Here is a 228,761-nt window from a genome sequence, read left to right as displayed (position 1 = left end):
GACGCGACGTGCACCGCGTCGCGCAGCCGATGGCGCGCGGGCGTGTCGTCCGCGTGACCGTGCACGCTCGCGATCACCGACAGCATCGACATCGCGAGTGGCGCGAGCATCGCGCGATTGTGAAAAGTGCCGCGATAGTGCTCGACGCCGCTGTCGGCGAGCACCGAGCCGGCCAGCAGCAACGCGCTGCGGTTCAACAGTCGCGCGGCGTCGGCCAGCAACCTGTCACGCTCGTCGGCGCGATGTCGGGGGTGTCGCATCGTTCCTCCTTGTCGGGATTCAGCGCGCGAAATCCAGCAGGTCGGCGGCGCGCAATTCGAGGCCGAGCCCGGCGCGCGTCGCGTCGATTTCCAGTGCGCCGTCGACGAGCGTCGGCGCACCGTCGAACAGCATCCGCTCGATGCGGACATGATCGTGAAACCATTCGACGTGACGCAGGCGCGGCGCCGCGCATCCAACGTGCCGGTGCAGCGCGGGCGCGCAATGCGCGGACAGGTCGACGTGATACGCATCGGCCAGCGCCGCGGCCGCGAGAAAACCGCTGACGCCGCCGCAGCGTGTCGCGTCGGCCTGCAGCACGTCGACTGCGTGGCCTTCCAGCAAGCGCCGGAAATCGTCGGGCGTATACGCGTATTCGCCGGCGGCGATGTCGACTCCCGCACCGACGTGCTCGCGCACGAATCGCAGCCCGGCGACGTCGTCGCTGCTGACGGGTTCCTCGAACCAGCGGATGTCGCAAGCGGCGGCGGCCTGCGCGAACGCGAGCGCGGTGCGCGGCGCATACGCGCCGTTCGCATCGACGAACAGATCCACTCCTGGGCCGAGTGCATCGCGCGCCGCGTGCACGCGCGACAGATCGTGCACATCCTCCGCGCCGATCTTGATCTTGCATGCGCGTACGTGTTCGTCCCGCCAGCCGTCGAGCTGCGCGGCGAGCGTCGGCGCATCGTAAGTCGTGAAGCCGCCGCTGCCGTACACCGGTACGCGGTCACGCAGACGGCCCAGCAGCAGTGCGAGCGGCACGTCGGCGAGTTTCGCCTTCGCGTCCCACAACGCGACATCGAGCGCCGAAATCGCGGTCGCCGCGACCCCGCTGCGGCCGACGTTGCGCACCGCGCGCCACAGTGCATCGACCGCGGCCGGGATATCCACCACCGGCGTGTTGCGCAACACGCCGGCCAGCAGCGACGCCACGAGCGGCACGGCGCTCGCGTCGGTGTACGTATAGCCGAGCCCCGTCACGGGCCCCGCGTCGATCTCGACGACGACAATCGTCGTCGCGGTCCATGCGTAGGTCCCGTCGGCTTCGGGCCGGTCGGTCGGCACGCGGTACGCGCGGGCGCGTACGTCGTCGATCGCCGGCGCGGCGGAAAGTGCCATCGTTGTGCTCCGGTCAGCTTGCTTTTGCGTGCGGATGCCGCGTGCAACCGCTGTGCCCGACGCACGCGGCGCGGCACGTGCCTTGCGCGGCAACCTAGCATCGGCTCATCCCGAACCAAGGAGAAACGGCATGGCGACAGTGGCGGATTTCATCGTCGAGCGGCTGTACGACTGGGGCGTGCGCCGCATCTACGGCTACCCGGGCGACGGCATCAACGGCTTTTTCGGCGCGCTGAACCGCGCGGACGGCAAGATCGAATTCATCCAGGCGCGCCACGAGGAGATGGCGGCCTTCATGGCGTCCGCGCATGCAAAATTTACAGGCGAGCTCGGCGTGTGCGTCGCGACCTCGGGCCCCGGCGCCGCGCACCTCGTGACGGGCCTGTACGATGCGCGGCTCGATCACATGCCGGTGCTCGCGATCGTCGGCCAGCAGGCGCGCGCGGCGCTCGGCGGCCACTATCAGCAGGAGGTGGATCTTCCGGCGCTTTTCAAAGACGTTGCAGGCGCATTCGTTCAGCTTGCAACGGTGCCGGGCCAGGTGCGCCATCTGGTGGACCGCGCGGTACGCACGGCGCTCGGTGCGCGCACGGTCACCGCGCTCGTGCTGCCGAACGACCTGCAGGAGCTCGATTACGCGCCGCCGAAGCGCGCGCACGGCACCGTGCATTCGGGCGTCGGCTACACCGCGCCGAAAGTCGTGCCGTATGCGGACGACCTGCGGCGCGCGGCCGACGTGCTCAATGCGGGCTCGAAAGTCGCGCTGCTGGTCGGCGCCGGCGCGCTGAAGGCGACCGACGAGGTGATCGCGGTGGCCGACCGGCTCGGCGCGGGCGCCGCGAAAGCGCTGCTCGGCAAGGCCGCGCTGCCGGACGACCTGCCGTGGGTCACCGGCTCGATCGGGCTGCTCGGCACCAAGCCGAGCTACGAACTGATGACCGAATGCGACACGCTGCTGGTTATCGGCTCGGGTTTTCCGTATTCGGAATTCCTGCCGAAGGAAGGCCAGGCGCGCGGCGTGCAGATCGACCTGAAGGCCGACATGCTGAGCCTGCGTTACCCGATGGAAGTCAACCTCGTCGGCGACAGCGCCGAGACGCTGCGCGCGCTGCTGCCGCTGCTGAACGAGCGGCGCGACACCGCGTGGCGCGACCGGATCGCGCAATGGAACCAAGACTGGCACGACGCGCTCGCGGCGCGCGCGGCCGCGAAGGCCAGCGCGGGGCGCGGCGTGAATCCGCAGCGCGCGTTCACCGAGCTGTCGCCGCGCCTGCCCGACGACGTGATCCTGACGAGCGATTCGGGCTCCTGCGCGAACTGGTATGCGCGCGACCTGATGATGCGGCGCGGGATGATGGGGTCGTTGTCCGGCGGGCTCGCGTCGATGGGCGCCGCGGTGCCCTACGCGATCGCCGCGAAGTTCGCGTACCCGGTGCGCCCGGTGATCGCGATGGTCGGCGACGGTGCGATGCAGATGAACAACATGGCCGAGCTGATCACGGTCGCCAAATACTGGCGCCAGTGGCCCGACCCGCGCTGGATCTGCATGGTGCTGAACAACGAGGACCTGAACCAGGTCACGTGGGAGCAGCGCGTGATGGAGGGCGACCCGAAGTTCGACGCGTCGCAGCAGATCCCGAACGTGCCGTACTACCGCTTCGCGACGCTGCTCGGCCTCAAGGGCATCTACGTCGACGATCCGGAACAGCTCGGCGCCGCGTGGGACGAAGCGCTCGCGTCCGATCGGCCGGTCGTGCTCGAGGTGAAGAGCGACCCCGAAGTTCCGCCGCTGCCGCCGCACGTGACGCTGCAGCAGGCGAAGCATTTCGCCGAAACGCTGGTGAAAGGCGACCCGCGCGAGGGCAACGTGATCGTCGAGACCGCGCGGCAGGTGTTGTCGGCCGTGCTGCCGGGCAACGGCGAACATGGCGGCAAGAGCGGCAAGGGAGGGAAAGGCGAATCGTAAGACACGCGTGCGGGACGGCGCGACACCCTAACCGATGTCCACGTCGTCCCGCCCGTCGCCCTGCAACGCGAGCGCCGCATTGACGAGCCCGACCTGCGCGAGCGTGAACGGAAAATTCCCGCACAGGCGCCGCGCCGTCACGTCGTATTCCTCGGACAGCAGCCCGACCTCGTTGCGCAGGCCGAGCAGCCGCTCGAACAGCGCGTGCGCGTCGTCGTCGCGCCCCTGCATCCGGTACACCTGCACGAGCCAGAAGCCGGCCGGGAGAAACGCGCCTTCGTCGCCCTCGCAGCCGTCCACGAAACGCGGCGGCCGATAGCGGAACGGCAAGCCGTCGTTCATCAGTTCGCGCTCGATCGCGGCGACCGTCGCGACCACGCGCGGGTCGGACGCATCGAGCATCCCCGTCAACGGAATCAGCAACAGGCTGACGTCGATGCCGTCGCCGTCGAAGCGGTCGACGAAGCGGCTCCACTGCGCGTGATAGCCGTGCCCGAGCACCTCCGCACGCACCGCATCGGCCCAGCGCCGCCATACGTCGAGCGGCGCGTGGTGGCCGAAGGCGCGCGCGGAACGGTACGCGCTTTCGACCGCGACCCATACCATCACCTTCGACGACGTGAACGGGTGCCGGCCGCTGCGCACTTCCCAGATGCCTTCGTCCGGCTCGCGCCAGATCGTCGCGAGATGTTCGAGCAGCCTCCGCTCGAGCGTCCACGCGTCGTCATCGGGCGGCAGCCCGTGCCGGCGCGCCTGGTACAGCGCCCCGAGCACCTCGCCGTACACGTCGAGCTGCAACTGGTCGGCCGCCGCGTTGCCGAAGCGCACCGGCTTCGCGCCTTCGTAGCCGGCCAGATGCACGGCTTCCCACTCGGCCGCGCGCCGGCCGCCGTCGGCCGCATACAGCACCTGCAGTTGCGACGGATGATCGGCGATCGCGCGCACGAGCCAGTCGCGCCAGCGCGCGGCTTCGTCGCGATAGCCGCAGCGCACCAGCGCACGCAGCGTGAAGCTCGCATCGCGCAGCCAGCAGAACCGGTAGTCCCAGTTGCGCTTGCCGCCGAAGCGCTCGGGCAGCGAACTGGTCGGCGCCGCGACGATGCCGCCCGTGCGCACGCTCGACAGCAGTTTCACCGTGATCAGCGCGCGTTCGATCGCGTCGCGATGCGGGCCCTTCGCGGCATTGCAATCCGACCAGCCACGCCAGAATGCCTGCGTGTCGTGCAACGACGCGTAGGGATCGGGCACGGCCGGCGCCGGGTCGAACGAGCGCGCGTAACTGATGCAGAACTCCACCCGCTCGCCCGCCGCGATCCGTCGCGTGCCGACCAGCCGGTCGCTCTGCACGTCGAGCCGCGCATCCGTGTCGAGCCACATCGCATCGCCGCCCGTCATCATCCGCCAGCGCCGGCCCAAACGCCGGCACCACGGCAACGCGCTGCCGTAGTCGAAGCGCACGCCGAGATCGATGTCGACGTCGACCGTCCCGCGCTCGCCGCGCACGCTGCGGATCAGACACGGATCGCGCACGTTCCAGCTCATCCAGTCGGTGATCGAGATACAGCCCGACGACGTTTCGAACGTCGTTTCGAGGATCGCGGTGCGCGGAAGATAGCGGCGTGTCGTGCGGGCATCGTGCTCGCGCGGCGCAATCCGGAACCGGCCGTTGTCCGGCGTACCGACGAGCGCGGCGAAACATGGCGGCGAATCGAAGTCCGGCCAGCACAGCCAGTCGATGCTGCCGTCGCGCGCGACGAGCGCGGCGCTGCGACCGTCACCGACGAGTGCGTAATCCTCGATCCGCATCGCGCTCATCGGCGCCATTTACGTGCGGCGGCACACGCAGCGGCGAGCACCGCGACGGCCGCGCCGAATGCAAGCGCGCGCGACGCGCCGAGCCCGGCCTCGGCGCCCGTGCGGCTCGCTTCGTCGGTGAATGCACCACGTGTCGCGTGGTGGCCCGGCACCGGCGCCCAGAGGTTCGATGCGCGCGGGCCGGCCGGCGCCGCGCGCTGCTGGCCGCGCACGGCGGTGTGCGCGAGATAGCGGTCGAAGCAGCCGGGCGCGACGCCGTTCGCGACGATCGCCGTCAGCGACGACCAGCCGACCCAGCGCTCGCGGCACGGATGCCGCGCAGCGTGCACGATCGCATCGGCCGCCACCTCCGGCGCATAGACCGGCGCGACCGGACGCGGTGCGTGCGGCAGCACGGATTTGGCCCAGTCGAACTGCGGCGTATCGATCGCGGGCAGTTGCACCATCGTCACGCGCACGCGGCTGCGTGCATGCAGCAGCTCGCAGCGCAGCGCGTCGGTGAAGCCGCGGATCGCGTGTTTCGCGCCGCAGTACGGCGCCTGCAGCGGAATCGACCGGTACGCGAGGGCCGAGCCGACCTGCACGATCGTGCCGCGGTTGCGTGGGGCCATCCGCGCCAGCGCGGCCCGCGTACCGTACACGCAGCCGAGGTAGGTGACGGCCGTCACGCGCGCATAGTCTTCCGGCGAGATGGCATCGAACGGCGCGAACACGGTGACCATCGCGTTGTTGACCCACACGTCGAGCGGCCCGAGCTCGTGTTCGATCCGCTCGGCCGCCGCGTCGAGCGCGGCCGCATCGCTGACGTCGACGGCGATCGGCAGCGCCCGGACGCCATACGCGCGCACCTCGCTCGCGGTGTCGTCCAGCGCGCGCGGATCGCGAGCGAGCAGCGCGACGTTCGCGCCGAGCCGCGCAAACGCGTGGGCGGTCGCACGACCGACGCCGGCGCTCGCGCCCGTGATCGCGACGGTCTTCACGGTCGGTTCCTCCCCTCGTTCGATGCGGGCCGGCACGCGATAGCGGGCCGGAACGGGATGGGCGCAGCAAACGGCATGCCGCCGTCCATGCGAGCCGTATCGCCCCGGCATGTGCCATAAACGGCCGCCCAATTTACAAGCCGGCTGTAACGCACGGGCCGTGGCACGCGCGATTCCGCACCCCAAGGCTGCCTATGAGCGCGCCCCGTGCGCACGAAATTTGCTCTGCCGCGAACGGCTGTCGTCACGCCGCCGAATGCGGCAAGGAGTCGTGTTGCTCGTTCCGCCGTTCAGGAAAACGCGTCGTATTACACGCATCGCACCGTTCGCGTGGGCGGTCGTGCCGGTCGTCGCGCGCGCGGCCGCCGAGCCTGCGGCGCCAGGCAATCCTGCCGCGCCGCTGCCGCTCGCGTACGTCGTGCATGCGGCCGGCCCCGCCGCGCAGCCGGTCTTCGTGCTCGGCTGGGCGCTGCTCGCGCTGTGCACGTTCGTGTGCGTCGCGATCGCCGTGCTGCTGCTGATCGCGCTGTTTCGTCGTCGCGCGCAGGCGGGCGGCGGCTACGGCAGCGGGCTGACGATCGTGACCGTCGGCACCGCGATCTCGATCCTGCTGCTGTTCGGCGCGCTCGTGTACATGCTGCGCGTGCTGGGTGCGGTCGCGGCGCCGCCGCGTCCACCCACGCTGACGATCACCGTGACCGCGCAGGACTGGTGGTGGGCCGTGCGTTATCCGGACGATGCGAACGGCCGGGGCTTCGTCACGGCGAACGAGATTCATATTCCGGTGGGCCAACCCGTCGCGATCGAACTGAAGAGCGCCGACGTGATCCACGCGTTCTGGGTGCCGCAACTCGCCGGCAAGACCCAGACGATTCCCGGCCAGACCAATCGTCAATGGCTGCAGGCAGACCGGCCAGGCATCTATCGCGGCCAGTGCTCGCAATACTGCGGCGCGCAGCATGCGCACATGGCGTTCGAAGTCGTGGCCGAGCCGCCGGCCGCGTTTCATGCGTGGCTCGCCGCGCAGCGCCAACCGGCCCCGGCACCCGCGGCAGGCGCCGGGGCCGAACGCCGCGGCCAGCGCGTATTCGCCGCACGCTGCGCCGGCTGCCACGCGGTGCGCGGCACCGATGCCGCAGGCGACGCGGGCCCCGATCTCACGCACGTCGGCACGCGCCGGCTGCTCGCGGCCGGCACGCTCGACAACACCCCCGACAACCTGCGCCGCTGGATCGCGCATGCGCAGCAGGTCAAGCCGCAGTCGCTGATGCCGTCGATCGCGCTCGCGCCGCGCGATGCCGACGATCTCGCCGCGTATCTCGCGACGCTGCACTGAACCGAGGACGCCGATGGCCATTGCCCGCGACACGCCCGCCCCGCTCAGCCGCGTACCCGATCTCGGCGAAGCGCCGCCCGGCTCCACGCACGAGCGCGTGCTGGCCGAGCTGTGGGAATCGGAACCCGGCTGGCGCGGCTGGCTCGGCACCGTCGATCACAAGCGCATCGGGTTGCGTTACATCGTCACCGCGTTCGTGTTCCTGCTGCTCGGCGGCGTCGAGGCGCTCGTGATGCGCATCCAGCTCGCGCGGCCGAACGCGACCGTGCTCACGCCCGCGCAATACGATTCGCTGTTCACGATGCACGGCGTCACGATGATCTTCCTGTACGCGCTGCCGGTGCTGTCCGGCTTCGCGAACTACCTGTGGCCGCTGATGCTCGGCTCGCGCGACATGGCGTTTCCGCGGCTGAACGCGTTCTCGTACTGGTCGTTCCTGTTCGCGGGGCTGTTCCTGTACGCGAGCTTTCCGCTCGGCGCGGTGCCGGACGGCGGCTGGTTCAACTACGTGCCGCTCACGTCGCTCGACTACAGCGCCGGCGCGAACATCGACATCTACGCGCTCGGGATGATCCTGCTCGGCATCTCGACGACCGGCGGCGCCGCGAACTTCGTCGTCACGCTGCTGCGGATGCGCGCGCACGGCATGTCGATCGACCGGCTGCCGATCATCGTGTGGGGCACGCTGACCGCGTCGGTCGCGAACCTGGTCGCGGTGCCGTCGGTGAGCCTCGCGTTCCTGCTGCTGTGGCTCGACCGCAATGCCGGCACGCATTTCTTCGACGTCGCGCACGGCGGCCGGCCGCTGCTGTGGCAGCACCTGTTCTGGATGTTCGCGCATCCGTGGGTCTACGTGGTCGTGCTGCCGGCGATGGGGATCGTGTCGGATGCGCTGCCGACTTTCTGCCGGCGGCCGCTCGTCGCGTACGAGGCCGTCGCGGTGTCGACCGTGGCGACGATGCTGATCGGCTTCGAGGTGTGGGTCCACCACATGTTCGCGACGGGCATCGCGCCGCTCGCGCTCGCGTTCTTCGGCGCCGCGAGCATGCTGATCTCGATCCCGAGCGCGGTCGCGGTGTTCGCATGGATCGCGACGATCTGGACCGGCCGCCCCGTGTTCCGCACGCCGTTCCTGTATTTCGCGGGCTTCGTGCTGATGTTCGTGGTCGGCGGCGTGTCCGGCGTGATGACCGCGGCCGTGCCGCTCGACTGGCAGCTCACCGATACGTACTTCGTCGTCGCGCACCTGCATTACGTGCTGCTCGGCATCAACGTGTTCCCGGTGCTCGGCGGCGTCGCGTACTGGTTCCCGAAGTTCACCGGGCGGATGATGAACGAGCGGTTCGGCAAGCTGACGTTCTGGGTCGTGCTGGTCGGCTTCAATCTCGGCTTCTTTCCGATGCACATCTCCGGGCTGCTCGGGATGCCGCGCCGGATCTATACCTATCCATCGGGGATGGGCTGGGACACGTCGAACCTGCTGACGACGATCGGCTCGTTCGTGTTCGGGATCGGCATCGTGATGTTCGTCGTCAACGCGCTGGTGAGCGCGCGGCGCGGCGTGCGTGCCGGCGAGAATCCGTGGGGCGCGGCCGGCCTCGAATGGTCGGTCGCGTCGCCGACGCCCGTGTACAACTTCGCGGTGCTGCCGCTCGTCGCGTCGCGGCATCCGCTGTGGGAAACGCGCGACGATCCGACCCGCACCAGCCTGCGGGTCGGCTACCGGCTCGCGGACGGGCGCGAGGCGCTCGCGGTCACGCCGCTCGCCGCCGCGCCGAGCGCGATCCTGAAGATGCCCGAAGACAGTTGCGTGCCGTTCGTGCTCGCGCTGCTCGCGACCGCCGTGTTCGCGGCGATGCTCGCGCGCTCGCCGACGCTCGTCTGCGTGGCCGTCGCCGGTTGCACGATCGCCACCGCCGCGTGGCTGTGGCCGCGCCGCGAACTCGGACAACGCGCGCGCCTGCCGGCCCGCGCCGACACGCAGGCGCCTGCCGCGGCCGCCGGGCTTCATCCGGACGAACCGCCGTCGGCGACGGTGCCGCCCGGTGCGCCGGCCGCGTGCATCGAACCGCTGCCGGTCGGCAGTTGCGGCGAGCGCGCGGGCGGCTGGTGGGGCGTGCTCACGCTGATCGTGACCGAGGCCGGACTGTTCGGCTACCTGCTGTTCTGCTACTTCTACCTGCAGTCGCAGTGGCCCGCGCCGTGGCCGCCCGAAGGCATGCCGAAGATCGGGCTCGCGGCCGCCAACACGGTCGTGCTGCTGTCGAGCAGCGTGTTCGTGTGGCTCGCGGAGCGCGCGGTGCGAGCCGAAAAACAGGCACGCGCGGTCGCGCTGCTCGTCGTCGCGCTGGTGCTCGGCACCGCATTCGCGCTGGTTCAACTGCACGAATGGCGCGACCATCCGTACGGCCCGACCGCGCATCTGTACGGCAGCCTCTACTTCACGATCACCGGGTTCCACCTCGCGCACGTCGTGGCCGGTCTCGCGATCCTCGCGCTGCTCGCCGGGTGGACCGCCGCCGGTTTCTTCGGCCGCGAACGGCGCGTCGCGCTGACGGTCGGCGGGCTCTACTGGCACTTCGTCGATGTCGTGTGGCTGTTCATCTTCACCGCGCTGTACGTATCGCCCTTCTGGCTGAGGAGCACGGGATGAACGACGCCCGACGCGCGTGGACCCCGCTGCTCGCGATCGCGGCCGGCCTCGTCGGCGCGCCCGCGCTGTGGTTCGCGCAGATGCTGGTGTCGGAGACGCTCGCGTCCACCGCGTGCTATCCGCACGGTGTCGCGCAGGCCGTGCCGCGCTGGGCGCACGTCGGCGTGTGGCTCGCGCTGATCGCCGCGGGCGCGTTCGCGCTGGCCGCCGCCTGCGCGACGTGGCTCGCGCGCGCGTGGCGGCATCGGCACGATGCCCACGCACCCGCCGCGACGCGCGACGACAGTACGCGCTTTCTCGCGCGCTGCGGGATGCTCGCCGCGCTCGGCTTCGTGATCGGTCTGGTGTTCACGGGGATCGTCACCGCTTTCGTGGGGCCTTGCAGTCCATGGCGCTGATCTCGTTCGCTTCGTTTCCGTTCCGCGTTCCGGGCCGCCGCGCGGGCGTCGCATTCGCGGTATGCGTCGCGCTCTGCGGATGCGAGATGCGGCAGGACGACGACACGGCCGCACCCGGCAATGCGGCCGACGCCGCGTCGGCGGCGGAAGCGCCCGAGCCCGCGTCGGGCTGGCGGTTCGTGCGGATCGGTGCGTCGGCCGCCGATGCCGGTGCGTCGATGTCCGCGCGCGTGAAGGACGACCGGCGGCTGTCACGCGACCGGGACGCGTCGGTGGCGGACGCGCCATCGTCCGCGGCATCCACCCCGCCGCCCGATGCGGCGTCCGCTTCGACCGCCCGCCGCCCGGTAATCGCCGCGGCTGCCGCGAGCGCCGACGCCGCGACGCTCGCGCGCGGCCGCTACCTCGCGCTCGCCGGCGATTGCGCCGCGTGTCACGACGCGGCCGACCATACGCCGTACGCGGGCGGCCAGCCGGTGAATTCGCCGTTCGGGCCGATCTATGCGCCGAACATCACGCCGGACCCGACGCACGGCATCGGCAACTACACGCTGCGGCAATTCGACGACGCCATGCGGCGCGGCGTGCGCGCGGACGGCAGCCGGCTGTATCCGGCAATGCCGTACCCGTCGTTCGCGCACCTGACCGACGACGACGTGCGCGCGCTGTATGCGTATTTCATGCGCGGCGTCGCGCCGTCCGCGAATGCGGCGAAGCTCACGCAACTGCCGTTTCCGTTCAACCAGCGCTGGGCGCTGGGGTTATGGAGCCTCGTGTTCGCGAACCGCGACCGGTTCACGCCGCAGCCGTCGCAATCCGCGCAATGGAATCGCGGCGCGTATCTCGTGCAGGGGCTCGGCCATTGCGGCGCCTGCCATACGCCGCGCGGGCCGGCCTACAACGAACGCGGCTACGACGAGCGCAGCCCCGCGTTCCTGACCGGCGGCATCAACGACCACTGGTTCGCGCCGAACCTGACCGGCGCGGCCCCGGATGGCCTCGGCCACTGGTCGGCCGACGACATCGCCGCGTTCCTGCGCAGCGGCCATGCGGCACGTGGCGCGGTGTTCGGCGCGATGGCGCCGGTCGTCGGCGAAAGCACCGCGTTGCTGACCGATGCCGATCGCCACGCGATCGCCGTGTACCTGAAGTCGTTGCCCGCGCAACCGACCGCCGCGACGAATCCGCTGGGTGTGGGCGTACCGCGGCTCACCGTGGCCGGCCCGCGGCCGGAAGGCGGCCAGCAGGCGCCCGGAGCCGGTGTGTATGCGGGGTTCTGTGCGCGTTGCCACGGTGCCGAAGGTAAAGGCGTCCCTGATCACGGGCCGGCGCTCGCGGGCAGTTCGATCGTGCTCGCGGCCGATCCGACAAGCGCGATCCGGATCGTGGTCGAAGGCGCGCGGCCCACGCCCGGCAAGCCAGGGCCGGTGCAACGGATGCCGGCGATGCGCGGCGCGTTGACGAGCGGCGAGATCGCGGCGGTGGTCAGCTACGTGCGCGGTGCGTGGGGAATCGGGCCGCGCCGGTGTCGGAGCAGGATGTGAGGCGGTTGCGGGGAGCAATCAAGCGGTAGCGGCGTGCTGCCCGCAGGGCTTGCCGCACGAGGTCGAGCGGGTCAATACGGGCGGGCTTGGCATGAAGCATGCAGCCCGCCCCTGATGACATCATCCGTGGGCCGCCGCACGTGCGTGCGAGCGCGCGCGAGGTCGGCTCAGGCGCGGGTACCGCTGCGGCGGTCTGCGTGGTCGGCGCAACGGTCAGATGCAATCCCAACGCGGCGACGACCTTCATGATCGTTGCAAACTCCGCGTTCCCACCTTCCGACAGCGCGCGGTAGAGCGCTTCACGCTTCACGCTTCACACCGGACTCGCGCGCCAGCGCCGTCATGCCACGCGCCTTCGCGACGTTCCCGAGCGCGGCCTGGATCAGTCGAGGCTCCCCATCTTCGAACGCCTGCGCCAGGTAGTGACGAATCGCTTCTTCGTCCTTCAGGTACTTCGAGCCATCGAATTCGGCCAGTTCGCTGATTTTCATCTTCAATCCTCCCGTTCGGCGGCGATCAGGTTCCGATACTACCGCTACCGGCTCGCAACGGCCTGCGCTTCCGGCGCCTGCCACCCACCGCCGAGCGCCTTGAATGCAGCCACCGCCGCACGCGCCGATTCGGTTCTCGCCTGCACGCGCTCGTCGGACGCGCGCAACAGGCTTTCGTCGGCCTGCAACACCTCGATCAGGCTGACGACCCCTTTCTGATAAGCCGCGAACGACGCGGCCCGCGCTCGGCCGAGCGACTTCACGCCGTCACCGAGAATGGCCGCCTGCTCGTCACGCTTGACGAGCGCGGAGAACGCATTCTCGACGTCCTCGGTCGCATGCAGCGCCGCGAGCCGATACGCCGCGAGCATTTCGGCATCCTGCCCTTTGGCCTGCGCGATCTGCGCGTTGATCCGGCCGAAATCGAACAGACGCCAGCGCAAGCCGAGCACGCCCGCAGCCTGGTTCGCGCCGCCGGCAAACAGGTTGCCCGCGCCCATCGTCGTCGCGCTGCCGATCAACCCGCCCAGCGAGAACTTCGGGTAATACTCGGCGATCGCCACGCCGACGCGTGCGTTCGACGCCGCCACGCGGCGCTCGGCGGCGATCAGGTCGGGCCGGCGCCGCAGCAGTTCGCCGGGCGTGCCGGTCGCCGCGATCCGCGGCGCGACCGGTACCTCGCCGCCGGCAAGCAATTCCGCGCGATGCGTGCCGGGCTGCGCGCCGAGCATCACGTCGAGCGCATTCATCGCCGCGTCCAGCGCCGCTTCGAGCACCGGCACCGTGGCACGAACCTGCGCGAGCGCGCCTTCGGCCTGCCGCACCTGAAGCTCCGCCGCGAGGCCCTTTCCATAGAGCAGGTTGAGAGTCGACAGCAGATCCTGCTCGGTCTGCACCTGGTGCCGCGCGACCTCGAGCCGGCCCTGCAACCCGCGAATCGTGATGTAGGTATCCGCCGTTTGCGCGGCGACGGCGAGCCGCGTCGCGACTGCCGCCGCTTCGGAGGCCTGATAGTCGGCGAGCGCTGCTTCGCGGCCGCGGCGCAATCCGCCGAATACATCCAGCTCCCAGCTCGCGTTGAAATCGGCCTCGTAGTCGTTGCCATGACGATCGAAACCGGGCGTCGCATTCAACACCTGCCCCAACGGCGTTTCAACCGACTGGTAGACGCGCGCGGCCTGACCGCTCACGTTGCCGGACGGCAGCAGCGCCGCATTCGCCGCGCCGAGCCCCGCGCGCGCCTGCGCGACGCGCGCCGCGGCCTGCGCAAGATCGAGGTTCTGCGCGAGCGCCAGCGTGATGTAGCGCGTCAATTGCGGATCGCCGAAGCCCGTCCACCACGTCGCGAGATCGGCGTCGACCGCCGCGTGGCGCTGATCCACGGCGCGCTGCCCCTGGAACTGCCGCGGCATCGCCACGTCCGGCCGCGCATAGTCGGGACCGACGGCACACCCCGCCGACAAGATGGCGGCCAGCGCCGCGGCAACGATGGGTTTGGGTAGCATGAGGGTTTTGGCAAGAATCCGCTAGTGACTATAATACCAAATAGTCACTCGTTGTCCATTCCCGTCAGCTGCAGCCCATGAAAAAAATCGACCCTTCCCCGGTGCCCGCGCGCGGCCCGGCCGACCACGACGTCCGCGACCAGATCGTGGCCGCCGCCACCGAGCACTTCAGCCGGTACGGCTATGAAAAGACGACCGTGTCGGATCTCGCGAAGGCGATCGGCTTCTCGAAGGCCTATATCTACAAGTTCTTCGAGTCGAAGCAGGCGATCGGCGAGATGATCTGCGCAAACTGCCTGCGCGAAATCGAGACGGACGTGCGCGCGGCCGTCGCCGCGGCCGAGCTGCCCACCGAAAAGCTGCGGCGGCTCTTCAAGGTCTCTACCGAGGCGAGCCTCCGGCTGTTCTTCCACGACCGCAAGCTGTACGACATCGCGGCGTCGGCCGCCACCGAAAACTGGCAGTCGGTGCAGGCCTACGAGGCACGCGTGCAGACGCTGTTGCAGGACGTCCTCCAGGCAGGCCGGCAAAACGGCGAGTTCGAGCGCAAGACGCCGCTGGACGAAACCGCGACGGCGATCTACCTCGTGATGCGGCCGTACCTGAACCCGCTGCTGCTCCAGTACAACCTCGACACGACCGACGCCGCGCCCGCCCAACTGTCCAGCCTCGTCCTGCGCAGCCTCGCGCCGTGATGCGTCACCGTTTGTGACTGTTGACTATATTGGTCACTAGATACACAATGAAAGCCCCGCTCACTTCGTCACTGGGTCTTTCATGGTTCGGCGTCGCCCCGCTTTCTTCGCAGTCGCTTCCACACTGCCCCTCGCGCTAGCCGCCTGCAGCGGAAAAGCGCCGTCCGATCCGCGCACGGAAGCACCGCTCGTGCGTACCGCCGTCGTGCAGGCGGCCGTTCCCGCGTCCCGCTCGTTCACCGGCACCGTCGCCGCGCGCGTGCAGAGCGATCTCGGCTTCCGGGTACCCGGCAAGGTGCTGGAGCGGCTCGTCGATACCGGTCAAACCGTCAAGCGCGGCCAGCCGCTGATGCGGCTCGATCCCGTCGACCTGAAGCTCGCGGCGCGCGCCCGCGACGAAGCCATCGCCGCCGCCCGGGCGCGCGCGCGGCAGACCGCCGAGGACGAAGCGCGCTACCGCGACCTGCGCGGCACCGGCGCGATATCGGCATCGGCCTACGACCAGATCAAGGCCGCCGCCGATGCCGCGAAAGCGCAACTGAGTGCCGCCGAGGCCGACGCCGACGTCGCGCGCAACGCGACCGGCTATGCGCAACTCGTCGCGGACGGCGACGGCGTCGTCATGGAAACGCTCGCGGAGCCCGGCCAGGTCGTCGGCGCGGGGCAGCCGGTGGTGCGGCTCGCGCACGCCGGCAGCCGCGAAGCCGTGATCCAGTTGCCCGAAACCCTGCGTCCGGCGATCGGGTCGGTCGCGCAGGCCGGGCTGTTCGGCAAGCCGGACGTCAGCGTCGCCGCGACGCTGCGCCAGCTTTCCGATACCGCGGATGCGAGAACGCGTACTTTCGACGCGCGCTACGTGCTGCAAGGCGCGCTGGCCGACGCGCCGCTGGGCGCGACCGTCACGATCCGCATCCCTGACGACGCGCGCACGGCGTCGCAACGCGGCATGCAGGTGCCGATCGGCGCGCTGCTGGACGCGGGCAAAGGGCCCGGCGTGTGGGTCGTCACCGGTGAACCGGCCAAGGTGACGTGGCGGCCGGTCAAGGTCGAGCATCTCGACGACGACAGCGCGCGCATCGCCGGCGACGGCGCGCTCAAGCCAGGCGAGCGCGTCGTCGCGCTCGGCGCGCAGCTACTGCGCGAAGGCGAAGCGGTGCGCGTGTCCGCGCCGGCCGCGACGGTCGCGAGCGCAGGAGCACGGCCGTGAGCGAGCGACGATTCAACCTGTCGGCGCTCGCGGTGCGCGAGCGCGCGATCACACTGTTCCTGATCTGCCTGATTTCGCTCGCGGGCCTCGTGTCGTTCTTCAAGCTGGGCCGCGCGGAAGACCCGGCGTTCACGATCAAGGTGATGACCATCATCACCGCATGGCCGGGCGCCACCGCGCAGGAAATGCACGACCAGGTCGCCGAAAAGATCGAAAAGCGCATGCAGGAGCTGCGCTGGTACGACCGCACCGAGACCTATACGCGTCCGGGCCTCGCGATCACGACGCTGACGTTGCTCGACAGCACGCCGCCGTCGGAGGTGCAGGAGCAGTTCTACCAGGCGCGCAAGAAGATCGGCGACGAGGCGACCAATCTGCCGGCCGGCGTGATCGGCCCGATGGTCAACGACGAATACGCGGACGTCACGTTCGCGCTGTTCGCGCTGAAGGCCAGGGGCGAACCGCAGCGCCTGCTGGTGCGCGACGCCGAAGCGTTGCGCCAGCGGCTGCTGCACGTGGCGGGCGTGAAGAAGGTCGACATCATCGGCGAGCAGCCCGAGCGCATCTACGTGCAGTTGTCGCACGACCGGCTCGCGACGCTCGGCGTGAGCCCGCAGGAGGTGTTCGCCGCACTCAACGGCCAGAACGTGCTGACGGCGGCCGGCTCCGTCGAGACGCGCGGGCCGGAGATCTTCATTCGCGTGGACGGCGCGTTCGACAAGCTGCAGAAGATCCGCGACACGCCGATCGTCTCGCAGGGCCGCACGCTGAAGCTGTCGGACATCGCGACCGTCGAGCGCGGTTACGAAGATCCGTCGACGTTCTTGATCCGCAACAACGGCGAGCCCGCGCTGCTGCTGGGCGTCGTGATGCGCGACGGCTGGAACGGGCTCGACCTCGGCCGTGCGCTGGACCACGAAGTCGGCGCGATCAATGCGGGGCTGCCGCTCGGCATGAGCCTGACCAAGGTCACCGATCAATCGGTCAACATCAGCTCGGCCGTCGACGAGTTCATGGTGAAGTTCTTCGCCGCGCTGCTCGTCGTCATGCTGGTGAGCTTCGTCAGCATGGGCTGGCGCGTGGGCCTCGTGGTCGCCGCGGCCGTGCCGCTGACGCTGGCCGTGGTGTTCGTCGTGATGGCCGCCACCGGCAAGAACTTCGACCGCATCACGCTCGGCTCGCTGATCCTCGCGCTCGGGCTGCTGGTCGACGACGCGATCATCGCGATCGAAATGATGGTCGTGAAAATGGAGCAAGGCTACGGGCGCGTGGCCGCGTCGGCCTATGCGTGGAGCCATACGGCCGCGCCGATGCTGGCCGGCACGCTGGTGACCGCGGTCGGCTTCATGCCGAACGGCTTCGCGCGCTCCACCGCCGGCGAATACACCAGCAACATGTTCTGGATCGTCGGGATCGCGCTGATCGCCTCGTGGGTCGTGGCGGTGGTGTTCACGCCGTACCTCGGCGTGAAGATGCTGCCCGACTTCAGGAAGATCGAAGGCGGCCACGACGCAATCTACGACACGCCGCGCTACAACCGTTTCCGCCAGGTACTGACGCGCGTGATCGCGCGTAAATGGCTGGTCGCGGGGGCGGTCGTCGGCCTGTTCGTCCTCGCCATCCTCGGCATGGCGGTCGTCAAGAAACAGTTCTTCCCGATCTCCGATCGCCCCGAGGTGCTCGTCGAGGTGCAGATGCCGTACGGCACGTCGATTTCGCAAACGAGTGCCGCCGCATCGAAGGTCGAAGCGTGGCTCGCGAAGCAGAAGGAAGCGCGGATCGTCACCGCGTACGTCGGCCAGGGCGCGCCGCGCTTCTACCTGGCGATGGGGCCGGAGCTGCCCGACCCGTCGTTCGCGAAGATCGTGGTGCGCACCGACAGTCAGGACGAACGCGACGCATTGAAGGCGCGCCTGCGCCGCGCCGTCGCCGACGGCCTCGCGCCGGAAGCGCGCGTGCGTGTCACGCAACTCGTGTTCGGCCCGTATTCGCCGTTCCCGGTCGCGTACCGGATCACCGGCCCCGATCCCGACACGCTGCGCGGTATCGCGTCCGAAGTCGGGCACGTGATGAACGGCAGCCCGATGATGCGCACCGTCAATGCCGACTGGGGCACGCGCGCGCCGACGCTGCATCTCACGTTGCAGCAGGATCGCCTGCAGGCGGTCGGGCTGACGTCCAGCGCGGTCGCTCAGCAGTTGCAGTTCCTGCTCACCGGCGTGCCGGTCACCGCGGTGCGCGAGGATATCCGGACCGTGCAGGTGATCGCGCGTTCGGGCGGCGATGCGCGGCTCGACCCCGCGCGACTCGACGACTTCACGCTCGCTGGCGCGAACGGGCAGCGCATTCCGCTGTCGCAGGTCGGCAAGGTCGACGTGCGGATGGAGGAACCGATCATGCGCTGGCGCGATCGCGTGCCGACGGTCACGGTGCGCGGCGACATCGCCGAGGGCTTGCAGCCGCCGGACGTATCGGCCGCGATCACGAAGCAGCTCCAGCCGATCGTCGGCAAGCTGCCGAGCGGGTATCGGATCGAGCAGGCCGGCTCCATCGAGGAATCGGGCAAGGCCACGACGGCGATGCTGCCGCTGTTTCCGATCATGCTCGCGATCACGCTCGTCATCATCATCTTCCAGGTGCGCTCGATCTCGGCGATGGTGATGGTGTTCATGACGAGCCCGCTCGGGCTGATCGGCGTGGTGCCGACGCTGATCCTGTTCCGGCAGCCGTTCGGCATCAACGCGCTGGTCGGGCTCATTGCGTTGTCGGGAATCCTGATGCGCAACACGCTGATCCTGATCGGGCAGATCCACCAGAACGAACAGGCCGGGCTGGACCCGTTCCATGCGGTCGTCGAAGCGACCGTGCAGCGCGCGCGCCCGGTGATCCTCACCGCGATGGCGGCCGTGCTCGCGTTCATCCCGCTCACGCATTCGGTGTTCTGGGGCACGCTCGCGTACACGCTGATCGGCGGCACGTTCGCCGGCACGATTCTCACGCTGGTGTTTCTGCCGGCGATGTACGCGATCTGGTTCAGGATCGGGCCCGGCCGTGCCGCCGGTTCGCATCACGGCGAGCCCGAACCGGCGTCGCTGCCCGACTCCACGCTTGCGGCCGCGCTCGACGCACGCAACTGACCCTTCCACCGTCCATCCGCTCGAAGGAAACAACCATGTCGAACCCTACCGTGGTCGTCGTGACCGGCGTGTCTTCGGGCATCGGACGCGCGGCCCTGTCTGCGGCAAGCGGGGTTCCCGCGCAACGATAGCCGTCGATCACCGCTGCAGCACCGCCACCGCCTTGATCTCGACGATATAGCCGGGCGAGCCGCCGAGCATGTGCGCACCGATGGCCGTCCACGCCGGCAGCGGATGCGCATGGAAATAGCGGTCGCGCACCTGCATGAACAGCGGCAGGTCACGCATGTCGGTATGGAAGGTCGTGAGGTCGACCACGTCGTCGAGCGATGCGCCGCCGGCATCCAGCACGCGCTTCAGGTTCTCGAACGCCTGCACGATCTGGGCTTCGCGGCCCTCGACCAGTTGCATCGCCGCGTCGCGGCCGACCTGGCCGGACACGTAAACGGTATCGCGAACCTTGATTGCCGGTGCATAGCCGATTTTTTCGTACACGGCTTCCATGCCGGCCGGGATGATCGCTTCGCGTTTGCTCATGAATGTCTCCGTGGCCGCGCTTGCCGCGCCGGCCGGTTATGTGAGGGTCGTCGTGCACGCGGCTGCGGCGCGTGCACCGTCAACGCCCTTCAACCCGTATCGCCGCCCGCGACCGGCAGCACCGTACCGGTGATGTAGCTCGCCTCGTCCGACGCGAGGAACAGGATCGGCGCGATCTGCTCGTCGAGGCTGCCGTAGCGCTTGAAGTACGTCGATTCCGTCACCTGCCGCACGGCCTCGCCCATCCACGCCTGTTCCTGCTCGGTGTCGCCGGCCGCATTGCGCGGCACGCGGCGCGGCGGCGCGCTGGTGCCGCCCGGCGCGGTGGCGACGACGCGGATGTTGTGTTCCGCATATTCCATCGCGAGCGCCGACGTCAGCGCGTTCACGCCGCCCTTCGCCGCCGAATACGGCACGCGGCGAATGCCGCGCGTCGCGTTCGACGAGATGTTGACGATCGTGCCGCCGCCGCGCGCGAGCAGGTGCGGCAGCACGGCGTGACACGCATAGAGCGTCGGCATCAGCGAGCGGCGGATTTCCGCGTCGATCTGCGCCGGCTCGAACTCGGCGAACGGCCGCATGCGAATCGCGCCGCCAACGCCGTTGATCAGGATGTCGATGCCGCCGAACCGCTGCACTGCATACGCGATCGACGCGTGCGCGCCCTCATAGGTCTCGAGATCGGCGACGAAGCCTGCCGTCTCGCCACCGGCCGCCTCGGCCGCCACGTCAGCGACGAAATCCGCGCGATCGACGAACAGCACCTTGCCGCCCTCGGCTGCCGCGCGCAGCGCGACACCGCGGCCGATGCCCTGCGCCGCGCCGGTGACGACGACGACCTTGCCGGAGAATCGTTGCATGGTCATGCCGCCTTTGCCGTGACGTTGGGAGTGAACTTCTCGTAGTGGAAGCTGTTCGGCTTCACGCCTGCGTCGTCGAAATACTGGCGCACCGCATCGACCATCGGCGGCGGCCCGCACAGATACACGTCGACGTCGCCGTCGTTCAGCGCGTCGGCCGGAATATGCTGCGTGACCCAGCCCTTGCGCGCGTGGTTCGACGCCGCATCGGCAACGACCGTCGCGAAGCTGAAGTTCGGCAGCTTCGACGCAACCGCTTCGATCGCATCGACCAGCACGAGATCGAGATCGCGCGTCACGCCGTAGATCAGGTGCACCTTCTGCTGCGACCCGCTGCGCGCGAGCACTTCGAGCATCGACAGGAACGGCGCGAGGCCCGTGCCGCCGGCAAGGAACAGCAGCGGCCGCTGCACGTCGCGCAGGTAGAAGCTGCCGAGCGGCCCGTGCAGTTCGAGCGTGTCGCCGGGTTTCGCCGATTCGAGCCACGTGCTCATCACCCCGCCGGGAATCTTCTTGATCAGGAATCCGACCTTCGTGTCGCCCGGCGCGGACGAGAACGAATACGAGCGATGCTGGCCACTGCCCGGCACGCCGATGTTCACGTACTGGCCCGGCAGGAACGCCGGCGCGCTCGCGCCGACGTCGAGTTCGAGCACGACGGCCGCATCGTTGTGCTGCTCGACCTTCGTGACCGTCGCGGCAAAAGCGCTCTGCCCGGTCTTGCACGCGACCGACGACGTCGGCACCGCGATCACGCAGTCGCTTTGCGGCACCATCTGGCACGTCAGCACGAGGCCGCCGTCCTTTTCGTCCTCGGTCAGCGCATCGTCGATGTAATCGTCGCCGAGGTCGTAGTGCCCGCTCTCGGCGCGGCACTTGCAGGTACCGCACACGCCGTCGGCGCAATCCATCGGCAGGTTGATCTTCGCGCGGAAGGCCGCGTCGAGTACTTTCTCGCCGGCCTTGCAGTCGATGAAGCGGGTCACCCCGTCCTCGAAGTTCAATGCAATCTTGTAGCTGGACATCGCGTCACCTCCACTTCCTTTCATGGCAAACCAACGGCATCAGACGTGATAGATGTCGAGCACTTGCCGGATGTAGTCGTTCTTCAGCACGATCTTCTTGTGTGAAATCAGCAGCGCGTCGCCCGCGCGGCGCAACGTGACGAACATCGTGCCGAAGAAGTGATCGGTCACGCGGTAACGGTGGTTCAGCGTGTGAAAGTTGTAGCGCACGTCGACCTCGTCGTCGCGTTCGGCCAGCACCTCGACGTTCGTCACGTTGTGGCTGGTGCGCGGCTCGGGCGTCGATGCGCCGCTGCGCTCGGTCTTGATCCGGAACACGCGATCCTCGAGGCCGCCGCGATCCGCGTAATACATCAGCGAGATCTCGCTGCGCGGATCGTCGGTCGGCCGGTCATCGTCGTCCCATGCGGGCATCCAGTACGTGACGTCTTCCGTGTAGCAGGTCAGCCACGCGTCCCACTCGCGATCGTCGAGCAGGCGCGCCTCGCGATACAGCGCCGCGCAAATCGTCCGGTAATCGAAGCTCATGCCGCCACCTCCCCGCGTTCCTTCTTCAGCGCATCGCGCATCACGTTCACCCAATGTTCGTGCTGGCACACGAACAGCCCTTCGTCCTCGCTGCGCTCGCCCGAAATGCGCGGGTTCAGCCCCATCTTTTTCGCGTTCTCGTCCGGCCCGTCGACCCACAGCGGCGCACCGCGCGACAGGTCGTTCCACATCGCCGTGATGCCTGCATAGCCGGCCTGGCACGCGCGAAACTCCTCGAGATCGTCGGCCGTGCCCATGCCGGTCACGTTGAAGAAATCCTCGTACTGGCGAATCCGCGTCGTGCGGTCGGCCTCGCTCTCGCCCTTCGGCGCGAAGCAGAAGATGCTGACTTCCGTCTTGTCGACCGCGAGCGGCCGCACCACACGAATCTGCGTGCTGAACTGGTCCATCAGGAACACGTTCGGGTACACGCACAGGTTGCGCGTCTGGTTCACGATGAAATCGGCCTGCACGTCGCCCACGCGCGCCTTGATCTCGTCACGATGCCGGTACACGGGCCGCACCTCCGGGTTCATCGTCCGGGTCCACAGCAGGATGTGGCCGTGGTCGAAGCCGTACACGCCCGCGACCGACTTGCTCCAGCTGTTCGCGTCGACCGCCTTGGTGCCGTCTTCCTTGCGGCGGCCCATCGTCGCCGCATAGTTCCAGTGCACGGTGCTCACGTGATAGCCGTCGCAACCGTTCTCCATCTGCATCTTCCAGTTGCCTTCGTAGATGTAGGACGAGTTGCCGCGCAGCACTTCCAGCCCGTTCGGCGCCTGGTCGACGATCTGGTCGATGATCACGCGCGCTTCGCCGAGGTAATCCTCGAGCGGCAACACGTCGGCGTTGAGGCTGCCGAACAGGAAGCCGCGATAGTTCGCGAAGCGCGCGACCTTCTTCAGGTCGTGCGAGCCGTGCGTGTTGAACTGCACCGGATACTCGGTCGTCTTCTCGTCCTTCACCTTCAGCAGCTTGCCGGTGTTCGAGAAGGTCCAGCCGTGGAACGGGCACGTGAAGCTACCCTTGTTGCCGTGCTTGCGGCGGCACAGCATCGCGCCCTTGTGCGCACACGCATTGATGACCGCATGCAGCTCGCCGGTCTTGTCGCGCGTGATGACGATCGGCTGGCGGCCGATCCATGTCGTGTAGTAATCGTTGTTGTCGGGAATCTGGCTTTCGTGCGCCAGGTACACCCAGTTGCCCTCGAAGATGTGCTTCATCTCGAGCTCGTACAGCTCCGCGTTCGTGAAGATGTCGCGGCGGCAGCGGAAGATGCCGGCCTCCTTGTCATCCTGCACGGCGGTTTCCAGCAGATGATCCAGGTCGTTGGTGTGGTCGATCGTGGCGGACATGATGGCTCCTCCCATGCGCGTGCCGCGTCCTGCAAGCACGCTCGCATCGGTATCGGTTGAATCTCGGGGTGACCGGCCGGCAGCGGTGGCGCTCGCGCGCCGCCGTGCCGCCGGCGGTTATGCGGTGGCGGACGCGCGCAGGCGCTCGACGATCTGGTTGTCCCTGCCCTGCACGCGCGGCGTCAGCACGAAGTTGAACTCGATGTCCTGGTACGCGTCGGCCTTCATGCCGAGCGCGGTGCCGCCGGTCTTTTCGGTCACGGGTGGAATCAGCTCCTCGCGCGTCGCATACGCGAAGTCGTCCCAGATCAGCGGATCTCCGTCGATGTTGAACTGCGTCGTCAGCTTGCGGTGAGCGGGGCTGTCGACGAAGAAGTGCACGTGTGCGGGGCGGTTGCCGTGGCGGCCGAGGCGATTCAGCAGTTGCTGCGTCGCGCCCTGCGGCGGGCAGCCGTAGCCGACCGGCATCAGCGTGCGGAATTCGTATTTGCCGTCCGCGCCGGTCCTCACCGCGCCGCGCAGATTAAAGTCGCTCTGCTTGCCGGTCGGGTCGAAATGCGAATAGAAGCCGTGCGAGTTCGCATGCCAGCATTCGACCACCGCGCCGGCGATCGGCTTGCCGTCCAGGCCCGTGACCGTGCCGTGGATCACGAGCGGGCCCGCGCCGTCGTCCGCATCGAGGTCGATCTTCGCGACGCCGTCGCGCACCGGGGCGCCCGCCACGTACAGCGGCCCCTCGATCGTGCGTGGCGTGCCGCCGTCGAGGCCGATCGCCTTGTCCTCGGCGTCCATCCGGATGTCGAGATATTTCTCGAGACCGAGACCGGCCGCGAGCAGCGCCGCTTCGCCATCCTGACCAAGTTTGTTCAGGTAGTTCACGCCGGCCCACACTTCGTCGGGCGTGATGTCGAGATCGTCGATCGCCTTGAACAGGTCGCCGAGCAGGCGCAGCACGATCTGCTGCGTACGTGCGTCGCCGTTCGTGCCATTTCCGCGATTCCCGGCCGCGTTCGATGCGGCCTTCAGCAGATCCTGCACTTCCGTCGTGTCGAAAACTTTGACGCTCATGATGCTGTCTCCATGTGTATTTGGGGCTGACGGTCCTTGCCAGATTCGAATTACCGCGCGACTTTCGTCAGTCCTTCGCGGGTGCGAGGTACGCATCGAGCATCGGCATCGGGCCATGCATCGTGGCCGCGGACAACTTGCGCTGGCGGCTCGCCGACAGATTGACGACGCAGGTTTCGATGCGATCTCGGGCGGCGGAGGACGCGGGGCGCGCTGCGTGGGCTGTTCATGGAACGGATTTATACGCGGCGGGGAAATGGCGCGTCCAATACTTTTGGTCGCGCTTTTCGATACCTGATGGGTATAAAAATTAAGCCTTGGACGCAAAATACTGCGTTGCACCATACCTGCTTTAGCTACATGCACGGACTGAAAGGCTTGCTGGAGCGCAATCGCGCGGGTGCGGGATATCGCTGAGGCGGGCGGCGGCGCGGCCGGTATCGACAGGGGAAAAACAGCTGAAAACGGGCAGCCTGCGGAGTCGATCAGGGTTTTCCTGACGGGCTACACGTCGTAAAGCGATGGCGCGGACGCTGGCTTTCCGCAATGTCGACTGTCCCTTGTGGGCGGCGGATTCAACCGCTCGCTGCAATTCATTCAGGCCGCGTCAGCGGGTCGAGGCCTACCATTGCCTTATATGCTCAGATGGCGCAGGCAAGCTCCCGCTCTTCCACTTTCTCGTTGAACGCATCCGTTCCAATGGTCGACGCTTCCTCACAAGCACTGAAGTGGTACCCGGCATAGTGCGCGAACATTCGAATGTCCTTCCCTCCGATGCGACGCTTTTGCAACGCGTATGCTCGGGCGGATTCGGAAAGAAAGAATCGATGTTCGCCGTTACCCGGCTCGACACTCACCAGCGACTTCTCGGTCAGTTCAGCAATGTCGCCGGCAACGTCAGACAGCGTATACCGCGCATCGCATACCAGCGCACGCAATGCCTCGAACGTAAAAGCACGCTGGAATGCCGCAACGTGACCCAATAACTTCTGACTCGACGGGCTCAGCGACGCAAAGCTCCAATCGAAGCTGGCCTGTAACGTCTGGTGGTGCGCAAGCGCCGTCCGGTATCCCCGCGTCAGCAACTTGAAGCGATCGTCGAGAAATCCGTGAACACCTCGAACGCCCAATGCACCGATACGCCCGACTGCCATTTCGATCGCCAGTGGATTACCGTCGAGCCGACGACAGATATCGCCAACGAGACGAGCGCTTTTTCTTAAAGTATCAAGGTCGCAACCCGACTGTCGCGCGCGCTGCAAGAACATCTGCACTGCCTCACAATCCAGCAGCTCTGCGATGGATGACTCCGGACGCGGCACCTGGAGCGGACGCACGTGGAAGACACTCTCACCTGATACCCTCAACGGCTCACGGCTCGTGACGAGTACCCGCAAGTTGCCAAGCCGCATGCAAACTGAATCGACCAGTCGAGCGACTGCATCGATGACGTGCTCGGCGTTGTCCAGCACCAGCAGCGTGCGGTCTCGCGGCAAAGCTGCGACTAGCGCGTCGACTGCCGACCTGTCGTCCCGTATCGGCAGGCCGAATGCCGTCGCGATTTTCTGCAAGACCGCTTCTGGAGAGGCAGCATCGGAAAGCGCGACGAAGCGCGTGATATCAAAACGGCCGCTTACTGCCGCATGAGCAACTTCGATTGCCGCGCTCGTTTTCCCGACTCCCCCGGCGCCCACCAGTGTCAATATATGCGTCGTGTCCAGTATTGCAGCAATATTGGAGACCAGGCTGTCGCGTCCCGTGAGCGCCCCGTGCCGTCGCGGAATATCGCTGTCGCCCTGCCTGGGCGGTGTAGCCGGCGTCAAATTCGCGGTCGGGGCTGACCTCTGCGTCAGTTGGTAACCGCGACCGGGTACGGTCACAATCAGGTCGCGTTGCGGTCCGAGCAATTTTCGCAACGCGGAAATATGGACCTGCAGATTGTTTTCTTCGACTACCGTGCCGGGCCAGACCGCGGCCATCAACTCGTCTTTCGTGACGAGACGGCCCGCCGCCGACAACAGTACCGCGAGCACGTCAAATGCACGCGAACCGACATGGATAGCCTTCCCATCACGTCGTAACGAGCGCGTCGACAAATCGACTTCGAGTGTGCCTAGCAACATGACTCAGGCCTCGTCCATCAGACCAACCGGGCCACTGAGCCAGCAACCGCTGCTTTCATCGGCCGGATCGCGAAAGTTCACCGTGATCGCGGACGGGCGTCCCATCGCCACACCCTGACGCACGACGATGCCGCGTCCCGCTCCGGTGACGAGCCCATGGCGATGCGCGCCGTACAGGAGCGCTGCCGCTGCGATGCCGGTCGCCGCGTCTTCCGGATAGCCGGACGCGCGCGGGAATTGCCGTGCCTCGAACACGTGCGGTGCATTGGCATCCAGCGCAAACGGATACAGACCGGTCGACGACAGCGCGTCGCATAGCGCTTCGATTGTGTCGAGTTTCGGCATGATCGCATTCAGCCGTGAGGTCGTGCGGACCGGCACCAGCGTTTTGGTGCGGCTCGTCGTTGCGTTGACGATGTCGAGCGGCAGCAGATCGCCCGCATCGAGGTTCAATGCATCGAGTGTCCTGGCAATGAGCGCCGCGTCGACAACCAGCTCGACGCGTCCCGCCGGCTGGCTGACTTCGATCCGCGCGTCGGACGCGTCGTACCGCGCTTCGACGCTGCCGCTCAGCGTTTCAATCAGCGCCGTGTTCGTGCGCCACGCGCCCGTGTGACGCAGCAGCCACAATGCGCCCAGCGTCGCGTGTCCGCACATCTCCATCTCGTGGTTGGGCACAAAAAAGCGGAAGCGAAAATCATGGTGCGGATCGACGGCGCGCATCACAAACCCGCTTTCCAGACCATACGCGCGGGCCACCTCTTTCATTTGCGCGTCGGACCAGCCGTTCGCGTCGAGCACAACCGGGGCCGGATTGCCGCCCTCGTCGGTGGTGGAAAATACCCGTACAAGCCGCACACGTTGTACGATGCTCATGCGCTTGCTCCCTAATTAACTCCGCCTATCGGTGTGCCGCCTTTTGTGAAGCCGGCGGGAAGGCCAGTCCGCCGTCCCTCGCAGCATGCACGGCCTGCGTTTTTTATTCGCTTCCATTTGGGCCGGAACATGCTCACTATCGGGCCATGGCGATGGGCGTCAGCGCGTTGCCCGTCCCTTATAAAGTCCCAAGTCGCAGGTCTCGCCATGTTTTATCAGACGTCCAAATCGCACATTCCCGCCGACCGCGTGGCTGCGACCCGTCGCATCACGATGGCCGATTACGTGACATCGTGGCACGAGCACGAAGAGTTCATGTTCCTGTTGCCGAGTCAAGGCACGCTGACGCTGACTTCGGAGTGTTCAAAGCATTCGCAACGCATCGGCGCCGGCGTGCTTGCGATGGTTCCTGCCGGGATTTTTCACGACACGGCGAGCAATCCCGGAGAGCACTGCCATACGGCGGTCTATGCGGAGCGCGACTTCGTTTCGTTTTGTGCGCGCAAATCCAATGTCCGGATCGCCGGGGGCGATGCGCCGCGCTACTGCGTGCCGCCGCCTGCTCTGCTTGGGACACTGCGTTTGCAAACACAGTTCGACGCGGTCGACGAGACGGAGGAAGCGCACGATATGGCGCGGTATCAGAACGATCTGGTCGATCGGCTGATTGCGTCGGCGTGCGTGGCGGCGGTGCTCGGCGCCGCACCGAGCGATGCCAATCCGAAGGTTTCGCGCGGGCAACTGGTCAGTGAAATCAAGGCGTACCTTGACGTCATGCTCGCGGAGCGGATCGATATCGAGACAATCGCCTCGGAATTCGCCATATCGCGACGTCATCTCACCCGGATCTTCCGCGAGGAGACCGGCGAAAGCCTCACCGATTATCAGCTCCGGCAACGGGTCATGCGCGCGCGTTCGCTCTTGAACGTTCCCGGCACGACCGTGCTGTCGGCGGCCCTGAGCGTAGGGATCGAATCGCCGTCCTACCTGGCAAGGCTATTTACCAAGTTCGGTCTGCCTGCGCCCCGCGATCTGAAGGCATCCCGTGCTCGATGCAACTGACGCCTCTTCACTTCCGACTTCTGTCGCCCCCGTTGAACTGGAACCACTCAGCCGGTAAATCCTGGCGTACCCGACCGCTCGCGATAAGCTTGCTGCCGGCGGTTGGACGCGGCGGCTCCAGACGGTGACGGTGAACGGCCGATGCCGCACCGGCAATATCTGCCACGTCATCACGCGGCGTGCGGCACAAGTCCACACGGCAACTGTTCAATTTCCGCACACGGAATCGTATCCACCCGCCAATCCATGCGGGCGCGACGGATGGGAAAAAACCCGGATACCCTCGTTTCACCGCCGTCCCCTACCCTCGCGCGCATGCCGATCGTCGCTCACGCAACGATCCGGCCGATCCGAAATCCCCAGGAGCGCACATGGATAGCAACACCCCCGCACTGTTCGACACCGACATCTGGCGCGGCAAGACCTTCACCGGCCGCTGGCATGCGAGCCCGCATGCGGCCGACGTGATCGAGCCGGCGACCGGCAACACGCTCGGCCGCATCGGTCTTGCCGACAGCTCGGCCATCGCCGAAGCATCAGCGACCGCGCACCGCGCCCAGCCCGCCTGGTTCGCCCTGCCCTACGACGACCGCGCAGCCGTCCTGCGCCGCGCCGCAGCCGTCGCCGAAACGCACGCCGATGCGATCGTCGACTGGCTCGTGCGCGAAAGCGGCTCGACGCGCGCGAAGGCTGCATTCGAAACGTCCGTCACGATCAAGGCGCTGCACGAAGCGGCCGGGCTGCCATCTCGCGCGGCCGGCGAAGTGCTGCCATCAGCGGCCGGCCGGCTGTCGCTCGCGCGCCGCCGCCCGCGCGGCGTGGTCGGCGTGATCTCGCCGTTCAATTTCCCGCTGTACCTCGCGATACGCGCGGTGGCACCCGCGCTCGCGCTCGGCAACGCGGTCGTGCTGAAGCCCGATCCGCGCACCGCCGTGTGCGGCGGCATCGCGATCGCCCGCGTGTTCGAGCTCGCCGGCCTGCCCGAAGGCGTGCTGCACGTGCTGCCCGGCGACGGCGCAGCCGGCGCGGCGCTGGTCGCCGATCCGCACGTCGCGATGATCCAGTTCACCGGCTCCACCGCGGCCGGACGCAAGGTGGGCGAAGCCGCCGGCCGCCACCTGAAGAAGGTATCGCTCGAACTCGGCGGCAAGAATTCGCTGATCGTGCTCGACGATGCCGACCTCGACCGCGCGGTCGCGAACACCGCATGGGGTGCGTATCTGCATCAAGGCCAGATCTGCATGGCGACCGGCCGCGTGCTCGTGCAGCGCGCGATTCACGACCGCTTCGTCGCGAAGCTCGTCGAGAAGGCGCGCAGCCTGCGCGTCGGCGACCCGGCCGGCGGCGACGTCGGTCTCGGCCCACTGATCAACGCCGCGCAACGCGACCATGCGGCGAACCTGGTCGACGCGGCCCGCCGCGCGGGCGCACGCGTCGAGACGGGCGGCGGCCATCGCGGCCTGTTCTTCGAGCCGACCGTGCTGAGCGGCGTCGCGCCGGGCAATCCGGCGTTCGACGAGGAAATTTTCGGGCCGGTCGCGATCGTCGTGCCGTTCGATACCGACGAGGACGCGATCGCGCTCGCGAACCGGACCGAATACGGGCTGTCGATGGCGATCCTGTCCGCCGACGTCGGCCGCGCGCTGCGAATCGGCGAGCGCCTGAACACGGGGCTGCTGCACATCAACGACCAGACGGTCAACGACGAAGTGATCAACCCGTTCGGCGGTGTCGGCGCATCGGGTAATGGCTCGAGCATCGGCGGTGCGGCAAACTGGGAGGAATTCACGCAGTGGCAGTGGCTGACGATCAAGGGCGAAGCGCCGCCGTATCCGATTTGACGAGGAGACCGACCATGTACACCGAACACGACACACGCGCCGTCACCGCGGCCGTCGCGCGCGCCGCCGGCGCGCCCTTCTCGATCGAAGCGGCCCGCATCCGCGCGCCGCGCGGCGACGAAGTGCTGGTGCGCGTCGTCGCGACCGGCTTGTGCCATACCGACCTGATCGTGCGCGACCAGTACTATCCGGTGCCGCTGCCGGCCGTGCTCGGTCACGAGGGCGCCGGCGTGGTCGAGGCGGTCGGCCCGAACGTGAAGACGCTCGCCGCGGGCGACCACGTCGTGCTGACCTACGGCGCGTGCGGTCACTGCACGTCGTGCGTCGGCGGTCACGGCGCGTATTGCCGGCAGTTTTTCGCGCTGAACTTCGGCGGCGCCGACGCGGACGGGCAGACCGCGCTTCGCGACGAATCCGGCCAGCCGCTGCACGATCATTTCTTCGCGCAGTCGTCGTTCGCGAGCTACGCGCTCGCCCGCGAGAACAACGCGATCAAGGTGCCGAAGGAAGCGCCGCTCGAACTGCTCGGCCCGCTCGGCTGCGGGATCCAGACCGGTGCGGGCGCCGTCATCAATTCGCTCGCGGTGCGCACCGGCAGCAGCTTCGCGAGCTTTGGCGCGGGCGCGGTCGGGATGAGCGCGGTGATGGCCGCGCGCATCGCCGGCGCAACGACGATCATCGCGGTCGACATCGTACCGTCGCGGCTCGCGCTGGCGCTGGAACTCGGCGCGACGCACGCGCTCAACAGCCGGGAGGTCGACGTGGTCGACGCGATCCGGGAGATCACCGGCGGCGGCGTCGACTTCGCGCTCGAATCGACCGGGCTGCCGGCGGTGTTGTCGCAAGGGATCGACGCGCTCGGCTCGCGCGGCACGATGGGCGTGGTCGGCGCGCCGAAGCTCGGCACCCGGGCCGAATTCGACGTGAACAGCCTGCTGCTCGGCGGCCACACGATCCGCGGCATCGTCGAAGGCGACAGCGTGCCGCAGACGTTCATTCCGCAACTCGTGCAACTGCATCTGCAAGGGCGGTTTCCGTTCGACCGGCTGGTAAAGTTCTATCCGCTCGACCAGATCAACCAGGCGGCGGAAGACAGCAGCAAGGGGATCACGCTCAAGCCGATCCTGCGTTTGCCGCATTGAACGCAACAGGCGCCGCCGGCCGCACGCCGACGCACACGGCGGCGCCCCTTCCCGGGAAAATACCCGCCTTCGGGCACCGGGCTATATTACGCATTCGCGCGACACGCCAGGCCGCCACGCCTGGCCCGGACCTCGACTTCAAATGGAGCGCAGCGTGAACACGGCCCCTGAATCCCTTTCACGGCCGGTCGACCTCGACCGGCTCCGCGCCCGCTTCGCCGCGGGCGAGCCGCTGCCGGAAACGGCGTTGCCGGCCAGCGTCGCGCGTTCGTGGCTGCGTTCGCGCGACGCCGGGCTGCGGCCCTGGCAAACCGCCCGCTATGAAATGCAGCGCGAACCCGCCGAATCGCGCGCGGACCGGCGGCTCACCCGCTGCGTCGCGCAGGAGATCGAGCCGCTGTGGGCCGCATTCGGCGGCAGCGAATGGACGATCATGTGCGTCAATCCGCACGGCACGATCGTCCATGCGCGCCGCAGCCCGCAATGCGACGACGCGCTGCTCACGCCGATCGTCGCCGGGCGCCGGATCGTCGAACCGAACATCGGCACGACCGCGCCGAGCTGCGTGATTCACGACGGCGCCGAAACCGTCGTCGCGGGCGCGCAGCACTATCTCGACGAGTTGTCACGGGTGTTCTGTCTCGCGGTGCCGCTGGTGGGCTTCGACGGCGAAGTGATCGGCGCGCTCGATATCACCGGCGTCGGCCGGCGTAATATCGCGCAGCTGCGCGAGTCATTCCGGCACGCATCGCTGTCCGCCGAACAGCGGCTCTATGCAATGCTGCGCGACTGCCATCTGCTGCAGGTGCAATTCGATCCGCGCTGGCTCGGCACGCCGCTCGCCGGCGTCATCGCGCTCGACGAAGCGGGCCGCGTGCGCGCGGTGAGCCGCCTGGCCCGCCAGATGCTCGATCTCGCGCCCGCCGGGCCGGTGGCGCCGGTCGATCTCCGGCAACTGTTTCCGGGCGCGACGCCCGCGCAGCAGCGCCGGTTGCTGACACCGGCACGTACGCCGCAGCGGATCGCGCGCGACGATGGTAGCCACGTATGGGTGCGCACCGTGCGTGCGCCGCTCGATCGCGCGACCAGGGCGCGGCACGCCGATGTGCTCGAAGACGCTGCCGACGTGTGCAACGTCGCGTCGGCCGCCGGCCCGCAGGCGAGCCTGCACGAACAGTCGCTCGACGCGATCCGCCGCGCGCTCGACGAGCACGACGGCAACGTGTCGGCGGCCGCACGGCAGCTCGGCATTTCGCGCACGACGCTGTACGCGAAACTTCGGCAGCTCGATGCGGCTGGGATCAGGCACGACGGGCCGCATTGACGATGCGGAGTGAAGCAGGTCGCGCGGCAATTGGCGCATGGAGCCTGTTCATGCTGACAACGGGCTGGCGCTGCCCCTGAAAGCCAATAGATGTTTGGCTCACTCCCCTAGTCTCGTGTAATCGCGGTCCTTCATTCGCGTGTCGATACGCGCCGTTGTCAATAACGGAACGTCCGACACGCCGACCGCACTCGACGCCTGTCGCGAGCAAGGATCACGAGGCGTCCGCGGTCGGACTCTACGTCGCCGAAGCTCGACGGCGATCGTCACGTCGCACTCGGGATGCCGCGAATTCGCCGCTCGCGTTCCGAACGTGACCTTATGACGATTCGACGATTCCTTGGTTCCCCGATGATGCGGTGTCCGTATCGTTCGCGTATTCGTCAGACTTATCGAGCGACGACGGCATGGTCCTTCGACGGCGAAACGACGGCGCAAAATATTGCGTTGGTTTCAAACCACTTTGACTCGGGTGGTTTTTGTAATGGCATACTCAAGCCTGGGCGCTGCGCAGAGGCGTTGTCACTTCCAGAGGCGTGGCGGCGCAAATAATGTGCGCTTCTTCATGTGCTGTTTTCATGCACGCTTGCGTGCCTTGACGCCGCAGGTCCAGGAATCCGTTTCATATGAATTACAGTTCACCGATCAGTGGCTCCCCCACGAGATGCGATGTCGACGACGAACGCACGCGCTCGCGCGCGGCATGGCTGACGAGTGAATTCCGCGCGAGCTATGCATGGCTGAAGTCGAAACTGCAAAGGCGCGTCGGCTCGCCTGCCGATGCGGAGGATCTCGCGTCGTCGTCGTTCGCGGAACTTGCCGGTATGCAGGACCTGACAGCGGTGCGCGATGCACGCGCCTTTCTCACGGTCATCGCCCAGCGCCTCACCTATGAAATGTGGCGCCGCCGCGACCTGGAACGCGCGTACCTGGAAACGCTCGCCCATCGGGAAGAAGCCGTCACCCCATCGGCGGAAAGCATGGCGGAAGTGACACAGGCGCTCTTGCTCGTGGATCAGGCGTTGAACGGCCTGTCCCCCAACGCGAAAAGCGCTTTCGTGCTGAGTCAGATCGACGGCCTCACGCACGCTGAGATCGCCGAGCGGCTCGGCGTGTCGGTGAGCATGGTGCGCAAATATATCGCGCATGCCTTGACGCAGTGCTATCTGATGACATGAGCCGGCGGCACCCGCGTCGGCGCTCGGCTGCCGGCTGACCTTCTTCCCTGCCGTTCGTGGTCGCGAACGTGCCGCTTTCACTGCGCCGCGCCGGGTCGCTCCAGTTGCCGTGCGACGATGTCGATCACCCGGACGGGCGCCGTCTCGAGTTGCGCGTCGTGATCCGTCACGAGCGCCGCGAACGCGCAAAAGGCGGCCGGATCGAATCCGTAGCGGCCTTCCTCTCCCGATTCATAGGCATCGCCGGCGATGCGCTCGTATTCGTCGCACGCATGCAGGCGTTGCCCGCCGTAGCCGAGCTCGCGCAGCATCGCGGCGGCCATCGCCACGCGCAACAGGATGCGCAGCGCGGTCAGCGAACCGGCCCCGGCGCGCAGCGCTTCGAGCTGAAGGTGATACTCCAGCGAAAGCGCGTCGCGAATGGCCTTCGGTAAAGGCAGAAGTTCCGTCTTGTCCGCCCGCGACCGGACCCTCGACTGGTCGAGGCGCTGCGTCCACCCTCTCATCTTCGGTTCGCCATCCGTCCGCACGCATTCGTCATGCCGTGCCGCCCACCGTCATGTCGTCCACCCGAACGGTAGGCTGCCCCACGCTCACCGGCACCGACTGGCCGGCCTTGCCGCACACGGCGCGGCCCGTGTCGAGTTCGAGGTTGTTGCCGACCATGCTGATTTTCTGGATCGTTTCCAGCCCGTTGCCGGTGATCGTCGCGCCTTTCACGGGTGTGCAGAGCTTGCCGTTTTCGATCAGGAATGCTTCCGACGCCTCGAACACGAACTGCCCGCTCGTGATGTCGACCTGCCCGCCCTCGAGCCCCGCCACGTATATCCCGCGTTTCACCGACGCAATGATCTCGTCGTGCTCGCGATCGCCGTTGAGCATGAACGTGTTGGTCATGCGCGGCATCGGCAACACCGCATAGCCCTCGCGGCGGCCATTGCCCGTCGGCCGCATGTTCATCAGGCGCGCGTTGAGCGAATCCTGCATGCAGCCGCGCAACACGCCGTCCTCGATCAACACCGTGCGTTGCGTCGGACAGCCCTCGTCGTCGACATTGAGCGACCCACGGCGGCCTTCGAGCGTGCCGTCGTCGACGATGGTGACGTTGCGCGCCGCCACTTGCTCGCCGACGCGGCCCGCGAACACCGAGGTCTTGCGCCGTATGCCGTCGGCCTCGAGACCATGGCCCACGGCTTCGTGCAACAGCACGCCGTTCCAGCCCGGCCCGACGACGACGGTCATCGTCCCCGCCGGCGCGGGCCGTGCATCGAGTTTCGTCAGCGCGGCTTCGACGCGGTCGTACACCAGCGCGCGGAGGTCGTCGTCCGACCACGAAGCGAGCCCGTAGCGGCCGCCGATCCCGCCGCTCGCGCTTTCGACCCGGTCGCCCGATTTGACCCGAACGTTGATCGCCAGTCGCAGCATGGGTCGCACGTCGCCGACGCCGAGTCCGTCGCAACGCGCGATCCACACCGTCTCGTGCGTCGCGGCGAGCATGGCGTTGACCTCAACCACGCGCCGATCCTTCGAACGCGCCAGTTCGTCGACGCGCTTGAGCAGCCCGAGTTTCCGCTCCGCGCCGATCGCGCCGAGTGAGGCGCTCGGAAGATAGATCGATCGCGCCGCCGCGGAGCCGGCTGGTTCGCCGCGAGGCGTTACGCGGGAAAGAACCTCCGGTCCCGACCGAATCTGCCGCGCGATCGTGCGCAACGCGTCCGCCCCGATTCGTTGCGAACTTGCGAACGTCGTCTCCTCGCCGTTCAGCACGCGAATGCCGAATCCCGAATCGCACTGCCAGGCGCCGCCCCGCACGGCGCCGCCTTCTAGCGACCACGATTCGGCGATCGACTCCTTCAGATAGATGTCGGCGAAGTCGCCGGACTGCCCGAGCGCGCTGTTCAGCGCGGCGAACAAATGCGTTTCGTCGATGCCGTATTTGTCGAGCAGCCCGGCATACGCCGCGCGACGCATGTCGTGGAGCGAGGGGCCGCGGGTGTCAGTCAGGGTTTCGTGCGTGTCCAGCATGGTGTCGTACCGGTATGTGACAGGAAAGGATGGCCGCGCATCGCGCGCGTCAGCTGCCGCCGATTCTCATTTCATCGATCAGCCACGAACCCGTGCGGAAGCTTCCTCTGGTCACGGTGTCGGCCCCCACGGCGAGCAGACCGGAAAACATCGCATTCAGATTCGACGCGATCGTGATGCCGGTGACCGGAAAACGGATCTGGCCGTTCTCCACCCACAACCCCTTCGCGGCACGCGAGAAATCGCCGGTCAGCCGATTTACGCCGCCGCCTGCCATCTCGGTGACGAACAGGCCGCGATCGAGCCTCTCCAGCATCGCGTCGATCCCGTCCGAGTTCGCGGTTTTCGCACTGCGCACTTCGAGGTTGTGCGGGCCCCAGCCGTTGCCGGTCGGCGCCATGCCGAGACGCCGGGCCGCGTACAAGCCAAGAAAATAGCCGCGCAACACGCCCGCGTCGACGACCGATCGCCGAGAGACGGCAACGCCATCGGAGTCGAAGCAGCGACTCGCCATTCCCCTGGAGACGAATGGATCTTCGTACAACTGAATGTGATCGGCAAAGACTGGGGTGCCGAGACGGCGAGTCAAGTACGAGCCCGCCCGATAAAGCGCATCGCCGGATGCCGCGTTGACGAACTCGCCGAGCAGCGACATCGCGGCCATCGGCTCGAACAACACGGGGCAACGCTGCGTTTCAATCTGCGTGCCGCCCAGCAGCGCGAGCGCGCGCGTTGCGGCTTGCGTGCCGATCCGCGCGGGTGCGTCGAGATCGGCATAAGCGCGCGCGCCGTCGCTCCAGAATCCCAGCTGTTTCTCGCCAGTGCCGGCCGCGACAGGCATGCACGACACGAAATGCGCGGACCACGGCACGCTGTGCCCGAATCCCTCGCTGGTCGCGAGCAGCGACAGCCCCGCGGAAGTCCCGACGCTGGCGCCGTTGGTCGTCACGATGGCGGGGCTCGTGGAAAATGCGGCCTCTTCCGCGCGACGGGCATCGTCGAGCATGTCATCGAGCGACAGATCGAGCGGATGATACAAGTCCAGATCGATGAAGTCCCTGGCGAGCAAGTCCGCCGGGGCCAGGCCGGCAGCAGCATCGACGTCCGTGACCGACGCGATGTCGATGGCGGCCGCCACCGCACCGGCGAGGCCGCCGGGGGACAAATCGGACGAGGTCGTCGCGCCGCGTCGGCCATTGCGATAGACCGCGAGCGAGACAGATGAAGACAGTCGAAGGCTCCGCTCGGTCGGCATCCGGTTGCGTACGGTTGCCGTCCGCGATTCGACATGATCGACCTCGACACGAGCGCCGTCGGCCCCTGCTCGTCGTGCCAGATCGAGCGCACATTCGGCCGCCGCCTCCAGATCGGATTTCACGTCGCGCCATTGCGTACCGCCGTCATACATGGAAACCACTCCGAGTGTTGAATTGCCGCGTGCCCCACGCGCCTGCCCGTCTGCCGAGACGTTTTCGCGTCATGTCGAGCAGGAGCACATTGGAAATAGTCTATCGAGCGCGATCGGAATTTTTTTACGAAAGAAATCACCATCTCGCGGATTCGTGGAATCGTTTTGCGCGCACGCCGGCGTATCCGGAATCTACGTTCGACGCGCGCTTTTTCTCAGATGACTTACGCGCAGCGCTGCGTGATCGCGATCAAACGATCGCCGATGCTCGTGCCGACCTCTTTCATGGCCTGCGTGCCCTCGCCGTAGTGAGACCGAAACCGTGCAATGAGTTCGGAATCCACGAGCCCAATTCGCTCGAGAGTCTTGTCGCCTTGAGAAGCCTCTTCGCCGCGCTCCACCGCGCGCTTCGACGTTTCATCCGCGAGCTGCATGAAGCGTCGGTCGTCATCGCGCGTCCAGTTGCAGGCCGCGCGCAACAACTCCCAATGCGCACCCGCAAGGCCGAATATGAAATCGGTGACGATCGCGGCATCGCCGAGCGGCTGAGCGACCAACACGAGAAGCCGTGTCGCCAACGCGTGTGCGGCGCCGGCTGCCGCAGCGTCGGCCTTCGCGAGCGCCTGCTTGATCTCGGCCAGTTCCGAGTCGAGCGGCCCTGCCGCCCGCGCCGGACCATGCTGCGCGACAAGCCGGTCGCGAATCGACAGCAACGCCGCATCGTCGCCGATCAACTCAGACATCTCGCCGCCGGACAGCAGATCCGCGACCAGCATTCGCGGCAGCCGCGCGAGATTCGCCCCCACCGCAACGGCGTCAAGCCACTGCGCGACGAACTCCGCCCCATTCAGATGGGTACTGCGATAGCTCGACAGCGATTCCACCACGGCCAGCACGTTGGCCGGAATACCCAGCGTTCTTGCGCAATCGTCCACGTCCGCGGTGTTGCAGACGAACTGAATGGCGCTGCCGATTTCGCCGTCCCACATCGCTTCCGAAGGCGCGGCCCGCTTGCGATCCACCCACGCTCGCAATGCGCCAAGGCGCTCCGCCTTGAGCGTGGCGTTGCCGCCGAATGCGTTCGGTGCAACGGCGATCGCCGCCGGCAACGCCGTCACGGAGCCGAGGTGGTTGTCGATGAAGCCGGCCAGTTGCGTGGCGGAGCGATTACCGACCACGCGGCCGAGCTCCTTGCCGCCACGCAGCAGGATCAGCGTCGGAATACCGCGAACGCCGAATCGTTCGCGAACGCCTGCATTCTCGTCCACGTCGATCTTCACGAACGCCACGTTGCCTTCAAATTGCTCGCTCAATTTCGACAGCGTCGGCGCGAGCGCCTTGCACGGACCGCACCAGGGCGCCCAGAAGTCGACCAGTACGGGCAGCGGGTTATTGATCACGTCGGCTTCGATGGTTTCCAGCGTCACTGCTTTCAGATTGCTCATGAATCGACCTTGTCCTGTTTCGTTTGTTGGCGCGCCGCACAGTGTTCAAATGCACGGCGTCGGTTGGGATCGTGGCGCTCAGCACAGTTGCGTTCCGACGTATGCGCGGCTGCCGGCGTTTGAATCCTTCGCTTCGTCGGCCGCGTCCTGTCGTGCTTCCGGTGCCGCCGGTGCGGGAAAATCGAGCGTCGTGTCGTGAAACGCCAGCAGCTCCTTGCGATGCGCGACGCTGACGACCGTGGCCTGAGGCAAACGCTCGATTAGCAGACCGTAAAGTTCTTTCTCGCTCTGGCTATCGAGTGCGGACGTGCATTCGTCGAGGAACACCGTGGAAGGTTTGGCGAGCAGCACGCGCGCAAATGCCACGCGCTGTTGCTCGCCGCCGGACAGCCGTGTGCTCCAGCGGTCCTCCACATGGAGCTGGGAGGCATAGGTCGACAATCCGCACGCATGCAGGAGTGCCTCGCATTCGCTGTCCGGGTACGCCGACGCGTCGCGCGGATAGGTCACGGCCGCCTTCAGCGTGCCCGGCGGAATATAGCTGCGTTGCGGCAAGAAGAACGTGCCGGCTGCCGGACGCACGATCGTGCCTTCACCGTAGGGCCATAGGCCGGCCAGCGCGCGCAGCAACGTGCTTTTCCCGCACCCCGATCGACCTCGCACGAGGCACCGCCGGCCGGCCAGGAGCACGAAGTCGGGCACGCGCGACAGTGTGGCACCGGACGCGTCGCGCAAGACGAGCCCGCTCGCGGCGACCGCTCCAGTGTGGCTTTCGTCCAGCGCGATGTCGTGCCGCGGCTCATGCTCGCTCACGTGAAGGAATTCGCGCAAACGGTTGGCCTCCGCACGCCACGACGTAAATCCTGGATACACTTGCGGAAAAAATGCCAGCGCTCCCGTGACGGAATGAAATGCGCCGTTCGATTTCATCAGCCCGCCGAGCGTCAACCCACCCGACATCAGTTGCGGCAGCACCAGCAAGGTCGGAATGACCGAACTGACCTGACCGACGATATTGGTGAAGAATAAGAGGCGCGTATTCACCCACAGCGTCGCGTAGAGATTCGAAACCACGAAGCGAAACGATGCCTGCAGACGCCCATGCTCGGACGTTTGCCCCTGAAAGAACGCGATCTGTTCCGCGAATTCACGCACGCCCACCATGAGCACGCGAAAATCGCCCTCGACACGATGCTGTCTGGCCGTCAGCGTGATGAGCCTGCGGCCCAGATAATGCGTCGCCGCAAAAATGACGGCGGTATAGGCAAATGCGGCGAATACCAGATAACCGTGCAATACGTATGACGATCCGCCGACGTGCATTTGAAACGGGCCGCCCATGCGCCACAGCACGACGCTGAACGACACGACGCTGACCGGTACCGAAAGAAACCCGAGACCCAGCAGCAGCGTGTCGTTGACGAACAGCTTCACGTCTTCAGCGATACGCTGGTCGACGTTCTCGAGTTCCCGGTCGCGTTCGATCCGATAATAGTTGTTGCGTGCGAGCCATTTTTCGGCGAGCCAGGTCGTGAGCCACCGGCGCCAGCGAATCTGCACGATTTGCTGCAGCACCACCCCGGTAATCTGCACGACCGCGCCGGCCATCGCCACGAGCAGGAAACGCACGAGCAGCTCCGGCAGCACCTTAAATCGGGAAGCGCCGATCGCATCGTAGAACATGCCGGTCCAGTTGTTGTTCCACAGCATCACGTACGTCGTGGCCCAACTCGACCCGATCACGAGCATCAGCAACATCAGCGAGAACACGCCTTCGCGCGTACGCCAGTACGGCAGCAGCAGGCGCCACACCGGCGGAAAGCAGCGGCGCGCTTGCGCGTCTTCCGCGCGGTCAACGGGGAAAGCGCCGTTCACCGTCATTGGTGCGCCTCGGGCGGTTGCATCACGAAGTTGATCTTGTTGAGACCACCGCCCTGGAGTGCCGCCAGAATGGTCGCGACCTTGCCGTACTCGACGTGCTGATCCGCGTTGATGTTGATCGCGGGCGGCTCGCCCTGCGCCGCAGCCTCGGCCACGCGCGCCTTCAGCGCCTCCTCGTCGACCGGCTGCTTGTTCCACAGCACCGTCTTGTCGGCCGTGATCGACAGATCGATGTCCTGGGTTTTCGACACGGCCGGCTGCGCGGCCGCCTGCGGAAGATCGACCTTCACCGCCTTGTTGATGACGGGCAGCGTCACGATGAAGATGATCAGCAACACCAGCATGACGTCGATCAGCGGCGTCATGTTGATGTCGTTCATGACGCCTTCGTCGCCGCCGCCATCGGTAATCATTGACATGGCAGGCTCCTTCAGGCGGCCAGGTTGGGCGTCGCGCGCTTGGTCGCGGCCGGTGCGCCGACCGGCCGGCCGGCGTCGGCACGGGCCTTCGCGCCGGTGACGAAATACACGTGCAGCTCGTGCGCGAAGCGGTTCAGCCGATGGCTCACGCGCTTGTTGCCGCGGTTCACGTAGTTGAAGCCGAGCACCGCCGGAATGGCGACGAACAGCCCGATCGCCGTCATCACGAGCGACTCGCCCACCGGGCCGGCAACGTGATCGAGGCTGGCCTGCCCCGACATGCCGATCGCCATGAGTGCGTGATAGATGCCCCAGACGGTGCCGAACAGCCCCACGAACGGCGCGGTGCTGCCGATCGAGCCCAGCACGGCCAGGCCATTCTGCAGGCGCGCGACTTCGTCGTCGAATGCGTTGCGCAGCCCGCGCGCCACCCATTCGCTCGCGCTCAGGCTGCCCTGCATCGACGGTTCGTTGCCCGCATGCTGTTCATTCGCTTCGCGCCCGGCAAGCACCAGCGCACGATAAGGATTGTCGCCGCGCTCGCCCAGCGCCGCGATGCCGTCGCTGATCGACGCACTGGACCAGAAACCCGTTTGCGCGCGCTTGCCGAGCGATTCGAGACGCCGATTGGCGAATCCTTTCGTCAGTATCACGAACCACGAGACGACGGACATGCCGATCAGGAAAACGAAGATGAAGCGGGTAACGAAGTCACCCTGTTGCCAGACGTTGGCGATGCCATACTGTTCCATGTGTTGCTCCGATTGGTGCGGGTTCAGTCGTTCAGGTTGAATGCGATGGGTTGGGAAGCTTCGACCGAGCGCGCGATGCCCGCGGTCTCGTACGGGTGACAGCGGCCGGCACGGATCGCCGCGACGGCGGCCGCGTCGAGCAGCGGCGAGCCGCTGCTCTGCGCCACGCGCGCGGACGTCACCGCGCCGTCGGTGCCGATGCTCAGATGCACGACCACCGTGCCTTCCTGTTGCAGCCGGCGCGCTTTCGCCGGGTAGTCGGGTCGCGGCATCTGGCATCCCAACTGCTTCAACTCGCCCGCGCTGATTTGCTTCGGCGCGTCCAGCAGGTTCGGCCCCGGCGCGGGTGGCGCGACAGGTTGGGCCGGCGCTGCTTCAGGTGCGGGATGCGGCGCGGGCACCGGCGCGACCTGCCGCGTTTCGGCGGGTTTCGGCGTCTCCTGGGGCGCCGCTTCCACCGTGCGCGGGCTCGGCGCGTGCGACGCCAGCACGTGCGCCTTTTCCGGCTTCGCCGGCGCCACCGGTTTCGGTGGCTCGGGCCGCGGCTTGGGCGGCGCAGGCGGGGTTGGCGCGGGCCGCGGCGCCGGCGCGGCGACCAGTTGCACCTGCACCGTGCCGCCCGCCGGACGCCCGGCTTCGAGCCTGAGCGTCACCGCGCTTTCGTGAACCGCAACGTACAGCCCGAGCGCGTGTGCAAGCAGTACACCCGCGGCACACGCGACGCGGCGGGTGCGCGCATGGGGCGCCTGGGACGTGTTCTCGTGCACGGCGATGTCGTCCCAGGGGCGTGCGGGCAAGGAATCAGAAGTCATAGGTTCCGGTCAGCATGACCGTCCGCTCCGGACCCATCGGAATCATGGCGGCCGACGTGCTGCTGTAGTAGAGCTTGCGGTTGAACACGTTCTTGATCGAAAGATTCAAGCCGTACCCCTTCTTCCGATAGAACACGCCGAGATCCGTCTCCACCTGGCTGGGGATGCGGTACGCCGAGCCCGAGCCGATGTACTGCCCGCTCGCGAAGAACAGCCCCGCGCCGACCCCGAAACCCTGGAGCTTTTCGGTCTGGAAGTTGTAGGTCGTCCACAGGCTGGCGCTGTTCTTGGGCAGGCTTACCCCGATCTTGGCGGCCGAAGGCTGCACGAAGTCGTTGTACGTGTAGGTGCCGACCACGTTGACGCCGGGCAGCGGCTGGCCGCTGATCTCCGCTTCGAATCCCCGGCTGACGGCGCCGCCGACGGGAATAGAGAAACCGCGATGGAGCGGATCGTTGACGCTGTAATTGCTGAACGAGGTGCGGTAAGCCGAGGTCGTGATGGCCAGCTTGTCGTCCAGCAGGTTGAACTTCATGCCCACTTCGACTTGCTGGCTGATTTGCGGGGGGAGCACACCGCCACCGAATTGAAGCGCCTGGCCCGGCTGGAAGCCACGGTTGTAGCTGGCGTAGACGGCAACCTCGGACGTCAGTTCGTAGAGCAGGCCGAGGCTCGGGCTATAGGCGTTCTGATGGCTTCCCGCTGGTGGGTTACCGGCGTAGGTTGCATGTGTCAGATAGGTATCCCGGCGCACGGACGCGAGCGCATGGAAATTCCTGTAGGAAAACTGATCTTGTAGATATAAACCGGTTTGAGTGAAGTAGGTAGTGTTATTCGGCATCACGTTTCCGGTGTCGGGAGACGGAAGCGTAAATGAGCCGAAGACATTCGGAATGGAAATGAATTTCGATGTCGTGGTGTCAGACTGATGCTGGCTGTAGCGAAGAACGTCCCAGCCCGCAATCACCGTATTTTTCGCAGCGCCGATATCGAACTTGGCTCGCAGGTAATTCTGGAAGCTCCAACTGTAGAAATCCGAGACCGAATCGAAATTGTGGAACAACGTGCCGTTGGTCGCCGAGAGCGGCGTCGCCGTTGTCCAGGCTTGCTGCGTTTGTTGGGTCCGCGTATAGGAACCCTTGCTCACGAAGGTCAGCGCCGTGCCGAGCTTTTGTTCGAGGTGAATGAAAATATTGTCCGTTTGCGCGCCGAAATGATCGGACGGCGTACCCAGCGGCCTGTCGATATAGTTTCGATAGATATCGCCCTTGGCATAGCCGACGGTGAACGGGGGAACCGGCTCGCGATTGACCGTGCGCTCATAGCCCACCGTCAGGTCGGTGGTCGAATCCTTCCATTCCAGGGTCGGGGCAAAGTAGAAATTTCTCTCGCCGTCATATCCCATCGAATTCTGGCCGACCCGTTCACCCGAGATGATGAAGCGATACCGAAGCTTCTTGTCGGCGGTGATGGCGCCCGTGCTGTCCAGCGCGATCTGCTCGCTGCCATAGGAGCCGTAGCCCACCTGGATTTCGTGAAACGGTTCGGCCTGCGGCGTTTTCTTGACGAGATTGATGACGCCTCCCGGCGGACTGTTGCCATTCACGATGGCCGAGGGCCCCTTGACCACTTCCACGCTCGAGATGGCGATCGTCGGCGTGACGTTGGGCGCCGAGCCCACCGTGGCGAGCCCGTCTGAGGTCAGGTTGGATGCCAAGAACCCGCGAATCGTGTAACTCGGCACACCAAGCGGCCCCGGCCGCGTGACGACACCGGAAGCATTCCTCAGCACATCGGAGAGCGACTGAGCGGCCTGGCTCTGGATCACCGCCGCGTTGATGACGCTGACCGATTTCGGCGTCTGGCTCAGCGGCACGTCCGAGCGCGCATAGGTGGACGACGATTCCGCGACGAAGCCGGTGCCGCCGGAGTCCCGGCTGGCTGCCACGCTGATGAGCGGAAGCGTGGTATCGACAGGCCCCACGGAGGCTGCCGCTGCCGACGCCGCGACGGGCGCCGCCGCAGCGGGCTTCGCAACCGCCTTCTGAATGGTCAGACCACCGCTGCCCGTCGCGACGAGATCGAGGCCGGTGCCTCGAAGCGCTTGTCGAATCGCGGCCTCGGCGGTGTAGCTGCCCTCGACGGGCGACGATTTCAACGATTGCACAAGGCCCGCGTCGTAGCTCAACCTCACGTTGGCCGTCTGCGCGATTTCGACCAGCGTGCGGTCCAGCGGACCGCTCGCGAGATGCCATGACTGCTGGGCAGCCTGTTGTGCATGCGCCGACGCCGCGATGAAAACCTGTGCAACGGCGACCGCGATTGCAACCCCCGATGCCTGGCTCGAGATCGCCCGGCGTGTTCTGATGTTGAGCTTCACGTTTGAACCACTCCCTTGTCGAATGTATTGGCTCTTCGTCCGTTCTGTCAGTATTCCTACGCGTAATCGCGTCATCATCGTGTCGCAAAGTACCGTCATGCTTCAAATCGGACTTCGGTCAGCCTCTGCCCGAATGCGTCATCGATGAAACAAGTCTATCGTCCGGGCCTGGAATGTTTTTTTGAAACAATTCGCTTGCGCCGCCCGTTTTGGAATTCCATTCCGCGGTTTCCGCCGCGCCGGTGAAATTCCGTCCTTCTCCGTCCCTGTCGATAAATTGCTCCGCCCGCGCGGTCACAGCATGTAATCGAGCGGTAATACGGTGGTCTGCTTAATGGTCTCCATCGCGAAGCTGGAACTGACGTCGAAGATGTCGACCGCGCCGATCAGACGCCTGTATACGCTGTCGTACGCGTCGATATGCGGCACCACGACCTTGAGCATGTAGTCGATGTGCCCGCTCATGCGATGAACCTCCACCACCTCGGGAATCGTCGCCACCACGTCGCAGAAACGCCGCAACCACGCAGCGGTATGTTCCGCGGTCTTGATTTCCACCAGCACGGTCACGCCCACGTTGAGCTTCTTCGCGTCCAGAAGCGCCACGCGACGCGCGATCACCCCGTCCTGCTCGAGCTTCTGAATGCGTCGCCAGCATGGCGTGGTCGAAAGGTTCACGCGGTCGGCGATTTCGGCCACCGAGAGCGTGCTGTCCTGCTGCAGCACGGACAATATGGACTTGTCGATAGCGTCGAACACACTTCCTCCACTCGAGTGCACGGGTTGATGTCGAGCGATTCGATGCGCTCTTGATTACCTTGTGCAACGAGCGGCGAAAAGTGACACCGCAAATCGAAAAAAATTCGGAGGGGGACTGGAGCGGAAGCCTGCGGTTTCAGGCAGGGGTGGCGACGGCGAGCATGTTGCCGTACAGATTCAGGGAAAACCCGAGGCTTTCGGCCAGTTGCCGGAGTGCGGCCGGCGCGTCGTCGAGCGGAAAGACGCCGCTCACGCGGCGCGACAGCGCGGCCTCCGGGAAACGGATATAGCCGCCGAAGTAACGGCCCAGCGTTTCGATCACGTCCGGCACCGCGCGGTCGAGCACGACCAGCGTGCCGCGTGTCCACGAGAAGATGTCGGCCGACGTTTCGGGCATGCGGGCGATCTGCCCGCCGGACAGCGACCACGCCGATCCATCGGGTACCCGCAAGCGGCGCCCGTGGGGCACGGCCAGCACCGCGTCGCCGCCTTGCACGGCCACGACGGTATGCAGGCGCAGAACGTCGACGCTCACGCGCGCCCGCTCGGTGCGGACCATGCCGTCGCGGGTGGTCACGACAACCGGCTGATAGCCCGCTCGATTCGGATCGGTTGCAACCTGACCGGCGGCCAGATAGAGGTCGGCCTGCTCACGCGCATGGGTATACACCCGTGTGGCCGCGCCGGCCGTGACCGAAACGTTGCCGTCGAACTGGACCCTTTGCGGGACCACATCGCCATTGTGGTAGTCCGCGTCGAGCGAAAACGTCGAAATGAGCTGGCGCGTGCCGATCCCGGCGAGCACGAGGCCTCCCAGGCCCGCGCCGGCTTTTAGCCATCGTCTGCGGTGACGCGACGGCTCGTCGAGCGCCCGCCGCACCGCCGTACTCGACGTGCCCTGCAACGGGCCGAGCCTGCCGAGCCGCTGCTGCAGTCGCGCCCACGCTTCTTCGTGGGCCGGATCCGCGCGCCGCCATGCGAGGAATGCGTCGCGCTCCGCCTGCGAAATCTCGCCGGAGCGCAGCCTCACTTCCCAGTCAATCGCCTGTTGCGCCACTGGATCGAGCGTGGAGTTACCGTTCATGAGCGTCAATCAATCGAGGGCGAACGGCCGTGCCGCTCGAACGCGGCTCGTTGCCGAGCCGCTAATTCCGGAACACGGGTTTCGCGCGGAGCATAACATGCCGTAACGAGCGCATCGCAACGAACGATGCGGCGAAATGCGCGGATCGGTGGCGTGATGCCGGGCCTCGCGGCGGTCCTCACATCGACGATCGGCCGCAGCGCCTTCAGGCGGGCCCGAGGTTGCCGAACAGCTGAAATTCGTCCGGCGTAGGGTCGGGCACGGAAAGGTTCATGATGCTGCCGCGACCGACGTTTGCCGTTGTGCGGCGCCCCCTACTCCCGCCGCGTCGCCTCCGCGAGCTTCGCCACCAGTTCGTCGTACACCACCCGGATACGACGCGGCATCGGCCCGCGCCGCGGCCGATAGACGTGCAGCTTCCACGGCTCGGGCTCGAGGCTCGGCAGCACCCGCACGAGGCGCCCCTTCCTGACGTACGGCCGCACCAGATATTCCGAACACTGGCCGACTCCCACCCCGCGCACACGGCCTCGATCTCCACCTCGGTGTCGTCCGTCAGGTAAGCCGGCGACGACGGCACGAACTGCTGCTCGCCGCGAAACATCCACGGCCACGGCCGCCCGCTTGCACGATCGATCAGGCACGTCACCGGCATCGCTTCGAGTGCCTTGCGGTTTTTCGGCTCGCCCAGCCGCCGGATCAGCGACGGCGCGGCCACCACCCACATCGGCAGCGGCCCGACCATGCGCGCGACGAAGCGGTTGTCGCCGATCGCGCCGACACGCACGCCGATGTCGATCTGCTCGTCGACCACCGGCGACGGCACGTCGGACAGCCGCAGATCGGGCACGAGCCCCGGATATCGCTGCATGAGGCCGGTGAGGACCGGCTGCACGTAATGCCGCCCCATGCCCGACGGCGCGGTGATCCGGACGACGCCGACCGGCTCGTCGCGCTGGCCGGTCGCCGGCCCGAACAGCCCGTCGACCACGGCCAGCGCGCCCTGCACCTCGCGCGCGAACGACTGGCCGAACGCGGTGATCCGGATGCTGCGGGTCGTCCGGTGAAACAGCGTTTCGCCGAGCATCTCCTCCAGTTCGCGCACCGCGCGCGTGACGACCTGCGGCGACACGCCGAGCCGCGCGGCCGCCTCGCGAAACGTCGGCGCCGCGGCGGCCGCGGAAAAGATCTTCAGGATGTCGAGGCGGTTGAGCATGGGAAGCCTTTATGATGCTCGCGAAAAAGCGATTTTAATTCCCCAAAAAGGAATTCTGAATGCGCCATTGTTCCATTTTTTTGTCGACGTCGAACGACCACAATGCGCATCAGACGTCGCTTCGACGCAACGGATCACCCCTCACGGAGAAACGCATCATGAACGCAAGCACGCACTCTGCCCCGCTCGACGGTCGCATCGCCCTCGTGACGGGCGCCAGTTCAGGCATCGGCCGCGCGTCGGCGATCGAACTCGCGCGCCGCGGCGCGAAGGTCGTCGTCAGCGCCCGACGCAAGGCCGAACTCGATCGACTGGTCGACGAGATCGCGACCGCCGGCGGCAACGCAACGGCCTTTGCCGCGGATGTCGCGAACGAAGCCGAGCTCCGCAAGCTATTCGATTTCACGGTGTCGACCCACGGACGGCTCGACGTCGCGTTCAACAATGCGGGCACGGAAGGCGTGTTCGCGCCGATGCTCGAGCAGGACGCGCAAAGCTACGACCGGGTGTTCGAGCCGAACGTGCGCGGCGTGTTCAATTCGATGAAGTTCGCGGCTGAGATCATGCTGCGTCAGGGCAAGGGCAGCATCATCAACAATGCGTCGATGGGCGGCGTCATCGGCTTCGAGAACGCGTCGGTGTATATCGCGAGCAAGCACGCGGTGATCGGGATGACGAAGACGGCTTCGATCGAATGGTTCAAACGCGGCGTGCGCGTCAACGCGCTGTGCCCGGGGCTGATCGATACGCCGTTCCATCACCGAGGCATCTGGGCGTCGGAGGAAGCACGGCTCGCCTTTGCCGAATCGACGCCGGCCGGCCGCTGGGCATCCGCCGACGAGATGGCGACGGTCGTCGCGTTCCTCGCGTCGGACGATGCCAGCTATGTGTCGGGGCACGCGCTGGTGGCCGACGGCGGCTATTCGGTCGCGTGATGCACCGGCGGCGTGCCGGGCAGCGGCTTCACGGCGTGGGGGCCGCGAGCGCCGCTTCCCGTTTCGCGTGCAGCCGCAACGCGGCCCACGCGACCCCGGCCGCGAAGATCGCGACCACGCCGCCGAAGGTGCCGATCCACGGCAGCCCGAAGTCGCCCGCGATATGGTTGCCGAGCAGCGCGCCGGCGCCGATGCCGACGTTGTACAGCCCCGAGTAGATCGACACGGCCAGATCGGTGGCGTCCGGCGCCAGCTTCAGTACCCACGCCTGCATCGCCAGCCCGAAACAGACGATCGCGCCGCCCCACACCAGCGTGTGCACGGACAGCGTGACGATGTTCAGCGCGCACGGGAACAGGATCAGCAGGCAGCCCGACAACGCGACGATCGACGCCAGCAGGAAATCGTCGGGTCGGTGCGGATAGACGCGATTGAAGCAGACCGCGGCCGGCAGGCCGGCGATGCCGAACAGGATCAGCACGTACGTGATCCGGCTGTTGCTCGCATGGTTGATGCTCTGCACGAACGGTTCGATGTACGTGTACGACGTGAAGTGCGCGGACACGACCAGCACGGTGATCGCATACAGCGCGACCAGCGCCGGCTTGCGCAGGAACACGCCGATGCTGCTCAGCGACCCGGCGCCCTGGCTCGGCAGCAACGGCAACGTGGCGCGCAGCAACAGCAGCGCGATGCCCGCCGTGCCCGCGATGATCAGGAACGTGACGCGCCAGCCGAACGCCTCGCCGATCACGCGTCCGAGCGGAATCCCGGCGACCATCGCGATCGCCGAGCCCATCGCGATCAGGCTGAGCGCACGGCTTTTGCGGTCGCTCGGCGCAAGCCGCACCGCGAGCGGGATCGAAATCGACCAGAACACCGCATGCGCACACGCGATGCCGAGCCGGCCGATCATCAGCACCGTGAAATTCCACGCGACGCCGGTCACGACATGGCTGCCGATGAACACCAGCAGCGCCACGCTCAACAGCTTGCGGCGCTCGACGTGGCGCGTGACGAACGTCAGCGGCAGCGACACGACCGCGACGGCCCACGCGTAGATCGTCAGCATCAGGCCGACGGCGGTCGGCTGCATCTGCAGGCTGTCGCCGATCGCGCTCAACAGCGCGACGGGCACGAATTCGGTGGTATTGAAGATGAAGGCGGTGAGCGCCAGGGCCAGAACGCCCCACCACGATTGTTCGGAACTGACGGCGTCGGGGGTTGCCATACGGGGATTCGACGAAGGTTGGGCGTGCGCGGGCGGCCCGCCCGGCGCATCGGCGCGATTGTACCAGCGGTGTTCGACCCGCCGCCGCCGGGCGCGGTGCGTGCGGCGCGGGACATGGCGGTGACACGGCCGTGCGCCGATAATGTGACGCATTGGGTTTTGCCGACGATTTGCCCGACGATCATCGGGCCAGGAGAGTTACATGCGCATTGAAACGTCATTTCTGTTCGATCTCGACGGCACGCTCGTCGACAGCGTCTATCAGCACGTACTCGCGTGGAAGGAAGCGCTCGACGCCGAAGGCATCGAACTGTCGGTGTGGCGCATCCATCGCAAGATCGGGATGAGCGGCGGCCTGTTCCTGAATCAGTTGCTGCGCGAAACGGCCGGCGACATCGACGCCGAGCGCGTCGAGCGGCTCGCGCGGCTGCATGCGGCCGCGTACCAGCGGCTGCGCGCGCAGGTCCGGCCGCTGCCGGGCGCGCGCGAACTGCTGGCCGCGCTGTCGAATGCCGGCATTCGCTGGGCGATCGCGACCAGCGGGCGAATGGAAACGGCGGCGATCAATCTCGAGGCGCTCGGCGTCGATCCGGCGAAGAACGTCGTCGTCACGCGCGATCAGGTGAAATATGCGAAGCCGGACCCGGACCTGTTCCTGACCGCGGCCGCGAAGCTGAACGTGCCGATCGAGCATACGGTGGTGGTCGGCGACAGCATCTGGGACATGCTCGCCGCCGCCCGCTGCCGCGCGCTCGGCGTCGGGCTGCTGGCGGGCGGGTACGGCAGCGACGAACTGGAACGCGCCGGCGCGCTGCGCGTGTACGACGATCCGGCGGATCTGCTGTGGCACCTCGACGAGGTGGCTGCGCGGCCGTAGCCGTAGGCGCCGGTCCACCGCGCCCGATCCGCTCCTGCGGGAGCGGGCGTTTCAGTCGAGTTTGACGTCATGCGGCCGCACGAGCTCGTCCGGCCGGATAGCCGCGCGCGCGATCGTTCGCGTCGCGGCTTTTTTCGATTCATCGAATCGAAACAATCCCCACCGCCATTGACAAGCGCGATTTTAATATTTCTATTCGCACCTGTTTTCCCGTGTTTTTAAAACACACGGGAAGATTCTTGAAAAATCGAATCGCCTTTCATATAACAAAAACACTTCGTTTCCGGTTCACGATCGCTGTGCCCGAATCGTGAAAATATGCGTTGCGTACGGAACCGAACCGGCCAGCCAGCGCCAGCTCGCGTCGCCAGACGTCCCAGGCACGATATGGGGCCTGTGTCGCAATGTGGCGTCGTAGCGCCCTTTCCGCCATTTATCCGGGGATTCTATAAATGCGCACGGATCTTTCACCTTCATAACGTTTCGACCGAAGCATTACCTCGATTTATTCGATTGCACGATCACAGGTATCGGCCGGGGTATTTTTGTGCCGGCGTTTCGTAAAGACGTGCGCCGCCGCTCGATCGGCGGGCATTGTTTTGTCCGGTTTGACGGAAATGGACGACGCGAGGATTTCGATGAATCAGATCAGCGAACAGGCGATCGCCGAACTGCGCGCGCCGCACCTGGAACCCGCCCTGCCGATCCGGGTGCTGCATGGCGAGACGGTGAGCGATTACGAGCGGAAAGTGCAGACGACCTACGCCGGCAGCCCGGACGACTGGCGCAAGGCGATCGGCGAGTACCTGTTGTTCCAGTTCGGTGTGTACGACGATCCGCGCTCCACGCCGCCGATCTCGCTCGATGAATCGGGCATTCGCTACTTCGAACGCCAGCTTCATCTCGCCGGCTTCGACGACCCCGTTCCCGCCCGGGTCGAACGCATTCTCGACATCGGCTGCGGCTGGGGCTACATCCTCAAGTATCTGGCCGGCCGCTTCCCCGGCTGCATGCGCCTCGACGGTATCAACGTCAGTCGCGAACAGCTCGACTACTGCGCCCGCTTTCATGCGCAACACGGGCTCGCGGAACGCATCAACCTGTATCAGTGCAACGCACAGGACGTCGATCGACTGCCCGATCCCGCGACGCCGTACGATCTCGTGATCATTCGCGGCGTGATCTCGCACTTCCCGAACGCGCTGTACGAAAAGGCGATGCGTGCGCTGCATGCGCGTGTGCGCGGCGGCGGCTCGGTGGTGATCTCGGACAATCTGTACAACGTCGACCTGAGCGAATACGCATCCGACACGCCGGACGAGGTCGACCGGATCGCGTGCAAGCACAGGAAGACGCCCGATTATTTCAGGCAGGTGCTGATCGACGCCGGGTTCGCGATCCGCGACATGCGCGTGCTGCCGTCGAACATCGACGTCGCGCGCTGGCTGATGGATGCCAAGGCCAACATCGACCGCCATTTTCCGCACCGTGCGCCGGACACGCTGGAAGAACTGCGCGTGCTCGCCGAAAACTGGTCCGTCGCGCTGATCAAGAACAAGGTGTCGACCTACAGCATCGTCGCGGTCAAACCGGACGCGTAACTTGGAGAGCCGCATGCAAGCATCCGGAACGCCACGCGCCACGAGCGCCCCGCCCAGCGAGACGCAAACGCTGGTGCTGCCGCTGCCGCATCTGTCGCTGCCCGTCGCACGGCACCCGCAGCATGAAGCAATCGAGCGGCAACTCGCGATCGACGACTACCCGTACATCGTGCAGCACTATCGCAGCGACGCAGCGGCGCGCCGTTTTCTCGCGCAGCGCATTCCCGCGTATGGCAGCCTGTGCTACCCGAATGCGCGGCCCGATCGCGTGTACGCGCTCCACCGCATGATGCACGTCACGACGCTGATGGACGACGCCTTCACGCATCTCGCACGCACCGGCGATCAGGCGGGGCTCGACTCGTTGCGCGAGCATTTCCTGGCGGCCGTCGACGGCACGCCGCCGCCGGCCGACGCACCTTCCGCGCGGCTGCTGCACGACACGCTGCAGTTGATGCGCACCCAGAGCGAGGCGCGCCCGGCCTTCTGGCGGCGGTTCGTCGAATGCATCCGCGAGCAGGTCCATACGCAGGCCAGCCCGACGGCAACCGACGCAACGCGCCTGTCGTTGGCCGACTATCTGGCGTTTCGCCGGGTCGAGGGCTTCGGCCACTGGATCACGCTGCTCATCGAATACGCGCTCGACATCGACATGGGGCAGCACCTCGCGCAACACGCGGCGCTGGCCGACGCGCGGGACGCGACGATCGACTCGGTGATTCTCGTCAACGACCTGTTTTCGTTTCGCAAGGAATGGTCCGCGCACGAGCGATTCAATGCCGTGTGGATCCTGATGCGCGTCGAGCAACTGAACGCCCAGGCGGCGCTCGACCGGCTGGCGGCACGCTGCACGTCGAACGAGCGCCGCCTGATCGACGCGCGTGAAGCGGTCGCGACGGGCGCGCTGGCCGGCGACGCCGACGCGCAGGCCTACGTGACGGAGCTGTGTTACATGAGTGCCGGCAATGCGGAGTTTCATGCATTCAGCACCCGCTACCACGGCGACGATCTCGGCGGCGGGCGCTTCGCCGGCGGCGCAGTCGCGATGACGGCACTGCCGACGCTCGAGGAAATCGCGGCGGCGGACCGGCATGCTTCGCCCCGGTGACTGGAGACGCACATGCACGCACCGATCCCTCTTGTGCCCGAATCCGCCGCCGCTTCGCGACATCGCTATCCGGACGGCTGGTTCGCGCTGGCCTACAGCCGCGACGTCAAACCCGGCGCGCTCGTCGTAACGCGCTTCATGGGCGCGGACGTCGTGCTGTATCGAACGGCATCCGGCCTGATTCGCGCGGTCGCGCCGCATTGTCCGCACCTCGGCGCGCATCTCGGGCACGGCGGCGTCGTGCGCGGCGAGGAGATCGTATGCCCGTTCCATCACCTCGCGTTCGCGCCGGACGGCACCTGCGTGCGCGCCGGGCGCGACGGCAAGCCGCCCGCCGCCGCGCTGCGGCAGCGCCCCGTATGCGAATGGAACGGCCTCGTGCTCGCATGGCAGAACCGTGCGGGCGCAGCGCCGTCGTGGTCGCTGCCCGAACTCGACCTCGACGGCTATTCGCGGCCGCGCGGCCAGTGCCACACGCTGAACGGCAGCCTGCAGAATCCGGCCGAGAACGGCGTCGACGTCAATCATTTCAGCCCGGTGCACGGCTGGTCGAATCCGGTGCTGGAGCCGCTGCAAGCCGACGGCCACCGGCTGACGATGCGCTCGACGCTCGTGCTGCTCGGGCAGCGGCTGCTGCTGGACATCACGATGCACGGCCTGGGCTGCATGGCCGCGCGCATGGAACTGCCGGACCTCGGGCTGCACGCACGGGTCGTGCTGTTCCCGACGCAGATCGAACCCGATCGCTGGACCTGCCGCGAATTCGTCGCGCTGCGCGTCGAACGTGCATCGGCGTGGCCGTCGCCGCTGCGCCGGGCCCTGCACGAGGTCCTCGCGAGCGCCGCATACCGGCTGTGGTTCGTGCCGCAATTCAGGCGCGACCTGCGCATCTGGGATCACCGCGACTACGACGCACGCCCGACGCTGATGGCCGGCGAGCTGCCGATCATGACGTTCCGGCGCTGGGCCGCGCAGTTCTACCCGGCGCCCGGCGGCGACGCACCCGACGGGCGAGACGGCCCCGTGTCGGCGGCCGTCGCACATGTCGATCGGGAATTCGCGCGATGAGTGCCATGCCGATGCAGGAGCGCGCGATGCATGCAGCCGGCCCCGTCGACGAAACCGCGCCGCTGCCCTATCCGGACGGGTGGTTCGCGCTGTGTTTCAGCCGCGAACTGAAGCGCGGGGCCGTGCTCACGACGCCGTTCATGGGACGCGACGTCGTGCTGTACCGGACGGCCTCGGGCGTCGCCTGCGCGGTCGACGCGTATTGCCCGCACCAGGGCGCGCATCTCGGCCACGGCGGCACGGTCGACGGCGAGCAGATCGTCTGTCCGTTCCATCACTACGCGTACGGCCCCGACGGCCGGCGTATCGCCGCCGGCTGCACGAAAGGCGGCCAACGGCTGACGCTTCGCACCTGGCATGTGCGCGAGTGGAACGGCTTCGTGTTCGTATGGCAGAACGCCGACGGCCTGGCGCCGACCTGGGAACTGCCGGAAGTGGACATGACCGGCTTCTCGGCACCGGTCGGCCAGGCATTCACGCTACGCGGCGTGATGCAGAACCTGCCGGAAAACGGCTTCGATCTCGAACATTTCGGCGCGCTGCATCGCTGGAAGGACATGAAGCCGCATACGCCCGTGATCGACGGCCCGCGCATTTCGATGCAGGTCGACATGGCGTGGAAGAACATCAAATGGCGCACGCTGATCGGCGTTCACGGCCTTGGCTGCGTGTCGTCCGATCATGAAATGAAGGCGATCGGCCTCGAAGCGAAGATCTTCGCGTGCGGCGTGCAGGTCGCGCCGTTGCGCTGGACCTTCCGGGACGGTATCTCGTTCCGCTTTTCGTGGCTGTCGAGGTGGCCGGCTCCGTTGCAGCGGATCGTCTACGCCGCGCTCGGCCGGTTGCTGCACCGGCTGTGGCTGGTGCCGGTGTTCAAGGAAGACATCATGGTGTGGAGCCATCGCGACTACACCGGCTACGGTACCCCGGTCGCAGGCGACGGGCCGTATCCGGTGTTCCAGCGATGGGCGCGGCAGTTCTATCCGGCCGGCGATCGCGTTGCGGCACGGCATCGCACCGCGCAGGCGGACGCGTTTGCCGGGAAATAGCGGAGCCCTGGCCCCCGGGATGTCCCGCGCTACACCGTCCGCCTGACCAGCATCGTCCGGATCTCCGAAATCGCCTTGGTCGGATTCAGCCCCTTCGGGCACACGTCCGTGCAATTCATGATCGTCCGGCAGCGGAACAGCCGGTACGGGTCCTCGAGATCGTCGAGCCGCTCGGCCGTCGCGAGATCGCGCGAATCGGCGATGAAGCGGTACGCCTGCAGCAGCCCGGCCGGACCGACGAACTTGTCCGGGTTCCACCAGTAGCTCGGACACGACGTCGAACAGCACGCGCACAGGATGCATTCGTACAGTCCGTCGAGCTGGTCGCGCTCCTCCGGCGATTGCAGCCGCTCGCGCGCGGGCGGCGTCGTGTCGTTGATCAGGTATGGCCGGATCGAGTGGTACTGGTTGAAGAAATCGGTCATGTCGACGATCAGGTCGCGCACCACCGGCAGCCCCGGCAACGGCCGCAGCACGATCTCGCGCGGCAGCGTCTGCATGTTCGTCAGGCATGCGAGGCCGTTCTTGCCGTTGATGTTCATCGCGTCCGAGCCGCAGATGCCTTCACGGCAGGAGCGCCGATACGACAGCGTCTCGTCGTCGCATTTCACGCGGCCCAGCACGTCGAGCAGCATGCGGTCGTCCGGGTTCACGTCGATCTCGTAGCGCTGCAGGTAAGGCGCCGCGTCGCGGTCGGGGTCGTAGCGGTAGATATGCAGGGTACGCGGATCGCTCATCGGTTCCTCCCGGCGCGGGCCGGCATGGGTTCACAAGGTACTTGCCGTGGTGCGCTGTCGCGGCACACGGCGCCGCAAGCGCGATGCCAGTCAGTCGTCGTCCACGCGCTTGTCGATCAGATAGCGGCCGCGCTCGAGGCCCGCCCGCAGCGCCTCGACCTCGGTCAGCCATTCCGGGCCGGCGGCTTCCGGCACCACCAGCTCGATGCGCGCGCCGTTGACGTACACCTGCACCTCGTCGCGCCATGCGCCGCGCTCGTTGGGTCGCGCCCAGACGAAAATCTCGTGGCCGCGATACGGGTCCCGAACCTGTGCGTCCTGTTGATGTGCCACGGTGGCCTCCTGTCTTATCTGCGATAGCGATGCAAAAAATGCGCGCCGCATGCTCGTCAGGCGCGCCGCCGGCCTTGCGCGCACGCGCCGTGCCCGGCCGGCACGCTGCTTGCGTCCCTTTTCCGCATCGAACCGCTACCAGGCCCGCTTCGCTGAGGGCCGGAAGGGATGCACATCATGATCGGCCACCTCGAACTACTAGGACGCCTGTTGCTGGCCGCGCTGCTCGGCAGCGTGATCGGGCTCGAACGCGAACGCCTGAACTGGGCCGCCGGGCTGCGCACGCACATGCTCGTGTGCGTCGGTTCCGCGCTTGTGATGCTGGTGTCGACGTTCGGCTTCGAGGACGTGCGCGGGCAGAACGGCGTCGTGCTCGATCCGTCGCGGGTCGCCGCGCAAGTGGTGTCCGGCATCGGCTTTCTCGGCGCGGGCTCGATCCTGCTGCGCGGCGAAGTGGTGCGCGGGCTGACGACGGCCGCGAGCCTGTGGGCGGTGGCCGGCGTCGGGCTCGCCGCGGGCGGCGGCATGGTGGTTGCGTCGGTCGGCGCGACGGCGATCGTGCTCGCGATCCTCGCGGGCGTGAAGCCGCTCGAGCGCCGCTTCATCGCGCAGCGCCAGCAGCGCACACTGCAGCTCGTGGTCGAGCGCGGCGGCCTCACGCTCGGCACGCTGCACGAAGCGCTCGGCCCCGGCCGGGTGCGCGTGAAACGGTTCATCGTCCAGCAATCGGACGACGATCCGGACACCGACGACATCTCCGTCTCGTTCTCGCGCACGAGCGGGCCGGAATTTGCGGCGATCTGCGAGACGCTGCAAAACATCGCGTGCGTACGGACCTGTCAACCCGACACCTCGTCAAGGAGTTTCGTGTGACCCAGACCGACCTGCTCTCCTATCTCGTGACGAGCCAGCTCGCCGCGCGCATGCGCAGCGGCGCCTGGCTCACGACCAGCCAGCTGGTGGGCGCGCTGCGCGCGTGGCTCGCGTGCCAGCGCGCCGAATGCGACTGGCTCGACCGGATCAGGATCGCGCACGCGTCGGCGACGATCGCGCAGGAGATCTACGACATCGCGGTCGCGCACGGCGAGCATGCGCGGCTCGACGCGCATTCGCCGGAGTTGCAGGGGCTTCGCGCACGCTGCGATGCGCTGTTGCAGCGGATCGACGGCAACCGGGACGTCGGGGCCCGATGATCGCGCCGGATCGCATGACCCGCGCCGACGACCGGCGCGTCGACGCCGCGCCGGCGGACGGCCCGTCGCGGCACGGCCTGCTCGAACGCGGGCGCAACTGCGACACGATCCGCCACGCAGACCGCTTCGCAATGCTGGTCGACGGCGACGCGTATTTCTCGACGCTGCGCGCCGCGCTGCTGCGTGCGCGCCATACGGTGTTCATCGTCGGCTGGGACGTCGACAGCCGGATGCGGCTCGCGCCGGGCGGCGCGGACGACACGCTGCCCGACACGCTTGCGGCCTTCCTGCATGCGCTCGCGTCTGCTCGTCACAACCTGCGCATCTACGTGCTCGCGTGGGATTTCGCGATGATCTACGCGCTGGAGCGCGACTGGCCGCCCGTGTATCGGGCCGGCTGGCGCGCGCATCGCGGCATCCGGTTCCGGCTCGACGATGCACACCCGCGCGGCGCGTCGCATCACCAGAAGCTGGTCGTGATCGACGACCGGCTCGCGTTCGTCGGCGGCCTCGACCTGACGCGCGCCCGCTGGGACACACCCGCGCACGCAGCCGACGATCCGCGCCGCCGCGACGAGCAAGGCATGCCGTACGGGCCGTTCCACGACGTGCACGCGATGTTCGACGGCGATGCGGCCGCCGCGATCGGCGATCAGGCGCGGGCCCGCTGGCTACAAGCGTGCGGGCGCCCGATCGCGATCCGCGCGCAGCGGCATCTCGAGCGGCCCGACGACGACGATCCGTGGCCGCACGAGGCGCGCGTCGACGTGCACGACGTGCAGCTCGGCATCGCCTATACGGCGCCGCGCCACGGCGGGCGTGAACCGGTGCGGCAGGTGCGCGCGCTGGTCGAGGACACGATCCGCGCCGCGCAGCGGCACCTGTATGTCGAAAACCAGTATTTCACCGCGGCGGTGGTGCGCGAAGCGTTGTCCGCGCGCCTCGCCGATACGGACGGGCCGGACGTCACCGTCGTCGCGCCGCGCGTGCAGAGCGGCTGGCTGCAGGAAGCGACGATGGGCGTGCTGCGCGCGCGGCTGCACGCGACGCTCGCGTCGGCCGACCGCTTCGACCGCTACCGGCTGCTGTATCCGCACGTCGACGGGCTCGGCGACGGGTGCGTGAACGTGCACAGCAAGCTCGCGATCGTCGACGACGAATGCATCGTGATCGGCAGCGCGAACCTCAATAACCGCTCGATGGTGCTCGATACCGAATGCTGCATCGCGCTCGTCGCAGCCGGTGATCCGCGCATCCGCGGCGCGATCGCCGGCATGCGCGAGCGGCTGCTGGCCGAGCATCTCGGCACGACGCCTGCGGCTGTGGCCGAAGCGTTCGCGTGTGGGGAACGGCCGAACGTCGTACTCGACCGGCTGCGCGCGAAGCCTGGCCGCACGCTGCGCACGCTCGATCCGGCCGTGTCGCCGCAATTCGAGGCGCTCGTGCCGGTCAGCGCGCGGCTCGACCCCGAGCAGCCGATCGAGCCCGACCGGTTCGTCCGCGAATTCGTGCCGCACGAACAGCACCGCTCGCTCACCGCGCGCTTTTTCGTGCTGGGCGCGATCGTGCTCGCGATCGCCGCGCTGGCGCTCGCGTGGCGCTTCACGCCGCTGGGCGCACACCTGAACGTCGCATCGCTGTCGCACGCGGTGGCCGGCATCGCGCGGCTGCCGGCCGCGCCGGTGCTGCTGCTCGCGGCCTACGTGGTGGCGGCGACCTGCGCGGTGCCGATCACGCTGCTGATCGCCGCGACGGGGCTCGTGTTCGGCGCGTGGCCGGGCTTCGCGTATGCGGGCGTCGGCTCGCTGGCGGCCGCCGCCGCGACCTACGCGCTGGGCCGCTGGCTCGGGCGCGACGCGGTGCGCCGGCTCGCCGGCCCGCGCGCGAACCGGCTGAGCGAGCACATCGGCCGGCGCGGCGTGGTCGCGATGGCCGTGCTGCGGCTGCTGCCGATCGCGCCGTTCACCGTCGTGAACCTCGTCGCCGGCGCGTCGCACATCGGGCTGCGCGACTACCTGATCGGCACCGCGCTCGGGATGCTGCCCGGCATCGTGCTGACCGTCACGTTCGCGCACCAGCTGAGCGCCGCGCTCAGCCATCCGGGGCCCGGCGCGTTCGCGTGGCTCGCGGCGATCGGCCTCGCGCTGGTCGGCGTGTCGATCCTGCTCGTGAGGATGCTGCGACGATGGCACTGAGCCAACAACCGGCCCCGGCGCCGCACGTCGTCACCGCCGACGCGGCGCCCGCCGCCGCGCCGGGCGGGCGCGACCTGCGGATCGCGACCTACAACATCCACGGCGGCTACGGTACATGGCCGGCACGTGCGGTCGACCGGATCGCGGCCGTGATCGACGAACTCGACGCGGACGTGATCGCGCTGCAGGAAGTGCCGCTCGGCGGCACGCGCGCGCCCGACGTGCTCGCGCACCTGCGCGACGCGACCGGCATGCACGCGGTGGCCGGCCCGACGATCGACACGCCCGAGCGCCGCTACGGCAACGCGGTGCTGTCGCGCTGCCCGATCCGCGCGGCGCGCACGCTCGACCTGTCGTTCCACCCGCGCGAGCCGCGCGGCGCGCTCGACGCCGACATCGACTGCAGCACGGGCCCGATCCGCGTGGTCGCGACCCATCTCGGGCTGTCGGCCAGCGAACGCAGCGCGCAGGTGCAGCGGCTGCTCGCGGCATTCGATACCGGCGCGATGCCGGTGATCCTGCTCGGCGACATCAACGAATGGTTCGTGCGCGGCCGCGCGCTGCAGGCGCTCGTCACGCGGTTCCGTCGTGCGCCGGCGCCACGCACGTTCCCGACCGTGTGCCCGGTGTTCTCGCTGGACCGGATCTGGATTCATCCGGGCGAGCTGCTGGTCGACGTGGTCGTGCACCGCAGCGCGCGGGCGCGGCACGCGTCGGACCACTACCCGCTGGTGGCGCGGATGCGTTCGACGCCCGCGACGGGCACGGCGCTTGCGCGCTGACGCGTTTTTCGATCGAACGGAGGCAGCCCATGCGAACCGACGCACTCGACGGAAAGGATCTCGACTACTGGTGCGCACGCGCGTTGTGCGCCGATGACGAAGACACGCTGCGCTTCACGGCGGTCGCGCCGACCGTGGTCGTGACGGCCGCGTGCGACGCGTTCCGGCATCTCGACGCACCGTTCGCGCCTTCGGCGTCGTGGGCCGACGCGGGCGCGGTGCTCGATCGCGTGGAGGACCTGCGGATCGCCCGCCATGGCGATGAGGTCGAATGCGACGCGACGTTCGTCGACGGCCCGTCGACCTGCGGCGCGCATGGCCACACGGCGCGCGAGGCGCTGCTGCGCGCGTTCGTGCGTGCGCGCTTCGGCGACCAGGTGGACGAGCCGCCGCCGTTCCCGCACCGGATCGAACATGGCGCGGTGGTGCGGTATGACCCGGGTGTGCCGATTCCGACGACGGACGATGATGCCGCGACGGGCGACAGTTCGGATATCCGCTCCATACCGCGCATGTAGTACATACGTGGGCCTGGCGCTCATGTAAAAACGACAGGCCCCTTCAAACCGCCTTCCCCTGCACGCCCCCGTTCTGCTGACGTTCGCGCAGCAGGCACGCAGGTTGCGACGAACCGGCTTTACCGCTCGCGCCACTCGCCCACGCCGCGCCCCGCCATGGACTCCACACCACCGTTCGCTCCGCACCTCTACTTCTGCGACGCCCGCCTCGTCGGGCCGCTCGACGCGTGGCCGCAAACCTTCGCGCACATCGCGGGGATGGGCTTCGATCACGTGCTGATCGGCGCGTTCTGGGCCGCGAGCGTGGCCGGCTTTCCGCGCCACGTGGCGGATTTCCGGCGGCCGGCCCAGTCGTTCGAGACACGCGCGAGCGCGCTCGAAACCTTCTCGCGGCTCGCGCAACTGGCGAAGGGTCACGGGCTGCGCCTGCTGCTCGAAGTCGTGCCCGACCGCATCGCGCGCGACAATCCGCTGCGCGCCGAGCATCCTGACTGGTACGTCGAGCGTACGCACGACGACGCGCTGATCGATCCGCGCGGCACCGCGCACGCACTGGATATCGCGCATGCGAACACCGCCGACGAAGCCGTGCGCGACGCGCTGTCGGCATGGTGGTGCGCGCATCTCGCGACGTACGCCGACGCGGGCGCGGCCGGCTTCCTGATCGACGCGCCGCATCACCTGCCGGCCGACTGGTGGCCGGGCTGGCGCGCGGCGCTGCGCCGTGCGCGCCCGGACGTCGCGGTGCTCGCCGGGGTGCCCGGTCATGCACGTGACGCGCTCGCGCAACTCGAAGCCGCCGGGTTCGACGCGGTGTTTTCATCGGTGCGCTGGTGGGACCTGCGCGCGCCGTGGTTCGCGGACGAGCACCGGCTGCTGCGCCGCATCGGCGCGCCGATCGCGTTTCCCGATGCGCCCGACGGCCCGCGTCTCGCCGACGACTGGCCCGACGCGCCGGACGACACCGTCGCCCGTGCGTATCGCCGCGCGCTGTGGACGGCCGCGGCCGTCGGCACCGGCTGGCTCGTGCCGATGGGCTTCGAGCGCGGCGTGACCGTGCCGCTAATGGCCCGCGACGCGGACGCCGCGCGCTACCGCGCCGCGTTCGAGCACGCGCGTTTCGACCTGTCGGGCGCGCTCGCCGATGCGAACGCGTGGCGCCGCGCCACGCCCGTCGCGGCGGCGCGCGGCGAAATCGTGCAACTGAGCGCGCCGGGCGCGAGCGCGACCGCGCTGCTGCGCGGCACCGGGCCGCTGCTCGAACATGACGACGCGGCGTTGCTGATCGCATTGAATCCCGATCTCGACGCGCCGGCGACGGTCGACCCCGCGACGATCCTGCCCGGCGTGCCGGGCGGCTTCACGCGCGTCGTCACGCAGGACGGCGCGCACACGCATCCGCCGGCCGCGCTCGAGCCGTTCACGCTCGCCCCCGGCGCGTATGCGCTGCTGCATGCATGGCGGGCGCCGCCCGTCACGACGCGCGCCGACGCCGCGCGCGAACGCACCGCGCTGTCGGCCGCGCTCGTGGCCGACCGGATCGCGATCGAGCGCGTCGAGCCGTCGGTCGACGACGGCCGCTTCGCGATCAAGCGCGTGATCGGCGAGCCGCTCGTCGTCAGCGCGTCGATCTTCACGGACGGGCACGCGCATCTCGCGGCCGTGCTCCAGTGGCGCGCCGCCGACGACGACACCTGGCGCGAAGTGCCGTTCGAAGCCGAGCCGAACGACCGCTGGCACGCACGCGTCACGCTCGACCGGCTCGGCCGCCATGAATTCCGCGTGGTCGCGTGGCGCGACGACTGGGCGTCGCTCGTCACCGATATCGCGAAGAAGCGCGCGGCCGGCCAGGACGTGACGCTGGAGGTGCGCGAAGCGCAACTGCTGCTCGCCACCGCGCTGAAGCTCGCCGATCCCGTCGATCCGCGCGCGGTCAAGCAGATGGAGCGGCTCGCCGCCGAACTCAAGGACGCGTCGCCCGACGACCGCCTCGCGTTGATCGGCGCGCCCGCGCTCGCCGACGCGTTCGCGGCGCTGCGCTACCGCCCGTTCGTCACGCACGACGCGACGACCTACCCGGTCGACGTCGAACGCCGCCAGGCGCGCTTCTCGAGCTGGTACGAGATGTTTCCGCGCTCGGCGAGTGACGATCCGCACCGGCACGGCACGTTCGACGACGTGATCGCGCATTTGCCGCGCATCCGCGACATGGGTTTCGACGTGCTGTATTTCCCGCCGATCCACCCGATCGGCACGTCCGCGCGCAAGGGCCGCAACAACAGCCTGACCGCCGGCCCCGACGACGTCGGCAGCCCGTACGCGATCGGCTCGCCCGACGGCGGCCATACGGCCGTGCATCCGCAGCTCGGCACGCTCGAGTCGTTCCGCGCGCTGGTCGACGCCGCGCGCGGGCACGGGCTCGAGATCGCGCTCGATTTCGCGATCCAGTGCTCGCCCGACCATCCGTGGCTCGCCGCGCATCCGGGCTGGTTCGCGTGGCGGCCCGACGGCTCGCTGCGCTTCGCGGAGAATCCGCCGAAGCGCTACCAGGACATCGTGAACCCCGACTTCTACGCGGCGGACGCGCTGCCCGACCTGTGGCTCGCGCTGCGCGACGCGGTGCTGTTCTGGGTCGACGCGGGCGTGCGGATCTTCCGCGTCGACAACCCGCACACGAAGCCGCTGCCGTTCTGGGCGTGGATGATCGCCGACGTGCGCGGCCGGCATCCTGACGTCGTGTTCCTGTCCGAGGCGTTCACGCGGCCGGGGATGATGTACCGCCTCGCGAAAGTCGGCTTCTCGCAGTCTTACACGTACTTCACGTGGCGCGAGTCGAAGCGCGACTTCATCGACTACCTGACCGAGCTGACCGCCGGCCCGCCACGCGAATTCTTCCGGCCGAACTTCTTCGTCAACACGCCCGACATCAATCCGCGCCACCTGCAGAACGCGCCGCGTTCGCAGTTCGTGATCCGCGCGGCGCTCGCGGCGACGCTGGCCGGCTCGTGGGGCCTGTACTCGGGCTTCGAACTCGGCGAATCGGCGCCGCTGCCGGACAGCGAGGAATACGCGGATGCCGAGAAATACGAGCTGCGCGCGCGCGACTGGAGCAAGGCCGCGCACATCGGCACGGAAATCGCGCGGCTGAACCGCGCGCGGCGCGATCACGCGGCGCTGCAGACGCATCTCGGGCTCACGTTCGTCGAGGCCGACAACGATTCGGTGCTCGTGTTCATGAAGGCGACGCCCGCGTTCGACAGCGTGGTGATCGTCGCGATCAGCCTCGACCCGTGGCATCCGCAGGCCGCGAACTTCACGCTCGATGCGGCGCTGTGGCGCGGCCTCGGGCTGGCCGACGGCGAACCGCTCGATGCGCTCGAACAGGACGCCGCGCACGCGCAAACCTGGCGCGGCCATCGCCAGTACGTGTCGCTCGATCCGCACGTGCGGCCGTATGCAATCTGGCGGCTCGCGCCGTCTCCGGGCGCCGCGCGGGCGGCGGCACCCGAACCGGACTCCGCCCGCCGCCCTTCGGGAGCGCATGCATGATGAAACGCGAAGATTCCCTCGACGACGTGCGCCGCGCGCAATTCCCGTCGCTCGCGCCGGCCGGCACGCCGCGCCGGCGCCGCGCGCGCCGCCGCGAACCCGCGCTCTGTGCGGACGATCCGCTGTGGTACAAGGACGCGATCATCTACCAGGTGCACGTGAAGTCGTTCTACGACTCGAACAACGACGGCATCGGCGATTTCCCCGGCCTGATCGCGAAGCTCGACTACATCGCCGAACTCGGCGTCGACACGATCTGGCTGCTGCCGTTCTATCCGTCGCCGCGCCGCGACGACGGCTACGACATCGCCGACTACCGCGACGTGCATCCCGACTACGGCACGCTGGCCGACGTGCGGCGCTTCATCCGCGAGGCGCATGCGCGCGGCATCCGCGTGATCGCGGAGCTCGTGATCAACCACACGTCGGACCAGCATCCGTGGTTCCAGCGCGCGCGCCGCGCGAAGCCGGGCTCCACGCATCGCGACTACTACGTGTGGTCCGACACCGACACGAAATACGCAGGCACGCGGATCATCTTTCTGGATACCGAAACGTCGAACTGGACCCACGACCCGGTGGCCGGCCAGTACTACTGGCACCGCTTCTATTCGCACCAGCCGGACCTGAACTTCGACAACCCGGCCGTCGTGCGCGAAGTGATCCAGGTGATGCGCTTCTGGCTCGACCTCGGCATCGACGGGCTGCGGCTCGACGCGGTGCCGTATCTGGTCGAGCGCGAAGGCACCAACAACGAGAACCTGCCCGAGACGCATGCGATCCTGAAGCGGATCCGCGCGACGATCGACGCCGAGTACCCGAACCGGATGCTGCTCGCGGAAGCGAACCAGTGGCCGGAAGACGTGCAGGAATACTTCGGCAACGAGGACGAATGCCACATGGCGTTCCACTTCCCGCTGATGCCGCGTATCTACATGTCGATCGCGAGCGAGGATCGCTTCCCGATCCTCGACATCATGCGGCAGACGCCGGCGCTCGCGCCGAGCAACCAGTGGGCCGTGTTCCTGCGCAACCACGACGAGCTGACGCTCGAGATGGTCACCGATTCGGAGCGCGACCTGCTGTGGCAGACCTACGCGAGCGACCGCCGCGCGCGGCTGAACCTCGGCATCCGGCGCCGGCTCGCGCCGCTGATGGAGCGCGACCGGCGCCGCATCGAGCTGATCAATTCGCTGCTGCTGTCGATGCCCGGCACGCCGGTGATCTACTACGGCGACGAACTCGGGATGGGCGACAACATCCACCTCGGCGACCGCGACGGCGTGCGCACGCCGATGCAGTGGTCGTCGGACCGCAACGGCGGCTTCTCGCGCGCCGACCCCGAACTGCTGGTGCTGCCGCCGGTGATGGGCTCGCTGTACGGCTATGACGCGATCAACGTCGAGGCGCAGACGCGCGATCCGCATTCGCTGCTGAACTGGACGCGGCGCATCCTCGCGACGCGCCGTGCGTCGCAGGCGTTCGGGCGCGGCACGATCCGCTTCCTGCGCCCGGAGAACCGCAAGGTGCTCGCGTACCTGCGCGAGCTGGAGGGCCACGAGCCGGTGCTGTGCGTCGCGAACCTGTCGCGCGCGTCGCAGGCGGTCGAACTCGACCTGTCCGAATTCGCGGGCCGCGTGCCGATCGAGATGACGTCCGATTCGCCGTTTCCGCCGATCGGCCAGCTCCCGTATCTCCTCACCTTCCCGCCGTACGGGTTCCTGTGGTTCGTGCTCGCCGAGCATGGCCGCGAGCCGTCGTGGCGGCAGCCGCATGCGGAGCCGCTGCCCGAATACGTGACGCTCGTGATGCGGCGCGGCGATACGCGGCCGGACGTCTCGCAACTGCACGCGCTGGCGCACGACGCGCTCGCGTCGTGGCTCGCGCGGCGGCGCTGGTTCGCATCGAAGGATCGCAAGATCGGCGACGCGTGGCTGAACGTCGTCACGCCGATTCCGGACGAGCCGTTCCAGTATGCGGAGGCGTGGGTGTCCGCGAGCGACGGGGGCGTCGAGCGCTACGTGGTGCCGCTCGCGACCGCGTGGGGCGGCGAGACGTCCCATCCGCTGTTCGCGCAACTGGCGCTGGCGCGCGTGCGGCGCGGCCATACGGTCGGCTACCTGACCGATGCGTTCGCGCTGCCGGCGTTCGCGCGCGGGATGCTGCGCAAGCTGCGCGACGGCGCGACGGTGCCCACGTCCGACGGCGGCCGGCTCACCTTTTTGCCGGAAGACGCGCTCGCCGGGCTCGATCCGGGCGACGACGCGGAAGTGCGCTGGCTCGCGGCCGAGCAGAGCAACAGTTCGCTCGTGATCGGCGACGCGATCGTGCTGAAGCTGGTGCGCAAGGTCGCGCACGGCATTCATCCGGAAGCGGAAATGAGCCGGCACCTGACGCGCATCGGCTATGCGAACACCGCGACGCTGGCCGGCGAAGTCGTGCACGTCGACCCGGACGGCACGCCGCATACGGTCGCGATCCTGCAGCGCTACGTCGACAACCAGGGCGACGCATGGACGCGCTCGTTCGACTTCCTGCGCCGCGCGATCGACGAGCTGGCGCTGCCGGCCGCAGACGAAGGCGAGACGGCCGAAACGGACGAGGAACCCGACGCGCTGCTCGGCTACGCGGCGTTCGCCGGCATCATCGGCACGCGGCTCGGCCAGTTGCACGTCGCGCTCGCGCAGCCGTCCGACGATCCCGCGTTCGCGCCGGAGCGCGCGACGCCCGAGCACGTCGACGGCTGGTGCGTGGACGCGATCGCGTCGTTCGAACGCGCGCTCGACGTGCTGCGCACGCGGCTCGACGCGCTCGATGCGCCTACCCGCGCGTCGGCCGACGCGCTGCTCGCATCGCGCGACGCGGCCGTCGAGGCGCTCGGCGAGCTCGTGCCGCGCACGCTCGATGCGCAATGCACGCGGATTCACGGCGATTTTCATCTGGGCCAGGTGCTCGACGTGCAGGGCGACGCGCTGCTGATCGACTTCGAAGGCGAACCGGCGCGCCCGCTCGAGCGGCGGCGCGCGAAATCGCATCCGCTGCGCGACGTGGCCGGCCTGCTGCGCTCGCTGTCCTATGTCAGCGCGACCGCACAGTTCGCGATCGAGAAGGCGCCGCCGCAAGCGGCCGGCCGCAAGCGCGCGCTGTTCGACCGCTTCGGGCAGGCCGCCGCCGACCGCTTCGTCGAATGCTATCGCGCGGCGGCCGACCTTGCGCCCGCGCGCTTCGTCGATCCGCACTATGCGGACCGCCTGCTCGCGCTGTTCCTGATCGACAAGGCGTCGTACGAGCTGTGCTACGAAGCCGCGAACCGGCCCGACTGGCTGAGCGTGCCGGTCGGCGGGCTCGCGGCGCTGGTCGACCGGCTGCTCGGCGACGGCGCGCTGCCCGACGACGGAGGAAACCCATGACCGATACGCTGTTCGACCGCGCCGATATCGATGCGCTGCTCGCCGGCCGCCATCCCGACCCGTTCGCGTGCCTCGGCCCGCACCGACACGATGACCAGATCGTCGTGCGGGCGCTGTTGCCCGGCGCCGAGCGCGTGCGCGCGCTGTCGCCGGACGGCGCCGAACTCGGCACGCTCGCCTGCGTCGATCGCGCCGGCTGCTTCGCGGGGACGATCGCACACGATGGCGGCGCGCCGCACTATCTGCTCTCGATCGACTGGCCGGATGCGCACCAGGTGACCGACGATGCGTACGCGTTCGGCACGCTGCTCGACGAAGCGGCGCTTGCGCGTTTTTCGGCCGGCGATCCCGAAGCCGTGCTCGACTGCCTCGGCGCGACACCGGTGCGCATCGACGATACCGACGGCGTGCGGTTCGCGGTGTGGGCGCCGAGCGCGCAGCGGGTGTCGGTGGTCGGCGATTTCAACGCATGGGACGGCCGCCGCCATCCGATGCGGCTGCGGCGGCCGTCGGGCGTGTGGGAGCTGTTCGTGCCGGGCATCGGCCCGGGCGAGCGCTACAAGTACGAGCTGGTCGCGGCCGACGGGCACGTGCTGCCGCACAAGGCCGATCCGTGCGCACGGGCGACCGAGGCGCCGCCGCGCACGGCATCGGTGGTCGCCGACGTCGCGGCGCTCCACGCGTTCGCCTGGCACGACGACGGCTGGATGCACGCGCGGCCGCGCCACGACGACCGCTATCGCGTGCCGTGGTCGATCTACGAGGTCCATCCGGAGTCGTGGCAGCGCATCCCCGAACAGATGGACCGCAGCGCGACGTGGGACGAACTCGCCGAGCGGCTGATTCCGTACGTGAAGGGGATGGGCTTCACGCACGTCGAATTCATGCCGATCGCCGAATACCCGTTCGGCGGCTCGTGGGGCTACCAGCCGCTCGCGCAGTTCGCGCCGTCCGCGCGCTTCGGGCCGGTCGACGGCTTCGCGCGCTTCGTCGATCGCGCGCACGCGGCCGGCATCGGCGTGCTCGTCGACTGGGTGCCCGCGCATTTTCCGAACGACGCGCACGGGCTCGCGCAATTCGACGGCAGCGCGCTGTACGAGCATGCCGATCCGCGCGAGGGGATGCACCCCGACTGGAGCACCTGCGTGTTCAACGTCGGGCGCACCGAGGTCAATGCGTTTCTCGTCGCGTCGGCGCTCGCGTGGGCGCGCCGCTATCACGTCGACGGCATCCGCGTCGACGCGGTCGCGTCGATGCTGTATCGCGACTATTCGCGCAAGGAAGGCGAATGGGTGCCGAACGTGTACGGCGGCCGCGAAAACCTCGAATCGGTCGCGTTCCTGCGCCGGCTGAACGACACGCTGCACGGTGACACCGCGCCGGCCGGCGTCGTCACCGTCGCGGAGGAATCGACCGCGTGGCCGGGCGTCACCGCGCCGACCGCCGACGGCGGGCTCGGCTTCGACTTCAAGTGGAACATGGGCTGGATGCACGACACGCTCGCGTACCTGCACGAAGACCCGATCCACCGCCGCTATCACCACGACCGGATGACGTTCGGGCTCGTGTACGCGTTCTCCGAGCGCTTCGTGCTGCCGCTGTCACACGACGAGGTCGTGCACGGCAAGGGCTCGCTCGTCGCGAAGATGCCCGGCGACGCCTGGCAGCGGCTCGCGACGCTGCGCGCGTATTTCGGCTTCATGTGGGCACACCCCGGCAAGAAGCTGCTGTTCATGGGCAGCGAATTCGCGCAGTGGAGCGAGTTCGCGCACGATGCGACGCCGCACTGGGATTTGCTCGACGCGCCCGCGCATCGCGGCGTGCAGCGGCTCGTGCGCGATCTCAACCGCGCGTACGCGGCCGAGCCGGCGCTGCATGCGCTCGACTGCCACGCGGCCGGCTTCTCCTGGCTGATCGGCGACGACCGCGACAACAGCGTGTTCGCGTTCGCGCGCCGCGACGATACGGGGCGCCTGGTGGTCGCCGTCTGCAACTTCACGCCCGTGCCGCGCGCCGGTTACCGGCTCGGCCTGCCCGCGCCCGGCCACTGGCGCGAACTGATGAACACCGATGCCGCGTCGTACGGCGGCACCAACGCCGGCAACGACGGCGCCGTGTGGGCCGAAGCCGTGCCCTCGCATGGCGAGGCGTGGTCGGCGAGCCTGCGCCTGCCGCCGCTCGCGACGCTCTGGTTGACTCCCGCCTGATCATTCACCTCCCCGACACGGAGATCCACCCCATGCCGACCGCCCTGCCCGACCGTCTCGAACCCGGCCGCAGCTATCCGCTCGGCGCCAGTTGGGACGGCCTCGGGACCAACTTCGCGGTGTTTTCCGCGCATGCGCAGCGCATCCAGCTGTGCGTGTTCGACCCGACCGGCCGCAAGGAACTCGCGCGCCTCGACCTGCCCGAATGCACCGACGAGGTGTGGCACGGCTACCTGCCCAACGCGCATCCGGGCACCGTGTACGGGTTCCGCGCGGACGGCCCGTACCAGCCGCAGCACGGCCATCGCTTCAATCCGACCAAGCTGCTGCTCGACCCGTACGCGCGCAAGCTGGTCGGCCAGTTCCGCTGGTCGGACGCGCTGTTCGGCTATCGCGTGCATTCGAACCGGGCCGACCTGTCGATGGACCGCCGCGATTCGGCGCCCGCGATGCCGAAAGCGGTGGTCGTGGACGAAGCGTTCGACTGGAGCATGGACCGCCGACCGAACGTGCCGTGGCGCAGCACCGTGATCTACGAGACTCACGTGCGCGGCGCGTCGATGCGCCGCGCCGGGCTGCGCCCGCCGGAGCGCGGCACGTTCGCGTCGCTCGCGCATCCGGCGTTCATCGATCACCTGCTGTCGATCGGCGTGACGACGGTCGAGCTGCTGCCGATCCACGCGTTCCTGCAGCAGCGCGAGCTCGTGAAACGCGGGCTGCGCAACTACTGGGGCTACGACACGGCTGCATTCTTCGCGCCGGAGCCGTCGTACCTGACGACGCGGCGGCTCGACGAAATGCGCATCGCGGTCCGCCAGCTGCATGCGGCCGGCATCGAGGTCGTGCTCGACGTGGTCTACAACCACACGTGCGAAGGCAACCAGCTCGGGCCCACGCTGTCGTGGCGCGGCCTCGACAACGCGAGCTATTACCGGCTGCGGCCCGACGATCCGCGTTATCACGTCGACGAAACCGGCTGCGGCAACACGCTGAACATGTCGCATCCGCGCGTCGTGCAGATGGTGATGGATTCGCTGCGCTACTGGGCGACCGCGTTCAACATCGACGGCTTCCGCTTCGATCTCGGCGTGACGCTCGGCCGCGAGGATCACGGCTTCGAGCCCGGCGCGGGGTTCTTCGATGCGCTGCGGCAGGACCCCGTGCTCGCGCAGCGCAAGCTGATCACCGAGCCGTGGGATCTCGGCCCCGGCGGCTATCAGCTCGGCCGTCACCCCCCGGCTTCGCCGAATGGAACGACCGGTTTCGCGACACCGTGCGACGCTTCTGGCGCGGCGACGCGGGGCAGCGCCCGGAACTGGCCGCGCGGCTGTCGGGCTCGGCCGACCTGTTCAATCACGGCCGGCGCCGCACGTGGGCCTCGGTCAATTTCGTGACCGCGCACGACGGCTTCACGCTGGCCGACCTCGTGTCGTATGCGGGCAAGCACAACGACGCGAACGGCGAGGACAACCGCGACGGCCGCGACGACAACTGCAGCGCGAACTGGGGCGTCGAAGGGCCGACCGACGACGCGGCGATACGCGACGTGCGGCTGCGCGTCGCACGCTCGATGCTCGCGACGCTATTTACCGCGCTCGGCACGCCGATGCTCGTGGCCGGCGACGAATTCGGCCGCACGCAGCACGGCAACAACAACGCGTATTGCCAGGATAACGAACTGTCCTGGCTCGACTGGGACCTGGCGCACAGCGACGCCGGCGTGCAGATGACCCGCTTCGTGTCGCGGCTCGCCGCGCTGCGGCGCATGTATCCGGTGATGTCGGCGCCGCGCTACCCGTCGGGCGACCGTGACGGCGCGCCGGGCATGCGCGAGATCGACTGGTTCGACGAACGCGGCGACGCGCTCACCGTGCCCGCGTGGGAAGACGGCGAACGCCGCGCGCTGACGATGCGGCGCGTCGGCACCGGCCGCACCGGGCGCACCGAGGCGTTGCTCGTGATGCTGAACGCATCGGCCGACACCATCACGTTCATGCCGCCCGCGCCCGTGCTCGATTACCGCATCCTGCTCGACACCGCGACGCCCGACTCGGGCCCGCGCTCGTGGCCGGAAGCGGGGCTCGACGTCGCCGCGCATGCGGCCGTGATCGCGGTCGCGGCCGTGCCGCCGCCCGATCAGTCTTCCTGAGGACCGCCATGACTTCCCGTTCCGCCCGCCCCACCGGCACGCATGTATTCGAATCGTCGTTCGGCGCGACCTGCGTCGAGGCCGACCGCACGCGCTTCCGGCTGTGGGCGCCCGCGAGCCGCACCGCCGCCGTCGAGCTGCAGGACGAAGGCGGCCGCGCGATCCCGATGACGCCTGCCGGCGACGGCTGGTTCGAGACGATCGCGCCGTGCGGCCCCGGCACGCTGTACCGCTACCTGCTCGACGACGCGCTGGCGGTGGCCGATCCCGCGTCGCGCTTTCAGCCGTACGACGTGCACGGCCCCAGCCAGGTCGTCGATCCGGCCGCGTACCGCTGGCGTCACGACGCGTGGCGCGGCCGCCCGTGGCACGAAACGGTGCTGTACGAGCTGCATGTCGGCGCCTGCGGCGGCTACGCGGCCGTCGAGCGGCGCCTGCCGGCGATCGCCGAACTCGGCGTGACCGCCGTCGAGTTGATGCCGGTCAATGCGTTTCCCGGCGCACGCAACTGGGGCTACGACGGCGTGCTGCCGTTCGCGCCCGATGCGTCGTACGGGCGGCCCGAGGAGCTGAAATCGCTGGTCGACAGCGCGCACGGGCTCGGGCTGCAGGTGTTCCTCGACGTCGTGTACAACCACTTCGGCCCCGACGGCAATATGCTTCCGCGCTACGCGCCCGACTTCTTCCGCGCGGACCGGCAGACCGCATGGGGGCCGGCGATCGACTTCACCCGCCCGCAGACGAGCGCGTTCTTCATCGACAACGCGCTGTACTGGCTCGACGAATACCGCTTCGACGGGCTGCGCATCGACGCCGCGCACGCGATCGACGACGACGCGTGGCTACGCGAACTCGCGCGCCGCGTGCGCGCGCAGGCGGGCGACGCGCGCCACGTGCATCTCGTGCTGGAGAACGAGCGCAATACTGCGAGCCTGCTCGGCCCCGGCGGCTTCGACGCGCAATGGAACGACGACTTCCACAACAGCGCGCACGTGCTGCTGACCGGCGAGCGCGACGGCTACTACCGCGCGTACGCCGATGCGCCGCTGCGCCATTTCGCGCGCACGCTCGGCGAAGGCTTCGCGTACCAGGGCGAACCGTCGCCGCTGCACGACGGCGCAGCGCGCGGCGAGCCGAGCGCGCACCTGCCGCCGACTGCGTTCGTCGTGTTCCTGCAGAACCACGACCAGGTCGGCAACCGCGCATTCGGCGAACGGCTGCGCGCGCTCGCGAACGACGATGCGGTGCGCGCGGCCACCGCGCTGATGCTGCTCGCGCCGTCGATCCCGCTGCTGTTCATGGGCGAGGAAGACGGCAGCACGCAGCCGTTCCAGTTCTTCACCGACTATCGCGGCGCGCTCGCCGATGCGGTGCGCGAAGGCCGGCGCCGCGAATTCGCCGCGTTTCCCGCGTTCGCCGACGCCGCCCATCGCGACGCGATTCCCGACCCGAACGACATCGCGACCTTCGTGCGCTCGTCGTCGCACCATCCGCCCGACGAGTCGTGGCCCGACGCGGCCGCCTGGCGGCGCTTCTACCGCAGCGCGCTGGCCGTGCGCGCGGCGCTCGTGACGCCGCACCTGGAGAACGCGCGGTCGCTCGGCGTCGAACTGCTCGCGGGCGACGGCGACCCGCCCGCACTGGTCGCGCGCTGGCACCTCGGCGACGGCAGCACGCTGACGATCGCGCTGAATCTCGGCTCGCACGACGCGACGCTGCCCGCGCTGCCGGTCGGCAAGATCGTGTTCGAGACGCCGCCGCGGGCGCGCGACCGGCTGCCCGGCGGGCACGTGCCGCCCCGCGCCTGCATCGTATGGCGCGACGGCGCGGTCAACCGGGATGCGCGGCATCACAGCACGAACGGACGGAGCCCCTCATGACGACCGACGTCCCGATCGCGGCGCTCGCCCGTGCGGCCGGCCTGCAACCCGACTGGACGGACGCGGGCGGCGTCGCACGGCGCGTGGACGACGACGCGCTGGTCGCGCTCGTCGATGCGCTCGGCTGGCCGTGCGGCACGGCGATCCAGCGGGTCGACAGCGCGGCCGCGCTCGCCGATGCGAACGCGTCACCGCCGCGCCTCGTGACCGGCGACGCCGGCCTGCCGCTGACGCTGCCCGCGACCATCGCGCCGCCGGGCGCGCGCTTCAGGATCTCGCTCGAAACCGGCGGGCACGTGGACGGCCGGGTGGGCGGCGCGGGCGAACACGGCACGCTGCCGCCGCTCGCGATGCCCGGTTATCACGCGCTCGACATCGGCGAGCAGCGCATCGGGCTCGCGATTGCGCCGCCGCGGGCACGGCCATTCGACGCGCTCGCCCGTGCGCACGACGGAGGCCGCTGGGGCATCGCAGCGCAGCTCTACAGCCTGCGCCGCACCGGCGACGATGGCGCGGGCGATTACACGGCGCTTGCGCGGCTCGCCGCACAGGCAGCGCGACACGGCGCACAGGCGGTGGCGATCAGCCCGACGCATGCCGGCTATCCGGCGCTTCCCGCGCACGACAGCCCGTATTCGCCGTCGTCGCGGCGCTGGCACAACGTCGCGTATCTCGACTGCGACGCGGTGCCGGGCGCCGACGCGGCACATCGCCCATCCGCTGCCACGGCCGACGCCGCGCTGATCGACTGGCCCAGCGTGCTGCCGACGAAGCTGCGGCGCCTGCGTGCGTGCTTCGACGCATGGCGCGCGAGCGACGACCCGTCGCGCGACACGTACCAGCGGTTTCGCGCGGCGGGCGGCGCGGCGCTCGACGCGCATGCGCGCTTCGATGCGCTGCAGGCGTTCTGCATCGAGCACGGGATCGGCGCGGACTGGCGGCAGTGGCCGTCGCAATGGCGCATGTCGGGGTCGGCGGAAGTCGACGCGTTCGCGCATGAGCATGCCGACACGATCGCGTTTCACACCTTCCTCCAATGGTGCGCGTCGCGCGCGCTCGGCGACGCGCAGCACGCCGCGCGCGGCGCGGGCATGGCGACCGGGCTGATCGCCGATCTCGCGGTCGGCTCCGATCAGGCCGGCAGCGACGCGTGGGCGCACGGCACGACGCTGCTGCGCGGTGTATCGCTCGGCGCGCCGCCCGACCTGTTCAATGCGGCCGGTCAGGCGTGGGGCGTGACGACGTGGACGCCCGACGCGCTGCGTGCGGACGGCTTCATGCCGTTCATCGACCTGCTGCGCGCCGCGTTCGCGCACGCCGGCGGCATCCGCATCGACCACGTGCTCGGCTTCGCGCGAATGTGGATCGTGCCGGACGGCGGCTCGCCGCGCAGCGGCGCGTACCTGCGCTATCCGCTCGACGATCTGGTGCGGCTCGTCGCGCTCGAGGCGGCGCGCCATCGCGCGATCGCGATCGGCGAGGATCTGGGCACCGTGCCGGCCGGGTTGCGCGAACGGCTCGGCGCGCAGGGTGTCGCGGGCATGCGCGTGCTGTGGTTCGAGCGCGATGCGGATGGCGCGTTCCGGCCGCCCGCCGCGTGGGATCGCGACGCGATCGCGATGACCTCGACGCACGATTTGCCGACCGTGGCCGGCTGGTGGCGCGGCGTCGATCTCGGATGGCGGCGCGTCGCAGCCGAGGCGGAAGCCGCGAAGCGGCGCGACGAAACGCAACCTCGCGACATCGCAGCGCCAGAGCCGGACGACGCGAGCGCGCACGATTCGGACGAAATCGTGCAAAGCATGGCGTTCGGGCACGACACCGTGCAGCGCCCCGATTCGAATCACTCGACGCCTCTGCCGCCTCCCGAACTGCTCGCCGCGCATGCGGAACGCGCCACCGAGCGTGCCGCGCTGTGGCACGCGCTGCAGCACGCAGGCTGCGTGCCGGCCGACGCTGCGGTGCCGCCAACCGACATGCCGCCGGTGAATGCGATCCTCGGCTACGTCGCGAGCAGCCCGTCGCCGCTCGCGCTGCTGCCGCTGGAGGATCTGCTCGCCCTCGACGCGCAGCCGAACCTGCCGGGGCCGCCGTGCGGCCATCCGAACTGGCGGCAGCGGCTGCCGCGCACGATCGATGCGCTGTTCGACGCCGACGTGCGCACGCGCATCGCGGCCGTCGTGCACGCGCGCCGCTCGCGGAGGCATGGCCCATGACCCCACGCGCGACGCTGCGACTGCAGCTGCATGCGGGCTTCACGTTCGACGACGCGGCCGCGCACGCCGACTACTTCGCGCGGCTCGGCGTGAGCCACCTGTACCTGTCGCCGGTGTCCACGGCCGAGCCCGGCTCGCGGCACGGCTACGACACCGTCGACCACGGCGCGCTCGGCGCGGAACTCGGCGGCGAAGCCGGCTTCATGCGGCTCGTCCACGCGCTGCGTGCGCGCGGCCTCGGCATCGTCATCGACATCGTGCCGAACCACATGGGCGTCGGCGGGTCGTCGAACGGCTGGTGGAACGACGTGCTCGAATGGGGGCCGGCGAGCCCGTACGCACGCTATTTCGACATCGACTGGCATCCGCCCGACCCCACGCTCGACGGCAAGGTGCTGCTGCCCTGCCTCGGCGCGCCGTACGGCGATGCGCTCGCGGCCGGCGACATCACGCTGCGCGCCGATCCGGCCACGGGCCGCTTCATCATCGCGTGCCCCGGGCGGCGGCTGCCGGTCGCCGCCGCCACCTATGCGGAGATCCTGCGCATCGCGAACCGCGCGGACCTGAACGCGCTCGCCGAGCGCTTCGATGCCGCACCGGCACGCGACAGCGCGCGACTCGCCGCCGCCCATGCGGCGCTGCGCGACTATGCGGCCGCGCACGGTCCGCATGCGTTCGACGCGGTATTGCGCGGCGCCGGCCCGCGCCGCGCCCGCTCGCGCGCGTGCCTGCACCGGCTGCTCGAACGCCAGCACTACCGGCTCGCCTGGTGGCGCACGGCCGCCGACGAGCTGAACTGGCGGCGCTTCTTCGACATCGCGACGCTCGCGGCCGTGCGCGTCGAGGACGAGGCGGTGTTCGACGCCGTGCATGCGCTGCCGCTGCGCCTGCATGCGGCCGGGCTCGTCGACGGCGTGCGAGTCGATCACGTCGACGGCCTCGCCGATCCGCGCGCGTATTGCCGCCGGCTGCACGCTCGGCTCGCCGCGCAGCGCGACGCGCGACCCTACGTCGTGGTCGAAAAGATCCTCGCGCCCGGCGAGTCGCTGCGCAGCGACTGGGCCGTCGACGGCACGACCGGCTACGACTTCATGAACGACGTCGGCGCGCTGCTGCACGACCCGGCCGGCGCCGAACCGCTCGCCGCGCACTGGGCGGCCGTGTCGGGTTCGGCGCGCACGTTCGCGCAGGAAGCGCTCGACGGCAAGCGGCGCGTGCTGATGCGCCAGCTCGCCGCCGAGCATGCGCGGGTCGCGCGGTTGCTACACGAGATTGCCCGGGCGTCGCCCGTCACGCGCGACGTCAGCCGGATCGCGATCCAGCGCGTGCTCGGCGAACTCGCGGTGCGGCTGCCCGTGTACCGGATGTATCCGGCCCCGGGCGACGAGCCGGCCGACGACGACCGGCGCGTGCTCGCCCACGCGTACGAAGGCGTGTACGCGGCGGTCGACTCGACCGACCGGTTCGCGCTCGAACGCGTCGCCGCGTGGCTCGGCTTGCCGGTCGTGCGCGTGCCGCGCGCGAACGCCGATGCGCTGCTGGCGGCGCGCGTCGCGTTCGCGCAGCTCACCGCGCCGCTGGCCGCGAAGGGCGTCGAGGATACCGCCAACTATCGCTACGGCCGGCTGCTGTCGCGCAACGAGGTCGGCGCCGATGCCGGCGACTTCAGCCTGTCGCGCGGCGCGTTCCATGCGCGCAACCGGCGCCGCGCGCGCACCGTGCCGCACGGGCTCGTCGCGACGGCCACGCACGACCACAAGCGCGGTGAGGACGCGCGCGCGCGGCTCGCGGTGCTGAGCGAGGTGCCGGATGCATGGCGCGCGGTGTCGCTCGACTGGTCGACGCTGAACGCGCCGCATCGCGGCGGCCCGCACCGCGACCTCGCGTGGACGCCCGGGCCGGCCGCCGAGACGATGCTTTACCAGACGCTCGTCGGCTGCTGGCCGCCGGCGCTCGCGCCCGACGATGCGGCCGGGCTCGATGCGCTCGCGACACGCGTCGTGCAGTGGCAGACGAAGGCGCTGCGCGAAGCGAAGCAGTACACCGACTGGCTCGCGCCCGAGCCGGATTACGAGCACGGCTGCGAAGCGTTCGTCCGCACGATCCTGACGCCGCGCGGCGCGGGCGATTTTCCGCATCGGCTGCATGCGTTCGTCGCGCGGATCGCGCCGGCCGGCGTCGTCAACGGCCTCACGCAGACGGCGCTGCGGATCGCGTCGCCCGGCGTGCCGGATCTGTATCAAGGTACCGAGTCATGGGATCACTCGCTCGTCGATCCGGACAACCGGCGCGACGTGCCGTTCGCGACGCTGGCGGCCGAACCGGTCGACGGGCCGGTCGCATCGTATCTGCCGACGTGGCCCGACGCGCGCGTGAAGCGCGCGCTGATCGAACGGATGCTGGCGCTGCGGGCACGATGGCCGGCGACGTTCGCGGACGGCGCCTATGTTCCGCTGCGGGTGCGCGGCAGGCTTGCCCGGCACGTGGTGGCGTTCGCGCGATGTGACGAGGCAGCCACCGTGGTGGTGGTCGCCACGCGGCTCGCGTGCCGGTTGCTGGGGAAGCGCCTGAGATGCCGCGCGTGGATCCTGCGCAATGGGGCGATACGGCGGTCGTGCTGCCGCGCGGGGTTGAAGGACCGTGGAACGATTGGTTGAACGCGAGCGACGCGATCTATGCGCCGGATGGTGTGCTGGCGCTCGATCGCTGTCTGGCCCGGTTGCCTGTGGCGGTGCTCGTCGCGGCGCGGAGGGGAAATTGAAGCCGATGCCCGATGCGTGCCAGCCCTCTGTCACCAAAATCGATTTGGTTCAAAACGTGCCGTCGATAATCGATTTTGTACACGCGTCATCGAATTTCAACCGAAACGCCCGATCGTAAGCGTTTTCGTGCAGTCGACGACAGGCTTCGGCACCCTCACGACCATTCTTCCGGCGGCATCTCGCCGCGGTCATCCTCCCACAGCGGTTTCGCCGCCTCCTCTCCACGGCTCGGTGTCACCGGCCCATTGCCGCTTGCACGACCGTCACCGCGCTCACCCCGCCGCGCCGCATCGCGCAGCGCCGCCTGCGGGCGTTTTCGCGTGCGCGTCGGCGTCACGGTCCGCTGCCCGTCGCGGCGGCGTTCGTCCGTCGATCCCGCCTCGTTCGTCTGTCGTGCATTCGAAGCTGTAGCCATGCTGTTCTCCTGAGTCATCGAAAACAAACCGGTCGCTCGGATGCAGCAATTTCAATGCCGCCGCTCGGGCAAGCGTCTTGCTACATCGATTCGACCGAAACCTTCCGGAGGAGACGATGCCGACGAATCGCAACACGCCGCCCGCTACCCGCCGCCGCCTCGGCGGATGGATGGCCAGCGAGGAAGCGCACATGGCGGCGTTCCGCGAAAAAATCGCGAGCGAAGCGCGCGCGCATGCCGGCGACCGGTTGCGCACGCCGGCCGTTCAGGAACTCGCGCGGCTGTTCGACGACAACGCCGTGCTGCGCATGAGCCTCACCCGCGCGATCGACGAAGCGCGCGAAGCGGGATACCGGCTCGGCTACGCGTCGATCGGCGAGCTGATGACGGTGATCGACCATCTGATGACCTACACGCCGCCGTTCAGCGAGGAAAGCCTGATCGTGTGCCCGCTGAACGCGTTTTTCGACTGGCCAATGTGCATGCCGTCGGGCCACGCGGTGTTTCGCGACGCCTCCGTCAACGCGCAATTGAAACGCGTGCTGAACGTCTGGTGCGACTTCCTCGGCGGCCCGCATTCGCGCGCGCATCTCGACACGTCGGCGCCCGACGGCTGGTTCTGCGACGAAGCACGCAAGCGCCTCGGGCTGTCGCAGTTCCAGTATCGCGAAGACCAGCCGCACTGGGGCTTCGATTCGTGGAACGACTTCTTCACGCGGCGCTTTCGCGACGGCGCGCGGCCCGTGGCGGCGCCCGACGATCCGCACGTGATCGTCAGCGCGTGCGAAGCGTCGCCCTATCACACCGAAACCAACGTGAAGCTGCGCGACACGTTCTGGATCAAGTCGCAGCCGTATTCGCTGCGCGACCTCTTCACGCCCGCCCGGCTGTCGCTCGCCGAGCGCTTCGTCGGCGGCGACGTCTACCAGGCCTACCTCAGCGCGTACAACTACCACCGCTGGCATGCGCCGGTGCGCGGCGTCGTCACGCACGCGTATCGCGTCGACGGCACCTACTACTCGGTCGCCGAAGCGGAAGGCCCGGACCCGGCCGGGCTCAACGACTCGCAGGGCTACATGACGGCGGTCGCCGCGCGCGCGGTGGTCGCGATCTCGAGCGACGATCCCGGCATCGGGACGGTCGCGGCCGTGTTCGTCGGGATGGGCGACGTGTCGTCGTGCGTGATCGAAGTCGTGCCGGGCCAGCGCGTCGACAAGGGCGACGAGATCGGCTATTTCCAGTTCGGCGGCTCGACCTACTGCCTGCTGTTCGAGGCCGGCGTGATCGACCGCTTCCTGTACGCGCCGCCGTTCGACGGCGAGCCGCCGGTCGTGCAGGTCAATGCATCCGTCGCGATCGCGCGGTGAATGCCCCGCGCGGGCCGGCGCGTCACGCGTCGGCCCCGTCGCTCACACCGATCGCATGGAATTCGGCCGCGTCATGACGCTGCACGCACCGCAGGACCGACAGCCCGTCAGCCGTCAGTGCGGGGCGGTGCGCGCCCGACGTATCGTCTTGCTGCAGCACGATCAGGTGTTGTTCGACGAGCGCGACGACGTCGTCGCGGTCGATCTGGATCTGTTCCGGCGCGTGATGCGCGAGGAACAGCGCGGCAAATTCGTGGGCGGTCAGCATGCTCGTTTCCCCGTTGACGGCTACGCGCGACGCGACACCGGCGTCGCATCGGCTGGCGGCGCGCATCGTGCGCCGGCGACGTGACGGGCATGCAGGGAACGTGCCAGCCGGCGTGGTGCGGCCGCTGTCCGTGCGGTGCGTGCGCCGCGCGATGTGGCACCGCACGGCGCGTTCGAGCCGCTGCAAAGTTTTCAACGGCATGTAACGGCTGGCCGCGGCGAGCGGCCGCAGATGACCGATGCAGCAGAATAAAATGCGCGGAAGACGTGCAGCGCATGCGCGCCGCTCACGGCCGCGAGCGAAACAAGCCGGCACGCGCACGCCCGGCCGGCGCCCGGAAATAGCCGCTGTGCAGCACCACGTCGTGGTTGCCGCTCGCCAGCACGTCCGCGCACGCGGCTTCGATCCGCGCGCGGCCGCGCTCGAACGCGTCGCGCAGATCGGCCTCCAGCGCGGAGCGCGCGCCGAAATGATCTTCCAGCGCCTCGACCGTGATCGCGCAGGCCTGCGGCACGCCGTCGACGTCGACGACGAAGCGCAACTGCAACGCCGCGCCGTCGAACGTCGGCGGTTCGTCGGTCAGCGTCACGGCGCGCGGGGAACCGGAATCGGCCGGCATCGGCTCATGCCCCCCGCGACGCGAGTCGCTCGACCAGCGCGCCGTTGAACGCGGGCAGGTCGGCCGGCTTGCGGCTCGTGATCAGGTTGCCGTCGCGCACGACTTCCTCGTCGACCCACTTGCCGCCCGCGTGACGGATATCGTCCTGCAGGCTGGGCCAGCTCGTCATCGTCTTGCCCTCGACCAGCCCGGCCGACACGAGGAGCCACCCGCCGTGACAGATCGCCGCGACCGGCTTGCCGGCGCCGACGGCCGCCGTCACGAATTCGCGCGCGGCCGGCACCATCCGGATCGCATCGCCGTTGATGACCCCGCCCGGCAACACGACCGCGTCGTAGTCGCCTTCGCGTGCATCGTCGAACGTGCGGTCGACCTTCACGCGCTCGCCCTTGTCGACGTGCCGGAAACCCTGGATTTCGCCCGGCTGCTGAGAAATCACGTCCACTTGCGCGCCTTCGGCCGCGAGCGCGCGCTGCGGTTCGACGAGTTCGGCTTCCTCGAAACCGTCGACCGCGAGAATCGCTACCTTGCAATGATCCAGCTTGCCGCTCATGGATGCCTCCGTGGAAAGGGATAGGACAAGACACACGTCGTGTCGTGCCGTGCCGGTCTCCCAGCAAGCGCCGTTCCGGCCGCGCAGGCCGTTGCCTGCCGGCGCGGTCGTGCTCGTGCGTATTCCTGTAACCGGGGAACGACCCGCGATCGAAAATCGCTCGTCGGCCCCATCGGCCGCTTGGCGGGCGCCCGGCTGCAAAGATTTCAACGGGATGTAATGCGACGCCGTGCGCCGATCCCGCGCGATTACTGCAGATGACGCACGGCGTCGAGCATCGCGTCGGTCAGCTCGACCGTCAGCGTCAGGTTCTCGTCGGTATCGGGCAACTGTTCCAGCGTCTGCTGCACGGCGTCGTGCAGCATCGCGTGAACACGCATCCGCGCGCCTTCGTCCAGATCCGCGTAGCGTTCCATCGTCGAGCATTCGAGCGCGAGCACGACCGAATGGCGGGCCGCCTCGGGCGGCGCCTCGACAGGGTTCGCCCACGCCGCATGGAACATGACCCTGCCCGTCTCGACGTCCACATGGACCGTCGTGTCGAGATCGTCCGTGTCGCTTGCGTCGCCGTCGAGCTCGTCGTTGTCCACCAAAATCCGGGAATTCGATTGCATGATGTCCTCCTGCGTGGCGGCGGCGCGCCCGTCCCGGGAAACCGCGCCGCCATCGCGCCATGCCGGCCGCGCCGGCACGACACCGTCAATAACCGCTGGAACCGCCGCCCGTCCCGCCTGCCCCGCCGCCGCCCGTGCCCGTCGAGCCGGCCGAACCGCCGTTGCCGGCGCCGGTGCCACCCGAGCCGCCGGCCCCGCCCGACCCGCCGCCGACACCGCCGCCGGTGGCGCCGCTACCGCCCTCGCCCGCGCCGTTGGGGCCGCCGCCCGGCTTCACGTGGCCGGCCGACCCGCTGTGCGAACGCATGCCGTGCTTCGCGCCATGCCGCTGCGTGCCGGCCGGTGGCGGCGGCGCGGTCGTATTGCCGTTGGTGCCCGGCGTCGACATGTCCATCGACGGATTCGGCGCGCCGGTGCCCTCGTCCGAGCGCTGCGAGTTCTGCGCCCACGCGGCCGGCGCGGCCGCGACGATCGCGACAGCCGCGCACGCCAGCACATGCCGCGCGACACACTTCGATTCGAATGCTGATTTCATGGCGTTTTCTCCCTATGGATGATCGCTTGATCCAAATTCCTGCTCCGATCCTTCAGCAAGGCCCATGCCGTCGTCTGCACGTTCACGACGCGGCACGCGGTTTGCGTCCCGCGTCTTCGCACGACCGTCCTGTGAATCCCTACGGAGCCCCTGCCTCATGCCTTCCGCTTCTGCTTCCCACGCGCACGACAAGCCGCACGGCAAACGCCACACGCGCCGCCCCGGCCGCGCGCGCAGCGCCGACCCGGCCCACCGCAAGCGCTGGTCCGGCAAAGTCACGCAAAAAAGCGATGCGCTCGACATCGAGCCCGACATCTTCAAATCCGACGATCCGGCCGCGATCGCCGCGTCGCTGAAGCGCTCGGCCGAACACAGCCGCCGCCGCAAGGCGTCGCCGTTCCAGTCGGCGATGTCGATGCTGAACTTCTACGTGAACCGCGCCGGCCGCAACCTGCCGAAAACGCGCCGCGCGACCCTCGAACGCGCGAAGCGGAAACTGCGCGAAGCCTTCGGCCGCAAGCCCTGACGGCCGGCGCGCGGCTCGTATGCTCATGTCCACCCCTGCGCTGCGATCACACGCATGCACGAAACCCTCTGGTATCTGATCATCGGCGCGGTGCTGCTGGGCATGGGCGTCGTGACGTCCGCACTGCGCCACCTGCCCTGCAGCTCGGCGATGATTTACCTGGTGCTCGGCATCGCGCTCGGCCCGGCCGGCGCCGGCCTGCTGCATCTCGACCTCGAACGCGACGGGCAGCTGCTGCGCGAGATCGTCGAGGTCGCGCTGCTCGTGTCGCTGTTCGCGATCGGGCTGCGGCTGCGCGTGCCGCTGTCCGACAAGCTGTGGCTCGTGCCGTGCCGCCTCGGGCTGCTCGCGATGATCGTCACCGTGCCGCTGCTCGCCGCGTGCGCGGTGCTCGCGCTGGGCCTTGGCTGGGGCCCCGCGTTGCTGCTCGCGGCGATCCTCGCGCCGACCGACCCCGTGCTCGCGCACGACGTGCAGGTACACGATCCGGGCGATCGCGACCTGGTGCGCTTCGCGTTGTCCGGCGAAGGCGGAATGAACGACGGCATCGCGCTGCCGTTCGCGCTCGCGGGGCTCGCGCTGTGCGGCGCACCGGGTGCGACGCACGGCATCCCGCCGCTGTCCGGCACGTTCGCGCTGGTCGCGCTGTGGGGCATCGCGGGCGCGGCCGCGATCGGCGGCGGGCTCGGCTGGGCCACGACGAAGACGATCGGCTGGCTGCGCACGCGGCACGCGCAGGCGCTCGGCCTCGAAGGCTTCTTCGCGCTCGCGCTGATCGTGCTGTCGTTCGGCGCCGCGCAGCTCGCGCACACGTTCGGCTTCATCGCGACGTTCGCGGCCGGCGTCGCGATGCGGCGCGTCGAGCATCGCGCGAGCGGCGACCGCCCGCCGCGCGAAGTGATCGGCCAGATCGATTCGGAAGACGTGGTCGCGACCGAGAAGCATCCGGAGAAAGCGCATGCGTTCATGGCCGAATCGGTGCTCGGCTTCACGATCGAGCTCGAACGGATCGCCGAAGCGATCGTGATGACGATGATCGGCAGCGTGCTCTCGACGCTGCCCGGCCCGCTGCTCACGTGGGGCGCCGTCGCGCTGGCCGCCGTGCTGTTCGTCGCCGTGCGTCCGCTCGCGGTGCTGGTCACGCTGGCCGGCTCGCGCGCGACGCATGCGCAGCGGCGGCTGATGGCGTGGTTCGGCATCCGCGGGATCGGCTCGTTCTACTACCTGCTGTTCGCGCTCGAGCACGGGCCGTCCGACGTCGTGCGCCCGCTCGCGGCGCCGGTGCTGGCCGTGGTGTCCGCGTCGGTGGTCGCGCACGGGATTTCCGCGACGCCGCTGATGAACTGGTACTACCGGTTGCAGCAGCATCGGCGCTGACGGTTCACGTGTCGGCGCCGAGCCGCGCCCGCATCGCCGCGGTGATGCGCTGGCGCGCCTTCGCGTAGCCTTCCCACGGGTCGCGCTTCAGCGTGTCCAGCCGTTCGTGCAGCGTGTCGATCGTCCATTGCGCGCCGCCCGTCGTGTCAGGCACCTCGTCCCAGTCGAGCGGCACCGACACGCCCATGCCGGGCCGCGCGCGCACCGAATAGGCGGCGATCGTGCTCGCGCCGCGCCCGTTGCGCAGGTAGTCGACGAAGATCTTGCCGCGCCGGTGGCGCGGCCCCATCGTCGCGGTGAAGCGGTCGGGCAGCGTGCCGGCGACGTGCTGCGCGACCGCGCGCGAGAAGTCCTTCACGTCGTCCCAGCCCGCATGCCGCGTGAGCGGCACGACAACGTGCAGCCCCTTGCCGCCGCTCGTCTTGCAGAACGACACGAGCCCGAGCTCGTCGAGCAGCCCGCGCACGAGCTGCGCGGCGTCGATCATCGTGCGCCACGGCAGCGCCGGATCGGGATCGAGGTCGAACACGAGGCGGTCGGGCCGCTCGATGTTAGACGCATGCGCGTTCCACGTGTGCAGTTCGACCGTGCCCATCTGCGCGGCGCCGAGCAGCGCGTCGACGTTGTCGATCGACAGCAGCGGTCCGTGGCCCGGGTCGAGCCCTTCGTGCTGCGTGACGAACGGGATCTCGCGGCGCTCCGCGTGCTTCTGGAAGAACAGCTCGCCGGCGATGTCGCCCGGGGCGCGCACGAGCGAAACCGGCCGGCCCTCGAGGTCGGGCAACAGCCACGGCGCGACCCATTGCCAGTACCGTGCGAGGTCGATCTTGCGCGTGCCGCTTTGCGGGTCGAGCACGCGCTCGGGATGCGTGATGCGCACGCGGCCGAGCGTGTCGGGGCCGGACGCGTCGCCGTCGGCTCGGGCCGCTGCGCGAGACCGTGCGGACGGTTTGCGATCGCCGGTTTCACGAGCGGCATGCGATGCGCGCTTGCGTGTGTCGTCGTGCGGGGTCGGGTGTTGATCCATCGTCACCTCCGTTTCCGTGTGTTTGGGCATCTCGCGGACGATCTGCGCCGCCGGCTTGTCCTCGCGCAGCGCGATGAACGCGGCCTGCCGCACGATCCCGTCGCCGGTCCATTCCGCGAATTCGCATTCGGCGACGAGCGTCGGCTCGACCCAGTGCACGCGGGTGCGCGTGCGTTCGCGCGGCGGTTCATCGAACGGCATCGTGTCGCGCTCGTGTTTGCGCAGGATCACGGCGAGACGGTCGAGCATCCGCGCATCGAAGCCGGTGCCGACGCGGCCGACGTAGCGCAGCGGCCCGGGCCCGCGCCGCCGCTTGCCGGCCGGCGCCGGCTCGTGCACACCGAGCAGCAGCGCACCGAAGCCGTGCCGGCTGCCCGACGGCTCGGTAAAACCACCGATCACGAACTCCTGCCGGCGCCGGCATTTGAGCTTGATCCACGCGGGCGACCGGCCGGCGCGATAGCGCGAGTCCGCGCGCTTGCCGATCAGTCCTTCGAGGCCGGTGTCGCAGGCGCTCGCGATCAGCGACGCGACGTCCTCGCCGAGATCGGGCGAAAAGCGCACGCGTGCCGGGTCGCTGTTCGCGAGCAGCGGTTCGAGCAGCGCGCGACGCTCGGTGAGCGACGCGTCGCGCAGGTCGTAGCCGTCGAGATAAGGCAGGTCGAACACGAAGAAGGTGATCGCATCCGAGCGGTCCGTGCCGAACGCGTTCTGCAGCGCCTGGAAATCGGGCAGGCCGTTCTCGCCGAGCACGACGGCCTCGCCGTCGAGCCATGCGTCGTCGAGATCGAGCGCCGCGAGCGCGTCGCGCTGCGCGCGCAGCTTCGCGGTCCAGTCCCGGCCTTCGCGCGTCATCAGCGTGACGCGCCGGCGTGCGCCCTTGCCTGCGATGCGCGCCAGGATGCGGTAGCCGTCGAATTTCAGTTCGTAGCACCAGCCGCCCTGCGTCGGCGGTGCATCGACCAGCGTCGCGAGTTGGGGCGCGACGCGCTCGGCAGCGGCGCGCGCACCGCGCCTTCGACCTGCGACGGGTCGGTGGGGCGCTGGCTTGCGTGGCTTTCGTGGCTCGCGTGTTGCGCGTCATGTGCATCACCGTCCGCGTCGGTCGATCGGCCGCGCCGCGCCGCGCGCTTGCGTGCCGCGCCGTCATGCACGCTCCCCGGCCGCTCGCCGACGACGTCGAATTCATCGGCGCTGCGCGCGTCGTCGTCGCGCTCCTTGATCAGCAGCCACTGCTCCTGACGCCCTTCCTGCCGCCCGCTGCGCACGAGCGCCCAGCCGCCGTGCAGTTTCTCGCCGTCGAGCCGGAACGTCAGCTTGCCGGCCCGGTAGCCTTCGCGCGCCTGCGCGACGCCGCCATCGGGCGTCCACGTGCCTTCGTCCCACACGACGACCGAGCCCGCACCGTAATGCCCGGCCGGAATCTCGCCTTCGAACGACGCGTATTCCAGCGGATGGTCCTCGACGTGCACCGCGAGCCGCTTCACCTGCGGATCGAAGCTCGGCCCCTTCGGCACGGCCCACGATTTCAGCGTGCCGTCGAGTTCGAGCCGGAAATCGTAGTGCAGCCGGCGCGCGTGGTGCTCCTGGATCACGAAGCGCAGCGGATGGCGTGCGCGCGCGGCGGGCTGCTTCGCCTTCGGCTTCGAGGCCGCTTGCGTATCCGGCTTCGCGCGACGCTTGCCGTGCGCCCCTTCGGGCTCGGGCGTCGCACCGAAATGGCGCTTGCGGCGATACGGATCGAGCTTGCCGGCCATCGCGTCACCTTGTCGGAACCGGAATCGAAATCGGAGTCGGCGTCATCGGCGTCACGCCGCGTGCTTGCGGCGCGCGGCCGTCTTCTTTGCCGCGGGGGCGCTCGTCGCGCCGCGTTTCGCGGCGGTCTTCTTCGCCGCGGTTTTCGTCGCCGCGCCCTTCGATGCGGATTTCGCCGCCGGCTTGCGGCGCGCGCCGCCGCGCGACGACGACGATGAAGACACCTCGTCCTCCTCTTCGCCACGCTCTGCACGCAGGTCCGCCGCGCGCGCCCCCGCGCCGCCCTTCAGGCTGCGCTTCAGCAGCTCGGTCAGATCGACCACGTTGCTCGCCGCGCGGCCGGTCTGCGCGGGCCGGTCCTCGATCTCCTCGATCTTGCCCGCGCGCACCTTGCGCTCGACCAGTTCGAGGATGTCGTCGCGGAACGTGTCGTGATATTCGTCGGGGGTCCATTTGCCGGACATGTCGTCGATCAGCTTCTTCGCCATCCCGAGCTCGCGCGCACTGACGCCCGCGCCCTTCGCGTCGTCGGCCGGCACCGACAGCTCGTCGAGCGGCCGCAGTTCCTCCTGCCAGCGCAGCGTATCGAGGGCGAGCATCGGCCCGACCGGGATCAGCGCGCCCAGATGCTGCCGGTCGCGCATCACCACCAGCGCGATGCCGATCTTGCCGCTGTCCTTCAGCGCGTCGCGCAGCAGCGCATAGACCTTCTCGCCCTTGCGGTCCGGCACCAGGTAGTACGGCGTGTCGAGATAGAGGAACGACACGGCGTCCTCGTCGACGAAGGTCAGGATGTCGACGGTCTGCGTCGATTCCGGGTTCGCCGCGCGGATCTCGTCGTCGGTGAGCACGACGTAGCGCTCCTTCTCGTATTCGTAGCCGCGCACGATGTCCTCGCGCGTGACCTCCTTGCCGGTGCGCTTGTTGATCTGCCGATAGCCGATCGGGTCCATCGAGCGCTTGTCGAGCATCCGGAACGACGGTTTCACGGTGCGCGTCGCCGGATACAACTGCACGGGCACGTGCACGAGCCCGAAGCTGATCGCGCCTTTCCAAATCATCCGCGGTGCCATGCATGTTCCTCCTTGCCGGATGCGCGCCCGCCCGAGGGCGAGCGCGCCATACGGCGCAAGCCGCTTGTCGGCCGCTTGTCGGCCGCTGTCGGCCCTATGCCGGCCCTATGCCGGCAGCTCCGCCGCCTGCTGTTCGCGCGCCCACACGCGATGCTGGCCGAGGTGATCCGACAGCGTGTTCAGCACCGCGTCGAGATCGACGGCCTGGCCGACGCACACGCCTTCGGCCGGGTCGGGCAGGTGGGCGGCGCTGAGCAGTTGCCGTCCCGAGCCGACCGCCGCGATCGGCTTCAGGTGCTTGAACGCTTCCCGCACGAAATGGCGGGCGTCGGCGCTGTGCGCGAGATCGCGGCCATCGCCGTCGCCGCCGCACACGAACACCGCATCGAACATCACCGACGGCATGCCGACCAGCGTCGCCTCCGGCACGATGCCGCCGATCGGCGCGAGCGTCGGCGCGACGATCGTCGGCACCGCGTGCGCGGCCTGCAACGCGTCGCGCACCTGCTCGACCAGCACCGGATTCACGCCGGGCGTCGCGATCAGCGCGATCTTGCGCGAGCGGATGCCGGGCTTCGCGCGGCCGATCAGGCTCAGCGCCGGCGAGCGCTGCGGCACGGCCGGCGTCGCGGCCGCCTGCGGCGCGGGCAGCCCGAGCCGTTCGGCGACCTGCGCGGCGAGCCCCGCGTCGAAGCGCGCGATGATCTCGTTGACCACCCGTTCGCGAATGTGCGGCTGCGTCACCTTGCCGAGCTCGAAGCAGTACGCGTCGCGGATATGCCGCTGCTCGATCTCGGTCATGCTCTGGTAGAACAGCGCGGCCTGCGAGAAATGGTCGGCGAACGATTCGCTGCGCACGCGCACCTTGTGGCCTTCGAGCGGCTCGGGCACGGTCTCGAACCCGCCGCCGGCGGGCGCGGGCGGCGTCTCGCGCGGCCAGCCGCCGCTCGTCGAATTCGGCTCGTACGACGCCTGGCCGACGTTGATCGTCTGCCGGTGCAGCGCGTCGCGCTGGTTGTTCGCGAACGGGCACACCGGCCGGTTGATCGGGATCTCGTGGAAATTCGGGCCGCCGAGCCGGCTCAGCTGCGTATCGGTGTACGAGAACAGTCGCCCCTGCAGCAGCGGGTCGTTCGTGAAATCGATGCCCGGCACCACGTGACCCGGGTGAAACGCGACCTGCTCGGTTTCCGCGAAGAAGTTGTCGGGGTTGCGGTTCAGCGTCATCCGGCCGATCGGCCGCACCGGCACGAGCTCTTCCGGCACGAGCTTGGTCGGGTCCAGCAGGTCGAAGTCGAATTGATCCGCGTCGGCCGGATCGATCATCTGCACACCAAGTTCGAACTCCGGATAGTCGCCGCGCTCGATCGCCGTCCACAGGTCGCGCCGGTTGAAATCCGGATCGTGGCCGGCGATCCGCTGCGCCTCGTCCCACAGCAGCGAATACGCGCCGCTCACGGGTCGCCAGTGGAATTTCACGAACCGCTCGACGCCGGCCGCGTTCACGAAGCGGAACGTGTGGACGCCGAAGCCGTCCATCGCGCGATAGCTCGCCGGCAGCGCGCGGTCCGACATCAGCCACAGCACCATGTGCGTGGTTTCCGGCACCAGCGACACGAAATCCCAGAACGTGTCGTGCGCGGACGCGCCGGTCGGCATCTCGTTCGGCGCCTCGGGCTTCACCGCGTGCACGAAGTCGGGAAACTTGATCGCGTCCTGGATGAAGAACACCGGCATGTTGTTGCCGACGAGATCGTAGTTGCCTTCCTGGGTATAGAACTTCACCGCGAAGCCGCGCACGTCGCGCACGGTGTCGGCCGACCCGCGCGGCCCCTGCACGGTCGAGAAGCGCACGTACACCGGCGTTTCGGCGGCCGGGTCCTGCAGGAACGCGGCCTTCGTGTAGTCGGCCATCGGCTCGTATACGCGAAACACGCCGTGCGCGGCCGAACCGCGCGCATGCACCACCCGCTCCGGAATGCGCTCATGATCGAAATGCGTGATCTTCTCGCGCATGATGAAGTCTTCGAGCAGCGACGGGCCGCGCGCGCCGCCGCGCAGCGTGTTCTGGTTGTCGGCGATCCGCACGCCCTGGTTGGTGCGCAGCGCCTCGCCGTCGGGCCGCGCACGATTCGCGTCGAGCTGGCGCGATTTCGCGCTGTCGGGTGGTTGCGTCGGTTGCGTCGGGGGCGTCTTGCCGGCGGATGGGGGAGTCGTCATCGTCAGGTGTCCTCGTGGCATTCGGTAGGGAGCCGCTGCCGCACGGCGACGCGCCGCGGCGCACGCGTGCGGACGGCAGGGAAAGCCGGCCCGGCGCGCCGCGAACGGCCGCGGGCCGGCTGGGACGTCAGGGCGCGCGCAGCGCCGCGTCGAACACGACGGCCGTCACGTCGAGCGCCACGTTGCACTCGATCGCGGCATCCTCGACGCGCGGCTTGTGCTCGTCCACCGCGCGCCGCGCGCGGTCGCACAGCTGCGTGCGCACGCGCAGCCGGTCGGCCGCGTCGAGCGTCGCGTAGCGTTCGATCACGTCCGCATCGAAGCGCAGGTCGACCGAGCAGCGCCATTGGCGCGCGTCCTCGTCGGACGGCACGCGCACCCACGACACATTGATCGTCAGCCGGCCGGACGCGTCGTCCGCATGCACGACCACGGTCGACTGCGACGGAAAACTGATCGCGAGCGCATGCTCGAGTTCCGCGACGCGCTGCGACCGGTCGGGCATCACCGTCATCGTCGCACGACGCCCAGCAGCAACGTGACCAGGAAGATCACGACGAAGATGTAGAACAGGATCTTCGCGATCTCGGCCGCACCGGCCGCGATGCCGCCGAAGCCGAACACGGCGGCAATGATCGCGATGATGAAGAAAATGATGGCGTATCGAAGCATGGAACCCTCCTGGATGACAGCAGTCGTCACTAAACGTCGGCGCCGTTCACGCATCGTGCTTGTGTTTCGGTTTGCCGCGCGTGGGCGTGGACGCCATTTTTTCGAGCTCTTTCTCGCTCATCGACTTGGCCATCGATTTCGACGGCGGCTTGAGGTCCTTCATTTTCGTGTCACCGCGCTTGGCCGACAGCGCGGCCCCTGCGGCGCGCTGCTGGGCCTGGGATTTGGCTGGCATGGTTGCGCTCCTCTCGTTGGCGCGCGAGCCGACGCGAGAGACGGCACGCGCGGGGTTGGAACAGTGAGGCCGTCACGCGGCGTCGCGGCGCCGCAGGTCGGCCGGCGGAATCTTCATCGCCTGGCGATACTTGGTCACCGTGCGGCGCGCAAGAAGGATGCCGCGACCCGCGAGGTTCTCCGCGAGCGCGACGTCGGACAGCGGATCGGTCTGCCGCTCGGCCGCGATCATGTCGCGGATCAGCACCTTCGCGGCCGACGCCGAACACACGCCCTTGCCGGCTGCTTCCAGCTTGCGCGGGAAGAAATGCTTGAATTCGAACGTGCCGTGCGGCGTGGCCATGTACTTGTTGCCGGTCGCGCGAGAGACGGTCGATTCGTGCAGGTCGAGCTCCTCCGCGATGTCGCGCAGCACCAGCGGCTTCATCGCGATCTCGCCGTAGCGGAAGAAATCGCGCTGCCGCGCGACGATGCATTCGCCCACGCGCTGGATCGTGTCGAAACGCTTCTGCACGTTGCGGATCAGCCAGCGCGCTTCCTGCAACTGCTGGCCGAGCGGCGAATCGCGCTCGCCGCTCGACTGCGCGAACAGCGTCGCATAGCGCTCGTGCAGGCGGGCGCGCGGCAGCACGGCCGGATTGATCGTGACGATCCATTCGTCGCGCACCTGACGCACGATCACGTCGGGCACCACGTAGTCGCCGCGCGTGCTGCCGTAGTGATTGCCGGGGCGCGGGTCGAGCCCGCGCACCAGCGCGCAGGCCGCGTGCAGCGTCTGCTGGTTGCAGCCGAGGCGCCGCTGGATCTCGGCCGTCTCGCGGCGCGCGAGCCGTTCCAGATGCTCGCGCGCGATCGCCTTCGCTTCCGCGAGCGCCGGCGTGCCGGCCGGAATCGCGTCGAGCTGCAAGACCAGGCATTCGGACAACGAACGGGCCGCGATACCCGGCCGGTCGAGCATCTGCACGAGCCGCAGCGCGACCGCGAGATCCTGCTCCGACAGCAGCCACGCGGGATCGGCCGCGACCAGCAGTTCAGGCAGCTCCTGACGCAGGTAGCCGTCGTCGTCCAGCGCATCGATCACGAGGCGCGCGGCCTCGCGGTCGCGCTTGTTGAGCGGATAGAGCCGCAGCGCATCGTGCAGTTGCTGATGCAGCGACGGCTCGGCGGCGATCCATTCGCCGGGCGACAGGCCGTCGGTATCGTCGCCCTGACGGCTCGTGCCGCGCGGCGCGGGCGCCGCGGTAAACGGCACCTCGCCATCCGGCGGGCGAATGTCGTCGTGCTCGGGCGCCGCTTCGGGCGCGGCCGCTTCGGTCGGCTGCTCGGGCGTGCCGGCAACGGTGTCCTCGTCGCCCTGGCCGTCTTCGAGAAACGGGTTCATGTCGAGCGCCTGACGCAATTCCTGTTGAAACTCCAGCGAGGACAACTGCAGCAGCCGCAGCGACTGCTGAAGCCTCGGCGTAAGTGCGAGATGCTGTCGCATCTGCAGCGCAAGCGAGACGGGCATCGAAAGCCTCCTGACGGTTCGGTTCGCGGGTTCGCGGGTATGTCTTCTGCCGAACGTCACGCAGCTTCCGTGCCAGTCGCGCGAAGCGCGCTGCGACGCGGCTCTCGCGGGTTCGTGCCCCGTCTCGCCGGGCATCGGAGCCGCTTTTTTACAAGCCGGGGGCAAGTTAGGGGGCACGTATTTCGCTCGCGGAAAACGGCCCGTCCCAGAAGCAGCCCGATGGCCGCGCCGTCACCGCTTCGCGTCGATGCGGTCCACCGCCGAACGATCGAGAAACGCCGTCGTCAGCTCGGGCAGATGGCGCAGCAGCCACGCGGCCATGTCGCTCTCCTGCTGGAGAATCCGCTCGCAACACGCGCGGATCTCTTCTTCGCCGGCCGCCTGAGCCGCCGCGACGAGCGCGGTGTATGCAGCGATTTCCAACTGCTCGAATGCGTAGGCGGCCAGTGCCGTCTTCACCACTTCGTCGTCCGCCAGCATGCCGCTCGCGATCTGCCCGTATGCGGCGATGCGCGCGGCGAGATCCTTGCTCGCCGACGGCGACGTGCCGAGCCGCATCAGGCACGCCTCGACGAGCGCCTGCTGGCCGAGCGTGTCGTCGAGATGCTGCCGCAACCGGTCCTGCAACTGCGGGTAGTGGCCGACCCGCTTCATCTGCGCGTCGATCATCGTCTCGGCCTGGCGCTCCATCGCGTAGGCATCGCGCAGCCAGTCCTCCAGGTGTTCGTGCTGATTCGCCATCGCGTTCCTCCGGCCGCATCGCGGGGGCGGCATGCCGTGACGCGGCGCCGCGGCGCGTCCCCGCGACGCGTCGTATCAGTACTGCATCGGCGGCGGCGTGCCCGGCAGCGGCTGGTCGCCCTGTGCGCCGTTCGGGCCCGGCGGCGGCACGTCGACCGGTACGTCGACCCTCGTATCCGGCGGCATCGTGTTGCCCGGCGACGGACGCGGGTCGTAGCGCGTATTCGCGTCCGGCATCGTCGTGGTCGACTGCACGCCGCGGCCGTCAGGCGGCGCGGGCGGCGCCCCGCGCGTGCCGTACGGGCCGTTGGTGGGTTGCGTGCATGCGCCCAGCGCGCACGCGGCGGCGAACGCACAGGCGCCCACGCGTATCGTCTGGATCGTGTTCATCGAGTCCTCCCTGAATCGGCGGCTGCGGTCGGCCAGTGCGGCGCGGCTCAGAGCCGGTTGAAATGGAAATCGCCCGCGTACGCGGTCGGTGCGCGGCGCGCCATCATCGTGTCGAATTCGGCCGCGACGCGCGTGAGCGTGCCGCGTTGCCGGTCGAGGTCGGCCCGTTCGAGCGCGGCGAAGGCGTCGGCGTCGAACGTCACGGTCAGCGACGCCGGATGGCCGTCGACGCGAAAGCCGATATGCAATGCGCCGGCCGGCTGCTCCTCGACGTGGAACGGCATCGCGCGCGCCTCGAAATGACGGCCGAGCGTCTCGGCGATGTCGCGCAGCATGCCGGGTTTCACACGGATACTCATCGCACATCCTCCATTCGCATGAGCGGCGGCGCGCCCGCCCGCCACGCCCGCACGGGCGGCTCGCGCGACGGCGGGTCGCGCTCCGGCGGCGCATGTCCGGGCGGGTCGCCTTCCGGTTCCCGGTACGGTTCGGGCAGGTCCGGCGGCACGTCGTCGGGATCGGGCGGCTCGGGGTCCGGCTCGATGTCGGGGAGCGGCGGTTCGGGGCGTTGCAGCCACTGCGCGGGGTCGTGTTTCATCGGCATTTCCATCGTTGCGGGGTTCGGGTCGAGATCGGCGCGACGGCCGCGTAGCGAAGACTCGCAAGCCGCGTGCCGTCCGTTCATGTCGCCGCAGGCGGGGCCACCCGGGAATCGGTCCGCAGACGCGCGGCCCGGCGCCCGCCGCCATGCCTTCGCTACACCGTTCGCTGCAAATCTTGCAAGCGCGCGGGCTACGCGTCGTACGCGGCCATCACGAGCCACAGCTCGCGGCCGTCGTCCCGCACGCGTGCAGCGAGCGCATACGGGTCCGACGGCTCGCACGCCCGCTGCAGCGCGAAGCGCGCGGGCTCGGTCGCGCCGAACGTCTCGTCGCCGAGCGGCCGCACGTCGGCCTTGCCTTCGAACATCCGGCGCTCGGGCCGGTAGATCAGCGGCTCGTGCTTCCACGTATCGAAATGGCTTTTCACCGAATCGAATCCGCCGCCGCATACGTTGATCTCGTAGCGCACCCCTGGTCGTCGTTTCGGAATCATCGTCGTGCCTCCCGCGTGATGTGGTCGCGGCGGTCGTTCCCGCCGCGAGCGCGTCGTCATGGTCGTCGTCCTGGTCGTCGCCGTTGCAGCGGCAAGTCGCGTGCCGGGCGCGTGGGCCGGGAACGCAGGTTGCGGCACAGGCGGTTCCTCGTCACCGATACGGAGCACCGCGATGAAGGATTCGACCCGGCACGGCCACGACGCACCGGCGCACGAGCGGCAGCCCGACGCGCAGCCGCCGCTGAAGGACCAGGACCGCACCCATACGCGCCATTCGGAACGTCATATCGACAAGCAGCTCGAGGACACGTTTCCGGCCAGCGACCCGCCCGCGACCGGCGGCGTCACGCGCATCGAGCCCGACACGCCGCCCGGCACGCACGACGACGGGCCGTGGGAGGACAAACGCGAACGCGACGAGAAGTGACGACACGGGCCGCGGCTGCACGGCATGCGGTTTGCTGGAACACGGCAGCCGCATCGGCACATTGCTTCACCCTCAACCCGCAAGGAGAAATTCATGCATCGCGTCAACGAAATCATGTCGCAGGACGTCGTGCGGATCGCACCGACCGACTCGATCCGTCACGCCGCTCAACTGATGGAGCGCTACGACATCGGCGCGCTGCCCGTGTGCGACAACAACCGGCTGGTCGGGATGGTGACGGACCGAGATCTCGCGGTGCGCGCGATCTCGGCCGGCAAGCCGCCGGAGACGCGCATCCAGGAGGTCGCGTCCGGCCCGATCGAATGGTGCTTCGACGACGATTCGCTGGACGAGATCCAGCACTACATGGCCGACGCGCAACTGCGCCGGCTGCCGGTCGTCGATCACGACAAGCGACTGGTCGGCATGCTGTCGCTCGCCGACATCGCGACGCGCACGGCCAGCCCCGAGCGCGACGACGTGGCGAACACGCTCGAAGGCGTGTCGCAACCGAAACAGACGTGACGGAGCGGTTTTCCGCTTCGCCGCGCCCACCCGCGCGACCCGCAGGGCCCGGCCCCGGGCACGGTCGCGCCCCACACAGCCTGGAGGAAACCATGCAGACTCCCGATCAAGGTCAGACCCGCATCATCGGCAAGGGCGCCGCGACGGCGGCCGGCCCCGGCCCCGACGTGATGGCAGCCGATACGCTGGAAGGCGACAAGGTTTATACGACCGACGGCGACGATGTCGGCAAGATCAAGGACATCATGCTCGACGTGCGCTCCGGCCGCATCGCGTATGCGGTGCTGTCGAGCGGCGGCATCCTCGGCATCGGCGACAAGCTGCACGCGATTCCGTGGAGCGCGCTGACGCTCGATACCGAACGCAAGTGCTTCCTGCTGTCGGTATCGTCCGAGCGGATTCGCAATGCGCCGGGGTTCGACAAGGACCACTGGCCGGCGATGGCCGATCCGCAATGGGCCGAGCCACTGCACGAGTTCTACGGCAGCACGCCGTACTGGAGTGCCGGCGACGAGCTCGGGTTGACCGATCCGACCGAAGACCTCAACGATCCGCGCACGCGCGGCCGTCACTGACCACCTCTGACGCGCGCCGGTTCGCCGGCGCATCCGTTCGACCCGCCCCGCCCCGCGCGGGGCGTTCTTTTTCTATCCGCGCGTGGGGCCCGCGCCGCGCCGGCGCCGGACGCCGTGCGCTACGACCGATGCCGCAGCGCGTCGATCACGACCGAAAACGCGCGCGACGCCTGGCGGCGGCTCGGATAGTACGCGTGATAACCGGGGAACACCGGGCACCAGTCCGGCATCACGATCCGCAGCGCGCCGCTGCGCAGATGCGCGTGTGCGATGTCCTCGGTGACGAACGCGATGCCGAAGCCGTCGAGCGCCGCCTGCAGCAGGTGCGGCTGCGTGTTGCAGGTGATCCGGCCGTTCACGCGCGCCTGGATCGCGTTCTTGCCCTTCTTCAATTCCCACGCGTAGATGCCCTTCGCGGTCGCGAGCCGCAGCGTCACGCAGTCGTGGTCGAGCAGATCCTGCGGCTTCTTCGGCGGCTTGCGGCCGTCGAGATAGGACGGCGCGGCGACCATTGCCATCCGGATGTCCGGGCTGATGCGCACCGCGATCATGTCCTGCGCCACCTGGTCGCCATACCGCACGCCGATGTCGTAGCGCTCCTCCACGATATTCGACAACCCGTAGTCGACCGACAGCTCGACGCGGATGTCCGGATAGTCGGGCAGCACGGCCCGCAGCTTCGGCCAGATGACCGTGTCGATCGGATGCTCGGTGGCCGTGATGCGCACCACGCCGGCCGGCTTGTCCCGGAAATCGGACAGCGCGGCGAGTTGCGCCGAGATCTCGTCGATGCGCGGCGCCACCGCATTGAACAGCGCTTCGCCGGCCTCGGTCGTCGACACGCTGCGCGTCGTGCGCGCCAGCAACCGCACGCCGAGCCGCGCTTCGAGATCGCGCACGGTCTGGCTCAGCGCCGACTGCGACACGCCGAGCCGCGCGGCCGCGCGCGTGAAGCTGCGATCGCGGGCCACCGCGAGAAAGACGAGCAGATCGTTGAAATTTTCGCGCGCCATGTCGAAAGGCTCCGGTCGGGACGAGCGCCAATCGTAGCATCGCCGGCGGCGATTCATCGGTTTAGCTAATAAGTCCAAGCGCGCCGTGCTACTTAATCGATGCCGGACGACTCGCTAGACTGCGAAGCCATCGACCCGTCGCGCCGCGCTCCCGCCCGGCACGCCGGCCTCCCGCTTTCCGGAATCACACGCCATGAATACCCGTCTTTTCGCCACCGTTACCGCCGTCGCCGCGCTCGTCGCGTCCACCCCGCTGCTCGCGCAATCCGCGTCGGGCCTCACCCGCGAGCAGGTTCGCGAGGACATGGTTCGCTACTCGGCCGCCGGGTTCAATCCCGCCCGCATGAATCCGCGCACGTGGGTCGACGACGCGCAGGCCGCCGCCATCAAGGTGGAGGCCGCCCGCAACGACGACGCGCGCACGCATCTGGCCGGCCGCGACACGGCCGCGCATTGCGACTGAGCCCGCGACCGGCCCCGTTCGCTCCGATTTCCGTCATGCAATCCGTTTCCACGCCCGAGTGCGGCGCCGCGCCGGGCCATACCGCCGCGTGGGGCGCCGTCCTCGCGATGTCGCTCGGCGCGTTCGCGCTGGTCGCGTCCGAATTCATGCCGGTCAGCCTGCTCACGCCGATCGCGGGCGACCTGCACGTCAGCGAAGGCCAGGCCGGCCAGGCGATCTCCGTATCGGGCGCGTTCGCGCTCGTGACGAGCCTGCTGATCGCGTCGCTCGCCGGGCGCTGCGATCGCAAGCGCCTGCTGCTGTCGCTGACGCTGCTGACGATCGTGTCCGGCACGGTCGTCGCGTTCGCGCCGAACTATGGGGCGTTCATCGCCGGCCGCGCGCTGATCGGCGTGGCGATCGGCGGCTTCTGGTCGATGTCCGCCGCGACCGCGATGCGTCTCGTGCCGGACCGCCAGGTGCCGCGCGCGCTGGCGATCGTGAACGGCGGCAACGCGCTCGCGACCGTCGTGGCCGCGCCGCTCGGCAGCTTCCTCGGCGCGATCGTCGGCTGGCGCTGGGCGTTCTTCTGCGTCGTGCCGGTCGCCGCGCTCGCGCTCGGCTGGAAGCTCGTCAGCCTGCCGGCGATGCCGTCCGCGCCGCCGCGCACGCGCGTCGGCGCGGCGGCGCTGCTGGCCCGGCGGCCGGTCGCATGGGGCATGGCCGCGGTCGGCGTGTTCTTCATGGGCCAGTTCGCGCTGTTCACCTACCTGCGCCCGTTCCTCGAAACCGTCACCCACGTGGGCACGACCACGCTGTCGCTGATGCTGCTCGTGATCGGCGTCGCGGGCGTCGCGGGCACCGCGCTGATCGGCGGCGTCCTCAAATACGGGCTGCACCGCACGCTCGTCGCCACGCCGCTGCTGATGGCCGCGATCGCGGTCGCGCTGACGGGCTTCGGCGCGTCGACCGCGGCCACCGCGTGCCTGCTCGCGCTGTGGGGCCTGCTCGGCACGGCGGCGCCGGTCGGCTGGTGGACCTGGCTCGCGCGCACGCTGCCGCATGATGCGGAGGCCGGCGGCGGGCTGATGGTGGCGGTCGTGCAACTGGCGATCACGCTCGGTGCGACGACGGGCGGCTTGCTATTCGACCTGCACGGCTACCGGGCAACCTTCGCACTGAGCGCCGCGCTGCTCCTGCTGGCCGGCGCGCTGGCCGCCGCGGCCGGCCGCTCGAGCGCGCGCGCCGCGCCGCGCACCGGCGCGTGAGCGGCCGCGCCCCGCGCGCCGTCAGCCTTTTTACAAGGGTCGTGTAACGTCCCCGTCCGGCTTCATGGCGCCGCCGCTCGCCGATTCGAGGTAGCCCAGCAGCCGGTGCGGCGTCAGCGGCTTCGCGCAGTGCGCGTCGAAGCCGGCTTCCTTCGCCCGTTCGCAATCGCGCCGCGACGCAAGCCCGCTGCATGCGATGAGCAGCATGTCCGACGTTTGCGGATCGCGCCGCAGCCGCGCCGCGAGCTGCAGCCCGTCGAGGCCCGGCATCGCAATGTCGAGCACGACCGCGAACGGCTGCCAGTCGCGCGCGACGTCGCACACGGCGAACGGGTCGTCGGCGACCTGGCACTCGAAGCCGCGCGCCTCGAGCAGCAGGCGCAGCGCATCCGCCGCATCGCGATAGTCGTCGACGACCAGCACGCGGCGCGGACGGCGCGGCACGCTGTCGGGCGCGCGCCACAGCAGCACGTCGTCGGCGGCCGGATCGTCGCCGGGGTCGAGTTGCATCGTGCTTCTCCTGTCGTTGGACCGGCCTGCCACGCAAGGCGCGCGCCCATGCCGACTGCATGCGGCATGCCGGTTGCTGCCTTGCTCGCATCCTCGACACAGGAGTCTTTCATGCGCACGATGCGGCTTCGATCGTCCGGTGTGCTTCCCAATGCGCGTGCGACAGCACGAGCGCCGGCATGTTCCGCGCGACGGCAGCGTGCCGCCCGTCCGGCCTGCGCCGGAGATGCCGCATGACGCGCAAAACGCCCGACCGCCAGGCGCCGACGCGGCAGCCGCTCGACGACGATGCCCCGGCCACGCTCGACGCGTGCCGCCGCTGCGCGCTGTGGGAACACGCGACGCAGCCGGTGCCGGGCGCCGGGCCCGTCGACGCGCCGATCATGCTGGTCGGCGAGCAGCCGGGCGACCAGGAGGACCGCGCCGGCCTGCCGTTCGTCGGCGCGGCCGGCCGCATGCTCGACCGCGCGCTCGACGAAGCCGGGATCGAACGCGCGCATGTCTACCTGACGAACGCGGTCAAGCACTTCAAATGGGAGCCGCGCGGCAAGCGCCGGCTGCACAAGACACCCGCGCAGCGTGAAGTGGCGGCGTGCCACTACTGGCTCGAGCGCGAACTGCAAGCCGTCCAGCCGCGCGTGGTGGTCGCGCTCGGCGCGACGGCGCTGCGCGCGGTGCTGCAGGACAACGACGCGACGCTGGAGCGCACGCGCGCTCCGGTGCGCACCGAGGACGGCCGGCTCGTCGTCGCGACCTATCACCCTTCGTACGTGCTGCGCACGCGCGGCGCCGATTCCCGCGAGCATGCATACCGCACGCTGGTCGACGCGTTGCGCACCGCGTCGCGCCTCGCCCGCGAGCGGCGCCACGGCGGCGGGCGCCCGACGCACGGGGATGCCGGATGAGCGGACTCGACGAAGACGCGCAGCCGGCGGCCGAGGCGCCGCCGGCCGCCGCGAAACCGTGGTATCGGCGGCTCGGCCCCGGCCTCCTCGCGGGCGCGTCGGATGCCGATCCGAGCAACGTCGCCGTCTACGCGCAGGCCGGCAGCCAGTTCGGTTTCAACATGCTGTGGATGATCGTCGTCACGCTGCCGATGATGGTGGCCGTGCAGCTCGCGTCGGCGTTCATCGGGCGACGCAATCGCGAAGGGCTCGTGGCCGGCATCCGTCAGCACTATTCCGAGCGCGTCGCGAAGATGCTGATCGGGATGGTCGTGATCGTCAACGTCGTGAACGTCGGCGCCGATCTCGCGGCGATGGGCGACGCGACGGCGCTCGTCGTCGGCGGCCGCAGCTACTGGTATGCGCCGCTCTACGGGATCGCATCGCTCGCGTTGCAGGTGATGCTGTCGTACGAACGCTACGCGCGCTGGCTCAAATGGATGACGCTCGGCCTGATCGCGTACGTGCTCGAACTCGGCTTCGTGCACGTCGACTGGGGCAACCTGCTGCACGCGATCGTGCTGCCGCACATCGCCTTCACGCACGACTATGCGACCACCGCGGTCGCCGTGCTCGGCACGACGCTGAGCCCGTACCTGTTCGTGTGGCAGGCCGCGCTCGAAGTCGAGGAAACCACGGCCGAGCAACAGAACGGCGAGCGCAACACGCGCAGCGAGACCGAACAGCGCATCACGTTCGACACGTGGACCGGCATGATCGTCACCAACGCCGTGTCGTTCTGCATCATGGTGATCGGCGCGGCCGTGTTCTTCGCGCACGGCCGGCACGACATCGGCAGCACCGCGCAGGCCGCCGAGGCGTTGCGGCCGATCGCCGGCGAAGCCGCGTTCCTGGTGTTCGCGTTCGGCATCGTCGGCTGCGGGCTGCTCGCGATTCCCGCGTTCGCGGGCAGCGCCGCCTACGGTTGCGCGGAAGCGTGGCGGTTTCGCGAAGGGCTGAACGAGCCCGTGCGGCGCGCACCCGCGTTCTACACGGTGCTGGCGCTGTGCGTGATCGTCGGCATCGCGATCTGCTTCAGCCCGATCGACCCGATCCGCGCGTTGTACTGGAGCGCCGTGCTCAACGGCGTCGCGGCGGTGCCGATGCTCGTGCTGGTGATGCTGCTGTCGCAACAGCGCGATGCGGCAGGACAGCCCGGCAGCGGGCCGGTATCGAAAATGTTCGGCTGGCTGGCGGTCGCGCTGATGGCGGTGTCGGTGGTGACGATGATCGTCGATGTGCTGACGTGAGGGATTGAAGCGGGGGACGTGCATAAGGTTGCGTACGCAACCTGATGGACCGGCAAGCGGGCGGCCGCGCCGCGCGCGGCACGCCCGCCCGGGTGTTACATCATCTTGCCGCGCGAGCGCTCGGCACGTGCCGCATCGGCCGCGGACTCCACCTTCTTCACTTCCTCCGGCGGCGGCAGCACCGCCTTGAAGCCCATCGACTCGATCCACATTTCGCGCGCCCAGCCCCGCGTGTGATACAGGTGATGGTCCTCGTCGGCCTCGACCTCGTCGTGCGCGGCCTTCAGCGCCTTCGCGGCATCGCTGTCGGGCAGTTGATCAGCCGCGTAGCCGATCAGCTCCCAGTTCAGGTGATCCTTGGTTTCGGCCAGCACCACGCACTCGGCCGCGACGACCTGCGCGACCGCCGGGTCGGCCTGCTTCTTCGCCTGCTGGATCACCTGCACGAGCGATTTGCCGGTTGCCGCCACCGCGGCGCGCCCCGGCGACTGCGCATCCGGATCGAGGCCCAGTGTTTCGAATACCTTGCGCAGCACCTCCTGGTGATGCAGCGTCTCGCGATGGTACTTCTCCCATTCCTTATGGAGGTCCTCGTCGGTCGCGCACTGGAGCGCGGCCTCGTAGATCTGCGCGCCGCCAAGCTCGGTCTCGTATGCCTGGCAGAGCAGTTCGAGGATACCTTCGTGCTTCGATTGCCGTTGGGCCATGACTGCTTCTCCGAAAAAGCGGGCCGCATGGGCGGCCCAGGGGTGGAACCGGGCACGCGTTATTGCGTGCCCACCTTGCGTGCGAGCGTCTGCGCCATGCTCAGGTGATGCTTGAGCGTCGGCAGCGTGGATTGGGCGAACGCGCGCAGTTGCGCATCCTTGCCGTCGCGCGCTTCGTCCTCGAACAACGCGACCGCCTTCTGGTGCGCATCGGGGCCGGCCGCCGCGAGATACGCGGTGTCGAAGTCGTGCCCGCTCTTGCCGCGCAGCGCCTCCACGTCAGGATCGGAAATCTGTTCGACCTGCGGCTTGATACCCTTGCGCGCGGCGATTTCGTTGAGCTTCGCGTTCGCCTTGCCGTGATCCGCGACCATCCGTTTCGCGAACGCCCGCACGTCCGCCGACTGCGCCTGCTTCAGCGCGAGCTGGCTTGCCTGCACTTCGGCCTTGCCGGCCATCGCGGCCTTGTCGACGAACTCCGCGTCGGTGCCCTTCGGCGCTTTCGCGATGCCGGGGTCCCCGGCGGCGCCAGCGCCCGACGACGGGTTGATCACGCCGCCCGGCACATGCGCATTCGATGCGGGCGGCTCGCTCGGCATCTGCGCGCGAGCAAGCCCCGACACGGCGAGCACGCCGGCGGCGAGCGCCGCGATCGTCCAGTTGGGTTGTCTCATCAGCTTTCTCCTGGTGCTTGCGTGGAAACGGCCATCAGCCGCCGACGATCGAGCCGCCGTTCGGATGCAGCGTCTGCCCGGTCATGTAGCTCGCGCCGTCCGACGCGAGCAGCACGTAGCAGTCGATCAATTCGTCCGGCTGGCCCGGCCGCTTGAGCGGCACGTTCGAGCCGAATTTCGCGACCTGCTCGGGCGTGAACGTCGACGGAATCAGCGGCGTCCAGATCGGCCCCGGCGCGACCGCGTTCACGCGGATGTCGCGTTCGGCCAGCTCGATCGACAGCGAGCGCGTGAACGCGACGATCGCGCCCTTGGTCGCCGAGTAGTCGGGCAATTTCGGGCTGCCGTGATAAGCAGTGACCGACGCCGTGTTGACGATGCGGCCGCCTTCCTTCAGGTGCGGCAGCGCGGCCTGCGTGCAGAAGAACATCCCGTATACGTTGGTGCGGAACGTGCGTTCGAGCTGTTCCTCGGACACGTCCTCGATGCCCGGCTGCGGATGCTGCTCGCCCGCGTTGTTCACGAGCACGTCGAGCCGGCCGAGCCGCTCGACCGTGCGGGCGACCGCATCGCGCGCCTGCCGGCGATCGCCGACGTCGCACGCGATCGCCTCGCAGCGTCGGCCGGCCTGCTCGATCAGTTGCTTCGTGTGCGCGGCGTCGTCGGATTCCTTCAGGTAGACGATCGCGACGTCCGCGCCCTCCTTCGCGAAACCGACCGCCACGGCGCGGCCGATCCCGCTGTCGCCGCCCGTCACCAGCGCGACCTTGCCGGCGAGCTTGCCGCTGCCGACGTAGTCGGCCGCCTCGTCGCGCGGCTTCGGATGCATGTCGCGCTCCGTGCCCGGCTGCTGCGTCTGTTTTTGCGGCGGGGGAGTCTGTGCGGTGGTCATGGGTTCCTCCTTGAACAGGTGCCGCCGATGCTGCGCAAGCGGCGTGCCGCGCGCGGCGCACGCCGGCCCGCGCACGGCGGCCGTGTTTTTACGGTTGGCGTTGCAAGCGCTTGGAAAAAGGGCGTGGTCAGCGCGGGCCGCCGGACGGCGCTTCGTCGGGCCGGCGCACCGGATCGAAATCGCGCCATTCGCCGTCCTGCCAGTCGCCTTCGACGCGCTCGATCGACTTCGCGCCGGTCGCGCGCAGCACGTCTTCGGCGGCCGTCGCGGTGTCGGGCGTCACGCGCGCGGCGAGGATCACGCCGGTCTCGCTCTGCGCGAGCGTGCCCTTGCCTTCGGCCTGCTCGCCGCGCATGCGGCCGAGCGCGCCGCCGAATGCGCCGAGATAGGCGCCGGCCAGCGCGGCGGCGGCCGGCACGAACCAGTAGCGCAGGCCGAGCGCATAGACGATCAACCCGAGGACGACGCCGATCAGCAGCCCGCGGATCGCGCCGACCATCGCGCCGCGTCCGCCGGGCTTGGCCGCCGTGTCGGCATACACGTCGCCGCCGATCGGGAAGCGTGCGTGCTGGCCGCCGGGGTTCAGGAAGAAGATCGACACGTCGTCCGGCCTGAACGCGCGCTCGTAGAGGTGACGCGCCCCACCTTCCGCTTCATCGAACGTCGTGAAACGGCCTGCGACGATCATCGCCATGGTCGTGCTCCTCGTGGTGGATGCGCCGCGCGCGCAAGCACGCGGCGCGACGGGGCGACGCTCACATCAGCCGCCCGAGTTCCTTCGATACCGATGCCGGCGTGTCGTACTCGCGCTCCGGAATCTTGCGCAGCATGTCGAGCACCGCCGGGTCCGCATGCGAGCGTTCCGCGCACTGCACGACGTCCGACTTGCTCGCCGGGTAGTCCATTCCCTTCAGCGCCTTCTGCACGTCGACCGGGCTCGGCGGCTTGCCGTGGCCCGTCTGATGGCCGCCCTTGTCGTGGTCCTGCTGCGTGCGCTCGCCTTCGTGCGCGCGCGAGTGGCTGTATTCGTGGCCCGTATGTTGTCGGGATGTCATGAAAGCCTCCTTGGAAAATGAACGAAATCACGCGGACTGCCGGCGCGCGCGCGCGAACGCGGCAAACACCAGCGCCGCCGCGCCGAGCGCGACCGCGCCGGCGACCTTCGGCCGCTGCACCACCGAGTTGTACGCACAGCTGCGCAGCACGGGCCCTTCCATGCCTTCGCGCTCGTGCAGCGCGTGGCGCGAGTCGTACAGCGCGTTGTCGTCGCGCGGCCGCGCGGGGCGCACCGTGCGCTGGCCGCGGGAGAACAGCGTGGCCGCGAGGCGATCGAACAGGCGCGGCGCGTGGTACGCGCTCGCCGACGTCAACTTGGCGGCCCCGCCGACGAACAGCGTGCGGCGCGGATGCGCGGCCGCGAACAGGATCGCGTCGGCCACCAGATCGGGGTCGTAGATCGGCGGCGGCAGCTTCGCCTCGACGTTCATGTAGTTCTTCGCGTGCATCACGAACATCGTGTCGATCGCGGCCGGCTTGATCAGCGTGACGGACACCGGCAGGTGGTCCGCTTCCATCTCGAGCCGCAGCGAATCGGTGAAGCCCTTCACCGCGTGCTTCGATGCGACGTACGCGCTTTGCAGCGGCACCGGCGCGTCGGACGCCTCGCTGCCCATGTTGATGATCGCGCCGCCGTGGAAATCGCTCTTGCGCCGGAAATGGTCGGCCGCGACGAGCGAGCCGTGCACGACGCCCCAGTAGTTGGTGTCGAACAGCCGGCGCTGATCCTCGAGCGGCACCTGGGCCGCCGTGCCGAAGATCGACACGCCGGCATTGTTGATCCAGGTGTCGAAGCCGCCGTACGTGTCGGCCGCCGCCGCGGCCGCGCGCTGCAGGTCCTCGACATTGCCGACGTCGCCGGCGACCGGCACCGCGAGGCCGCCGTGCTGGCGGATTTCCTCGCACAGCGTGTTCAACGCTTCCTCGTTGCGCGCGAACAGCACGAGCTTCGCGCCGCGCCGTGCCGCCTTGCGCGCGGTGACGAGACCGATGCCGCTCGTCGCGCCGGTAATCACGATCGTCTGTTCGCCGACCGGTTTGAGCATGCAGTTCATCGCTGGACTCCTGTGACGGTCGCGTCGCGGTTATTTGGGCCGGATGGTCAACTGGTCGCGCACGCCCTGCACGCCTTCGACCTGCTTCACGACGCTGACGGCCTGCGTGCGCTGCTGCTCGTCGGGCACGCTGCCGGTGAGCGTCACGGTGCCGTGCCGGGTCTTCACGTGGATGTCGCCGGCCGACAGGCCGCTCGTGCCGACGAGTTCGGCCTTCGCCTTGGTCGTGATCGTCGCGTCGCGGATCTTCGTGCCGGTGCTCGAATGCGACGACGACGTCGATGACGATGCGGTGCCGTCGTCGCCGGCGGCGACCGCGTTCGGCGCGACGACCATGCACGCGGCGGCCGCGGCGATCGCGACCGCCATGCCGGTGCGCAGCGCGCGTTGACGGCGGATTCGCGGGGAGCGGGCTTGCAGCGGGGATACCTTCATCGTGACCTCCTTTCGTCAAGCCGGACAAGCCGGCAGGTAAAAGGGAGGCGCGCAAGTCGCGTGCCGCGCCGCGTGCGCCGCATGCCAGCGCGCCACAGCGATCAGACGCCCTTTCATCCAACGCGTTGTAATTTTTTCGGCACACCGGGAAGCGGTTTTCCCCGCAATCCGGCGGGCATGCCGATTGCCGAGCGACCAACAAGGGTGGCCCGTGTGCGCGGCCCCGATACCGGGAACAATACCATGCAAAGAATTGCGTTGATCAGTGAACATGCGTCGCCGCTGGGGGTGATCGGCGGCGTCGATGCCGGTGGTCAGAACATCTATGTCGCGAACGTCGCGAAGCAGCTCGCGGAGCGCGGCCTGGACGTCGACGTCTACACCCGCTGCGACAATCCGCATTTGCCGGAAGTCGTGTCGATCGGCCCGCGCATGCGCGTGATCCACGTGCCAGCCGGCCCGCCGACCGACGTGCCCAAGGAGCAGCTGCTGCCGTACATGGGCCCGTTCGCGCAGTACATGATCGCGCGCATGCGGCGCGAGCCCGATCCGGTCGACGTGATGCACGCGAACTTCTTCATGTCCGGCGACGCGGCGCTGCGCGTGAAAAAAGCGCTCGGCATCCCGCTCGTCACGACGTTCCATGCGCTCGGCCGCGTGCGGCGGCTGCACCAGGGCACGGCCGACGGCTTTCCCGACGCCCGCTTCGCGATCGAGGACACGCTCGCGCGCCGCTCGGACCGCCTGATCGCCGAATGCCCGCAGGATGCGCTCGACCTGACGACGCACTATCGCGCCGACACCGCGCGCATCGAGATCGTGCCGTGCGGCTTCGATGCGCGGGAATTCCGGCCGGTGCCGCGCGTCGATGCGCGTGCGCGGCTCGGCTGGCCGCAGGACGCGTTCGTCGTGCTGCAACTGGGGCGCCTCGTGCCGCGCAAGGGCATCGACACCGTGATCGACGCGCTCGCACGCATGCCGCGCGATCCGCATCGGCCGACACACCTGTACGTGGTCGGCGGCAGCCAGCCGACGCCCGACCCCGCGCGCGACCCGGAACTCGCTCGGCTCGCCGCCTTCGCGCACGAACTCGGGATCGCGAACCGCGTGACCTTCGTCGGCCGGCGCGATCGCGATGCGCTGCACCTGTACTACAGCGCGGCCGACGTGTTCGTGACGACACCGTGGTACGAGCCGTTCGGCATCACGCCGGTCGAGGCGATGGCGTGCGCGGCGCCGGTGATCGGCAGCGACGTCGGCGGCATCCGCACGACGGTCGACGACGGCACGACGGGCTATCTCGTCCCGCCGCGCGACCCGGCCGCGCTGGCCGCGCGCCTCGTGCAACTGCGCGCGCAACCGGACCTGTGCGCGGCGCTCGGCCGCGCCGGCTACCTGCGCGCGCATCGCTTCTACACCTGGCAAGGCGTCGCCGACCGGCTCGTCGACATCTACCGCGACGTCGCCCACGCGCAGCGCGCCGGCACGTCGGCCGGCACCGGCCGGCGCACGCCGGTCGCCACCACGCGAGGCGTGCTCGCACACCGCAAGGAGAATACGTAATGAAGGGCTACGACCGAAAACGCGTCCTCGTCACCGGCGGCGCCGGCTTTCTCGGTTCGCATCTGTGCGAACGCCTCGTGACGGCCGGCCACGACGTGCTGTGCGTCGACAACTTCTACACGGGCACGAAGGACAACATCGCGCACCTGCTCGATGCGCCGAATTTCGAGCTGATGCGGCACGACGTGACGTTTCCGCTCTACGTCGAAGTCGACGAGATCTACAACCTCGCGTGCCCGGCGTCGCCCGTTCACTACCAGCGCGACCCCGTGCAGACGACCAAGACCAGCGTGCACGGCGCGATCAACCTGCTCGGCCTCGCGAAACGCGTGAAGGCGCGCATCCTGCAGGCGTCGACGAGCGAGGTGTACGGCGACCCCGACGTGCATCCGCAGGACGAGCACTATTGCGGCCGCGTCAATCCGACCGGCATCCGCGCGTGCTACGACGAAGGCAAGCGCTGCGCGGAAACCCTGTTCGCGGACTATCACCGCCAGTACGGCATCGACGTGCGGATCGCGCGGATCTTCAACACCTACGGCCCGCGCATGCACCCGGCCGATGGGCGTGTGGTATCGAACTTCGTCACGCAGGCGCTCGCGGAACAGCCGTTGACCGTCTACGGCGACGGCAAGCAGACGCGCTCGTTCTGCTACGTCGACGACATGGTCGATGCGTTGATCCGGCTGATGGATGAACCGGGGGATGCGAGCGAGCCGGTCAATCTCGGCAGCGACGTGGAGATCGCGATGATCGACGTCGCGCGGGAAGTCGTGCGGATCGTCGGCGCCAACGTGCCGATCGAATTCCGGCCGCTGCCGTCCGACGATCCGCGCCAGCGGCGGCCGAATCTGGCGGCCGCTCAGAAGCGGCTCGGCTGGCGCGCGACGACGACGTTCGCGAACGGGCTCGCGCACACCGCGCGCTACTTCATTCAGCGCCAGGTCACGCACCACGCGCCCGGCGACCTCGTGCGCAGCACGCGCATCGCGTCGCATCTGCTGGCCCAGGTCCACACGCAGAACCGGCCGGCGCCGACGACGTGACGCGGCTGACGCGACCGAAGCAACCGAAGCGCGACGTGCGTCAGCCGTCGCGCTTCGTCACGTGCGCGATCTTGTGCGCCAGTTCGCGCACGTCGACCGGCTTGCACAGGTAGCCGTCGAAGCCGGCCTCCAGCGCGCGGCGTTCGTCGGCGAGGCCAGCGTGCGCGGTGACGGCCAGCACGCGCACGTCGAGCGGGCCGCTGTCGCCGTTCGTCGCGCCGCGCCGTAACGCCTCCAGCAGCCAGAAGCCGTCGCCGTCGGGCATCGCGAGGTCGGACAGCACGACCGTCGGCCGCATGTCGGCCACCATCGCGAGCGCCTCGCGGCCCGACGACGCGATCGCGACCGCCGCGCCGAACGTGGTCAGCGCGGCGGTGAGACTGGCCCGCGTGGTCGCGTCGTCGTCGACGATCAGGATGCGCTGCGTGTCGAGCACGAGCGCCTCGTGCCGACCGCGCGCCTGCGCGATGCTCCACGCCATCGCGCCGGCCGGCTGCCAGCCGGCCGGCAGCGTCACCGTGAACGTCGTGCCGCGATCGCGGCCCGCACTCGCGACGCTCACGCTGCCGCCGTGCAGTTGCGCGATATGTCGCACGATCGACAGGCCGAGACCGAGCCCTCGTCGCGGCGACGCGGGCGAATCGTCCGCGCGGCGGAACATGTCGAACACGTACGGCAGGAACTCGGTCGCGACGCCCTGCCCCGTATCGGCCACGGTCAGCACCACCTGCGTGCCGTCGCGCGCGAGGCCGACCGTCACGCTGCCGCCGGCCGGCGTGAATTTCATCGCATTCGAGATGAGGTTCGACAGCATCTGCCGCAACCGCTCGGCATCGCCCGACACGATGCACGCGGACGCGTCGCAGTCGAATGCGAGCATGATGCCGGCCGACGAGGCGGCGGTCTGGAACGTGCCGACCTGATCGGAGAACAACCGCACGACGTCGACCGGCGTCGCGTCGAGCCGCAGCTTGCCGGTCGCGAGCGACGACGCATCGAGAATGTCGCCGACCATCCGCGTGAGCGAACGCGCGCTGCGGTCGATCGCGTCGATCGCCTGATGCTGCAACGCGTGGTCGCCCGTGTTGCGCAGCACCTCGATCCACCCGTAGATCACGTTCAGCGGCGTGCGCAATTCATGCGACACCGTGGCCAGCAGCTCGTCCTTCAGCCGGTTCGACGTATCGGCCTGATCGCGCGCATCGCGCGCGCCCTGCAGCGAGCGCTGCGCCCGCAGGTCGCGACGACGCTGCGCACCGGTCTCGCGCAGCGTCAGCGACAGCGCGACGCACGCCCGCGCGTCGCCCTGCACCGGGCACGCCGACACCGTCGCCCGAAAGCGCCGGCCGTCGCGCCGCACGCACAACAGTTCGAGCGGCCCGACCGGTTCCTGCATCGCGTCGAACGCGTCGGCGAGCGGATTGAGCCGCAGCCAGCGCCGCGCGATCAGCGTGTCGAACCTGCGGCCGCGCGCGTCGGCCTCGTCGTAGCCGAAGAGCCGCTGCGCAGCCGCGTTCCAGCTCGCGATGCGGCCGCTGGCGTCGATCCCGACGATCGCGTCCGGCGACGCCTCGACGACCGCATGCTGGAGCCGCGACGCATCGATGCGCGCGCGGTCCGCGCCGGCATCGCGCAACAGCAGCACCGCGCCGTCCAGGTTGCCTTCCGCATCGCCGATCGGCGACGCGACCGCGACGATCGGCACCGGCTCGCCGCTGCCGGCCTGCAGCCAGTGCCGGTCGGACGTCGCCTCGGCGCCGCCGAGCGCATGGTCGAGCGGCGTGGTCGGCACGCGGCGGCCTTCGTGATCGACGATCCGCAGCACGTCGCGCACCGGCAGCCCCACCGCCTCGTCCGGCCGGCAGCCGACGAGTTTGGCCGCGGCCGCGTTGAGATAGGTGAGCCGCCCGTTCGGGTCGGTCGCGATCACGCCGTGCGGCAAGGCGCGCAGCACGGCCTCGAACTGCCGGCGCGCGGCCGCCTCGCGTCGGCGCGCGCGATCGTTCGTCAGCCGCGTGTGATGCAGCAGCGACGCGACCGCGCACACCAGCGCGCCGATCAGGATGAACGTGCCGAGCTGCACGAGCCGGTCGGGCAGCGGCGTCGTATAGGCGGCCGGATCGGACAGGAACAGCGTCCAGACGAGCAGCCCGCTGACCACCGTCGACACGATGCCGAACACGAACGACGTCGCCCACGCGGCGCCGGCGAGCAGCGGGTAATACAGCACGAACGGCAGATTCACGCCGCCGAACCGGATCGCGAGCGTCTGCAACACGGTCGCGATCGCGACCAGCATCACGGCCGTTGCGTAATTTCCGGCCTGCGGCCGTGCAATTTCGGTCATTGGACACGCTCCTGCGGGGACACTCGACAGCGGCCGGCGCGGGCGCCGCCCGCGGGCACGACGCATGCTGGCCGATCGGAACCGGCGGCCCGGCCGCTCACGATGGAGAACTTCACGCCATGCCCGACCCGACACGCTGGCTCGTCGTCTCGCCGCATCTCGACGATGCCGTCTTCAGTTGCGGGCAACTGCTCGCGCAGGCGCCCGGCTCGATCGTCGTCACCGTGTTCGCGGGCATCCCGCCGCACGGCACGCCCGCGCCCCCGTGGGATCAGCGCGCGGGCTTCCGCCATGCCGACGAAGCGGTGCGCGCGCGCCGCGACGAAGACCGCCGCGCGCTCGCGCTGCTCGACGCCCGCCCCGTGTGGCTCGATTTCCTCGACGATCAGTACGGCGTACCGACGACGTCGACCGCGATCGCGACATGCGTGGCCGCGGCGCTCGACGCGCACCCGGGCTTCGGCGTGCTCGCGCCGGCCGGCCTGTTCCACCGCGATCATCTGCAAGTGCAGGCGGCCATGCTGTCGCTGCTGCGTGCCGACGATCCGTCGCACGTCTGGCGCTTCTACGAGGACGTGCCGTATCGCCGTATCGACGGGCTGATGGCCAGGCGCGTGATCGAATGGCGGGAGCGCGGCTGGACCGCGCATCCGGTCGCGGCGCCGGCCGCCGGCGACACGAACAGCGTCGCCGCGAAAGCCGCCGCCGTCGATGCGTACGCGAGCCAGGTAACGCTGCTGGAACCTCATATGCGTGCCGCTCTCCGCGAACCCGAAACGATCTGGCGGCTCGAATGCGACGTCACGTCCGCGTAACGCCCGCGCGCGTCGCGCTGCCGCCGGGCGAGCCGCGCGTGACCGCGATCGTGCTGACCTGCCGGCGCGCCGCCGAACTCGCGCGCACGCTCGAACACCTGTCCGTGCTGCCCGACCGGCCGGCGATCGTCGTCGTCGACAACGCGGCGGACGCCGACACGGCCACGCTGATCCGCGACCGCTTTCCGCATGTCGCGCTGGTGCATGCGCCGGGCAACTTGGGCGCGGCCGGCCGCAACCTCGGCGTCGCCGTCGCCCGCACGCGCCACGTTGCGTTCTGCGACGACGACACGTGGTGGGCGCCCGGCTCGATCGCCGAAGCCGCGAACCTGCTCGACGCGTATCCGCACGTCGCGGCCGTCACCGCGCGCGTGCTGGTCGGCCCCGACGAACGCGAGGACCCGACCTGCCGGCTGATGGCCGACAGCCCGCTCGACGCGCCCGTCGCGCTGCCGGGCCGGCCGATCCTCGGGCTGCTGGCCGGCGCGACCGCGTTCCGGCGCGACGCGTTCATGCGCGCGGGCGGCTACCATCCGCACTACTTCCTCGGCGGCGAGGAAGCGCTGCTCGCGCTCGACCTGTATCGCGCGGGACACTGGCTCGTGTATGCACCGCGCCTGACCGTCCATCACTACCCGTCGCTGCAGCGCGACCGGCCCACGCGCGCGCGCACCGCTGCCCGCAACGCGGTGTGGACCGCGTGGCTCAGGTGGCCGGCCACGGCCGCGTGGCGGCATACCCTGCGCATGCTGCCGCTGCTGCGCCGCGAACGCGCGATCGTACGCACGTTCGCCGGCCTGCCATGGATCCTGCGCGAACGACGCACGATCCCGCCGCACGTCGAACGCATGCGCCGCCGCCTCGAGCGCGATACGCGCCGCGAGGCCGGAACGGAAACATGAGCGCGGTCGTAGCGGCATCAGGAATCCGGCTTCTCCGCTTCGTCTTCCAGTTGCGCGAGCCGGTTGTAGATCGTCTTCAGGCTGACGTCGAGCACCTCGGCCGCTTGCGCCTTCACGCCGCCGCATTGCGCGATCGTGCCGAGGATCAGCTTGCGGTCGACTTCCTCGAGCGGCGTGCCGAACGGCACCGTCACGCGATCTTCATGCGAATCGACCATGCTGGACAACTCGTCCATGATCGGCGGCGGCAATGTGTCGATCACGTCGGCGTCGGTGAAGATGCTCGCGCGCTGCACGAAGTTGCGCAGCTCGCGCACGTTGCCGGGCCATTCGTAGGTCTTCAGCGCTTCGCGGGCGGCCGGCGAGAAGCGCAGGTTGCGGCCGCTCTCTTCGTTGTAGCGCTGCAGGAACGCGTCGGCGAGCATCGGGATATCGTCGCCGCGTTCGCGCAGCGACGGCAGCGGAATCGGGAACACGTTGATCCGGTGGAACAGGTCGGGCCGCAGCTTGCCGTCCGCCATCGCGGCTTCCGGGTCGCGATTGGTCGCGGCGACGATGCGCACGTCGACGTCGATCTCGCGCGTCGAGCCGAGCCGCGTGACGCGCCCGGTCTCCAGCACGCGCAGCAGCTTGACCTGCGATTCGAGCGGCATCTCGGTGATTTCGTCGAGAAACAGCGTGCCGCCGTCCGCGCGTTCGAAGAAGCCCTTGTGCTGGCGTTCCGCGCCGGTGAAGCTGCCGCGGTCGTGACCGAACATCTCGCTCTCGACGAGATTCGCGGCGATCGCGCCGCAGTTCACCGCGAGGAACGGGCCGCGGCGGCGCAGGCTCAAGTCGTGCACCGTCTGCGCGGCAAGTTCCTTGCCGGTGCCCGACTCGCCGGTGAGCAGCACCGACGCTTCGGTGCGCGCGACGCGGCCGATCGCGTCGTACACGGCCTGCATCGCGGGCGAGCTGCCCAGCATGCGGCCGAAACGGCCGAGGCGCTGCAATTCCGAGCGCAACTCGGCGATTTCCTCATGCAGCGCGGTCGTGCGCGGCACGCGCGCGAAGATGCTGTTCAGCCGCTGCATGTTGAGCGGCTTCACCAGGTAATCGGTCGCGCCGCGGCGCAATGCGTCGATCGCGGTTTCGAGGCTCGCGTGGCCGGTGGTCAATACTATTTCGCAATGTGCGCGCTTGGGCAATGCGTCGAACAGATCCATCCCGTTGCCGTCGGGCAGCACGAGGTCGCACAGCACGAGATCGGGGGTATGCGTCGAGACGAGGGTGCGCGCTTCTTCAAGCGTCGCGGCCGTATCGCACGTCAATTGCTGCGTGCGTGCGAGCGTGGCGAGCATCGTTCGCGTATCGGCGTCGTCTTCGACGATCAGGACGTAAGGCATCAAGGCTCCTTGTAATGCGGCCCGGCGCGTGCATCGGCCGGCACCGCGGCACGTGCAGCGTCATGCGCGTCATCTCTTCGACGCTGCACACGAACGGGCAGACAGGCTGTCCTGCACTGAAAACGAGTGCTTAGCAGTATAGAAGAACGACGTCGTGCATTCGCCGCTCATCGAATAAATCTATCTGTCGCCGTAAATGGCATTGCCAGATTCAATGTCGGCGAATCCGTATAAAAGGTATTCTGAGTACGTGAAAGACGACGTGTGCCACGTCCTTTTTTACCTGGTCACGACACATTCGGTCAAAACTTCCCAACCCGGTTATTACTCCATGTCGAAATCCGACGATGACGGCACGCGACTGTTCGGTCGTTCGCGAACAATTCAGGATCTGCTGCTGAAAGTGTCGCGCGTCGCCGCCACCCGCGTGAGTGTGCTGGTGGTCGGCGAAAGCGGTGCGGGAAAAGATATCGTCGCCCGGCTCATTCACGACATGAGCCCGCGCCGTCGCGGGCCGTTCGTGCCCGTCAATTGCGGCGCGATTCCGAAGGACATCGCGGAGTCGCAGTTGTTCGGCCACGAAAAAGGCAGCTTCACGGGTGCCGTTGCACAACATGTGGGCATGTTCGAGGCCGCGCGCGGCGGCACGCTGTTTCTCGACGAGATCGCCGAGATGCCGCTCGAATTGCAGGTCAAGCTGCTGCGCACGCTCGAAACCAACACGATCGTGCGCGTGGGTGGCCACGAGGCGATTCCGCTCGACGTGCGGATCGTCGCGGCCACCCATCACGATCCGGTCGAGGCCTTGCGCAGCGGCGCGCTGCGCGAAGACCTGTTCTACCGGATCGCGCCGATCGCGCTGCACGTGCCTGCGCTCCGGCAGCGCGAGGACGACGTCGGCGATATCGCACTGCAGATCGTCGAACGGCTGAACGCGCGGCACCGCACGCGCAAACGGCTGTCGACACAGGCGATGAAGGCGCTGCGCGCGTACACGTGGCCCGGCAATGTGCGCGAACTGCGCAATACGCTGGAGCGCGCGTTCATCCTCGCCGACGAGCAGATCGAGCTGCAGTTGCCGCGCCGCCCGCCGCCGCGCGAGGAAGTGCGTCACAACGCGATGACGCTGCATATCGGCACGACGCTCGCGCATACGCAGCAGCGCTTCATCGTCGCGTCGCTACGGCATTTCAACGGCGACAAGCCGCGCACCGCCAAGGCGCTCGGCATCAGCCTGAAAACGCTGTACAACCGGCTCGCGCTGCTGCCCGAAAGCGAGCGCAATGCAGCCAGCGGCAGCGCGCCGCCGGCCGCGAACGCGTCGAACGGCGGCAGCGCCTCCACTTCGCCGCCCGCGACGATGCCGTAAGTGCGGCGGGTCACGCCGCCGTCACGCCATCACGCCGTCACCCCGTCACGTCGCGCAATGCGGCGTCCCAGTCGCGCGCGAACCGCTCGATGCCGAATCGCTCGCACGCGTCGCGTTTGGCCGCCGCGCCCCACTCTCGCGCCAGTTCCGGATCGCGGATCAGCATCCGCATCGCGTCGATCAGCACGGCCGGCCGCGTATCGGCCACGCCGTTGCTGCCGGTCTTCACGAGTTGCGCCATCTCGGTCGTCGCCAGCGCGACGATCGGCAACCCGATCATCATCGCCTCGATCACCGCGAGCCCGAGGCTCGTATAGCGGATCGGATTGAAGAAGAACCGGTAGTGCGACAGGAACTGCGGCAGCGCCGGGTTCGGCACCTCGCCGATCCCGCCAAGCTCGCTCGACCCCATCCCGACCAGATCGATCGGCACCCTGTGCCGCACGACCTCGAACAGGTCCGCGCCGAGGCGCCGGCCGCGGCGCGCGAGGTTGTTCACGACGGCCACGCCCTTCGGCAGCGTGCCGTGATACTCGACACCTTCGGGCATCAGCACGCCATGCTCGATCACGCGCGTCGGCGTCACGCCGTTGTCCCACATCAGCGCGTTGAACGGCGTCACGTGCACCAGCAATACGTTCGGGTCCTGCACCGGATGCAGCGTGTCGGTCGGATGCTCGCGCGGCGGATCGTGCTCGACGAACAGCGTCGGCAGCGCGCGCTGCGCTTCGCTCAGCAGCCGCAGGCGGTCGTGCTGGTAGTGCTTCGCGTGCTGGTACAGCACGCAGTCGAATTCGGTGTCGCGCACGCACTCGGCCGGCACCTCGTGCACGTTGTCACCCCACGGCAGGTGCCCGACGCGGCCCGCATAGCCAGGCGGATGCTGCGGTTTCGTCACGATGTAGAAATCGTGCGGCGCCTGCGACAGGTAATACAGGTAGTTGCCATGCACGTGCCAGGTGAGCACGCGCAACCGCTTACGTGACATGACGTCTCTCCTCCGCGAGCAGTTCACCCGCCCGGCCGATCACGTCGCCGACGCCGATCGCCGTCGCGCACTCGTGCCCGTACGGGCACGTATCGAACATGCACGGCCGGCACGGCGGGTAGTTCGCGAGCACATGATGACGCTCGGTGTCGAGCGGCGCCCAGCGGGCCGTATCGCTGCCGCACGCGACGACGATGCTCGGCGTGCCAAGCGCGGCCGCGACGTGCGATACGCCCGTGTCGTTGCACAACAGCAGCCGCGCGCGGGCGATCAGCGCGGCCAGCGCGCCGAGCGGCGTGCGGCCGCACAGGTTCACGCACGGCCGTCCGAGATGCTCGGCGAACGCGCTCGCCAGCGCCAGTTCCGCGCGCGTGCCGGTCAGCACGATCTGCCAGCCGTCGTCGGCGAGCTGCCGCGCGGCGTGCGCGAAGCGTTCGACCGGCCAGCGTCGCGACGCCATCCGCGCGCCGGGATGGACGATCACGTAACGGCCGGGGTCGAGCGCGTGTTCGTCGCAGAGCACGTGCCACAGCGCGTAGTCGAGGCCGCCGAGCGGGAATTCGAGGTAGTCGCCCCAGTCCGCGTAGCCGAGCTTGCGCGTGAGCGCCAGATAGCGCGTCACTTCGGGTTCGTCGTCGCGCCACACGAGCGCGCAGTCGAGCGCGGTCGTGCCGCCGTCGGCCGGCACGAAGCCGGCCGTGCGCGTCGCGCCGAGCGACCCGACGATCGCGTTCGTGTGCGCGCCGCTGCCGTGCAGCTGGATCGCGAGATCGAAGTCGCGCGAGCGGCATTCGGCGATGAATGCCTCGCGCGTGGCCGCGTCGGGTTCGGGCTGTTCGCCTAGCCCCGGCGCGCCGGGGAAGGCGATGAAGCTGTCGATGTAATCGGAAAAGCGCGATGCGAACTCGCGCGCCCACGGCAGCCCGATCAGCGTGATGCGCGCATCCGGTTCGCCGCGTCGCAGCGCGCGCAGCGCGGGCACCGCGCACAGCATGTCGCCGAGCTGCAACGCGCGGAACACCGCGATCCGCTTCGGGCCGCGCGAGCCGTCGGAATCGACGCCGGGATCGAGCTTCATAGGAATAACACCCTGAAGTGAAGCGCGCCACGCATGCGCCAGTACAGCGACACGGGCGGAATCGCGATGGACGTGACGATCATCTCGGCCACATGCGACACCGTGAGCTGCGTGCCGCGCAGCCGTTTCGCGCAGAACCCCGCAGTGATCGCGGCCCACACCGCCGCGCACACGATGGCCGGCGCCGGCCAGCCGGCCGCGAAACAGCCGATCGCGCCGAGCGCGGCGAGCACGGCCGCGTAGTAATGCCAGGGCGGCACCGGCCGGATATGACGCCGGTAGGTCGTGCGATGCTTCTTGTACAACAGCGCATCGAAATACACCTTCGACTGCGCGCCGATGCTCGATCCCCAGCGCGCGGGGCGCACCGGATGCACGATGCGCGCGGCGTCGGCGTCGACGATCGGCCCCGCATGCTCGCGCAGCGCGAACATCAGGTCGGCGTCCTCGCGCCACGCGCGCGTGAAGCGTTCGTCGAAGCCGCCGATGCGTTCGAGCGCCGCGCGCCGCACGAAGCAGTTCGCGGTCGCGAATTCCGCCTGCGCGAGCCCCGCCGCGTCGCGTTCGTAGTCGGTCGGGCGCGGCCGCACCGGCACGTCGATCCGGCCGGCCGCGGCCGACGCCGACGGCTCGGCCAACAGCGCGGCCGCGCCGTGGCGCAGCCAGGTCGGATCGGGGATCGTGTCGTCGTCGGTGAATGCGATCAGCGCACCGCCCGCGCTGCGCCAGCCGACGTTGCGCGCGCCGGCCGGCCCCTGCGTGTCGGGCGCGGTCATGTAGCGGATCACCGGCACGTCGGTCACGCGTGCGCGGCACGCATCGACGACGGCGCGCGCACTGCCGGCCGGATCGTCGTCCACGACGACGATCTCGTAGGTGGTCGGATCGAACACCTGCACGCACAGCGCGTCGAGGCAGCGTTCGAGCAGATCGGGCCGCCGGTAGGTCGGCACGACCACCGACACCACGGGCGGCAGGTGCGTGTCGCGCATGTTCATCGCGGCTTCTCCAGCAGAAACGGGCCGATCACGAGCGCGTCGAGCGGCGAGGTCCAGAAGCATTCGATCGCGTCGCGCGGCGAGCACACGATCGGTTCGCCGCGCGTGTTGAACGACGTGTTGACGAGCACCGGCACGCCGGTGAGCGCGTCGAACTCGGTCAGCAACGCATGCAACAGCGGATGCTGAGTTTCGTCGACGGTCTGCACGCGCGCGGTGCCGTCGATGTGACGCACCGCCGGAATCTTCGCGGCGCGCTCGGGCACGACGTCGTACACGAACAGCATGAACGGCGCGCGCAGCGGCGTGCGCCGGCCGCCGCTGAACCAGTGATGCGCACGGTCTTCGAGCACGACCGGCGCGACCGGCCGGAAATCCTCGCGATCCTTGATCCGGTTCAGCTTCTGCTGCATGTCCGGATCGATCGGCGACGCGAGGATCGACCGTGCGCCGAGCGCGCGCGGGCCGAACTCCATGCGCCCCTGGAACCAGCCGATCACGCGGTTCGCCGCGAGCAGCGCGGCCGTCTGCGCGGCGACGTCGGCAAGGCGCCGGTACGGCAGTTGCGCTTCCTTCAGGAACGCCTCGATCGCGTCGTCGTCGTACGCCGGCCCGAGATACGCGTGATCCATCCGCCAGTCGCCGCGCGCACCGCGCATCCGGAAGTCGGTCCACAGCGCGGCGCCGAGCGCGGTGCCCGCATCGCCGGCGGCCGGCTGCACCCATACGTCGTCGAACGGGCCGCGATCGCGAATCCGCGCGTTCATCACGCAATTCAGCGCGACGCCGCCCGCCATCGCGAGCTGCCGCTCGCCGGTCTCGGCGGCGAGCCAGTCGACCGCCTGCAGCGTCGTCTCCTCGAGCACCAGTTGCAACGCATGCGCGATGTCGCAGTGATGCGGCTCGATCGGGCCGCCGCGTTCGCGCGCCGGGCCGAACAGCGCCGCGAGATCCGCGTCGAGCACGTCGTAGCGCCCTTCGCCGCGATACCGCACCAGCTTGCGCATCTCGTCGGCGAACACCGGCTTGCCGTACGACGCGAGCGCCATCACCTTGTATTCGTCGGACGAGTGCAGGAAGCCGAGATAGCGGGTCAAGCGCTCGTACAGCAGCCCGAGCGAATGCGGCAGGTTGACCTGCCCGAGCCGCCGGTACGCGCGGCCGTCGAACACGCCGTAGCTCGTCGTCGCGCGCTCGCCGCGCCCGTCCATCGTCATCACCGCGCAGCGCTCGAACGGCGCCGCGAGAAACGCGCTCGCCTCGTGCGCGAGATGGTGTTCGATGAAATGCCAGCGGAACGGCCCGTCGTGCGTGACGCCGCGAAAGCGCCGCTGCAGGTGATGCGGCGCGCCGCCCGCGAGCTGGCGCGGCGCGTTGACGATCGACGACAGGAACAGCGGATGCCACGGCGACGCGCCATCCTCGCGCGGCGCATGCGCGGACGGCGACAGCGGCAAGGTCAGTGCCGGCGCCGTGCCTTCGCGGTCGAGTTCGAACCACGGGTCGTACGAATACGCGACGTGGTCGACATCCGCGAGCGTGATGCCGGCTTCCGCGAGGCAATAGTCGATCGCGTGGAAAGGCAGCTCCCAGGTCGAGAACGGCACCGGGCGCTTCGCGTGCTTCACGTGCGTGAAGCGTTCGTCCTCGGCCGCCGCGATCACGACGCCGTCGCGCACGATGCACGCGGCGCTGTCGTGGAAGGCGGCGTTGATGCCGAGCGTATAGGTCGATTCAGGCATGCGTCAGTTCCTCGTGATGGCGTGCGCGAACGGAATCACGTTCGATGCGTGCGCCGCGACCGGCTCGCCTTCGTCGTGGGCGGCAGCCCGCTCGGCCGCGCGTTGCGCATGGCGCGCGCGGCCGCGCAGCAATGCGTGCACGGCGGCGGCGACGTCGTCGACGCTCACGCCGCGCAGGCACGGATGGCCGGGCTGGTTGCACACGCTGCGATAGCAGTTGCGGCACGGCACGTCGACGTTCAGCACACGGTGCGGCACCCGCCACGGCGTGTGCTGCGGATTGGTCAGCGCGTACAGGTCGACCACCGGCGTGCCGAGCGCGGCCGCGAGATGCACGGGGCCGCTATTGTTCGACAGCAGCAGGTCGGCCGTCTCGATCAGCGCGCCGAGTTCGCCGAGCGGCAACACGCCGGCCAGCGGCACCGCGCGCGGCCCCGCCCGTTCGCACACCGCGTCGACCAGCGCGCGTTCGTCCGCGCTGCCCGTCACCGCGATGCCGTCGAACAGCGGCGCGACCGCGGCGGCCGCTTCGCCGAAGCGCTCGGCCGGCCAGCGCCGCGACGCGGCGGTCGCGCCCGGATGGACGACCAGCCAGCGCGCGCGCGTCGCTCCCGGCTCACGCGCGCCGCCGACGCGCTGCAACGCGACCTGCAGGCGCGCGTGCACCGCACGCCGCGCCGCGTCGCCCGGCTCGAACGCCATCCGCCAGTCGGACGTCTTCGCGCCGATCGCACGCACCAGCGCGAGCTGCCGCGCGACCTCGTGGCGCACGTGCGATTCCGGCTCGGTTTCCGGCACGCGGTCGGTCAGCAGTTCGTACGGGTTCTCGCGGCAATGCGCGAGCCGCAGCGGAATGCCGGCGAGCCAGCACATCATCGCGGCGGGCAACGGGTTCTGGCTGTAGACGGTGAAGATCACGGCCGCGTCGAAACGGCCGGCCAGCAGTCGGTCGATCATGTCGAGATCGGCCACCGGATCGCCGCGCACGTCGGGATGCTTGACCCACGGCGCGTCGTAGCTCCACACGTCGTCGACCATCGGCAGATGCTTCGCGAGCGCGGCGCCCGTGCGCGACGTCAGCAGCGTCAGTTGGCGATCGGCGCCGCTCTCCTTCAGCGCGCGCAGCGCGGGCGTGGTCATCAGCACGTCACCGATGCTGTCGAGCCGCACGCACAGGATGCGGCGGGCGCGGCTCCAGGCCGTGCTCATCGCCGCACCCACGAGCCGTGCCGGCGCACGGCTTCGCGCACGACGATGTCGGCGGCCAGGTCGATGCGATCGACGACGTGGTGCGGCGTGCGCGCGGCGTTGAGCTGCCACTCGGTCTCATTGCCGCAGTCGACCAGGATCGTGCCGCAGCGCGCGGTGCGGCCGGCCTCGACGTCGTCGAGAATGTCGCCGATCATCCAGCTCCATTCGGGCACGGCACCGAGCGCGCTCAGCGCGCGGCGCAGCATGCCCGGGCGCGGCTTGCGGCAGATGCAGTCACAGGTGTAGCGCGGCACGCTGCCCCGCGGGTGATGCGGGCAGTAAAAAAAATCCGCCAGCGTCGCGCCGTTTGCTTCGAACAGTTCGGCGAGGCGCTGGCGGACCGCGCCAAGCTCGTTTTCGGTAAAGCGGCCGAGCGCGACGCCCGGCTGGTTCGACACGACCGCCAGCGGCATGCCGGTCGCGCCGAGCGTGCGCAGCGCGCGCGCGGCGCCCGGCGCGAGGCGCATGCGCGCGGGGTCGACGTTGTACGGCACGTCGTCGAGCAGCGTGCCGTCCTTGTCGAGCAGCACCGCGCCGGGCAGCCGCCGTTCGCGCTTCAGGGCCATGACGTCTCCTTCATCGGCAGCACCATCAGCTCCGGCACCACGGTGCCCGGCGGCTGGGTCAGCACGAAGCGCACGGCGGCCGCGACGTGCTCCGGCGGCTGCAGCGTGTCCTCGTCGATGTCCGGGAAACGGTCGAGCAGGAACGGCGTGCGCATCCCGCCCGCGACGATCGCCGACACGCGCACGCCGCTCGGCCGCAGTTCGGCGTGCAGCGCGTGCGACAGCCCGAGCAGCCCCCACTTCGTCGCGTGATACGCGGACGCGTTCGGCCACGCACGCTTGGACGCGGTCGACGCGATGTTGACGATATGCCCGTTGCCGCGCGCCTTCATCATCGGCACGGCCGCGTGACACATCAGGTACGGGCCGAACAGGTTCGTCATCAGCACCTGCTGCCACGCGTCGACGCTCACGTCGTCGATCGGCGCGGTCACGTCGATCGCCGCGTTGTTGACGATCACGTCGAGCTCGCCGAGCGATTCGCGCGCGTCGTGCACGACCTGCAGCACCGATGCCTCGTCGCGCACGTCGAGCGGCCGGCCGACCGCCTGTCCGCCGTGCCGCTCGAGCCGCTGCGCGACGGCCGCCGCGCGGTCGCCGTCGAGATCGGCGACGACGACGTGCGCGCCGTGCTGCGCAAGCTCTTCGCAAATGGCTTCGCCGAGACCGCGGCCGCCCCCGGTCACGAGTGCGGTCCGGCCGGCGAGCGGCGGTTTGGCTGGATCGTGAGTCGCGTTCACCTGCACCTCCTGTCGATGTCGGAAAACCATCCGGCTGACGGCGACACTTGTCGCGACAACCGTCCGTGCATGAGGTACAGCGAAAACCGTGCCGGCCTGCGTGTGCCCGTGCCGTATCGGGCTGTGCCGCGCGCCCGCTGGCTTTTTTATAACCGGCTGTAAAAACGGGTCCGGGCCGCCGCGCCTGGGCGGCCCCTCAGATCGCGAGCCCGTCGGGCGTGGCTTGCGCGCGGTGCTTCGCGAGCGCGCGCAGGCAGTGCGCGATGCAGCCCGCGAACGCCTCGTCGAACCACGGCTGCGCACCCGACACGCCGACCACGATGCCGCCGAGCGCGACACCGCCCCACAGGTTCGTGTCGCCCGCGCGCAACCGATACGGCTCGAGCGCCTGCACGACGTGGCCGTCGCGGCCCGTTTCCCACGAGAGCCGCGCCTTGGCGCGGGCGTAGGCGCGATAGTCGGCGTCCCAGTCCTTCGGGTCGGGCAGCGAAAACTCATACAGGATCGCGTCCTCGAACGCCGCGTCGTGCGGGCCGAGCGCGGGGTCCATGATCACGATGTGCAGGCAGCCGCTGTCGCCGACGAAGTCGCTCTGCAGCGCGGCGGACAGCGTCGGCAGCAGCAGCTCGACGGCCGCCACCGCGGCCTGGCGGTCGGCGAACGCACTACCGCCGCGACGCGCGTTCAGGGCTTCGGGTGTCGTCGGGTTCAGAAGGTTCGGCATGGATTTCTCCAGAGGAAAACGCGAGCGCACGCAACGCCGCGATCAGGTCGGCCGCTACCGCGGGCTTGGTCAGGTACGCATGGAAACCGGCTTCGACCGCGCGCGTGCGGTCGCGATCGCGCGCATGGCCGGACAACGCCAGCGCCTCGAGCGGCGCGCGGCCGTCGCGATCGCGCGCGGCGTCGAGCTGACGCACGCGCGACATCACCGCGTAACCATCGTCCTCGTCGTCGCCGAGGTCGATGTCGCAGACGAGCAGCGCCGGCCAGTCGGCCCGGCGCGCGCGCCACAGGTCGTCCAGCAACGCCTGGCCCGACGCATACGCGTGCACGTCGGCGCCAGCCACCTTCAGCAGCGCGCCGAGCGCCTCGCGCGCCTCGTCGTGATCGTCCACGCACGCGATGCGCAGGCCGTCGAGCGGCTTGGCCGTGGCCGCCGCGCCGGCGGCCAGGTTCGGCACGGCGCCGGCGGGTTGCATCGACGCCGGCGCCACCGCGTACATCGGCAGCGACAGGTGCAGCGTCACGCCGGTATCGTCGCGTTCGCGCACGACGTAGCCGCCTGCCTCCTCGATCGCGTCCTGCAATCGTTCGAGATCGATCAGCGACAGTTCCGTTGCGTCGACGCCCGTGCACGCGATCGTGATGCGCGCTTCCGGGTCGTGGCGCGCGGTGCGCACCTCGAGCTGCCCGCCGCTGCTCGCTTCGATGGCGCCGCGACACAGCTCCCACACGAAGCGCCGCAGCGCGGCCGGATCGGCGTTGACGACGAGATCCTCGTCCGACACATGGCGAAACACCGGCACGCCGCGCCGCGCGGCCGCCTCCGCCAGCGAATCGAGCACCTGCGACACGAGCGGGTTGATCCGCACCGGCTGCCGCGCGAACTTCGCTTCCGTGCGTTCCAGCTCGCGCTGCTTCGCCTGCAGCGACCACATCTGCGCATACACGCCGCCGCTTTCGAGCAGTTCGTCGTGGGTGCCGTGCTCGACGAGCCGGCCGTGCTCCATCACGAGGATGCGATCGGCGTCGACGATGGTCGACAGCCGGTGCGCGATGATGAGGCTCGTGCGATGCTGCGCGACGCGCATCAGTTCCTGCTGGATCGCGCGCTCCGAGCGCGTGTCGAGCGCCGACGTCGCCTCGTCGAACACGACGATCGGCGGCGCCTTCAGCAGCGCGCGCGCGATCGCGACCCGCTGCCGCTCGCCGCCCGACAGCCGTACGCCGCGCTCGCCGACGCGCGTGTCGTATGCATCGGGCAGCCGCTCGATGAACGCGTCGAGCTGCGCGCCGCGCGCCGCCGCGATCACCTCGCCGCGGGTCGCGTCGCGCTTGCCGTACGCGATGTTGTACGCGAGCGTGTCGTTGAACAGGATGGTGTCCTGCGGGACGATGCCGAGCGCGTCGCGCAGGCTGCGCTCGGTGACGAGCCGCAAGTCCTGACCGTCGATCCGGATCGTGCCCGCATCGGGCTGGTACAGCCGGAACAGCAGCCGCGCGAGCGTCGACTTGCCCGACCCGCTGCCGCCGACCACCGCGATCGTCTGCCCGGGCTCGATGCGGAACGACACGTCGAACAGGATCTGCCGGCTCGGCTCGTAGCCGAAGTCGACGTGCTCGAACTCGATCGCGCCGCCGCGCACGACGAGCGGCTGCGCGCCGGGCGCATCGCCGTCCTCGCCCGGCCTGCCGCGCGCATCGAGCAGCCCGAACAGCCGCTCGATGTTCGTCATCGCGTCGTTCGCCTCGCGGAACACGAAACCGAGCGCGTTCAGCGGCAGGCTGATCTGGATGATGTACGCGTTGATCAGCACGAGATCGCCGATCGTCATCGCGCCGCGCGCGACCTGCTGCCCGGCGAGCAGCATCACGGCCGCGATCCCCGCGCCGATGCATGCGCTCTGCCCGATATGCAGCGCCGACAGCGCGTACTGGTTGTCCACGCCGGCCTCGCGCCATTCGTCGAGCACGCGGTCGAGCCGGTCGCGCTCGACGTCCTCGCGTGCGAAATACTTGACCGTGTCGACGTTCAGCAGGCTGTCGACCACGCGCGAATTCGACTCGGCCTCGAGCGCGTTCACGCGCCGCTGGTAACGCATGCGCCGGCGCGTAAACACCACCGTATACGCGGCGTAGACGGCGAACGTGACGAAAATGATCGCCGTGAAGCCGCCGCCGTACTTGCTGATCACGATGACCAGCACCGAGCCGATCTCGATGGCCGTCGGCACGATCGTAAACACCGCGACGCCGAGCAGGTAGCCGATCCCGGCCGTGCCTTTCTCGAGGTCGCGCACCACGGCGCCCGTCTCGCGCTGCGCATGAAAGCGTGCGCCGAGCCGATGCAGGTGGCCGAACGTGCGCACGGTAAACGACGCGACCGTATGCTGCGTGACCTGCACGAAGGTCATGTCGCGCACTTCGTTCAGCGCGTTGGATGCGAAGCGTACGACCGCGTACGCGAACAGCAGTAGCACCGGCCACGCCATCGGCTGGCCGGCCACGCGGCCGAAGCCGTCGACGATGTCCTTGAGCAGCAGCGGCACCGACACGGCCGCCGCTTTCGCGAGCACCAGCAGCACGATCGCCGCGAGCACGCGGGTGCGGTAATGCCAGATCGCACGCCAGAGCTCGACCGCGATCCGCACCCGCAGGCCGCGCTCGTCGCGGCGGCCCCGGGGGGCGCGGCCGGCTGCCGCCTCACGATCCTTGATGGGCGTTTCGTCGATTCCGGTCGTCATGCACGCATTGCTCGCGGTCGGGGGCGGGCCGTTTCACGCACGGGCGGTCAGTGGCGCGGTTCGCGCTCGCGGCCGCCCACGACGGTGCCGGGCTCGGGGTCGCGCGCGGCCGGCTGGGTGGGCGTGACGGTCCGCTGATCCGGATGCAGCACCATGCCGGCATCGTGTTCGCCGTCACGGCGCACGCGCACGCGATTCTCGACGTCCTGCACGCCCAGACAACCGTCGGCCAGATCCTCGATGTCGTGCTTCATCCAGCGCGCCGGCACCGTGCCCTCCAGTTCGACGCGCCCCTCCTTCACCTGCACGGTGACGTCGCTCACGTCGATCTCGAGCGCATGCGCGAGCCGCTCGCAGACGTCCTCGCGAATCCGCTCGTCCGAGCGCGTATAGCCTTTCGGGCCGCGGCGATGGCGCAGCGCGTCGCGTTCGGTGTCCCTGCCGAAGCGCGACAGGTCGGGGGCGCTGCCGCCGTAGCGCGGGTCGCCTCGGGGGTCGCCTCGGGGGTCGCCTATGTCGCGCTCGCTGCCGTACCAGCCCATCCGGTGATGGCCGCGGTATTCCGGGCGCTCGCCGCCGTACCGCCCTTCGCGGCCCTGCGCGCGGCGGCCCGGGTCACCGTAGCCGCGCTCGGCGCCCCGCGCCGGCTCGCGCGCGCCACCCGACCAGTCCGCGTCGCCGGCACCGCGCCGCTGGTCGGCCGGCCGCGCCGCGCGCTCCGTCCATTCGCTGCCCCAGTCTTCGGGGCCCGTGTCCTCGCTCGCGAATCGGCGGTAAGCCGATTCGTAGTCTTCTTCCGGCCACCGTGCCGGGTCGTCCGGGATGCCGCGCTCGCCGGCGCCCCGGTACGCGCGTTCGTCGCGCTCGTGCCAGTCGGGCGAGCCGCCACGCTCGCCATGCCGTCCGGGATATCGTCGTTGCATCGTGTCTCTCCTTGATCGCCCGCGCCGCGCACGGTCCGATGCCGCGTCGCGTCGCGCGTCGGTCGGGTGAATGCAAATCGCGTGCCGGCGCCGTTGCCGGGCCGCGACGGTTGCGCATCGCAGCCCGGGGAAACCGCCAGGCGCCCCAATCTGCAACGCGATTGCAGTTTTTGCGTGCCGGACGTCATGGCGCGCCGCCGGCCTCGTCCGGGTCGTCCGATTCGTCCGTCCGGCCCGGCTCGCTCAGCCGCTCGGTGCGATCCGGCTCGATATCGGCGCCTTCCTCCAGCGTCGAGTCGCCATCCGCCGACGCGCGCTCGCCGGTGCCCGCGCGGTCCGTGTCGCTGTCGAGCGACGCGTCGCCGCGTTCGAGCGCATGGTCGTCCAGCGGCGAATCGACGTCGAACGGATGGCGACGCGCGCCCGCCGTGTCGCTGCCGCTGTCGGACGAGTCGCTCGGGCCCAGCGCCCGGCCGTCGCGGCCGCGGCGGGCGTTGTCGTCGTCCGGGCCGGCCGGTTCGTTGTCGGGATTCAGGGTGCTGTTCATGTCGGCCTCCTTGCCTGGCGTGCCGCCGGGCGGCCGGCCGGATGGCCGCCGCACGGCAGGCGGACTGTCCGGTCGTGCAATCGGCATGCCGCGGCGGCCGCCGACGGTCGCGCCGGCGCCCATGTCGGCGGACGGCACGGCCGATGCGCGCCCATTGATCAGCCGAATCGAGTTCCTTTATTCTTTCGGACGTGCCAATTCGATCCGCGCGGCCGCCGTTTGTCCGGCGGCGGTTCGACGACCTGCGGCCGCCCGTATTTCCGACCTGCCGCTCCGATGAAGAAAGACGACGCCGATTTCCACCCGCATCCGCCGCCCGACGCGCGCGATCTGCAGCACCGCTTCGCCGAATTCCGGTTCCAGACCGTGGTGGAGTCGATCACCGACTACGCGGTGTTCATGCTCGATCCGGACGGCAACGTCGCGACCTGGAACGCCGGCGCGCAACGCATCAAGGGTTACCGCGCGGCCGAGATCGTCGGCCACCATTTCTCGCGGTTCTACCCGCCCGACGCGATCGCGGCCGGCCGGCCGTCGCACGGGCTCGAAGTGGCCGCCGCGCACGGCCACTTCGAGGACGAAGGCTGGCGCGTGCGCAAGGACGGCACGCAGTTCTGGGCGAGCGTGACGATCACGCCGGTGCGCGATGCGACGCACGCGCTGTGCGGCTTCATCAAGATCACGCGCGACATGACCGAGCGCAAGCGGCTCGAGGAGCTGGAGGCGTCGACGCACCGGCTCAGCGTCTTCATCGCGATGCTCGCGCACGAGCTGCGCAATCATCTCGCGCCGCTGCGCAATTCGGTCGGCGTGCTGCAGAGCCTCCCCGATCCGGCGCCCGTGCTCGCGCAGTGTCGCGATGCCGTGAACCGCCAGGTCGCGCAACTGACGCGGCTCGTCGACGATCTGCTCGACGTCGGGCGCATCACGGCCGGCAAGGTCGAGCTCGACGCTCGCCCGGTCACCGTGCGCGACATCGTGTGCCGCGGCGTCGAGAGCATCCAGCCCAAGCTGGCCGCCCGCGGGCAGTGGATCCGCGTCGACCTGCCGACCGACTCCGTGGTGCTGCACGGCGACGACGCACGGCTCGTGCAGGTACTGCACAACCTGCTCGACAACGCATCGAAATTTTCGCCGCACGGCGGCCGGATCGACGTCGGCGCGCGGATCGACGGGCCGTCGGTGGCGATCAGCGTCGTCGATCACGGCGTCGGCATCGCGCCCGGCGCGCTCGAAACGATCTTCGACCTGTTCGAACAGGAAGGTGCGACGGGCCGCTCCCCGTCCGGCGGCTTCGGGCTCGGTCTCGCGATCTGCCGGTCGTTCGTCGAACTGCACGGCGGGCGGATCGCCGCGGAAAGCGGCGGGCCCGGCCACGGCGCGACGTTCACGGTCTGGCTGCCGATCGCGCAAGTGGCGCGCAACGAGCACACCGCACCGCCCCCGCCTGCCACGCCCGGACAGCCGGCCGTCGAGCCGCTGCGCATCGTCGTCGTCGACGACAACCGTGACTCGGCCGATACGCTCGCGGTGCTGCTGCAACTGAAAGGGCACGCGCCGCGCGTCGCGTACAACGCGAACGAAGCGCTCGCGCTCGCTCGCGACTACGCGCCCCAGTTGATGCTCCTCGACCTGACGATGCCGGACGTCGACGGCTTCACGCTGTTGCAGGAGCTGCGCGCGATCGACGCGCTGCGCGACACGACCTGCGTCGCGCTGTCCGGCCACGCACGCGCGTCCGACCTCGAACACACCGCGCACGCGGGTTTCGACGACCATCTCGTGAAGCCCGTCGAGATGGCCGTCCTCGATGCGCTGCTGCAGCGCGTCGCGCGGCAGGTTCAGGACGCGCCGTAAGCGCGCGCGTTCAGGCCATCGCGCGGCACATCGCCGCGCACGCCTCGCACGCGAGCGCGCAGCGGCGGCAATGCTCATGCGCATGCCGCGAACACTCGGCCGCACACAGGTCGCAAGCATGCGCGCACAGCGCGCAAATGCGCGGCGCGAGCCCGCTGCGGCGCGCCATCGCGCCCGACGCGAAGCGGCACAGCTGCGCGCATTCGATGTCGAGCGCGATGCAGGTCGCCAGCGCATGCACGTCGCGCTCCGCGAGGCAGGCGGCCGCACAGGTATCGCATGCGTGCGCGCAGGCGTCGCAAGCGGCCATACAGTTGTCGTATTGATCGGTCATTGCAGTGCTCCCGGTTTCGGTTCGTGGGGTCGTCGTCATGGTGCGAGCTTCACCTTCATCCACCCCGGCTCGCGCACGTCGAACGCGCGATACGCATCGATCGCGTTGGTCAGCGGCTCGGTACGCGTGAGCACCGACAGCGGATCGAATGCGCCGCTGCGCACCAGTTCGACGAGCGGCGGCGTCACCGTCCGGTGATTGCAGTTGCCCATCTTGATCGTCAGGTTGCGGTTCATCGCCTCGCCGATCGGAAACACGCGCGCGGCCGGCGGATACACGCCGATCACCGAGATCGTGCCGGCCTTCGCGACCGCGCGCACCGCCCATTGCAGCACCTGCGACGGCCCGTCGCCCGGCACCCAGTTGCGGCCGTCCGGCTTGCGGTGCGGCACGATCGCGTCGACTTCGGCATCGAATGCGCGCGCGGCATCGCGATCGGCCGCGGCCGGCCCGTGCGTCGCGCGCATCGCGTCGACGCCCACCGCGTCGATCACACGATCGACGCCGATCCCGCCGGTGAGCCGCAGCACCGTATCGACCGGATCGTCCTCGGAGAAATCGACGATCTCGGCACCCTGCGCGCACGCCATCTCGAGCCGCGACGCGATGCGGTCGATCGCGATCAGGCGCCCGGCGCCCATCAGCTTCGCGCTCGCGATCGCGAACTGCCCGACCGGCCCCGCGCCGAACACGGCGACCGTATCGCCCGGCTTCACTTCCGCGAGCTGCGCGCCGAAATAGCCGGTGGGGAAAATGTCCGACATCAGGATCGCGCGATCGTCGTCGATCGCATCGGGCAGCCGGATCAGGCTCGCATGCGCAAGCGGCGTGCGCGCGTATTCGGCCTGCAGTCCGTCGACCGGGCCCGTTTCGGCCGGCCCGCCGAAGAACGACGTGCCCGCACGCGGCCCGCCCGGATTCGCGACGTCGCATTGCGCGGTATAGCCCGCGCGGCAGTAGGCGCAACTGCCGCATGCGATCGTCGACGGAATCAGCACGCGATCGCCGCGCCGCAGGTTACGCACGTCGCGCCCGACCGCCTCGACGATGCCGACGCCTTCATGGCCGAGAATCGTGCCCGGCTTCATGCCGCCGAGCGTGCCGCGCACCATGTGCAGATCGGTGCCGCAGATCGCGCTGGCGGTGAGACGCACGACCGCGTCGGTCGTCGCGGAGACTTCCGGATCGGGCACCGTGTCGATGCGAATGTCGCCGATGCCGTGAAATACGACTGCTTTCATGTCAGGCCCTCCTTGTCGAAAGCGGAAACGGTGAAGGTCACCGTCGAGCCGGTCGAGCAAGGCATGCGCCTGTGGAGCGCGCGCGGCGCGCCATTGGAGAGCAGACGGGAAAGGCTTCGCTGTCGGGAAGGGCCGGCGCGTCAGTCCGTCGCCGGGCCGTGCTCGCCGCTGCCGTCGCCCGCGTTCGAGATCGCTTCGACGAGCTTCAGTTCGTCGTCGATCGACAGCGTCGTGTCGGTCACTTCGCCGCCCAGCGGCGCGAACGCCGCGCTCAGTGCGTAGATGTCGAGCTGCGTCGCGGCCAGCCCGAGCGACACGGTGCCCGGGTGCGCCTTGCGCGCGACGCGGTCGGTCAGCGCATCGTCCACCGGCCGCTCGCGCCACGCGTCGAGCGACGATTCGATATGCGCGACCACGCTGTCGAGCAGCGATCCGGACGACACGCGACCCGGATCGACTGCATGCGTGCGCAACTGTCCGTCAGTCGAGCACTCGACGATCACGACACCCGCGAGCGCGACGACGTGCCGGTCGCGCAGCGTGTCGAGTTCGGCCAGCGCGCGACGCGCCGCGTCGAGATCGGGATAGGACAACACGATCAGCGTGTTCATCAGCGACTCCATGCAATCCGAACGGGCGCGCTCAATGCGGCAGCCCGAACGCGGCTTTCAGGCTCGCGACGATCATCTGCATCGCGATCGCCGCGAGAATCATCCCCATCAGGCGCTGCGTGACGGCCGTCACGCGCGGCGACAGGTAGTGGCCGATCAACGGCGCCGACAGCAGCGACACGGCCAGCAGCACGAGAAATGCGGCCAGCCCGAGCACGAACGCGAACTCCTGCCCGGTCGCGACGGCACCGTGCCCGAGCACGATCATCGTCGCGATCGTGCCGGGGCCGACCAGCAACGGGATCGTCAGCGGATAGATCGCGACGCTGTCGGCCGCCGCCGGATCGGCGCCTTCGTCGGCGCCCGGCGCATGCTGGCGGCTCGGCGCACCATGCAGCATCGACAACGCGATCAACAGCACCAGCAGCCCGCCCGCGAGCCGGAAATCGTCGATCGTCAAGCCGAACACGTGCAGGATCGCGCCGCCCGCCACCGCCGACACGATGCAGCCGACCGTCACGCCGATCGCGGCCGTCAGCGCGACCTTGCGACGCACGCCGTCCGCCGCGCCTTCGGTCAGCGACAGGAACACCGGAATGTTCGCGATCGGGTTCATGATCGCGAACAGCGCCGCGAACACCTTGATGGAAAAGGTCAGGTCGAAGGACACAAGGTCGCTCCCGTCTCGCGCGGCACGTGACACGCACACGCCGGTTCATTTTCGATGCGCGGCGCACGCCATGCTGATACGATCCACGCACCACGTTCATTCACGACGGAGGGCCCCGTTCGATGCAAGCCACCGACACTTTCATGGGTCACGAGATTCGCGTCGACGCGACGCGCAACGCGAACGGCGCGTGGGTCGCGCAGGTACGGATCTTCCGCGACGGCGCGCCCGTCGACCTGCCCGCGCCCGAACTCGTCACGCCGGAATGGCTGACGTGCGACGAGGCGCTGCGCGGCGGCATCGACCAGGGGCGCGTGATCATCCGGACGCGCGACCGGTAACCGCGCGCGGTTCGCGCCGCACGCCATCGGCCGACATCGCGCGATGCCCGTCACGCATCGAAATCGAGGTCGCCGATCAGGATCTCGCGATCGCGCTGCGTCCGGCTGCTGAAATCGACCGGCAACTCCATCTGCCACCGCTCGATCGTGACCGGCAGCACCGCGAGATAGCGATCGAAGCGGCTGTGGTCGGGCTCGGCCAGCAGACCGGCGATCGCATCGTCGCGCCACGCGAGCCGCGCGTTCAACCGGTTCGGCAAGCCGACCGTCGACGTGAGGCCGATCACGTCGACGCAGGTCGGGCTGCCCTGCCCGTCGTGCGGCACGACGTCGACCCTCACTTCGCCAGGCTGGTACAGGCCGCGCAAGCGCGTCGCGATGCGCGGCGCAAACTCGGTTTCGAAACGGGCACGGACGTCAGGGTTCATTTCGCCTCCATTCAAGGTTCGGTGGGTGTCGTCATGCTGCTTTCATGCGGAAGCCCTCTGCCGCTCGAGCGCCGCTTCGGCCTTCAGGTTGTCGAGATCGCGAGCTATCGTCACGACCGCGAGCCGCGTGTTGCCACGCCAGTACGCGATCGAGCAGTCGTGCGCGCCGAGGTCGCCGTCAATCTCGACGCGATCCCATTGCTCCGCATGCCCGACATAGCGGAGCGTCAGGTCGTAATGCTGACTCCAGAAAAACGGCACCGCGTCGAACGGCCGCTGCTGGCCGAGCAGGTTGCGCGCCGCGACGATGCCCTGCCGCTCGGCGACGACCCAGTGCTCGACGCGAATCCGCTCGCCCGTCAGCGGATCGGGCCAGCGCGCGATATCGCCGGCCGCGTAGATGCCGGCCGCACTCGTCTGCAGGAAGCGGTCGACCGTCACGCCGCGTTCGACCGCGAGCCCGGCGTCCTGCGCGAGTTCGACGTTCGGATGCACGCCGATCCCCACCAGCACGACGTCGGCCGGCAGGACGTCGCCACTCGACAGCGTCACGCTGTCCGGCCCGATCCGCGCGGGCGTCGCGCCGAGATGGAACACCACGCCGTGCGCTTCGTGCAGCGCCTTGATCGTGTCGCCGAGCGCGTCGCCGAGCACGCGGCCCATCGGATGCGGATCGGGCGCGACGACGTGCACGTCGAGCCCGCGTGTACGCAACGCGGCAGCCGCTTCGAGGCCGATGAAGCTCGCGCCGACCACCACGCAGCGGCGCGCGGTTTTCAGCTTCGCGATCAGCGCATCGCAATCGGCGCGCGAGCGCAGCGTACGGACGTGCGGCAGATCGGCGCCGGGCACGTTCAGGCGGTTCGGCTCGGCGCCGGTCGCGAGCAGCAGCGCGCCGTATTCGATACGGCTGCCGTCGGCCAGCTCGACCGACCGCTGAGCGGGATCGATGCGCGTGACCCGCGTATTGCAGCGCACGTCGATCCGCTGCCCGGCATAGAACGACGGCGCGCGCAGCGGCAACCAGTCGGCTTCCGCCGTGCCCGCGAGGTAATCCTTCGACAGATTCGGCCGGTCGTACGGCGGATCGACATCGGCGCTCAGCAGCGTGATCGCGTGCGGATAGCCTTCCTGCCGCAGCGTCACCGCGGCTGCGATCGCGGCGGCGCCGCCGCCGACGATCACGACCGACGTGGGCAGCCCGGTTTCCTTCAGCGCAGGCGGCACGGCGGCCGGCCGCGCATCGACTACGACCGCGCGGCCGTCGCGCCGCTCGACGCGCCAGCACGGCAGCCCGTCGAGCGCCGGCGCGCGCTCCATCTCGCCGGTGCGCAGGCAGAACGCCGCGTGATGCCACGGACAGCGAATCGTGTCGCCGACCAGCAGGCCCTGGGCCAGCGGCCCGCCGTAGTGCGGGCATTGCGCGCCCACCGCGAACAGTTCGTCGGCACGGCGCACGAGCAGCACCGCCGCGTCGCCGACATGGCCCTCGATCATCGCGCCGTCGGCGAGATCGTCGAGCGCGATCCCTTGCGTGAGATCGGGGCGTGAGGACGCATCGCTTCCAGTCATGACGTGGCTCCCGAAAAGTCAGGTAACGATCCCATTATCGCCATCCCTCCTGAAAAGAACAGGTACAGACGCCCCGCAGCGCACGCAAACGCGGACTGTAGCTTGTACGCGATCCGCGACCGGCGTAGAACGTGATCAACGTTGCGGCGCACCACGGCGGCCGCCTGCGACGGGCACGGCGCGACCCGCGCAAGCCGCGTGCCGCCTTCACCTTTCAAAGGAGCACTACCCGATGGCTACCGTCCTGTGCGTGCTCTACCCCGATCCCGTCGACGGCTATCCGCCGCGCTACGTGCGCGACACGATCCCGGTCATCACGCACTACGCGGACGGTCAAACCGCGCCGACGCCGGCCGGCCCGCCCGGCTTCCGGCCCGGCGAACTCGTCGGCTCGGTGTCCGGCGCGCTCGGCTTGCGCGGCTATATGGAAGCGCACGGCCATACGCTGATCGTCACGAGCGACAAGGACGGCCCCGACTCCGAATTCGAGCGCCGGCTGCCCGAAGCGGACGTGGTGATTTCGCAGCCGTTCTGGCCCGCGTACCTGAGCGCGGAACGCATCGCCCGCGCGCCGAAGCTCAAGCTCGCGCTGACGGCCGGCATCGGCTCCGATCACGTCGATCTGGACGCCGCCGCACGCGCGCGCATCACGGTTGCCGAAGTCACCGGCTCGAACAGCATCAGCGTCGCCGAGCACGTGGTGATGACGACGCTCGCGCTGGTGCGCAACTATCTGCCGTCGCATGCGGTCGCGCAGCAGGGCGGCTGGAACATCGCCGACTGCGTGTCGCGCAGCTACGACGTCGAAGGGATGCATTTCGGCACGGTCGGCGCGGGTCGCATCGGTCTCGCCGTGCTGCTCCGGCTGCAGCCGTTCGGCCTGCAACTGCACTACACGCAGCGCCACCGGCTCGATGCATCGATCGAGCAGGCGCTCGCGCTCACGTATCACGCCGATGTGGCGTCGCTCGCGAGCGCCGTCGATATCGTCAACCTGCAGATTCCGCTGTACCCGTCGACCGAGCACCTGTTCGACGCGGCGATGATCGCGCGGATGAAGCGCGGCGCGTACCTGATCAACACCGCGCGCGCGAAGCTGGTCGACCGCGACGCGGTCGTGAATGCGCTCACGTCCGGCCATCTCGCCGGCTATGGCGGCGACGTATGGTTTCCGCAGCCGGCGCCGGCCGATCACCCGTGGCGCGCGATGCCGTTCAACGGGATGACACCGCACATCTCCGGCACGTCGTTGTCCGCGCAGGCGCGCTATGCGGCCGGCACGCTGGAAATCCTGCAATGCTGGTTCGACGGCAGGCCGATCCGCAACGAATACCTGATCGTCGACGGCGGCACGCTCGCGGGCACCGGCGCGCAGTCGTACCGGCTGACATGACGTCGCGCCGCGCGCCGCGGCGCGGTCAGTCGATGCAGGATGCGGCGAGCTTGCCGACGGTGACGACCGCGCGCTCGATCTCGGGCGACCACGGGCTGCTGTAGTTCAACCGGATGAAGTTCCGGTAAGTATCCGCGATCGAAAACATGTAGCCGGGCCCGATCGTGATCCCCTGCTCCAGCGCGAGCTGGTACAGCCGCATCGCATCGACCTGCGCGGGCAGCTCGACCCACAGCACGTACCCGCCTGCCGGGCTCGAAATGCGCGTGCCTTCCGGAAAGAACCGCGACACCATCGCGCGCATCAGGTTCGCCTGCTGCGCATACGCCTTGCGAACCCGCCGCAGGTGATGTTCGTAGCCGTCGCGTTCGAGAAACTCCGCGATCGCGAGCTGCGGCAACGACGGCGTCGCCAGCGTATTCAGGAACTTCAGCTTCTCGACCTGCTCGCGGTAGCGGCCCGGCAGCGCCCAGCCGATCCGGTACGCGGCCGTCAGGCTCTTAGAGAACGACGCGCAATGCAGCACGATGTCATGGCGATCGAACGACTTCAGCGTGCTCGGATGCATGTTGCCGAAATACAGTTCGTTGTACACGCCGTTCTCGATGATCGGCAGGTCGGCTTTCGTTGCGAACGCCACCAGTTCGCGCTTGCGCTCGTCCGGCATCTGGAAACCCAGCGGGTTCTGGAAGTTCGGCATCACCATGCACGCGGCGATCGGCTGCGATTTCGCGATCGCGGCCAGCGCCGCGATGTCGATCCCGTATTCCGGGTGTGTGGCCACTTCGATCGCCTTCATCCCCATCCGCTCGATCGCGTGCAGCATCGCGTAGAACGTCGGCGACTCCACCGCGATCGTGTCGCCCGGCCTCGCCACCGCCTGCAGGCACAGGTTGATCGCCTCCGTCGCACCGACCGTCACGATGATCTCGTTCGGGTCCACCGACATCCCGTTTTCAAGGTAGCGGCGCGCGATCTGCCGGATCAGCCGCGGATGGCCCGGCGGCAGCCCGTCGGTCACGCCCCACAGCGACTTGTCGCGGCCAGCCGCATACGCGTAGCGGTTCAGCTTCTCGAACGGAAACAGGCTCGGGTCCGGGTACGGCGAGCCGAGCGGCACCGCGTCGTCCGTGCCGATCGAGCGCAGCGTCGACAGCACGAGCCGGCTCACGTCCACCGACGACGAGATCGCGATCGGCTTCGACGGCCGCAGCTCGCGCACCGGCGCGTGGCCGTCGTCGCGCCGCAGGTTCACGAAATAGCCCGACTGCGGCCGGCTTTCGAGCAGCCCGCGGCTTTCCAGCAGCAGATACGCATGCAGCACGGTCGTGATGCTGATCCGGTGCTGCTGGCTCGCCTGCCGCACCGACGGCACACGGTCGCCGTGTCGATATACGCCTTGCCGAATGAGTCGCTCTACGTCGTTCGCAAATTTCTCGTAGAGCTTCATCCGCCTCGCCCCGCCAGCGATGAACCGGCGTGCGCCGCATGGGCGGCACCGCCGCGCCGACGCACGAAGCCGGATAGCCGTCGCCGGAGGCGGGTGTCCCGGCTGGAACCTCGTCCGTTATCGAAATTGAAGGCGGATAGCAATGCGAATCTCATCAAGACAAGGTTCGGCATCCTACTGCGTCATTTCGACGAATGTAAGTGACAGTTTGGCGAGGAAACGTCAAATCCGGCCGGCGTGGTGAACAGATGATGCGAACGCGACGGCGCGGCCGCGCGCGCTCGCACGGCAGCCGTTCGTCCGGCGCACGTCATGATGTATTGCGGTAGCAGAGGAAGCGCCGGCGAAGCGAAGCCCGGCCACGCGCGGGCCTGCTCGCACTCAAGCGTCGTCGACGTTGTCCGCGTAGTGGTCGATCGCGACCTTGCACTCGTCGAACACCACCGTCAGCAACGCGACGTCGTTCGACTCGAGCCACTTGCGGATCTGCAGGAACTGGCCGGTGCCGAGATCGGCGAGGCGGCCCGGATCGTCGGTCGTCACGTCGACGCTCGCGATCGCGCGGTTGCCGGGCAGCGGCGACAGCGTCGCCGCGATGTCGAAGCGGCGATACGATTGATCGATGCGCATGCGGTTCTCCCGAATCGGTTCGAAAAGAGCGGGCTCAGTCGAGCGTCTGGCGAAAGACCTTGCCGCCGAATCCCGTCACGACGTTGTCGACCGAGAACGGCGTGTCCTCCTTCGCCTCGAGAATGACCGCGACGCTGCCCGGCACGAGCCGCGCCGCAACCGTCTCGACGAACGTGCCGTCGAGCAGCGCATTGCCGGCCGCTTGCGCGAGAATGCCCGCGCCCGCGCCGGCCGCCATGCCGGTCACCACGCCGAGCGGCCCGGCGAGCAGCCCGAGCAAGCCGCCCGCGATCGCGCCGATCACGCCGCCCTTGAACGGCCGCGATTCGGCGTCGAGCACCGCGAGCTTGCCGTTCGCGTCCTTCTCGACGACGACGCCGTTCTCGATGTGGAATCCTTCGTTCTTCTCCGACAGTGCCTCGAAATCGTTCGCGGCCTGGCGGGCCGTCTCGACGCTGCCGAACACGGCGACGATCAATTGCCTGGTCATGCGACACCTCGCTCGATGGAATGATGGGGAGACCGCCGCACCGCGCACGGCGCGCCGGGGTTCGCTTCGAATGCCGCCCGGGTCGCGTTACTTGCGGACATGCACGTCGTCCTCGACGTCGTCGACGTCCGCCGGAAAGCGATGCTGGCCGAAGCTCAGGATCAGCACGCCGACCGCGAGCAGCACGATCCCGAAGGTCGTCATCAGCATCCGCTCGGGGCTGTCCGTCGCGCCGCGCAGGATCAGGTCGCGCGCGAGCGACGTCATCGCGATGAACAGCGGAAACCGCACCGGCAGCCGGCCGAGCCGCAGGTAGCGCAGGTCCATCGCGAGCACCTCCAGATACAGGAACATCAGCAGCAGGTCGGTCAGCGACACCTCGCCCGCGAGCACGACCTTCCACGCTTCCTGCGCCATCGCGAACGCGGTCGCCAGCCCGATCACGACCAGCCCGGCGAGCTCGGCCGCGTGAAGGAAATGGCCGAAGCGGCGACGGATGCGCTCGGCGGTCGTATCGGTGGATGCAGTGGACGTATTCAACGCGTTAACCGGTGTAGTGTCGTGGGCGCGGCGATCGATGCTCCGTCGCTGCAGCGAGTGGTTTCGGGCAACGGCAAGCCCGCGACGGGCGAACGGGAAACCGTTGCGCACGCACCGGCTCCGCTCGCGCCGGTCGCCTGCGCGACCGCGGACAGCGTGCGCCGGCAACACGCGTAAAACGCGACGCCGGCCTCGGTGCATGCGACCGCGTCGCCCGAGCGGTCCAGCAACAACCGGCAGCCGAGATAGCGTTCGAGCCCATCGAGCCGCGCGCCGACCTGCGCGACGTCGAGCCTCAGTTCGGACGCCGCGCCGGACAGCCCGCCATGCTCGACGATTGCACCGAAAATACGCATCGCTTCCAAAAGGTTCATCATGATGGCCGTGGTCGCGCGGAGCGAAACCTAATCTACTGCACGCGACACACCCGCTCAAGAGCACAGCGCCGCGGGCGCCAGGAGTACAGCTGAGCGGGCGCCGCACAAAACCCGGCCCGGTTTGATCCATTCGAATGACAGATCGTCGATACGTGTTCCAAAGACCCGCCGAAGCTGCTAGATTGCATGCTCGACGACGTTACGCGGTGCGGCCAGCCTTACGCGCCGGGCGAACGCGCGGCCACCCCGCCTGCCTCCCCTTCGCGCCCCGGGGGCCGGCCGCCGCCGCTGCGGCCCGTTGCGCGATGCCCGCGCAACGTCCTTCATCCGCATGTCACAAAGCACAGAGAACAGTCGCATGACACAGTTCAACCGTTCGCCTTCGCGCGCCGCGGCTACCGCGGCCCGTCCGTCCCGACATGACTGACCGGCAGGCCGCAATGCAGACCACTCCTCCCCCGCTCTCCCAGGCCGTTCACAGCACGATCACGCGCAGCGCGATCTTTCTCGTGGCGACGATCAATCCCGGCGCCGATCACGCCGACACGATCCGTTCGTGGTGCGGCGACATCGCCGCGCTGGTGCGCTCGGTCGGCAAGCGCGTACCGGGCGGCAACCTCACCTGCGTGTGCGGCTTCGGCTCCGACGCATGGGATACGCTGTTCGGCGAGCCGCGCCCCGCATCGCTGCATCCGTTCCGCGAATTCGGCGCCGGCCAGCGCGTCGCGGTCGCGACGCCCGGCGACATCCTGCTGCACATCCGCGCCGAAGCGATGGATCTGTGCTTCGAACTGGCGACGCAATTGCTCAATGCGCTCGGCGACGCGGTCACGGTCGTCGACGAGGTGCACGGCTTCCGCAATTTCGACCAGCGCGCGATGATCGGCTTCGTCGACGGCACCGAGAACCCGGAAGGCCGCGAGGCGGTCGACTTCACGGTGATCGGCGACGAGGACGCCGAATTCGCGGGCGGCAGCTACGTGCTCGTGCAGAAGTACCTGCACGACATGGCCGGCTGGAACGCGCTCGCGGTCGAAACGCAGGAGCGCATCATCGGCCGCACCAAATTGTCCGACATCGAGCTCGCGCCGGACGTGAAGCCGTCGTGCTCGCACAGCTCGCTGACCACGCTCGACGAAGGCGGCCGGGAAGTGAAGATCCTGCGCGACAACATGCCGTTCGGGCGCCCGGGCGCCGGCGAATTCGGCACTTATTTCATCGGCTATGCGCGCTCGCCGGCGCCGATCGAGCAGATGCTCGAGAACATGTTCGTCGGCCGCCCGCCGGGCAACTACGACCGCCTGCTCGACTACAGCCGCGCGGTCACCGGCTCGCTGTTCTTCGTGCCGTCGGCCGACCTGCTCGAAGCGCTCGCCGACCGCCCGGCGCCGCCCGCCGAAGCCACCCAACCGGAATCCACGCCGTCCGCGCCTGCCGCACCGCATCGCGACGGCTCGCTGAACATCGGCTCGCTGAAAGGAACCCCGACCTATGAATAACCTGCATCGCGAACTCGCGCCGATCTCGTCGGCCGCCTGGGAACAAATCGAGGAGGAAGTGGCGCGCACCTTCAAGCGCTCGGTGGCCGGCCGCCGCGTCGTCGACGTCGAGGGCCCCGCAGGCCCCGAGCTGTCGGCCGTCGGCACCGGGCACCTGCTCGATGTCGCCGCGCCGCGCGAACTCGTGAACGCACGGTTGCGCGAAGTACGCACCATCGTCGAGCTGACGGTGCCGTTCGAGCTGAGCCGCGACGCGATCGACAGCGTCGAGCGCGGCGCGCGCGACGCCGACTGGCAGCCGGCGAAGGAAGCCGCGCAGCGGCTCGCATTCGCCGAAGACAACGCAATCTTCGACGGCTACCCGGCAGCCGGCATCGTCGGCATCCGCGAAGGCACGTCGAACCGCCGGCTCACGCTGCCGGCCGACGTCGGCGCCTATCCGGACGCGATCAGCGACGCGCTGGAAGCGCTGCGCCTCGCCGGCGTCGACGGCCCGTACTCGGTCGTGCTCGGTTCGGACGCATACACCGCGCTCAGCGAAGCGCGCGACCAGGGCTATCCGGTCCTCGGCCATATCAAACGCATCGTCAGCGGCGAGATCATCTGGGCGCCGGCGATCAGCGGCGGCTGCGTGCTGTCCACGCGCGGCGGCGATTACGAGCTGCACCTCGGGGAAGACGTGTCGATCGGCTACACGAGCCACACCGACAAGGGCGTCCGCCTGTACCTGCGCGAAACGTTCACGTTCCTGATGCTGACGAGCGAAGCATCGGTGGCCGTGGCGCCGCAGGGCAACGCGGCCGCCTGAGCGCGGTTGCCGGCGCGCGATGCCCGCCCGGGCGTCGCGCGCGACGCCCGCACCGCCGGCCGCGGGTTCGTCGCCGATCCAGCCCATCTTGCATGGAGGATGTCATGAGCGAATCGAATGACGCATTACAGGCGCTGCAGGCGTCCGTCGCTACCCTGAAGCAGACGGTCGACGCGAATGCGGGCAGCCAGGCCGGCGACACCGCCGTGCTGTTTACCGTCGTGTCGCTGATGCTGGCCGAGCTGCCGCCCGACACGCGCAACCTGATCGAGGATTCGTTCTCCGTCTGGGCCAATGGTCTGCAGAATGCGGCGCTGTCGGCCGACGTGAAGCAGATCGCCCGGCAACGGCTCGCGATGAATCTGTCGGACTGATCGCGGTTCACCACGGTTGCGCGATGTCCGGCGCGTACCGTGCAACCCGTCTTCGCCCTCGCCGCCCCCCCGGCACGCATCGGCTGCGGTGCGTGCGGAGCCGGCCGTAACCGCTTCGCGCCAGCCCCGCGCGTCGCGCACCGGCTTGCGTCGCGTCCTGCGTCCCGTCTCCCCCGTTTGCCGGCTGCCTGCGCCCTGCGCGCCGATGTCGCACCTCGCCCCGTTCGCGCGCCACCCCTTGCTGTCCCCTTCCATCGCAAGCCGTACGCGCCGCGCATGCCCGCGCCGCCGCGCGCGTGCGCGTCTGTACTCCTTGGCGCCGGATCGCACGCCCATGTGAGGGTGCAATTCACGGCCGGCCCGGCAGGGAACTGTGTCTTGGATGGCCCGCGCCGATTCGCTATTTTGAACGCAGTCGAAGCGATGCCGTGGGCTCCTCTCAGCGCTCGCGCCTCCCGCCCCGACCGCGACCGTACGCCACGCCGGCGCGCGCTGCGCGATCGCACCGGTGCGGCACGCGCGCCGCCGCGGTGTGTGCCGTGCGCGTCGTGCGGTCGCGATCGGGACGCGCGAGCGCCGCACCGCATCGGGCTTCACCCTTCGACCCACCTTCACCGACAGGAGCCAGACCACCATGCCCGCACTTTGCGATATCTGTCACGCCCGGCCGGCCGTCGCGCGCGCCACCGTGATGCAGGACGGCGAGCGCAAGACGATCTCGATCTGCGATTACCACTTCCGACAGCTGATGCGGCATCAGAGCATGCTGAATCCGTTCGATTCGCTGCTGGGCGGTGGCGGACCGTCGTCGCTGTTCGGCGGCCTCGGCGACGACTCGCCGCTCGCCGCGGAGATTCCGCGCGAATCGGTCGACCCGACCGACGCATTCAGCGAACAGACGCTCGAACTGCTGCAGCGCGCGGCCGAGAAGGCGCATGAACTGCGCCGCAGCGAGCTCGATTCCGAACACCTGCTGTACGCGCTCGCGGACACCGACGTGTGCGCCGCGCTGCTGAAGGAGCTGAAGCTGTCGCCGGAGGACATCAAGTCGTACATCGACGCGCATGCGCACACCGGCACGGCCGACCCCGATGCGCCGCTCGACAAGCTGTCGATCTCGCCGCGCGTGAAGAAGGCCGTGCAGTACGCGTTCCAGGCGTCGCGCGATCTCGGCCACTCGTACATCGGCCCCGAACACCTGCTGATCGGGCTCGCATCGGTGCCGGACAGCGTCGCCGGCACGCTGCTGAAGAAATACGGCGTGACGCCCGAGGCGCTGCGCCAGAAGGTCGTGAAAGTGGTCGGCAAGGGCGCGGAGGACGGCCGCGTCGATGCGCCGACCGGCACGCCGAATCTCGACAAGTTCGGCCGCGACCTCACCGCGATCGCGCGCCAGGGCAAGCTCGATCCGGTGCTCGGCCGCGCGCAGGAAATCGAGAGCACGATCGAGGTGCTCGCGCGCCGCAAGAAGAACAACCCGGTGCTGATCGGCGAGCCGGGCGTCGGCAAGACGGCGATCGTCGAGGGCCTCGCGCAGCGGATCGTCAACGGCGACGTGCCCGAGGTGCTGCGCGACAAGCGGCTCGTCGAAGTCAACATCAACTCGATGGTGGCCGGCGCGAAGTATCGCGGCGAATTCGAGGAACGCGCGAAGCAGCTGATCGACGAGGTGACCGCGAAGCAGGACGAACTGATCCTGTTCATCGACGAGCTGCATACGATCGTCGGCGCGGGCCAGGGCGGCGGCGAAGGCGGCCTCGACATCGCGAACGTGCTGAAGCCCGCGCTCGCGCGCGGCGAGCTGAGCCTGATCGGCGCGACGACGCTCAACGAATACCAGAAGTACATCGAGAAGGACGCCGCGCTCGAACGCCGCTTCCAGCCCGTGTTCGTGCCGGAGCCGAGCGTCGAGCAGACGATCGTGATCCTGCGCGGGCTGCGCGACAGCCTCGAGGCGCACCACCAGGTGACGTTCGCCGACGACGCGTTCGTCGCGGCCGCCGAGTTCGCCGACCGCTACATCACGTCGCGCTTCCTGCCCGACAAGGCGATCGACCTGATCGACCAGGCCGCCGCGCGCGTGCGGATCGGCGCGACCTCGCGCCCGGTCGACATTCAGGAAGGCGAAGCGCAGATCGCGCAACTGAAGCGCGAGCAGGACTACGCGACCTCGCGCAAGCGCTTCGACGAAGCGAAGCAGTTCGAAGAGCAGATCAATGCGAAGCAGAAGGCCGTGGACGAGATGATGGAGGCGTGGCAGCGCAAGACCGGCTCGGAGACGCTCGAAGTGACCGTCGAATCGGTGGCCGAGGTCGTGTCGCGGCTCACCGGCATCCCCGTGTCCGAACTCACGCAGGAAGAACGCCAGAAGCTGCTGAAGATGGAAGAGCAGTTGCGCGAGCGCGTGGTCGGCCAGAGCGATGCGGTGGTCGCCGTCAGCGATGCCGTGCGGCTGTCGCGCGCCGGGCTCGGCCAGACCCACCGGCCGATCGCGACGTTCCTGTTCCTCGGGCCGACGGGGGTCGGCAAGACCGAGCTCGCGAAGGCGCTGGCCGAGACCGTGTTCGGCGACGAGCAGGCGATCATCCGCATCGACATGTCCGAATACATGGAGCGCCACGCGGTCGCGCGGCTGATCGGCGCGCCGCCCGGCTACGTCGGCTACGACGAAGGCGGCCAGCTCACCGAGCGTGTGCGGCGCCGCCCGTACAGCGTGATCCTGCTCGACGAGATCGAGAAGGCGCATCCGGACGTCTACAACGTGCTGCTGCAGGTGTTCGACGACGGGCGTCTCACCGACGGCAAGGGCCGCGTGGTCGATTTCAGCAACACGATCATCATCGCGACCAGCAACCTCGGCGCGGCGATCATCATGGACAATCTCACGCAGCCGGAAGCCGCGCGCAAGACCGACAAGGCGATCCGCGAGGAACTGATGCAGGTGCTGAAGGGGCATTTCCGGCCCGAGTTCCTGAACCGGATCGACGAGGTGATCGTCTTCCACGCGCTGTCGAAGGACAACATCCGCTCGATCGTGCAGATCCAGCTCGATCGCGTGGTGCGTACCGCCGCCGCGCAGGACATCACGCTCGTGATGGGCAGCTCGCTCGTCGACCACCTGACCGAAGTCGGCTACCAGCCGGAATTCGGCGCGCGCGAACTGAAACGCCAGATCCGCCAGACGATCGAGACGCGGCTCGCGAAGGAGATCCTCGCCGACCGGCTGAAATCGGGCGACAAGTGCGAGGTCGACTACGACAAGGACAGCGACGAAGTGAAGTTCAACACGCTCGCCGCGCCTGAAGCGAAGGATACGAAGGACGCGAAACCGGACGCCGACGGCAAGGCCAAACCCGACGGCAAGGCCGCCAAGGCGGCAGCAGACGCGAAGCAGGACGACACGCGCGCCGACGCTCCGCCGCCCGCGGCGAAGCCCGGCAAGAAGTCGTCCGGCGCGAAGAAGGACGCACACTAAAACAACGCTTGCCCTGCAATCCGGGGCACGCATGATCGGCTCCGTCCGCCGGACGGAGCCGCCCCACGCCGCGACACGGCGCAACCGAGCCACCCGCACCGGGCCCGGCTATTGGAGATTCACCATGACAAATCGACGCGAAGTGCCAGGCATCAGGAAATACGATGGGCCCGCCGGCGGTTGGGGCGCGCTTCGCGCGACAGCCGATGCGGTGCGCACGCAGATGGAAACCATCGAGGCGCCGATCGTGCTGATGCGGACCAACCAGCCCGACGGCTTCGACTGCCCCGGCTGCGCGTGGCCGGACAAGGAACACAAGTCCACGTTCCAGTTCTGCGAGAACGGCGCGAAGGCCGTCACGTGGGAGGCGACGACCAAGCGCGTGACGCCCGAGTTCTTCGCGGCGAACACCGTGTCGTCGCTGCTGCGCATGTCGGACTACGAACTGGAGAACATGGGCCGGCTCACGCATCCGCTCGTCTACGACCGCGCGACCGACACGTTCCGCGCGATCGAATGGGACGACGCGTTCGCGCGCATCGGCGAAGTGCTGCGCGCGCTGCCGCCCGAGCAGGTCGAGTTCTACACGTCGGGCCGCGCGTCGAACGAAGCCGCGTACCTGTACCAGCTGTTCGCGCGCGAGCTTGGCACCAACAACTTCCCCGACTGCTCGAACATGTGCCACGAACCGACCAGCGTCGGCCTGCCGCAGTCGATCGGTATCGGCAAGGGCACCGTGTCGCTGGAGGATTTCGACCACTGCGAGCTGATCATCTCGATCGGCCACAATCCCGGCACGAACCATCCGCGGATGATGGGCACGCTGCACGAGTGCGCACGCCGCAACGTGCCGATCATCGTGTTCAACCCGCTGCGCGAGCGCGCGCTCGAACGCTTCGCCGATCCGCAGGACATGATCGAGATGGCATCGTTCGGCTCCACGCGGATCGCGTCGACGTACTACCAGGTCGACGCAGGCGGCGACGCGGCCGCGCTGAAGGGCATCATGAAGGCGCTGCTGAAGCTCGAAGCCGAGCAAGGCAACGTGCTCGACCGCGACTTCATCGCGCAGCACACGAACGGCTTCGACGCGTTCTCGGCCGATCTCGAAGCGACGTCGTGGGACGACATCGAACGCGCGAGCGGCCTGAGCCAGGAACAGCTCGAACAGGTGGCGATCGCGTATGCGAAGTCGAACGCGACAATCGTCACGTACGGGATGGGCGTCACGCAGCACAACAAGGGCACGGCGACCGTGCGCCTGATCGCCGACCTGCTGCTGATGCGCGGCAACATCGGCAAGCCCGGCGCCGGTGTGTGCCCGCTGCGCGGCCATTCGAACGTGCAGGGCAACCGCACGGTCGGCATCACCGAGAAGCCGTCGGCCGAATTCCTGAAGAAGATCGAGGACGTGTGCGGCTTCACGCCGCCCGCGCAGCACGGGCACGACGCGGTGCAGGCGATGCAGGCGATGATCGACGGCACCGCGAAGGCGCTGCTGTGCCTCGGCGGCAACTTCGCGGTCGCGCTGCCCGATCCGGAACTGTCGTTCCCGGCAATGGCGAAGCTCGACCTGAGCGTACATCTCGGCACGAAGCTGAACCGCTCGCACCTGCTGGTCGGCAAGGAAACCTTCATCCTGCCGGTGCTCGGCCGCACCGAGCTCGACATGCAGGCCACCGGCCGGCAGTCGATCACCGTCGAGGATTCGATGTCGATGGTCCATGCGTCGGCCGGCAAGCTCAAGCCCGCGTCGGACCAGTTGCGCTCGGAACCCGCGATCGTGGCAGGTATCGCGCATGCGACGCTGCCGAACAGCAAGGTCGCGTGGCTCGACCTGATCGCCGACTACGACCGCATCCGCGACCTGATCGACAAGACCGTATCCGGCTTCGAGGCCTTCAACGAGCGCATCCGCACGCCGGGCGGCTTCCGCCTGCCGCTGCCGCCCACCGAGCGTGTGTGGCCGACGCCGACCGGCAAGGCGATGTTCTCGGTCTACAAGGGCGTGAAGGAGGACGCGGACGTGCTCGGCGCCGAGCAGGTGCTGCGTTTGATCACGCTGCGCAGCCACGATCAGTACAACACGACGATCTACGGGCTCGACGATCGCTATCGCGGCGTGTTCGGCCGGCGTGACGTGCTGTTCATGAACGCGGCCGATCTCGAGAAGTACGGGCTCGAACACGGCGACCTCGTCGACATCGAGACGGTCACGGCGTCGGGCCGCACGCTGCGCCTCGAGAAGATCACCGCGATCGAGTACGACATCGCGCCGGGCTCGGTCGGTGCGTATTATCCGGAAGCGAACGTGCTCGTGCCGCTCGACTATATCGACAAGGAAAGCGGCACGCCGTCGTACAAGTCGGTGCCGGTGCGCGTCGCGCGCTCGGCGGTGGTGTGATCCGCGAGCGGGCGCGGGTGCGGCACATATCGCTCCTTCGGCCCGCCTGCTACCCTGCGCTTCGCGCTCGCGGCCGTCGCATCGCAACCGATGCGGCGGCCGTTTCATTTGATCGCGTCGGACGACGCCGGGCTTATCGCGCCGCCGTCGGGCGTCGTCATATTGCCGACAAACCGACGGTCTGACGAACGGTAATGATCACTTCCTCACCATTTGACTCCACACCGTCCGCAGTATGTCTGCGTCAGACGAACTATCCCGTATGCAACGACTCTCGCCGCGTCATCGCGCAGCATTTAGGGTTGATACCGGCAACGGAGAAAATACGTCCTCTTTTCCGTCACGGCCCGTCCGTCCCCACAATTCTTGACTATGCCCCCGCCGCCGAACTGGTACGATGCCGGTCGCCTCGGCATAGAAAACGGGTATTTGATCGCCCCCTATTTATTGCCTTGCGACCGGACGATCCTGCCGTCTCGCAGCGGCAAGAGGCCCGCGAAACGGCATCCAGCCCGCTCAAGAACCCCGCAACACCCCGGCTCGCCCCGCGCGACCCGTTGCAGTAACCGTTGGAGTGGCGCACCCCGCGCCTGCAAGCATGAAGAAATCGAAGCAGCCCACCCGTCCCCCACGCGACAAAGACCGCACGCCGCTCGTACGCGCCGGCGCGTGGCTGCTGATGGCCGGCCTGCTGTATTTGCTGTGGCCGTCCGCCGAAACCGCCTACCTCGCGATGGAGTCGGTGATCCGCTGACGCGCGCGGCCAACCGCACACTACGCTATACTGCCGCGATGGAAACCCGACCTGCCTCGCCGATCGTGCATTGCTGGTGGCGCGCCTGACCCAGGCGGCCCGTTTCCTTTTGCATGTCCCAAACGTGATGCCGCCAGCCATGGCGGCATTTGCGTTTCTGCGCTGACGTCATGGCTGGCGGCTTCGACAACCCGGAGCCAACGACGACCATGACGCAACCCACCCGCCCGACCATCCTCACCGGCGACCGCACGACCGGTCCGCTGCACCTCGGCCACTACATCGGCTCGCTGCGCGCACGCGTGCAGATGCAGCACGAGGCGACGCAATTCCTGCTGCTCGCCGATACGCAGGCGCTGACCGACAACATGGGCCGCCGCCAGCGCGTCACTGAAAACGTGATCGAGGTCGCGCTCGACTATCTCGCCGTCGGCATCGATCCGGCGATCTCGACGATCGTCGTGCAGTCGCAGGTGCCCGAGCTTGCCGAACTGTCGCAATACCTGCTCAACCTCGTCACGGTCGCGCGCCTCGAACGCAATCCGACCATCAAGGAAGAAATCCGCCTGCGCGGGTTCGAACGCGACATCCCGGCCGGCTTCCTGACCTACCCGGTGAGCCAGGCAGCCGACATCACCGCGTTCAAGGCGACCCACGTGCCGGTCGGCGACGATCAGTTGCCGATGATCGAGCAGACCAACGAACTCGTGCGCCGCTTCAACGCGACCGTCGAGCAGCCGGTGCTGGTCGAGTGCGAGGCCGTGCTGTCGGCGGTCACGCGGCTGCCGGGGATCGACGGCAAGGCGAAGATGAGCAAGTCGCTCGGCAACGCGATCACGCTCGGCTCGACGCCGGACGAGATCGCGCAGGCCGTGAAGGACATGTACACGGACCCGAACCACCTGCGCGTGAGCGACCCGGGCCAGATCGAGGGCAACGTCGTGTTCACGTTCCTCGATGCGTTCGAGCCGGACGTGGCGAAGGTCGACGAGCTGAAGGCGCACTATCGCCGCGGCGGCCTCGGCGACAGCGTCGTCAAGCGCGTGCTGAACGAGCGGCTGCAGGCGTTGATCGAGCCGATCCGTACGCGCCGTCGCGAGTTCGAGGCCGACAAGGCCGAAGTGATGGCGATCCTGAAACGCGGCACGCTGCATGCACGGGAAGTGGCGGGAGCGACGCTCGCGGAGGTGAAGGGGGCGATGGGGTTGACGTATTTCGATTGAGCGGCGATGCCGGCGTGCATTGCACCCACCGCGCCATGCACGCCCGACATGAACATCGACAGGGAGCGTAACCGGCAACGATTCGAACACCTTCCGTCGCGGGCATTCCGTCGAAGCAAAAGATCGGCTGCGCGATGCTGCAATCGGCCCGGATCAAGGGAAGCAAAGCGACGCGGTGTATCGCATCATGCAAGCCGTCGCGCGACGCGACGCTCGACGGCCGTGCCGGCCCACGTCGCCATTTCGACAAGCAACAGGTAGCACACGGATAGTGCGAGCAATGTCTCGACGAACGCGAAGCTCGCCGAGCCGATACCGGTCAGCACGAATGTCAGTTCCGGTACGGTGACGATCGACAGGACGGCGGTTTCCTTGCTCAGCACGATGGCCAGATTGGTGAGCGCCGGCAGGATCAGCACCATCATCTGCGGCAATTGCACGCGAAAGGTCGTTTGCCAGCGGCTCAGGCCGAGACAGGATGCCGCTTCGACATGCCCCTGCGGCACGGCTGAAAATCCGGAACGAAATGCCTCGGTGAAATAGGCACCCGCATAGAGCGCAAGGCCGACCACACCTGCCGTCAACGGATCGAACGTCAATCCGAATGCCGGGCCGCCGTAGTACAGCAGAAAGAGCTGCACGAGAAACGGCGTGCCGCGGAACAGCTCCACATAGACGCGAATCGCCGCGCGTACGAAGCGGCCGCCCGCCTGCTGCGCAAGCGCCGCACCGAAACCGATCGCCGCCCCGGCGAGCGTACTGGCCGCCCAGGTCGCCACGGTCATCGCGAGACCCGCGCCGATCTCCGGCAAGTTGTTCACGAGTACATCGGGATGGAAAGTCAGCATGAGGGTCTCCGGCAAGTCACTGACGCGTCATGCCGCGCGCAGGCGTCGCTCCGCGCCATGCGCGATCAATGCCAGCGAACCGCAGAGCAGAAAATAGATCATCCCGGCCGCAACATAAGCCTCGAGCGGCTGATACGTGCTGGCGGCGATGTTCTGCGCGGTTCGCGTGATCTCCGCCACCCCGACCACGGAGACGAGCGACGACGCCTTGATCAGCAGCACCATTTCGTTGACGAGCGAGGGCAGAGTCATCCGCACGGCCTGCGGCACCTGGATCCTCCACAGACGATCTGTTGCCGAGAACCCGAGCATCGTCGCCGCCTCGAGCTGGCCCTTCGGGAGATTCGCGAATCCGCCACGGAGAATTTCGGCGATATACGCGGCAGAGCACAGCGACACGGCACTGACGGCCGCCATCACGGGCGGCACATTGAGGCCCACGAACGGCAGGAAGTAGTAGACGAGCAGCAGTTGCACGAGCAGCGGCACCCCGCGAAACACCCGGACATACGCACCGGCAGCGGTACGAATCGCAACGTGCGGTGCAAGCCGTCCGCAGCAGACCACGAGGCCGATGCAGAAGCCGAGCACCAGCCCGGCTGCGGAGACTTCGAGCGTCATCAGCGCCGCGTGGAACAGCAACGGCAGGCCGTCGATGAAGGTGTTCAGGCTGAACATGGCAGGTTGCCCGGTAGGGTTGCCCGGCGGTAGCGTATCGATGCTGCTGCCCGGACGTGGCACTCAATAGTTCGGCGTGGGCATCTCGGCCGGCATTGCGGTCGCAACGCCGAGCCATTTGTGCTGCAGTGTCGCAAGCGTGCCGTTCTTGTTCAACGCGACGAGCGCCGCGTTGAACGCATTGGCCAGCGACGCGCTGTCCGCATCCTTGCGCAGCGCATAGGCGAAGTAGACTTTTGCGCCGAACGCGGGTTGCACCACCGAGAACACCGCCGGGCGCTGCTTCGCGACATACGCGATGTTGGTCAGCGAGTTGGCGACGGCGACGATGCGCCCGGTTGCGAGGTCTGCATACGCCTGGTTGTTGTCGACGTATTCGCGGATCGTCGGCGGCTTCGGCAGCGTCGCCGCGTAGCTCTTCAACTGCTCGAGCTGCGCGCTGCCCTTGCCTGCGCCAACCACTTTACCCGCGATATCGGCAGAGGTCTTGAGACTGCCGTCGCCGGTTCGCTTCAGCAATGCATCGGTGGCTTCCGCGATCGGCAACGAGAACGCATAGCGCTCCATGCGCGCCTTCGTGACGGTCAGCGGCCCCGCGACCATGTCGAACTTGCCCGCGTCGAGCCCGGGCAGCACGCTTTCCCACGGCAGATCGATGAAGCGTACTTTCACGCCGATGATCTGGCCCACGGCCGCGAACAGCGCCTTGTTGAAGCCGGCCTGCTGGCCGTTTTCGAGGAAATCGAACGGCGCGAACTGCATTTCGGTCCCCACCACCAGCTCGCCGTGCTGCTTGACGCGATCGAGCAGGCTCTCGGCATGTGCGGCCACGCTGGCTGCCGCGAGGATCAATGCCACGAACAGCGAAGTACAGGACTTGGATCGTTTCATCTGACGTGTTCCGTTCGAATCGAAAAGTGACTGGATGACCGGATTGACGCCTGCCCGGTCATCGCCCGGCGCATCCGCCGTCAACGCAATTTATGCGGTCAATTTATCGCCAGAAATATTGTTTTCCGATCCACCGAAAAGCTTTTCCCTATGCACGCTGTTTTCAACGACGCTGCGCCGCCTCGCGGTGTCGGCGACGCGTATCGCACATACCGTCAATCGTCTGCCGATTCATTGCGTGGTGAACGGCTTGCACGGTTTTGTCGCGCCATGCACCAGCGCGACTCATCCCTCTGATCACACGGTGCACGAACAGAAGTATCGACGCCGTCCCTCGAACGCCCGCGCCAATACGCATGGGAAAAAATGATGCAGATTTTCGATAAGCCTCTTTTTGACTATGCAAAATGGCAGCGCGCCTCGCGTTGCGAGCCGTTTCCGATCCGATACTTTGCGAGCCACGCTTCATGGAAAACATTGCGTTGCGCTATTCGTTGCGCCAATTGCGCTACTTCGTGGTCACCGCGGAAACACTGTCGTTTACCGCCGCCGCACGCCAGTTGCACATCTCCCAGCCGTCGATCTCCACATCGATAGGCGAACTGGAATCTTCATTCGGCATTCAGCTCTTTATCCGCCATCGTGCGAGCGGCGTGTCGTTGACGCCCGCGGGACGCGACGTGCTCGGTCAGGTTCGCAACCTGCTGAAAAACGCGGAAGAACTGCAGACGATGGCACGCGAGATGGATGGCGGCATGTCCGGCACGATCGCACTGGGCTGCCTCGTCTCGCTGGCGCCGCCGTTGATGCCGGCATTGATGAGCCGCTTCGTTTCCGAGCACAGCGGTATCGGCTTCCGCACGATGGAGGCAAACCAGGACGACCTGCTGTCGGCACTGAGCAACGGCACGCTGGACATGGCGCTCACTTATAGCCTCGATATTGCCGACGACATTTCGTTCACGCCGCTCGTCACGCTACCGCCGTATGCCATTCTGCCGCTCGAACACAAGCTCGCTCGCAGCAAGAAAGTTGCCCTCGCCGATTTGCTCAACGAACCGTATGTTCTGCTCGACCTGCCGCACAGTCGCGAGTACTTTGCCGGATTGTTCGATCCGCTTGGCCGCCGCCCGTCGCCGACGTTCCGTTCCTCGCAGCCGGAAGTCGTGCGCGGCATGGTGGCCAACGGCCTCGGCTACAGCATCCTGAACTTCCCGCTTCGTTCGACCCGCACCGTCGATGGTGCGACTTTCGCGGTCCGTCCGTTTCGCGACGAGGTCGCGGCGATCACCCTCGGCATCGCGATGTCGCGCAGCATGAAACCCCGCCAGCTCGTCACGCGCTTCGCGCAATTCTGCGAAACCTACATCCCTCAGGTGCACGTCCAGGCAACCCCGACTGCATAGGGAAAAACTTCTTGTTGCATCCGAAAAGAATATTTCGACTCTTTATTGGACTTGTTAAATTGGTCTTCAATGTGATCGGTTTCAACGTTTCCAGGAGGCACGATGCGTTCCATCCCTACGGCAGCGCCGTCTATCGACGTGATCGTCCGCGACCTGAAAACCAATTGTGAACGCGACTTCGGCGACGCTCGTGCGATGCCGCCGGGAGTCTACACATCACCCGAATTCCTCGAGCGGGAACAGCAAACCCTCTTTCGCAACGAATGGCTGTGCATGGGCCGCGCGAGCGCACTGCCGAATCCGGGCGACTACCTGACCGCGGAGATCGCCGGCCAGCCGATTATCGTGATCCGCCGCGACGACGGCACACTGCGTGCAATGTCGAACGTATGCCTCCACCGCATGTCCACCCTGCTCGAAGGCCGGGGCAATGTGCGCCGGATCGTTTGTCCGTATCACGCGTGGAATTACTCGCTGGACGGCGATCTGCGCGCTGCACCGATGATGGACAGGCAGGACGGTTTCTGTAAGGACAGCTACAAGCTTCCGCAGGTTCGCTGCGAGATCTGGCAGGGCTGGGTCTACGTCACGCTCAATGAGGAGGCGTCACCTGTCGCCGCCCGATTGAAGGAGCTCGACGAATTGATCGTCAATTACGACATGGCGTCGTATGTCGAGACCTTCCACGAAGAACACGTGTGGGACACCAACTGGAAGATCCTCGCGGAAAATTTCATGGAGAGCTATCACCTGCCGATGCTGCATCGCGCGACGGTGGGCCCGCATTCGAGGCTCGACGAGATGGAGTGCCCGCCCGGACTTCCTGCATTCAACTATCACTGGATCACGAAAGAGGCCTCGCTGCCGATCGGCAATGCGCATCCGGACAATACCCGCCTGCAAGGCCAATGGCGCAAGACGACAGCGCTCCTCGCGATCTACCCGACCCATCTCGTCACGCTGACGCCGGGCTATTTCTGGTATCTCGTGCTTCAGCCGCTGGGCGTGGATCGCGTGCATATCCGCTTCGGCGGCGGCCTGTCGCCGGAATTCATCGACGACCCGAAGGCAGCCGAATACATGGCGGCGCTGAAGAAGCTGCTCGACGAAGTCAATCTCGAAGACCGGCGCGGCGTCGAGGCCGTGTTCCGCGGCGTGCATGCCCCGCTTGCGAAGCCCGGTCACCTGAGTCATCTGGAACGGCCGAACTACGACTTCGCGCGCTATCTGGCGTCGCACGTCGCCGTCTGAAGCCGCACGCAAACGACTCGCCACCCACGTCACCTCATTGAAGCTCACGATGACCAGTCAACCCTACATTTCGTTCGTCGGCGTCAGCAAGTCCTACGACAGCCGGCATGCGGTTGTCGACGGTCTCGATCTCGACATCGCCCGGGGTGAATTCGTCTCGCTGCTGGGACCGTCCGGCTCCGGCAAGACCACCACGCTGATGATGCTCGCCGGTTTCGAGACCCCGACCGACGGCACCATCCTGCTCGACGGTCATCGCCTCGACGACAAGCCGCCGCACCAGCGCGACATCGGCATGGTGTTCCAGAACTACGCGCTGTTCCCGCACCTGACGATCGCCGAGAACGTCGCGTTTCCGCTATCGGTGCGCAAGACCGCTCGCGAGGAGCGCAAACAGCGCGTGCAACGCGCGCTCGACATGGTGGAGTTGTCGCATCTCGCATCGCGACGTCCCGCGCAGTTGTCGGGCGGCCAGCAGCAGCGCGTTGCGCTGGCCCGCGCACTGGTATTCGAGCCTCGCGTGGTGCTGATGGACGAACCGCTCGGCGCGCTCGACAAACGGCTCCGCGAAACGATGCAGTACGAAATCATGCGGCTGCATCGCGATCTGTCGCTCACGATCGTCTATGTGACGCACGATCAGAACGAAGCGCTGACCATGTCGAATCGCGTCGCCGTGTTCTCCGACGGACGCATCCAGCAGGCCGCGACGCCGACCGAGCTGTACGAAAACGCGCAGAACGCCTTCGTCGCGAACTTCGTCGGCGAGAACAACGGTCTCGCCGGGCGCGTCAGCGCGCTCGATGGCGAATGGGCCGTGCTTCAGCTTCGTGGCGGTATCACGATCCGCGGTCGCCGCGGCAACCAGGTCGAGGCAGGCGACGACGCCACGCTCGCGCTGCGCCCCGAGCGCGCGCAGGTACTCGGTATCGCCGAAACCGCGAACGTGCCGGCGGGATCGAACGCACTCGCCGCGACCGTGCGCGACATCGTGTATTGCGGCGATCATCATCGCGTGCAGCTGCAACTCGACAGCGGCGACACGATGGTCGTCAAGGTCCCCAACACGCGCCTCGTCGCGCTGCCGCCGATCGGCGCAACCGCGACGATCGTATGGCGCCCGGACGACTGCAAGGTGCTGTCGCCATCCGCCATCCCCCGCGTCGCAAGCTCCGCCGTTCGCTTACCCATCCCGCCTGTTGCCGTGCCCATCGCCTCTGGAGCCTGATAATGCAAAACCCTCGCTACGCGTCCCTGCCCCGCACGATCGCGGCTGTCGCCGCACTCGGCGCCTTTTCCGCGCTGTCTGCCGCTCACGCCGCGGATACGCTGTCCGTCGTGACATTCGGCGGCGCCTATGAAACGGCCGCTCGCCACGCATGGTTCGAGCCGTTCACCGCGAAGACCGGCACCCAGTTCCAGACCGAGTCGTACGACGGCGGCCTGGCCAAGCTGCAGGCCATGGAACAGGCGAAGAACCCGACTTGGGACCTGATCGACATGGAGACCAACGACGCGATCAACGCCTGCGACGAAGGTCTGCTCGACAAGCTGGACAGCAAGACGATCGGCAACACGTCGGATTTCCTGCCGGGCGCGCTGCGCGAATGCTCGGTGGCCGCGATGGTCTGGTCGACCGTGTATGCGTACGATGCGTCCAAGCTGAAGACCGCCCCGACCCGCATCGCGGACTTCTTCGACCTGAAGAAATTCCCGGGCAAGCGCGGCCTGAGAAAGTCGCCGAAGGTCACGCTCGAATGGGCGCTGGTCGCCGACGGCGTGGCCCCGGCCGACGTCTACAAGGTGCTCGCGACCCCGGCCGGCGTCGACCGTGCGTTTGCGAAGCTCGATACGATCAAGTCGAACATCGTGTGGTGGGAAGCCGGTGCGCAAGCCCCGCAGTTGCTCGCGGACGGCGCGGTGACGATGGTGCAGGCCTACAACGGCCGCATCGACAGCGCCGTTCACCAGGACAAGAAGCCGTTCAAGATCGTCTGGGACGCGCAGGTGTACGACTATGAATGGTGGGGTGTGCCGAAGGGTGCGAAGCACGCCGCGGCCGCGAAGCAGTTCATCGCTGCATCGGCGCAGCCGCAGGCATACGCGGATCTGTCGAAGTACATCGCTTACGCGCCGCCGCGCAAGGCATCGTTGCCGCTGATCGACAAGGCCCGCCTTGCCGACCTGCCGACCGCGCCCGCCAACTTCAAGCGACCGATCCAGATCGACGCGAACTTCTGGGCCGACAGCGGCGATGCGCTGACCAAGCGCTTCCAGACATGGCTCGGCCAGTAATGCGCCGCTCCATGACGTCGTAGTGGTATTACGCGACGCGTCCCGTGCCGGGCGCGTCGCTCCGGAGTCCCGATGAACAACTCGTCAATGCTTCCCATGACGGCGGCAGGCCCCGCGCTCGCGACAGAGCACGCCGTCAAATACCGGCAGGCGCGGCGCAAGGCGGCGTTACGCGCGCTGCTGCTGACGCTGCCCCTGCTCGTGTTCCTGCTCGCCACGTTCATCGCGCCGATTGCTTCGCTGCTGGCCCGCAGCGTGCGCAATCCGGAACTGTCCGGCGCGATGCCGTCGTTCGCGCAAACGCTGCGACACTGGGACGGCCACGGCGTGCCGGACGAGCCGGTGTTCGCCGCCCTCGCCGGCGGACTGAAAAGCGCCGGCGACGCCGGCACGCTCGGCGACGTGGCGCGCCGGATGAACTTCTACCAGCCCGAGTTCCGCACGCTGCTGCTGAAGTCGGCACGCACGGTACGCGCTCAGGATGCGGTCACGGCATGGAAGCCCGTCCTGCTGGCCGCCGACGAGCGCTGGAGCCAGCCCGAAACCTGGCGCCTGCTGAAACGCGCGGCATCGTCGTGGACGCCGGACTATCTGTTGAACGGGCTCGACGCACAGGTATCCCCCGACGGCGCCGTCCATTCGGTGCCTGCGAACAGCGTGGTCTACCGCACCGCGTTCATGCGCACGGTGTCGATCAGCGCCACGGTCACGCTGCTGTGCCTGCTGCTCGCGTACCCGGTATCGTGGCTGCTCGCCAACCTGCCTGCGAAGCAGGGCAACCTGCTGATGCTGTTCGTGATCGTGCCGTTCTGGACCTCGCTGCTGGTCCGCACGACCGCGTGGTACGTACTGCTGCAACCGGGCGGCGTGGTCAACCGCGTGCTGCTCGCGCTGCATGTCGTCGACCATCCGCTGCCGTTGATCTTCAACCGCGCCGGGGTGCTGATCGGCATGACGCACGTGCTGTTGCCCTACATGATTCTCGCGATTTACTCGGTGATGAAAAGCGTGCCGCCGATCTACATGCGCGCCGCGCAATCGCTCGGGGCGCACCCGGTCGTCGCGTTCTTTCGCGTGTACGTGCCCCAGACGCTGCCGGGCATCGGCGCCGGGTGCTTTCTCGTGTTCGTGCTGGCGCTCGGTTACTACATTACGCCCGCCCTGCTCGGCGGTGCAGGCGACGAGATGATCAGCCAGCTGATCGCGTCGCAAACCAACGATCTGCTCAACTGGGGGCTGGCCGGTGCGCTGTCCGCGTATCTCGTGATCTTCACCGCCGTGTTCTATTTCATCTTCAACCGGCTCGTCGGCATCGACCGGCTCCGGTTCGGCTGACGCCCGGCGTCACTGGAGCCGCATCGTGTCCGTGAATCCCAACAGCCTGCCGTCGACGCGCATTGCCACTGCCGGTGTGCGCATCCACTGCGCGATCGTGCTGTTCTTCCTGGTTGCGCCGATCCTCGTGATCATTCCGCTGTCGTTCAATTCGGGCTCGTATTTTTCATACCCGATGGAAGGCTTCTCGCTGCGCTGGTACGCGCAGGCATTCGGAAGCCCTGACTGGCAGCGGGCATTTCTGAACAGCATGGCCATCGGCGCGGCGTCGACCGCGATTGCAACGAGTCTCGGCACGCTCGCCGCGATCGGTCTCGCGCGCGACAACTTTCCGTTCCGCTCGCTGATCATGCCGATCCTGATTTCGCCCATGATCATACCGATCATCGTGGTCGCGGCCGGCTTCTATCTGATCTTCGCGCCGCTCGGGCTCGTCAACTCCTACCCGGGTGTGATCCTTGCGCATGCGGCACTCGGCACGCCGTTTGTCGTGATTACCGTGACCGCGTCGTTGCTGTCGTTCGACCAGAGCCTGCTGCGCGCCGCCGCCAATCTCGGGGCCGCACCGTGGACGACCTTTCGCCGCGTGACGCTGCCGCTGATCCTGCCGGCGGTTGCCACTGGCGCCGTGTTCGCATTCGCGACGTCGTTCGACGAAGTGATCGTGATCCTCTTCATCGGCGGTCCCGATCAACGCACCGTGCCTCGGCAGATGTGGAGCGGTATTCGCGACCAGATCGATCCGTCGATCCTCGCCGTCGCCACCGTGTTGATCGTGTTCGCGATTCTGCTCTTCACCAGCATCAACTGGCTGCGTGGCCGCGCGCAGGCCTCGAGCGCGGCGCGCGAAGCGGCCTAGCCGCCGTCTGCCGCGCAGGTGGAAGTCACCCTGAGCCAATGCCGTCGGTGTCGTACGTTGGGTTGCGTCCGCCTCCTTCCTTTTCCCTGATTCGATGGCGACCCCGGCGTCTTTTTGCCGCGGCCACGCGCCTGCGTTCCGTTCATTACCGGTCGATACGCACGCATCTGCATAGGCAAACCGGATGCAATTCATTTTTTAAATATATTTTTCAGATTCAGTGTACCGGCGTAGATTTTCTTCAACACGACGCACATCGCTTCGGACTACCGAGGCATTTCAGATTCTGCGCCTGAACGGCGCGATTGCGTCACGCGATCGTATCGCGACCATTGCGGCAAATTGCGGTGAAACGGACTTGTCAGTCCATGAATACCAAATCGATACGCACCAGGAAGAACCAACATGACCGTCGAAGTCACATCAATCGATACGCTGGTGGTCGGCGCCGGACAGGCCGGTGTTGCGATGAGCGAACACCTCGGTGCGCTCGGCGTGCCGCATCTCGTGCTGGAACGCGATCGCATCGCGGAGCGTTGGCGCACCGCGCGCTGGGATTCGCTGGTGGCGAACGGCCCGGCATGGCATGACCGCTTTCCCAACATGCATATCCGCGGCGTCGATGCGGACGGGTTCGCAACGAAGGATCAGATGGCCGAGTATTTCGTCGACTACGCGCGCATGATCGACGCGCCGATTCGCACCGGCGTCGACGTCAAGCGCGTGGTTCGCGAGAGCGGCCGGCAGGGCTTTGTCGTCGAGACATCGGATGGCACCTTCCATGCGAACCGCGTCGTGGTCGCGACCGGCCCGTTCCAGCGCCCGGTCATTCCGGCCATCGCACCCACCGACGCGCGCCTGACGCAGATTCATTCCGCCGACTACCGCAATCCCGCGCAACTACCCGCCGGCAACGTGCTCGTCGTCGGCGCGGGTTCGTCGGGCGTCCAGATCGCGGCCGAACTGCAACGCTCGGGCCGTCAGGTCTATCTGTCCGTCGGTCCTCACGACCGTCCGCCGCGCGCGTATCGCGGTCGCGATTTCTGCTGGTGGCTTGGCGTACTGGGTCTGTGGGACATGGAAACGATGCGCCCCGGCCGGTCGCACGTGACGATCGCCGTGAGCGGCGCGGACGGCGGTCACACGGTCGACTTCCGCCGTCTCGCGCACGACGGTGTGACGCTGGTCGGCGTGACCCGCGCCTTCGATCGGGGCACCGTCACGTTCGAAGCGGATCTCGCGGCCAACATCGCGGCCGGCGACGAAAACTATCTGTCGCTGCTGGACGCCGCCGACGCGTACGCCGCCAGCAACGGTCTCGATCTGCCGGAGGAGCCCGAAGCACGTCGCATTCCCGCCGATCCGCCATGCCTCACCGAACCGCTCACGCAGCTCGACCTCGCCGCGGCAGGCGTCACGTCGATCATCTGGGCGACCGGCTACGCGAACGACTTCGGCTGGCTGCAGGTCGACGCCTTCGACGAGAACGGCAAGCCGAAACATCAGCGCGGCGTCGCAAGCGAGCCCGGACTCTATTTTCTCGGTCTGCCGTGGCTGTCGCGGCGCGGCTCCGCGTTCATCTGGGGCGTCTGGCACGACGCCAAACATGTGGCCGGACATATCGCGACGCAGCGCAGCTACCAGCACTATCACGAGGCCGCCGCGCAACGGAATATCCCCGCCGCGCCGCTCGCCGGCGATCATGGTGCCGAGCCGGTAGTCCCGAGCCCGATGCTGACCAGCGCCGCCGCGCACTGAACGCCCGACCGATGCGCACCGTACCGTCCACCGAACCCTCCTTCAGGAATGCATGACGATGAGCCAGCCGACCCACACCCGTATCCGGATGTTCAACACGAAAGATACCTATCCGAACCAGACGCTGGACAACGATCTGTGCCAGGCTGTCCGGGCCGGCAACACGGTCTATGTGCGCGGCCAGATCGGCACCGACTTCGACGGCAATCTGGTCGGCCTGGGCGATCCTCGCGCGCAGACCGAACAGGCCATGAAGAACGTCAAGCAACTGCTCGAGGAAGCCGGCAGCGACCTCTCGCATATCGTCAAGACCACCACGTATCTGATCGATCCGCGTTATCGCGAGCCGGTCTATCAAGTCGTCGGCAAGTGGCTCAAGGGCGTCTATCCGATCTCGACCGGCCTCGTGGTCAGCGCGCTCGGCCAGCCGGAGTGGCTGATGGAAATCGACGTCATCGCCGTGATTCCCGACAACTGGCAGCCGACCCCTGCTGCCGGAGCCTGACATGACATTCTCGATCGTCGGAAGATGCGCCGAAACCGGACAACTCGGCGTCGCAATCAGCTCCTCGAGCATCGCAGTGGGCGCACGCTGCCCGTGGGTTCGCACCGGGGCGGGCGCCGTGGCGACGCAGAACGTCACGCTGCCGTCGCTCGGCCCACAGGTGCTCGACCTGCTCGGCGACGGCGCGACCGATCCCGCGCAGGCGCTCGAAGCCGCGCTCGCCACCGATCGCTGGCGCGACTATCGGCAGGTCACGGTCGTCGATGCGCAGGGCCGCACGGCATTCCAGACCGGCGCGCAGGCGCTCGGCCTGCATCACGCGGTGGCGGGCAGACAGTGTGTCGCCGCGGGCAACATGCTCGCCAGTCAGGACGTGATCTCCACGATGGTGCCTGCATTCGAGACGACGCCCGGCCCGCTCGCCGACCGTCTGCTCGCGGCGATGCAGGCGGCGATCGACGCAGGCGGAGAAGCCGGGCCGGTGCATTCGGCCGCGTTGAAGATCGTCGATACGCAGGTATGGCCGCTCGTCGATCTGCGGGTCGACTGGACCGACGACGCCCCGATCGCGGCGCTCGCCGCGCTGTGGCATGCATACCGTCCGCAGATGCAGGACTACGTGACGCGTGCACTCGATCCGACGACCGCACCGAAATACGGCGTACCCGGCGATGAGTGACCCGACCAGCCGCACGCTGCTCGCCGAACTGATCGGCTTCGATACGGTCAGTCGGCACTCGAACCTCGCGATGATCGAGTTCATCCGCGACTATCTGGCGGGCTACGGCGTAGACAGCGAACTGTTCTACAACGACGCGCGCTGCAAGGCGAACCTGTTCGCCACGATCGGACCGCGCGAGCGCGGCGGTATCGTGCTCTCGGGTCATACGGACGTGGTGCCCGCCGACGGCCAGGCATGGACCGTCGAGCCGTTTCGGATGAGCGAACGCGACGGCCGGCTGTATGGCCGCGGCACCGCGGACATGAAGGGCTTTCTCGCGTCGGTACTGGCCGCGGTACCGATGTTCGTCGCGCGTCGATTGTCGTTGCCGATCCATCTCGCGTTCTCGTACGACGAGGAGATCGGCTGCCTCGGCGTGCGGCCGATGCTGGCCGAACTCGCGAAGCGCCCGCATCGGCCGGTGCTGTGCGTGATCGGCGAGCCGACCGAATTGAAACCGGTGCTCGGCCACAAGGGCAAACTGGCGATGCGCTGCCACGTCAAAGGCGCCGCGTGTCATTCCGCGTATGCACCGTATGGCGTCAATGCGATTCAGTATGCTTCGCGTCTGGTCAACCGGCTGGAGGAAATCGGCGAGCGCCTCGCGCAACCGGAGCATCACGACCCTCGCTTCGATCCGCCGTTCTCGACGGTCCAGACGGGTCTGATCCACGGCGGCAAGGCGTTGAACATCGTTCCCGACGCATGCGAATTCGATTTCGAGGTCCGCACGCTGCCCGGCTTCGACGGCGATGAAGTGACCAGCGAATTGCAGGCCTATGCGGAGCAACATCTGACGCCGAAGATGCGCGCGGTTCACGCGGATTGCGATATCCGGATGCAGCCGCTGTCCGCCTACCCGGGCCTGTCGACACCGGACGATGGCGACGCCGCCCGCCTGCTGTCGATGCTCAGCGGATCGAGCGCGTTCGGCACCGTTGCGTTCGGCACGGAGGGCGGACTGTTCGAGCAGGCGGGCATTCCGACCATCGTGTGCGGACCGGGCAGCATGGATCAGGGGCACAAGCCGGACGAGTTCGTGAGCATCGACCAACTGCAGGGTTGCGACGCGATGCTGCGGCGGCTGGCCGAACATCTCACCCCGTCCGAAGCGACCGATCGCGAGACTGATTGATCTCGATTCCGTCGAGCGCACCGGCGGCCACCGGCGCGCTGCATTGGAAAAACCTGCGAATGACATTCGAAAAGAGTTTTTCCCGCTCAATATTGGCCACGTAAAGTCCGCTCATCGAACTTGCGCATTGCGTCCTTCGCGTGACACGAGTGAATACGGCGCGACGACCCGAACCGATCGAGGCAATCATGAACGCAGTCAGCGACATCCCCGCAAGCGTACCCGCCGCCACGCTCGCCCGAGCGTCCGCAATGCCGCTCGTCGAAATCAAGGATTTGCACAAACGTTTCGGCGAGACCGACGTGCTGCGCGGAATCGATGTGTCGATCGCGCAATCCGAAGTGGTCTGCCTGATTGGTCCGTCCGGGTCCGGCAAGAGCACGCTGCTGCGCTGCATGGCCGCCCTCGAAACCTACGATCACGGCGAGATCCGGATCGGGGGCGAGATGCTCGGCTACGTCGAACGCAACGGCGTGCGCGTGCGCGCGTCGAACGCCGAGATCAACCGCGTGCGTCGCAACATCGGCATGGTGTTTCAGCAGTTCAACCTGTGGCCGCACATGAGCGTGCTCGGCAACGTCACCGAAGCGCTGCGGCGGGTGCGCCGCCTGCCGGTTGCCGAGGCGAACGCCATCGGCGGCCGCATGCTCGAAATGGTCGGTATGTCCCACAAGGCGGATGCCCATCCGTCGAAACTGTCCGGTGGCCAGCAGCAGCGTGTGGCGATCGCCCGCGCGTTGGCGATGGAGCCGAACCTGATGCTGTTCGACGAGCCGACCTCCGCACTGGACCCGGAACTCGTCGGCGAAGTGCTGCAGGTCATGAAACAGCTCGCGCGCGACGGGATGACGATGGTCGTCGTCACGCACGAGATGGGCTTCGCCGCCCAGATGGCCGATCGCGTCGTGTTTCTCGACCATGGCCGGATCGCGGTGAGCGGCGCGCCGGGCGAGGTGTTCCGCCGCTCCACGAACCCCCGGCTGCAGCAGTTCCTGCAGAACTATCGCGATCGCAACGCGTTCTGGAATTCGGACGATGCGACGGCCGACGCGGAAGGACCGCCCTGAGACAGCAAGCGGGTCGACGCATTGAGGCGTGGCCGGCGCTCGGCCGCCCGACCGGTCGAACCTTTTCGGCAACTCCGCTGCGCCCAACCATGAACTTGCGGCCCGCGCCCCTGCCGGCGCCCCTTTTTGAAACGCTTGCGCTCACGTACTTCGATATGAACGAAACCCGGCTTCGCACCGATCTCGCCGCCGCCTTCCGCTGCTTCGCCCGCCTCGGCATGCATGAAGCGGTCGCGAACCACTTCAGCGTCGCCGTTTCCGACGACGGCCGTCGCTTCCTGATGAACCCCAAATGGATGCACTTCTCGCGAATCCGCGCGAGCGACCTGGTGCTGCTGGATGCCGATGATCGCTCGAGCCTTGAAAACGGCAGCATCGATCCGACCGCGTGGGCAATCCATGGTCGGTTGCACCAGCAACTGCCGCACGTGCGCGTCGCCATGCACCTGCACCCCGTCCATGTCACCGCGATCTCGACGTTGTCCGATCCGACCATCCCGCCCATCGAGCAGAACACCGCTCGCTATTTCAATCGTGTCGCGCTGGACACCGCATTCTCCGGCATGGCGGATACCGAAGACGAAGGCGCCCGCCTCGTGTCGCTGCTCAAGGACAAGTCCCGTCTGCTGATGGGCAATCACGGCGTACTGGTGACCGCGCCGACGATCGGCGAGGCGTTCGACGACATGTACACGCTCGAGCGCGCGTGCCGGATTCTCGTCAACGCATACGCGACCGGCAAGCCGCTCAACGTGCTGTCCGACGAAGTGGCCGAGAAGACCGCGCGTGACTGGGAAGGCTTCCGTGACTTCTCGATCGCGCATTTCGACGAGATGAAGCGCATCCTGGACGTCGAGGAGCCGTCGTATCGGGATTGAGAAGGTGGGAATCAGCAGGCGCGGTTAATCCTGACACATTCACTGACCGCAGGGCATCGCCACCGTCACGGCCGCCCGCGCTCCGCCCCCGCCGCATGACACACGGCCTCGACCCGGTTGCCGGCCGGATCGATCAGAAAAGCCGCGTAGTAGTCGCCGTGGTACTGCGGCCGCAATCCGGGCTCGCCGTCGGACTGGCCGCCCGTCGCGAGGCCGGCCTCGAAAAACGCCTGCACCTGCTCGCGCGATGCGGCCTTGAAACACCAGTGCCGCTTGCTCGTCCCGACTTCGGCGGGATCCAGATACACCGCCAGAAAGGTCGATGCGACGTCGTTCGCATTGCAACGTTCGCCGTAACCGAGCGCAGTGGGCCGGTCGTAGACCTTTGCTGCGCCCAGCGCAGCCATGACGGCATCGTAGAAAGGGCGTGCCTGGTCGATATCCGGCACGCCGATCGACACGTGATCAAGCAATTGCATGGTGTGGGCTCCATTGAACGAGCCCGAGTCTACACACCTCTTCCCGGTTCGACCGATCAACCTTACGGGTGACTACACTACCGACCCACGCTGTCATGTGATCTGATACGTCGACGCCGGCACGAACTCCTCCGGCAGCGGCCGATCGCCGAGTTCGAGCACCGACCGCTCGATCGTACGCGTGATCGCATCGAGCGCGAGCGCATTCGGCGCGAGGCCGAACGGCTCGGCCACCTCGTTCGCGATCGCTTCGAGCGCGATCAGCGTGTAGGAAATGAACACGCAGATCAGCGGCGTGAAGAACTCCGTCGAATCGACGAGCCCGAACGGCAGCAGCACGCAATACGCATAGACGGTGCGATGGAGCAGCACGCTGTACGAAAACGGAATCGGCGTCGACAGGATGCGCTCGCAACCACCGACGGACTTGCCGAGTTCATCGAGTTGCGTCTCGAACATCCAGCACGTCGCGTCGCTGCCGGGCGCGCGCCCCAGCGCACGGACAATGCCGCCGCGCAGTTCGTCGAGGATCGCGACCGGCTTGTAGCATTTGCCCCCGAGCACGGCCGTGCGCTCCGCCCCGAGAATGCGCACCAGGTCGTCGGTGGGATCGGTGTGACGCAGCTGGTGCTTCAGCGCATATGCGAGCGCGATCAGCAGATCGGCAAGCCGGTTGCGCTCGGCGTCGCTCACGCTGTCGGGCAGGTAGCGATGCAGTTGCGACGTCACGGCACGTGCGGCGATCAGCAGGTTGCCCCACAGATGCCGCGCCTCCTTGAAGCGCTCGAAGCTCGCATTGTTGCGAAACCCGAGGAAGATCGCGAGCGCGAGCCCGAACAGCGTGAACGGCGCGGTGTTCAGCGGAATCTTCTCGCCGAAGATGCGCCCGTTCGTGAAGACCGCCAGCGTGCTGACGATCGCCATGAACACGAGCTGCGGAATGATGGATTGCAGCACGGAGCCGTTCCATACGAACAGCATCCTGAGCCAGTTCTGTCGTGGTCTGACGATCATGATGTTTTCTCGACTGCCAAAGGAATACGCAACGCAACCCGTTGCGCCCGCACCCGATGTGCAACGGCCCGCGCGTGGCGGGCCGCTTTCTATCGGGTGCCGTGCCGGGCGCCGCGCCGCGCTGCGCGTGATGATACGCAAGCGCTGCGCCCCGTCACCTCGCTTGCCGCTCAGTGATAACCGATATCGCCCTCGCGCACCTTGCCGCGAAACACGCGGTACTGCATCGCGTTGTACACGAGGATGATCGGCAGCACGATCACCGTGCCGCCCAGCGCGAACAACTGGCTCGAATGGCTCGACGACGCGTCCCAGATCGTCAGCGACGGCGGCACGATGTTCGGCCAGATGCTGATCACGAGCCCCGTGTAGCCGAGGAACACGAGCGCGAGCGTCAGCAGGAACGGCGTGGCCTCGTGCGCACGCTTCACCGTGTGGAAGATGCCCCACACGCACGCGACGACGAGGATCGGCACCGGCAGGAACCAGCCGAGGTTGCCGCTGCCGAACCAGCGGTGCGCGACGGCCGGCAGCCCGATCACGGTCCACAGGCTCACCACGCCCATCACCGCGAGCAGCACGCCCGTGAGCGGCTTCATCAGCAACCGCATCTTGCGCTGCAGTTCGCCGTCGACCTTCAGGATCAGCCAGCCGCAGCCGAGCGTCGCATAGGTGACGAGCACGCCGATCCCGCACATCATGCTGAACGGCGACAGCCAGTCGAACGGCCCGCCCGCGAACTGGTTGTTCTCGATCTTGATGCCCTGCAGCAGCGAACCGAGCACGATCCCCTGGCAGAACGCCGCCAGCGCCGAGCCGCCGATGAATGCGAGGTCCCACATGTGCTGCGTGCGGGTGGCTTTCGCGCGCAGCTCGAACGCCGCGCCCCGGAAGATCAACCCGACCAGCATCAGCACCAGCGGCAGGTAGTTGGCCGGCAGCAGCGTCGAATACACGACCGGGAACGCGCCATAGAGGCCCGCGCCGCCGAGCACGAGGAACGTCTCGTTACCGTCCCACACCGGCGCGACGGTGTCGAGCATCACCTGGCGCTCGGCCTTCGCATCGAAGAACGGAAACAGCAGACCGATGCCGAGATCGAAGCCGTCCAGCATCACGTAGATGAATACGCCGAGGCCGATGATCGCGGCCCAGACGACAGGAAGATCGATGTGCATGGTTACTCCGCCTCGGTGACGTTCAGCGGCGTGGACAGCGCGCTCTTGCGCAGCCCCGGATGCCGGTGCAGTTCGATGTAGCCGGCCTGGGCCGCCGGCCCGCGCTTCATCAGTTTCATCATGTAGTAGATACCCGTGCCGAATACCAGGAAATACACGACCACGAAGACCAGCAGCGACACGCCGACCTGCTGGGCGGTGAGCGGGGAGACCGAGTCGATGGTGCGCAGCACGCCGTACACGGTCCACGGCTGCCGCCCGACCTCGGTCGTGATCCAGCCGGCCAGCAGCGCGACGATGCCCGACGGCCCCATCGCCACCACGAACCACTGGAACCAGCGTGTTTCATACAGGCGCCCGCCCTTTCTCAGCAGCAGCCCGAGCAGCGCGGTGAGCAGCATCAGCATCCCGAGGCCGGCCATGATCCGGAACGTCCAGAAGATGATCGGCGAATACGGGCGGTCCTGCGGCGGGAATTCCTTCAGCCCGCGGATCTCGCCGTCCCAGCTGTGCGTGAGGATCAGGCTGCCGAGGTGCGGCACCTGGATTGCATAGCGCGTGGTTTCGGCCTGCATGTCGGGCAGCCCGACGAGGTTCAGCGCGGTGCCGCCCTTCTCGGTTTCCCACAGCCCCTCGATCGCCGCGATCTTCGCCGGCTGGTATTCGCGCGTGTTCAGCCCGTGCGCGTCGCCGACGACGATCTGGATCGGCGCGAGCACCAGCAGCATCCACAGCGCCATCGAGAAGCTGCGCTTCACCGGCTCGTCGCGGCGCCCCTTCAGCAGGTGCCACGCGCCGCACGCGGCGACGATGAAGCCCGCGACGATGAACGCCGCGATCGTCATGTGCACGAGACGATACGGAAACGACGGGTTGAAGACGATCTTGAACCAGTCGACCGGCACGACGAGGCCGTTCTCGATCTTGTAGCCTTGCGGCGTCTGCATGAAGCTGTTCGACGCGAGAATCCAGAACGTCGAGATCAGCGTGCCGACCGCGACCATCAGCGTCGCGAAGAAGTGTGCGCGCGGGCTCACCCGCTGCCAGCCGAACAGCATCACGCCGAGAAAGCCGGCTTCGAGGAAGAACGCCGTCAGGACTTCATACGTGAGCAGCGGCCCCGTGATGTTGCCCGCGACGCGCGAGAACCCGGCCCAGTTGGTGCCGAACTCGTACGCCATCACGACGCCGGAGACCACGCCCATCCCGAAGCCGATCGCGAAGATCTTCGACCAGAACTGAAACATGGATTTGTAGGCGGCGTCGCCGGTGACGAGATAGCGCCATTCCAGCACTGCCAGGAAGCTCGCCATGCCGATGCTGATCGCGGGGAACACGATGTGGAACGACACCGTGAATGCGAATTGCAATCGGGCGAGATGGAACGCATCGAAGATTTCCATGACCGTAATTTGCTCGTGGTTGTGAGGACGTACGCTCGAAGCAGGAAATCGCGCGACGGCTTGGCGACGACACATGCGAACACAAGCGATCGCTCGCACGGCATCGAAGCGTGAATGACGATATCGCGTTTGCAACGATACTCGCAATCACTCGAACGTGCGCTGAAACTGTGCTGCTTGCGCCGCCGAAGATGTGTGCACGGAAAACATATTCGGCGCCGGCGGGACGCTCAGCTGTACTGCTTTCCGCGTGGCGGCGCTGTGCCTGCGGCGCACTGTTCACTCCACTTAACATCTTATGCAACGCCTGCCCGCGGCGGTAGTGCGCCCTTCGGCGCCCGTCCGGCAGCCTCGATTCCCGTCGTTCGGCGTGCGCGCCGAGCCCGGCCGGCCCGCCGGCCGCCCCGCCTGGAGAAAACCGCATGGAGTCCTGCACTCGCCGTGAAGATCCGACCGGCAGCACCGCGTGTCAGGTGACGCGCCACCGTGCCGGCGACGCGCGCGACACCGGCGACACCGTCGATCGCGTCGTCGACGAAACCCCGGTTGCACTCGTGTTCAACGGCATCTCGCACACGGTCATGATGGCGACGCCGATCGACCTCGACGCGTTCGGCCTCGGCTTCGCGCTGAGCGAAGGCATCGTCGAGCGCGCATCGGACGTCTTCGACATCGAAAGTGAATACCGGCCGGGCAGCGCCGAAGTGCGGCTCACCGTGTCGCAGCAGGCGTTCATGGCGCTGAAGGCGCACCGCCGCGCGCTGGCCGGCCGCACGGGCTGCGGCGTGTGCGGTATCGAAAGCATCGCGCAGCTCGACCTGCACCCGCCGCGTATCGCGGCCGCCGGCGCGGCCGCGGGCATCGGCGCCGACGCGATCGCGCGCGCCGCGCATGCGTTGCCGGCCCGGCAGACGCTGATGCGCGAGACGGGCGGCATCCACGCGGCCGCGTGGTGCGACCGCGACGGCGCCGTGCTCGACGTGTTCGAGGACGTCGGCCGCCACAACGCGCTCGACAAGCTGATCGGGCAGCTCGCACGCCACCGCGCCGACCTGCGCGCGGGCTTCGTGTTCCTGTCGAGCCGCGCGAGCTACGAACTGGTGCGCAAGGCAGCGCGGGTCGGCATCCCGATGATCGCGACGATCTCGGCGCCGACGTCGCTCGCGATCGACGTCGCCCGCGAAGCCGGCGTGCGGCTGCTCGGCTTCTGCCGCAACGACGGCTTCGTCGAATACGTGTCGCCCGCCGCCGTTCATCTCGACCCACCGCTTGCACCGGCGCAGCCGGCCCACTCGTCATGAAACACCTGTTCGATTTCGACACCGCGCAGCAGCAATTCGCCGGCGCGTTCGCACCGCTCGAGGCCGCCGCATCCGTGCCGCTCGCGCACGCGACCGGCCACGTACTGGCCGCGCCGCTGACCGCGGTGCTCGACCAGCCGCCGGCGAACCAGAGCGCGATGGACGGCTACGCCGTGCGCCACGCCGACCTCGCGCACGGCGAGCCGCTGCGCGTCGCGCAACGCTGCTATGCCGGCGACACACCCGCGCCGCTCGCCCCGCGCACGGCAGCACGCATCTTCACCGGCAGCCTGATTCCGCCCGGCGCCGACACGGTGGTGATGCAGGAGCATGCGCACGAACAGGCGGGCTGCGTCACGTTCGACGCACCCCAGCGCAGCGGGTCGCACATCCGCCGCCGCGGCGAGGAAGTACGCGCCGGCGACCTGCTCGTGCCGGCCGGCGTGCGCCTGGGCGCGATGCACGTCGGCGTGGCCGCCGCGCAAGGGTTCGCGCGGATCGACGTGCGCGTGGCGCCGCGCGTCGGCATCCTGACGACCGGCGACGAGCTGGTCGCATGCGGCCAGCCGCGCGCGCCGCAGCAGATCTACAACAGCAACGCGCCGATGCTCGCCGCGCTGGTCGGCGGAACCGGTGCCGACGTCGCGCTGAGCCTGCACGCGGCCGATACGGCGGCCGCCGTCGATCGGGCGTTGCGCGACCTGCACGCGCAGTGCGATCTCGTGATCTGCGTCGGTGGGGCGTCGGTCGGCGACAAGGACCTGCTGCGTCCGGCGCTGACTGAACTCGGCGCATCGTTCATCGTCACGGGCGTGCGCATGAAGCCGGGCAAGCCGGTCGCGCTCGCGGCGCTCGATGCGCGGCCCGTGGTATTGCTGCCCGGCAATCCGGGCGCCGCGATGACGGCGTTCGCGCTGTTCGTCGCGCCGCTGATCCGCCGGCTGCAGGGGCGCGACGCGTGCCTGCCGGTCGTGCCGTCGCTGCCGATCGACACCGGCTTCGAGCCGGATGCCCAGCGCGAGCGCTTCGTGCGCGTGCGCTGTACGGTAGGCGCTGACGGCGCGCCGGTGCTCGACACACTGCGCCAGCAAGGCGCCGGCACGCTGCAGTCGCTCGTGCTGGCCAGCGGGCTCGCGCGGCTGCCGGCCGGGCGCACCATCGCGCGCGGCGACGCTGTTCCGTACTACGAATTCGCGCGCTGGCTCGCATGAGCGCGACGCTGGATAGCCGCCCGATGCGGCGCCTTCGCTCTTTTCGCCGCCCGGTTCGTCGCCCGATTCGCCGCGCCTGTCGCGCGTCCCGCGCGGCGAACTGTATTCCTGCAATTCGGGCGGGATTGTGTCTCTGCCGACAAAACGCCGCGGACTATGCTCACGATGAGGCTCGTCACGACCTGTGCGCCGACACGTCGGCATCCGCACGGCTGAGCGGCGACGCCTCTTCGCTTACTTCATGCAGGCCGACGACCCGATCGTGAATGCCATCGTTTCCGCCGCGCCGGCCGCCGCCGCCTCATCCGGCGACGCATCGCCCGGCGCTGTCCCCCGCCCGTCCGACACGCTCGGCCGCCCGCTGCGCGACCTGCGCCTGTCCGTCATCGACCAGTGCAATTTCCGCTGCGGCTACTGCATGCCGCGCGAGAGCTTCGGCGCCGACTACGCGTTCATGCCGTCGTCCGAGCGATTGTCGTTCGCGCAACTGGAAAAGATCGCCCGCGCCTTTACGTCGCTCGGCGTCGAGAAAATCCGCATCACGGGCGGCGAGCCGCTGCTGCGCCGCAATCTCGAAGCGCTGATCGAACGGCTGGCCACGTTGACGACCGTCGACGGCAAGCCCGTCGAAATCGCGCTGACGACCAACGGCTCGCTGCTCGCCGCGAAGGCACGCGCGTTGCGCGATGCGGGGCTGTCGCGCGTGACCGTGAGCCTCGATGCGCTCGACGACGCGTTATTCCGCCGGATGAGCGACGCCGACGTGCCGGTGGCGCGCGTGCTGGCCGGCATCGAAGCCGCGCATGCGGCCGGGCTCGCGCCGGTCAAGGTCAACGCGGTGATCGAGCGCGGCGTGAACGACGACCAGATCCTGCCGCTCGTGCGGCACTTCCGGCATACGGGCGTGGCCGTGCGGTTCATCGAATACATGGACGTCGGCGGCGCCAGCTTCTGGTCCGGCGACAAGGTCGTCCCGGCCGCGCGGATGCGCGAGCTGATCGACGAACACTATCCGCTCGTGCTCGTCGGCGAACCGGGGCACGACGCCACCGCGATCCGTTGCGCACACATCGACGGTGCAGGCGAGGTCGGCTTCATCGCGAGCGTGTCGCATCCGTTCTGCGGCACCTGCTCGCGCGCCCGCGTGTCGGCCGACGGCCAGCTTTATACGTGCCTGTTCGCGACGCAAGGCACCAACCTGCGGCCGTGGCTCGACGACGCCGCGTCGACCGCCGACCTCGCCGCCGCCGTGCGCGCACGCTGGACGCAGCGCGACGACCGCTATTCCGAGCGCCGGGCCGCACGGCCGGCCCGCGCGCCGGGCAAGACCTATCCGACCGTGCGCATGTCGCTCGTCGGCGGCTGACGGGCCGGCCCGCGATACAGGATGCGCCGCCCACTGGAGAACCTGTCATGACGACCTTCACCGAATCCCGCGCCGGGCTGCCGGACGATCCGCCGCGTGCCGGCAGCGCCCCGCCGCACGTCGACGCGACCGACCCGCACCCCGAATCGGCGCCCGCGATCGCCGCCGGCTTCGAAGTGCGCGTGCAGCATGCGCCGATCGACGCGGGCGCGGAGCTTGCACCGATCGTTCGCAATCCGAATGTCGGTGCGGTGGTGAATTTTCTCGGGGTCGTGCGCAAGGAAGGCGACGTCGACGACGTCGTCGCGCTGGAAGTCGAGCACTACCCGACGATGACCGAACAGGCGCTATGGAGCATCGTCGAGGAGGCCACCGCGCGCTGGCGGCTCGAAGCGGTCAGGATCGTGCACCGCGTCGGCCGCATTCCGCTCGGCCAGCCGGTGGTGCTGGTCGTGGTGGCCGCCGCGCATCGCGCGTCCGCGTTCGATGCGTGCGAATTCCTGATGGATTTCCTGAAGACCCACGCGCCGTTCTGGAAGAAGGAGATCCGGCACGACGGCGAATCCGGCTGGGTCGAGGCGAAGGCGCACGACGACCAGGCGATGCGGCGCTGGGGCTGAGCGCGTTCGCTTCGTGTGTTCCGATTCCGCCGCTACCGCTCTTGCTCGAGACATTCCAATGAAACTGACGATCAAATACTTCGCGAGCATTCGCGAACAACTGGCGCTCGACGAGGAAACCGTCGAAATCGATGCCCGCGAACTCACCGTCGACGCGTTGCGCGGCACGCTGGCCGCGCGCGACGCGCGCAGCGCGGACGCGTTGCGGATGGACCGCCCGGTGCGGGCAGCCGTGAACCTCGAAATGGTGACCGGGGAATTCGTCGTGCGGGAGGACAGCGAGGTCGCGTTCTTTCCGCCGGTGACGGGGGATGACACGACGCGCGAGGCGGCGCGCTTGCATGCAGTCATTTCGCCGCGATCGACGCATCGATCGCGAACGCGAACGCACACGCGCTCACCGGCGTCAAAACAGATACCGGGTAGATCTGCTGCCTGCTTCGGCGTGTCACTGTGGATGGCACTTTCACCCGTCCGCCCGTTCAACTCTCGGACCGTTTCAGCCTCATGGAAACGGAAAATCGTTCGGCCGGGTGAATGCTGATCGAGATTTCGAACGCCACGCCGGTCGAATCGAGATAACGCCGCACGATTTCGAGCGCGGCCGTTCCCGTCGGGATCTGTAGGCGCGCAGCCATTTCCGGCGAGACGTTCACCGCCTGCACATTCTGCTGGATCTCTGCGACGCATCGTCCGTAACGCGCTTCAATCAATGCACTGATCAACATATCCGGCTCGTGGCGAGCCGTCTCCGCGATCTCCAGATAGCCCGGATCGATATAGACGTCCGTCCAGCCGATTGGCGGACGCGTCGCGTCGCGTTCCACGCGCAGGCTCGAAATACGCAGCCAGCGTGCGCCTTCTTCGCACTTCAGAACCTGCGCGAGCGTGCCCTCCACCGCAAGCGCCTCGATCGACTGCACCACGCGCAGGTTCTCCGAACCGAACTGGACGAGATCTTCGATCGAAGCGAGCGACGGCCGGAAGTCGTTTTTCGGTTGGGCGGATTCGACACGCGTTCCGGCGTTCTTGCGGCGCGACACGAAGCCGAGTTGCTGCAGCTCGTGCAGCGCGGCGCGGACCGTGTGCCGGCTCGTCTTGTACAGATCGCGCAATTCAAGCTCGGTCGGCAAGTACGAGCCGACCGGAAAGCGGCCGGACGCAATGCCTTCCGTCAGGTCGCGCGCGATCTCGGCGAAGTGGGGTCTGTTCATTTTCTCTGCGTATCGGTCATCGCCCACAGTTTAAGGGTAAACATCGCTGGATCGATATGTCCGGACATAATACGCTTCAATATGTCCGGACATATCGAGTCGCTCGATGTTGAAGGCCCGCGGTCTTTCCCCGTTTCCGTTTCCAGAGGTCGCCATGCCCAGTCGCACCATCCCTGTCTCCAGCACCGTCGTCGATTCGATTCTGTTTCGGGATGCCTTCGGCACCGCGAAGATGCGCGCGTTGTTCTCCGATTACGCGCTCGTGCAGCGCTACATCGACGTCGAAGTCGCGCTCGCGAAGGCCGAGGCGCGTGTCGGTGTGATTCCGGCCGAAGCGGCCGACGTGATTGCACGGGAAGCGAGCATCGAGCGCATCGATTTCGATCACATGCGCGAGGAGACGGACATCGTCGGCTATCCCATCCTGCCGCTCGTGCACCAGCTCGTCGCGATGTGTGGAGACGCGGGCCGCTACGTGCATTGGGGTGCAACGACGCAGGACATCATGGATACCGCCGTGTCGTTGCAAGTGAGCGATGCGCTCGATTCGATCGACGGCGATATCCGCGAGTTGCGCGGCATCCTTGCCGATCTCGCGCGCAAGCATCGCGATACCGCGATGGCGGGTCGCACGCATCTGCAACAGGCACTGCCGGTCACGTTCGGATACAAGGCCGCAATCTGGCTCGCGATGTTCGACCGGCATCAGCAGCGGCTCGCGGAGCTGCGCTCGCGCGTCGCGGTCGTCGAGTTCGCGGGCGCGGCAGGCACACTGGCGTCGCTCGGCGACAAGGGGTTCGACGTCCAGAAGGCACTTGCGGAAGAACTGAAGCTCGGCGTGCCCGCGACGACCTGGCACGTCGCGCGCGACGGCTTCGCCGAAGCGGTGAACCTGCTTGCTCTCGTCACGGGCTCCCTCGGCAAGATCGCGATCGACATCATGATCATGGCGTCGAACGAGTTCGCGGAAGTGTACGAACCGTTCGTCAAGGGGCGCGGCGCAAGCAGCACGATGCCGCAGAAGCGCAATCCGATCTCCAGTGAGCTGATGCTGGCGGCGGCGAAAGCGGTGCGGCAGCACGCGGGCCTGATGGTCGACGCGATGATTCAGGATTTCGAACGCGCGACAGGTCCATGGCATGCGGAATGGATCGCGATTCCCGAAAGCTTCATCCTGACATCGGGGGCGCTGCATCAGGCCAAATTCGCGCTCGGCGGGCTGATCGTCGATGCGGAGCGGATGAAGCAGAACCTCGGCATCAGCAACGGGCTGATCGTCGCCGAAGCCGCGATGATGCAGATGGCGCCGTTTACCGGGCGCCAGCAGGCGCACGACATCGTGTATGACGCGTGCCGTACGGTCAACGAGAAGGGCGGCACGCTCGCCGAAGCGCTGGCCGCACTGCCCGACGTGACCCGGCACTTCGATCGCGACGCGATCGAACGCATGACGGATCCGGTCAACTACCTGGGCCTCGCCCCGCAGATGGCCGATCGGGCGATCGCACTGTCCCGCGAAATCTGAACGGACGTCGTGGAGGAGACACCATCATGAATCACGCACAGACCTCGCGCGACGAACCGGTCGCCCCGGCACCGAAGCGCCCGTGGTATCGCAAGCTCGGCATGCAGGTGCTCGCGTCGCTAGTGCTCGGCGTCGTTGCCGGGCTGCTTTTTCCGAAATTCGGCACGCAACTGAAGATTCTCGGCGACGTCTTTCTCGCGCTGATCAAGGCCGGCGTCGCGCCGCTCGTGTTTCTGACGATCGTGCATGGCATTGCTTCCGCCGGCGACGTGAAGAGCGCGGGGCGGGTCGGCTGGCGGGCGATCGTCTACTTTGAAGTCGTGTCGACGATCGCGCTGGCGTTCGGCCTGCTTGCCGGCAATCTGCTACAGACCGGCCAGGGCATGACGTCCGTGGCGGTCGGCAAGGTGCCGGTCGCCGCGGCAAAGGCGGCGCCGCAAGGGTTCACGGAATTCGTGATGCATCTCGTGCCGGACAACTTCATCGGCGCGTTCGCGAAGGGCGAGCTGCTGCAGGTGGTCGCGCTCGCGGTGATGGTCGGCATCGGCATTCTTGCGATTCCCGAAGGGCGGCGCGCGCGAATCAACGACGGGCTCGACCAGATTTCGGAGGTTCTGTTCTCGTTCATCAATCTCGTGATGAAGCTTGCCCCGCTCGGCACCTTCGGCGCGATCGCGTTCGCGGTTGGCAGCAACGGGACAGCCGTGCTGGTCGCGCTCGCTCAACTCGTGCTCAGCTTCTACGCGGTCGTGGTGCTGTTCATCGTCGTCGTGATGGGCATCGTCGCGAAGCTGGCTGGCTTCAGCATGTGGCGCTTCATGCGCTACATCAAGGACGAGATCCTGATCGTGCTCGGTACCGCGTCGTCGGAAAGCGCGCTGCCGCGCCTCCTGATCAAGCTCGAGCGACTCGGCTGCGCGAAACAGACGGTCGGTCTCGTGCTGCCGACTGGCTATGCGTTCAATCTCGACGGGACGTCGATCTTCATGGCGATGGGCGTGATGTTCATCGCACACGCGTACAACGTGCCGCTCACGTTCGAGCATCAGATGGGCATCCTGCTGCTGATGCTGTTGACGTCGAAAGGCGCCGCGACGGTATCGGGCGGATCGTTCGTCGTGTTCGCGGCGACGGTGACCTCGACGGGGCTGCTGCCGGTAGAAGGACTCGCACTGATCTTTGGCGTCTACCGCTTCATGTCGATGGCGATTGCAACATGCAATACGATCGGCAACAGCCTGGCCACGGTAGTCGTTGCGAAATGGTCGGGTACGTTCGACGAGACGGTCGCCCGACGCCACCTTTACCCGGAACGTTATCCCGCGACAGCGCGTGTCGATGCGAAGTTCGACGATGGCAACCTTCTTCCCCAAGACTCTGACGACGTGAATCCGCATTCGTCGGGAATCCCGCTCAAGCGCGGCGGTCTGTAGCCTTGGCTTGACGCGAAAGCGACGCCTACGGAAATCCACGAGGAACCAAAACAAAGCCGGCGCGAGGCCGGCTTCGTCATCGACGCGCAACGTACCGTGCACCCGTTCACCGCATGCACGCCGCGGCCAGCTTCCCGACCGTGATCACCGCCTGCTCGATCTCCGGCGACCACGGGCTGCTGTAGTTCAACCGGATGAAGTTCCGGTAGTTGTCGGTGATCGAGAACATGTAGCCCGGCCCGATCGTGATCCCCTGCTCCAGCGCGAGCTGGTACAGCCGCATCGCATCGACCTGCGCGGGCAGTTCGACCCACAGCACGTACCCGCCTGCCGGGCTCGAAATGCGCGTGCCTTCCGGAAAGAACCGCGACACCATCGCGCGCATCAGGTTCGCCTGCTGCGCATACGCCTTGCGAACCCGCCGCAGGTGATGTTCGTAGCCGTCGCGTTCGAGAAACTCCGCGATCGCGAGCTGCGGCAACGACGGCGTCGCCAGCGTATTCAGGAACTTCAGCTTCTCGACCTGATCGCGATAGCGGCCCGGCAGCGCCCAGCCGATCCGGTACGCGGCCGTCAGGCTCTTCGAGAACGACGAACAATGCAGCACGATCCCGGTCCGGTCGTAGGATTTCAGCGAACTCGGATGCGTATCGCCGAAATACAGTTCGTTATACACACCGTTCTCGATGATCGGTATGCCGGCCTTCGTTGCGAACTCAACCAGTTCGCGCTTGCGCTCATCCGGCATCTGGAAACCCAGTGGGTTCTGGAAGTTCGGCATCACCATGCACGCGGCGATCGGCTGCGACTTCGCGATCGCGGCCAGCGCCGCGATGTCGATCCCGTATTCCGGGTGCGTCGCCACCTCGATCGCCTTCATCCCCATCCGCTCGATCGCGTGCAGCATCGCGTAGAACGTCGGCGACTCCACTGCGATCGTGTCGCCCGGCTTCGCGACCGCCTGCAGGCACAGGTTGATCGCCTCCGTCGCACCGACCGTCACGATGATCTCGTTCGGGTCCACCGACATCCCGTTTTCAAGGTAGCGGCGCGCGATCTGCCGGATCAGCCGCGGATGGCCCGGCGGCAGCCCGTCGGTCACGCCCCACAGCGACTTGTCGCGACCGGCCGCGTACGCGTAGCGGTTCAGCTTCTCGAACGGAAACAGGCTCGGGTCCGGATACGGCGAGCCGAGCGGCACCGCGTCGTCCGTGCCGATCGAGCGCAGCGTCGACAGCACGAGCCGGCTCACGTCCACCGACGACGAGATCGCGATCGGCTTCGACGGCCGCAGCTCGCGCACCGGCGCGTGGCCGTCGTCGCGCCGCAGGTTCACGAAATAGCCCGACTGCGGCCGGCTTTCGAGCAGCCCGCGGCTTTCCAGCAGCAGATACGCATGCAGTACGGTCGTGATGCTGATCCGGTGCTGCTGGCTCGCCTGCCGCACCGACGGAATCCGGTCGCCGTGCCGGTACCCCCCTGGCGGATCAGCCGCTCGATGTCGTCCGCGAGTTTTTCATAGAGTTTCATCGTGCGTCTCCTGCCGGCGCGCGCCGCCCCGCCGCCGCCCCGTGTGCGCCCGATACGCACGCGTTGCACGTGTTTCGCCCGCCGACCGGGCCGTCGTGATTCCTGATCTTTCCCTCCGGTTTTGCCTTTTCCATCGCACTGGCTCTCTCTTGAAGATGCGCCGGCAGGGTTCCCGGAACAGCGGGATCTGCAGCACTGTGCACTTGATGATCGAATCTTAAGAGAAGAACAGTTGGCGCCGAGTACACACATCGAGCCCGCGGACAAGAGTACAGTTCGGCGCGAATCGCGCATTCCGGGAAAACTGTACGTCTTATGAAATGGCCGGACGGCCGGTTGGCCAGTGGGCCGGCACAGCGCGGCCGGATTGGCTCAGGACGGCCGCCGTACGGGCCTTCGTGCGGTCGGGCCAATAGGGGCGCAATGCGGGTTTTCGTGGCGAGCGCCCCACCATGCGGTACACGGTCGAACCTGTAACCGGCGTCGGCGGTGCAATGCACGCCGTCCGATCAGTACAGAAGCAATCGCGCCAGAACGACGCGACCGACCAGAAGTGCACACCTGTCTGATCGCGCCCTCGTTGATCTGCTCGTCGCAAGACCGACCGACACGACCGCCAGCGCGCGCTTCACCGGCACCGCGCGCTGGGCGCCGCTGCCGATCTGCGAACTCGATCCGGTCGTGTTCCCGGAAGTCGCGCGTGCGGCCGATCTGCTCGTCAGCGTGGCCGCGTTCGCGCTCGACGACGATGCAACCCGCGCGGCGGGTGGGGCCCGCGTGACAGACCCGGTTCGCCGGCGCGATATCGAGATGCAACGCCGGCCGCGCCTGAACCGGTTGCCGGACTTGCCGCTGGGTGTAATGGCGCGAAATCGCAGGCAGATGCTGTCGCTCGTGTTCGCCGAACCCATCCGCGCAAGGCAGGATCACGATCGACGAACGCCACGTGCGCGCCGGCGCGTGGTCGGTGCATTGCGCGACCGGCCGCGTGACGCGTGACGCGCGACGGCGAGCCGGTCGAACCGGCGATCGCGCCGCCGCCGTCGCTGCTGCGCGCGGTGCCGTGGCTGCCTTGTGACGAAGCGCTGCTGCAGCGGATCGTCGACGTCGTCGCGGGGTGGCTCGACTGAGCCGGCACCGTCAGATCGAACCGAACAGCGCGCGCGGCCGGTCCTTCAGCGTGCCGGACAGGATGCGCAGCCCGTTGACGAGTTCGTCGCGGGTGGCCGGGCACGCGAGGTTGATGCGCACGCCGTGCTCGAGTTCCGCGCGGTCGACCGCGAAAGTCGACGACGGCATCACGATCACGCCGCGCGCTTTCGCATTCGCGGCGAAGTCGTCGGCCCGCCACGGCGGCGGCAGCCGCAGCCACACAAACATGCAGGCGGGGTCGGCCTTCAGTTGCCCGGCCGGCAGCAGTTCCCGCGCGAGATCGACGCGTGCGCGAATCTCCGCGAGTTGCGCGGCCATGATCCGTTCGGCGGTGCCGTCCTCGATCCATACCGCCGCGATCAGCATCGACGTGGGCGCCGGCATCCAGGCGGTGGTCCGCACGGCTTCCGCGCACAGCGCGACGCTGTCGCGCGGGCAGCTCAGGTAGCCGAGGCGCAGCCCCGGCGCGAGGACCTTCGACGTCGCGCCGATATGGAACGTCAGCTCCGGGCACAGCCCCGCGATCGCCGGCAGCCGGTCGCGCACGAGCGGGCCGTACACGTCGTCCTCGATGATCGTCACGTGATGGCGCCGCGCGATGTCGACGAGCGCCATGCGGCGCGCGAGGCTCATCGTCGTCACGGTCGGGTTCTGCAGGTTCGGCACGACGAAGATCGCCTTGACCGGCATGCGCTGGCAGATCCGTTCGATCTCGTCGGGCAGCAGGCCGTCGTCGTCGGCCGGCGCGCTGACGATCTCGAACTGGAACACCGGCGCGAGCGCCTTGAGCCCGTAATACGTGAGGCGGTCGGCGACGATCACGCCGTCGGTGCCGATCAGGCTGTTGAGCACCGCATACAGCCCGTGCTGCGCGCCGCTCGTGACGACCACCTGGTCGGGCGACGGCGCGAAGCCCGGCGCGGCCAGCCACTGCGCACCGGCCGCACGCGCCCAGTCTGGGCCTTGCGGCGGCTGGTATTCCTGCAACGCGGCGAAACGCGGGTCGTTCGGCAGCGTGGCGAAGGTCTGCGCGAGGCTCGCGAGAAATTCGCCGGTCGCCGGGCGGTTCACGGTCAGGTCGATCACGCCGTTGCCCGCCGCAAGCGATGCGCGGGCCGGCTCGATGCTCGGCATCGCGCCGCCGGTGACGAGCGAGCCGCGACGCTTGCTGCCGATCACAAGGCCGCGCAGCTGCAATTCCTTGTACGCACGCGACACCGTCGACACGTTGATGCCGAGTTCGGTCGCGAGCTGGCGCTGCGGCGGCAGGCGGCTGCCGGGCGGATACATGCCGTTGCGGATTTCCGCCTCGATCGAGCTCGATACCTCGACGTAGGTCGGCCGCTTCGCCGGTGCCGGCAGGCCGCTATCGCGCTCGCCGGAAAGTTTGTCTGATGCCATCTGTCGCCTATGACCACACAAAAAGCGTTTGTCTGCCGTTTTGGCTTGCCCCGCGATTGTATAGGACCTCCCCGCCCCGTCAATCATTCATCGAAAAGTCTGCTGAATCAGCGAGTTGAAATCGGGTAAACGCCAGAACCACACAATATTATTTTGATTGCACACAAAAATTTACTGTGTGATTCTTGATCGCAACTTTGTGTGAATCATCTCCTCCGGAGGGGAAGCGTCATGGCGAACGTCGCCATCGTGGGTGCAGGCTTCATCGGGCTCGGCGCGGCGGCATGGCTGCAACGCGACGGGCATCGCGTGACGCTGTTCGATCCGGCCGGCGTCGGCCAGGGCGCATCGTTCGGCAATGCCGCGACGTTTGCGCCGTACGGTTGCGTGCCGGTGAACGGCCCGTCGGTGTTCCGCGACCTGCCGCACTTCCTGTTCGCCGCCGACAGCCCGCTGCGCATCCGCTGGCCGTATCTGCTGCACGGCGCGCCGTGGCTCGCGCGCTTCCTGCTCGCGTCGACGCCCGCGCGCCACGCACGCAGCGCGAGTGCGCTGGCCGCGCTGCTGTCGCGCGCCGCCGACGGCTATGCGCCGCTGCTCGCGCCGTCGCGGCTCGCGGCGTTCGTGCGGCCGCGCGAATGCCTGTACCTGTACGCGCGGCAGGCGTCGTTCGACGCCGCGCAGCCGTCGCTCGCGCTGCGGCGCCGGCTCGGCGTGCCGTTCGAGACGCTCGATGCAAGCGCGATCCGCCGGCTCGAGCCCACGCTCGCGCCGATCTTCTCGCGCGGCGTGCTGTTCGCGGGCAGCTGGCATTTCTCCGATCCGCACGGGTTTCTCGGCGAACTGTTCGCCCAGCTCGCCGCCGCCGGCGCGACGCTCGAACGCGCGCGAGTCGAACGGATCGCCCCGGCCGGCGACAGCGTGAACGTGCACGCGGGCGGCACGGTGCGCGCGTTCGATCACGTCGTCATCGCCGCAGGCGCCCGTTCGCGCGAATTCGCGGCCGCGTGCGGCGATGCGGTGCCGCTCGATACCGAGCGCGGCTATCACGTGCAGTTCGGCGCGCACGAGCCGATCGTCACGCGGCCGGTCGGCTGGGCCGAGCGCGGCTTCTACATGACGCCGCTCGACGAAGGGCTGCGCGCGGCCGGCACCGTCGAGCTCGGCGGCTTCGACGCGCCGATGAATCCGTCGCTGGTCGCATTGCTCACGCGCTCCGCGCGCGAAGCCGTGCCGTCGCTCGGCACGCCGACGCGCAGCTGGCTCGGGTTCCGGCCGACGCTGCCCGACGGCGTGCCCGTCATCGGCCGCGCACGCGACAGCGCGCGCGTGATCCACGCATTCGGTCATCAGCATCTCGGCGTGACGCTCGCCGGCATCACCGGGCAGATCGTCGCCGACCTCGTCGCCCGGCGCGCCCCGCCGCTGGACCTCACGCCATACCGGGCCGCGCGATTCTGACGCGCACCACGATTTCCACCCCTGCAAGGAGAAGCATCATGAATCGTCGTTACTGGCTGGCTTGGCTGGCCGTCTGCTCGATCGGCACGGTCGCGGCGGCCGCGCAGGCCGCGGACCCGGAAACCGTCAGGATCGGCTTCGCCGGCCCGCTGACGGGGCCGGTCGCGCGCGTCGGCAAGGATCTGCAATACGGCGCACAGCTCGCCCTCGACGAGGAAAACGCGAAGCATCCGACCGTCGGCGGCAAACCGGTGCGCTTCGTGCTCGACGTACAGGACGACCAGGCCGATCCGCGCATCGCGATCCAGGTCGCGCAGAAGCTCGTCGACGACGGCGTGGTCGGCGTGATCGGCCACTACAACTCCGGCTGCAGCATTCCGGCGTCGGCCGTCTACAAGCAGGCGAACGTCGCGATGATCACGCCCGGCTCGACCAATCCGCAACTGACGATGCAGGGCTTCAGGAACGTGTTCCGCACGATGGGGCACGACGGTGTCGGCGGCGTGGTGGCCGGCCGCTTCGCGGTCGAGCAGCTGAAGGCGAAGCGGATCGGCATCATCGACGATCGCACCGCGTTCGGCCAGGGTCTCGCCGATGCGTTCGAGAAGGGCGTGAAGGACGCGCACGGCAGCATCGTCGGCCGCGAATACACGAACGACAAGGCCGTCGATTTCCGCGGCATCCTGACGACGATGAAGAGCAACAACATCGACCTGCTGTTCTTCGGCGGGCTCGACGAACAGGGCGCGATGCTCGTCAAGCAGATGCGCTCGCTCGGCATCCGCGCGCAACTGTTCGGCGCCGGCGCATTGAAAAGCAACGCGTTCCTGAAGATCGCCGGCAACGCGGGCGAAGGCACGCAGGATCTGGAGCCCGGCCCGGCGCTCGACAAGCTGCCGTCGGCCGTCGCGTTCGCGCAGCGCTACAAGGCGCGCTTCAACCAGGATGTCGAACTGTATGCGCCGTTCGCGTACGACGCCGCGCTCGCGATGATCGCGGCGGTCCGCAAGGCCGACTCGCCCGATCGCGGCAAGATCGTCGCGAGCCTGCCCGGCGTGTCGGTCACCGGCGTGACCGGCAAGATCTCGTTCGACGAGCGCGGCGACCTGGTCAAGCCGCCGTACACGCTGTTCCGCGTCGAACAGGGGCAATGGCGCAGCATTCGCACGGTCGACGGCGCGTCGAACTGATCGACGCCGGGCAGCAGGCGGCAGGCGACGCCTATCGCGCCGTCTGCTGCCGCTGCACCTCCTGCGCTTTCATCTGCAGATACGCGCCGCGCTCCACTTCGTGCAGTTGCTGCGGATACTGCTCGGTCGCGTCGAACCAGCGCGCGAGGCGCTGGTCGACCGGCTTGTCGAGCGTCGCGAGATACGTGTCGATCGCGAGGTAGTAGCGCATCGTGTTGCGCTCCAGCAGCCCGCGCACGCCGCCGACGTACTGCGGCTGCGCGGCCGCGCCGACGTTCGTGAACCCGACCTTGTCGCTGCCGACCGTCGCGAGGTAGGTCTTCATCGCCATCCGGCCGACCGTGCCGAAGCCATACGAATACGTGAGATGCAGGAACGTGCGCGACGCGCCGACCGGCACGGCCTCCAGCGCGATCCGGTAATCCTTCGTACCCATCGGGCCGCTGTCGGCGGTCAGGTCCACCTGGAAATAGTCGGGCGTCGCGGCCGCCACGCGATAGCGGAACTGCACGCGATAGGTGTCCGACAGCTTCTGCTCGATCTTGCGGCCGAGGTTCACGTCGAGCACCGCGCCGTTGCCGCCGCTCGACGCGTGACAGTACTTCGTGTTCAGGTGCAGGATCAGCACCGCGCACCAGTTCGCGGGGCCTTGCGCGGGATCGTTGAGCTGGCCGTTCACGACCGCGAACGGATAATCGACGACCGCATAGATGTCGCCCTTCAGCGACGACGATGCCTCCGACGATTCGAGGACCACCGGCCGGTGAAACGCATTGTCCTTCAGTTGCGCGCCGAGGCTGCGGTAACGGTCGAGCAGCGCGGCCGCGCCGTTCGCGCCCTCCGCGCCGAACGACAGCGCGCTCCAGCCCACGCACAGGGTCGCGACGAGCGCGTGCCAGACGCGGCGCGCATGCCGCGTGCCGCGTGAAGGTCCGGATGTCTCCATGTGTTTACTCCGTGGCGCACGATGGTCGCGCGCATGTGTCACAGAATACGCCTGCCGCTGCGGGCGTGACGTCGCATGCAGCAGGACCGTCATCGGCCGCGCTTCACCGGCAGCGGCAATTGCGCGGCGGTGAGCCGGATCAGCGTCGCGAGCCATTCGCGATCGTCCCAGCGATCGCCGGCGATGACGAGATGCGGCTTCGCGCCCGGATACGGCGGGGCTTCGTCGCACGCGCCGAGATACGCGCGGCCTTCGGGCGTCGGCTTGACGAACAGCCGGTCGTCGCAGACGAGCGCTACCATCCTGCCGTCGCAATAGATACCGTATTCGCCGAACATCTTGCGCGCCGATACCGTACCGGCCGCCGCGATCTGCTCGACGATGAAATCGACCGTGCCCTGGCTCGATGCCATGCGATTCTCCGGGATCGAAACATCGTCTGACCCGCGTCGACGCCGCGCCGTTCAACTCATTTGTCGATACCGAACGCGCTCGACATCTGCCGCGCCCGCTTCACGTCGTCGCCATGCAGATAGATCGACGTCGTCGAGATCGATGCATGCCGCAGGTTGTCGCGCACCGTCGTCAGCTCCGCGCCGCGCGCCAGCGCGTGGGTCGCATGCGTATGCCGCATCCAGTGCGGGCTCGCCTGGCGCAGCTTGTGCGCGAGCGCCGGGTGGTCGGCTTCGACGGCGTCGGCCGTCTGCGCGAAGAAACGCTGCATCACCTTCCACAGCCGCACGCTCGTGATCGCGGTCGCGTCGTCTTCCGCGACGCGCGGAATCAGCGGCGTATCGGGCCGCCAGCGCGCCGGCGTGACCGGCAACCGGCGCGCGACCAGATAGCGATCGAGCGCCGTGCGCGCCAGCGGCGGCAACGCGACGCGGGCCGCCTTGCCGCCCTTGCCGATCACCTTCAGCCACGCGTCGCCGTGCGCATCCGTCTCGATGTCACCGAGCGTCGCGCCGACCAGTTCGCTCGCGCGCAGCCCGGTTGCATAGCCGAAATCGAGAATGAAGCGCAGCCGTTGCGCGGCGGCCGGCGTCCAGCCCGACTGCGGTGCGCCCTTGACCGGGCGCTTGCCGAACTCGAGCCCGTCGGCGATCGTGCGGACCAGCAGCCACTCGCCTTCGGTGAACGCGTGCGACGTGTCGAGCGCGCTCGCGCCGCGCGTGTCGCGTACCTTCACGCCCGCGAACGGATTCGCGAGCACATAGCGCTGCTCGATCAGCCAGCGGAACAGCGCGCCGAGCACCGACAGCGTGTACGCCGCCGACCGCGCGGACAACGCACCGGAGAACGGCCGCCAGTCGGGCGCACCGCGCGGCCGCACGGGCCCGACCCAGCGTTCGTGCGGCGTCGGGCGGCGGATGAACGCGCGATACGCGAGCGCATCCTCGGTGGTCAGCGACGACAGCGCGCGGCCGCGCTCGACGATCGCCCACAGGATCAGCCGCTCGGCCTCCTTGCGGTATGCGCGCCGCGTCGCGGCCGATTCGTGCAGCGACAGCCACGCGTGCACGGCCGCGTAATCGTTGTCCGCGTCGAGCGTGCTGGTCGCGCGCGGCGCGCGGAACGTGCCGGCCGAGCCGTCGACTTCGTGCGGCAGCTTCAGGTGCTCCCACGGCACGATGCTGCCGCGCGGCGTCGCGGCGATCAGCGCGCGCGCCCGTTCGGTCAGGTCCGGATGCGCGGCGAAGAATGCCTCGATGCGCCGCGCGCTGGCCATGCCGAGGCCCGCGATCGCGCGCCACCACTGGCGCCGGCGCGGAATCCGCACCGTCAGGTCGGCGAGCGTCGCGATCCCGTGCGCACGCAGTGCCACGACCGCGCGTGCCGGCAACCACAGGCCGACGTCGTCGCTGATCTGCGGCACCGGCGCGCGCGCATGGCGCAGCAGGCCGATCGCGTCGGCGGCCGCTTTCGCCTCCCGCAAACGCTCACCGTCCGCGTGGCCGAGCCGTTCCGCGAGGTCGGGGCGGCCAACCTGCCGCGCGACGCGCACGAGGCGACGGCGAATCGCGCCGATCACGCCGCGCGCCGACCGCCCGCCGCCGAGCCGGTCGGGCAGGTAACGTTCGACGGCCTGGCGCACGGTCATGCCCGCGTACCACGCACGCAGCGCGGCCAGTTCGTCGGCGTCGGGAAAGCCTGCGGGCGCAGGCGCGGAATCGGAGGAAGGCGGTGAAGCGAGGCGCGGTTTCATGGGCGCCAGTTTGACAGAAGCGCCGAGCGGGCGGCAACGTCGAAGCGGCCGATATCCCCATCGGGCAGGACCGCACGAAGACGCAGGCGACGGCAAGCGACCACGCGCAATCCCGGCGGCGCAACGGTTGTCGCCGATCGTCGCGAAACCGACGCCCGACGTGCGCCGCCGCCTCGCCCGACCGCGTCACTCCTCGCCTTTCGGCCCCGGGTTCAGCATCACGACGAAGCCGGCGACGCCGACGATCAACGCGATGGTGCCGCCGCGCAGCGCCGTCGCGGCATCGAACAGCAGGCCCGTCACGACGGCCATCATCCCGGCGAGCGACACGAACACGGCGAGCGCCGCGACGACGATGCGGTACTGGCGGCGTATCATCGCGCGCACCGCGTCATGCCGCGGCCGCGGCGGCCGACTCGTCGGCATCGTCGCCGCGAATCAGCAGCACCGGGCACTTCGAGCCGCGCACGAAACGCTCGGCGACGCTGCCGAGCAGCACGCGCCGGATGCCGCGCCGCCCGTGCGTGCCGACCACCGCGAGATCGATCCCGCGCTCCTTCACGTAGCGTTGCAGGCGTTCCGCGATGTCCTCGCCGATGCTCTCGGTCTCGACGAGTTCGGCTTCGCCCTTCGCGCCGGCCAGCGCGATGATCTGTTCGGCTTCGCGCAGCACCTTGCGCCCGTCGTCGCGAATTTCCTCGACGAGCGCGTGCGGATCGAGACGGCCGGCGTACGTGAACAGCACCGACTTGTCGACCACATACACGACGCTGACGTGCGTATCGCCCGCCAGCGCCACCTTCACGGCTTCGGCAAGCGCCTGTTTCGACGAAGCGCTGCCGTCGACCGCCACCATGATCTTCTCGTACATGCGAACCTCGCTGGGGTGAGTTTTTGCATGGCAGCGCGCTTTGTTGTGCGCGGCCATGCCTCTATCATCGGCCGGCGGCGGGTTCGGATATTGATAGCGATCAAGCCCGGTGGCGGCCGCGCGTGCGGCAAAACGGCGCGACGGGAAGGGGGGAGCTTTGCGTTTTCGGCACGGCCGCGAGCCGGGCCGGCAATGCGGGCGCCGAGGCCCTTTCGAGCGGCCATCGCGCCGAAGGCGCTATCATCGACCATGCGACTTTCGTCCGGCCCTTTTTTGCCGGCCCCACTTTCAATTCGCTCAACCGACATGACAACGACTACCGAACGCGTGGACGGCGCCGCCCAGCATCTCGTCGCCGCCCGCCATGCCGGCTCGCCCGGCCCGCTGTTGCCCGATGCACTGCGCCCCGACGACATCGAAACCGCGCTCGCGATCCAGCAGCGCGTCGCCGACCTGCTCGGCGAACCCGTCGGCGGCTGGAAATGCGCGCTGCCGCCGCCCGATCGCGTGATCCTCGCGCCGATCTTCGCGTCGACGATCCGCGAAGCCGATGCGCCGTACCGCGTCGTCGGCGGGCCGATCGTGCGCATCGAACCGGAAATCGCGTTCGTGCTCGATCGTGACCTGCCGGCACGCGAGCAGCCGTATGACGAAGGCGACGTGCGCGCCGCGATCCGCGAGGTGCGCATCGTGCTCGAAGTCCTCGGCTGCCGCTATGCGGAGCCGGCGCGCGCGTCGAAGTTCGAGCTGCTGGCCGACGGGCAATTCAACCAGGGGCTGTGCGTCGGCCCGGTCGTGCCCGACGGATTGAACGTGCCGCTCGAGACGCTGGCGCTATCGTTCGAAGGCGCGCTGAACCGCACGATCGACGGCCGCCATCCGGACGGCGATCCGCTCAAGCCGCTGGTGTGGCTCGTCAATTACCTCGCGTCGCGCGGCGATGCGGTGCGCGCCGGCCAGATCGTGACGACGGGCTCGTACGCGGGCGCGATCGAGGTGCCACTCGGCGACGTGCTGACGGTGCGCTTCGGCGAACTCGGCAGCCTGTCGGTGACGTTGACGGCGTAACGGTCCACGTCTCTTTCCCGCCCAATTCGCCATGTCGCTGACACCGCTTCCCGCCCTGCTCGACACCACCCTGCGCACCGTCGCGCGCCGTTACCGGTTGCCGCCGCTCGAGCGTGCGTCGTCGCTGACCGACGCGACGCACCCGGCCACCGCGCTGGCGATCGTGATCGAGGAAGCGCGCAGGATGCGGGCGGACGGCCAGACGCCCGACGCGGATTTGCGGCAGCGCTTCATCGATGCGCTCGCGCGGATGATCCGCGACGCGATGGACCCGTCATCCGGCGATCCGTCGTTTCAGGCATCGGTGCTGCGCCACGATGCGCCGAACGTGCGCGAATACGCATCGTTGTCCGCGCACGCGGAGCAGGACCGGCGTGCGCTCTACTCGGCCGTCAACGCGATCGCGCATCCGGCCAAGCTCGAGCGCAGCGCACTGGCATGGCAACGCGACGGGCTCGCACGCCTGCATGCGGCCGCGACCGCGGCGGCGTGGGCCGAGCTGCATGCGGCGCTCGCGCACCTGCTCGCGCTGCCCGAGATGGCGACCGACGCGGCGTTCGAGCAGGACATCGTCAGGCTCAAGGACAGCCCGGCGCTCGAACGCATGCTGCGGCTCGATGCGCTGGCCGCGGACGAGGACGTCCGTCGCTACCGCGCGCTGTGGGTCCGTCAGGGGCCGCTCGTCGGCAGCACGGTCGCCGTCGCGCAGGGCGCCGCGTCCCAGCAGCGCGGCGCGGCCGTCGAGGCGCTGGCGGCCCAGGCGCTCGACGCACTGGCGCACAGGCTCGACGCGGTGGACGCGCAACGCACTTATCGCGTGGTCACGTCGATGCGCGTGCCTTCGTCGATCCCGGGCCGGCACGATCGCGCGAAAACCGAATGGGATGCGATCCTGCTCGAACGCGCGCGCGGCAGCGACCCGGCGTCCGCGTGGAACGTGCGCTTCCTGGTCGAAGCGAAGGCCTCCGCGGACGCGGCGACGACCGATCTGCCGCGGCTGCTGCGCGGCCTGAACCTGCTCGCGCAGGCCGCGCCCGACACGGTCTATGCATTCGAGACGCATCAGGGCACGGTGCACGTGCATGGCGCATCGCTGCACGCATTGACGACCGACGAAGCGGCGCTGCCACGCGAAGTGCTGTATTGCTGCGACGCGTCCGCGGACACGACGCCGCGCCTGCTGGGCGCCGCAAGCCGGATGCAGTTGCTGTCCGCACAGGCGAGCCTCGAATACGCGAGCGCGCTCGCGCAACGGCCGGATGCCGATCCGGACGGCCTCGGCGTCATCTGGCACGCGCTGTTGACCCTGCCGCAATGGCAAGCCGTGCTGCATCAGTACCCGTCGTTGCGGCAGGTGCGCGAACTGATGGTGGCCATCGACGACTTGCGCGCCGCGCTCGACGAGATGGACGATGGAGGCATCGCCAGCAGCGTCTGTGCGTGATGCGCTAGCGCGCGTTCACCGCGCGATGCTCACGCGCGGCCCGCTCAGTTGGTGAGCACCCCGAACGGCAGCGTCCATCCCGCCAGCCGGCCGCCGTCGCCCCAGCGCGCATCGGCCGCACCGCACGGCAGCAGGATCGGCGCGGCCGCGCACTCGCGCGTCTCCTTCGGCGTGTGGCCGAATTCCGCCTTGAACAACCGGTGAAAATATTTCTCGTCGGGAAAGCCGTGCGCCCACGCGATTTCCGCGATGCGCTGATGCCGGCGCTGCGGATCGCCGAGCACGTGATACGCGTGACGCAAGCGCCGCCGCGTGATCTGCCGCATCACGCCGCCCTCTTCCTTGAACAACTGATAGAGCCGCGCCCGCGACACGCCGATGTCGCGGCAGATCCGTTCGGGCGTGAGGTCCGGCTCCAGCAAATGCAGGTCGATGTAGCGACGCACGCGATCGACCAGCGCATGGTCGATCGGGCCGCGCGCGTCGTTCAACGCCTGCGCGCTCGGCGACACCGCCGCGGCCAGCAGCAACAGCATCGATTGAACGATGCTCGGCACGTCCTGCATGCGCAGGTTCGGCAGGTTCCGGAACAGCGACAGCATCTGGTCGGCGACCAGCCGGCCCACGCCGCTCGTCAGCGTCTGGCCGTGCGCCTGGGCTGCATGGGGCGGCAGCAGATAGCGGGGTACGACGAGGCTGATCACGTCGCCGGCCTCGACCTTGCAGTCGTTGATCTGCGCGACGTCGTAGACGAACAGGTCGCCGGCGCCCTTGATCAATTCTGGCCCGCCGGTATGGCTCGCCAGCCGCCCGCCGAGCAGCAGCGTGAAGCGGATCGAATCCTGTCCGTCGAGCCGGATTCGCCGCGGCGTGCGGCGCACCGTATAGGTCGGCGCGCGCGAGTGCCAGTGCCGGCCGGACAAGATCAGCGGGCCGAGCGCCGCGCCGGTTGCTTCCGCGTCGCACGGGCCGTGGCCGCCGTCGTCGTCGAGCCGGTAGTCGCACAGCATGTCCTTGACCCAGACGTGGAACCGGTCCGGCTCGGGATAGTCGGTCGTGCGGAACCTGAAAACAGGGACAAATGCGGCTTGATCCATGACAGTTTTTTTATCGAACCGGCGGGTCAGGAAGAAACGGTTCGTCAATTATCGGACCAAACTGCGTCGGCGCAAGGCCCACGCGGTGCATCGTCCCCCTAAGCGATCGACCAACGCCCGACGCCGGGCGTGGTCGTCATCGCGGCCATCACCGTTGCGGATGGCATTCCCAGTTGTTGTACGTCGGCCGATCGATCGGCGTGAGCCCTGGAATCATAAACACCGTACAGCCGAAACGCCGCCCCTTGCCGGTCGTCGCGTCGTAACTCACCTTCTGGCCGCCCAGCCCGTCCTTCTTCCCGTACTGGACGTTGGCGATCGTGATCTCGTCCGACGACGCGAGCCCGAGCGTCTTCGCGGTCGACGTCTGGACGTCGACCATGTTCATCTGCGTCGAGCCGCACGCGGCGAGCACGAGGCCGGCGACGGTGACGGCCAGCGCGGTCCGGGCGGTGCAATACAAGGTTTGCTTCATGGTTTCTCCTTCGATTTCCCCAATACGAGGCGCTTACGTGCCCGGCGTATAAAAACTGGCCTGGATCTGGCTGCCGATCGTCGCGACATACGATTGCCAGAGCAGCGCCATCGCCCCCGTCGCGTTGACGGCCAGCGCGGGCCACGACGCGCTCTGCGGCGCCACCGTCGACGCGCTCCACGCGCCCTTCCGGTAGCTGGCGGCGATCACCGCCGAGCCGCCCGGCAAGCCCGTGTCCTGCCATGCGGCCGTCACGCTGCCGCCCGCATCGACCACGAGCGGCGGGTACTGGTTGGCCGCGCCGTTCAGGTGCTCCGTCAGCCGCTGCAACGGCCCCCAGTTGCCGCTGGCATCGGACACGCTCACCTGCAGCGCCGCGCCGCCTTCCGCCCACATCGCGGCGGCCACGCCGTTTTCGTTGACGGCCAGCATCGGCGTCGCGATGAAACCGGTCGACTCGACGATCGCGGGCGCGACTGGTTGCGACGGCTGCCACCCGGTGCCGGACACGTAGCGTTGCGACATCGTGGTGGTAGTGATGTGCCCGCCCGTCACGTCGAGCTGCCCCCAGAGCAGCGTAATGTTGCCCTTCGCGTCCATGCCGGCCACCGGCGAGATGATCGTCGTGAACAGGCTCGTGTTCGACACGGCCTGGTTGACGTCGGTCCAGCCGTTGGCGGCGTCGTAGGTGGCCGTCCACAGCGCCGAGTGCGTATGGTTGGTCTGCCGCCACGCGAGCACGGCCCGGCCGGACGACAGCACCGAGATCATCGGCCCCACGTTGTCGGTGTTGCCGGTCACCGCGCCCGGCCCGGTTTGCACCGGCATCTGGATCAGCGCCGTCGGCGACCACTGGCCGGCCTGCGTGTAGCGCGTCCATGCGATACGCGTGTCGAGCAGGCTGATCGACTGGGTCCACGCGACGAGCGCATTGCCCTGGCCGTCGATCCCGGCCGAATAGGTCGACCCCGTCACGTCCGGCGCGACTTCGAACGCCGTGCCCCAGCCGCCGGCCGGGCTGTACGGGCGCGCCCACAGCGCATACGTGTTCGGGCCCGGCATCCATTCGGTCCAGAACGCGACGGCCTGCCCGCTCGCGTTGCCGACCACACGCGACGGGCTCGAACTCGTCGTGTTCATCGAATGCGAGCCGTCGCCCGTGTCGAGCCGCGTCGCGGTGCTCCAGCCCGAACCTGCGGCATAGCGCGCGCCCCACATCTCGTTGCCGTTCGCGCCGGTCGGGCCGTTGGTCATCCAGGTGGCGAGCGCATTGCCGCTCGCGTCGATCGTCACGCTGGGAGCGCCCTCCGGCCCCTTGCCGTCGACCGCGGCGGCGGTCGACCAGCCGGCCTGCGGCTGCGCGGTGCCGCCGCCGGTCGGGCTGCCGTTCGACCCGCCGCTCGTTCCGCCCCCGGGCGACGTCGAGCCGGACGGCGAACCGGGATTCGTCGGCGTCGACGACGATGACGACGCGCCGCCGTTCGGCGCGACATCGTCGCCGCCGCATGCGGTCAGCGCGAGCGCGGCCGCCATGACCATCCATGTAATGGGTTTCATCGGAATCCTCTTGTTTTCATTGTCCGGCGCACTCTCGTCTGCCGTTGGCCGACACGACGTATCGTGTCGCCCTTAAAATTGTTAAGTAATGCTACTGAACAGGCATGGAAAACGGCATCCGTTCGCCTCCCTCTCATGATCGATTCCGTCGCGCGGATCGATGCGAACGCCGCTTTCGGCAGACCTCCCCCGTCGTGCAGTGCGGCCCCCGTCAGGTCGTCTATCGTCGGACGTCCGCCGCTGCCGGCTGCATCTTAATTCAAGCGATCCGGATTCAAGGTGGCGTTGCGTCCACACTGAGTGGATTTCCGTTTCGCGGGGCCGGCCCGCGGCGCGGCTGGCGGCCCTGCGCACCGCCGGCCGTCACGCCCCGTGAGGTACGATACGCGCCGGGGCAAAACACCCCCTGAGAGAACCGGCCGTCGCGGCCCCCTACCCGGCACAAGAAAAATGCGAAGAAACCCGACGCTGAACCGAAACCTGTTCGCCGCGCTGGCGGCCAGCCTGCTCTGGACGTCCGCCGCCCACGCCAGCGGAGACGACGGCTGCTACGTGCCGAACACGCTCCGGCAGACCTCCTACTCGTGCGGCAACGTGCCGATGCTGACGCCCGCCAACGACACGCGCATCAACGCGATGCTGATGATGGTCGACAGTGCCAAGGTCGCGCAGGTGTTTCCGGACCCGAAGACCATCCCGGCGAAAGACCGGATCAACCAGATCGTCGTGCCGTTCCCGATGGATTTCTCCGGATGGATCTACATCGGCCAGAAGGAGCCCGACAAGAGCGGCGGCGCAGCGGATGCCGATGCGTCGTCGAACCGGTATGCCGACGGCGAAGGCAGCATCTGCCGCAGCATGAGCGCGGGCGCGGACGCGTTCAACGACGCGCTGGGGGCGCCGGCGGCCTGCCCGCCGACGAAGCCGCGCGCCTGCGCGCGGCGCGCGCCGACATCGCGCAGAAGACCTGTGCCGCGGGCAGCGCGAGCGCCGCGTGGACGAAGCCGCCGGTCAAGTCGCCGCTCGGCCAGCAGTTCGCCGCGTACCTCGACGGCACGAACGCGTTCTACCGCGCCGACTTCCTCACCGCGACCCGCGCGTTCGCGAACGCATCGCACAGCGCGGACCCGTGGCTGAAGGAAACCGGCCTCTACATGGCCGGCCGCGCGCAGTTGAACGCCGCGCAGGCCAACGTATTCGACAACGACAGCCCGACGCCGACGCGCGCACGCGTGACGAAAGTGTCGCTCGACGCGGCGAACACGGTGTTCCGGACCTACCTGAAGGTGTATCCGAAGGGACGCTATGCGGTGTCCGCGAGCGGGCTGCTGCGACGGGTCGCGTGGCTCGGCGGGAACGTCACGCAGCAGGCCGACCTGTACGGCCATGCGCTCGCGCGCTGGTCGCCGGCGACGTCGAACGTGCCGCTGATGCAACTGGCGAACGAACTCGACAGCAAGCTGCTGTTCGGCTCCGAATTCGACGCCAGCCAGATCCAGTCGCCGACCGTGCTCGCCACCGTCGACCTGCTGCGCATGCGCGCGTCGGACAGCAGCGATGCGAACCGCAAGCCGATGACGCTGGACGAGCTGCAGGCGCAGAAGCCGCGCTTCGCGAACGCGCCAGCGCTGTACGACTACCTGCTCGCGACCTGGTACGTGCAGATCGGGCACAAGCCGGACGCCGCCCTCGACCTGCTGCCGCAAACGCCCGCTGCGCCACTCGACTACTTCGGGCTGAGCCAGCAGGCGCTGCGCGGGTTCGCGCTGGAGGACAGCGGCCAGAACGACAAGGCCCGCCAGCTGTGGCGCGACCTGATCCCGCTCGCGACGTTCCGCTTCCAGCGCGAAATGCTGGAACTCGCGCTCGCGATCAACCTGGAGCAGGCCGGGCTCGTCAACGACGCGTTCGCCGACGATTCGCTCGTACGGAACGTCGCGATCCGCGCGGTGTTGCTGCAGCGCGCGGCCAATGCCGAGCTGCTGCGCGCGCAGGCGCAGAATCAGGCGACGAGCGGCGCGCTGCGCGATACCGCGCTGTACACGCTGCTGTACAAGGAGCTCACGCGTTCGCACTACGCGGATTTCATCGCCGATACCGCACTGGTGCCCGGCGCGCCCGCCGATCCGTTGAAGCCGTTCGTCGCAGCCGCCGCGAAAAACGAGGACGGCTACACGTGCCTGTCGGCGCGCGACATCGCCGCGACGCTGCAGCAGAATCCCGCCGACCCGAAAGGGCTCAACTGCCTCGCCGATTTCGTGCGCCTTCATCCGCCCGCGTACGGCCTCGAAACCGATCCGGTGCCGTCGTGGGTCCGCAACGCGTCGAGCACGGCCGCCACGCGCGTGCCGCCGACGCTCGGCGCGGCGCCGTCGCAGTTCGCGGGCAAGCCGTACGAACGGATGTCGAGCTACGTGACGGTGATGGCCGATACGCAGGCGAACCCGAACGACCGCGCGTACGCGTTCTATCGCGCGATCAAGTGCTACGCGCCGGGCGGCTCCAACGAATGCGGCGGCAAGGAGGTGCCGAAGAGCACGCGCAAGCGCTGGTTCGACACGCTGAAGACCGTCTATCCGGGCAGCCCGTGGGCGCAGAAGCTCCGCTACTACTGGTAAGCACCGCATGAAGCGCATCGCGTGCGTCGCGCTGCTGCTGGCCGCGCGCGTCGCGCTGGGCGGCACCGTCGACGCCGCGCGGTACGACGCATTCTGGCTCTGGGCCGGCGTGAAGCCGCAGGCGGTCGTGCACGGTGCGCGCCTCGTCTACGTGCTGCAAGGGCAGATCGAAGCGTCGCCGCGGGACGAGTCGCAGGTGCGCGTGATCGCGCAGGGCGTCGCGCTGCCGCCCGCGCCCGACGCGCGCGTGTGGCTCGTCTATCGTGCGCATACGCTGCGCTGGACGCCGCGCGTCACGCAGATCATGCTCGCGCAGCTCGCGCGCTGGCGTGCATCGGGCCGCACGATCGCCGGCATCCAGATCGATTTCGATGCAGGCACGCGCCACCTGCAGGATTACCTCGGATTCCTGCGCACGCTGCGCGAAACCTTGCCCGCCGATTGCCGGCTCAGCATCACGGGGCTGCTCGACTGGAGCAGCCGCATCGATACCGACCAGGTCAACGCGCTCAAGGGCATCGTCGACGAGGTGGTCGTGCAGACCTACCAGGGCCGCCGGACAATCCCCGACTACGCGGCCTACCTGCCGCGCGTCGCGCGGCTGCAATTACCGTTTCGCATCGGCGTGATCCAGGGCGGCGAGTGGGACGCGCCGCCGTATCTCGCGTCGAATCCGTGGTTCCGCGGCTACGTCGTGTTCCTGCGCAACGATTAGCGGGCGCCAACGCGGCGCCAGCGACGCGTAACGCCCATCGCCGACACGCTACGCGACGCCCGCGATCGTGCCGCCGAGCCCGGCGAGCGCAATCGCGAGCAGCGCAAGCGCCGACGACGCCGAGATCCACCGCTGCTTCCGATGAATCGCCGGATGGTTGATCGCGGCCATGTAGCCGGTCATGATCGTGAAATCGACCGCGATCCACAACGCGGCGAGGATCGCGAGGCTCACGCGCGAATCGGGCGTGATGCCGACGAACTGCGGAAAGAACGCGACGAAGAACAGCAGATCCTTCGGATTCGCGATGCCGACGAGGAAGCCGCGCACGACGCCGGGCAACCCGCGCGGCCGTGACGCCGGTTCGCCCGCCGCCGTGCCATCGCCACTGCGCCCGCGACCGGCGCGCCATTCGCCGACCAGCGTCCGGATCGCGAGCACCGCGATGAACAGGCAACCCGCGACGTGCAGCCCCACAAGCAGGCGAGCGCTGACCATCACGACGCCGAACACCATCAGCATCGCGCCCGCGATCAGCACGAGGCTCGCGGCATTCGCACCCACCGCGGTCAGCACGCCCTGACGGAACCCGCGCCGCGCAACCGTGCCCGTGACGAGCATGACGACCGGGCCGGGCGTCGCGATGAGCAGCACGATCGCGGCCAGATAGGCAAACAGCAGCGGATAATGGAGTGTCATGACAAAAAGTTGTTCGATGAGTCGACAGGCGTGCCCGTCACGGTGGCATCATGGGGGCCACGATGTGGCGGAAAACATGGTGACGAGCAGTATCACGCGCCCGGCCTGTCGATCGAAAACGGAAAATCCTGCCTGATGACATGAGTCTTGTTCATACTCGAAACCGATGAAGGCCAAACCGCTTCCCCCCGTCTATGCGCTGCGCGCGTTCGAGAGCGCCGCGCGCAACGGCTCGTTCACGCTGGCCGCCGAGGAACTGAGCCTGACGCAAAGCGCGGTCAGCAAGCACGTGAAGACACTGGAGGCCTACTTCGGCCGGAAGCTGTTCGTCCGGCACGGGCCCAGGATGACCGTGACGGCGGAAGCCCACATCTTCGCGGCCGGGCTCAGGCGCGGGTTCCGGCAGGTCGAGGAAGCATGCATGCTGTTCCGCACGCAGCGCGACGTGCTGCGGCTCAAGGCGCCGTCCACGCTGACGATGCGCTGGCTGCTCGACGCGCTGGCCGCGTTTCGCGGCACGCGGCCGGCGTTCGAGGTACAGATCGCGAGCGTGTGGATGGATGTCGACACCGTCGATTTTTTCAGCGAATCCTACGATTGCGCGATCCTGCTCGGTACAGGCAAGTTCGGCGAAAGCACGCATTGCGTGAAGCTGTTCGACGAATGGCTGATTCCGGTGTGCTCGCGGGCCACCGCCGCAGTCGCGCGCGCGAATCCCGCCGCGTGCGAGCTGATCCACCCGTCACCCGACCGGCGCGACTGGCGCCGCTGGCTCAACGGCAGCGGTCACGACCTGAATGTGGACATCACGCGCGGGCAGGTGTTCGACATGCTCGAACAGGGCATCGCGGCGGCCATCGCCGGCCACGGGATGTCGATCGGCGACCTCGCGCTGTGCGCGACGGCGATCGACGAGAAGCAGCTCGTGCTGCCGTTCAAGACGGCCGTGAGCACTGGCGATGCGTACTACCTCGTATGGCCGGAAGATTCCGCCAAGGCCGCGCAGGTACGCGAGTTGCACGCGTTCCTGGCCGGCCGGATGCCGCGTCTCGCGCATCCGGGCGTTCGCTTCGTCGATTTGGGGTGAAGCAGCTCGGCGGGCGATCCGTCCTTTTCCACGCGCGGCCGGATCGCCTGCCTTCGATCATGGCGCCGCCCGCCGCGGCGGGCCGGCGCCGACACCGTCAGCCCCGCACGAACGCGAGCAGGTCGGCGTTGAGCACGTCGGCATTGACCGTCAGCATCCCGTGCGAATAGCCCGGGTACGTTTTCAGCGTGCCGTTCTTCAGCAGCTTGACCGATTTCAGCGCGGCATCCGCGATCGGTACGATCTGATCGTCTTCGCCATGCAGCACGAGCGTCGGGACGGAGATCGACTTCAAGTCCTCGGTCTGGTCCGTTTCCGAAAACGCCTTGATGCCGTCGTAATGCGCCTTCGCGCTGCCTTCCATCCCCTGCCGCCACCAGTTGCGGATCACGCCCTGGTGCACGGTCGCACCTTCGCGATTGAAGCCGTAGAACGGGCCGCTCGGCACGTCGAGGAAGAACTGCGCGCGATTGTCGGCGAGCGCCTTGCGGAAGCCGTCGAACACCTCGAGCGGCAAGCCTTCGGGGTTCGAATCGGTTTTCAGCATCAGCGGCGGCACCGCGCTGACCAGCACGGCCTTCGCGACGCGGCCGGCCGGCTCGCCGTGCTTCGCGACGTAGCGCGCCACTTCGCCGCCGCCGGTCGAGTGACCGATATGCACCGCATTGCGCAGGTCGAGCGCTTCGACGACCGCGAACGCGTCGGCGGCGTAATGATCCATGTCGTGGCCGTCCCAGACCTGCGCCGAACGCCCATGGCCGCGCCGGTCGTGCGCGACCACGCGATAGCCGTGCTGGACGAAGAACAGCAGTTGCGCATCCCAGTCGTCGCTGGACAGCGGCCAGCCGTGGTGGAACACGATGGGCTGCGCGTCTTTCGGACCCCAATCCTTGTAGAAAATCTCGACGTTGTCCTTCGTGGTGACGTATGGCATCGCGGTACTCCTGTGAGGTGGATGAACGTGGCGAACGGGCCGCTGCCATTATCGGCTTTATTGTGAAACCACGACGCCATCGTGCAATGCGATGGCCGATCATCCACCGGCAGGAAACGAACGACGCCGCGCGCGTCAGCCGTCAGCCGTCCGTCGACACCGTCACGGCCTCCCATGCGCGGATTTCGTCGTCCAGCGCCGCCAGCTTGTTCCGCACGAGCCGCAGCGCGTCGCTGCCGAGCAGCAGATGCGCGGGCGGATGGTCCGCCGCGATCACGGCGAGCATCGCCCGCGCGGCCTTCGCGGGGTCGCCCGGCTGCTTGCCGCTTTTCTCCTCCCGCGCGCGGCGGATCGGATCGAACAACGCATCGTAGTCGGCGATCGAGCGCGGCGTGCGCGCCATCGAGCGGCCGGCCCAGTCGGTGCGGAACGAACCCGGCGCGACGGCCGTCACCGCGATGCCGAACGGTTCGAGCTCCTTGCCGAGCGTCTCGGAAATGCCCTCCAGCGCGAACTTGCTGCCGCAGTAGTACGCGATGCCCGGCATCGTGATGTGCCCGCCCATCGACGTGATGTTCAGGATGCGGCCGCGCCGGCGTTCGCGCATGAACGGCACGACGGCCTTCATCATCGCGACCGCGCCGAACACGTTCACGTCGAACTGCCGGCGCATCTCGTCGAGCGGCGCCTCCTCCATGATCCCTTCGTGCCCGTAACCCGCGTTGTTCACCAGCACGTCGACGGGCCCGACGTTCGCCTCGATGTCGGCGACGACGCCGTCGATGCGCTCGAACTCGGTCACGTCGAGCACGCGCGCGACGGCCGCCTGCGGGGACAACGCTTCGAAGTCGCGCGCCGCCTGCGCGCCGCGCACCGTACCGACCACCGTGTGACCGGCGGCCAGCGCTTCCTGGGCCAGCGCGCGGCCGAACCCGCTGCTGACGCCGGTGATGAGCATGATGTTGCCGGATGCCATGTGAGCCTCTCCCGAATGTCGATTGGAGCATGCATACTAGTCTGACGAACGACGCCGAATAAGCCCGATTCCACTGATTTTCTTGCACAAAACTATGAGCACTACGCCCGGCTCCAACCGAGCTTCGTTGCTGTCGTCTCGCGACCGGAAGCGCCTCGTGACGCTGCTGCGCACGCTGGCGCCCGACGAGGGCTACAACCTGACCGCGCTGCCGAGCGTGCGCATCCTGCGCTCGAACCGCGCGCTGTCGCGCACGCCGGTGCTGTACGACCCGGGCATCGTGATCGTGTGCCAGGGATCGAAGCGCGGGTACTTCGGCGGCGAGCGCTATTTGTACGACGAGCACCATTACCTGGCCGTCTCCGTGCCCGTGCCGTTCAGCATGGAAACCGACGCGACGCCCGAGCGCCCGCTGCTCGCGCTGTACCTGCACCTCGATTTCACGCTGGCCGCCGAACTCGCCGCGCAGATCGACCGAGCCGGCGTCGCGGAAACCGTGCAGGCGCCGAAGAGCATGATGTCGACGCCGATGGATCAGGCGATGCATGCGTCGGTACTGCGTTTCGTCGAGGCGATGCACCGGCCGCTCGATGCCGCGGTGCTCGGCCCGGCGCTGCTTCGCGAGCTGTATTTCCGCGTGCTGACCGGCGCGCAGGGCAACGCGATGCGCAGCGCACTGGCGATGCGCGGGCAATTCGGCCGGATCGGGCGCTCGTTGCGCGTGATTCATACCGATTACGCACGGCCGCTCGACGTGTCGCAACTGGCCGACGAAGCCGGCATGAGCGTGCCGAGCTTTCACAGTCACTTCAAGGCGATCACGCAGGTGTCGCCGATGCAGTACCTGAAGTCGACGCGCCTGCATCAGGCGCGGCTGTTGATGGTGCGTCAGGACCTGACGGCGGAAGCGGCCGGCTACGCGGTCGGCTATACGAGCCCGTCGCAGTTCAGCCGGGAATTCAAGCGCCTGTTCGGCTTGACGCCGGCGAAGGAAACGCAGCGCATGCGCGCGAGCTTCGCGATTCCGCAGGCGTTCGACGATGCGGTGTTCGTGTCGTCGCATTGACGTCATTGACGTGCGCCGAACCGGGCGCGCGACGCACGCGTTCATCGCGCGGCATCGAGCGCGAGGCCGGCCAGCGACTTCAGGATGAACGCGGTCACGCCCCAGATGTCCTGCGGCTGATCGGCCCAATACCAACCGCCCGCACGTTCGCCGTCCGCGTCTTGCCGCGGCAAATCCGATCCACCAGCGCGGCAAACGGGAACACGACAATTTCCTCGGCTCAACCGGCCGACATCGGTTCGCCCGCGGCACCGACCGTCGCACGGGATGCCCCGATCCACGCGGCCGCCGTCACCGCACCGGCCGCGACGAGCATCATCGCGCCCCACCCGAGCCGTTCGACGAGCATGCCTGCCGCCACGGCGCCGCCCGCACCGGCTGCGTAGTACAGCGTCAGGTACGCGGCGTTCAACGCACCGGCCCGCGCGGGCTGAATCGCCACGACCCGGGCCTGGTTCGCGACCTGCGCGGCAAAACAACCGGCATCGAACACGGCCAGCCCGACGCCCAGCCAGCCCGGATGACCGAGCGCAACACCAAGCAGTAACGTGGCAAGCGCCGCCACGGCGAGTCCGCCGCCGATCACCGCTCGATCGCCGAAGCGATCCGTGAGCTTGCCGGCCACGCGCGTCACGCCGAGGCCGAGCACGCCGGCGAGACTGTATGCGCCGATCTCGGCCGCTCCCAGGTTGTACGGCGGCGCGGCCAGACGGATCGCCAGCCCTACCCACACCAGATTGAACGCGAAGAACCACAGCATGCCGGCGCAGGTGCGGCGCCTCAATGCGGCGCTGTCGCGCAGCAGCCGCGGAATCGCGCCGATCGTGGCAGTGTGGCCGGAACGCCGTTCGGGGCGACCGCCAGGCAACAGCACGCCACTGCCGACAGCCGCCAGCGCCACGCAACCGGCCAAGGCGAGCAGCGCACCGCGCCACCCGCACCATTGCGACAACGCACCGCCGACGAAACGGCTCAGCAGGATGCCGGCGGAAATGCCCGCGGACACCATCCCCATTGCTCCGCCACGCCGCTGCGGCTCCGCATGCTTGCCGACGACCGCGCTGCATTGCGCCGCGACCGTCGTGGCCGCCCCCACCAACAGGAAGCAGGCGTCGAGCGCGAGCGGCGTCGACGACAGCGACGCGCACGCGAGCAACGCCGCGAGCACGCCCATTTGCGCCGAAACGAGCGTGCGCGGACCGAACCGGTCGACCAGCGGAACCAGCAGCGCCAGGCCGGCCAGATAGCCGAGCATCGTCACGGACGCGAGCGTCGCCATCCGCGCGGCTGGCACGCCGAAGCTGCCGGCAATGGCCGACAGCGACGGCTGCAGCGCATAGCCGTTGGCGATCGCGACGCCCGCCGCGAGCGCGAGCATCGCGATCGCGGTGCGGGACAGGAATGCGTGCGGGCCGGCGACCGTCATGCGACGGTCCGGACCGCGATCGCCTCGACCTCGACGCGAATCTCGGGATCGACGAACGGCAACGCATGGACCAGCGAGAACGCCGGCCGGATCTCGCCGTATATCTCGCCATGCGCACGTGCCGCGTCTTCCCAATGGTCGAAGTCGGCGACCACCAGCCGGCTCTGGACGACATCCGACAGCGCGAATCCGCTGTCCGCGAGGACCTTGCCGAGCGTCGCCAACGCATCGCGCGTCTGCGCATACACGTCGTCGCCTTTACCGGCCGTCCCCGACACGTAGATCGTGTTGTCGACGACCACGGCCCGCGAATAGCCCACCTTGGGCTCCCACGGGGAGCCGGTACTGATCCGTTGACGCATCTTGATGATCCTCCTTGGCAAGGTTTGGAAATCTCACTTACTACTTCGGTAGTAAGTGAGATCGATTCTATACTACTCCGGTAGTTAATCAAGCACCGCCGTGATGCTGATCACGGCCATCCGAGTCCACCCACATGAACGAAAACGCGGAACTGATCACGTCCCTGATCCGGCTTGGCTTTACGCAATACGAGGCGCAGGCGTACGCGGCGCTCGTCGGCCAAGCCGCGCTGACGGGGGCGGAAGTCGGCCGGCGCGCCGGCATGCCGCCATCGAAGGTCTACGAGACGCTCGGCCGCCTGGAGGCGCGCGGCGCGGTGCTCGTCAACCGCTCCGAACCGGTCCGCTATGCCGCCGTGCCGCACCGCTCGCTGCTCGAAGAATTGCGCACGCGCTTCAACGCGGATCTCGAACTGGCGGCGGGCGCGCTCGACCGGCTGCCGGTGCGGCAAGAGCCGGGGCTGGTCTGGTCGCTGAGCGGGCGGGAGGCGATCGTCAGCGCCTTCGCGCGCGTGATCGACCACGCGAAAACGGAAATCTTCGCGGGCGTCTGGGACGAAGAGATCGACGATCTCGGGCCGCTGCTCGAAGCGGCCGCGGCGCGCGGCGTCGATACGCACGTGGCGATCTACGGCACGCGCACACTCGACGGGCCGCGTCACTACGACATGGCCAAATGCGGCGCCAGCGCGAGACTTCGGCTCTCCGGAAGGCGGCTGGCCGTCGCGGTCGCGGACGACACCGAGGCAGTGGTCGCGGAATTCGGCGATCAGTCGCCCGACCTGGCGACGCTGACGACCAATCCGGTCATCGCGCTGCTCGCGGTCGAGTACATCAAGGCCGACGTGAGCGGCCGCGTACTGATCGACGCAATGGGTCCGGCGGAATACCGGAAAGTGCTGAAGCATCCCGACATGCAGGCGATGCTTGCGCCGCCCGACAAGCAGGGCTGACCTCGACGAGATATCGATGACCCAATACACCTTTCGCCTGCTGAACGTCTTCGCCGAATCGACGTTCGGCGGCAATCCGCTGTGCGTGTTCGACGATGCGCGCGGCATGGACGACGCGACCATGCAGGCGCTGGCCGTGCAGTTCAATCTGTCGGAGACGACCTTCGTACTGCCGTCCGATCGCGGGCACGCGCGCGTGCGGATCTTCACGCCCGGCTACGAGATGGCTTTCGCGGGCCATCCGACGCTCGGCACCGCGCACGTCGTGCGCGATCTGCTCGAGGCAGGCGATGCGCTGTCGCTCGAATTCAAGGCCGGCGTCGTCGACGTCACCGCGCGCGACGACGTGTGGACCTTCATCGCGCCGCACGCCGGCATGCCGAACACCGCGCCATGCGCGTTGCCCGATGCGCAGGTCGCGGCCCTGCTCGGGCTCGCCGAGGACGATCTGCTCGCGCCGCCGCTGTGGGTCAATACCGGTGCCGACCAGTTGCTGGTCGCGCTCAAGGACCCGGCCGCCGTGCGGCGCGCGCGGCCCGACGGCGCGCGCGTCGACATCTGGCCGCCAAGCAGCCTCGGCCGCAGGACCGCGTACGTATTCGCATTCGACGACGCGCGCCCGGGGACGGTCGTGTCCCGCTACTTCTTCGTGAAGCAAGGCGGCGGCGTGGCGGAAGATCCGGGCACCGGTTCGGCCTGTGCGAACCTGGGCGGCTGGCTGCTTGCGGCCAGTCACGATCTGCCGGCCGCGTTTCGGGTCGAACAGGGCGAAGCCGTCGGCCGGCCCTGCCTGCTGCACTTGTCGGTCGATGCAGCGGGCAAAATCGGCGTCGGCGGGCGCGTGATCGAACTCGGGCGCGGCGCGATCAACGTGTGATCGACGCGCGCCCGCCGACGCCGCCGCTCATCGCGCGCCCACCCGCCACACCGTCACTTCGTGCAGCGTCTCGCCCGGCTTGAGCGCCGTCGACGGGAAGGCCGGATGATTCGGCGAATCGGGAAAATGCTCGGCTTCCAGCGCGAATGCATCGGTTTGCCGGTAGACCGTGCCGCCCTTGCCCGCGACGCTGCCGTTCAACCCGTTGGCCGTATAGAACTGCAGCCCCGGCTGCGTCGTGTACAGCTCGAGGAAACGCCCCGACGCCGGGTCGTAGGCACGCGCGGCGAACGCCGGCGCCGGCTGGCCGCCCTGGTCGAGCACCCAGTTCTGGTCGTAGCCATGCGCGATCGCGAGCTGCGGATACGCATCGCGCAAATGCGCGCCGATCGGCGTCAGCTGGCGCAGGTCCATCGGCGTGCCCGCAACGCTCGCCAGTTGCCCGGTCGGAATCGACGTATCGTCCGTTGGCGTGAAGCGCGATGCGGCGATCTCGATGAGTTGCCGCTCGACGCTGCCGCCCGCCTGCCCGGCCAGATTGAAGTAGCTGTGGTTGGTCAGGTTGACGACCGTATCCTTGTCCGTCGTGGCCCGGTAGTCGATGCGGATCTGGTTGTCGCGGGTCAGCGTATAGGTCACGTCCGTCGTCAACGTGCCGGGGAAGCCGTTCTCGCCGTCGGGGCTCACGTAGCGCAGCGTGACGCCCGAACCGGTCGCGTCGCTGTGCGTGCCGGTGACCGTCCAGACCTTCGCGTCGAAACTGTCGGGGCCGCCGTGCAGCGTGTTCGGCCCGTCGTTGACCGGCAGCTTCCACGTCTTGCCGTCGAGCGCGAAGCGCCCGCCCGCGATGCGGTTCGCATACCGGCCGATCAGCGCGCCGAAATGGATGTTGCCGTTGTGCGCCTCGTAGTCGCGCAGCGAATCGAAGCCGAGCACGATGTCGGCCGCGTGCCCGGTGCGGTCGGGCACGTCGAGCGCGGTCACGATACCGCCGTACGTGATGACTTTCAGCGTCACGCCGCGCCGGTTCGCGAGCGTGTACTGGCTCACCGCCTGCCCGGTCGCGGTCGTCCCGTAATCGGCTCGGCTGATCGAGACTTCGGGCGCCGCCGATGCAACGGCTGCGTGCAGCCCGAACGTTGCGAACACACCTATCGCGAGCATCGGTTGTCGCGGCCAGCGTCGTTTCATGAAGACCTCCCAAGTGATGCGGCCCGTGCCGGTGCGCAAGTTGCGTGCCTGCACGTCGCCGCGTTTGTCATGCCGTGCTCCGCATCCGCATCGCGACGCTCACGTATGGTCCGCGCGCCACCGGCGAGGCGTGACGCCGGTCAAGCGCGTGAAGGTGCGCGAGAAATGGCTCTGATCGGCGAAGCCGCACGCAACGGCGATCATGCTCAACGGCATGTTCGGGTCGCGCATCCATTCCTTTGCCCGTTCGACGCGCTGCACGATGAGCCAGCGATGCGGCGGCAGCCCGGTCGTTCGATGAAACGCCTTGACGAAATGGCCGCGAGACAGCCCGCACGCGCTCGCCACGTCGGCCAGACCGATGTTGCCGTCGAGGTGCGCGAGCAGCAACTCCTTCGCGCGGCGCGCCTGCGACGGCGTGAGCTTGCCGTCCGACCTTTCCCGCCGCTCGCCGACGCCGCCGTAACGATGCGCGACGTGCGCCTGAAACGCCAGCCCCACGTGATCGATGAAGATCTGCGACGCTTCAGCGGGCCGGGCCAGCGCGGGCAGCAGCGCGTGTCCGAGCGCATGGATGACCGAATCGTGGGTGCTCAGATGCGGCGGCAGATAAAGCTGCGGCCGCTGCCGGCCGCCGAGGTCGTCGACCGTTTCCTCGAGCGTGTGGCGCGGCAGATGGAAATGCAGGCAGTCGAACGCGCCCTGGAGATCGGCCACCCAGCGACGGTCGAGATCGTAGATCGACACGGTTCCCGCGTCATACGGAACGAACGGTGCGGGGCGGCCGTCGAGCCACAGATCCTGCTCGCCGAACGGGTGCAACTGCAGCACGATCAGATCCGTATTCTCGAGTTCATAGGGCGCGGTCAGCCCCATGTTCCTGCGCAAGGTCTTCAGCCGGACGATACCGATTTGCCCGTTCGGCAACGCTTGCGTGACGACGGTCTGCCTGACGTCGGCGGGGATGAAATCGGACGATGCGGTATCCGGCTGAGGGGCGCTCATGGGGCGAGGCGGGAAGCTGAATGAACGAGGCTTATCACTCTAGCAAATCGCGGCGACGCACGCTGCTCGCGCTGCACCCCGCACTGGTATGATGCGCCAGCCACCCCCTACCGGAATTTTCGATGAAGCTGTCATTCGAAGCGCTCGAAGCCCTGGACGCGATCGACCGCACCGGCACCTTTGCCGAAGCAGCGGAACTGCTGCATCGTGTCCCGTCCGCGCTCACCTACCTGGTGCAGAAACTCGAAAGCGATCTCGGCGTGGCGCTGTTCGACCGCAGCGGACGGCGCGCGAAGCTCACGCATGCGGGCCGCATCGTCGTCGAGGAAGGCCGGCGCCTGCTGCGTGCCGCCGAGCAGCTCGAAATGAAGGCGCTGCGCGCGCAACAGGGCTGGGAAACGGAAGTCCGCGTCTGTATCGACGAAATCCTGCCGTTCGACGCGCTGTGGCCGTACGTCCACCGGTTCTACGCGCTCGGGATGGACACGCGGTTGCGGCTGTCGACGGAAGTGCTCGGCGGCGCGTGGGATGCGCTGATTTCGCGGCGGGCGGATCTCGTCGTCGGCGCGGCGGGCGAACCGCCGGAATTGCCGGGCATCGTCGCACGGCCGATCGGCTCGCTGAAACACGTGTTCGCGGTCGCGCCGTCCCATCCGCTCGCGGCGCTGCCCGAACCGCTGGCGATGGCGTCGGTCGTCCAGTATCGCGGCGCGGTGATCAGCGATACGTCGCGCGAACTGCAGCCGCAGTCGGTCGCGATCGATGCGGGCCAGCCGTATCTCGCGGTACCGACGCTGGCCGCGAAGCTGGAAGCGCAATGCGAAGGGCTCGCGGTCGGCACGCTGCCCGAATGCATCGCGGCGCGCGCGATCGCCGACGGCAAGCTCGTCGCGCGCCAGGTGACCGGCATGCGCGATACCACGCACTGCTATCTCGCGTGGCGCGGCGACGAGGCGGGCCGCGCGCTGCACTGGTGGGTCGAGCAACTCGACCAGCCCGATCTCGTCGATCGTTTCACGACGCCGGACTGACGCGCGCGTTTCACGGCATGCCGGCGCCCCTCGCGATCCGGTCGCACGTCAGCCGAGCGAATCGTGCAGCCGCTTCATTTCCTTCTCGAGCCACCCGATCAGGCTGAACCCCGCGTGCGCCTTCTCGACCGGCGGAATCATCATCCGTTCCTCGGTCGCGATATGGTCGGTGAGCGACTCGCACATCAGCCGGCCCAGCGCCGGCTTCCTCGCGATCAATGCCGACAGATCCTCGCTGCGAAGCTGATGCACGGTCATCGCGGTGACCGCGTGAACGGTCGCATGAAGCCGCGTGCCGGCGAGCACGACGGACTGCCCGATCGCATCGCCCGGCGCCATCCGCCGGACTTCGACGTCGCCGGACGCGCCCGGCACGAACACCGCCGCGACGCCCGATTCGACGATCGTCAGCACGCGCGATTCCGCATTCGACGCATAGATCACGTCGCCCTTGCCGAACGAACGCGCGACCAGCGCATCGGCCAGCACGGCCAGATCGTCGTCGTCCACGCGCTCGAACAATTCGACCGCGCGCAACAGCAGTAGCCGACGCGATACCGACTGCCCTGGCGAAGTCGATACGGACGCCGGCGCTGAGCCTGCTAGCGGTCGCCACGCGACGCCCGCCGCGGCCAGATGCCGATGCGCGAGATCGTAGAGCGCGTTGCGCACGGTGATCTTCTTCTGCAGCGCGTCGACGTAGCAGACGAGTTCGTACTGGATCGCATTCGCGCGGAACGCCTTCACGACGGCGATCGGCGCGGGGCGCGCGAGCACGTCGAGCGAACTCGCCGCGGCCCGCTCCAGCGCACCGACGGCCACCGCCGGCCGCACCGCGGGATCGAGGTCGAGCGCGAGCGTCACGCCGTGCAGGCCCGCGGGTTCGCTGAGATTCACGATCGTCGCGCGCGCCGCGGTGCTGTTCGGCACGACGACCAGGTTGCCGAGGCTGTCGATCAGCTTCGTCGCACGCCAGTTGCTCTCGACGATGCGCCCTTCGAGTTCGCCGATCGAGACCGTATCGTCGAGCCGGAACGGTTGCGTGGTATTCAGCACGAGCCCGGAGAACACGTCGTTCAGCGTGTTCTGGAGCGCGAGGCCGAGTATCACCGCCACGGCGCCGGAGGTCGCGACCAGGCCGCTCAACGGCAGGCCGAGCACGTAGCCGAGCGCGGCCACCGCGGCCGCGCCGAACACGATGGCTTCGGCGAGGTCGTGAAACAGCCGCTGGTTGCGCCACGCATGCGGCAGCAGCAGATGATTGAGCAGCAGACTGAACACGATCGCGCACTGGAGCCACCACGCGATGCAGATGGCCTGAACCGCGATCCGGTCGAGCCCGCCGAGCGATGCGGGCACGGCGAGCGGGCTCACGCCGGTCGCGAACAGCACCGCGCTCAGCGCGGCGAACGCCGCACAGCGCCGGATGGCGCGCGCCACGGCGCGATCGCGCCCGACCAGCCGCCACGCGGCGAGATCGACCAGCACGATCGGCGCGCCGTAGAGCGCCGTATCGGAGAAATTCAACATGTCGGAACGCACGCGCGGCGCGCAAAAGGATGGGCGCGGCAGCACGTACGTCGCCGCGCGGACGGAATCGTCGGGCACATGGCGTGCGGGTCGCCGACGCGCTGGCTGCGGCTAGGCGCGCCGGCGCATGACGCCCGGCAGCGGCAACACGTAGCGGCCGGCGCCCGCGATCGCGATCGTGCCGAACAGGATCAGCAGCATCCACGCGAACTGCGCATCGCGCAGCGGCCAGTCGGGGTGGACGAACACCAGCGCGACGAGCGTGACGATCATCACCGGCAGCGCCGCCAGCCTCGGGTACAGACCGACGATCATGAAGACCGGGCACACGACCTCCGCGAAGATCGCGAACAGGATCGACAGCGTGCGGCCGAGATGGAACGGATCTTCGATGGCCGCGGCTTCGGCCGTGTAATGCACGATCTTCGGCAAGCCGTGCACCACGAGCAACAGCACGCTGGCGGCGACGCGCAGGAACAGCAGGCCGAGATCGGTCGCATGACGGGAAAGGAGGTCGGGTTGATCAGGTTTCATGCGGCGGGTCGTCGGTTGAGCGGGATGCGCGGCGACGCGTGCGCCGGGCGTTTCGCCGCGCCGGCGTTCAGCGGGATCGCGCGACGTCGGCGAGCGCACGTGGTCGATGTGCACGCGTGCCGACGGGGTGTCGGCACGCGCCGTTCAGGCAATCTACGCGCGCTGCCTGCCGCCGTCCTGTATCCGAGCTGAATCGTTCTGAAACACGGGAGACGCGCACGAAGCCGGCGTCACGACTCGCGCGACGGCAGTTCGGCCTCGGCCGCATCGAATCCGAGCGCGTGCACTTCCGACCACGCATCGTGCACGACCTGCGTCGACCCTGCGGTATGCGCGAGCGCCGCCGCATACGCGGCCAGCACCCGCACGCGTGCATCGTCGGACACCCCGGTTGCATCCGCGTCGCGCATCGCATCGAGCGCGACACGCGCGCGCTCGCGACATTCGTCGACGAGCGACAGATCGAACAGGCACGGCACCGCGACGGCCGCGAGCGCGATGCCGAGCGCCGCGTCGCCCTGCGCCGAAAATGCCCAGTCGAGCGCGGCACGCAGATTGCCGAGCTCGCGCCGGACCGCATCGAGCCGGGTCGCGCCCTCCGGCCCGCTGCCCGGCGCGTCGCCATCGTGGGCCGCGCGCCGGAACAACGCGAGGAAGTAGGTCGCGTGCGCGCGCGCCGCGGCCGCGCCCTCGCCGTGACTGTCGAGCTGCTGTTGCGCGTAGGCCCGCGTGGTCGTCAGCAGCCGGTAGCGCGGCACGCCGTGCGCGGTCTCGAGGATCACCAGCGATTTCGACACGAGGCCGGCGATCGTATCGAGCAGATCGGCGCCGGCCGGCCCGTTGGCACCGACGACCTCGCGCACGGCCTCGATCGAGAAGCCGTCGCGAAACACGCCGAGCCATCGCAGCAGCAGGCGCTCGGCGTCCCCGAGCAACCGGTAGCTCCAGTCGTACATCGCCTGCAGCGTCTGATGGCGCGGCAACGCGGTGCGAAAACCGCCGGTCAGCAGCCGAAAGTGATCGTCGAGATGGGCGGCCAGCACGTCGATGCCCAGCACGGCGGCGCGGGCCGCCGCCAGCTCGATCGCGAGCGGCAGACCATCGAGGCGACGGCAGACCGATGCCATCAACGCCAGGCTGCGCGCGTCGAGCGGAAAGCGCGGATCGGCCGCGCGCGCCCGCGCCGCGAACAACTGCACCGCGCTGGCGTTCATCGCCTCGCGATCGCCGGCGCCTTCATCGGGGACGTCGAGCGGCGGCACCGGGCACACGCGCTCGCCGTGGATGCGCAGCGATTCGCGGCTCGTCGCGAGCACGCACAGCCCGTCGTCCGCATCGGTGAGCGCGCTCGCGATCTGCGCGGCGGCGTCGAGCAGGTGCTCGCAATTGTCGAGCACGAGCAGCATCCGGCGACGTGCGACGCTGGCGAGCACCGCTTCGAGGGTCAGCGAGCCGGTCGGCTGCGTGATGCCGAACGCGCCGGCCAGCGCGTCCGGCACGAAGCGCGGACACGCGACGGTCGCGAGCGAAACGAATACGGTGCCTTCCGGAAAGCGTGCGTCGGCGCGCGCCGCCGCTTCGATCGCGACGCGCGTCTTGCCGATGCCGCCCGCGCCGACCAGCGTCACGACGCGCGCGCCCTGCAGCGCGGCCAGCACGTCGGCGACCGTCTGTTCGCGGCCGAACAGCGTGCTCGGCGCCGCGGACGGCCGCCACGTCGCGGGACGCACGGGCGCGTCGCCGTCGTCCTGCCCGGCGACCAGCCGATAGCCGCGGCCCGGCACCGTCACGATCAGGTTGCGGTCGCCGGCCAGCGCCTTGCGCAGCGACGCGATGTGCACCTGCAGGTTGTTTTCCTCCACCACGGTGTGCGGCCATACGCGCTGCATGATGTCGTCTTTCGATACCAGCGCACCGTTCGCCCGAATCAACAGCTCGAGAATTTCGAATGCGCGGCTGCCGATGCGCAGCAGCTTGCCGTTCGAACGAATTTCACGTCTGTCGAGAAAAACGTGAAGTGTTCCAATCCGGATCATGAGAATTTCTTGAGGGTGACATTCAACGGCGCCCCACTGAAATCGGGTGCCGGTTCGGCATCAATGCTACGGTATTTGCATGGTCGAATGATTCAAATTATCAGAATGAACGGCTCGAATTTTTTGAAATGACGAAAAGTCCCGCCGGGCGGCGCTGTTTTGTGCCCGATTACCGCCCAGGCACCGAAATACGGCGAGGTCATGCACGTTTCATGTGCAAATCGTGCATGCGTCCATGAATGCGATTTCGATATATCAGACGAAATTTTTTGAGCGGAAAAATGCGGCGCATTTTCTTTTCGATTCGCACGGCCGGTTTATTTTCGGGCGCCTCTATCGTGCCGGCCGAATATCCGTCGGCTCATTTGCCTGCGCGGCCGGCGCGATGCGCCGCGCGAAACGGGCGGCGCGTGCCCCGCGCCGCCGATCGGCGTCGCGGAGCTCAGTCCTGCGCGAACGCCAGCAATTCGTCGTTCAGCCTGGCCGCATGCGTCAGGTACAGCGCATGCGGGCCGCGTTCATAGACGCTCAGCGTCGCATTCGGCACGAGTTTCGCGGTCGCGGCGCCGGTCAGCGCGAGCGGCGCCGTCTGATCGTCGTCGCCATGAATCACGCGCGTCGGCACGTCGAACCGTTGCAGGTCGGCGCGGAAATCGGTTTCGGAAAATGCGCGAACGCACTCGAGCGTGCCCTTCAGCCCGCCCTGCAACGCCATCACGGAGGTCCAGCCGAGCGCCGCGCGCGACACCGTCGAGCCGCCGCGGTTCGAACCGGTAAAGAGCGGCCAGAAGCCGTCGAAGAACGCCGCGCGATCGGCCACGATGCCTGCGCGAATGCCGTCGAATACCGCGACGTCCACGCCTTCCGGATGATCGTCGCGGCGCGCGACGAGCGGCGTCACGGAGCCGATCAGCACCGCCTTCGCGATGCGGCGCGTGCCGTGCCGGCCGATGTAGCGCGCCACCTCGCCGCCGCCCATCGAAAAGCCGACGAGCGTCACGTCATGCAGGTCGAGCGTCTCGAGCAGCGTCGCGAGATCGTCGGCCAGCGTGTCGTAGTCGTAGCCGCTCCACGGTTGGCCGGAGCGCCCGAAGCCGCGCCGGTCGTACGCGATGCCGCGCAGGCCGTGCGACGCCAGATGATGCATCTGCACGTCCCACATGTCGGCATTCAGCGGCCAGCCATGAATGAACACGACCGGGCGGCCGCTGCCCCAGTCCTTGTAGTGGATCGACACGCCGTCGCGGGTGGTGAACGTGCTCATGAAGGCTCCTTTCGAGTAGGGAGGCCGCGCCTACGAACGCGGCCGAAGCGTGCGGCGCGGCGCGTCATGCCCGGGACTGCCGGGCGACGAACTGCTCGAGCGCCGTCGCGAGCACCATCTCGCGGCAGTTCGCGGGGCGTTTCTCGCCACGCCACTGGGGTTTGTAGATCGCGTCGCCGACCCGGATCGGTTGCCCGGTGAGCGCGCAGCGCGCCACCCTGCGCGCCTTCGCGCTGATCCAGCGTTGTTCGTCGTAGCGGCAGCGTGTCGGATCGCTCCACGACACCAGCATCGACGAATCGGTCTGCCGCTCGACGGCGACGATCGCGCTGCGGCGGCGCACGTCGCCGCTCGACGGCACCGGCGCATCGTCCCGATGCGGGCGACGCGAGCCGTCCGTCTCTCGCGTGCGCGGCATCGGCGGCATCCGGACGCCCGTGGCAGATAGCGGTCCGAGCGACGTGATCATGTGCTCCCAGCGATTGAAGGCGTCCATGGCGGCTTATCCAGGCAGGTGACGGGCGGCGCGGCCGGTCGGCTCCATTCGCGTGGCGCGCGACGTATGCCGATGACCCGATGCTGACGATAGCCGCCGTGCGCTGAAGAGTCCCGGTCGCGGGCTTAATTTTTCTGCAGTGCGGCAAATCCGTTGGCGGCGCCGCGGCGTTCAAGAGAATTCAGCCGGATTTCAGTACGGCGCGCACCGCGCCGGATTACGCTCCCGACGGCATTCGTTCGTCCGCGCGCCCCCGTCGACGCGTGGCGACGCAAGCCGGACGGCTGCCGGGCGGGATGGCCGCGGCCAGCCGCCACCGATCCGCCATCCCGTGCGGCCTCGCCGCCGCATACCTCAGGAGTCCAGATGCATCCCGAACAGACCGACGCCGTTTCGTCGGCCCGCCGCCGCGACATGCTGCTCGCCGGCGCCACGGCCGTCGCGGCAGCCGCGCTGCCCGCCATGGCCGCCGCGGCCGGCACGCCGTCCCACAGCCCCTCTTCCGCACATCCTGGAGCGCACACGATGAACACGATCACCACCAAGGACGGCACGCAGATTTACTTCAAGGATTGGGGCAGCGGCCGCCCGGTCGTGTTCTCGCACGGCTGGCCGCTGTGCGCGGACGCGTGGGACGCGCAGATGCTGTTCCTCGTGCAGCACGGCTATCGCGTGATCGCGCACGACCGCCGCGGCCACGGCCGTTCGGGCCAGCCGTCGCGCGGCAACGACATGAACACGTACGCGGACGATCTCGCCGCGCTGCTCGACGCGCTCGACGTGCGCGACGCCGCGCTCGTCGGCCACTCCACCGGCGGCGGCGAAGTCGCGCGCTACATCGGCCGCCATGGCACGAAGCGCGTGTCGAAGGCGGTGCTGATCGGCGCGGTGCCGCCGCAGATGGTGAAGTCGCCGACCAATCCGGGCGGCTTGCCGATGGACGTGTTCGACGGCATCCGCAAGAACGTCGCGGAGAACCGCTCGCAGTTCTACAAGGATCTCGCCGTGCCGTTCTTCGGCTTCAACCGGCCGAACGCGAAGGTGTCGCAGGGCACCATCGACGCATTCTGGTCGCAGGGCATGATGGGCGGCATCCACGGCCAGTACCTGTGCGTGAAGGAGTTCTCGGAAGTCGACTACACCGACGACCTGAAGAAGATCGACGTGCCGACGCTCGTGCTGCACGGCGACGACGACCAGATCGTGCCGATCGACGATTCGGCCCGGCTGTCGTCGAAGATCGTCAAGCACGCGGTGCTGAAGGTGATCGAAGGCGGCTCGCACGGCATGTGCGTCGTGAACGCCGATCGCATCAACGCCGAGCTGCTTGCGTTCCTGCAGGCGTAAGCACGCGGTCCGTCGCGGCGGCGCGCATGCCGCCGCGACGGATGCGACGGACGCGCCGTTCAGGACTTTTCAGGAAATTTCAGACCGCCCGGTGCCACACTTACGGCGCCCGCACCGGGCGCAACAGGATGCCGAGCAGCGCGCCGGCGAGCGCGAACGCCATCGCCACCCGGAAGTTGTCGGCCAGCGCGAGCGTCGTGGCCTGCACGCGCACCGCGCGATCGACGAGCGCATAGGCCGCCTGGTTGCCGGTCGCGAACGTGGCGCCATGCGCGACCAGCGACGCCGCGCCGGCCCGCAGCCGTTCGAGTGTTTCGGGATCCGACAGCGACACATGCAGACCGACGAGATTCGAATGGGTAGCCTCCCTGATCCGCTGAATCACCGCGATCGACGTCGTGCCGAGCTGCCCGCTCAGCAGGCGCGTCGCCTGCACGACCGCGCCGAACGTCAACGCGTGCTCGGCCGTCACGTGCTTGCCGAAGAAGAAGATCACCGACGTGAGCGCCATCGTCTGACCGAGCGCCTGCAGCAGCTGCGACGGGATGAAGTCGGGCTCGGCCCACACCGGCGTGAGCCGCGACCCGAGCGCGAACGCGATCGCCACCATCGCGAAGCCGGCGACGATCAGCCGGCGCGGATCGACCCGCTGCAGCAACAGCGCGACGCACGGCGCGAACAGCAGTTGCGGGATCGCGATCCAGCGCAGCGTATCGCCGATCTGCAACGGCCGCAGGCCGTACGTGCTGGCGAGGAACAGCGACGGGATGAAGCTCGTGTTGAGCACGGTGAAGCGCACGAGACCGACGAGCACGATCAGCAGCGCGATGTTGGGCCGCGCAAGGTAGCCGAGATCCAGCCCGGCGCGCGGCGACGCGAGTTCGTGGATCAGGAATGCGGCGATCATCAGGATGCCGGCGGCCAGCAACGCGACGATCAGCGGCGACTGCAGCCAGAACAGCCGCTCGCCCTGATCCAGCGCGATGCACAGGCACGCGAAGCCGCCCGCGCCGAGCAGCATCCCGCGCGCATCGATGCCGGACGCAAAGCGCTTGATCGGCTCGTCGGCGAGCGACAGCATCAGGCACGCGATGAACGGCACGGTCAGCGCCGCGTTCTGCCAGAACAGCCAGCGCCAGCTCAGATGTTCGCTGTACCAGCCTTCGAGCGTGGCCGACAGGTTCAGCGACATCTCCAGATTCATCGCATACGCGGCGATGCCGAACGGAATCAGCCGCGGCGGCAGCGTGCGCACGACGAAGCCGACCGTCAACGGCACGAACACGCCGGACGCGAGCCCCGCGATCGCCTGGCACACGATGAACGCGCCGAATTGCGTGCACAGCGGCAGCACGCTTTCCGCGCCGAGAAACACCACGGCGCCCGCGACCAGCACGCGGCGCGTGCCGAACATGAAGGCCGCCGCGATCGCGAGCGGCCCGACGAACATCTGCGACGCGGTGAACGCGGTGTTGATCCACGCGCCTTCGTCGACGCCGACGCCGAGCGCGCCGCGCACGTCGGCCAGCCCGAGCGACGTGATGCGCGACGTCAGCGTCGCGATGATGGCGCCGAGCAGCACGGCCGCGATCGCGGCGATCGACCGAAACGTCGGAATGTCGGAGGCCGGGCCTGCGGCCGGCGCCGGCACGGCACTGCCGGTGGCGAACGTCGTGTTCATCGTCGAGCGGCTCCCGCATATCAAGCTGGCGCAAGCATAACGCGGTGCGTCGAATCCTGCCCGTACGACGGAGTTTGCCGATCATGACCCCACCCTCTCCCGCGCCGTCGCCCGCTGCGCCCGCGCGTTCCCGACGGCTGGCCGTCGTCACGATCGCCGTGATCGCGCTGCTGCTCGTCGCATTGCTCGTGTACGAGTTCGATGCCCGCGATCGCGGCACCGACGACGCGTACGTGACCGGCCACCTGCACGTGATCTCGCCGCGCGTCGCCGGCACGGTCGAGCGCGTGCTCGTCGACGACAACCAGTTCGTGCATGCGGGCGACGCGCTCGTGCAGATCGACCGGCGCGACTTCGACGTGCGCGTCGCGGCGCAGCGCGCCCGCGTCGCCCAGGCGCATGCCGATGCGAGCCGCGCACGCGCGCTGATCGAGCAGGCGGACGCGGCGCTCGTGTCGGCGCACGCCGATGCCGAAAAGGCCGAACTCGATTACGCCCGTGCACGCGAACTGACCCGCGAGACGCCGCGCGGCTTGTCGAAGCAGGAATTCGATGCGGCCGATGCCGCCCGCAAGTCCGCCCGCGCGCGCGTCGCGGCGGCCGATGCGCAACGGCGCAGCGCGCTCGCCGCCGCTCAGGCCGCCGAGGCCGCGTCGAGCCAGAACGACGCCGAATTGCACGACGCGCTGCTGCAACTCGGCTACACGACGGTCGTCGCGCCGTCGGACGGCTACGTCGGCAAGAAGACCGTCGAGACCGGCGAGCATGTCGCGCCCGGCCAGGCGCTGCTCACGCTGGTCGAGCCGCATCCGTGGATCGTCGCCAATTTCCGCGAGACGCAGCTGCGGCACGTGCGCGCCGGCGACGCCGTGCAACTGCGCTTCGATGCGCTGCCGCAGCGCACGTTCAGCGGCCGCATCGACAGCCTGTCGCCCGCGACCGGCGCGCAGTTCGCGCTGCTGCCGCCCGACAACGCGACCGGCAATTTCACGAAGGTCACGCAGCGCGTGCCCGTGAAGATCCTGCTCGACGGTCCGGCCGCGACGGAGCCGCGCATCCGTCCCGGGCTGTCGGTCGTCGTCACGCTGCAGCCCGGCAGCGAATCGCGATGACGCGCGTCTTCGCCCTGCTCGCCGCGAGCCTGCTGGCCGCGTGCTCGATCCCGCCGCAGCCGCTCGCGCCCGTCCCGGTCGAAACCGACCGGTTCCGCCATGCCGATCCGGCGACCGATGCGCACGCACCGTCGCTCGCCGCATGGCCCGCGTGGTTCGGTGACCCGCAGCTCGGCCGCCTCGTCGACGCCGCGCTCGCGCACAACCTCGACATCCGCGCGGCGGCCGCGCGCGTCGACCAGGCGCAGGCGCTGCTCGGCGTGCGCGAAGCCGCGCTGGCGCCGACCGTGCGCGTCGACCCGTCGTTCAGCCGCACACGGGTGTCCGGCACGGTCGACAACGCGCTGCCGAAGCGCACGATGCACAACTGGTCGGTGCCCGTCGCCGCGAGCTACGAAGTCGATCTATGGGGCCGCTTGCGCGGCGATGCCGACGTCGGCGAACAGAACCTGCTGCAAGCGGCGGCCGATCGCGATGCGGTGCGTCTGCGGGTGGCGACCGAAGTGGCCGTCGACTACCTGACGCTGCGCTACGTCGACGACGATCTCGTGACGCTCACGCGCGCGATCGGGCTGCGGCGCACCGCGCTCGACGTGATCGCCGCCCGCGTGCGGGCCGGCGCGGCCAGCGATCTCGACGGGCTGCGCGCAGCGGCCGATCTCGATACCGCGCATGCCGATCTCGCGGAGAGCCGCCGGCTGCGCGAGAACCTCGTCGACGCCATTGCAGTGCTGACCGGCGTGTCGCCGACCGCGTTCGACGTCGACGCGGGCGCCGTGCCCGTGCCCGTGCAGGTGCCGGAGGTGCCGGCCGGGCTGCCGTCCGCGCTGCTCGCCCAACGCCCGGACGTATTCGCGGCGGCGCGGCGCGCCGATGCGGCGTCGCTCGAACTGGGCATCGCGCGCACCGCGTGGCTGCCGACGCTGACACTGACCGCCGACGGCGGTTTCGCCACCCGCGACCTGCGCTCGTTTCTCGACCGCAACAGCTCGTTGTGGAGTCTCGGCGCGAACGTCGCGCTGACGCTGTTCGACGGCGGCAAGCGCGATGCCGCGGTGGCCGCCGCGCGAGCCGGCACGAACGTCGCCGACGCCGACTATCGCGCGACCGCGATCGGCGCGTTGCGCGACGTGCAGGATGCGCTCAACGACATCGCCGCGCAAAAGGAGCGGATCGTGCGCTACGACAGCGCGGCGCGCACGACGGACGCGGCGGCGCGGCTATCGCTGAGCCGCTACGCGCATGGGTACGTCAGCTATCTGGAAGTCATCGACGCCGATCGCGACGCACTGAATGCGCGGCGCCAGCTGATTCACAGCCGGCAGGCGCTGGCCGTCGCGACGGTGAGCCTCGTGCGTGCATTGGGCGGCGGGTGGACGCCGCCGGTACGCGCCGGCCGGGGCCAGTTGCGCGACGCGACGCAAGCCGACGCGCGATGAAGGCATCGAACGACCCGCGAGCGCGTCACGCGCGCGCGAGCCGATGCGCATCCTCGCCGAGAAACCGGTGCACGAAGGTCACGGCCATCGCGCCTTCGCCGACCGCCGACGCGACGCGCTTGACCGATCCCGATCGCACGTCGCCCGCCGCGAACGATCCCGGCACGCTGGTTTCCAGGTGGTACGGCCGGCGCTCGAGCGGCCACACGCGCTCGAACGCCGGACAATCGTACAGATCGCCGCCGGTCACGAGATAACCGTCCGGATTGCGAATGATGTCGGTGTCCTTCGCCCAGTCGGTATTCGGCGCGCCGCCGATGCACACGAACAGGCGCGTGGCCGGCAACCGTTCGCGCGTGCCGTCCGCCGAACGAAGCTCGATCGCGTCGAGCCAGCCGTCGCCGTGCAGCGCGGCGACGCTCGACCCGTAGCGGACCTCGATGTTCGGCGTGCGTTCGATCCGGTCGATCAGGTAGCGCGACAGCGTGTCGGCGAGCGACGCGCCGCGCACGAGCATCGTCACCTGACGCGCATGCCGCGAGAAGTTCATCGCGGCCTGGCCGGCCGAATTGCCGCCGCCGACGATGAAGACCTGCTCGCCCGCGCACATCGGCGCTTCGCTCGACCCGGCGCCGTAGAACAGCCCCGCGTTGAGAAACGCCGGTTCCTCCGGCAACCCGAGGCTGCGATATTCGATGCCGGTCGCGCAGATGTTCGCGCGGGCGATCAGGATCGACCCGTCGGCGAGCTCGACGCGGATCTTGCCGTCGACGAACGTCGCATGCACGCCCTCGCGCATCGTCAGCAGCTCGACGCCGAACTTCACCGCCTGCTCGCGCGCGCGTTCCGCGAGCTCCGCGCCCGGGATGCCGTCGGGGAAGCCCATGTAGTTCTCGATCAGCGAACTCGTGCCGGCCTGCCCGCCGATCGCACCGCGCTCGATCACGACCGCGCGCAGCCCTTCGGACGCCGCGTAGACCGCCGCCGACAGCCCGGCCGGCCCCGCGCCGTAGATCGACACGTCGTATTCGACGAAGCGCGGGCGCGCGACCCAGCCGAGCCGCGCGGCGATCTCGGCCAGGGTCGGCTGGTACAGGCGCGAGCCGTCCGGAAAGATCACGACCGGCAGCCGGATGTCGCGCAGCGGCGCGATGCCGAGCACCTGCGCGCAATCGGCGTCGGATGTCAGCTCGCACCAGTCGTACGCGATCATGCGCCGCTGCAGGAAATCGCGGATCGCGTACGCGTCCCGGCTGCGCGGCAGGCCGACGATCCGCACGTGTTGCGATTGCTCCATGAACGCCTCCCGATGATGTCGATGTCGGACGCGGCCCGGCCGGTGCCGCGACCTGGCCGGACGCATTCGCGACTGTACGCCGCCGGCACGCGCCGCGCGGGCCGCTTCATGACAATTAAGGTCCGGCCGCGCCGCCACGCCGCACAATGTCGCGTATCCGTCCCGCTTGCGGCCTCGCGCCGGCCCCGCCGCAAGCGTCGCTCCCGCGCCGGCATCGGAGCGCAAGATGGCCAACGCCTGTACGCATCTCGACGAAGCACGCGTGTTCGACACCGACAAGGACTACTGTGAGGAATGCATCAAATCGGGCAGCCGCTGGGTGCACTTGCGGATGTGCCTGGTCTGCGGACACGTCGGCTGCTGCGACTCGTCGCCGAATCGCCACGCGAGCCGGCATTTCCATGACACCGGCCACCGGCTCGTCCGCTCGATCGAGCCCGGCGAGCGCTGGATCTGGTGCTACGCGGACGAAGTCGTCGCGGGCGAAGTTCCGTCATGACACGACGTGCGGGGCGGCCGTGACATAGCGTGTCCGTCATCGGTCGCCGGCGCCGAACCCCGGCCGATCCGGGGCCGGACACCGTTCAGAACGTTTCAGCGCCGCTTCAGGCAATGGAAGCGGCCTCTGCGTAGACTGCCGTTCATGAGCTGCCGCGCAGAACGGCGCGTGCGCCCGTTATCGACTGCTGGAGTGACAACTTGATCCCCGCCGCCAATCACCGCCGCTCGGCAACACGCTCGCGGCCGCATCGGACGACCCCGCACGGCCGACACTCATCGTCCGGTGTCGCCGCGCCTCGCATCACTTGCGGCGCACCGCGTCGCCCGGAGCACGCATGAAGCACAAACGACTCTGGTTCGGCGCGGCCGGCATCGCGGTCGTCGGCCTCGCGGTCGCGATCGGCATCATGGTGCGGCCGTCGATCGCGCCGATCGATCCGCCCGCCCCCGCGTCGTTCGATCCGCAACTGGTACGCGCCGGCGCGCGCGTCGTCGCGCTCGGCGACTGCATCGTGTGCCACACCGCGAAGGACGGCAAGCCGTTCGCGGGCGGGCTGCCGCTCGCGACGCCGTTCGGCACGATCTACGCGACCAACATCACGCCGGACGCCGAAACGGGGATCGGCCGCTGGTCGCGCGATGCGTTCGCCCGCGCGCTGCGCACCGGCATCGGACGTAACGGCCAGCCGCTCTACCCGGCGTTTCCGTACATTCATTTCACGCGAATGTCGGACGACGACATCGCCGCCGCGTACGCGTACCTGATGACGCGTGAACCGGTCCACGCGACGGCGCCCGCCAACGACCTGATCTTTCCGCTGAACTTCCGCCCGCTGGTCGCGTTCTGGAACGTGCTGTTTCTGCGCGAAGGCGCGTATCAGCCGGACCCCGCGCAGTCCGCGCAATGGAACCGCGGCAGGATGCTCGTCGACGGGCTCGGCCACTGCGCGTCGTGCCATTCGCCGCTGAACGCGATCGGCGGCGAGCAGCGCGGCCGCGCGTTCGACGGCGGCATCGTCGACGGCTGGGAAGCGCCGCCGCTCAATGCGCTCGGCCAGGCAGCGCGGCCGTGGACGCAGGCGCAGCTCGTCACCTACCTGCGCACCGGCCGCGCGAGCGAGCACGGCGCGGCGGCCGGCCCGATGCTGCCGGTCACGCGCGACCTCGCGACGGTGCCGGTGGAGGACGTCGAGGCGATCGCCACCTACATCCTGTCGATCCAGAAGCCGGCGAACGCGCGGGCGGCCACGGCAACGGCCGCTGGCGAACGCGCCGCGACGACGCCGGCCGCGCAACGCGGCGCGACGCTGTTCCAGGCGTCGTGCGCGCAGTGCCACGGGCCGGCCGCGCCGATGCAGTCGATCGGCGAGCGGCCGACGCTTTCGTTCAGCACGGCGGTCAACGCCGATACGCCGCGCAACGCGATCCAGATGATGTTCAACGGCATCGGCTGGCACGGCGAGGACACGCTCAACTACATGCCGTCGTTCATCGACCAGTACGACGACGCGCAGATCGCCGATCTCGCCGCGTACGTGCGCGAGACCTATACCGATCGTCCCGCGTGGCCGGGCGTCGACGCGATGGCCGCGAAGCTCAGAAAAGAGGACACCGCACGATGATTACCCTCACCGTCAACGGCGTGCGGCACACGCTGGACATCGATCCGTCCACGCCGCTGCTGTACGCGCTGCGCAACGACCTGCACCTGCACGGCGCGAAGTTCGGCTGCGGCCTCGGCCAATGCGGCGCCTGCACCGTGATCGTCGACGGCAAGCCGACCTTCTCGTGCCTGATGCCGGTGGCCGCGGTCGGCGCGCGCAGCGTGCGGACCATCGAGAGCCTCGGCACCGTCGAGCATCCGGGCCCGCTGCAACGCGCGTTCATCGAGCACCAGGCCGCGCAGTGCGGCTACTGCATCGCCGGGATGATCATGCGCGCGCAGGCGCTGCTCGAACGCAATCCGAAGCCGACCGAACAGGAACTGCGCACGCACATGGAACCGAACCTGTGCCGCTGCGGCACGCACATGCGAATTCTCGCGGCGGTGCGCTCGGTCGCGGGGCTGCCGGCCCCCGAGCCCGCTTCCGCTCCCGTCACGATCAGCAAGGGGCTGTGATGAATTCCCACGACGACATCGACGAAGGCCGCCGGCACTTCATCGTCTCCGGCGCGCTGTTCGTCGCGTTCAGTCTCGCGCCCGCGTCGCGCGCGGCCGCGCAGCTGGTGATCGCCGACGAAGGCGCGGCCGTGCACGTGGCGAAGGCCACCCAGGCGCTCGCCGGCAGCCTGAAGACCAATCCGCTGCTCGACGCGTGGGTCAAGATCGCGCCCGACGGCAAGGTCACCGTGTTTACCGGCAAGGTCGAGCTCGGCACCGGCGTGCGCACCGCGCTGCTGCAGGTGGCCGCCGAGGAACTCGACATGAAGCCGTCGCTGATCACGTTCCTGACCGCCGACACCGGCGCGTCGCCGGACGAAGGACTGACCGCCGGCAGCCATACGATGGCCGACAGCGGCTCCGCGCTGCTGAACGCGACCGCGCAGGTGCGCGCACTGCTGGTGGAAGGCGCGGCGAAACGCTTCGGCGTCGATCCGCGCGTGCTGACGACCGCCGACGCGGTGATCAAGGCACCGGATGGCCGCACGATGACCTACGGCGACGCGATCCGCACGGTCGACCTGCATCGCAATGCCGCGCCCACGTCGCCTTTGAAGAACCCGGCGACGTTCGCCGTGATCGGCACGTCGCTGCCGCGCGTCGACATCCCGAACAAGGTCACGGGCGGCGTCAGCTACGTGCAGGACATGCAGCTGCCCGGCATGCTGCACGCACGGGTCGTGATGCC

Annotated in this window: 200 protein-coding genes and 9 pseudogenes (2 of these 209 running past the window's edge); 96 read left to right on the top strand and 113 right to left on the bottom strand. The window is 68.4% G+C overall.

Features of this window, described 5'->3' with window-relative positions:
* Together SY91_RS33795 and SY91_RS33790 are read right to left on the bottom strand one after the other, a co-directional pair.
* On the bottom strand, positions 1 to 260 hold the start of the coding sequence (locus SY91_RS33795; protein ID WP_185921487.1) for a hypothetical protein. The gene continues 592 nt to the left of window position 1, outside the view; only the first 260 of its 852 coding nucleotides appear in the window; the start codon lies at positions 258 to 260; its stop codon lies off the left edge, out of view.
* Between the two features lie 19 nt (positions 261 to 279).
* Positions 280 to 1,380, bottom strand: a complete 1,101-nt coding sequence (locus tag SY91_RS33790; protein WP_023477958.1) for an enolase C-terminal domain-like protein — start codon at positions 1,378 to 1,380, stop codon at positions 280 to 282.
* Positions 1,381 to 1,510: 130 nt separating this feature from the next.
* On the opposite strand from SY91_RS33790, the gene SY91_RS33785 reads away from it, so the two are divergent.
* Positions 1,511 to 3,346, top strand: coding sequence for a thiamine pyrophosphate-requiring protein (locus SY91_RS33785; protein WP_023477959.1), 1,836 nt, complete (start codon positions 1,511 to 1,513; stop codon positions 3,344 to 3,346).
* Positions 3,347 to 3,373: 27 nt separating this feature from the next.
* Here the strand turns inward: SY91_RS33785 and SY91_RS33780 are convergent, their stop codons facing one another.
* Positions 3,374 to 5,161: a glycoside hydrolase family 15 protein gene (locus tag SY91_RS33780; RefSeq protein ID WP_023477960.1), complete on the bottom strand. Its 1,788-nt coding sequence runs from the start codon at positions 5,159 to 5,161 to the stop codon at positions 3,374 to 3,376.
* Entirely contained in the window at positions 5,158 to 6,141 is a 984-nt protein-coding gene (locus SY91_RS33775) for an SDR family oxidoreductase (RefSeq protein WP_023477961.1), read from the bottom strand. Before SY91_RS33775 ends, SY91_RS33780 begins: the two co-directional genes overlap by 4 nt.
* A 274-nt stretch (positions 6,142 to 6,415) precedes the next feature.
* Between SY91_RS33775 and coxB the strand changes: the two genes are divergently transcribed.
* The 4 genes and pseudogenes from coxB to SY91_RS33755 all read left to right on the top strand — a co-directional run bounded on the left by coxB (position 6,416) and on the right by SY91_RS33755 (position 12,101).
* Positions 6,416 to 7,477, top strand: coding sequence for a cytochrome c oxidase subunit II (gene coxB, locus SY91_RS33770; protein WP_023477962.1), 1,062 nt, complete (start codon positions 6,416 to 6,418; stop codon positions 7,475 to 7,477).
* 13 nt (positions 7,478 to 7,490) lie between these two features.
* On the top strand, positions 7,491 to 10,130 hold the full coding sequence (gene ctaD / locus SY91_RS33765) for a cytochrome c oxidase subunit I (protein ID WP_185921486.1): 2,640 nt from the start codon (positions 7,491 to 7,493) through the stop codon (positions 10,128 to 10,130).
* A complete protein-coding gene (locus SY91_RS33760) occupies positions 10,127 to 10,528 on the top strand; it encodes a hypothetical protein (protein WP_023476663.1) in 402 nt (133 codons plus the stop codon). Before ctaD ends, SY91_RS33760 begins: the two co-directional genes overlap by 4 nt.
* Positions 10,519 to 12,101, top strand: a pseudogene (locus SY91_RS33755) (c-type cytochrome). Before SY91_RS33760 ends, SY91_RS33755 begins: the two are co-directional and overlap by 10 nt.
* A gap of 91 nt (positions 12,102 to 12,192) precedes the next feature.
* Here SY91_RS33755 and SY91_RS33750 read toward each other — a convergent pair.
* Positions 12,193 to 12,563 (bottom strand): annotated as a pseudogene (locus SY91_RS33750) (addiction module antidote protein).
* A gap of 44 nt (positions 12,564 to 12,607) precedes the next feature.
* Positions 12,608 to 14,068: an efflux transporter outer membrane subunit gene (locus SY91_RS33745; RefSeq protein ID WP_043887766.1), complete on the bottom strand. Its 1,461-nt coding sequence runs from the start codon at positions 14,066 to 14,068 to the stop codon at positions 12,608 to 12,610.
* A gap of 77 nt (positions 14,069 to 14,145) precedes the next feature.
* Between SY91_RS33745 and SY91_RS33740 the strand changes: the two genes are divergently transcribed.
* From SY91_RS33740 to SY91_RS33730, 3 genes are all read left to right on the top strand, one after another.
* A complete protein-coding gene (locus tag SY91_RS33740) occupies positions 14,146 to 14,763 on the top strand; it encodes a TetR/AcrR family transcriptional regulator (protein ID WP_023476658.1) in 618 nt (205 codons plus the stop codon).
* Positions 14,764 to 14,845: 82 nt separating this feature from the next.
* Positions 14,846 to 15,970 carry an efflux RND transporter periplasmic adaptor subunit gene (locus SY91_RS33735; RefSeq protein ID WP_043887764.1) on the top strand — a complete coding sequence of 375 codons (1,125 nt, stop codon included), beginning with the start codon at positions 14,846 to 14,848 and terminating at the stop codon, positions 15,968 to 15,970.
* Positions 15,967 to 19,107, top strand: coding sequence for an efflux RND transporter permease subunit (locus tag SY91_RS33730; protein ID WP_023476656.1), 3,141 nt, complete (start codon positions 15,967 to 15,969; stop codon positions 19,105 to 19,107). The genes SY91_RS33735 and SY91_RS33730 overlap by 4 nt, the downstream gene beginning before the upstream one ends.
* 138 nt (positions 19,108 to 19,245) lie before the next feature.
* Here the strand turns inward: SY91_RS33730 and SY91_RS33725 are convergent, their stop codons facing one another.
* From SY91_RS33725 to SY91_RS33690, 8 genes are all read right to left on the bottom strand, one after another.
* A complete protein-coding gene (locus SY91_RS33725; protein ID WP_023476655.1) occupies positions 19,246 to 19,644 on the bottom strand; it encodes a RidA family protein in 399 nt (132 codons plus the stop codon).
* Positions 19,645 to 19,733: 89 nt separating this feature from the next.
* The gene (gene benD, locus SY91_RS33720) at positions 19,734 to 20,510 is read right to left on the bottom strand and encodes a benzoate diol dehydrogenase BenD (RefSeq protein ID WP_043887762.1); all 777 of its coding nucleotides are present in this window, start codon (positions 20,508 to 20,510) and stop codon (positions 19,734 to 19,736) included.
* Positions 20,507 to 21,529 carry a benzoate 1,2-dioxygenase electron transfer component BenC gene (benC, locus tag SY91_RS33715; RefSeq protein ID WP_043887760.1) on the bottom strand — a complete coding sequence of 341 codons (1,023 nt, stop codon included), beginning with the start codon at positions 21,527 to 21,529 and terminating at the stop codon, positions 20,507 to 20,509. Before benC ends, benD begins: the two co-directional genes overlap by 4 nt.
* Positions 21,530 to 21,568: 39 nt before the next feature.
* Positions 21,569 to 22,057, bottom strand: coding sequence for a benzoate 1,2-dioxygenase small subunit (gene benB / locus SY91_RS33710; protein ID WP_023476654.1), 489 nt, complete (start codon positions 22,055 to 22,057; stop codon positions 21,569 to 21,571).
* Complete coding sequence (locus SY91_RS33705; RefSeq protein WP_011545512.1) at positions 22,054 to 23,412, bottom strand: Rieske 2Fe-2S domain-containing protein; 1,359 nt, start codon at positions 23,410 to 23,412, stop codon at positions 22,054 to 22,056. Before SY91_RS33705 ends, benB begins: the two co-directional genes overlap by 4 nt.
* Before the next feature lie 117 nt (positions 23,413 to 23,529).
* Complete coding sequence (catA, locus tag SY91_RS33700; protein ID WP_023476653.1) at positions 23,530 to 24,480, bottom strand: catechol 1,2-dioxygenase; 951 nt, start codon at positions 24,478 to 24,480, stop codon at positions 23,530 to 23,532.
* Positions 24,481 to 25,121: 641 nt separating this feature from the next.
* Entirely contained in the window at positions 25,122 to 26,603 is a 1,482-nt protein-coding gene (locus tag SY91_RS33695) for an ATP-binding protein (RefSeq protein WP_023476652.1), read from the bottom strand.
* A gap of 3 nt (positions 26,604 to 26,606) precedes the next feature.
* Positions 26,607 to 27,479, bottom strand: coding sequence for a PhzF family phenazine biosynthesis protein (locus SY91_RS33690; RefSeq protein WP_023476651.1), 873 nt, complete (start codon positions 27,477 to 27,479; stop codon positions 26,607 to 26,609).
* A gap of 207 nt (positions 27,480 to 27,686) precedes the next feature.
* Between SY91_RS33690 and SY91_RS33685 the strand changes: the two genes are divergently transcribed.
* The 5 genes from SY91_RS33685 to SY91_RS33665 all read left to right on the top strand — a co-directional run bounded on the left by SY91_RS33685 (position 27,687) and on the right by SY91_RS33665 (position 34,026).
* Positions 27,687 to 28,541 (top strand): helix-turn-helix domain-containing protein, encoded by an 855-nt coding sequence (locus tag SY91_RS33685; RefSeq protein WP_023476650.1) that lies wholly within the window; start codon positions 27,687 to 27,689, stop codon positions 28,539 to 28,541.
* Between the two features lie 371 nt (positions 28,542 to 28,912).
* Positions 28,913 to 30,382 carry a benzaldehyde dehydrogenase gene (locus SY91_RS33680; protein ID WP_023476649.1) on the top strand — a complete coding sequence of 490 codons (1,470 nt, stop codon included), beginning with the start codon at positions 28,913 to 28,915 and terminating at the stop codon, positions 30,380 to 30,382.
* Positions 30,383 to 30,396: 14 nt separating this feature from the next.
* Complete coding sequence (locus tag SY91_RS33675) at positions 30,397 to 31,524, top strand: NAD(P)-dependent alcohol dehydrogenase (protein ID WP_023476648.1); 1,128 nt, start codon at positions 30,397 to 30,399, stop codon at positions 31,522 to 31,524.
* A 154-nt stretch (positions 31,525 to 31,678) separates the two neighbouring features.
* Positions 31,679 to 32,848 (top strand): helix-turn-helix domain-containing protein, encoded by a 1,170-nt coding sequence (locus SY91_RS33670; protein WP_234621898.1) that lies wholly within the window; start codon positions 31,679 to 31,681, stop codon positions 32,846 to 32,848.
* A 626-nt stretch (positions 32,849 to 33,474) separates the two neighbouring features.
* Positions 33,475 to 34,026, top strand: coding sequence for a sigma-70 family RNA polymerase sigma factor (locus SY91_RS33665; RefSeq protein ID WP_023476646.1), 552 nt, complete (start codon positions 33,475 to 33,477; stop codon positions 34,024 to 34,026).
* 77 nt (positions 34,027 to 34,103) lie between these two features.
* Here SY91_RS33665 and SY91_RS33660 read toward each other — a convergent pair whose 3' ends face one another.
* The 12 genes and pseudogenes from SY91_RS33660 to SY91_RS33605 all read right to left on the bottom strand — a co-directional run bounded on the left by SY91_RS33660 (position 34,104) and on the right by SY91_RS33605 (position 48,207).
* On the bottom strand, positions 34,104 to 34,532 hold the full coding sequence (locus SY91_RS33660; protein ID WP_023476645.1) for a hypothetical protein: 429 nt from the start codon (positions 34,530 to 34,532) through the stop codon (positions 34,104 to 34,106).
* A 31-nt stretch (positions 34,533 to 34,563) separates the two neighbouring features.
* On the bottom strand, positions 34,564 to 36,051 hold the full coding sequence (gene tldD, locus SY91_RS33655; protein ID WP_105798014.1) for a metalloprotease TldD: 1,488 nt from the start codon (positions 36,049 to 36,051) through the stop codon (positions 34,564 to 34,566).
* Positions 36,052 to 36,100: 49 nt separating this feature from the next.
* On the bottom strand, positions 36,101 to 37,459 hold the full coding sequence (locus SY91_RS33650) for a metallopeptidase TldD-related protein (protein ID WP_023476643.1): 1,359 nt from the start codon (positions 37,457 to 37,459) through the stop codon (positions 36,101 to 36,103).
* 224 nt (positions 37,460 to 37,683) lie between these two features.
* Positions 37,684 to 38,904 (bottom strand): thioredoxin, encoded by a 1,221-nt coding sequence (gene trxA / locus SY91_RS33645; RefSeq protein ID WP_023476642.1) that lies wholly within the window; start codon positions 38,902 to 38,904, stop codon positions 37,684 to 37,686.
* A 78-nt stretch (positions 38,905 to 38,982) separates the two neighbouring features.
* A complete protein-coding gene (locus tag SY91_RS33640; protein WP_249209421.1) occupies positions 38,983 to 40,662 on the bottom strand; it encodes an ABC transporter ATP-binding protein/permease in 1,680 nt (559 codons plus the stop codon).
* 119 nt (positions 40,663 to 40,781) lie between these two features.
* Positions 40,782 to 41,204, bottom strand: coding sequence for an ExbD/TolR family protein (locus SY91_RS33635; protein ID WP_023476639.1), 423 nt, complete (start codon positions 41,202 to 41,204; stop codon positions 40,782 to 40,784).
* Between the two features lie 11 nt (positions 41,205 to 41,215).
* Positions 41,216 to 41,956, bottom strand: a complete 741-nt coding sequence (locus tag SY91_RS33630) for a MotA/TolQ/ExbB proton channel family protein (protein ID WP_012336656.1) — start codon at positions 41,954 to 41,956, stop codon at positions 41,216 to 41,218.
* Between the two features lie 23 nt (positions 41,957 to 41,979).
* Entirely contained in the window at positions 41,980 to 42,768 is a 789-nt protein-coding gene (locus SY91_RS33625) for an energy transducer TonB (protein ID WP_043887757.1), read from the bottom strand.
* On the bottom strand, positions 42,758 to 45,148 hold the full coding sequence (locus SY91_RS33620; RefSeq protein ID WP_023476637.1) for a TonB-dependent siderophore receptor: 2,391 nt from the start codon (positions 45,146 to 45,148) through the stop codon (positions 42,758 to 42,760). The genes SY91_RS33625 and SY91_RS33620 overlap by 11 nt, the downstream gene beginning before the upstream one ends.
* Before the next feature lie 294 nt (positions 45,149 to 45,442).
* Positions 45,443 to 45,907, bottom strand: a complete 465-nt coding sequence (locus SY91_RS33615) for an Lrp/AsnC family transcriptional regulator (RefSeq protein WP_012336653.1) — start codon at positions 45,905 to 45,907, stop codon at positions 45,443 to 45,445.
* Between the two features lie 136 nt (positions 45,908 to 46,043).
* Positions 46,044 to 46,991 (bottom strand): DUF4880 domain-containing protein, encoded by a 948-nt coding sequence (locus tag SY91_RS33610; RefSeq protein WP_043887754.1) that lies wholly within the window; start codon positions 46,989 to 46,991, stop codon positions 46,044 to 46,046.
* Positions 46,992 to 47,305: 314 nt separating this feature from the next.
* Positions 47,306 to 48,207, bottom strand: a pseudogene (locus SY91_RS33605) (LysR substrate-binding domain-containing protein).
* A 158-nt stretch (positions 48,208 to 48,365) separates the two neighbouring features.
* On the opposite strand from SY91_RS33605, the gene SY91_RS33600 reads away from it, so the two are divergent.
* Positions 48,366 to 49,142 carry an SDR family NAD(P)-dependent oxidoreductase gene (locus SY91_RS33600; RefSeq protein WP_043887752.1) on the top strand — a complete coding sequence of 259 codons (777 nt, stop codon included), beginning with the start codon at positions 48,366 to 48,368 and terminating at the stop codon, positions 49,140 to 49,142.
* Positions 49,143 to 49,170: 28 nt separating this feature from the next.
* On the opposite strand, the gene SY91_RS33595 is transcribed toward SY91_RS33600, so the two are convergent.
* Positions 49,171 to 50,373, bottom strand: coding sequence for a sugar transporter (locus SY91_RS33595; RefSeq protein WP_023476633.1), 1,203 nt, complete (start codon positions 50,371 to 50,373; stop codon positions 49,171 to 49,173).
* A 202-nt stretch (positions 50,374 to 50,575) separates the two neighbouring features.
* Here SY91_RS33595 and SY91_RS33590 point away from each other — a divergent pair, with 202 nt between their 5' ends.
* The 5 genes from SY91_RS33590 to SY91_RS33570 all read left to right on the top strand — a co-directional run bounded on the left by SY91_RS33590 (position 50,576) and on the right by SY91_RS33570 (position 56,076).
* Entirely contained in the window at positions 50,576 to 51,250 is a 675-nt protein-coding gene (locus SY91_RS33590) for an HAD family hydrolase (RefSeq protein WP_011545523.1), read from the top strand.
* A 638-nt stretch (positions 51,251 to 51,888) separates the two neighbouring features.
* Positions 51,889 to 52,851 (top strand): SAM-dependent methyltransferase, encoded by a 963-nt coding sequence (locus tag SY91_RS33585; RefSeq protein WP_011545525.1) that lies wholly within the window; start codon positions 51,889 to 51,891, stop codon positions 52,849 to 52,851.
* A 13-nt stretch (positions 52,852 to 52,864) separates the two neighbouring features.
* Complete coding sequence (locus tag SY91_RS33580) at positions 52,865 to 53,959, top strand: terpene synthase family protein (RefSeq protein ID WP_023476631.1); 1,095 nt, start codon at positions 52,865 to 52,867, stop codon at positions 53,957 to 53,959.
* 12 nt (positions 53,960 to 53,971) lie between these two features.
* Positions 53,972 to 55,027 (top strand): Rieske 2Fe-2S domain-containing protein, encoded by a 1,056-nt coding sequence (locus SY91_RS33575; RefSeq protein WP_043887750.1) that lies wholly within the window; start codon positions 53,972 to 53,974, stop codon positions 55,025 to 55,027.
* Positions 55,024 to 56,076, top strand: coding sequence for a Rieske (2Fe-2S) protein (locus SY91_RS33570; RefSeq protein WP_043887748.1), 1,053 nt, complete (start codon positions 55,024 to 55,026; stop codon positions 56,074 to 56,076). Before SY91_RS33575 ends, SY91_RS33570 begins: the two co-directional genes overlap by 4 nt.
* A gap of 29 nt (positions 56,077 to 56,105) precedes the next feature.
* Here SY91_RS33570 and SY91_RS33565 read toward each other — a convergent pair whose 3' ends face one another.
* Positions 56,106 to 56,813, bottom strand: a complete 708-nt coding sequence (locus SY91_RS33565; RefSeq protein ID WP_023476628.1) for a succinate dehydrogenase/fumarate reductase iron-sulfur subunit — start codon at positions 56,811 to 56,813, stop codon at positions 56,106 to 56,108.
* Between the two features lie 90 nt (positions 56,814 to 56,903).
* Complete coding sequence (locus SY91_RS33560) at positions 56,904 to 57,146, bottom strand: DUF6566 family protein (protein ID WP_023476627.1); 243 nt, start codon at positions 57,144 to 57,146, stop codon at positions 56,904 to 56,906.
* A 177-nt stretch (positions 57,147 to 57,323) separates the two neighbouring features.
* Between SY91_RS33560 and SY91_RS33555 the strand changes: the two genes are divergently transcribed.
* The 12 genes and pseudogenes from SY91_RS33555 to treY all read left to right on the top strand — a co-directional run bounded on the left by SY91_RS33555 (position 57,324) and on the right by treY (position 80,006).
* A complete protein-coding gene (locus tag SY91_RS33555) occupies positions 57,324 to 58,019 on the top strand; it encodes an MgtC/SapB family protein (protein WP_043887773.1) in 696 nt (231 codons plus the stop codon).
* Positions 58,016 to 58,339 carry a hypothetical protein gene (locus tag SY91_RS33550; RefSeq protein WP_012336640.1) on the top strand — a complete coding sequence of 108 codons (324 nt, stop codon included), beginning with the start codon at positions 58,016 to 58,018 and terminating at the stop codon, positions 58,337 to 58,339. The genes SY91_RS33555 and SY91_RS33550 overlap by 4 nt, the downstream gene beginning before the upstream one ends.
* Positions 58,336 to 60,534, top strand: coding sequence for a VTT domain-containing protein (locus tag SY91_RS33545; protein ID WP_185921485.1), 2,199 nt, complete (start codon positions 58,336 to 58,338; stop codon positions 60,532 to 60,534). Before SY91_RS33550 ends, SY91_RS33545 begins: the two co-directional genes overlap by 4 nt.
* The gene (locus SY91_RS33540; protein ID WP_023478140.1) at positions 60,525 to 61,316 is read left to right on the top strand and encodes an endonuclease/exonuclease/phosphatase family protein; all 792 of its coding nucleotides are present in this window, start codon (positions 60,525 to 60,527) and stop codon (positions 61,314 to 61,316) included. The genes SY91_RS33545 and SY91_RS33540 overlap by 10 nt, the downstream gene beginning before the upstream one ends.
* A gap of 29 nt (positions 61,317 to 61,345) precedes the next feature.
* A complete protein-coding gene (locus SY91_RS33535) occupies positions 61,346 to 61,834 on the top strand; it encodes a phage protein NinX family protein (RefSeq protein ID WP_023478139.1) in 489 nt (162 codons plus the stop codon).
* 156 nt (positions 61,835 to 61,990) lie between these two features.
* Positions 61,991 to 65,383 (top strand): maltotransferase domain-containing protein, encoded by a 3,393-nt coding sequence (locus SY91_RS33530; RefSeq protein WP_185921484.1) that lies wholly within the window; start codon positions 61,991 to 61,993, stop codon positions 65,381 to 65,383.
* On the top strand, positions 65,383 to 68,793 hold the full coding sequence (treS, locus tag SY91_RS33525; RefSeq protein ID WP_043888537.1) for a maltose alpha-D-glucosyltransferase: 3,411 nt from the start codon (positions 65,383 to 65,385) through the stop codon (positions 68,791 to 68,793). The genes SY91_RS33530 and treS overlap by 1 nt, the downstream gene beginning before the upstream one ends.
* Complete coding sequence (gene glgB / locus SY91_RS33520) at positions 68,790 to 71,000, top strand: 1,4-alpha-glucan branching protein GlgB (RefSeq protein WP_023477697.1); 2,211 nt, start codon at positions 68,790 to 68,792, stop codon at positions 70,998 to 71,000. Before treS ends, glgB begins: the two co-directional genes overlap by 4 nt.
* A gap of 32 nt (positions 71,001 to 71,032) precedes the next feature.
* A pseudogene (gene glgX / locus SY91_RS33515) lies at positions 71,033 to 73,149 on the top strand (glycogen debranching protein GlgX).
* A gap of 8 nt (positions 73,150 to 73,157) precedes the next feature.
* Positions 73,158 to 75,029 (top strand): malto-oligosyltrehalose trehalohydrolase, encoded by a 1,872-nt coding sequence (treZ, locus tag SY91_RS33510; protein ID WP_023477695.1) that lies wholly within the window; start codon positions 73,158 to 73,160, stop codon positions 75,027 to 75,029.
* Positions 75,026 to 77,245, top strand: coding sequence for a 4-alpha-glucanotransferase (malQ, locus tag SY91_RS33505; RefSeq protein ID WP_023477694.1), 2,220 nt, complete (start codon positions 75,026 to 75,028; stop codon positions 77,243 to 77,245). Before treZ ends, malQ begins: the two co-directional genes overlap by 4 nt.
* Positions 77,242 to 80,006 (top strand): annotated as a pseudogene (treY, locus tag SY91_RS33500) (malto-oligosyltrehalose synthase). The gene malQ and the pseudogene treY overlap by 4 nt, the downstream one beginning before the upstream one ends.
* Before the next feature lie 155 nt (positions 80,007 to 80,161).
* On the opposite strand, the gene SY91_RS33495 reads toward treY, so the two are convergent.
* A complete protein-coding gene (locus tag SY91_RS33495; RefSeq protein WP_409557540.1) occupies positions 80,162 to 80,440 on the bottom strand; it encodes a hypothetical protein in 279 nt (92 codons plus the stop codon).
* Positions 80,441 to 80,538: 98 nt separating this feature from the next.
* On the opposite strand from SY91_RS33495, the gene SY91_RS33490 reads away from it, so the two are divergent.
* On the top strand, positions 80,539 to 81,789 hold the full coding sequence (locus SY91_RS33490) for a phosphatidylserine decarboxylase family protein (protein ID WP_023477691.1): 1,251 nt from the start codon (positions 80,539 to 80,541) through the stop codon (positions 81,787 to 81,789).
* A 22-nt stretch (positions 81,790 to 81,811) separates the two neighbouring features.
* On the opposite strand, the gene SY91_RS33485 is transcribed toward SY91_RS33490, so the two are convergent.
* From SY91_RS33485 to SY91_RS33465, 5 genes are all read right to left on the bottom strand, one after another.
* Positions 81,812 to 82,057, bottom strand: coding sequence for a hypothetical protein (locus SY91_RS33485; RefSeq protein ID WP_011545545.1), 246 nt, complete (start codon positions 82,055 to 82,057; stop codon positions 81,812 to 81,814).
* Positions 82,058 to 82,343: 286 nt separating this feature from the next.
* On the bottom strand, positions 82,344 to 82,676 hold the full coding sequence (locus SY91_RS33480; protein WP_023477690.1) for a DUF1488 domain-containing protein: 333 nt from the start codon (positions 82,674 to 82,676) through the stop codon (positions 82,344 to 82,346).
* A 4-nt stretch (positions 82,677 to 82,680) separates the two neighbouring features.
* Positions 82,681 to 83,229 (bottom strand): type 1 glutamine amidotransferase domain-containing protein, encoded by a 549-nt coding sequence (locus SY91_RS33475; RefSeq protein WP_012336626.1) that lies wholly within the window; start codon positions 83,227 to 83,229, stop codon positions 82,681 to 82,683.
* 248 nt (positions 83,230 to 83,477) lie between these two features.
* Positions 83,478 to 83,843 carry a DUF3022 domain-containing protein gene (locus SY91_RS33470; protein WP_023477689.1) on the bottom strand — a complete coding sequence of 122 codons (366 nt, stop codon included), beginning with the start codon at positions 83,841 to 83,843 and terminating at the stop codon, positions 83,478 to 83,480.
* An 85-nt stretch (positions 83,844 to 83,928) separates the two neighbouring features.
* Positions 83,929 to 84,378 (bottom strand): hypothetical protein, encoded by a 450-nt coding sequence (locus SY91_RS33465; RefSeq protein ID WP_034203626.1) that lies wholly within the window; start codon positions 84,376 to 84,378, stop codon positions 83,929 to 83,931.
* A 157-nt stretch (positions 84,379 to 84,535) separates the two neighbouring features.
* On the opposite strand from SY91_RS33465, the gene SY91_RS33460 reads away from it, so the two are divergent.
* Positions 84,536 to 84,904 carry a DUF3175 domain-containing protein gene (locus tag SY91_RS33460; protein WP_023477778.1) on the top strand — a complete coding sequence of 123 codons (369 nt, stop codon included), beginning with the start codon at positions 84,536 to 84,538 and terminating at the stop codon, positions 84,902 to 84,904.
* Between the two features lie 54 nt (positions 84,905 to 84,958).
* Positions 84,959 to 86,281 (top strand): cation:proton antiporter, encoded by a 1,323-nt coding sequence (locus SY91_RS33455; protein ID WP_023477779.1) that lies wholly within the window; start codon positions 84,959 to 84,961, stop codon positions 86,279 to 86,281.
* 4 nt (positions 86,282 to 86,285) lie between these two features.
* Here the strand turns inward: SY91_RS33455 and ligD are convergent.
* From ligD to SY91_RS33395, 12 genes and pseudogenes are all read right to left on the bottom strand, one after another.
* Positions 86,286 to 89,065: pseudogene (gene ligD / locus SY91_RS33450) on the bottom strand (DNA ligase D).
* A gap of 51 nt (positions 89,066 to 89,116) precedes the next feature.
* Positions 89,117 to 90,136: a Ku protein gene (locus tag SY91_RS33445; protein WP_023477781.1), complete on the bottom strand. Its 1,020-nt coding sequence runs from the start codon at positions 90,134 to 90,136 to the stop codon at positions 89,117 to 89,119.
* A 105-nt stretch (positions 90,137 to 90,241) separates the two neighbouring features.
* Complete coding sequence (katE, locus tag SY91_RS33440) at positions 90,242 to 92,356, bottom strand: catalase HPII (RefSeq protein ID WP_023477782.1); 2,115 nt, start codon at positions 92,354 to 92,356, stop codon at positions 90,242 to 90,244.
* A gap of 127 nt (positions 92,357 to 92,483) precedes the next feature.
* On the bottom strand, positions 92,484 to 92,870 hold the full coding sequence (locus SY91_RS33435) for a DUF3022 domain-containing protein (protein ID WP_023477783.1): 387 nt from the start codon (positions 92,868 to 92,870) through the stop codon (positions 92,484 to 92,486).
* A complete protein-coding gene (locus SY91_RS33430) occupies positions 92,867 to 93,028 on the bottom strand; it encodes a DUF1328 family protein (protein ID WP_006767422.1) in 162 nt (53 codons plus the stop codon). Before SY91_RS33430 ends, SY91_RS33435 begins: the two co-directional genes overlap by 4 nt.
* 46 nt (positions 93,029 to 93,074) lie before the next feature.
* On the bottom strand, positions 93,075 to 93,263 hold the full coding sequence (locus tag SY91_RS33425; RefSeq protein WP_011545556.1) for a DUF3008 family protein: 189 nt from the start codon (positions 93,261 to 93,263) through the stop codon (positions 93,075 to 93,077).
* Positions 93,264 to 93,335: 72 nt separating this feature from the next.
* Positions 93,336 to 94,769, bottom strand: coding sequence for an RNA polymerase factor sigma-54 (locus tag SY91_RS33420; RefSeq protein WP_011545557.1), 1,434 nt, complete (start codon positions 94,767 to 94,769; stop codon positions 93,336 to 93,338).
* Between the two features lie 231 nt (positions 94,770 to 95,000).
* Positions 95,001 to 95,510 (bottom strand): DUF892 family protein, encoded by a 510-nt coding sequence (locus tag SY91_RS33415; RefSeq protein WP_023477784.1) that lies wholly within the window; start codon positions 95,508 to 95,510, stop codon positions 95,001 to 95,003.
* A gap of 75 nt (positions 95,511 to 95,585) precedes the next feature.
* Positions 95,586 to 95,900, bottom strand: a complete 315-nt coding sequence (locus SY91_RS33410) for a hypothetical protein (RefSeq protein ID WP_023477785.1) — start codon at positions 95,898 to 95,900, stop codon at positions 95,586 to 95,588.
* 47 nt (positions 95,901 to 95,947) lie between these two features.
* Entirely contained in the window at positions 95,948 to 96,259 is a 312-nt protein-coding gene (locus tag SY91_RS33405) for a hypothetical protein (protein ID WP_023477786.1), read from the bottom strand.
* Positions 96,256 to 96,504 (bottom strand): hypothetical protein, encoded by a 249-nt coding sequence (locus tag SY91_RS33400; RefSeq protein ID WP_185921513.1) that lies wholly within the window; start codon positions 96,502 to 96,504, stop codon positions 96,256 to 96,258. Before SY91_RS33400 ends, SY91_RS33405 begins: the two co-directional genes overlap by 4 nt.
* A gap of 188 nt (positions 96,505 to 96,692) precedes the next feature.
* Positions 96,693 to 96,995, bottom strand: coding sequence for a hypothetical protein (locus SY91_RS33395; RefSeq protein WP_012336612.1), 303 nt, complete (start codon positions 96,993 to 96,995; stop codon positions 96,693 to 96,695).
* 172 nt (positions 96,996 to 97,167) lie between these two features.
* On the opposite strand from SY91_RS33395, the gene SY91_RS33390 reads away from it, so the two are divergent.
* The 3 genes from SY91_RS33390 (at position 97,168) to SY91_RS33380 (ending at position 98,522) form a co-directional block, all read left to right on the top strand.
* Positions 97,168 to 97,422, top strand: a complete 255-nt coding sequence (locus SY91_RS33390; RefSeq protein WP_023477788.1) for a hypothetical protein — start codon at positions 97,168 to 97,170, stop codon at positions 97,420 to 97,422.
* 93 nt (positions 97,423 to 97,515) lie between these two features.
* On the top strand, positions 97,516 to 97,947 hold the full coding sequence (locus tag SY91_RS33385) for a CBS domain-containing protein (RefSeq protein WP_011545563.1): 432 nt from the start codon (positions 97,516 to 97,518) through the stop codon (positions 97,945 to 97,947).
* Positions 97,948 to 98,039: 92 nt separating this feature from the next.
* Entirely contained in the window at positions 98,040 to 98,522 is a 483-nt protein-coding gene (locus SY91_RS33380) for a PRC-barrel domain-containing protein (protein ID WP_023477789.1), read from the top strand.
* A gap of 119 nt (positions 98,523 to 98,641) precedes the next feature.
* Here the strand turns inward: SY91_RS33380 and SY91_RS33375 are convergent, their stop codons facing one another.
* Complete coding sequence (locus SY91_RS33375) at positions 98,642 to 99,535, bottom strand: LysR family transcriptional regulator (RefSeq protein WP_011545564.1); 894 nt, start codon at positions 99,533 to 99,535, stop codon at positions 98,642 to 98,644.
* Positions 99,536 to 99,728: 193 nt separating this feature from the next.
* Here SY91_RS33375 and SY91_RS33370 point away from each other — a divergent pair, with 193 nt between their 5' ends.
* Both SY91_RS33370 and SY91_RS33365 read left to right on the top strand, forming a co-directional pair.
* The gene (locus SY91_RS33370) at positions 99,729 to 99,998 is read left to right on the top strand and encodes a DUF4148 domain-containing protein (RefSeq protein ID WP_011545565.1); all 270 of its coding nucleotides are present in this window, start codon (positions 99,729 to 99,731) and stop codon (positions 99,996 to 99,998) included.
* Positions 99,999 to 100,033: 35 nt separating this feature from the next.
* On the top strand, positions 100,034 to 101,245 hold the full coding sequence (locus SY91_RS33365; protein ID WP_185921483.1) for an MFS transporter: 1,212 nt from the start codon (positions 100,034 to 100,036) through the stop codon (positions 101,243 to 101,245).
* A 30-nt stretch (positions 101,246 to 101,275) separates the two neighbouring features.
* Here the strand turns inward: SY91_RS33365 and SY91_RS33360 are convergent, their stop codons facing one another.
* The gene (locus SY91_RS33360; protein ID WP_011545567.1) at positions 101,276 to 101,755 is read right to left on the bottom strand and encodes a response regulator; all 480 of its coding nucleotides are present in this window, start codon (positions 101,753 to 101,755) and stop codon (positions 101,276 to 101,278) included.
* Between the two features lie 233 nt (positions 101,756 to 101,988).
* On the opposite strand from SY91_RS33360, the gene SY91_RS33355 reads away from it, so the two are divergent.
* Both SY91_RS33355 and SY91_RS33350 read left to right on the top strand, forming a co-directional pair.
* Entirely contained in the window at positions 101,989 to 102,660 is a 672-nt protein-coding gene (locus tag SY91_RS33355; RefSeq protein ID WP_043887247.1) for a UdgX family uracil-DNA binding protein, read from the top strand.
* Positions 102,657 to 103,949 (top strand): NRAMP family divalent metal transporter, encoded by a 1,293-nt coding sequence (locus SY91_RS33350; RefSeq protein ID WP_105797988.1) that lies wholly within the window; start codon positions 102,657 to 102,659, stop codon positions 103,947 to 103,949. Before SY91_RS33355 ends, SY91_RS33350 begins: the two co-directional genes overlap by 4 nt.
* A gap of 95 nt (positions 103,950 to 104,044) precedes the next feature.
* Here SY91_RS33350 and SY91_RS33345 read toward each other — a convergent pair whose 3' ends face one another.
* From SY91_RS33345 to SY91_RS33315, 7 genes are all read right to left on the bottom strand, one after another.
* Positions 104,045 to 104,656, bottom strand: coding sequence for a hypothetical protein (locus SY91_RS33345; RefSeq protein WP_011545570.1), 612 nt, complete (start codon positions 104,654 to 104,656; stop codon positions 104,045 to 104,047).
* A 59-nt stretch (positions 104,657 to 104,715) separates the two neighbouring features.
* Positions 104,716 to 105,330, bottom strand: a complete 615-nt coding sequence (locus SY91_RS33340) for a DUF4142 domain-containing protein (protein ID WP_011545571.1) — start codon at positions 105,328 to 105,330, stop codon at positions 104,716 to 104,718.
* 34 nt (positions 105,331 to 105,364) lie between these two features.
* Positions 105,365 to 106,222, bottom strand: a complete 858-nt coding sequence (locus tag SY91_RS33335; protein WP_011545572.1) for an SDR family oxidoreductase — start codon at positions 106,220 to 106,222, stop codon at positions 105,365 to 105,367.
* A gap of 127 nt (positions 106,223 to 106,349) precedes the next feature.
* The gene (locus SY91_RS33330; RefSeq protein WP_023475738.1) at positions 106,350 to 106,916 is read right to left on the bottom strand and encodes a hypothetical protein; all 567 of its coding nucleotides are present in this window, start codon (positions 106,914 to 106,916) and stop codon (positions 106,350 to 106,352) included.
* 61 nt (positions 106,917 to 106,977) lie between these two features.
* The gene (locus SY91_RS33325; RefSeq protein ID WP_011545574.1) at positions 106,978 to 107,277 is read right to left on the bottom strand and encodes a DUF2795 domain-containing protein; all 300 of its coding nucleotides are present in this window, start codon (positions 107,275 to 107,277) and stop codon (positions 106,978 to 106,980) included.
* Positions 107,278 to 107,304: 27 nt separating this feature from the next.
* Entirely contained in the window at positions 107,305 to 108,333 is a 1,029-nt protein-coding gene (locus SY91_RS33320; protein ID WP_012336603.1) for an SDR family oxidoreductase, read from the bottom strand.
* A 30-nt stretch (positions 108,334 to 108,363) separates the two neighbouring features.
* The gene (locus tag SY91_RS33315; protein ID WP_023475737.1) at positions 108,364 to 108,768 is read right to left on the bottom strand and encodes a BON domain-containing protein; all 405 of its coding nucleotides are present in this window, start codon (positions 108,766 to 108,768) and stop codon (positions 108,364 to 108,366) included.
* 243 nt (positions 108,769 to 109,011) lie between these two features.
* On the opposite strand from SY91_RS33315, the gene SY91_RS33310 reads away from it, so the two are divergent.
* Both SY91_RS33310 and SY91_RS33305 read left to right on the top strand, forming a co-directional pair.
* Positions 109,012 to 110,331 (top strand): glycosyltransferase family 4 protein, encoded by a 1,320-nt coding sequence (locus tag SY91_RS33310; RefSeq protein ID WP_023475735.1) that lies wholly within the window; start codon positions 109,012 to 109,014, stop codon positions 110,329 to 110,331.
* Entirely contained in the window at positions 110,331 to 111,377 is a 1,047-nt protein-coding gene (locus SY91_RS33305) for a UDP-glucuronic acid decarboxylase family protein (protein ID WP_011545578.1), read from the top strand. Before SY91_RS33310 ends, SY91_RS33305 begins: the two co-directional genes overlap by 1 nt.
* Before the next feature lie 40 nt (positions 111,378 to 111,417).
* On the opposite strand, the gene SY91_RS33300 is transcribed toward SY91_RS33305, so the two are convergent.
* Entirely contained in the window at positions 111,418 to 113,724 is a 2,307-nt protein-coding gene (locus SY91_RS33300; protein WP_105797985.1) for an ATP-binding protein, read from the bottom strand.
* Positions 113,725 to 113,843: 119 nt separating this feature from the next.
* Between SY91_RS33300 and SY91_RS33295 the strand changes: the two genes are divergently transcribed.
* The gene (locus tag SY91_RS33295; protein WP_105797984.1) at positions 113,844 to 114,539 is read left to right on the top strand and encodes a PIG-L family deacetylase; all 696 of its coding nucleotides are present in this window, start codon (positions 113,844 to 113,846) and stop codon (positions 114,537 to 114,539) included.
* Positions 114,518 to 115,441 (top strand): glycosyltransferase family 2 protein, encoded by a 924-nt coding sequence (locus SY91_RS33290; protein WP_105797983.1) that lies wholly within the window; start codon positions 114,518 to 114,520, stop codon positions 115,439 to 115,441. The genes SY91_RS33295 and SY91_RS33290 overlap by 22 nt, the downstream gene beginning before the upstream one ends.
* A 17-nt stretch (positions 115,442 to 115,458) precedes the next feature.
* Here SY91_RS33290 and SY91_RS33285 read toward each other — a convergent pair whose 3' ends face one another.
* Positions 115,459 to 116,826: a sigma-54-dependent transcriptional regulator gene (locus tag SY91_RS33285; protein ID WP_080323330.1), complete on the bottom strand. Its 1,368-nt coding sequence runs from the start codon at positions 116,824 to 116,826 to the stop codon at positions 115,459 to 115,461.
* A gap of 331 nt (positions 116,827 to 117,157) precedes the next feature.
* Here SY91_RS33285 and SY91_RS33280 point away from each other — a divergent pair, with 331 nt between their 5' ends.
* Positions 117,158 to 118,195, top strand: coding sequence for a sigma-54 interaction domain-containing protein (locus SY91_RS33280; RefSeq protein WP_041489210.1), 1,038 nt, complete (start codon positions 117,158 to 117,160; stop codon positions 118,193 to 118,195).
* Positions 118,196 to 118,232: 37 nt separating this feature from the next.
* On the opposite strand, the gene SY91_RS33275 is transcribed toward SY91_RS33280, so the two are convergent.
* From SY91_RS33275 to SY91_RS33225, 11 genes are all read right to left on the bottom strand, one after another.
* Entirely contained in the window at positions 118,233 to 119,183 is a 951-nt protein-coding gene (locus tag SY91_RS33275; RefSeq protein WP_185921482.1) for a glycosyltransferase family 4 protein, read from the bottom strand.
* Complete coding sequence (locus tag SY91_RS33270) at positions 119,173 to 120,261, bottom strand: glycosyltransferase family 9 protein (protein WP_185921481.1); 1,089 nt, start codon at positions 120,259 to 120,261, stop codon at positions 119,173 to 119,175. Before SY91_RS33270 ends, SY91_RS33275 begins: the two co-directional genes overlap by 11 nt.
* Entirely contained in the window at positions 120,258 to 121,259 is a 1,002-nt protein-coding gene (locus tag SY91_RS33265; RefSeq protein WP_185921480.1) for a glycosyltransferase family 2 protein, read from the bottom strand. The genes SY91_RS33270 and SY91_RS33265 overlap by 4 nt, the downstream gene beginning before the upstream one ends.
* On the bottom strand, positions 121,256 to 123,001 hold the full coding sequence (locus SY91_RS33260; protein WP_105797980.1) for a carbamoyltransferase: 1,746 nt from the start codon (positions 122,999 to 123,001) through the stop codon (positions 121,256 to 121,258). The genes SY91_RS33265 and SY91_RS33260 overlap by 4 nt, the downstream gene beginning before the upstream one ends.
* Positions 123,002 to 123,004: 3 nt before the next feature.
* Positions 123,005 to 124,210: a glycosyltransferase family 9 protein gene (locus SY91_RS33255; protein ID WP_185921479.1), complete on the bottom strand. Its 1,206-nt coding sequence runs from the start codon at positions 124,208 to 124,210 to the stop codon at positions 123,005 to 123,007.
* On the bottom strand, positions 124,207 to 124,818 hold the full coding sequence (locus SY91_RS33250) for a D-glycero-alpha-D-manno-heptose-1,7-bisphosphate 7-phosphatase (protein WP_011545589.1): 612 nt from the start codon (positions 124,816 to 124,818) through the stop codon (positions 124,207 to 124,209). Before SY91_RS33250 ends, SY91_RS33255 begins: the two co-directional genes overlap by 4 nt.
* Complete coding sequence (locus SY91_RS33245) at positions 124,809 to 125,558, bottom strand: SDR family oxidoreductase (RefSeq protein ID WP_012336587.1); 750 nt, start codon at positions 125,556 to 125,558, stop codon at positions 124,809 to 124,811. Before SY91_RS33245 ends, SY91_RS33250 begins: the two co-directional genes overlap by 10 nt.
* 196 nt (positions 125,559 to 125,754) lie before the next feature.
* Entirely contained in the window at positions 125,755 to 126,282 is a 528-nt protein-coding gene (locus tag SY91_RS33240; protein WP_034196537.1) for a hypothetical protein, read from the bottom strand.
* A complete protein-coding gene (locus SY91_RS33235) occupies positions 126,224 to 129,025 on the bottom strand; it encodes an ABC transporter transmembrane domain-containing protein (protein ID WP_260632509.1) in 2,802 nt (933 codons plus the stop codon). The genes SY91_RS33240 and SY91_RS33235 overlap by 59 nt, the downstream gene beginning before the upstream one ends.
* Positions 129,026 to 129,072: 47 nt before the next feature.
* Positions 129,073 to 129,948, bottom strand: a complete 876-nt coding sequence (locus SY91_RS33230; RefSeq protein ID WP_185921478.1) for a BON domain-containing protein — start codon at positions 129,946 to 129,948, stop codon at positions 129,073 to 129,075.
* A 184-nt stretch (positions 129,949 to 130,132) separates the two neighbouring features.
* Entirely contained in the window at positions 130,133 to 130,495 is a 363-nt protein-coding gene (locus SY91_RS33225) for a hypothetical protein (protein WP_041489313.1), read from the bottom strand.
* Positions 130,496 to 130,771: 276 nt separating this feature from the next.
* On the opposite strand from SY91_RS33225, the gene SY91_RS33220 reads away from it, so the two are divergent.
* Positions 130,772 to 132,352: an ATP-binding protein gene (locus SY91_RS33220; protein ID WP_185921477.1), complete on the top strand. Its 1,581-nt coding sequence runs from the start codon at positions 130,772 to 130,774 to the stop codon at positions 132,350 to 132,352.
* A gap of 10 nt (positions 132,353 to 132,362) precedes the next feature.
* Here the strand turns inward: SY91_RS33220 and SY91_RS33215 are convergent, their stop codons facing one another.
* The 4 genes from SY91_RS33215 to SY91_RS33200 form a co-directional block, all read right to left on the bottom strand.
* Positions 132,363 to 132,686 (bottom strand): four-helix bundle copper-binding protein, encoded by a 324-nt coding sequence (locus SY91_RS33215; protein WP_011695001.1) that lies wholly within the window; start codon positions 132,684 to 132,686, stop codon positions 132,363 to 132,365.
* A gap of 35 nt (positions 132,687 to 132,721) precedes the next feature.
* A complete protein-coding gene (locus tag SY91_RS33210) occupies positions 132,722 to 133,927 on the bottom strand; it encodes a zinc-dependent alcohol dehydrogenase (protein ID WP_124478483.1) in 1,206 nt (401 codons plus the stop codon).
* 140 nt (positions 133,928 to 134,067) lie between these two features.
* A complete protein-coding gene (locus tag SY91_RS33205; protein ID WP_124591901.1) occupies positions 134,068 to 134,538 on the bottom strand; it encodes a hypothetical protein in 471 nt (156 codons plus the stop codon).
* 31 nt (positions 134,539 to 134,569) lie between these two features.
* Complete coding sequence (locus SY91_RS33200; protein ID WP_105798174.1) at positions 134,570 to 135,208, bottom strand: MarC family protein; 639 nt, start codon at positions 135,206 to 135,208, stop codon at positions 134,570 to 134,572.
* 122 nt (positions 135,209 to 135,330) lie between these two features.
* Between SY91_RS33200 and SY91_RS33195 the strand changes: the two genes are divergently transcribed.
* Positions 135,331 to 135,549, top strand: a complete 219-nt coding sequence (locus SY91_RS33195) for a DUF6566 family protein (protein WP_006481288.1) — start codon at positions 135,331 to 135,333, stop codon at positions 135,547 to 135,549.
* A 50-nt stretch (positions 135,550 to 135,599) separates the two neighbouring features.
* On the opposite strand, the gene SY91_RS33190 is transcribed toward SY91_RS33195, so the two are convergent.
* Positions 135,600 to 135,977: a DUF5594 family protein gene (locus SY91_RS33190; protein WP_011545599.1), complete on the bottom strand. Its 378-nt coding sequence runs from the start codon at positions 135,975 to 135,977 to the stop codon at positions 135,600 to 135,602.
* 42 nt (positions 135,978 to 136,019) lie between these two features.
* Positions 136,020 to 137,549 (bottom strand): FAD-dependent oxidoreductase, encoded by a 1,530-nt coding sequence (locus tag SY91_RS33185; RefSeq protein ID WP_185921476.1) that lies wholly within the window; start codon positions 137,547 to 137,549, stop codon positions 136,020 to 136,022.
* Positions 137,550 to 137,781: 232 nt separating this feature from the next.
* Between SY91_RS33185 and SY91_RS33180 the strand changes: the two genes are divergently transcribed.
* Entirely contained in the window at positions 137,782 to 138,942 is a 1,161-nt protein-coding gene (locus SY91_RS33180; protein WP_185921475.1) for an NAD-dependent formate dehydrogenase, read from the top strand.
* 25 nt (positions 138,943 to 138,967) lie between these two features.
* On the opposite strand, the gene SY91_RS33175 is transcribed toward SY91_RS33180, so the two are convergent.
* The 5 genes from SY91_RS33175 to SY91_RS33155 form a co-directional block, all read right to left on the bottom strand.
* Positions 138,968 to 140,392, bottom strand: a complete 1,425-nt coding sequence (locus tag SY91_RS33175) for a PLP-dependent aminotransferase family protein (protein WP_185921474.1) — start codon at positions 140,390 to 140,392, stop codon at positions 138,968 to 138,970.
* 381 nt (positions 140,393 to 140,773) lie between these two features.
* The gene (locus SY91_RS33170; RefSeq protein ID WP_006481293.1) at positions 140,774 to 141,022 is read right to left on the bottom strand and encodes a hypothetical protein; all 249 of its coding nucleotides are present in this window, start codon (positions 141,020 to 141,022) and stop codon (positions 140,774 to 140,776) included.
* A 34-nt stretch (positions 141,023 to 141,056) separates the two neighbouring features.
* On the bottom strand, positions 141,057 to 141,512 hold the full coding sequence (locus SY91_RS33165) for a DUF1269 domain-containing protein (protein ID WP_034175496.1): 456 nt from the start codon (positions 141,510 to 141,512) through the stop codon (positions 141,057 to 141,059).
* A gap of 87 nt (positions 141,513 to 141,599) precedes the next feature.
* Positions 141,600 to 142,052, bottom strand: coding sequence for a phosphate-starvation-inducible protein PsiE (locus SY91_RS33160; protein WP_027813452.1), 453 nt, complete (start codon positions 142,050 to 142,052; stop codon positions 141,600 to 141,602).
* Positions 142,049 to 142,426: a LysR family transcriptional regulator gene (locus SY91_RS33155; protein ID WP_034175610.1), complete on the bottom strand. Its 378-nt coding sequence runs from the start codon at positions 142,424 to 142,426 to the stop codon at positions 142,049 to 142,051. Before SY91_RS33155 ends, SY91_RS33160 begins: the two co-directional genes overlap by 4 nt.
* Before the next feature lie 422 nt (positions 142,427 to 142,848).
* Here SY91_RS33155 and SY91_RS33150 point away from each other — a divergent pair, with 422 nt between their 5' ends.
* The 7 genes from SY91_RS33150 (at position 142,849) to trpS (ending at position 152,966) form a co-directional block, all read left to right on the top strand.
* On the top strand, positions 142,849 to 143,928 hold the full coding sequence (locus SY91_RS33150; protein WP_124478291.1) for a Dyp-type peroxidase: 1,080 nt from the start codon (positions 142,849 to 142,851) through the stop codon (positions 143,926 to 143,928).
* On the top strand, positions 143,921 to 144,736 hold the full coding sequence (locus SY91_RS33145) for a family 1 encapsulin nanocompartment shell protein (RefSeq protein WP_006481296.1): 816 nt from the start codon (positions 143,921 to 143,923) through the stop codon (positions 144,734 to 144,736). The genes SY91_RS33150 and SY91_RS33145 overlap by 8 nt, the downstream gene beginning before the upstream one ends.
* Positions 144,737 to 144,840: 104 nt before the next feature.
* Positions 144,841 to 145,110: a hypothetical protein gene (locus tag SY91_RS33140; protein WP_027812234.1), complete on the top strand. Its 270-nt coding sequence runs from the start codon at positions 144,841 to 144,843 to the stop codon at positions 145,108 to 145,110.
* 634 nt (positions 145,111 to 145,744) lie between these two features.
* The gene (locus SY91_RS33135) at positions 145,745 to 148,585 is read left to right on the top strand and encodes an ATP-dependent Clp protease ATP-binding subunit (RefSeq protein ID WP_105798449.1); all 2,841 of its coding nucleotides are present in this window, start codon (positions 145,745 to 145,747) and stop codon (positions 148,583 to 148,585) included.
* Between the two features lie 124 nt (positions 148,586 to 148,709).
* Positions 148,710 to 150,989 carry an FdhF/YdeP family oxidoreductase gene (locus tag SY91_RS33130; protein WP_105798450.1) on the top strand — a complete coding sequence of 760 codons (2,280 nt, stop codon included), beginning with the start codon at positions 148,710 to 148,712 and terminating at the stop codon, positions 150,987 to 150,989.
* A 598-nt stretch (positions 150,990 to 151,587) separates the two neighbouring features.
* Positions 151,588 to 151,743, top strand: a complete 156-nt coding sequence (locus SY91_RS33125; RefSeq protein ID WP_006481299.1) for a hypothetical protein — start codon at positions 151,588 to 151,590, stop codon at positions 151,741 to 151,743.
* 209 nt (positions 151,744 to 151,952) lie between these two features.
* On the top strand, positions 151,953 to 152,966 hold the full coding sequence (trpS, locus tag SY91_RS33120) for a tryptophan--tRNA ligase (RefSeq protein ID WP_185921473.1): 1,014 nt from the start codon (positions 151,953 to 151,955) through the stop codon (positions 152,964 to 152,966).
* A gap of 185 nt (positions 152,967 to 153,151) precedes the next feature.
* Here the strand turns inward: trpS and SY91_RS33115 are convergent, their stop codons facing one another.
* The 3 genes from SY91_RS33115 to SY91_RS33105 all read right to left on the bottom strand — a co-directional run bounded on the left by SY91_RS33115 (position 153,152) and on the right by SY91_RS33105 (position 155,383).
* Positions 153,152 to 153,814: an amino acid ABC transporter permease gene (locus SY91_RS33115; protein ID WP_006481301.1), complete on the bottom strand. Its 663-nt coding sequence runs from the start codon at positions 153,812 to 153,814 to the stop codon at positions 153,152 to 153,154.
* A gap of 27 nt (positions 153,815 to 153,841) precedes the next feature.
* Positions 153,842 to 154,492, bottom strand: a complete 651-nt coding sequence (locus tag SY91_RS33110; protein ID WP_034175498.1) for an amino acid ABC transporter permease — start codon at positions 154,490 to 154,492, stop codon at positions 153,842 to 153,844.
* A 63-nt stretch (positions 154,493 to 154,555) separates the two neighbouring features.
* Positions 154,556 to 155,383 (bottom strand): transporter substrate-binding domain-containing protein, encoded by an 828-nt coding sequence (locus SY91_RS33105; RefSeq protein WP_006481303.1) that lies wholly within the window; start codon positions 155,381 to 155,383, stop codon positions 154,556 to 154,558.
* A gap of 34 nt (positions 155,384 to 155,417) precedes the next feature.
* Between SY91_RS33105 and SY91_RS33100 the strand changes: the two genes are divergently transcribed.
* The 13 genes from SY91_RS33100 (at position 155,418) to SY91_RS33040 (ending at position 168,593) form a co-directional block, all read left to right on the top strand.
* The gene (locus SY91_RS33100; RefSeq protein WP_124478290.1) at positions 155,418 to 155,753 is read left to right on the top strand and encodes a hypothetical protein; all 336 of its coding nucleotides are present in this window, start codon (positions 155,418 to 155,420) and stop codon (positions 155,751 to 155,753) included.
* 97 nt (positions 155,754 to 155,850) lie between these two features.
* Complete coding sequence (locus SY91_RS33095; RefSeq protein WP_027812229.1) at positions 155,851 to 156,789, top strand: LysR family transcriptional regulator; 939 nt, start codon at positions 155,851 to 155,853, stop codon at positions 156,787 to 156,789.
* 102 nt (positions 156,790 to 156,891) lie between these two features.
* A complete protein-coding gene (locus SY91_RS33090; RefSeq protein ID WP_077180488.1) occupies positions 156,892 to 158,040 on the top strand; it encodes an SRPBCC family protein in 1,149 nt (382 codons plus the stop codon).
* Between the two features lie 49 nt (positions 158,041 to 158,089).
* Positions 158,090 to 159,268: an ABC transporter ATP-binding protein gene (locus SY91_RS33085; protein WP_185921472.1), complete on the top strand. Its 1,179-nt coding sequence runs from the start codon at positions 158,090 to 158,092 to the stop codon at positions 159,266 to 159,268.
* 2 nt (positions 159,269 to 159,270) lie between these two features.
* Positions 159,271 to 160,335 carry an ABC transporter substrate-binding protein gene (locus SY91_RS33080; RefSeq protein ID WP_077180489.1) on the top strand — a complete coding sequence of 355 codons (1,065 nt, stop codon included), beginning with the start codon at positions 159,271 to 159,273 and terminating at the stop codon, positions 160,333 to 160,335.
* 87 nt (positions 160,336 to 160,422) lie between these two features.
* Positions 160,423 to 161,670 carry an ABC transporter permease gene (locus SY91_RS33075; protein WP_050766545.1) on the top strand — a complete coding sequence of 416 codons (1,248 nt, stop codon included), beginning with the start codon at positions 160,423 to 160,425 and terminating at the stop codon, positions 161,668 to 161,670.
* 25 nt (positions 161,671 to 161,695) lie between these two features.
* The gene (locus tag SY91_RS33070; RefSeq protein WP_185921471.1) at positions 161,696 to 162,529 is read left to right on the top strand and encodes an ABC transporter permease; all 834 of its coding nucleotides are present in this window, start codon (positions 161,696 to 161,698) and stop codon (positions 162,527 to 162,529) included.
* Positions 162,530 to 162,934: 405 nt separating this feature from the next.
* Positions 162,935 to 164,287, top strand: coding sequence for a flavin-containing monooxygenase (locus tag SY91_RS33065; protein WP_185921470.1), 1,353 nt, complete (start codon positions 162,935 to 162,937; stop codon positions 164,285 to 164,287).
* Positions 164,288 to 164,345: 58 nt separating this feature from the next.
* Complete coding sequence (locus SY91_RS33060; RefSeq protein WP_006481310.1) at positions 164,346 to 164,792, top strand: RidA family protein; 447 nt, start codon at positions 164,346 to 164,348, stop codon at positions 164,790 to 164,792.
* A 1-nt stretch (position 164,793) separates the two neighbouring features.
* Positions 164,794 to 165,471 carry a DUF1028 domain-containing protein gene (locus tag SY91_RS33055; RefSeq protein ID WP_185921469.1) on the top strand — a complete coding sequence of 226 codons (678 nt, stop codon included), beginning with the start codon at positions 164,794 to 164,796 and terminating at the stop codon, positions 165,469 to 165,471.
* On the top strand, positions 165,464 to 166,648 hold the full coding sequence (gene argE, locus SY91_RS33050) for an acetylornithine deacetylase (protein ID WP_185921468.1): 1,185 nt from the start codon (positions 165,464 to 165,466) through the stop codon (positions 166,646 to 166,648). The genes SY91_RS33055 and argE overlap by 8 nt, the downstream gene beginning before the upstream one ends.
* A gap of 188 nt (positions 166,649 to 166,836) precedes the next feature.
* Positions 166,837 to 167,715, top strand: coding sequence for an amino acid ABC transporter ATP-binding protein (locus SY91_RS33045; protein WP_034175613.1), 879 nt, complete (start codon positions 166,837 to 166,839; stop codon positions 167,713 to 167,715).
* A gap of 155 nt (positions 167,716 to 167,870) precedes the next feature.
* Positions 167,871 to 168,593, top strand: coding sequence for a class II aldolase and adducin N-terminal domain-containing protein (locus SY91_RS33040; protein ID WP_034175501.1), 723 nt, complete (start codon positions 167,871 to 167,873; stop codon positions 168,591 to 168,593).
* A 65-nt stretch (positions 168,594 to 168,658) separates the two neighbouring features.
* On the opposite strand, the gene SY91_RS33035 is transcribed toward SY91_RS33040, so the two are convergent.
* From SY91_RS33035 to SY91_RS33020, 4 genes are all read right to left on the bottom strand, one after another.
* Positions 168,659 to 169,072 carry a VOC family protein gene (locus tag SY91_RS33035; protein WP_124478286.1) on the bottom strand — a complete coding sequence of 138 codons (414 nt, stop codon included), beginning with the start codon at positions 169,070 to 169,072 and terminating at the stop codon, positions 168,659 to 168,661.
* Between the two features lie 93 nt (positions 169,073 to 169,165).
* On the bottom strand, positions 169,166 to 170,086 hold the full coding sequence (locus tag SY91_RS33030) for a bestrophin family protein (RefSeq protein ID WP_185921467.1): 921 nt from the start codon (positions 170,084 to 170,086) through the stop codon (positions 169,166 to 169,168).
* 170 nt (positions 170,087 to 170,256) lie between these two features.
* Positions 170,257 to 171,264: a cytochrome d ubiquinol oxidase subunit II gene (cydB, locus tag SY91_RS33025; RefSeq protein WP_185921466.1), complete on the bottom strand. Its 1,008-nt coding sequence runs from the start codon at positions 171,262 to 171,264 to the stop codon at positions 170,257 to 170,259.
* Between the two features lie 2 nt (positions 171,265 to 171,266).
* A complete protein-coding gene (locus SY91_RS33020) occupies positions 171,267 to 172,667 on the bottom strand; it encodes a cytochrome ubiquinol oxidase subunit I (RefSeq protein WP_027807757.1) in 1,401 nt (466 codons plus the stop codon).
* Positions 172,668 to 173,089: 422 nt separating this feature from the next.
* Here SY91_RS33020 and fdhD point away from each other — a divergent pair, with 422 nt between their 5' ends.
* The 5 genes and pseudogenes from fdhD to SY91_RS32995 form a co-directional block, all read left to right on the top strand.
* Positions 173,090 to 173,968, top strand: coding sequence for a formate dehydrogenase accessory sulfurtransferase FdhD (fdhD, locus tag SY91_RS33015; protein WP_006481319.1), 879 nt, complete (start codon positions 173,090 to 173,092; stop codon positions 173,966 to 173,968).
* On the top strand, positions 173,965 to 175,179 hold the full coding sequence (gene glp / locus SY91_RS33010; RefSeq protein WP_185921465.1) for a gephyrin-like molybdotransferase Glp: 1,215 nt from the start codon (positions 173,965 to 173,967) through the stop codon (positions 175,177 to 175,179). Before fdhD ends, glp begins: the two co-directional genes overlap by 4 nt.
* Before the next feature lie 241 nt (positions 175,180 to 175,420).
* A complete protein-coding gene (gene moaA, locus SY91_RS33005; protein ID WP_185921464.1) occupies positions 175,421 to 176,545 on the top strand; it encodes a GTP 3',8-cyclase MoaA in 1,125 nt (374 codons plus the stop codon).
* A 47-nt stretch (positions 176,546 to 176,592) separates the two neighbouring features.
* Positions 176,593 to 177,165: a molybdenum cofactor biosynthesis protein MoaE gene (locus SY91_RS33000; protein ID WP_034175503.1), complete on the top strand. Its 573-nt coding sequence runs from the start codon at positions 176,593 to 176,595 to the stop codon at positions 177,163 to 177,165.
* A 58-nt stretch (positions 177,166 to 177,223) separates the two neighbouring features.
* Positions 177,224 to 177,475 (top strand): annotated as a pseudogene (locus SY91_RS32995) (MoaD/ThiS family protein); the annotation flags it as partial.
* Positions 177,476 to 177,647: 172 nt separating this feature from the next.
* On the opposite strand, the gene SY91_RS32990 reads toward SY91_RS32995, so the two are convergent.
* Positions 177,648 to 178,379, bottom strand: a complete 732-nt coding sequence (locus SY91_RS32990) for a GntR family transcriptional regulator (RefSeq protein ID WP_034175504.1) — start codon at positions 178,377 to 178,379, stop codon at positions 177,648 to 177,650.
* Between the two features lie 154 nt (positions 178,380 to 178,533).
* Between SY91_RS32990 and SY91_RS32985 the strand changes: the two genes are divergently transcribed.
* Both SY91_RS32985 and SY91_RS32980 read left to right on the top strand, forming a co-directional pair.
* Positions 178,534 to 179,904, top strand: a complete 1,371-nt coding sequence (locus SY91_RS32985) for an adenylosuccinate lyase family protein (RefSeq protein WP_105798452.1) — start codon at positions 178,534 to 178,536, stop codon at positions 179,902 to 179,904.
* Between the two features lie 26 nt (positions 179,905 to 179,930).
* On the top strand, positions 179,931 to 181,337 hold the full coding sequence (locus tag SY91_RS32980; protein WP_034175506.1) for a cation:dicarboxylate symporter family transporter: 1,407 nt from the start codon (positions 179,931 to 179,933) through the stop codon (positions 181,335 to 181,337).
* A gap of 106 nt (positions 181,338 to 181,443) precedes the next feature.
* Here SY91_RS32980 and SY91_RS32975 read toward each other — a convergent pair.
* Positions 181,444 to 182,867, bottom strand: a pseudogene (locus SY91_RS32975) (PLP-dependent aminotransferase family protein).
* A gap of 489 nt (positions 182,868 to 183,356) precedes the next feature.
* On the opposite strand from SY91_RS32975, the gene SY91_RS35390 reads away from it, so the two are divergent.
* Both SY91_RS35390 and SY91_RS35385 read left to right on the top strand, forming a co-directional pair.
* A complete protein-coding gene (locus SY91_RS35390) occupies positions 183,357 to 183,866 on the top strand; it encodes a hypothetical protein (RefSeq protein ID WP_023475957.1) in 510 nt (169 codons plus the stop codon).
* Entirely contained in the window at positions 183,863 to 183,997 is a 135-nt protein-coding gene (locus SY91_RS35385; protein ID WP_023475958.1) for a hypothetical protein, read from the top strand. The genes SY91_RS35390 and SY91_RS35385 overlap by 4 nt, the downstream gene beginning before the upstream one ends.
* A gap of 10 nt (positions 183,998 to 184,007) precedes the next feature.
* Here the strand turns inward: SY91_RS35385 and SY91_RS32965 are convergent, their stop codons facing one another.
* On the bottom strand, positions 184,008 to 185,420 hold the full coding sequence (locus SY91_RS32965; protein WP_023475959.1) for a PLP-dependent aminotransferase family protein: 1,413 nt from the start codon (positions 185,418 to 185,420) through the stop codon (positions 184,008 to 184,010).
* 231 nt (positions 185,421 to 185,651) lie between these two features.
* Between SY91_RS32965 and SY91_RS32960 the strand changes: the two genes are divergently transcribed.
* Complete coding sequence (locus tag SY91_RS32960; protein ID WP_023475960.1) at positions 185,652 to 186,881, top strand: NAD(P)/FAD-dependent oxidoreductase; 1,230 nt, start codon at positions 185,652 to 185,654, stop codon at positions 186,879 to 186,881.
* Positions 186,882 to 186,919: 38 nt separating this feature from the next.
* Positions 186,920 to 188,071, top strand: a complete 1,152-nt coding sequence (locus SY91_RS32955) for a branched-chain amino acid ABC transporter substrate-binding protein (protein WP_023475961.1) — start codon at positions 186,920 to 186,922, stop codon at positions 188,069 to 188,071.
* Positions 188,072 to 188,102: 31 nt separating this feature from the next.
* Here SY91_RS32955 and SY91_RS32950 read toward each other — a convergent pair whose 3' ends face one another.
* The 5 genes from SY91_RS32950 to SY91_RS32930 all read right to left on the bottom strand — a co-directional run bounded on the left by SY91_RS32950 (position 188,103) and on the right by SY91_RS32930 (position 192,094).
* Entirely contained in the window at positions 188,103 to 189,017 is a 915-nt protein-coding gene (locus SY91_RS32950) for a hypothetical protein (protein WP_006481331.1), read from the bottom strand.
* Between the two features lie 89 nt (positions 189,018 to 189,106).
* Complete coding sequence (locus SY91_RS32945) at positions 189,107 to 189,430, bottom strand: TfoX/Sxy family protein (RefSeq protein WP_006481332.1); 324 nt, start codon at positions 189,428 to 189,430, stop codon at positions 189,107 to 189,109.
* Positions 189,431 to 189,486: 56 nt separating this feature from the next.
* Positions 189,487 to 191,223: a site-specific integrase gene (locus SY91_RS32940; protein ID WP_023475962.1), complete on the bottom strand. Its 1,737-nt coding sequence runs from the start codon at positions 191,221 to 191,223 to the stop codon at positions 189,487 to 189,489.
* A 186-nt stretch (positions 191,224 to 191,409) separates the two neighbouring features.
* Positions 191,410 to 191,601 (bottom strand): DUF2964 family protein, encoded by a 192-nt coding sequence (locus tag SY91_RS32935; protein ID WP_023475963.1) that lies wholly within the window; start codon positions 191,599 to 191,601, stop codon positions 191,410 to 191,412.
* Positions 191,602 to 191,614: 13 nt separating this feature from the next.
* Complete coding sequence (locus tag SY91_RS32930; RefSeq protein ID WP_011545640.1) at positions 191,615 to 192,094, bottom strand: universal stress protein; 480 nt, start codon at positions 192,092 to 192,094, stop codon at positions 191,615 to 191,617.
* 306 nt (positions 192,095 to 192,400) lie between these two features.
* Between SY91_RS32930 and SY91_RS32925 the strand changes: the two genes are divergently transcribed.
* Together SY91_RS32925 and SY91_RS32920 are read left to right on the top strand one after the other, a co-directional pair.
* Entirely contained in the window at positions 192,401 to 193,162 is a 762-nt protein-coding gene (locus SY91_RS32925; RefSeq protein WP_006481336.1) for a 2-keto-4-pentenoate hydratase, read from the top strand.
* Positions 193,163 to 193,193: 31 nt separating this feature from the next.
* On the top strand, positions 193,194 to 194,606 hold the full coding sequence (locus SY91_RS32920) for a hypothetical protein (protein WP_023475965.1): 1,413 nt from the start codon (positions 193,194 to 193,196) through the stop codon (positions 194,604 to 194,606).
* Positions 194,607 to 194,650: 44 nt separating this feature from the next.
* Here the strand turns inward: SY91_RS32920 and SY91_RS32915 are convergent, their stop codons facing one another.
* From SY91_RS32915 to SY91_RS32905, 3 genes are all read right to left on the bottom strand, one after another.
* Complete coding sequence (locus SY91_RS32915; protein ID WP_043887417.1) at positions 194,651 to 195,703, bottom strand: AraC family transcriptional regulator; 1,053 nt, start codon at positions 195,701 to 195,703, stop codon at positions 194,651 to 194,653.
* 148 nt (positions 195,704 to 195,851) lie between these two features.
* Positions 195,852 to 196,178, bottom strand: a complete 327-nt coding sequence (locus tag SY91_RS32910; RefSeq protein WP_006481339.1) for a hypothetical protein — start codon at positions 196,176 to 196,178, stop codon at positions 195,852 to 195,854.
* A gap of 33 nt (positions 196,179 to 196,211) precedes the next feature.
* Entirely contained in the window at positions 196,212 to 197,735 is a 1,524-nt protein-coding gene (locus SY91_RS32905) for a hypothetical protein (RefSeq protein WP_043887418.1), read from the bottom strand.
* A 450-nt stretch (positions 197,736 to 198,185) separates the two neighbouring features.
* Between SY91_RS32905 and SY91_RS32900 the strand changes: the two are divergent.
* Together SY91_RS32900 and SY91_RS32895 are read left to right on the top strand one after the other, a co-directional pair.
* Positions 198,186 to 200,353 (top strand): annotated as a pseudogene (locus SY91_RS32900) (hypothetical protein).
* A gap of 7 nt (positions 200,354 to 200,360) precedes the next feature.
* Positions 200,361 to 201,068 (top strand): DUF3142 domain-containing protein, encoded by a 708-nt coding sequence (locus tag SY91_RS32895; protein ID WP_043887420.1) that lies wholly within the window; start codon positions 200,361 to 200,363, stop codon positions 201,066 to 201,068.
* 48 nt (positions 201,069 to 201,116) lie between these two features.
* Here the strand turns inward: SY91_RS32895 and SY91_RS32890 are convergent, their stop codons facing one another.
* Positions 201,117 to 201,767: a LysE family translocator gene (locus SY91_RS32890; RefSeq protein ID WP_006481343.1), complete on the bottom strand. Its 651-nt coding sequence runs from the start codon at positions 201,765 to 201,767 to the stop codon at positions 201,117 to 201,119.
* 166 nt (positions 201,768 to 201,933) lie between these two features.
* On the opposite strand from SY91_RS32890, the gene SY91_RS32885 reads away from it, so the two are divergent.
* Entirely contained in the window at positions 201,934 to 202,854 is a 921-nt protein-coding gene (locus tag SY91_RS32885; RefSeq protein ID WP_023475970.1) for a LysR substrate-binding domain-containing protein, read from the top strand.
* Positions 202,855 to 202,951: 97 nt separating this feature from the next.
* On the opposite strand, the gene SY91_RS32880 is transcribed toward SY91_RS32885, so the two are convergent.
* Positions 202,952 to 203,788, bottom strand: a complete 837-nt coding sequence (locus SY91_RS32880; protein ID WP_006481345.1) for an alpha/beta fold hydrolase — start codon at positions 203,786 to 203,788, stop codon at positions 202,952 to 202,954.
* 142 nt (positions 203,789 to 203,930) lie between these two features.
* Positions 203,931 to 204,764, bottom strand: coding sequence for an oxidoreductase (locus SY91_RS32875; RefSeq protein WP_006481346.1), 834 nt, complete (start codon positions 204,762 to 204,764; stop codon positions 203,931 to 203,933).
* Positions 204,765 to 204,858: 94 nt separating this feature from the next.
* Between SY91_RS32875 and SY91_RS32870 the strand changes: the two genes are divergently transcribed.
* Complete coding sequence (locus SY91_RS32870) at positions 204,859 to 205,830, top strand: AraC family transcriptional regulator (protein ID WP_043887422.1); 972 nt, start codon at positions 204,859 to 204,861, stop codon at positions 205,828 to 205,830.
* A 41-nt stretch (positions 205,831 to 205,871) separates the two neighbouring features.
* Here the strand turns inward: SY91_RS32870 and SY91_RS32865 are convergent, their stop codons facing one another.
* From SY91_RS32865 to SY91_RS32855, 3 genes are read right to left on the bottom strand one after another with little or no spacing between them, the layout of a single operon-like run.
* Positions 205,872 to 206,003, bottom strand: coding sequence for a hypothetical protein (locus SY91_RS32865; RefSeq protein ID WP_023475972.1), 132 nt, complete (start codon positions 206,001 to 206,003; stop codon positions 205,872 to 205,874).
* A 47-nt stretch (positions 206,004 to 206,050) separates the two neighbouring features.
* Positions 206,051 to 207,256, bottom strand: a complete 1,206-nt coding sequence (locus SY91_RS32860; protein ID WP_023475973.1) for an MFS transporter — start codon at positions 207,254 to 207,256, stop codon at positions 206,051 to 206,053.
* Positions 207,253 to 207,618: a RidA family protein gene (locus SY91_RS32855; protein WP_006481349.1), complete on the bottom strand. Its 366-nt coding sequence runs from the start codon at positions 207,616 to 207,618 to the stop codon at positions 207,253 to 207,255. Before SY91_RS32855 ends, SY91_RS32860 begins: the two co-directional genes overlap by 4 nt.
* 134 nt (positions 207,619 to 207,752) lie before the next feature.
* Between SY91_RS32855 and SY91_RS32850 the strand changes: the two genes are divergently transcribed.
* Both SY91_RS32850 and SY91_RS32845 read left to right on the top strand, forming a co-directional pair.
* On the top strand, positions 207,753 to 208,571 hold the full coding sequence (locus SY91_RS32850; RefSeq protein WP_006481350.1) for a TrmB family transcriptional regulator: 819 nt from the start codon (positions 207,753 to 207,755) through the stop codon (positions 208,569 to 208,571).
* Between the two features lie 16 nt (positions 208,572 to 208,587).
* On the top strand, positions 208,588 to 209,448 hold the full coding sequence (locus SY91_RS32845; RefSeq protein WP_023475975.1) for a PhzF family phenazine biosynthesis protein: 861 nt from the start codon (positions 208,588 to 208,590) through the stop codon (positions 209,446 to 209,448).
* Positions 209,449 to 209,475: 27 nt separating this feature from the next.
* Here the strand turns inward: SY91_RS32845 and SY91_RS32840 are convergent, their stop codons facing one another.
* Both SY91_RS32840 and SY91_RS32835 read right to left on the bottom strand, forming a co-directional pair.
* Positions 209,476 to 210,639: an aldose epimerase family protein gene (locus SY91_RS32840; protein WP_043887423.1), complete on the bottom strand. Its 1,164-nt coding sequence runs from the start codon at positions 210,637 to 210,639 to the stop codon at positions 209,476 to 209,478.
* A gap of 99 nt (positions 210,640 to 210,738) precedes the next feature.
* Positions 210,739 to 211,644 (bottom strand): helix-turn-helix transcriptional regulator, encoded by a 906-nt coding sequence (locus SY91_RS32835; RefSeq protein ID WP_011545657.1) that lies wholly within the window; start codon positions 211,642 to 211,644, stop codon positions 210,739 to 210,741.
* A 122-nt stretch (positions 211,645 to 211,766) separates the two neighbouring features.
* On the opposite strand from SY91_RS32835, the gene SY91_RS32830 reads away from it, so the two are divergent.
* Complete coding sequence (locus tag SY91_RS32830; RefSeq protein ID WP_006481353.1) at positions 211,767 to 212,675, top strand: LysR family transcriptional regulator; 909 nt, start codon at positions 211,767 to 211,769, stop codon at positions 212,673 to 212,675.
* A gap of 48 nt (positions 212,676 to 212,723) precedes the next feature.
* On the opposite strand, the gene SY91_RS32825 is transcribed toward SY91_RS32830, so the two are convergent.
* From SY91_RS32825 to SY91_RS32805, 5 genes are all read right to left on the bottom strand, one after another.
* Entirely contained in the window at positions 212,724 to 214,205 is a 1,482-nt protein-coding gene (locus SY91_RS32825; RefSeq protein ID WP_023475979.1) for a mechanosensitive ion channel family protein, read from the bottom strand.
* A gap of 111 nt (positions 214,206 to 214,316) precedes the next feature.
* Positions 214,317 to 214,739 (bottom strand): DoxX family protein, encoded by a 423-nt coding sequence (locus SY91_RS32820; protein WP_023475980.1) that lies wholly within the window; start codon positions 214,737 to 214,739, stop codon positions 214,317 to 214,319.
* Between the two features lie 230 nt (positions 214,740 to 214,969).
* Positions 214,970 to 216,775, bottom strand: a complete 1,806-nt coding sequence (locus tag SY91_RS32815; RefSeq protein ID WP_006481355.1) for a winged helix-turn-helix domain-containing protein — start codon at positions 216,773 to 216,775, stop codon at positions 214,970 to 214,972.
* A 442-nt stretch (positions 216,776 to 217,217) separates the two neighbouring features.
* Positions 217,218 to 218,039, bottom strand: a complete 822-nt coding sequence (locus SY91_RS32810; RefSeq protein ID WP_023475981.1) for an alpha/beta fold hydrolase — start codon at positions 218,037 to 218,039, stop codon at positions 217,218 to 217,220.
* A gap of 64 nt (positions 218,040 to 218,103) precedes the next feature.
* Positions 218,104 to 218,535 carry a DUF3331 domain-containing protein gene (locus tag SY91_RS32805; protein WP_006481357.1) on the bottom strand — a complete coding sequence of 144 codons (432 nt, stop codon included), beginning with the start codon at positions 218,533 to 218,535 and terminating at the stop codon, positions 218,104 to 218,106.
* A gap of 366 nt (positions 218,536 to 218,901) precedes the next feature.
* Here SY91_RS32805 and SY91_RS32800 point away from each other — a divergent pair, with 366 nt between their 5' ends.
* Positions 218,902 to 219,882, top strand: a complete 981-nt coding sequence (locus SY91_RS32800) for an alpha/beta fold hydrolase (protein WP_023475982.1) — start codon at positions 218,902 to 218,904, stop codon at positions 219,880 to 219,882.
* Positions 219,883 to 219,982: 100 nt separating this feature from the next.
* Here SY91_RS32800 and SY91_RS32795 read toward each other — a convergent pair whose 3' ends face one another.
* Complete coding sequence (locus SY91_RS32795) at positions 219,983 to 221,563, bottom strand: MFS transporter (protein ID WP_006481359.1); 1,581 nt, start codon at positions 221,561 to 221,563, stop codon at positions 219,983 to 219,985.
* A gap of 83 nt (positions 221,564 to 221,646) precedes the next feature.
* Between SY91_RS32795 and SY91_RS32790 the strand changes: the two genes are divergently transcribed.
* Positions 221,647 to 222,675, top strand: a complete 1,029-nt coding sequence (locus SY91_RS32790) for an HlyD family secretion protein (protein WP_023475983.1) — start codon at positions 221,647 to 221,649, stop codon at positions 222,673 to 222,675.
* Complete coding sequence (locus SY91_RS32785) at positions 222,672 to 224,114, top strand: efflux transporter outer membrane subunit (protein ID WP_023475984.1); 1,443 nt, start codon at positions 222,672 to 222,674, stop codon at positions 224,112 to 224,114. Before SY91_RS32790 ends, SY91_RS32785 begins: the two co-directional genes overlap by 4 nt.
* Positions 224,115 to 224,139: 25 nt before the next feature.
* On the opposite strand, the gene SY91_RS32780 is transcribed toward SY91_RS32785, so the two are convergent.
* Positions 224,140 to 225,411 (bottom strand): NAD(P)/FAD-dependent oxidoreductase, encoded by a 1,272-nt coding sequence (locus SY91_RS32780; protein ID WP_023475985.1) that lies wholly within the window; start codon positions 225,409 to 225,411, stop codon positions 224,140 to 224,142.
* Positions 225,412 to 225,637: 226 nt separating this feature from the next.
* Here SY91_RS32780 and SY91_RS32775 point away from each other — a divergent pair, with 226 nt between their 5' ends.
* The 4 genes from SY91_RS32775 to SY91_RS32760 all read left to right on the top strand — a co-directional run.
* Entirely contained in the window at positions 225,638 to 225,910 is a 273-nt protein-coding gene (locus tag SY91_RS32775) for a ubiquitin carboxyl-terminal hydrolase 14 (protein WP_006481362.1), read from the top strand.
* 337 nt (positions 225,911 to 226,247) lie between these two features.
* On the top strand, positions 226,248 to 227,534 hold the full coding sequence (locus tag SY91_RS32770) for a c-type cytochrome (protein ID WP_006481364.1): 1,287 nt from the start codon (positions 226,248 to 226,250) through the stop codon (positions 227,532 to 227,534).
* Complete coding sequence (locus tag SY91_RS32765; protein WP_023478057.1) at positions 227,531 to 228,031, top strand: (2Fe-2S)-binding protein; 501 nt, start codon at positions 227,531 to 227,533, stop codon at positions 228,029 to 228,031. The genes SY91_RS32770 and SY91_RS32765 overlap by 4 nt, the downstream gene beginning before the upstream one ends.
* On the top strand, positions 228,031 to 228,761 hold the 5' end (the start) of the coding sequence (locus tag SY91_RS32760; protein ID WP_043888672.1) for a xanthine dehydrogenase family protein molybdopterin-binding subunit. 1,531 nt of this gene lie beyond the right edge of the window; the window shows 731 of its 2,262 coding nt (coding positions 1-731); the start codon lies at positions 228,031 to 228,033; its stop codon lies off the right edge, out of view. The genes SY91_RS32765 and SY91_RS32760 overlap by 1 nt, the downstream gene beginning before the upstream one ends.

The organism is Burkholderia cenocepacia, from assembly GCF_014211915.1.
GTDB lineage: Bacteria > Pseudomonadota > Gammaproteobacteria > Burkholderiales > Burkholderiaceae > Burkholderia > Burkholderia orbicola.
The sequence above is the reverse complement of the archived record's forward strand: the minus strand, read 5'-3'. Positions and strand labels throughout refer to the sequence as shown.

What these genes read in the sequence shown, in the direction of transcription:
- SY91_RS33790 (WP_023477958.1), bottom strand. Translation starts at nt 1,380, where the DNA reads ATGGCACTTTCCGCCGCGCCGGCGATCGACGACGTACGCGCCCGCGCG.
- SY91_RS33785 (WP_023477959.1), top strand. Translation starts at nt 1,511, where the DNA reads ATGGCGACAGTGGCGGATTTCATCGTCGAGCGGCTGTACGACTGGGGC.
- SY91_RS33780 (WP_023477960.1), bottom strand. Translation starts at nt 5,161, where the DNA reads ATGAGCGCGATGCGGATCGAGGATTACGCACTCGTCGGTGACGGTCGC.
- ctaD (WP_185921486.1), top strand. Translation starts at nt 7,491, where the DNA reads ATGGCCATTGCCCGCGACACGCCCGCCCCGCTCAGCCGCGTACCCGAT.
- SY91_RS33760 (WP_023476663.1), top strand. Translation starts at nt 10,127, where the DNA reads ATGAACGACGCCCGACGCGCGTGGACCCCGCTGCTCGCGATCGCGGCC.
- SY91_RS33745 (WP_043887766.1), bottom strand. Translation starts at nt 14,068, where the DNA reads ATGCTACCCAAACCCATCGTTGCCGCGGCGCTGGCCGCCATCTTGTCG.
- SY91_RS33740 (WP_023476658.1), top strand. Translation starts at nt 14,146, where the DNA reads ATGAAAAAAATCGACCCTTCCCCGGTGCCCGCGCGCGGCCCGGCCGAC.
- SY91_RS33735 (WP_043887764.1), top strand. Translation starts at nt 14,846, where the DNA reads ATGGTTCGGCGTCGCCCCGCTTTCTTCGCAGTCGCTTCCACACTGCCC.
- SY91_RS33725 (WP_023476655.1), bottom strand. Translation starts at nt 19,644, where the DNA reads ATGAGCAAACGCGAAGCGATCATCCCGGCCGGCATGGAAGCCGTGTAC.
- benD (WP_043887762.1), bottom strand. Translation starts at nt 20,510, where the DNA reads ATGACCATGCAACGATTCTCCGGCAAGGTCGTCGTCGTCACCGGCGCG.
- benC (WP_043887760.1), bottom strand. Translation starts at nt 21,529, where the DNA reads ATGTCCAGCTACAAGATTGCATTGAACTTCGAGGACGGGGTGACCCGC.
- benB (WP_023476654.1), bottom strand. Translation starts at nt 22,057, where the DNA reads ATGAGCTTCGATTACCGGACGATTTGCGCGGCGCTGTATCGCGAGGCG.
- SY91_RS33705 (WP_011545512.1), bottom strand. Translation starts at nt 23,412, where the DNA reads ATGTCCGCCACGATCGACCACACCAACGACCTGGATCATCTGCTGGAA.
- catA (WP_023476653.1), bottom strand. Translation starts at nt 24,480, where the DNA reads ATGAGCGTCAAAGTTTTCGACACGACGGAAGTGCAGGATCTGCTGAAG.
- SY91_RS33695 (WP_023476652.1), bottom strand. Translation starts at nt 26,603, where the DNA reads ATGTTGCTAGGCACACTCGAAGTCGATTTGTCGACGCGCTCGTTACGA.
- SY91_RS33690 (WP_023476651.1), bottom strand. Translation starts at nt 27,479, where the DNA reads ATGAGCATCGTACAACGTGTGCGGCTTGTACGGGTATTTTCCACCACC.
- SY91_RS33685 (WP_023476650.1), top strand. Translation starts at nt 27,687, where the DNA reads ATGTTTTATCAGACGTCCAAATCGCACATTCCCGCCGACCGCGTGGCT.
- SY91_RS33680 (WP_023476649.1), top strand. Translation starts at nt 28,913, where the DNA reads ATGGATAGCAACACCCCCGCACTGTTCGACACCGACATCTGGCGCGGC.
- SY91_RS33675 (WP_023476648.1), top strand. Translation starts at nt 30,397, where the DNA reads ATGTACACCGAACACGACACACGCGCCGTCACCGCGGCCGTCGCGCGC.
- SY91_RS33665 (WP_023476646.1), top strand. Translation starts at nt 33,475, where the DNA reads ATGAATTACAGTTCACCGATCAGTGGCTCCCCCACGAGATGCGATGTC.
- SY91_RS33660 (WP_023476645.1), bottom strand. Translation starts at nt 34,532, where the DNA reads ATGAGAGGGTGGACGCAGCGCCTCGACCAGTCGAGGGTCCGGTCGCGG.
- tldD (WP_105798014.1), bottom strand. Translation starts at nt 36,051, where the DNA reads ATGCTGGACACGCACGAAACCCTGACTGACACCCGCGGCCCCTCGCTC.
- SY91_RS33650 (WP_023476643.1), bottom strand. Translation starts at nt 37,459, where the DNA reads ATGTATGACGGCGGTACGCAATGGCGCGACGTGAAATCCGATCTGGAG.
- trxA (WP_023476642.1), bottom strand. Translation starts at nt 38,904, where the DNA reads ATGAGCAATCTGAAAGCAGTGACGCTGGAAACCATCGAAGCCGACGTG.
- SY91_RS33640 (WP_249209421.1), bottom strand. Translation starts at nt 40,662, where the DNA reads ATGTTGCTGATGCTCGTGATCGGGTCGAGTTGGGCCACGACGTACGTG.
- SY91_RS33635 (WP_023476639.1), bottom strand. Translation starts at nt 41,204, where the DNA reads ATGTCAATGATTACCGATGGCGGCGGCGACGAAGGCGTCATGAACGAC.
- SY91_RS33630 (WP_012336656.1), bottom strand. Translation starts at nt 41,956, where the DNA reads ATGGAACAGTATGGCATCGCCAACGTCTGGCAACAGGGTGACTTCGTT.
- SY91_RS33625 (WP_043887757.1), bottom strand. Translation starts at nt 42,768, where the DNA reads ATGACTTCTGATTCCTTGCCCGCACGCCCCTGGGACGACATCGCCGTG.
- SY91_RS33610 (WP_043887754.1), bottom strand. Translation starts at nt 46,991, where the DNA reads ATGAACGGTAACTCCACGCTCGATCCAGTGGCGCAACAGGCGATTGAC.
- SY91_RS33600 (WP_043887752.1), top strand. Translation starts at nt 48,366, where the DNA reads ATGAACGCAAGCACGCACTCTGCCCCGCTCGACGGTCGCATCGCCCTC.
- SY91_RS33595 (WP_023476633.1), bottom strand. Translation starts at nt 50,373, where the DNA reads ATGGCAACCCCCGACGCCGTCAGTTCCGAACAATCGTGGTGGGGCGTT.
- SY91_RS33590 (WP_011545523.1), top strand. Translation starts at nt 50,576, where the DNA reads ATGCGCATTGAAACGTCATTTCTGTTCGATCTCGACGGCACGCTCGTC.
- SY91_RS33585 (WP_011545525.1), top strand. Translation starts at nt 51,889, where the DNA reads ATGAATCAGATCAGCGAACAGGCGATCGCCGAACTGCGCGCGCCGCAC.
- SY91_RS33580 (WP_023476631.1), top strand. Translation starts at nt 52,865, where the DNA reads ATGCAAGCATCCGGAACGCCACGCGCCACGAGCGCCCCGCCCAGCGAG.
- SY91_RS33575 (WP_043887750.1), top strand. Translation starts at nt 53,972, where the DNA reads ATGCACGCACCGATCCCTCTTGTGCCCGAATCCGCCGCCGCTTCGCGA.
- SY91_RS33570 (WP_043887748.1), top strand. Translation starts at nt 55,024, where the DNA reads ATGAGTGCCATGCCGATGCAGGAGCGCGCGATGCATGCAGCCGGCCCC.
- SY91_RS33565 (WP_023476628.1), bottom strand. Translation starts at nt 56,813, where the DNA reads ATGAGCGATCCGCGTACCCTGCATATCTACCGCTACGACCCCGACCGC.
- SY91_RS33555 (WP_043887773.1), top strand. Translation starts at nt 57,324, where the DNA reads ATGATCGGCCACCTCGAACTACTAGGACGCCTGTTGCTGGCCGCGCTG.
- SY91_RS33545 (WP_185921485.1), top strand. Translation starts at nt 58,336, where the DNA reads ATGATCGCGCCGGATCGCATGACCCGCGCCGACGACCGGCGCGTCGAC.
- SY91_RS33540 (WP_023478140.1), top strand. Translation starts at nt 60,525, where the DNA reads ATGGCACTGAGCCAACAACCGGCCCCGGCGCCGCACGTCGTCACCGCC.
- SY91_RS33535 (WP_023478139.1), top strand. Translation starts at nt 61,346, where the DNA reads ATGCGAACCGACGCACTCGACGGAAAGGATCTCGACTACTGGTGCGCA.
- SY91_RS33530 (WP_185921484.1), top strand. Translation starts at nt 61,991, where the DNA reads ATGGACTCCACACCACCGTTCGCTCCGCACCTCTACTTCTGCGACGCC.
- treS (WP_043888537.1), top strand. Translation starts at nt 65,383, where the DNA reads ATGAAACGCGAAGATTCCCTCGACGACGTGCGCCGCGCGCAATTCCCG.
- glgB (WP_023477697.1), top strand. Translation starts at nt 68,790, where the DNA reads ATGACCGATACGCTGTTCGACCGCGCCGATATCGATGCGCTGCTCGCC.
- treZ (WP_023477695.1), top strand. Translation starts at nt 73,158, where the DNA reads ATGACTTCCCGTTCCGCCCGCCCCACCGGCACGCATGTATTCGAATCG.
- malQ (WP_023477694.1), top strand. Translation starts at nt 75,026, where the DNA reads ATGACGACCGACGTCCCGATCGCGGCGCTCGCCCGTGCGGCCGGCCTG.
- SY91_RS33495 (WP_409557540.1), bottom strand. Translation starts at nt 80,440, where the DNA reads ATGACTCAGGAGAACAGCATGGCTACAGCTTCGAATGCACGACAGACG.
- SY91_RS33490 (WP_023477691.1), top strand. Translation starts at nt 80,539, where the DNA reads ATGCCGACGAATCGCAACACGCCGCCCGCTACCCGCCGCCGCCTCGGC.
- SY91_RS33485 (WP_011545545.1), bottom strand. Translation starts at nt 82,057, where the DNA reads ATGCTGACCGCCCACGAATTTGCCGCGCTGTTCCTCGCGCATCACGCG.
- SY91_RS33480 (WP_023477690.1), bottom strand. Translation starts at nt 82,676, where the DNA reads ATGCCGGCCGATTCCGGTTCCCCGCGCGCCGTGACGCTGACCGACGAA.
- SY91_RS33475 (WP_012336626.1), bottom strand. Translation starts at nt 83,229, where the DNA reads ATGAGCGGCAAGCTGGATCATTGCAAGGTAGCGATTCTCGCGGTCGAC.
- SY91_RS33470 (WP_023477689.1), bottom strand. Translation starts at nt 83,843, where the DNA reads ATGCAATCGAATTCCCGGATTTTGGTGGACAACGACGAGCTCGACGGC.
- SY91_RS33465 (WP_034203626.1), bottom strand. Translation starts at nt 84,378, where the DNA reads ATGAAATCAGCATTCGAATCGAAGTGTGTCGCGCGGCATGTGCTGGCG.
- SY91_RS33460 (WP_023477778.1), top strand. Translation starts at nt 84,536, where the DNA reads ATGCCTTCCGCTTCTGCTTCCCACGCGCACGACAAGCCGCACGGCAAA.
- SY91_RS33455 (WP_023477779.1), top strand. Translation starts at nt 84,959, where the DNA reads ATGCACGAAACCCTCTGGTATCTGATCATCGGCGCGGTGCTGCTGGGC.
- SY91_RS33445 (WP_023477781.1), bottom strand. Translation starts at nt 90,136, where the DNA reads ATGGCACCGCGGATGATTTGGAAAGGCGCGATCAGCTTCGGGCTCGTG.
- katE (WP_023477782.1), bottom strand. Translation starts at nt 92,356, where the DNA reads ATGACGACTCCCCCATCCGCCGGCAAGACGCCCCCGACGCAACCGACG.
- SY91_RS33435 (WP_023477783.1), bottom strand. Translation starts at nt 92,870, where the DNA reads ATGACGGTGATGCCCGACCGGTCGCAGCGCGTCGCGGAACTCGAGCAT.
- SY91_RS33430 (WP_006767422.1), bottom strand. Translation starts at nt 93,028, where the DNA reads ATGCTTCGATACGCCATCATTTTCTTCATCATCGCGATCATTGCCGCC.
- SY91_RS33425 (WP_011545556.1), bottom strand. Translation starts at nt 93,263, where the DNA reads ATGCCAGCCAAATCCCAGGCCCAGCAGCGCGCCGCAGGGGCCGCGCTG.
- SY91_RS33420 (WP_011545557.1), bottom strand. Translation starts at nt 94,769, where the DNA reads ATGCCCGTCTCGCTTGCGCTGCAGATGCGACAGCATCTCGCACTTACG.
- SY91_RS33415 (WP_023477784.1), bottom strand. Translation starts at nt 95,510, where the DNA reads ATGGCGAATCAGCACGAACACCTGGAGGACTGGCTGCGCGATGCCTAC.
- SY91_RS33410 (WP_023477785.1), bottom strand. Translation starts at nt 95,900, where the DNA reads ATGAACACGATCCAGACGATACGCGTGGGCGCCTGTGCGTTCGCCGCC.
- SY91_RS33405 (WP_023477786.1), bottom strand. Translation starts at nt 96,259, where the DNA reads ATGAGTATCCGTGTGAAACCCGGCATGCTGCGCGACATCGCCGAGACG.
- SY91_RS33400 (WP_185921513.1), bottom strand. Translation starts at nt 96,504, where the DNA reads ATGCCGATGAAACACGACCCCGCGCAGTGGCTGCAACGCCCCGAACCG.
- SY91_RS33395 (WP_012336612.1), bottom strand. Translation starts at nt 96,995, where the DNA reads ATGATTCCGAAACGACGACCAGGGGTGCGCTACGAGATCAACGTATGC.
- SY91_RS33390 (WP_023477788.1), top strand. Translation starts at nt 97,168, where the DNA reads ATGAAGGATTCGACCCGGCACGGCCACGACGCACCGGCGCACGAGCGG.
- SY91_RS33385 (WP_011545563.1), top strand. Translation starts at nt 97,516, where the DNA reads ATGCATCGCGTCAACGAAATCATGTCGCAGGACGTCGTGCGGATCGCA.
- SY91_RS33380 (WP_023477789.1), top strand. Translation starts at nt 98,040, where the DNA reads ATGCAGACTCCCGATCAAGGTCAGACCCGCATCATCGGCAAGGGCGCC.
- SY91_RS33375 (WP_011545564.1), bottom strand. Translation starts at nt 99,535, where the DNA reads ATGGCGCGCGAAAATTTCAACGATCTGCTCGTCTTTCTCGCGGTGGCC.
- SY91_RS33370 (WP_011545565.1), top strand. Translation starts at nt 99,729, where the DNA reads ATGAATACCCGTCTTTTCGCCACCGTTACCGCCGTCGCCGCGCTCGTC.
- SY91_RS33365 (WP_185921483.1), top strand. Translation starts at nt 100,034, where the DNA reads ATGCAATCCGTTTCCACGCCCGAGTGCGGCGCCGCGCCGGGCCATACC.
- SY91_RS33360 (WP_011545567.1), bottom strand. Translation starts at nt 101,755, where the DNA reads ATGCAACTCGACCCCGGCGACGATCCGGCCGCCGACGACGTGCTGCTG.
- SY91_RS33355 (WP_043887247.1), top strand. Translation starts at nt 101,989, where the DNA reads ATGACGCGCAAAACGCCCGACCGCCAGGCGCCGACGCGGCAGCCGCTC.
- SY91_RS33350 (WP_105797988.1), top strand. Translation starts at nt 102,657, where the DNA reads ATGAGCGGACTCGACGAAGACGCGCAGCCGGCGGCCGAGGCGCCGCCG.
- SY91_RS33345 (WP_011545570.1), bottom strand. Translation starts at nt 104,656, where the DNA reads ATGGCCCAACGGCAATCGAAGCACGAAGGTATCCTCGAACTGCTCTGC.
- SY91_RS33340 (WP_011545571.1), bottom strand. Translation starts at nt 105,330, where the DNA reads ATGAGACAACCCAACTGGACGATCGCGGCGCTCGCCGCCGGCGTGCTC.
- SY91_RS33335 (WP_011545572.1), bottom strand. Translation starts at nt 106,222, where the DNA reads ATGACCACCGCACAGACTCCCCCGCCGCAAAAACAGACGCAGCAGCCG.
- SY91_RS33330 (WP_023475738.1), bottom strand. Translation starts at nt 106,916, where the DNA reads ATGGCGATGATCGTCGCAGGCCGTTTCACGACGTTCGATGAAGCGGAA.
- SY91_RS33325 (WP_011545574.1), bottom strand. Translation starts at nt 107,277, where the DNA reads ATGACATCCCGACAACATACGGGCCACGAATACAGCCACTCGCGCGCG.
- SY91_RS33320 (WP_012336603.1), bottom strand. Translation starts at nt 108,333, where the DNA reads ATGAACTGCATGCTCAAACCGGTCGGCGAACAGACGATCGTGATTACC.
- SY91_RS33315 (WP_023475737.1), bottom strand. Translation starts at nt 108,768, where the DNA reads ATGAAGGTATCCCCGCTGCAAGCCCGCTCCCCGCGAATCCGCCGTCAA.
- SY91_RS33310 (WP_023475735.1), top strand. Translation starts at nt 109,012, where the DNA reads ATGCAAAGAATTGCGTTGATCAGTGAACATGCGTCGCCGCTGGGGGTG.
- SY91_RS33305 (WP_011545578.1), top strand. Translation starts at nt 110,331, where the DNA reads ATGAAGGGCTACGACCGAAAACGCGTCCTCGTCACCGGCGGCGCCGGC.
- SY91_RS33300 (WP_105797985.1), bottom strand. Translation starts at nt 113,724, where the DNA reads ATGACCGAAATTGCACGGCCGCAGGCCGGAAATTACGCAACGGCCGTG.
- SY91_RS33295 (WP_105797984.1), top strand. Translation starts at nt 113,844, where the DNA reads ATGCCCGACCCGACACGCTGGCTCGTCGTCTCGCCGCATCTCGACGAT.
- SY91_RS33290 (WP_105797983.1), top strand. Translation starts at nt 114,518, where the DNA reads ATGCGACGTCACGTCCGCGTAACGCCCGCGCGCGTCGCGCTGCCGCCG.
- SY91_RS33285 (WP_080323330.1), bottom strand. Translation starts at nt 116,826, where the DNA reads ATGCCTTACGTCCTGATCGTCGAAGACGACGCCGATACGCGAACGATG.
- SY91_RS33280 (WP_041489210.1), top strand. Translation starts at nt 117,158, where the DNA reads ATGTCGAAATCCGACGATGACGGCACGCGACTGTTCGGTCGTTCGCGA.
- SY91_RS33275 (WP_185921482.1), bottom strand. Translation starts at nt 119,183, where the DNA reads ATGTCACGTAAGCGGTTGCGCGTGCTCACCTGGCACGTGCATGGCAAC.
- SY91_RS33270 (WP_185921481.1), bottom strand. Translation starts at nt 120,261, where the DNA reads ATGAAGCTCGATCCCGGCGTCGATTCCGACGGCTCGCGCGGCCCGAAG.
- SY91_RS33265 (WP_185921480.1), bottom strand. Translation starts at nt 121,259, where the DNA reads ATGAACATGCGCGACACGCACCTGCCGCCCGTGGTGTCGGTGGTCGTG.
- SY91_RS33260 (WP_105797980.1), bottom strand. Translation starts at nt 123,001, where the DNA reads ATGCCTGAATCGACCTATACGCTCGGCATCAACGCCGCCTTCCACGAC.
- SY91_RS33255 (WP_185921479.1), bottom strand. Translation starts at nt 124,210, where the DNA reads ATGAGCACGGCCTGGAGCCGCGCCCGCCGCATCCTGTGCGTGCGGCTC.
- SY91_RS33250 (WP_011545589.1), bottom strand. Translation starts at nt 124,818, where the DNA reads ATGGCCCTGAAGCGCGAACGGCGGCTGCCCGGCGCGGTGCTGCTCGAC.
- SY91_RS33240 (WP_034196537.1), bottom strand. Translation starts at nt 126,282, where the DNA reads ATGCCGAACCTTCTGAACCCGACGACACCCGAAGCCCTGAACGCGCGT.
- SY91_RS33235 (WP_260632509.1), bottom strand. Translation starts at nt 129,025, where the DNA reads ATGACGACCGGAATCGACGAAACGCCCATCAAGGATCGTGAGGCGGCA.
- SY91_RS33230 (WP_185921478.1), bottom strand. Translation starts at nt 129,948, where the DNA reads ATGCAACGACGATATCCCGGACGGCATGGCGAGCGTGGCGGCTCGCCC.
- SY91_RS33225 (WP_041489313.1), bottom strand. Translation starts at nt 130,495, where the DNA reads ATGAACAGCACCCTGAATCCCGACAACGAACCGGCCGGCCCGGACGAC.
- SY91_RS33220 (WP_185921477.1), top strand. Translation starts at nt 130,772, where the DNA reads ATGAAGAAAGACGACGCCGATTTCCACCCGCATCCGCCGCCCGACGCG.
- SY91_RS33215 (WP_011695001.1), bottom strand. Translation starts at nt 132,686, where the DNA reads ATGACCGATCAATACGACAACTGTATGGCCGCTTGCGACGCCTGCGCG.
- SY91_RS33210 (WP_124478483.1), bottom strand. Translation starts at nt 133,927, where the DNA reads ATGAAAGCAGTCGTATTTCACGGCATCGGCGACATTCGCATCGACACG.
- SY91_RS33205 (WP_124591901.1), bottom strand. Translation starts at nt 134,538, where the DNA reads ATGAACACGCTGATCGTGTTGTCCTATCCCGATCTCGACGCGGCGCGT.
- SY91_RS33195 (WP_006481288.1), top strand. Translation starts at nt 135,331, where the DNA reads ATGCAAGCCACCGACACTTTCATGGGTCACGAGATTCGCGTCGACGCG.
- SY91_RS33190 (WP_011545599.1), bottom strand. Translation starts at nt 135,977, where the DNA reads ATGAACCCTGACGTCCGTGCCCGTTTCGAAACCGAGTTTGCGCCGCGC.
- SY91_RS33185 (WP_185921476.1), bottom strand. Translation starts at nt 137,549, where the DNA reads ATGACTGGAAGCGATGCGTCCTCACGCCCCGATCTCACGCAAGGGATC.
- SY91_RS33180 (WP_185921475.1), top strand. Translation starts at nt 137,782, where the DNA reads ATGGCTACCGTCCTGTGCGTGCTCTACCCCGATCCCGTCGACGGCTAT.
- SY91_RS33175 (WP_185921474.1), bottom strand. Translation starts at nt 140,392, where the DNA reads ATGAAGCTCTACGAGAAATTTGCGAACGACGTAGAGCGACTCATTCGG.
- SY91_RS33170 (WP_006481293.1), bottom strand. Translation starts at nt 141,022, where the DNA reads ATGCGCATCGATCAATCGTATCGCCGCTTCGACATCGCGGCGACGCTG.
- SY91_RS33165 (WP_034175496.1), bottom strand. Translation starts at nt 141,512, where the DNA reads ATGACCAGGCAATTGATCGTCGCCGTGTTCGGCAGCGTCGAGACGGCC.
- SY91_RS33155 (WP_034175610.1), bottom strand. Translation starts at nt 142,426, where the DNA reads ATGAACCTTTTGGAAGCGATGCGTATTTTCGGTGCAATCGTCGAGCAT.
- SY91_RS33150 (WP_124478291.1), top strand. Translation starts at nt 142,849, where the DNA reads ATGACTGACCGGCAGGCCGCAATGCAGACCACTCCTCCCCCGCTCTCC.
- SY91_RS33145 (WP_006481296.1), top strand. Translation starts at nt 143,921, where the DNA reads ATGAATAACCTGCATCGCGAACTCGCGCCGATCTCGTCGGCCGCCTGG.
- SY91_RS33140 (WP_027812234.1), top strand. Translation starts at nt 144,841, where the DNA reads ATGAGCGAATCGAATGACGCATTACAGGCGCTGCAGGCGTCCGTCGCT.
- SY91_RS33135 (WP_105798449.1), top strand. Translation starts at nt 145,745, where the DNA reads ATGCCCGCACTTTGCGATATCTGTCACGCCCGGCCGGCCGTCGCGCGC.
- SY91_RS33130 (WP_105798450.1), top strand. Translation starts at nt 148,710, where the DNA reads ATGACAAATCGACGCGAAGTGCCAGGCATCAGGAAATACGATGGGCCC.
- SY91_RS33125 (WP_006481299.1), top strand. Translation starts at nt 151,588, where the DNA reads ATGAAGAAATCGAAGCAGCCCACCCGTCCCCCACGCGACAAAGACCGC.
- trpS (WP_185921473.1), top strand. Translation starts at nt 151,953, where the DNA reads ATGACGCAACCCACCCGCCCGACCATCCTCACCGGCGACCGCACGACC.
- SY91_RS33115 (WP_006481301.1), bottom strand. Translation starts at nt 153,814, where the DNA reads ATGCTGACTTTCCATCCCGATGTACTCGTGAACAACTTGCCGGAGATC.
- SY91_RS33110 (WP_034175498.1), bottom strand. Translation starts at nt 154,492, where the DNA reads ATGTTCAGCCTGAACACCTTCATCGACGGCCTGCCGTTGCTGTTCCAC.
- SY91_RS33105 (WP_006481303.1), bottom strand. Translation starts at nt 155,383, where the DNA reads ATGAAACGATCCAAGTCCTGTACTTCGCTGTTCGTGGCATTGATCCTC.
- SY91_RS33100 (WP_124478290.1), top strand. Translation starts at nt 155,418, where the DNA reads ATGACCGGATTGACGCCTGCCCGGTCATCGCCCGGCGCATCCGCCGTC.
- SY91_RS33095 (WP_027812229.1), top strand. Translation starts at nt 155,851, where the DNA reads ATGGAAAACATTGCGTTGCGCTATTCGTTGCGCCAATTGCGCTACTTC.
- SY91_RS33090 (WP_077180488.1), top strand. Translation starts at nt 156,892, where the DNA reads ATGCGTTCCATCCCTACGGCAGCGCCGTCTATCGACGTGATCGTCCGC.
- SY91_RS33085 (WP_185921472.1), top strand. Translation starts at nt 158,090, where the DNA reads ATGACCAGTCAACCCTACATTTCGTTCGTCGGCGTCAGCAAGTCCTAC.
- SY91_RS33080 (WP_077180489.1), top strand. Translation starts at nt 159,271, where the DNA reads ATGCAAAACCCTCGCTACGCGTCCCTGCCCCGCACGATCGCGGCTGTC.
- SY91_RS33075 (WP_050766545.1), top strand. Translation starts at nt 160,423, where the DNA reads ATGCTTCCCATGACGGCGGCAGGCCCCGCGCTCGCGACAGAGCACGCC.
- SY91_RS33065 (WP_185921470.1), top strand. Translation starts at nt 162,935, where the DNA reads ATGACCGTCGAAGTCACATCAATCGATACGCTGGTGGTCGGCGCCGGA.
- SY91_RS33060 (WP_006481310.1), top strand. Translation starts at nt 164,346, where the DNA reads ATGAGCCAGCCGACCCACACCCGTATCCGGATGTTCAACACGAAAGAT.
- SY91_RS33055 (WP_185921469.1), top strand. Translation starts at nt 164,794, where the DNA reads ATGACATTCTCGATCGTCGGAAGATGCGCCGAAACCGGACAACTCGGC.
- argE (WP_185921468.1), top strand. Translation starts at nt 165,464, where the DNA reads ATGAGTGACCCGACCAGCCGCACGCTGCTCGCCGAACTGATCGGCTTC.
- SY91_RS33045 (WP_034175613.1), top strand. Translation starts at nt 166,837, where the DNA reads ATGAACGCAGTCAGCGACATCCCCGCAAGCGTACCCGCCGCCACGCTC.
- SY91_RS33040 (WP_034175501.1), top strand. Translation starts at nt 167,871, where the DNA reads ATGAACGAAACCCGGCTTCGCACCGATCTCGCCGCCGCCTTCCGCTGC.
- SY91_RS33035 (WP_124478286.1), bottom strand. Translation starts at nt 169,072, where the DNA reads ATGCAATTGCTTGATCACGTGTCGATCGGCGTGCCGGATATCGACCAG.
- SY91_RS33030 (WP_185921467.1), bottom strand. Translation starts at nt 170,086, where the DNA reads ATGATCGTCAGACCACGACAGAACTGGCTCAGGATGCTGTTCGTATGG.
- cydB (WP_185921466.1), bottom strand. Translation starts at nt 171,264, where the DNA reads ATGCACATCGATCTTCCTGTCGTCTGGGCCGCGATCATCGGCCTCGGC.
- SY91_RS33020 (WP_027807757.1), bottom strand. Translation starts at nt 172,667, where the DNA reads ATGGAAATCTTCGATGCGTTCCATCTCGCCCGATTGCAATTCGCATTC.
- fdhD (WP_006481319.1), top strand. Translation starts at nt 173,090, where the DNA reads ATGGAGTCCTGCACTCGCCGTGAAGATCCGACCGGCAGCACCGCGTGT.
- glp (WP_185921465.1), top strand. Translation starts at nt 173,965, where the DNA reads ATGAAACACCTGTTCGATTTCGACACCGCGCAGCAGCAATTCGCCGGC.
- moaA (WP_185921464.1), top strand. Translation starts at nt 175,421, where the DNA reads ATGCAGGCCGACGACCCGATCGTGAATGCCATCGTTTCCGCCGCGCCG.
- SY91_RS33000 (WP_034175503.1), top strand. Translation starts at nt 176,593, where the DNA reads ATGACGACCTTCACCGAATCCCGCGCCGGGCTGCCGGACGATCCGCCG.
- SY91_RS32990 (WP_034175504.1), bottom strand. Translation starts at nt 178,379, where the DNA reads ATGAACAGACCCCACTTCGCCGAGATCGCGCGCGACCTGACGGAAGGC.
- SY91_RS32985 (WP_105798452.1), top strand. Translation starts at nt 178,534, where the DNA reads ATGCCCAGTCGCACCATCCCTGTCTCCAGCACCGTCGTCGATTCGATT.
- SY91_RS32980 (WP_034175506.1), top strand. Translation starts at nt 179,931, where the DNA reads ATGAATCACGCACAGACCTCGCGCGACGAACCGGTCGCCCCGGCACCG.
- SY91_RS32965 (WP_023475959.1), bottom strand. Translation starts at nt 185,420, where the DNA reads ATGGCATCAGACAAACTTTCCGGCGAGCGCGATAGCGGCCTGCCGGCA.
- SY91_RS32960 (WP_023475960.1), top strand. Translation starts at nt 185,652, where the DNA reads ATGGCGAACGTCGCCATCGTGGGTGCAGGCTTCATCGGGCTCGGCGCG.
- SY91_RS32955 (WP_023475961.1), top strand. Translation starts at nt 186,920, where the DNA reads ATGAATCGTCGTTACTGGCTGGCTTGGCTGGCCGTCTGCTCGATCGGC.
- SY91_RS32950 (WP_006481331.1), bottom strand. Translation starts at nt 189,017, where the DNA reads ATGGAGACATCCGGACCTTCACGCGGCACGCGGCATGCGCGCCGCGTC.
- SY91_RS32945 (WP_006481332.1), bottom strand. Translation starts at nt 189,430, where the DNA reads ATGGCATCGAGCCAGGGCACGGTCGATTTCATCGTCGAGCAGATCGCG.
- SY91_RS32940 (WP_023475962.1), bottom strand. Translation starts at nt 191,223, where the DNA reads ATGAAACCGCGCCTCGCTTCACCGCCTTCCTCCGATTCCGCGCCTGCG.
- SY91_RS32935 (WP_023475963.1), bottom strand. Translation starts at nt 191,601, where the DNA reads ATGATACGCCGCCAGTACCGCATCGTCGTCGCGGCGCTCGCCGTGTTC.
- SY91_RS32930 (WP_011545640.1), bottom strand. Translation starts at nt 192,094, where the DNA reads ATGTACGAGAAGATCATGGTGGCGGTCGACGGCAGCGCTTCGTCGAAA.
- SY91_RS32925 (WP_006481336.1), top strand. Translation starts at nt 192,401, where the DNA reads ATGACAACGACTACCGAACGCGTGGACGGCGCCGCCCAGCATCTCGTC.
- SY91_RS32920 (WP_023475965.1), top strand. Translation starts at nt 193,194, where the DNA reads ATGTCGCTGACACCGCTTCCCGCCCTGCTCGACACCACCCTGCGCACC.
- SY91_RS32915 (WP_043887417.1), bottom strand. Translation starts at nt 195,703, where the DNA reads ATGGATCAAGCCGCATTTGTCCCTGTTTTCAGGTTCCGCACGACCGAC.
- SY91_RS32910 (WP_006481339.1), bottom strand. Translation starts at nt 196,178, where the DNA reads ATGAAGCAAACCTTGTATTGCACCGCCCGGACCGCGCTGGCCGTCACC.
- SY91_RS32905 (WP_043887418.1), bottom strand. Translation starts at nt 197,735, where the DNA reads ATGAAACCCATTACATGGATGGTCATGGCGGCCGCGCTCGCGCTGACC.
- SY91_RS32895 (WP_043887420.1), top strand. Translation starts at nt 200,361, where the DNA reads ATGAAGCGCATCGCGTGCGTCGCGCTGCTGCTGGCCGCGCGCGTCGCG.
- SY91_RS32890 (WP_006481343.1), bottom strand. Translation starts at nt 201,767, where the DNA reads ATGACACTCCATTATCCGCTGCTGTTTGCCTATCTGGCCGCGATCGTG.
- SY91_RS32885 (WP_023475970.1), top strand. Translation starts at nt 201,934, where the DNA reads ATGAAGGCCAAACCGCTTCCCCCCGTCTATGCGCTGCGCGCGTTCGAG.
- SY91_RS32880 (WP_006481345.1), bottom strand. Translation starts at nt 203,788, where the DNA reads ATGCCATACGTCACCACGAAGGACAACGTCGAGATTTTCTACAAGGAT.
- SY91_RS32875 (WP_006481346.1), bottom strand. Translation starts at nt 204,764, where the DNA reads ATGGCATCCGGCAACATCATGCTCATCACCGGCGTCAGCAGCGGGTTC.
- SY91_RS32870 (WP_043887422.1), top strand. Translation starts at nt 204,859, where the DNA reads ATGAGCACTACGCCCGGCTCCAACCGAGCTTCGTTGCTGTCGTCTCGC.
- SY91_RS32860 (WP_023475973.1), bottom strand. Translation starts at nt 207,256, where the DNA reads ATGACGGTCGCCGGCCCGCACGCATTCCTGTCCCGCACCGCGATCGCG.
- SY91_RS32855 (WP_006481349.1), bottom strand. Translation starts at nt 207,618, where the DNA reads ATGCGTCAACGGATCAGTACCGGCTCCCCGTGGGAGCCCAAGGTGGGC.
- SY91_RS32850 (WP_006481350.1), top strand. Translation starts at nt 207,753, where the DNA reads ATGAACGAAAACGCGGAACTGATCACGTCCCTGATCCGGCTTGGCTTT.
- SY91_RS32845 (WP_023475975.1), top strand. Translation starts at nt 208,588, where the DNA reads ATGACCCAATACACCTTTCGCCTGCTGAACGTCTTCGCCGAATCGACG.
- SY91_RS32840 (WP_043887423.1), bottom strand. Translation starts at nt 210,639, where the DNA reads ATGAAACGACGCTGGCCGCGACAACCGATGCTCGCGATAGGTGTGTTC.
- SY91_RS32835 (WP_011545657.1), bottom strand. Translation starts at nt 211,644, where the DNA reads ATGAGCGCCCCTCAGCCGGATACCGCATCGTCCGATTTCATCCCCGCC.
- SY91_RS32830 (WP_006481353.1), top strand. Translation starts at nt 211,767, where the DNA reads ATGAAGCTGTCATTCGAAGCGCTCGAAGCCCTGGACGCGATCGACCGC.
- SY91_RS32825 (WP_023475979.1), bottom strand. Translation starts at nt 214,205, where the DNA reads ATGTTGAATTTCTCCGATACGGCGCTCTACGGCGCGCCGATCGTGCTG.
- SY91_RS32820 (WP_023475980.1), bottom strand. Translation starts at nt 214,739, where the DNA reads ATGAAACCTGATCAACCCGACCTCCTTTCCCGTCATGCGACCGATCTC.
- SY91_RS32815 (WP_006481355.1), bottom strand. Translation starts at nt 216,775, where the DNA reads ATGATCCGGATTGGAACACTTCACGTTTTTCTCGACAGACGTGAAATT.
- SY91_RS32810 (WP_023475981.1), bottom strand. Translation starts at nt 218,039, where the DNA reads ATGAGCACGTTCACCACCCGCGACGGCGTGTCGATCCACTACAAGGAC.
- SY91_RS32805 (WP_006481357.1), bottom strand. Translation starts at nt 218,535, where the DNA reads ATGGACGCCTTCAATCGCTGGGAGCACATGATCACGTCGCTCGGACCG.
- SY91_RS32800 (WP_023475982.1), top strand. Translation starts at nt 218,902, where the DNA reads ATGCATCCCGAACAGACCGACGCCGTTTCGTCGGCCCGCCGCCGCGAC.
- SY91_RS32795 (WP_006481359.1), bottom strand. Translation starts at nt 221,563, where the DNA reads ATGAACACGACGTTCGCCACCGGCAGTGCCGTGCCGGCGCCGGCCGCA.
- SY91_RS32790 (WP_023475983.1), top strand. Translation starts at nt 221,647, where the DNA reads ATGACCCCACCCTCTCCCGCGCCGTCGCCCGCTGCGCCCGCGCGTTCC.
- SY91_RS32785 (WP_023475984.1), top strand. Translation starts at nt 222,672, where the DNA reads ATGACGCGCGTCTTCGCCCTGCTCGCCGCGAGCCTGCTGGCCGCGTGC.
- SY91_RS32780 (WP_023475985.1), bottom strand. Translation starts at nt 225,411, where the DNA reads ATGGAGCAATCGCAACACGTGCGGATCGTCGGCCTGCCGCGCAGCCGG.
- SY91_RS32775 (WP_006481362.1), top strand. Translation starts at nt 225,638, where the DNA reads ATGGCCAACGCCTGTACGCATCTCGACGAAGCACGCGTGTTCGACACC.
- SY91_RS32770 (WP_006481364.1), top strand. Translation starts at nt 226,248, where the DNA reads ATGAAGCACAAACGACTCTGGTTCGGCGCGGCCGGCATCGCGGTCGTC.
- SY91_RS32765 (WP_023478057.1), top strand. Translation starts at nt 227,531, where the DNA reads ATGATTACCCTCACCGTCAACGGCGTGCGGCACACGCTGGACATCGAT.